Source organism: Pseudomonas sp. P39-UII1 (assembly GCF_039672635.1).
Classification (GTDB): Bacteria; Pseudomonadota; Gammaproteobacteria; order Pseudomonadales; family Pseudomonadaceae; genus Aquipseudomonas.
In genome coordinates this window covers 1-205,125 of sequence record NZ_JBDFPP010000009.1, presented here as the reverse complement: position 1 = coordinate 205,125, position 205,125 = coordinate 1, and the positions used below count along the sequence as shown (strand labels likewise).

The following is a 205,125-nucleotide window of genomic DNA, read 5'->3' as shown; positions in this document are numbered from 1 at the left end:
GGCACGGCGTTCAGTGCTCCATGACCGATGGGTATGACTGCTACCAGAACGCGCTGGCCGAGCGAATCAACGGAATCCTCAAGATGGAGCTGCTGTTGAGTAGTCCTGCAGATCTGGAGCAAGCGAGGCAGATGGTTGACGAGGCAGTGCAGATCTACAACACAGAACGGCCTCATATGGCCCTGAAAAACAAAACGCCCGATGCTGTGCATCGGGCGTTTTGAGGCCTGTCGGCCTACCTGAACAGATGTAAACCTATTTCAGGACTAGACAGCAATCACACTCAGAACAGTACGCGCGAGCGGATGGTGCCTTTGACGTGTTGCAGTTTTTCTTGCGCCAGGTCGGAGTACTCGGCATCGACGTCGATGACCACGTAACCCACTTTCTCGTTGGTCTGCAGGAACTGACCGGAGATGTTGATCCCGTTCTCGGCGAAGACTTTGTTGATCTCGCTGAGCACGCCCGGGATGTTTTCGTGGATGTGCAGCAGGCGGTGCTTGCCTGGGTGCGCCGGCAGGGCCACTTCAGGGAAGTTGACCGAGGATACCGAGGTACCGTTGTCGCTGTACTTGACCAGTTTCTCGGCCACTTCCAGGCCGATGTTGGCCTGGGCTTCGGCGGTGGAACCACCGATGTGCGGGGTCAGGATCACGTTGTCCAGGCCGCGCAGCGGGCTTTCGAACTCTTCGTCGTTGGAACGCGGCTCGACCGGGAACACGTCGATGGCGGCGCCGATCAGGTGCTTGTCCTTGATCGCGGCGGCCAGGTGGTCCAGCTCGACAACGGTGCCACGGGCGGCGTTGATCAGGATCGCGCCCTTCTTCATCGCGCGGATTTCTTTCTCGCCGATCATCCACTGGGTGGATGGCAGCTCAGGCACATGCAGCGAAACGATGTCGGCCAGGCCCAGCAGCTCGTTGAGGCTCGCGACCTGAACGGCGTTACCCAGCGGCAGCTTGGTCAGCGGGTCGAAGAAGTACACCTGCATCCCGAGGTTTTCAGCCAGTACCGACAGTTGAGTACCGATCGAGCCGTAGCCGACGATGCCCAGCTTCTTGCCACGGATTTCGAACGAGTTGGCCGCGCTCTTGATCCAGCCGCCACGGTGGCAGGAGGCGTTTTTCTCGGGGATGCCGCGCAGCAGCAGGATGGCTTCGGCCAGCACCAGCTCGGCTACCGAACGGGTGTTGGAGTACGGGGCGTTGAATACGGCGATACCGCGCTCGCGGGCAGCTTCCAGGTCGACCTGGTTGGTGCCGATGCAGAAGCAGCCGACAGCGACCAGTTTCTTGGCGCAGTCGAAGATCTCTTCAGTCAGCTGGGTGCGCGAACGGATGCCGATGAAGTGGGCATCGGCGATCTTTTCCTTCAGCTCGGCTTCCGGCAGCGAACCCGTGAGGTATTCGATGTTGGTGTAGCCGGCAGCCTTGAGAGTATCGACCGCGTTCTGGTGCACACCTTCAAGAAGAAGGAAGCGGATCTTGCTCTTGTCGAGAGAAGTCTTGCTCATCTGCGTAAACCTGTATCCCGGAGAAAAATGGCGAGGGTGATGCTAGGCGCGGCGTGGGCCTTAGCATGAACAGCGGGAGGGCTATGCTAGCATACGCGACACAATCTGAGCTTATCCCGACAGGTGAAGAGTGCTCAGGGTGACTATGAATAAGTCGAGAGTTCCAGCGATGACCCACCCCGCTGTAATTGATGAACTGATGACCCTTGTCGACCCTGGCAAGGTCCTGACTGACGCGGCTTCCCTGGAAGCTTATGGCAAGGACTGGACCAAGCATTACCCGCCCGCACCCAGCGCCATCGTGTTCCCCAAAAGCGTGGAGCAGGTGCACGCCATTGTCGGTTGGGCCAATCGCAATCACGTCGCCCTGGTGCCTTCCGGTGGCCGCACCGGGCTTTCCGGCGGTGCCGTGGCGGCCAATGGCGAGGTGGTGGTCGCCTTCGACTACATGAACCAGATTGTCGACTTCAATGCCTTCGACCGCACGGTGGTCTGCCAGCCAGGCGTCATCACCCGCCAGTTGCAGAACTTCGCCGAAGAGCAGGGCCTTTATTACCCGGTCGATTTCGCCTCCAGCGGCTCAAGCCAGATCGGCGGCAACATCGGCACCAACGCCGGCGGCATCAAGGTGATCCGCTATGGCATGACCCGCAACTGGGTTGCCGGCCTGAAGGTGGTCACGGGCAAGGGCGAGTTGCTGGAGCTGAACAAGGACTTGATCAAGAACGCCACCGGCTATGACCTGCGCCAGCTGTTCATCGGCGCCGAAGGTACTCTGGGCTTCGTGGTCGAGGCGACCATGCGCCTGGACCGCGCCCCGCGCAACCTCACTGCGATGGTGCTGGGCACGCCGGACTTCGACTCGATCATGCCCGTGCTGCATGCCTTCCAGGGCAAACTCGACCTGACTGCGTTCGAGTTCTTTTCCGACAAGGGCCTGGCCAAGATCCTGGCCCGTGGCGACGTGCCGGCGCCGTTCGCCACCGACTGCCCGTTCTACGCTTTGCTGGAATTCGAAGCCAGCACAGAGGACGTGGCCAACGAAGCACTGGCCACCTTCGAGCACTGCGTCGAGCAGGGCTGGGTGTTGGACGGGGTGATGAGCCAGAGCGAGACCCAGCTGAAAAACCTGTGGAAGCTGCGCGAATACCTGTCCGAGACCATCTCGCACTGGACGCCCTACAAGAACGACATCTCGGTCACGGTTTCCAAGGTGCCGGCGTTCCTGCGCGACATCGATGCCATCGTCAGCCAGCACTACCCCGACTACGAGGTGGTCTGGTACGGGCACATCGGCGACGGCAACCTGCACTTGAACATCCTCAAGCCCGAGCACATGAGCAAGGATGATTTCTTCGCCTCGTGCACCAAGGTCAACAAGTGGGTGTTCGAGATCGTCCAGCGTTACAACGGTTCGATCTCTGCCGAGCATGGCGTGGGCATGACCAAACGCGACTACCTGGGCTACAGCCGCTCGCCGGATGAAATTGCCTGCATGAAGGCAATTAAGGCCGTCTTCGATCCTAACGGCATCATGAATCCGGGTAAGATCTTCGCTCCTGAATAAAAAGCAGTAAGCAAAGGAGTCGGCCATGAGTTACCAGCACCAGTACGTAGACGGCACGCGCATTCACTTCCCGCTGGGCAAGGTGGTATGCATCGGCCGTAACTATGCCGAGCATGCCAAGGAACTGGACAACCCTATTCCGAGTGAACCGCTGCTGTTCATCAAACCGGGCAGCTGCGTGGTGCCGTTGGAAGGTGGGTTCAAGATCCCGACCGACCGTGGCTCGGTACACTACGAAGCGGAAATCGCCGTGCTGTTGGGCAAGTCGCTGTCTGCCCACGCCTCGGAAGAGGAGGTGCTGGATGCAATCTCCGGTTATGCCCCGGCGCTGGACCTGACCCTGCGCGACCTGCAGGCCAAGCTGAAAGAGAAGGGCCTGCCGTGGGAACTGGCCAAGAGCTTCGACGGTGCCTGCGTGCTGCCGCCGTTCGTATCGGCTGCCGCGTTCGAGGATGTGACCGATATCCCGGTGCGCCTGACCATCAACGGCGAAGTGCGTCAGGACGGTAATAGCTCGATGATGCTCAACCCGATCGTGCCGATCATCCAGTACATGGCCCGGCATTTCTCGCTGCAGGCGGGCGATGTGATCCTCACCGGTACGCCGGCAGGCGTCGGTCCGTTCAACGTCGGTGATGAGCTGGTGCTGGAATTGCCGGGTGTGAGCCGCTTCGAAAGCCGCGTGCTCTGATCTGATACCGCGCCCTTCGCGGGTAACCCCGCTCCTGCACGTACAGTGCCGCCTGTAGGAGCGGGCTTGCCCGCGATGAAGGCAACGCAATTTACCGATTTTTCACAACCCATCCGGATAATGCGCGAACCTTCGCTCAATCCTCAGGAACCCTTGCATGCCATCGCCTTCCACCGCTCCCGCATCCCCCAAGCGCCGCTTCTACCTGCGCTGGCCGTTTGGCCTGGCCGTGGCTGCGGTGATCGGCTATGGCGTGGCCGTGGCGATGCATTGGGACGACCGTGGCCTGCTGTGGATGAAAGAGAGCTTTGAAACCAGCGCCGAACGTAGCGAAAGCGTGTGGTTGCCGGATTACCAGGTCGACATCGATGCCAAGCCTATGCCCGGCATGGAAGATGACGAAGCCTCAGACGTGGCCTTCAACCCGCATACCCGCACCCTGTTCGTGGTAATGGGCAAAAACCCGTTCCTCGTCGAGCTGAACCTCGATGGCGATGTGTTGCGGCAGATCCCCCTGGTGGGCTGGAACAACCCGGAAGGTGTCGCCGTACTGGAAGATGGCCAGTTGGCAATCACCGATGAGCGCCTGCATGACCTGACCGTGGTCAAGGTAGATGCGCAGACCCGATCGCTGAACCATGCCGATTTCCCGAGCCATGACCTGGGCACGTCGGTAAAGAGCAACAAAGGCTTCGAAGCCATAGCCTGGGACCCGCTGCGCCAGCGCCTGGTGATTGGCGAAGAGCGCCCGCCGAAGCTCTACACCTGGAGCACCGATGGGCGCAGCCCACTCAAGGGTGGCAAGCAGGCGCTGGCCAGCGACGAACTCGACCTGCGCAACTTGTCGGCCCTGGGTGTAGACCCGCGCACGGGCCACCTGTTGGTGCTTTCGGCCGATTCCAACATGCTGCTCGAGCTCGATGAGCAGGGTCAGCAGGTCAGCTTCATGACGCTGCTGGGCGGCTTCAACGGCCTGAAGGACACCATCCCGCGCGCCGAAGGCGTGGCCATGGATGACAAAGGCAACCTGTACATGGTCAGCGAGCCCGCGTTGTTCTACCGCTTCAGAAAAAACTGATATCAGAATCAGATCATTCTGATGCTGGCATTAAGCTTTACTTCAGTTGTTCGTGGTTAGATTCGCCGTCCTCAAATCGAGTCTGCCTTTATGCGTCGTTATGTCCGTCTGCCCCTTGTCCTGGCTGCCTGTGGCCTGCTCGCCGTGCTCGCTCTGGGCGTGGCCGAGCAGCAGTTTCGCTGGGCCGAGCGCGGCTGGTTCAACCTCAAGACCTGGTGGCAGCCTGCTGAGCAAAGCATGGGCCTGGACCGCTACCGGGTGGTGATCGAGGCGCAGCCGGTGGAAGGGCTGGACGATGATATTTCGGCACTGACCTACGACCCCGATCGCAAGACCTTGTTCACGGTCACCAACAAGCGTTCCGAGCTGATCGAACTGTCCCTGGACGGGCGCATTCTGCGCCGCGTTCCGCTGACCGGTTTTGGCGACCCGGAGGCGGTGGAGTATGTCGGCCCCAACAGCTTTGTGATCACCGACGAGCGCACGCAGCGGCTGATCCGCGTGCGCCTGGATGACGACACGTTGTTTCTCGATGCCCAGGATGCCGAGCAGCTGAGCCTGGGTATCGGCCTGAATGGCAACAAGGGCTTCGAGGGCCTGGCCTACGATTCCGCGGGCAAGCGCCTGTTTGTGGCCAAGGAGCGCGACCCGATGGTGATCTACGAGATTCACGGGTTTCCCCATTCCAACCCTCAGCAACCCTATGCGGTGCATGTGGTGCAGGATCGCAAACGTGATGCGCGGTTGTTCGTGAGGGATCTTTCGAGCCTGCAGTTCGACGAGCGCAGTGGTCATTTGCTGGCGTTGTCGGATGAGTCGCGGCTGGTGATTGAACTGGACGTGAAAGGCAAGCCGCTGAGTACCCTGTCGTTGCGCAAGGGGTATCAGGGGCTGAAGCAGACGGTGCCGCAGGCGGAGGGGATTGCGATGGATGAAGCGGGGACCATTTATCTGGTCAGTGAGCCGAACCTGTTTTATGTGTTCAAGCAGCCGGTTGATTGAGTGTTCTTCTGGCCCCAATCGCCGGCAAGCCGGCTCCCACAGGTAGTCCACAGTTATCAAAGGCCGTGGAGATCCGGTGGGAGCCGGCTTGCCGGCGATGGCTTTACTCGGCAGTAAGGGTCTTGACGCCTTCCGAAGTACCCAGCAGCAGCAAGTCCGCCGGCCGCGCCGCGAACAGGCCGTTGGTAACCACGCCGACGATCGCGTTGATCTGCGCTTCCAGCTCCACCGGGTTGGTGATCTGCAGGTTGTGAACGTCGAGGATGACGTTGCCGTTGTCGGTGACCACACCCTCACGGTAGACCGGGTCGCCGCCCAGCTTCACCAGTTGGCGCGCCACGTGGCTGCGGGCCATCGGGATGACTTCCACTGGCAGCGGGAAGGCGCCCAGCACCGGCACCAGCTTGCTCCCATCGGCGATGCAGATGAAGGTCTTGGCCACGGCCGCGACGATCTTCTCGCGGGTCAGCGCCGCACCGCCGCCTTTGATCAGGTTCAGGTGGGCGTCGCTTTCGTCGGCGCCGTCCACGTAGAACTCCAGCTCGCTGACGCTGTTCAGCTCGTAGACCGGGATGCCATGGCCCTTCAGACGCTGGGCAGTGGCCTCGGAGCTGGCGACTGCACCGTCGAAGGCGGTCTTGTGCTGGGCCAGGGCGTCAATGAAGAAGTTGGCGGTCGAACCGGTACCGACGCCGACAACGCTCTTTTCATCCAGCTTGGGCAGAATGAAGTCGACAGCGGCCTGGGCGACGGCCTGTTTGAGTTGGTCCTGGGTCATGCGGGCTCCGAAAAGGGGCAGGGCGGTTTTCAAAGTTGCCTAGTATAACGGCTCGGGCGGCTTTGCTGTGGTCGCCCGACGTAGCGCTGGGGTAGACTCGCAGCCCTTGTCCCGCGGCCAGTGATGCTTTCCCGATGCTCGAACAGTACGTCAAGAAGATCCTCACCTCGCGCGTCTACGACGTCGCTGTCGAAACCCCGCTGCAGAACGCCGGGCAGCTGAGCAAGCGCCTGGGCAACCATATTCTGCTCAAGCGTGAAGACCTGCAGCCGGTGTTCTCCTTCAAGATCCGTGGGGCGTACAACAAGCTGGCGCAACTGAGCCCTGAAGAGTTGGCGCGTGGCGTGGTTACTGCTTCGGCCGGCAACCATGCCCAGGGCCTGGCCCTGGCCGCGCGTGAAATGGGCATCAAGGCCACCATCGTGATGCCCAAGACCACGCCGGAGATCAAGGTCGAAGGCGTACGTTCGCGGGGCGGCAAGGTGGTCTTGCATGGCGATTCGTTCCCGGAGGCGCTGGCCTACTCGCTGAAGCTGGTCGATGAGAAGGGGTTGGTCTATGTCCACCCTTACGACGACCCGCACACCATCGCCGGCCAAGGCACCGTGGCCATGGAGATCCTGCGCCAGCAACCAGGCCAGCTGGACGCGATCTTCGTGCCGGTGGGCGGCGGCGGCCTGATCGCCGGCATCGCTGCCTACGTGAAATACCTGCGCCCGGAAATCAAGGTGATCGGCGTCGAGCCGGATGACTCCAACTGCCTGCAGGCGGCCATGGCCGCTGGCGAGCGCGTGGTACTGCCGCAGGTCGGGCTGTTTGCCGATGGCGTGGCGGTGGCGCAGATTGGCCAGCATACCTTTGATATCTGCCGGCTGTATGTGGATGACGTGGTGACTGTCAGCACTGACGAAATTTGTGCCGCAATCAAAGACATCTACGACGATACCCGCTCGATCACCGAACCTGCCGGGGCGTTGGGCGTCGCCGGTATCAAGAAGTACGTGGAGCTCACCGGTGTGAGCGGGCAGACGCTGGTCGCCATCGATTCGGGCGCCAACGTCAATTTCGACCGCCTGCGCCATGTCGCCGAGCGCGCCGAGCTGGGCGAGAAGCGCGAAGCAATCATTGCTGTGACCATCCCAGAGCGCCCGGGCAGCTTCAAGGCCTTCTGCGAGGCCATCGGCAAACGCCAGATCACCGAATTCAACTACCGCAAGCATACCTCCGACGAAGCCCACATCTTCGTTGGCGTGCAGACCCACCCGGAGAACGACCCGCGCGCTGCACTGGTGCAACAGTTGATCGATCAGGGTTTCCCGGTTACCGACCTGACCGACAACGAACTCGCCAAGCTGCACATCCGCCACATGGTCGGCGGCCATTCGGCCGGTGCCAGCGACGAGATCGTGCTGCGCTTCGAATTCCCCGAGCGGCCGGGAGCGTTGTTCAACTTCCTCAACAAGCTGGGCGGGCGCTGGAATATCTCGATGTTCCACTACCGCAACCATGGCGCGGCTGACGGCCGTGTGGTCGCTGGGCTGCAGGTGCCAGAAGACGAGCGCCACCTGGTGCCGGCAGCGCTGGCCAAGATCGGTTACCCGTACTGGGATGAAACCGACAACGCGGCCTACCGGCTGTTCCTGGGTTAAGCGGCTAAGCTTGGGCTGATGGCCCTTTTCGCGGGCTTACCCGCGAAAGAGGCGACGCGAAATAGCCTGCTGAAGGACAATTTGAAGATGGAACACCTGACCACCCTCAAGGCCCTGCACATCGTCGCTACCGCGCTGCTGCTTCTGGGCGCGCTGGGCCTGGCGATCTGGACCGTTCGCGCGCGCCGCCAGGGCGATGCCGAGGCCTATGCAAAACTGCTGCGCCGGCCGCTGGTGTTCGTCTGGCTCTTGATGGGCGCGTGCCTGGTGAGCATGCCGTTCACCGGCTGGTGGCTGGTGCACCTGGTGGGTTGGCCATTGGGGCAGACCTGGGTGCTGGCTTCAAGCGTCATCTATACGGTGGGCGCGTTTGCCGTGTGGTGGTTGCTGGTGCGCCTCAATCGGCTGCGCAAGGCCGAAGCGGTAGGGTTGCGGTTTACCCTGGCTTTGGCCGTTTTCAGCGGTGTTTGCTTTCTGTCCATTGCCGGGTTGATGGGCGCCAAGCCGGTCTGACAGCCTTCTGCTACACCGGCCGGCCTCTTCGCGGGGCAAGCCCGCTCCCGCAATGTCCTTGCAACACCGATCATTGTGGGAGCGGGCTTGCCCCGCGAAGAGGCCAGAACAGAACTGCCTCAATCTCTCAAAGAAACCACCGGCCAGCCGCGCCGTTCGGCCTCGGCCTGCAGGTTAGGGTCCGGGTCCACCGCCACCGCATGCGTCACGCGCTCCAGCAGGGGCAGGTCGTTCATCGAGTCGCTGTAGAAATAGCTGTCTTCCAGATCGAAGCCGTTCTCCAGCATCCAGCGCGCAAGCCGCGTCACCTTGCCTTCACGGAAACACGGTATATCGGTACTGCGCCCGGTATAGCGGCCATCCTGCATCTCGCATTCGGTCGCCAGCAGCACCCGCACGCCCAGGCGGCGGGCAATCGGTGCAGTGACGAAGCGGTTGGTGGCCGTAATGATCACCAGCTGGTCGCCGGCATCGCGGTGCTGCTGCAGCAAGGCCAATGCCTTGGGCAGGATGATCGGTTCGACGCAGTCACGCATGAAGTCGCGGTGCCATTGGTCGAGCTGGGCCGGCTCGGTCGCCGCGAGGATTTCCATGGAGAAGGCCAGGTAGGCCTGCAGGTCCAGGGTGCCGTTCAGGTAATCCTGGTAGAAGGCATCGTTGCGTTGTTTATAGGCGATCGGGTCCAGAATGCCCCGTTCGCACAAATAATCACCCCAGGCGTGGTCGCTGTCGCCACCAAGGAGGGTATTGTCCAGGTCGAATAAAGCCAGGCGCATCGTGGTCACTCGCATCAGCCACAGGGTAGGCCCGCAGAATACGGAGTTTTCACCGCGCTGCACATAAGCTTGGTGGGCGCGTTGCTGCGCTCGCAGGCTTTGTGGAACAATGCGGTGACATGCGTTTGCGAGGTTGCTGCCGTGATCGACCCGGATGGTTTTCGCCCAAATGTCGGGATCATTCTCACGAATGATGCCGGGCAGGTGCTATGGGCTCGGCGGATCAACCAGGATGCCTGGCAATTCCCGCAGGGTGGTATCAACCCTGACGAGACGCCGGAAGATGCCCTGTACCGCGAGCTGAACGAAGAAGTTGGCCTTGAACGCGATGATGTGGAAATTCTTGCCTGCACCCGCGGCTGGTTGCGTTATCGTTTACCCCAGCGACTGGTCCGTACCCACAGCCAACCGCTGTGCATCGGCCAGAAGCAGAAATGGTTTTTGCTGCGCCTGGTGAGCAATGAGCAACGGGTGCGGATGGACCTGACCGGCAAGCCCGAATTCGACGGCTGGCGCTGGGTCAGCTATTGGTATCCGCTGGGCCAGGTGGTGACCTTCAAGCGTGAAGTGTACCGCCGTGCCCTGAAAGAGCTTGCACCGCGTCTTCTGACGCGCGACTGACGACGGAGTTCGACCCCGAGCCATGCTCAATACGCTGCGCAAGATCGTCCAGGAAGTGAACTCCGCCAAAGATCTCAAGACGGCGTTGGGCATCATCGTCTTGCGCGTGAAGGAAGCCATGGGCAGCCAGGTCTGCTCGGTCTACCTGCTCGACCCAGAAACCAACCGCTTCGTGCTGATGGCCAGCGAAGGCCTGAACAAGCGTTCCATCGGCAAGGTCAGCATGGCCCCCAACGAGGGCCTGGTCGGCCTGGTCGGTACCCGGGAAGAGCCGCTGAACCTGGAAAACGCTGCGGACCACCCGCGTTATCGCTATTTTGCCGAAACCGGCGAAGAAAAATTTGCCTCATTCCTCGGTGCGCCGATCATCCACCACCGCCGCGTGGTCGGCGTGTTGGTCATCCAGCAGAAAGAACGCCGCCAGTTCGACGAGGGCGAAGAAGCCTTCCTGGTGACCATGAGTGCTCAGCTCGCCGGGGTTATCGCCCACGCCGAGGCTACCGGCTCCATTCGTGGCCTGGGCCGCCAGGGCAAGGGCATCCAGGAAGCGCGCTTCGTTGGCGTGCCCGGCTCGCCGGGTGCCGCTGTCGGGCGTGCGGTGGTCATGCTGCCGCCGGCCGATCTGGAAGTGGTGCCAGACAAGACTGTCGAAGACATCGACGCCGAACTCAAACTGTTCAACAACGCCCTCGAAGGCGTGCGCGCCGACATGCGCAAGCTCTCGGCCAAGCTGGCTACCCAGCTGCGCCCCGAAGAGCGTGCGCTGTTCGACGTGTACCTGATGATGCTCGAAGACGCAGCCCTGGGCGGTGAGGTGACCGAAGTCATCAAGACCGGCCAGTGGGCGCAGGGCGCCTTGCGCCAGGTGGTTGGCGAGCACGTCAACCGCTTCGAATTGATGGACGACGATTACCTGCGCGAGCGCGCCTCGGACGTCAAGGACCTCGGCCGCCGCCTGCTGGCCTACCTGCAGGAAGCCCGCTCGCAGTCGTTGGTGTATGCCGACAACACCATTCTGGTCAGCGAAGAACTGACCCCGGCAATGCTCGGCGAAGTGCCGGAAGGCAAGCTGGTCGGCCTGGTGTCGGTGCTGGGTTCGGGCAACTCCCACGTCGCCATCCTGGCCCGTGCCATGGGCATTCCGACGGTCATGGGCCTGGTCGACCTGCCGTATTCCAAGGTCGACGGCATCGAGCTGATCGTCGACGGTTACAAGGGCGAGGTATTTACCAACCCCAGCGATGTACTGCGCAAGCAATACAGCGAAGTGGTCGAAGAAGAGCGCCAGCTGGCCCAGGGCCTCGACGCGCTGCGTGAGCTGCCGTGCGTCACCCTCGACGGCCACCGCATGCCCCTGTGGGTCAACACCGGCCTGCTCGCCGATGTGGCCCGTGCCCAGCAGCGTGGTGCCGAAGGCGTGGGCCTGTACCGCACCGAAGTGCCGTTCATGATCAACCAGCGCTTCCCCAGCGAGAAAGAACAGCTGGCGATTTATCGCGAACAACTGGCGGCCTTCCACCCGCTGCCGGTGACCATGCGCACCCTCGATATCGGCGGTGACAAGTCGCTGTCGTACTTCCCGATCAAGGAAGAAAACCCGTTTTTGGGCTGGCGCGGCATCCGCGTCACCCTCGACCACCCGGAAATCTTCCTGGTCCAGACCCGCGCCATGCTCAAGGCCAGCGAGGGCCTGAACAACCTGCGCATTCTGCTGCCGATGATCTCTGGCATTCACGAACTGGAAGAGGCGCTGCACCTGATCCACCGTGCCTGGGGCGAGGTGCGCGACGAAGGCACCGACGTGCCAATGCCGCCGGTGGGCGTGATGGTCGAAATTCCGGCTGCGGTGTACCAGACCAAGGAACTGGCGCGGCAGGTGGACTTCCTGTCGGTCGGCTCCAACGACCTGACTCAGTACCTGCTGGCAGTCGACCGCAACAACCCGCGGGTAGCCGACCTGTACGACTACCTGCACCCGGCCGTGTTGCAGGCCTTGAATACCGTGGTGCGCGATGCCCATGGGGAAGGCAAGCCGGTGAGTATTTGCGGCGAGATGGCCGGTGACCCCGCAGCGGCAATCCTGTTGATGGCCATGGGTTTCGACAGCCTGTCGATGAACGCCACCAACCTGCCGAAGGTGAAGTGGATGCTGCGCCAGATCAACATGAGCAAGGCCAAGGAATTGCTGGCCGATGCCATGAGCCATGACAACCCGCAGGTTATCCACAGCTCGCTGCAGCTGGCGCTGAAAAACCTTGGCCTGGCGCGGATGATCGGGCCTGGGGCCAACAAGACCCTTTGAGATCCCACTATGGCTCTGCCAACACCGAACATTGTGGGAGCGGGCTTGCCCCGCGAAAGGGCCGGAACAAACACCCTCAAACCCGCAGCTCTACCTCGCCAAGGTGCCCGCCAAACGGCCCGAAACTGCGTTCGGTCAGCCGTCGTTTCCCCTGATCATCCACAATCAGCACTGTACTGGCCCTTGTTCCATAGTTCTGACTGGCAATAAACACACTCGACAACAGCTTTTCCGTTGCCAGGCCCACGCCAGTTTCTGGCAGTTCCCCGTCCGACGCCGGCTCAGCATCAGCCAGCAGCGCCAGCAGTTGCTGCGGTTCAGCTGAGTCCAGCAACCTCTCCAGCCCACGGCGGGCCTTCACCAGTTTCGGCCACGGCGTATCCAGCCCGGCATTGGAAAGCCCGTACACCCCAGGCGCCAGCAGGCGCGGAGCCGCTTCGCGAGCATGCAGGTACCCCAGCTGGCGCCCATCGCCCACCAGCAGGTTGAACCCCGAATACTGTTTGCTGCGGCTTGCGACCTGGTCCAGGTAGGCCTCGACGCCAAGTTCACCCTGCAGATACCCGGCCACCAGTTCGCCGCGTGAGCGCGGACCCAAGGGTTGCCCCGGGTCGCGAATGTTGGTCAGCGCGGCAAACCGCCCCTGCGGCCCCACGCCCAGCCATGTGCCGCCAGCCTCCAGGTCGCGTCCGGCATGCACGCCGGGTGCATCTTCCCAGCCCGTCAGGGCTTGAGTGGGCCGGGCATAGAACTCGTCGCGGTTGGCCGCCACGATCAGCGGCAGGGCATGCCCCGGCCGCCAGGCGAATACGATCAGGCACATCGGTTGGGCCTCTGTGTTTTCTGCCACTCTACCCACTGCAGCGGTGGCGATCCATCCTGTCACAGAGTTCACTAGAGCCTCGTGCCCGGCTTCCGTTACCATGCCGGATTGTTTTTCTCGGGGACGACGAATGGAGTTCGCACTCTATCTGCTATTGGGCGCCTGCGCAGGCGTGCTGGCGGGGCTGTTCGGCGTGGGCGGCGGCATCATCATCGTGCCGGTTCTGGTGTTCAGCTTCACCCTGCAGGGCTTCGACGCCTCGGTGCTTACCCACCTGGCGGTCGGTACTTCGCTGGCAACCATCGTCTTCACCTCCATCAACGCCGTGCTCGAGCACCATCGCCGGGGCGCGGTGCAATGGCCGATCTTCGCCTGGATGACCGTCGGTATCCTGCTCGGCGCCGGTGTGGGGGCCAAGACCGCCTCGCTGATCCAGGGCCCGCAGTTGCAGAAGATCATTGGCGTATTCGCGCTGATCATCGCGGCGCAGATGGCCTTGGACCTCAAACCCAAGGCCAGCCGTGGCATCCCTGGCAAGCCTGCGCTGATCGGTGCCGGTGGGGTGATCGGCTGGGCATCGGCGATCTTCGGTATCGGCGGTGGGTCGTTGACCGTGCCGTTCCTGACCTGGCGCAGCCTGCCGATGCAGCAGGCAGTGGCCACCTCGTCGGCCTGCGGCCTGCCGATCGCCATCGCCAGCGCCCTGAGCTTCATGTGGCTGGGCTGGCATGAAGAACACCTGCCTGCCCACAGCGTAGGCTACGTGTACCTGCCAGCGCTGGTCGGCATTGCCCTGACCAGCATGTTTTTTGCCCGCTTCGGCGCGCGCCTGGCGCACAAGTTGTCGCCGCGCCTGCTCAAGCGTCTGTTCGCCGCGCTGCTGTTCTGCGTTGGCCTGAGCTTTCTGATTTGAAACGAGAGGAATATGCATGCTGCCTTACCCGCAGATAGACCCCGTGGCCGTGGCCCTCGGGCCACTGAAAATCCACTGGTACGGCCTGATGTACCTGATCGGTATCGGCGGCGCCTGGTTGCTGGCTTCGCGCCGGCTCAACCGTTTCGACCCCACCTGGTCGCGTGAAAAGCTCTCCGACCTGGTGTTCTGGTTGTCGATGGGGGTGATCGTCGGCGGGCGCCTGGGTTACGTGCTGTTCTACGACCTGCATGCCTACCTGGCCAACCCGACGCTGATCTTCGAGGTGTGGAAGGGCGGCATGTCGTTCCACGGTGGCTTCATCGGCGTGATGCTGGCGGCGCTGTGGTTCGGCAAGCGCAACAACAAGTCGTTCTTCGAGCTCATGGACTTCGTCGCCCCGCTGGTGCCGATTGGCCTGGGTGCAGGGCGTATCGGCAACTTCATCAATGCCGAGCTGTGGGGCAAGGCAACCGACGTGCCGTGGGCGATGGTCTTCCCGCCGTTCAGCGACCCGGCCCAGTTGCCCCGTCATCCGTCGCAGCTGTACCAGTTTGCCCTGGAAGGTGTGGCATTATTCGTGATTCTCTGGTTGTACTCGCGCAAACCGCGCCCGACCATGGCCGTTTCCGGCATGTTCGCGCTGTTCTACGGGATTTTCCGGTTTATCGTGGAGTTCGTGCGAGTGCCTGACGCCCAGCTTGGCTACATCGCCTTCGGCTGGCTGACCATGGGTCAATTACTCTGCGTGCCGATGATCGCCGGTGGCCTGTTCTTGATCTGGTTGGCCTACAACCGCAAACCTACGGCAAAACCAGCCGTATGATTTTCACGGCAGGGGCGATCCCCCTGCCGTTCTTGTTACAGGAAAGTCATGAAACAGTATCTAGATCTGGTCCGCGACGTCATCGAAAACGGCACCCTGCAGGAAAACCGCACCGGCATCCGTACCATCAGCTTGCCAGGTGCCATGCTGCGTTTCGACCTGCAGAAGGGCTTCCCGGCTATCACTACCCGCAAGCTGGCGTTCAAGTCGGCAATCGGCGAGATGGTCGGCTTCCTGCGGGGCGTGAAAAACGCCGGTGAGTTCCGCGAGCTGGGCTGCAAGGTCTGGGACCAGAACGCCAACGAGAATGCCCAGTGGTTGGCCAACCCGTTCCGCCAGGGCCATGACGACCTCGGCGAAATATACGGCGTGCAATGGCGCCAGTGGCCGGGCTACAAGCGCGTTCCGCTGAACAACCCGGCAGCTATCGCGATGGCTGAAAAAGCCGGCTTCCGCAAGATTGCCCAGGACGAGGAAGACGGCCAGGCGTTCGTCATCCTGTACAAGGCCATCGACCAGGTACGTCAGTGCCTGGACACCATCGCCAACGACCCGGGCAGCCGCCGCATCCTGTTCCACGGCTGGAACTGCGCCCAGCTGGACGAAATGGCGCTGCCGCCGTGCCACTTGCTGTACCAGTTCCACCCGAACGTCGAGACCAGGGAAATCTCCCTGACCCTTTACATCCGTTCCAATGACCTGGGCCTGGGCACGCCGTTCAACCTGACCGAAGGCGCGGCGCTGCTGTCGCTGTTCGGCCGCCTGACCGGTTATACACCGCGCTGGTTCACCTACTTCATCGGCGACGCTCATGTGTACGAGAACCACCTGGACATGCTCAACGAGCAGCTCAAGCGCGAGCCGCTGGAAGCGCCGAAGCTGGTGATCAGCGACCGCGTGCCGGCGTTTGCCGAGACCGGCAGGTACGAGCCGGAGTGGCTGGAGAAGATCGAACCGAGCGACTTCAGCCTGGAAGGGTATGAGCACCACGCGCCGATGACGGCGCCGATGGCGGTTTGATCGACACGCCGGCAGCCCATCGCCGACGGTGATGGGCTGCGGGGCATCCTTCAGAGCGGAATGTTCGGCCCTCGGATGTCATTCGGCGGCGGTACATCCGGCACGCGCGGCAAGTGCGGTGGCGGCACGTCGGGCTTGAGGGTCACCGGTGGAACCACCGGCATGATGGTCGCATCATGGCCGCCAGCGACCAGCTCCAGCTCTTCGCTGCTGAGCGTGCGTGGGGTAGGCAGGGTTTCGCAAGGCATGGTTGTCACTCCTGTGTGGTCAGAGGTCACCGGTCCAACCGAACAGATCGTCAGGCCATTCGGGAAACTGCAGCGGCGGGTCGCTGGGGCGGTGCTCGCCGCCGCTTGCCTGTTCGGCTTCCTCTTCGCTCAGTTCACGTAGTGCGCCAAGGGTTGTGCTCATCGGTAGTACTCCCTGTTGAGAAAAGCCCCCCGATTATCTGCCCATCACCCACAGGTGACTGTAGGGCTGATGCCCTAGAAGCACAGTGCTATCAGTGGCCGTGGCTGCGGCCGACATGGGAGGGCTCGCCCTCAGGCACCGTGACCGCGCCGTTGACCTCCAACTGCTGCAAGATTGCGCATTCTGTGCCCTGGGCATTGCAGCGCCGACGCAATTCCATCAGTTGTTCCTGCAATGCGACCAACCCGTCGATGCGCGCCTGCACATGCTCGATGTGCTCGTCGATCAATGCATTGACGCTGCCGCATGAGCCTTCCGGGCTGTCGCGCAGGCGCAGCAGGCTGCGGATTTCGTCCAGGGTCATGTCCAAGGTGCGGCAGTTGCGGATGAAGGTCAGGCGCTCGACATGGGCCTGGGTGTACAGCCGATAGTTGCCGTCGGTGCGCGCCGGCTCCGGCAGCAGCTGTTCACGCTCGTAATAGCGGATGGTTTCCACGGCGCAGTCGGTGGCTTTGGCCAGTTCTCCGATCTTCATTGCGAAATCTCCAGCAAGTGGCTTGACCCTATAGTGGCTACAGGGTGTTCACTTGGCAACAGGCGTACATTAAGGATGACCCCATGAACCAGCCTGTCAGCCCCAACCATTCGCACGAGCACGACCACGACCACGCGCATGGCGGCGAGAGCCACTGCCACGACGCCCATGCTCACAGCTGCTGCGGCTCCAGTGCCGCACCGGCCCTCGTGCAACTGAGCGAAAAGGCCAGCGATACGGCCCGGCTCAGCCGTTTTCGTATTCAGGCCATGGACTGCCCCACCGAGCAGACGCTGATCCAGGACAAGCTGGGCAAGCTGGCCGGTATCGAGCAGCTGGAATTCAACCTGATCAACCGCGTGCTCGGCGTGCGCCACACCCTGGCCGGCACCGTCGACATCGAGCAGGCCATCGACAGCCTGGGCATGAAGGCTGAACCCTTGGCCGATGATCAGGAAGACAGCGCTGCCGCGCCACTACCGGTCAAAACCCGTTGGTTGCCGCTGGCGCTGTCCGGCGCTGCGGCGGTCGCTGCCGAAATCGTCCACTTCAGCGCCCTGGCACCGGAGTGGGTGGTGGCGGCGTTGGCGCTGGCGGCGATCCTCGGTTGTGGTTTAGGCACCTACAAGAAGGGCTGGATTGCCCTGAAGAACCGTAACCTCAACATCAACGCACTGATGAGCATCGCCGTGACCGGCGCCGTACTGATCGGCCAGTGGCCGGAGGCGGCGATGGTCATGGTGCTGTTCACCATCGCCGAATTGATCGAGACGCGCTCCCTGGACCGCGCCCGCAATGCCATTGGCGGGCTGATGCAGCTCACGCCGGACATGGCCACGGTGCAGCAGGCCGATGGCCAGTGGCGTGAGGTTGAAGTGCGCCAAGTGGCGCTCGGTGCGCAGGTACGGGTACGCCCCGGCGAGCGTATCGGCCTGGATGGCGAAGTGAGCAGTGGGCAATCCAGCGTCGATCAAGCGCCGATCACCGGCGAAAGCCTGCCAGTCGACAAGGCTGCAGGCGACAAGCTGTTCGCCGGCACCATCAACCAGGCCGGCGCCTTGGAATACCGTGTCACTGCAGCCGCAGGGCACTCCACTTTGGCGCGGATCATCAAAGCCGTCGAAGAAGCGCAGGGGGCCCGTGCACCTACCCAGCGTTTCGTCGATGCATTCTCGCGCATCTATACCCCGGTGGTGTTCGCCCTGGCTTTGGCGGTGGCGATCATCCCACCCCTGTTCCTGGCCGGCGCCTGGTTCGACTGGGTCTACCGCGCACTGGTACTGCTGGTGGTGGCGTGCCCGTGTGCGCTGGTGATTTCTACCCCTGTGACCATCGTCAGCGGCCTGGCTGCAGCTGCGCGCAAGGGTATCCTGATCAAGGGCGGCGTCTACCTGGAAGGGGGCCGCAAGCTGGACTTCCTGGCCCTGGACAAGACCGGCACCCTCACCCACGGCAAGCCGGTGCAAACCGATGCAAAGGTACTCGACCCGCTGTTCGAAGGCCGCGCCCAGGCACTGGCGGCCAGCCTGGCCGACCGCTCCGACCACCCGGTTTCAGCTGCCATTGCCCAGTTTGGCAAGGCGCAGGGGCTGGCCCTGAGTGAGGTCAGCGGCTTCGCCGCCCTGGCGGGGCGGGGCGTGCGCGGCGACATCGACGGCCACACCTACCACCTGGGCAACCATCGCCTGGTGGAGGAGTTAGGCCTGTGCTCGCCGCAGCTCGAAGCGCAACTGGATGAACTTGAGCGTCAGGGCAAGACCGTGGTGCTGTTGCTCGACCGCTCTGGGCCGCTGGCACTGTTTGCCGTGGCCGACACGGTCAAGGACACCAGCCGCCAGGCCATTGCCGAGTTGCACGCGCTGGGCATCAAGACGGTCATGCTGACCGGCGACAATCCGCATACCGCCCAGGCCATCGCTGCCCAGGTCGGCATCGACCGGGCCGAGGGCAACCTGTTGCCTGCCGACAAACTGACCACCATCGAGCAGCTGTATGCCCAGGGCCACCGGGTGGGCATGGTGGGGGACGGCATCAACGATGCGCCGGCCCTGGCCCGTGCCGAGATCGGGTTTGCCATGGCCGCTGCCGGTACCGACACCGCCATCGAGACCGCCGACGTGGCGCTGATGGATGACGACTTGCGCAAAATCCCGGCGTTCGTCAGGCTGTCGCGCCAAAGTGCGGCGATCCTGACGCAGAACATCGTTCTGGCGTTGGGCATCAAGGCCATATTCCTGGCGATCACCTTTGCCGGCATGGCCACCCTGTGGATGGCGGTGTTCGCCGACATGGGCGTCAGCCTGCTGGTGGTGTTCAACGGTCTGCGCCTGTTGCGCAAATGAGGTCATGCAATGCTGAGCGCCGAGCTCAAAGCTTTCTACATGGTGGCCCGCCTGGGCAGCATCACCCTGGCGGCGAAGAAGCTTGGGCTAAGCCAGCCGACGGTGACCACGCAGGTCCGTAACCTGGAGAGCCAGTACGCGGTAGAGCTGTTCTACCGCGGTGGCCGGCGCCTGGTGTTGAGCGAGGAGGGCGTGCGCCTGCTGCCGATGGTCAAGGCGCTGCTGCAGCAGGAGGCCGACATCGAGTTCGAACTGCGCAACAGCGGCCACTCCCAGGGTAGCCTGCGTATTGCCGCCACCGCGCCTTATTACATCCTCGACCTGGTGAAGATCTTCCGCGAGCGTCTGCCCCAGGTGGAAGTGGCGGTTGAGATCGGCAACTCGCAGCAGGTGCTGGAGATGCTCGAGGATTACCGTGTGGATATCGCCGCATCGTCGCAGTTGCTTGAAGACGCCCGCCTGGTACGGCGCGTGCTGGGGACCGACCCGCTGGTGGTGGCCATGCATCGCAATCATCCGTTGGCGCACCGCCAGGCGGTGTCCATCGACGTGGTGGCGGGGCACTGCCTGCTGATGCGCGAAAAGGGCTCGACCACTCGCAAGCTGACCGAACAGATGATGGCGGATGCCGGTGTGAAGGCCTCGGCGTTGCTGGAGATCGGCAGCCGCGAGTCGATCCGCGAGGCGGTGTTGCGCAATATCGGCATCAGCGTAATTGCCCGGCACGAGGTGCCGCACAACCCGGAGTTGCGAGTGCTGACGCTGGATAATGCACCGCTGATGCACGAGTACCTGTACTGCCTGAAGGAGCGGCGCCAGGCCCGACTGCCGGCGGCTTTCCTAGGGGTGGCGCAGGAAGTGGTGGGTTCACGGTTCTAGATGTGCGGCGGCCCTATCGCCGGCAAGCCCACTCCCACAGGTAGCCCACTGGCTTGGAGAGCTGTGGTGAACCTGTGGGAGCCGGCTTGCCGGCGATAGGGCCTCCAGGCCACTACAAAGTCTGCCTATACCACTATCACCCGCTTTTGCCTGAACGCCACAGAACCTTCGCACAGCCTTCCTAGCATGGCCCCATCCGTTCGATGAGGCCTCGCCATGAACCCCGCTACCCCAGGCGCACACATGAAAGTGCGCGGCATCCACAAGCGTTTCGGCGCCTTCACGGCGCTGAACGATGTCTCCCTGGATATCGCCGCCGGCGAACTGGTCTGCCTGCTCGGCCCTTCGGGTTGCGGCAAGACCACCCTGCTGCGCTGCATCGCCGGGCTTGAGCGCCAGGACCGTGGTGAGCTGTACATCGGCGAGCGCGATATCTCCGAACTGCCGCCCCAGGCCCGTGACTACGGCATCCTGTTCCAGTCCTACGCGCTGTTCCCCAACCTCACCGTCGAGGCCAACATCGCCTACGGCCTGGCCGGCAGCAGCCGTTACCAGAGCCGCCAGCGTGTGGCCGAAATGCTCGAACTGGTGGGCCTGGCCGGCAGCGAAAAGAAGTACCCCGGCCAGCTCTCCGGTGGTCAGCAGCAACGCGTGGCCCTGGCCCGCGCGCTGGCTCCGTCGCCTTCGCTGCTGTTGCTTGATGAGCCGATGTCGGCGCTGGATGCGCGTGTGCGTGAGCACCTGTGCACCGAGTTGCGCCAGTTGCAGCGCCAACTGGGCATCACCACGCTGATGGTCACCCACAACCAGGACGAAGCCATGCTCATGGCCGACCGCATCGCGGTGATGAACAACGGCCAGGTCGAGCAATACGCCACGCCGCAGGAGATCTACGATCAACCGGCCACGCCGTTCGTTGCCGAATTCGTCGGCCAGGGCAACTGGCTACCGTTCCAGCGCACTGGCGACAGCCATGCCCAGGTTGGCGCCATGCGCATGCGCCTGGCCCCCGGTGCGCCGCGTGCCAGCAGCGGCCGCTTGTTCTGCCGCCCGGAGGCGATCACCGTCAACCCGGTGATGCACGAAGAAAACCTGTTCCCGGCCAAGGTCCACGAAATCACTTTCCTCGGTAACCGCTGCCGCATGAGCTTCGAACTCGAAGCCCTGCCAGGGCATTGCCTGCTGGCCGAGCTGACCCCAGAAGCCATGCCGCGCCTGGGCTCGCAGGACATCTGGGTGGCGCTGCCGCCACAGAGCCTGCAGGTGTTTGCCTGAGATGGCCGCGCCAATGTCCCTGCCGCTCACCCAGGCCAAGCCCGCAGCGCGCAACGATGTCGCGCTGGGTGATCGGCTGTTCGTCGTCGGTGGCAAGAGCCTGCTGCTGATTCTGCTATTGCTGGCGGTGCTGATGCCATTGCTGGCGATCTTCTGGCGTGGCTTCAGTGGCGACGCCGGCCAGGGCGGCGGCCTGCTGGCGGCCCGTGAACTGTTTGCCAGCGAGAACTTCCACTGGCTGCTCGGCAATAGCCTGGCGGTGGCCTCCACCGTTGCCGCGATTGTGGTACCGCTGGCGTATCTGTTCGCTTACGCCTTGCAGCGTACGCTGATCCCGGCCAAAGGCGTGTGGCGGGGGATCTCGCTGCTGCCGCTGCTGGCGCCATCGATGTTGCCCGCCATTGCGCTGGTCTATCTGTTCGGTAACCAAGGGCTGCTGCGCGGGCTGCTCAGCGACAACATCTATGGCTTTTGGGGCATCGTCCTGGGCGAAGCCATCTACACCTTTCCGCATGCGCTGATGATCCTGCTCTCGTCCTTGTCGCTGGCCGATGCCCGCCTGTTCGATGCTGCCTCCAGCATGGGCGCCGGGCCGTGGCGGGCGTTTCGCAGCATTACCTGGCCGGCTACGCGCCAGGCCGTGTTCGCGGCGTTCTGCCTGGTGTTCACCCTCACCATCACCGACTTTGGAGTACCTGTGGTGGTCGGTGGCGATTATCAGGTGCTGGCGCTGGAGGCCTATAAAGCGGTGGTCGGCCAGCAGCAGTTCGGCCGTGGCGCGTTGATCGGCATGGTGCTGCTGGTGCCCGCCTTGCTGAGCTTTGCCGTCGACGCCTGGCTGCGCCGCCGCCAAGGCGATGCCATGAGCGGCCGTGCCCAGGCGTTCGAGCCCAAGCCCTCGCGCAGCCGTGATGCCTGCTACCTGGCCATCGTGATGCTGGTATGCGCAGTGCTGCTCGGGGTGATCGGCATGGCGGTGTACTCGTCGCTGGTCACCTTCTGGCCTTACAACATGACCTTGTCGCTCAAGCACTACATGTTCGAGGACACCGCAGGGGGTGGCTGGCTGGCGTATCGCAACAGCGTGACCATGGCCATCGCCACGGCGCTGATCGGCAGCCTGGTGATCTTTGCGGGTGCCTACCTGATGGAGAAGACCCAGGGCCAGCGCCTGCTCAACCAAGCCCTGCGCCTGCTCAGCTTCATCCCCATGGCGGTGCCCGGCCTGGTGCTGGGGCTGGGTTATGTCTTCTTCTTCAACCTCAACGGCAACCCATTGCATGTGTTCTACGGCAGCATGGGGCTGCTGGTGGTGTGCACCATCGCCCATTACCTGACCACTGCGCAGATGACCGCCACCACCGCGCTACGCCAGCTCGACGGTGAGTTCGAGGCCGCCGCGCTGTCACTCAAGGCGCCGCTGTACAAGCACTTCGTGCGGGTCACCGTGCCGATCTGCCTGCCCGCGTTGCTGGACATCATCCGCTACCTGTTCGTCTCGGCGATGACCACCGTCTCGGCAGCGATCTTCCTGTACAGCCCCGACACCATCCTTGCCGCCGTCGCCGTGCTGAACATGGACGATGCCGGTAACGTCGGCGGCGCTGCCGCCATGTCCACCCTGATTCTGCTGACCAGCGCCACTGCCTCCTTGTTGCTGGCCGGTGCATCCCGCGGCCTGCTGCGCCGCTCCCAGGCCTGGCGCCAGCGCGCGCCTGGCCATTGACCGACTGCCCACACTGACAGGAACCGCATCATGTTCAAGCCCCTCGCACTTGCCGCTGCCGTATCCGCCGTATTCAGCCTGCAGGCTTCGGCCGCCAGCACGCAGCTGACCGTCTACACCGCCCTGGAAGCCGAGCAGCTCAGGAGCTACAAGCAAGCCTTCGAAAAGGCCAACCCGGACATCGAGATCAAGTGGGTGCGTGACTCCACCGGCATCATCACGGCCAAGCTGCTGGCCGAGAAAGACCGCCCGCAGGCGGACGCGGTGTGGGGCCTGGCTGCCTCCAGCCTGGCCATTCTCGACCAGAATGGCATGCTCGAAGCCTACGCACCGAAGGACCTTGGCAAGATCTCCGCCAACTACCGCGACGCCGCCAACCCGCCGGCCTGGGTCGGCATGGACGTGTGGGCGGCGACCATCTGCTTCAACACCATCGAGGCCGAGAAGCAGGGCCTGAGCAAACCGGTGAGCTGGCAGGACCTGACCAAGCCGGAGTACAAGGGCAAGATCGTCATGCCCAACCCGGCCTCGTCCGGCACCGGCTTCCTGGACGTGAGCGCCTGGCTGCAGACCTTCGGCGAACCGCAGGGCTGGGCCTACATGGATGCTCTGCACCAGAACATCGGCCAGTATGTCCACTCCGGTTCCAAGCCGTGCAAGCTGGCGGCGGCGGGCGAATTCCCCATCGGTATTTCGTTCGAGTATCCGGCCGTGCAGCTCAAGCGCCAGGGTGCCCCGTTGGACATCGTATTGCCCAAGGAAGGGCTAGGCTGGGAGATCGAGGCGACCGCGCTGATCAAAGGCTCGCCGAAGGCCGAAGCCGCCAAGCGGCTGGCCGACTTCTCGGCAAGCCCTGCGGCCATGGAGCTGTACAAGGAAAACTTCGCCGTGCTCGCCGCCCCGGGCATCGCCAAGCCGCAGACCGAGCTGCCGGCCGACTATGAACAGCGGCTGATCAAGAACGATTTCGCCTGGGCCTCCAGGCACCGTGACGAGATCCTGGCCGAGTGGCGCAAGCGCTATGACGGCAAGTCGGAGAAGGTCGCTCAGCAGTAATTGGCCGATGGACGATATCCCGGCTGCCTGAGCCGGCCTCTTCGCGGGCAAGCCTGCGCCTGTAGGAGCGGGCTTGCCCGCGAAGAGGCCCTGACCGGCACCCTCAAATCTGCAAAACCAGTGCCTCCAGCTGTTCCTGCCGCTCAGCCTGATTCACCCGCGCCCCCGGGTTGAGCGTCGACCACTGCGGATGCGCCCGCGCCTTGTTCAAAGCCTCGGGCAGCTTGCCTTCGCGCCAGGCTTTTTCATCCAGCTCACCGAGGCGAATGCTGTTCTGCGCGGCATGCCCACGGCTGTCCAGCGCAGCCATCAACTGTTGCTGGCGCAGGGCCAACAGCCGCAGCACTGTATCGTCCACGGTCAGCTCTCGCTGCCCCTTCAGTTTGCCCATCAGCCGTGAGCCATAATTGCGTGCGGTCTGCAGCGCCCCCCCGGCAATGGCGCCGGCCAGCGCGGCAGCCCCTAGCGTCAGGCCGCCGACCAGCAAGTCGACGCCCGCTCCGGCCGCAGCCCCCGCCGCCACGCCGCTGCCCAGGCGTACGCCGAGCAACTTCAACGTTTCCGGGTTGAACAAGTCATCGCCCCAGCGCCCGTCCAGCAACGGCAGGTCAGCGGCATTGGCATCCTCGCGGCGAAACGCATAGAGCTTGAGCAACGCTTCTACACAGCGCTGTTCACGCTGGCGTACATCCTGGCGCAGTGCTTCGATAGCCTGAGCCTCGGCAGCAGGTTCGGCTGCAACGCTGCGCCGGCAAGCGGCGCAGTCCAGCAGCAACTCGGCGATCAGCCGCTTGCCGCTTTGTTGGCGGGCGAGGCGTTGCGCCTGTTGGTCGTCGATCAACCGTTGCAGGGCCGGGCGGGCGTCCTCCAGCAGCAAGGCCAGGCTTTCGTAAAGGCGGCGTTCGCCATCTTCCGGGGGCGCCACGCTGTCGAACCGCACCAGCGCATGCAGGCCCAGGCGGGCCAGGGCATCACGCCATTCGGGCTCGCGGTGCTGGCTGCTGGCGACGAAGTTGAGCACCGGCAGCAGCGGTTTGCCGCAACTGGCCAGCACTTCCAGTTCGTCGCGGTACTTGGCCAGCACCGGCTCGCGGGCGTCGATCACATACAGCCCGGCGTTGCTGGCCAGCAACTGGCGCAGCACCTTGGCCTCCTGCTCGAAGCGCTGGCGCGCCTCGCTGCCTTGCAGAAAGCGCTCCAGGCGAGCCGGGCCGTCGAGGCGCTCGCCCGGGCGCTCCAGGCGCTCCAGGTAATCGAGCAGGGCAATGGCATCTTCCAGGCCAGGGGTGTCGTAGAGTTCGAGCAGCGCTTCGCCGTCCACCGACAGGCGTGCGCCTTCGACGTGGCGAGTGGTGCTTGGGCGATGGGAGACCTCGCCGAAGCCCACATCGCGGGTAAGCGTGCGCAGCAACGAGGTCTTGCCGACATTGGTGTGGCCGACCACGGCCAGTTTCAGCGGCTCAGTCATGGCCATGCTCCAGCCAGGTCAGCGGTGAGGTTTCAGCGTGGGGCAGGCCGAGGCGGTCCAGTGCTTCGTGCCAGTCGCCCAGGCGCTCGGCGTCCAGGGCCTGGCCGGGTGCCGCCTGCAGTAACCAGATGCGCGTGGCCGCGGCGTTGCGCGCCAGCTCCGCCAGCAATGCCAGGCTGCCACGGTCGGGCGAGCGGCGGGGGTCGCAGGCGATGGCCAGGCGCGCCGGGGGGAAGCGGCTGAGCTGTTCCAGCAGGCGATTGCGCGATTCGCGGCTGTCGAGCACGCCGGCATCGGTCACACTTTTGGGCAGCGCAGGTGGCCATGGGCGCTGGTCGTCCAGCTCCAGCCCGACCAGCAGGGCACCGCTGCTGCCGGTTTCCAACTGGCCGGCCTCGAACTGCGGCAGGGCTTGCGGGGCTGCGTCCTGCACGCCGATACGCTCACTGCGTGGCATCAGTGCTTCGCGCAGTTGGGCGTAACCGGGCAGGCTGAGGTCCAGGGCCAGGCGTTCACGACCCTGGCGCCAGCGCCACAGGCACAGCCCGGCCAGTATCAGGCGCGGCAGCAGGCCATACACCAGTACCACGCCGAGCAACCAGCTGGCCCAGGCCTGGCGGGCCACATCCAGAGCCGGCAGGGCGTCGCCGCTGGTGCGGATCATGCTCTCGTCCGGCACGGCGAAGCCGAGCAGCGAGGGCAGCGCGCCGAGGGTTTGAGTCAGCTGTACAAAGGGCTCTGCAGCGAGCAGGGTGGTTTCCCAGACGAAGCCATAGCGCCGGGTGGCGAGCAGCGCCAGCAGCAGCGCCAGCGCACTGAGCATGGCCAGGGCCCATAAGCTGTGCACCAGCAGGCCCAACAGCCAACGGTTCAGGCGCTGGCGTTGCAACAGCACCAGCAATGCTGGCGCCAGGTGCGCGGCCTTGGCATCGCGGGCAAAACGTTCGCTCAGCCACAACCACAGGCGCCCAAGGCTGGCGCCGTGTTCGCCGCTCAAGATAAGGCCCGCAGCCCAACCCAGCAGCATCAGCAGGTTCAGCCCGAGCAGGCTGCCCAACGCCCAGAATACGTTGACCGGGCGCTGCCCATCGCCAAGGGCGGCAAAGGCCAGGCCCGCGCCGCTGATCACGGCCAGCAGCAGCAACGCCAGCAGCGCCAGGCGCGCGCCTTGCTTCCAGTGAAGCAGGGCGGTGGTCATGCCGTCACGTTCGGCCAGGAACAGTGCGCGCGCCTCTATGCGCGTGGCCAGGTCGCCACCCTGTTGGCGTGCGTGGCGGTTGGCTTCCTGGTCCTCCAGGGGGCCGGCGTGTTCCTCGCGCAGGCGTACCGCTTCGGTGAGCCAGCGCGTGTCCAGTGGAGTCGGTCCAGTCACAAGGTCTTCCATTGCACGGTTCAGGGCAGAAGCATAACCCACCGCGGGTTTGCTATCCTCGCCGGCATGACCACTTCACTTCCCCTCAGCCTGATTGCGGCGCTCGCCGAGAACCGCGTGATCGGCATCGACAACTCCATGCCCTGGCACTTGCCGGGGGACTTCAAGTACTTCAAGGCCACCACCCTGGGCAAGCCGATCATCATGGGCCGCAAGACCTGGGACTCGCTCGGCCGGCCGCTGCCGGGGCGTTTGAATATCGTGGTCAGCCGCCAACCGGGCCTGCAACTGGCCGGCGCCGAGGTTTTCGCCTCGCTGGAAGACGCAATTGTGCGCGCCGAGCAGTGGGCACGCGTACAGGGCGTGGAGGAGCTGATGCTGATCGGCGGCGCGCAGCTGTATGCACAGGCGCTGGAGAAGGGCGTGGTGAGCCGCATGTACCTGACCCGGGTGGAGCTTGAACCGGAAGGCGATGCGTGGTTCCCCGCGTTCGACAAGGGGCAGTGGCAACTGGCATCGAGTGAAGCGCAGGCAGAGGCCGGCAAGCCTGCGTATCACTTCGAGGTGTGGAACAAGGTGTGATGCTGCTGGGGCCGCCTTAGCGGCCCCAGCTGTTTCAGGAGTGGCTCAACTCGGCGTGCTCATCGTCAGCCAGCACAGCCTTGTCGGTCTCCTTGAGCAGTTGGCTGGTCACCACGCCTGCGGTCATCGAGCCATTGACGTTCAACGCCGTGCGGCCCATGTCGATCAACGGCTCGACCGAAATCAGCAGAGCCACCAGTTCTACCGGCAGGCCCATGGCTGGCAGCACGATCAGCGCCGCGAAGGTTGCACCACCGCCCACGCCGGCAACGCCTGCCGAGCTGAGTGTGACGATGGCCACCAAGGTTGCGATCCACAGCGGGTCGAAGGTGTCGATGCCCACTGCCGGGGCCACCATCACCGCCAGCATCGCCGGGTACAGGCCCGCGCAGCCGTTCTGGCCAATGGTCGTACCGAACGATGCGCTGAAGCTGGCGATCGACTGAGGCACGCCCAGGCGACGGGTCTGGGCCTCGATGTTCAGCGGGATGCTGGCTGCGCTGGAGCGGCTGGTGAAGGCGAAGGTCAGCACCGGCCACACCTTGCGGAAGAAGCGCAGCGGGCTGACGCCGGTGGCGGCGAGGATGATGCCGTGCACCACGAACATCAGGCCCAGGCCGATGTACGACACCACCACGAAGCTGCCCAGTTTGAGGATGTCATCCAGGTTGGAGCTGGCCACGACCTTGGTCATCAGCGCCAGCACGCCGTACGGGGTAAGTTTCATCACCACGCGCACCAGGCGCATTACCCAGGCTTGCAGGGTGTCGATGGCCGACAGGGCGCGCTGGCCTTTCTCGGCATCGTCCTTGATCAGTTGCAGCGCGGCCAGGCCTACGAACACGGCGAAGATCACCACGCTGATGATCGAGGTTGGTTTGGCCCGTGCCAGGTCGCCCACCGGGTTGCTCGGGATGAACGACAGCAGCAATTGCGGGATGTTGAGGTCCGCGACCTTGCCCGCGTAATCACTGTGGATAACTTGCATGCGCGCGCTTTCCTGGGCGCCGGCGACCAAACCTTCGGCGCTAAGGCCGAACAGGTTGGTCAGCACGATGCCGATCAGCGCGGCGATGGCGGTGGTCAGCAGCAGCGTGCCGATGCTCAGCACGCTGATGCGGCCGAGCGATGAAGCATTGTGCAAGCGCGCCACGGCGCTGAGGATCGAGGCGAAGATCAGCGGCATGACGATCATCTGCAGCAGGCCGACGTAGCCGTTACCGACCAGGTCGAGCCAGCCGATGGTGGCTTTCAGCACCGGGTGGCCAGCACCGTAAATGGTGTGCAGCACCAGGCCGAAACCTACGCCCAGTGCCAGGCCGAGCAGGACCTTCTTGGCCAGGCTCCAGTCGGTACGGCGGGTTTGCGCCAGGCCCAGCAGCAGGGCCAGGAACGCCAGCAGGTTGAGAGACAGCGGCAGGTTCATTGAAGCTCCAGGAAAAAGCAGAAGAGGCATCGCCTCTGTGAGCGATTGCGAACGGAAATGCTAACAGCCTGAAAAGAAACGAATTTATACCCAAAAGTAATTTGCTTAGTCGTTTATGGAATAACAAGTTGTCGCAGATAGCAATGCACACGACGTTTACAACTTTATGAGCGTCGCTGTGGCGTCCCGCTTGGCTGAGACATTGGTCTAGTTTTTCCCGATCATTTCAGGAGATTCGCACATGACGTTCGCTCCGAAAGCCTTGGCCGTCGCTTTGTCGCTGCTGTTCAGTATCGAAACCTGGTCGACCGAACTTACCCATTGGCCTGCCGAGGCGGCCAAGCAGCTCGACACGATGATTGCCGCCAATGCCAACCAGGGTCACTACGCGGTGTTCGACATGGACAACACCAGCTACCGCTACGACCTTGAGGAAGCGCTGCTGCCGTTCATGGAAAACAAAGGGCTGCTGAGCCGGGACAAGCTTGACCCGTCGCTGAAGCTGATTCCATTCAAGGACACCGCGGAGCACAAGGAGAGTCTGTTCAGTTATTACTACCGCCTGTGCGAAGTCGACGACATGGTCTGCTACCCGTGGGTTGCCCAGGTTTTTTCGGGCTTTACCCTCAAAGAACTCAAAGTTCAGGTCGATGAGCTGATGGCTTCCACCAGGCCAATCCCCACCACCTACTCAGAAGGGGATCAGGTCAAACCGATCGAAGTGCAGCCACCCAAGGTCTTCACCGGCCAGACCGAGCTGTTCAACAAGCTGATGGAGAACGGCATCGAGGTCTACGTGATCTCTGCTGCCTCCGAAGAGTTGGTGCGGATGGTCGCCTCGGACCCCAAATACGGCTACAACGTGAAGCCTGAGAACGTGATCGGCGTCAGCCTGCTGCTCAAGGACCGCGCCAGCGGCCAGTTGACCACGGCACGCAAGCAGATCACTGCAGGGCATTACGATGCCAAGGCCAACGAAGGCCTGGAGCTGACCCCTTACCTGTGGACCCCGGCGACCTGGATGGCGGGCAAGCAAGCGGCAATCCTCACCTACATCGATGAATGGAAAAAACCCGTGCTGGTTGGCGGCGACACCCCGACCAGCGATGGCTATATGCAATTCCATGGTGTGGATGTGGGCAAGGGCGGCATCCACCTGTGGATAAACCGCAAGGCCAAGTACATGGACCAGTTGAACGGGATGATCGCCAAGAACGCAGCGGCCCAGGCGAAGGAAGGGTTGCCGGTGACGGCCGACAAGAACTGGGTGATCGTGACGCCGGAGCAGATTCAGTAGGCCGTTTGCCGCCTGTAGCGGCGCCATCGCCGGCAAGCCGGCTCCCACAGCTAATCACAGTATTTGAAGGCTGTGGAGTACCTGTAGGAGCCGGCTTGCCGGCGATAGGGCCGGAACAGGCATAAAAAAACCGGCGCTCAGGGCGCCGGTTCTTCATTCACACCAGAAGTGCCTCACAGCCCTTCGAGCATCGCCTTGTTACGCACAGCACCCTTGTCGGCACTGGTCGCCAGCAGCGCGTAGGCCTTCAGTGCGGTGGTCACCTTGCGCGGGCGCACTTCGGCCGGTTTCCAGCCTTTTTTGTCCTGCTCGGCACGGCGCGCAGCCAGCTCTTCGTCGCTGACCTGCAGGTTGATCGAGCGGTTAGGGATATCGATCAACACCTTGTCGCCGTCGCGCACCAGGCCGATGGCGCCGCCGGCAGCGGCTTCCGGCGAAGCGTGGCCGATCGACAGGCCGGAAGTACCGCCCGAGAAGCGGCCGTCGGTGAGCAGGGCGCAGGCTTTGCCCAGGCCTTTGGATTTCAGGTACGACGTCGGGTAGAGCATCTCCTGCATGCCCGGGCCGCCCTTCGGGCCTTCATAACGGATGATGACGATGTCGCCAGCTTTGACTTCGTCGGCGAGGATGCCGCGCACAGCGCTGTCCTGGCTTTCGAAGATCTTCGCGTTGCCTTCGAACACGTGGATCGACTCATCCACACCGGCGGTTTTCACCACGCAGCCGTCGAGGGCAATGTTGCCGTACAGCACGGCCAGGCCGCCTTCTTGCGAATAGGCGTGCTCGAAGCTGCGGATGCAGCCGTTTTCACGGTCGTCGTCGAGGGTTTCCCAACGGGTCGACTGGCTGAAGGCCGTCTGGGTCGGGATGCCCGCCGGGCCTGCCTTGAAGAAGGTGTGCACGGCTTCGTCATCGGTCTGGGTGATGTCCCACTTGGCGATGGCTTCTTCCATGCTGGCGCTGTGCACGGTCGGCAGGTCGGTGTGCAACAGGCCGCCACGGGCCAGCGAGCCGAGGATGCTGAAGATGCCGCCGGCGCGGTGGACGTCTTCCATGTGGTACTTCTGGATGTTCGGCGCCACTTTGCACAGCTGCGGCACCTTGCGCGACAGGCGGTCGATGTCACGCAGGTCGAATGCCACCTCGCCTTCCTGGGCTGCGGCCAGCAGGTGCAGGATGGTGTTGGTCGAACCGCCCATGGCGATGTCGAGCATCATGGCGTTTTCGAACGCCTTGAAGTTGGCGATGCTGCGCGGCAGTACCGACTCGTCGTTCTCGCCGTAGTAGCGCTTGCACAGCTCGACGATGGTGCGGCCGGCAGTAAGGAACAGCTGCTCACGGTCGGCGTGGGTGGCCAGGGTCGAACCGTTGCCCGGCAGGGCCAGGCCCAGTGCTTCGGTCAGGCAGTTCATCGAGTTGGCGGTGAACATGCCCGAGCAGGAACCGCACGTCGGGCAGGCGCTGCGCTCGTACTCGGCTACCTTCTCGTCGGACGCCGTGGAGTCGGCGGCGATCACCATTGCGTCGACCAGGTCCAGGCCGTGGCTGGCCAGCTTGGTCTTGCCGGCTTCCATCGGGCCGCCGGAGACGAAAATTACCGGAATGTTCAGCCGCAGGGCGGCCATCAGCATGCCGGGGGTGATCTTGTCGCAGTTGGAAATGCACACGATGGCGTCGGCGCAGTGCGCGTTGACCATGTATTCCACGGCGTCGGCGATGATTTCGCGGCTGGGCAGGGAATACAGCATGCCGTCATGGCCCATGGCGATGCCGTCGTCGACCGCAATGGTGTTGAATTCCTTGGCCACGCCACCGGCGCGTTCGATTTCGCGGGCAACCAGCTGGCCCAGGTCCTTCAGGTGCACGTGCCCCGGGACGAACTGGGTGAACGAGTTGGCGATGGCGATGATCGGTTTCTTGAAATCGTCGTCCTTCATGCCGGTGGCGCGCCACAGGGCACGGGCGCCGGCCATGTTGCGGCCGTGGGTGGAAGTCTTGGAACGGTAATCAGGCATGAAGCACTCCTGGCGGCTTGATCAGGTCACAAAAAAGGGAAGTGAGCTTCTCTTGTCCTATGCGCCTTAGGCCGGTTGCCACTGGCACGGATGGGGCCGAAAACATCACGGGATCGCCGTGTGCTCGACCAGAGCTCATAAACCCGCCGGGGATGACTGGCGATGAATAGCCCGATTCTACACCGCTGGCGCGGCGAGGGAATGGCGATGTGTCTGGGCGGTGGCTTGGCCGCATGGCCGGTAGTGTGTAGGACGGTTCTGAAACGCTGTGCCAGGGGCTGACCTGCAGGCCCAAGCCTGACTATGATCCGCCCGCCGCATGTGCGGCTTCACGAGATACCACCTCAATGGACCTTCCCAGTTTCAGTTCATACCGAACTCGCAAATTGGCACTGAGCGCGCCGCCGCCAGGGCTTCCGAAGGCTTGAGCCCGCGTGGCTGAGGTTTGCGGGTGCCTGCGTCGGCGCCTGGAGAACTTCATGCAACATCTGTCCGACACCCTCGTTTCCCCACTCGACCTGCGCCAGGCTGCCCAGGCGCGACGCGACGATTTTCTTCACCCTGAAGGCTACCCCGAAGGCACGGCGGGTTACCTGATGACCAGCGAGTATTCCTGCCTGGACGCCGGCCTCAGCGCCAGCCAGGCCATCGACATGCTGCGCCGCGAGGCCGCCGATGCCGAAACCATCTATCAATCCTACGTGCTCGACGGGCAGCGCAACCTGCTGGGTACGCTGTCCCTGCGCGAGCTGATCCTGGCCGCGCCGGATGCCCCGATCGAGCAGATCATGGTGCACAAGGTCATCTGCGTCTGTACCTCGACGCGCCAGGAGGAGGTGGCCCGGTTGATCCGCAAGCATGATCTGTTGGCCGTGCCGGTGCTGGACGAAGCCGGGCGGCTGGTGGGCCTGGTGACCTGCGACGATGCACTCGACGTGGTCGTCGAGGAGGCTACCGAGGACTTCCACAAGGGCGCATCCATTACCAACCACGTCGGCAACCTCAGGCATGCCACTGTCAGCCTGCTGTACCGCAAGCGGGTGTTGTGGCTGGTGCTGCTGGTGTTCGGCAATTTGTTCTCGGGGGCCGGGATAGCGGCATTCGAGGACACCATCGCTGCGCACATCGTGCTGGTGTTCTTCCTGCCGCTGCTGGTGGATAGCGGCGGTAATGCCGGGGCGCAGTCGGCCACCTTGATGGTGCGGGGGTTGGCGACGGGCGAGGTGGTCATGCGTGACTGGCTGCGCATGCTGGGGCGTGAATGCGGCGTGGCGCTGGCGCTGGGCGGCACCATGGCGGTGGCAGTGGCATCGCTGGGTGCGCTGCGAGGCGGGGCGGACATTGCAGTGATCGTTGCCAGCAGCATGCTGGTGATCGTGTTGCTGGGCAGCCTGATTGGCATGAGCCTGCCGTTCATGTTCACCAAGCTCAAGCTCGACCCGGCGACGGCCAGCGGGCCGCTGGTGACCTCGATCGCCGACGCGGCGGGGGTGCTGGTGTACTTCGCGATCGCTTCGTACGTGCTGGATATCTGAGATGGCCCTGGGGCTGCACGGCAGCCCAGGGTTCGCTGATCAGCTGTTGGGCAGCAACCGGCAGGTGATGCTCTTGATGTAGCGGGTTTCGGCGATCGCCGGGTGTACCGGGTGGTCCGGGCCCTGACCACCGCGCTCGAGCAACTGCAGGTTGCGGTCCAGGTGGCGGGCGCTGGTCAGCAGGATGTTGTTCAGGTCGTCCTCAGGCAGGTGCATGGAGCACGAGGCGCTGACCAGGATGCCGTCCTTGGTCAGCATGCGCATGGCCTGTTCGTTGAGACGACGGTAGGCCGCTTCACCGTTTTTCAGGTCTTTCTTGCGCTTGATGAACGCGGGTGGGTCGGCAATGATCACGTCGAAGCGCTCTTCGGCGGCCTTCAGCTCGCGCAGCGCCTCGAACACGTCGCCTTCGATGCAGGTCACTCTTTCGCTGATGCCGTTGAGCGTGGCGTTGCGCTCGACGCCGTCCAGGGCAAAGCCCGAAGCATCCACGCAGAACACTTCGCTGGCGCCGAAAGCGCCGGCCTGCACGCCCCAGCCACCGATGTAGCTGAACAGGTCGAGCACACGCTTGCCCTTGACGTAGGGTGCCAGGCGCGCACGGTTCATGCGGTGGTCATAGAACCAGCCGGTTTTCTGCCCTTCGCGCACCGGGGCTTCGAACTTGACGCCGTTCTCTTCCAGCGCGACCCAGTCCGGCACTTCGCCATAGACGGTTTCGACATAGCGCGGCAGGCCTTCGGCATCCCGCGCGGCGGAGTCGTTCTTGAACAGGATGCCGCTCGGCTTGAGGACTTGGACCAGGGCGGCGATCACGTCGTCCTTGTGCAGTTCCATGGTGGCCGAGGCCAGCTGGACCACGAGAATGTCGAAGAAACGGTCGACCACCAGGCCCGGCAGCAGGTCGGAGTCGCCGTAGACCAGGCGGTAGCACGGCTTGTCGAACAGGCGCTCACGCAGCGACAGTGCGACGTTGAGGCGGTGCACCAGCAGCGACTTGTCCAGCGGCAGCTTGATGTCGCGCGACAGCAGGCGGGCGCAGATCAGGTTGTTCGGGCTCAGGGCCACGATACCCAGCGGCTTGCCGTTGGCAGCCTCGAGAACCGCCTGTTGACCGGCCTGGAAGCCTTGCAGCGGGGTCGCGGTAACATCGACTTCATTGCTGTAGACCCACAGGTGGCCGGCGCGCAGGCGGCGGTCGGCATTGGCTTTGAGGCGAAGGCTGGGCAGGGACATGACGTCGCTCCGGGAAAAAAGAGCGGGAGTATAGCGTGTTGGCCTGTGGATCGGTGCAGGGCACGACAAAGTGCTGGCACCTGCGCTGGCAAGCGCGCGCTCACAGGGACTGCAGCACAGCCCCTGGGTTAGAATCCCCGGTCCCCAACGAGTGTGTACGCATGTCCCAAGAACTCAGCGCCGAACAGATCCAGCAAGCCTTGCAAGGCATTACCATTCCGCCGCAGCCGCAGATCATGGTCGACCTGCAGTTCGAGCAGTACATGCCCGACCCGGACCTGGAAACCATCGCCAAGCTGATTTCCCAAGACCCGGGCCTGTCCGGTGCACTGCTCAAGTTGGTCAACTCGCCGCATTTCGGCCTGGCCAACAAGATCGGCTCGATCCAGCGCGCAGTAAACCTGCTGGGCAGCCGCTCGATCATCAACCTGATCAATGCCCAGTCGATCAAGGGCGAGATGAGCGACGAGACCATCGTCACCCTCAACCGCTTTTGGGACACCGCTCAGGATGTGGCCATGACCTGCCTTACGCTGGCCAAGCGCACCGGCCTGCAGGCGGCGGACGAGGCCTACACGCTGGGGCTGTTCCATGACTGTGGCGTGCCGCTGATGCTCAAGCGCTTCCCCAATTACATGGAGGTGCTGGAAGCGGCCTACGCCAAGGCCGACGCGGATACCCGTGTGGTCGATACCGAGAACCGCACCTTCAACACTAACCATTCGGTGGTCGGCTACTTCACAGCCAAGTCCTGGCGCCTGCCGGAGCACATCAGCTCGGCCATTGCCAACCACCACAACGCCTTGGCGGTGTTCCGCGAGGAATCGTCGCGCAACGCCCAGAGCCAACTAAAGCACCTGCTTGCGGTGCTGAAGATGGCCGAACACATCTGTGCGTCGTACCGGGTGTTGGGCAACCAGGGCGTCGACCACGAATGGAACGCAGTCGGCCCACTGGTACTCGACTATATCGGTTTGTCGGAGTACGACTTCGAGAACCTCAAACAGAACATTCGCGAACTGGGCGGGCATTGATTCATGCCGGAATTACCTGAAGTCGAAACGACCCGGCGCGGTATCGCGCCGCATCTGCAAGGCCAGCGCGTCAGCCGTGTGGTGGTGCGTGACCGGCGCTTGCGCTGGCCGATCCCGGAAGACCTGGATATCCGGTTGTCCGGGCAGCGGATCGTCAGCGTCGAGCGGCGCGCAAAGTACCTGCTGATCAATGCCGAGGTGGGTACCTTGATCAGCCACCTGGGGATGTCGGGCAACCTGCGCCTGGTGGAACTCGGGGTGCCAGCGGCCAAGCATGAGCACGTCGACATCGAACTGGAGTCGGGGTTGATGCTGCGCTACACCGACCCGCGCCGCTTTGGCGCCATGCTCTGGAGCCTCGACCCGCTCAACCACGAGTTGCTGTTGCGCCTGGGGCCAGAGCCGCTGACCGACCTGTTCGACGGTGAGCGCCTGTTCCAGCTGTCACGCGGGCGTTCGATGGCGGTCAAGCCGTTCATCATGGATAACGCGGTGGTGGTGGGGGTGGGCAACATCTACGCGACCGAGGCCTTGTTTGCCGCCGGTATCGACCCGCGCCGGGAAGCGGGCGGCATTTCGCGGGCGCGTTACCTGAAGCTGGCCATCGAAATAAAGCGCGTGCTGGCAGCCGCCATCGAGCAGGGCGGCACCACCTTGCGCGACTTTATTGGCGGCGACGGGCAGCCGGGGTACTTCCAGCAGGAACTGTTCGTGTACGGCCGCGGCGGGATGCCGTGCAAGTTATGCGGGACGACCTTGCGCGAAGTGAAGCTGGGCCAGCGGGCCAGCGTCTATTGCCCGCGCTGCCAGCGCTGAAGCAACCGGCCCTGTCGTCGGCAAGCCGGTGACAGGGCCATCGCAAGCCAGAAGGGCTCAGTCCTTACCGGTAATCCGGCGGTACTTGGCCATCAGCTGTTCTTCGCTTTCCGGGTGCGCTTCATCCAGTGGGATGCAGTCGACCGGGCAGACCTGCTGGCATTGCGGCTCGTCATAGTGACCAACGCACTGGGTGCACAGGTTAGGGTCGATCACGTAGATCTCTTCGCCTTGGGAGATAGCCTCGTTCGGGCACTCGGGTTCGCAGACGTCGCAGTTGATGCAATCGTCGGTGATGATCAGGGACATGGGGACTCCGGCCGGGGCTCTCGGCCCGGGCATGTTCAACGCAATGGGCACAATTGTGCCGCATTCGCGCCCGCAGTGCACGCGGGCGCGATAATCAGCAGTCTGGCTTACTTCTTGAAGCGTTCAGTCAGTGCTTCAGCCACCACCGGGTGGACAAACTTGGTGATGTCGCCCCCCAACGCAGCAATTTCCCGGACCAGGGTCGAGGAAATGAACGAATAACGCTCCGACGGCGTAAGGAAGAGGCTTTCGACGTCGGGCGCCAGTTGCCGGTTCATGTTCGCCAGCTGGAACTCGTATTCGAAGTCGGACACCGCGCGCAGGCCACGAAGGAAGACGTTGGCGCCCTGTTCCTTGGCGAAATGCGCCAGCAGCGAAGAGAAGCCGATGACTTCGACATTGGGCAGGTGCTTGGTGACCTCACGGGCCAGCGCTACCCGTTGTTCCAGCGGGAACAGGGGGTTTTTCTTCGGGCTGGCCGCCACTGCGATGATCACGTGGTCGAACAACCGCGAGGCGCGCTCGACCAGGTCGCCATGGCCTTTGGTAATGGGGTCGAAAGTACCCGGGTACAACACTCGGTTCATCGCGTCATCCTGGCTTGGAGTGCGTTGGGGAGTCGGATGTTAGCGCAGCGATAGCGCCCGGCCAAGTCATGCGGCCAGCTGATGGCACTATAGACAGCGCGGGCATTTGTTGTCATGCACTGTGTGCCAGCCGTGCGAGCAGGGCGTCGGTGAGCCCGGCGCGGATGGTTGCCCCGGCCTCAGCGGATGAACAATTTGTAGACAAGGCGCTGCAAGGCCTTGCCGTACGGGGGGTAGATCAACCGGGCTGCATTCAGGCGCTGCTTGGCCAGCACCGCCTTGGCTTTGCTGAAGGTCAGAAAACCGTCGTGGCCGTGGTAGTGGCCCATGCCGGAGGGGCCGATGCCGCCGAATGGCAGGTCGTCCTGGGCCACCTGCAGCAAGGTGTCATTCAGGCAAACGCCGCCGGAGTGGCTGTGTTGCAGCACCTGGTCCTGCTCGGCGCGGTCGTAGCCGAAGTAATACAGGGCCAGTGGGCGTGGGCGCTGATTGACGTAGTCCAGGGCGCCATCGAGGCTGTCGTAGGGCACTACGGGCAGCAGCGGGCCGAAGATCTCGTCCTGCATTACCAGCATGCCATCGTTCACCTCCAGCAGCAGCTGCGGCGGCAGGCGCCGGCCCTGACGGGCTTCGTCGGGGTACAGGTCGATGACTTGCGCGCCTTTGTCGCGGGCGTCGTCCAGCAGGTGCTGCAAGCGCTGTAGCTGCCTCGGGTTGATGATGGCGCTGTAGTCGGGGTTGTCGGCGATGCGCGGATATAGACGGCGCACGGCATTGCGATAGGCATCGCAGAAGGCGCCCAGCCGCGCGCGGGGCACCAGCACGTAGTCAGGGGCGACGCAGGTCTGGCCGGCGTTCAGGGCCTTGCCGAAGGCGATGCGTTCGGCGGCGCTGGCCAGCGGCACGCTGGCCGACACGATGGCCGGCGACTTGCCGCCCAGCTCCAGGGTCACCGGTGTGAGATTTTGCGCTGCAGCCAGCATGACCTGGCGGCCGACGCTGGTGGCGCCGGTGAACAGCAGGTGATCGAAGGGCAGCCTGGCGAACGCCTGGCCGACCTCCACCTCGCCCAGCACCACACTGACCAGGTCATCCGGGAACACTCGCTCAAGCAGCGCTTTCAGCGCCAGGCCGGTGGCGGGCGTGGACTCGCTGAGCTTGAGCATGACCCGGTTGCCAGCGGCCAAGGCGCAAGTCAGCGGGCCGATGGCGAGAAACAGCGGGTAGTTCCACGGCACGACGATGCCAACCACGCCCAACGGCTGATACAGCACGCGCGCGCTGGCGGGCTGGAAGGCCAGGCCGACGGTACGCCTGGCCGGGCGCATCCAGCGTCGCAGGTGGCGCTCGGCGTGGCGAATGCCCTGCACCGCGGGCAGCAGTTCGGCCAGCAGTGTTTCGTCGGCGCTGCGGCCAGCGAAATCCGCATCAATCGCCTCGATCAGCCGCTGCTGATCTGCCAGCAAGGCCTCGCGCAGGGTTGCCAACCACTGCCGGCGTTGCGCTGCTGGCGGCATGGGGTTGCCTGCAAAGGCCTTGCGCTGCGTGGCGAACATGGCCGCCAGTTCGCTGTCGGAATGCATGAGAGGCAGGGCGGTGGGCGAGGTCACGGACGCTCCCTGAGTGGGCTGAGTATACCTCGAGCCTATACGCTAACTAGCACGATGGTGCGACTTTTTCACCTGTGCGAACCGTGCATCCAGGCCGCTTTACGCCGTAAGATGGGCTATTACCGCAAGCCTGCAGACTGGGAGCTGAGCATGGCCCCGCGCATGAAAACCCGAGAGCGCATCGTGCAGAACAGCCTGGAGCTGTTCAACCAGCAGGGCGAACGTAGCGTCAGTACCAACCACATTGCCGCGCACATGGAAATTTCGCCTGGCAACCTGTACTACCACTTCCCCAACAAGCAGGCGATCATCGCCGTTTTGTTCAACCAGTACGAAGAACTGGTGGACAGCTTTCTGCGCCCACCGCAAGGCCGCGCGGCCACGGTCGAAGACAAGCGTTTCTACCTCAAGGCGCTGCTTGCGGCGATGTGGAACTACCGCTTCCTGCACCGCGACCTTGAGCACCTGCTCGACAGCGACGCCGAGCTGGCCGCCCGTTACCGGCGTTTTTCCGAACGTTGCCTGCACCAAGGTCAGGCGATCTACCGCGGCTTCATCGAAGCCGGGATCCTGGCCATGGCGCCTGCGCAGATCGAATCGCTGACCATCAATGCCTGGATCGTCCTGACCTCGTGGGTGCGTTTTCTCAGCACCACCCGCGAGCATTCCGCCCATTTGGGTGAAGAAGCCTTCAAGCGCGGCGTCTATCAGGTACTGGTGCTGGAGCTCGGCTTCGTCACCGCCAAGGCCCGCAGTGCCGTGGATGCGCTGTGCCAGGAATTCCATGTTCCGTTCAACCAGGCCCTGGAGCAATAGCCCAGGGCCTTCGTGCCATCGATCAGGAGACTGTCATGCCCCTTGCGCAATTGATCACCCCGCAGCAGCTGGCCGAGCGTCTGAACTCGCCCAAGTTGGTGATCCTCGATTGTCGTTTTGCCCTGGAAGACGTGGATTACGGCCAACGCAGCTATGCCGAGGGGCATATCGCCGGGGCGCACTTTGCCGACCTGGAGCGTGATCTGAGTGGCCCGGTAAGCAAGGGCAGAACGGGGCGGCACCCGCTGCCTGATCCGCATGACCTGGTCGAGCGCCTGCGTGATTGGGGGGTGGATAACGACAGCGAAGTGGTGCTTTACGATGACGGTCCCGGTGCATTTGCGGCGCGTGCCTGGTGGCTGCTGGCCTGGCTGGGCAAGCGCAGCGGCGTGGCTATCCTCGACGGCGGCCTCAAGGCCTGGCACGCCGCGCACCTGCCATTGAGCCTGGATGCGCCAGCACGGCGTGAAGGCTCGTTCAGCGGCGAACCGGACGCAAAGTTGCTGATCGACGGCGAACACTTGGCCAAGCAGCTGGGCAAAGCGGAAATGACCCTGATCGATGCGCGCGCCTTGCCGCGATTCCGTGGCGAAGTAGAGCCGATCGACCCCGTGGCGGGGCATATTCCCGGGGCCCAATGTGCAGTGTTTACCGACAACCTTGGCCCCGATGGGCGCTTCTTGCCGGCGGACCAGTTGAAGCGACGCTTTGCCGAGAAGCTGGCGGGGCGGGCGCCGGAGCAGCTGGTGTCTTACTGCGGGTCTGGAGTGACGGCTTGCCATAACCTGTTCGCGTTGGCGCTGGCAGGGTACCCGTTGGGCAAGCTGTATGCCGGGTCGTGGAGTGAGTGGATCAACAACCCCGCGCATGGCGTGGCCACCGGCGAGTAGCAGCTCGATTGCTCAAGGAGCGTGCCGGGGAGCCGGTTCACTACCGGCCCTCGACCAACCACCGCGGAATACGCCGCTCCAGGTAATACCCCGGGTTGCGCAGGCTGCCATCGACAAAGCCCACATGGCCGCCGTGGCTATGCAGTTCTAGGCGGGTCTGTGGGGCTAGTTCCCGGGCGGTAGGCAGGCTATGGCGGGCGACGAACGGGTCATCGCTGGAGTGGATGATCAGCGTGGGTGTGCGGTTCTGGCCGAGGAAGAAATGGCTCGATGAGCGGCGATAGTAATCGTGCACGTCGCGAAAGCCGTTCAGCGGCGCAGTAACCTTGCCATCGAAGTCCCAGAACGTGCGTAAGCGGGTCAGCGGCCCCAGGCGAGTGAGCGCCTCCAGCCTTTCATGCTGACCGTTGGCGTGGAAGTGCCGTTGTTTGAGTTGCACATACGCCAGCATCTCGCGCATGAAGTGCGCCTGGTACACCTTGGAGAATCCTTGACCGATACGGTCTGCGCAGTGGTCCAGGCGAAACGGCACCGATACTGCCACCGCCGCCTCAAGTTGGCTGGCGACCCCAGTCTCGCCCAGGTACTTCAACAGTACATTGCCACCCAGCGAATAACCCACCGCGTACAACGGCGCCAATGGGCGCTGGGCGCGCAGGTGGGTGATGATCTCAGCCAGGTCTTCGCTGGCCCCGGAGTGGTAACTGCGCGCCAGCAGGTTCGGTTCCCCCGAGCAGCCGCGCCAGTTCACTGCGACGCTGGCCCATCCACGGTGCTGTAACGCCTGTTGCAGGCCTTTGACGTAAGGCGAATGCGAGGAACCGGTCAGACCGTGCAGCACCAGCACCAGCGGTGCATCCGGCTGGTGCGGCCCATGCCAGTCGAGGTCAAGGAAATCGCCATCGGCCAGCCACAAGCGCTCCCGGTTGCGCTGCAGTGCCGGCAGCTTGCGCCACAGTGGCCCCCACAGCGTTTGCAGATGGGGGTTGGAAAGGCCGACGGCCGGACGGAAAGGGGCGCTGGTGCTGGGCATGCTGGGCGACTCGTGATGTGCCAGCCTAGAGTGCCATGAAACAGCGCCCTTGTGCATTGCCGCCAAGCCGAGCGATCACTCGAGAATATTGGCCGGCTGCCAGTTTGCTGCTGCCCTCGAAAATCAAATGCTCCAGAAGGTGGGACAGGTTGCTGTGGCCCGCAGGCTCATGGCTGAAACCCACGTGATACCAGAGTTGCACGGCGGCCATATGGCTGCTGAAACCACAGATGCCAGTCCTGCCGAGACCTGATCGAGGCTTATAGAAGGAGGTAAGGTCATCGCTGAAGTGCTCCAGTTGCAGTGAACCGCAACCGCTTCAGCGATATGCCCATGCAGGCAGCGCTACGTAGTTAGCCCCGCTGCCAGAGCGCGTAGTGCACCTGGCCGGTCTTCTTCTCGCGGTGCAGGCGCCAGTTGCCCGGTAGTTGCAGGGTCGACGGTGCCGCTTCGCTTTCGGTATAGATCCAGGCTTGGTCGCGAAGCCATTGGTTCTGTTCCAGCAGGGTGCAGGTGTTGGCCAGCAGGTCCTTGTGGAACGGCGGGTCGAGGAACACGACGTCGAATTGCTGCTTGGCCGGGCCTTGCAGGTAGCGCAGGGCGTCCGTCTGCAGGATCTGCCCGCGCGGGCAGCGCAGGATTTCCAGGTTGTTCTTCAGGTTGCTGATTGCCGCTGCGTTGCTGTCAAGCGCCACGGCATCTTCGGCACCGCGGGACAACGCTTCAAGCACCAGAGCGCCGCTGCCGGTGAAGGCATCGAGCACCCTTGCGCCTTCGATGTAGGGCGCCAGCCAATTGAATACGGTTTCGCGCACGCGGTCGGTGGTCGGCCGCAGGCCGTCGCCTTCAGGCACCGCCAGGCGGCGGCTGCGCCACTCGCCGGCGATGATGCGCAGGTGACCCTGGCCCTTGCTTTGGCCCTGCTGCGGGCGGGCGGGAGGGGTGGATCTAGGCATTAATGCTCCGGTACGCCGAGCGGTTGCTCGGCGGGTTTGTCAGTGGGGGCCGGCAGCGGTTTCTGTGGCACGCTTGGGCCGACGGTAACGATCACCAGTTGATCGGCTGCCAGGTGCTTGTTCATCGCCGCCTTGACCTGCTCGACGGTCAGCGCCTGAGACTGTTGCATGAAGTCTTCCAGCCAGGTCAATGGCAGATTGTAGAAGCCGATGGCACCCAGTTGCCCGACGATACTTGCATTACTGGCGTTGGACAGCGGGAAGCTGCCGGCCAGTTCGCGTTTGGCGTCGTCCAGCTCTTGCTGGGTCGGGCCGTTCTTCAGGTAGTCGGCGAGAATACCCTGGACCAGTTTCAGGGTGCCTTCGCTGAGCTCGGCGCGTGTCTGCAGGTTGATCATGAACGGGCCGCTTACCTGCATCGGGCTGAACACCGAGTATACGCCGTAGGTCAGGCCGCGCTTTTCGCGGACTTCGCTCATCAGGCGAGTACCGAAGGCGCCGCCACCGAGTATCTGGTTGCCCAGCGACAGCGCAGGCCAGTCCGGGTCCTGACGGTCGATGCCCAGTTCGGCCAGCATCAGGTGGGTCTGTTTGGACGGGAAGTCGATGTGGCTGGCGCCCGCTTTCGGCTGAACCGGTTGGGCTGGCTTGGCTAGCGCCGGGCCTTTGGGCAGAGCGGCGGAGACTTGGGCGGCGACGGCCTCGGCCTCTTCGCGGCTGAGGTCGCCGACCAGGGCAATTACCGCGTTGCCAGCCGCGTAAGCCTTGGCGTGGAAGGCACGCAGCTGGTCCAGGGTAATGCCCGGGATGCTTTCAGGAGTGCCATCACTGGGTTGGCCATACGGGTGGTCGCCATAAAGCTTGGCGAACAGCGCCTTGCCAGCAATTTTGCCGGGGTTCTGCTTCTCGTATTCGAAACCGGCCAGCAACTGGTTCTTGATGCGCTTGAGTGCGTCTTCCGGGAAGGTCGGCTTGCCAGCCACCTCCGCGAACAGTTTGAGGGCTGGTTCGCGCTTGTCTTTCGCGCTGAGGCTACGCAGCGAGGCCACGGCCATGTCGCGGTAAGAGCCATTGCCGAAGTCCGCACCGAGGCCTTCAAAGCCTTCGGCGATGGCGGTCACGTCCTTGCCGGCCACGCCCTCGTTGAGCATGGCGTTGGTCAGGGTGGCCAAGCCCGGCGTATTGCCGTCCTGGCTGCTGCCGGCGGCAAAGGTCACGCGCAGGTCGAACATCGGCAGCTCGCGGGCTTCGACGAACAGTACGCGCGCGCCTTCGGCGGTGGTCCAGTTCTGGATGTTCAGCTGGCGTCGGCCAGGCGCTTTGCCGTCCAGGTCGGCCAGCGATTGCAGGGTATTGGCCGGCCGCGCTGCGGTGCTGTCGGCCTCGGAATGGGCCGGGCGCGCGAGGACGGCGGCCACGGCCACTACCAGCGCGATGAGGCCCGTGCCGATCAGGGTGTAGCGTGGTGCGCTGCGATCACTCATGAGCGGACTCCTCAGGCAGTACGTGGGCAACGCTCAGGCGTTCGCGGGTGAAGTAGGTGCGCGCGGCGTTCTGGATATCTTCAGGGGTCACGCGCTTGAGCTCGTCCAGTTCGCTGTCGATCAACTTCCAGGACAGGCCGACTGTTTCCAGCTGGCCGATGGTGGTGGCCTGGCTGCTGATGGAGTCGCGGTCGTAGACCAGGCCAGCGATCACCTGGGCGCGGACGCGTTCCAGCTCTTCGGCGCTTGGCGGGGTGGTCTTGAGTTCGTCGAGCAGCTGCCACACGCCTTTCTCGACATCGGCGAGGGTCTTCTGCTTCTGCACGTTCGGGGTGGCCGAAACGAGGAACAGGCTGTCGCCGCGGGTGAAGGCGTTGTAGCTGGACGACGCGCCGGCCACCAGCTCCTGGCCACGCTCCAGGCGGGCCGGCAGGCGGGCGCTGTAGCCGCCGTCGAGCAGGGCCGAGATCAGCCGCAGGGCGTGCACGGTGCGTGGGTCTTTGGCGGTGGCCAGGCCTGGTACGTTGAAGCCGTAGATCAGGCTGGGCAGCTGGGTGCGTACGTGCAGGGTCAGCTGGCGCAGGCCCGGCTCGGCCAGTTCCAGTGGAAGCTTGGCGGGCGGCACGCTGCGCTTGGGGATGCTGCCGAAGTACTTCTGCGCCAGGCCTTTGACCTCGTCGGCAGTGACATCGCCTACTACCACCAGGGTGGCGTTGTTCGGCGCATACCAGGACTCGTACCAGTGACGGAGCTCCTCGACCTTCATGCGCTCGAGGTCGGCCATCCAGCCGATGGTCGGCGTGTGGTAGCCGCTGGCCGGGTAGGCCATGGCGCGGAACAGCTCGAAGGCTTTGGAGCTGGGCTGATCGTCAGTGCGCAGGCGGCGCTCTTCCTTGATCACCTCGATTTCGCGGGCGAACTCGTCGGCCGGCAGGCGCAGACTGGCCAGGCGGTCGGCCTCAAGCTCGAAGGCAACCGGCAGGCGGTCGCGGGCCAGCACCTGGTAATAAGCGGTGTAGTCATCGCTGGTGAAGGCGTTTTCTTCAGCACCCAGGTCGCGCAGGATGCGCGAGGCTTCGCCTGGGCCGATTTTGGCGCTGCCCTTGAACATCATGTGTTCCAGGGCGTGGGACAGGCCGGTCTGGCCCGGAGTTTCGTAACTCGAGCCAACCTTGTACCAGATCTGCGAAACCACCACCGGCGCACGGTGGTCCTCGCGAACGACGACCTTCAGGCCATTGTCGAGGATGAATTCATGGGTGGGTTGCACATCGGCGGCGAAAGCCGCGAGCGGCAGGCAGAGCGTGCTGAGCAACAGGCCAGCGGCGCGGCGGGCTAGAGCATTCATAAGGTGTTTAACCTGTTCGGCGGCCCGCTGGGTTTAGCGTCGGCGGGCCAGGAGGTGCTAGGATACTGATCCGGTTGCCTGGCGACCATGCCTGTCGCCGTTCTGGCCCACAGGTCTATCAAGACAAAACATTGCGCATGAACCAGCCGGATTCAAAATAGTCTGTTCTGCGTTAAGAGAATTCCCGATGTGCCGCTGCTGGCCCATCGCTACCCTGAGATAGCCGTCTTCCATGTTTGGTTCCAACGACGACAAAAAAGCGCCGGCAGAGGCTGGCGAGAAAAAAGGCCTGTTCAGCTGGTTTCGCAAGAAGCCGCAGCAACCTGTCGCCGAACAGCCACAAGCCCCCGATGAGCAGGCTGCAGAGCCGCTAGCGCCGCAGCCGGCCGTCGAGCAGCCTGAAGCTGCTCCAGCCGAGCCGCAGGCCGCCCAAGCCCCTGCGCCAGCCGCCGAGGCCCCACGCCCCGTTGAGCCTGCGCCAGCGCCCGAACCCGCCGCTGCTCTTGAGCCTACCCCGGCCCCAGAGCCTGTTCCGGACCCCGAGGTTGTACGGGTCCCAGAACCGGCCCGGGCCCCCGAGGCTGTACGGGTTCCTGAGCCTACCCCGGCCCCTGTGGGGGCGGGCTTGCCCGCGAATGCCGAGTCTGCCGCCCCACGGCTCGAGAGCCATGCTCCAGTACCCGTAGCCCTTGAGGCCCCGGTAATCGAAGCCGTCGAGCCCCCGGTCAGCAACCTGGTCCTGCCCGTAGCCGAAGAGCCTGTCGCCCTGGTCCCGGACCTGGAACCCAAGGCCCCGCCAGCGATCCCCGAGCGCCCGGCGCCAGAGCCTGCCACAGTATCAGCGCTTGTCGAGCCAGAGCCAGAAGCCCAGCCAGAGCCAGAACCCCAGCCAGAGCCAGAACCCCAGCCAGAGCCAGAACCCCAGTCAGCCCCGGTCGTTGCCCCCCAGGGCTCCACCGAACAGGCCAAGCCCGGCTTTTTCGCCCGCCTCAAGCAGGGCCTGTCGAAGACCAGCGCCAGCATTGGCGAAGGCATGGCCAGCCTGTTCCTGGGCAAGAAGGTCATCGATGACGACCTGCTCGACGAAATCGAAACCCGCCTGCTGACTGCCGACGTCGGTGTGGAGGCAACCTCGATCATCGTCCAGAACCTGACCCAGAAGGTCGCCCGCAAGCAGCTGGCAGACGCCGATGCCCTGTACAAGTCACTGCAGGACGAACTGGCCGCGTTGCTGCGCCCGGTCGAGCGCCCCTTGAAAATCGAAGCGCAGAACAAGCCCTACGTGATCCTCGTGGTGGGCGTGAACGGCGCCGGCAAGACCACCACCATCGGTAAGCTGGCCAAGAAACTGCAGCTTGAGGGCAAGAAGGTCATGCTGGCAGCAGGCGACACCTTCCGTGCCGCTGCCGTCGAACAGTTGCAGGTCTGGGGTGAGCGCAACCAGATCCCGGTGATCGCCCAGCACACCGGTGCCGATTCCGCGTCGGTGATCTTCGATGCCGTGCAGGCCGCCAAGGCGCGTGGTGCCGACGTGCTGATCGCCGATACCGCCGGCCGTCTGCACACCAAAGACAACCTGATGGAAGAGCTGAAAAAGGTTCGCCGGGTCATGGGCAAACTCGACGCCGAGGCGCCGCACGAGGTGCTGCTGGTGCTCGATGCCGGTACCGGCCAGAACGCCATCAGCCAGGCCAAGTACTTCAACCAGAGCGTCGAGCTGACCGGCCTGGCCCTGACCAAGCTGGATGGCACCGCCAAGGGCGGGGTGATCTTTGCTCTGGCCAAGCAGTTCAATATCCCGATCCGCTTCATCGGTGTCGGTGAAGGCATCGACGACCTGCGCACCTTCGAAGCCGAGCCGTTCGTCAAGGCTCTGTTCGCCGAGCGAGAGCATCCATGATCCGATTCGAACAGGTTGCCAAGCGCTACCCCAACGGCCATGTCGGCTTGCATGAGCTGAGTTTCCGGGCGCGCCGGGGCGAATTCCTGTTCGTCACCGGCCATTCTGGCGCCGGCAAGAGCACCTTGCTGCGCCTGTTGCTGGCCATGGAGCGCCCGACCAGCGGCAAACTGCTGCTGGCAGGGCAGGACCTGGGCCAGATCAGCAACGCGCAGATCCCGTTCCTGCGTCGGCAGATCGGCGTGGTGTTCCAAAACCACCAGTTGCTGTTCGACCGTACCGTTTTCAACAACATTGCGCTGCCATTGCAGATTCTCGGCCTGTCCAAGGCCGAGATCGCCAAGCGGGTGGATTCGGCGCTGGAGCGTGTGTCGCTGGCAGACAAAGGTGAGCTGTTCCCGGCCGACCTGTCCACCGGCCAGCAACAGCGTGTCGGTATCGCCCGTGCCATCGTCCACCAGCCGGCCTTGCTGCTGGCCGACGAACCGACCGGTAACCTTGACCCGCGCCTGGCCGCCGAGATCATGGGCGTGTTCGAAGACATCAACCGCCTGGGCACCACGGTATTGATCGCCAGCCACGACCTGGCACTGATCGCGCGCATGCGCCACCGCATGCTGACCCTGCAGCGCGGCCGACTGATCGGCGATGGGGAGGCCGGGCAATGAGCACTACACGTACACCCAAGGTTTCCGAGCGGGTTGCGCCCAAGGCCGCCGACGCCGATACCCGGAAAAAACGCGGCGAGCATGACGATGACGGTCCTGACTTCCGCACGCTGCTCAATGCCTGGCTGGAGAGTCATCGCGCCAGCCTGGCCGACAGCCTGCGCCGCCTGGGCAAACAGCCGATCGGCAGCTTCTTCACCTGCCTGGTCATGGCCGTCGCGCTGAGCATGCCCATGGGGCTGTCGCTGCTGCTGAAGAATGTCGAGGTACTGGGCGGCTCCTGGCAGCGCGCGGCGCAGATTTCGCTGTACTTGAAGCTCGATGCGGGCAGCAAGGAGGGCGAGGCGCTGCGCGAAGAGATCAAGGGCATGCCCGGCGTGGCCGACGCGCTATACGTCAGCCCTGGGCAGGCACTGGAGGAGTTCCAGCAGCAGTCCGGGTTGGGCGAGGCCTTGCGTGAGCTGCCCGACAACCCGCTGCCTGGCGTGGTAGTGGTGACCCCGACAGAAGTCGACAAGCCGGCCCTGGAAGCCTTGCGTCAACGCCTGGCTGAATTGCCACGGGTAGAAAACGCCCAGCTCGATCTGGTGTGGGTGGAGCGCCTTGCAGCCATCCTCAAACTGGGCGACCGGTTCGTCTTCGGGCTGGCTGTGATGCTTATTTCTGCCTTGCTGTTAGTAATCGGTAACACAATTCGTCTACATATCGAAAACCGCCGTACCGAGATCGAAGTGATCAAGCTGGTTGGCGGCACCGACAGCTACGTACGCCGGCCTTTCCTGTACATGGGCGCCTTGTACGGCCTGGGTGCGGGCTTGTTGGCCTGGGGTATTCTCGCATTCGGCCTGAACTGGCTGAACGAGGCCGTGGTAGGGCTGTCCGGGCTGTATGGCAGTGACTTCGCCCTGGGCGGGGTGCCAGCATCCGATGGTCTGTCGCTCTTGATCGGGGCGGTGCTGTTGGGGTATATCGGTGCATGGATCGCGGTCGCTCGTCACTTGAACGAGTTGGCACCACGATAGTTTTTCTGTGCCAGCATTGACATTTTTTTCATTTTGGAACTTGTACCGTCGTTCCGGGTCAATGTTGGCAGTGCTCACAAGGCGCGAGTTTAGTAAGTCGGAGGTTCTTGAATGACCACATCGTTGCAACCTGCCTATGCCCTGGTACCCGGTGCAAACCTGGAAGCCTATGTGCACACGGTCAACAGCATTCCGCTGCTGACTGTCGAGCAGGAGCGTGATCTGGCCGAGCGTCTCTATTATGAGCAGGATCTCGAGGCCGCTCGGCAAATGGTGATGGCCCACCTGCGTTTCGTCGTACACATCGCCCGTAGCTATGCAGGCTACGGCCTGGCCCAGGCCGACCTGATCCAGGAAGGCAACGTCGGCCTGATGAAGGCAGTCAAGCGCTTCAACCCGGAAATGGGTGTGCGCCTGGTGTCCTTCGCCGTGCACTGGATCAAGGCTGAAATCCACGAATTCATCCTGCGCAACTGGCGCATCGTCAAGGTGGCTACCACCAAGGCCCAGCGCAAGCTGTTCTTCAACCTGCGCAGCCAGAAGAAGCGTTTGGCTTGGCTGAACAACGATGAAGTGCATCGTGTGGCCGAAAGCCTCGGCGTCGAGCCGCGTGAAGTCCGCGAGATGGAAAGCCGTCTGAGCGGCCAGGACATGGCCTTCGACCCGGCAGCCGAGGCTGACGACGACAGCGCCTTCCAGTCCCCTGCGCATTACCTGGAAGACCACCGTTACGACCCGGCTGTGCAGCTCGAGGACGCTGACTGGAGCGACAATTCCACCAGCAACCTGCATGAAGCCCTGCAAGGCCTGGACGATCGTAGCCGCGACATTCTCTACCAGCGCTGGTTGGCTGAGGAAAAAGCGACATTGCATGAGCTGGCGGACAAGTACAGCGTTTCAGCTGAGCGTATTCGTCAGCTGGAGAAGAATGCGATGAACAAGGTCAAGGCGTTGATAGCCGCCTGATTGGTGCCTGGCTGAATTTAAAAACCGTGCCCTGCAGGGCACGGTTTTTTATTGCCTGCGTGAAGCATCCAGCTGCATCAGGTAGCTTGGCCCGCCCAGCTGGCTCATCTGCCGCCGAATCCACCCGGCCCGGCTGGCGACGTAGGCGCTTGGCCGGCTGGCGCTCCATTTGATCGGGCTGGGCAGCACCGCCGCCAACTGAGCGGCCTGCTGGCGGCTCAGCCGGCTGGCATCGATGCCGAAGTGGTAACGCGCCGCCGCCTGGGCGCCAAATACGCCCTTGCCCCACTCGGCGCTGTTCAGGTACACCTCAAGGATGCGCTCCTTGGACCAGAACAGCTCGATCAGCGCCGTGAACCAGGCCTCCAGCCCCTTGCGGAACCAACTGCGGCCCGACCACAGGAACAGGTTCTTGGCGACCTGCTGGGTCAGGGTGCTGGCGCCTCGAATGTTGCCGCCACGCTCGTTGTAGGCGAGCGCCGCCTGAATAGCCGGGATGTCGAAGCCCCAGTGGTTGGCGAACTTCTGGTCCTCGCCGGCGATGACTGCCACCTTGAGGTCATCGGAGATCTTTTCCCACGGTTCCCAGTCGCGCTGCAGGTCGATAGGTTCGCCGCTGAACCACGACTGCACCTTGCGCTCGGCCATCAATGCCGTGCCGGGCGGTGGGACCCAGCGGAACACCAGCACCACGACGATGCTGCCGGCAGCGAACCAGAGCAGGGCGCGAGCGAGGCGACGGAGAAGGGATGACAGCATGGCGATGGCTTGGCCGGACCGTTGGAACGGGCCATTATACAGACCCGATACAAGGAGTCGTCCCATGCTTCGCAGCTTCCTGATGCTCGCCGCCTTTTTCGGCTTTACCGGTGTCGCCCTTGGCGCATTTGCCGCCCACGGCCTGAAAAACCGCCTGACAGCCGACTACCTGGCGATTTTTCACACCGGCGTGACCTATCAGCTGGTGCATGCGCTGGCAATCTTCGGTGTTGCGCTGCTCGCTGCGCATTTGCCGGGGCGCCTGGTGGGCTGGGCCGGCGGTCTGTTCGCCGTGGGGATCGTATTGTTCTCCGGTAGCCTGTACCTGTTGACCCTGAGCGGGCTCAGCAAGCTTGGCATCATTACCCCCATCGGCGGCTTGTGCTTCCTCGCCGGCTGGCTGTGCCTGGGCCTGGCAGCCTGGCGCTTGGGCTGACCAACCGGTCCACAATCGCGACTAATGGCGCGCACCGCCCTTGGGTTAACGCGTTGATCGGCGCTAGAATGCGGGCCCGAAAAGCATAATGGTGGCCGTGCGCATGCGCATTCAACTGAACGGTGAGCCTTACGAATTGCCCGCTGGCGAAAGCGTCGCGGCCCTGCTGACCCGCCTGGAGCTGGCAGGGCGCCGGGTGGCGGTGGAACTCAACCTGGATATCGTGCCGCGTAGCCAGCACGACAGCACGCAGCTGAATGACGGCGACCAGGTCGAAGTGGTCCACGCCATCGGTGGCGGTTGATTCCGCCCTGGCGATTCATTTGAAGCCCAGCAATCTTTCCCGAGGAACAACGATGAGCAACGTTCGTAGCGACAAGCCCTTTATCCTGGCCGGGCGCACTTTCCAGTCGCGCCTGCTGGTCGGCACCGGCAAGTACCGTGACATGGAAGAAACCCGCCTGGCCACCGAGGCCTCGGGTGCGGAAATCGTCACTGTCGCCGTGCGCCGCACCAACCTTGGCCAGAATGCGGGCGAGCCGAACCTGCTCGACGTGCTGTCACCCGACAAGTACACCATCCTGCCGAACACTGCAGGCTGTTTCGACGCGGTTGAAGCGGTCCGTACCTGCCGCCTGGCCCGCGAGCTGCTCGATGGCCGCAAGTCGCATGAAGAGCGGACACTGGTGAAGCTGGAAGTCCTGGCCGACCAGAAGACCCTGTTCCCGAACGTGATTGAAACCCTCAAGGCCGCCGAAGTGCTGGTCAAGGACGGTTTCGACGTAATGGTCTATACCAGCGATGACCCGATCATCGCCCGTCAGCTGGCCGAAGCTGGCTGCATCGCGGTCATGCCGCTGGCTGGCCTGATCGGCACCGGCCTGGGTATCTGCAACCCGTACAACCTGCAGATCATCCTGGAAGAATCCAAGGTGCCAGTGCTGGTCGATGCCGGCGTGGGCACCGCCTCCGACGCCACCATCGCCATGGAAATGGGCTGTGAGGCCGTGCTTATGAACTCGGCCATTGCCCACGCCCAACAACCTGTGATGATGGCCGAAGCCATGAAGCACGCAATCCTCGCCGGGCGCATGGCCTACCTGGCCGGCCGCATGCCGAAGAAACTCTATGCCAGCGCCTCTTCGCCGCTGGATGGTCTGATCAAGTAAGAGCCCCTGATGACTGAATCGCAAGATACGCCGACCACCACCGACGGCGAAGCGCGCCCACACCGCCGCATCAAGAGTTTCGTGATGCGCGCCGGGCGCATGACCGAGGGCCAGCAACGCGGCCTGGACCAGGGCGGCCCGCTGTACATCCTGCCGCTGGCCGAGAGCCCGGTGGACTACGACCAGGTGTTCGGCCGTTCGGCACCGCGCACCCTGGAAATCGGCTTCGGCATGGGCCATTCCCTGCTGGAAATGGCCGCTGCCGCGCCGGAGCAGGACTTTATCGGTGTTGAAGTGCACCGTCCGGGTGTTGGCGCGCTGCTCAACGGCGTGCTGACCCAGGGCCTGAAGAACCTGCGGGTGTACGACTGCGACGCCATCGAGGTGCTCAACCGCTGCGTGGCCGACAACAGCCTCGACCGCTTGATGCTGTTCTTCCCCGACCCATGGCACAAGGCGCGCCACCATAAGCGCCGCATCGTGCAGCTGGAGTTCGCCGAGCTGGTACGGCGCAAGCTCAAACCGGGTGGCGTGTTCCACATGGCGACCGACTGGGAACCCTATGCCGAGTACATGCTGGAAGTGATGAGCGCTGCGCCGGGCTACCGCAACCAGGCGGCGGATGGGGCTTATGTGCCGCGTCCCGAAGAGCGTCCGATCACCAAGTTCGAGCGCCGTGGCGAGCGCTTGGGGCATGGGGTGTGGGATTTGAAGTTCGAGAAGGTGGGTTGATTGGCTTATTGAGCCTTTGATGCACCGACGTCTGCGGTTATGCGGGCGAAAAAAAAACCGCCTTGAGAGAGGCGGTTTTTTTTGAAGCGATAGGATTGAGGACCCTTCGCTTCGGACTTTCACTGAAAGATCCACACGGTTCGGAGATCATAGGCAGCGCCAGGCGATGCGTCAATGTCTCGAAATATGTGGCATTAAGTGTTCTCCAGGGCAGCTTTTAGCTATCTCATCCCCGCCGATCAGCCACCACGCCGATCAACACCAGCACCACCAACAGCACCGGTGCCAGCGCATAGTTGTTGAACTGGCTCAGCCCCTTCACCACCCACGGTGTGGCGTAGATCAGCGCCGCGCCACTGCCGATCATCACCAGCACCGCCATGAACGGAACGCGCAGGGCGCCGGCCAGGCCGCCCAGGCGTTGCTCCACCCAGGCCTTGATATCGGTGCCGAACAGCACCAGCAGGCAGCCTACCAGGGCCAGGGAAATCTCAGACAGGTTGCTACGGCTCCAGCGGGAAACCGTCGCCAGCAGATCAAGTACCAGATCCATGGGTCATCCTTAGGTCAAGAAATACTGCAGCAGGTCATTGAGGAACAACTGGCCGCGCGGCGTGGCCGCCAATCGATCCGGTTCGACCTGCAAAAGGCCCTTTTGTTCGGCTGCACGGCGTGCCTCGGCGAGTTGCGCGAGTGGCAAACCGGTGCGCTGGCTGAACAACTCGGCTTCCACGCCATCGGTAAGGCGTAGTGCGTTCATCAGGAATTCGAACGGCAGCTCGTCGACCGGCAGCAATTTCTCGCCAGCCTTGAACGGCTTGGCCAGGTTCAGGTAGTCCTTGGGCAGGCGGGTCTTCCAGGTGCGCAGAATACGGCCGTCGGCGAAGGTCAGCTTACCGTGTGCGCCGGCGCCGATGCCGATGAAATCGCCAAAGCGCCAGTAGTTGAGATTGTGCCGGGCAGGGCGGCCTGGCTGGGCATAGGCCGAAACCTCGTACTGCCTGAAGCCGTTTGCGGCCATCAGTGCCTGGCCGGCTTCCTGGATGTCCCACAGGATGTCGTCTTCGGGCAGCTCCGGCGGCTGGTTCCAGAACACCGTGTTCGGCTCCACGGTCAGCTGGTACCAGGACAGGTGAGTAGGCCCCAGGTCGATGGCCTGGCGCAGGTCGCCCAACGCGTCGTCCAGCGACTGGTCAGGCAGACCGTGCATCAGGTCCATGTTGAAGTTGTCGAAACCTGCCGCGCGCGCCATGCCGGCTGCGCGAATCGCCTCGTCGCCATTGTGAATGCGGCCCAGCGCCTCGAGCTTGGCTGGCTGGAAGCTCTGCACGCCGATGGACAGGCGATTGATGCCGGTTTGCCGGTAGGCCTTGAACTTATCCTGCTCGAACGTCCCGGGGTTGGCTTCGAGGGTGATCTCGATATCCGGTGCGAACGCAATGCGCTGCTCCACACCGCGCAGCAGCCTGCCAAGCGCATTGGCGCTGAACAGGCTCGGGGTGCCGCCGCCGAAGAATATCGACGAAATCGGCCGGCCCTGAACCGCTGCAAACTCCTGGTCGAGGTCGGTCAGCAAGGCATCGACATACGCCTCTTCCGGCAGCTCGGGCCCGGCAGCGTGGGAATTGAAGTCGCAATAAGGGCATTTGCGCACGCACCACGGAATGTGGATATACAGCGACAAAGGCGGCAGCGTGGCGAAACCCGCCACGCCTGGCTGGCGCGGCTGGGTGGACAACGTTTCGATCATGCCAGGCCCAGACGTTGGCGCAGCAGGGCCATGGCGCGGGCGCGGTGGCTGAGCTGATTCTTGTCGGCCGGGGCGAGGTCGGCGCTGGAGCAGCTGCGTTCAGGCACCCAGAACAGCGGGTCATAGCCGAAGCCATGTTCGCCGCTGGCTGCGGTCATGATGCGCCCGTGCCACAGCCCTTCACACAGGATCGGCAGCGGGTCGTCGGCATGGCGTACCAGCGCCAGCACGCAGACGAACTGAGCGCCGCGTTGATCTTCCGGCACGTCCTTGAGTGCTTCGAGCAGCTTGGCGTTGTTCGCTGCGTCGCCCTTGCCATCGGCATAACGCGCCGAGTAGATGCCCGGTGCGCCGCCCAGGAAGTCCACCGCCAGGCCCGAATCGTCGGCCAGTGCCGGCAGGCCGGAAATACGTGCGGCATTGCGTGCCTTGAGGATGGCGTTCTCGACGAACGACAGGCCGGTTTCTTCAGGCTCTACCTGGCTGAATTCGCCGATCGAGCGCAGTTGCACGGCCTGGCCGAGCATGGCCTGGAGTTCCTTGAGTTTGCCGGCGTTGTGGCTGGCCAATACGAGTTGCTGGAAATTCATCATTCGCCTGGGAACACTTCCTGGTTGAAGCTGAGTTTATGGCTGACCCCGCCGGTTTCGACATTCAGGTCGAAGGTCAGCGTCTCGGCCTGTTCGATCTTGAACTGGGCGATATAGTACACCGCACCCCGATCGGTAATTTGCCTGAACGACAGCGGGTTGCTGCGCCCGGTGAGGTCCTGCACCGTGCCACTGACCACTGCCATCGCGGGCTTGCTGGCCTTGAGCACGGCAACATTGAGCACCCCCTGGTTCTTGCTGCGGGTCAGCCCCGTGGCGGCGGCGATATCCGGCTGCAGCATGCTTGAGGTGAAGGCGCTGTAGTGCACCGTCACGTCGCCGAAAACTTCCTTGCGCTCGGGTTTGGCGGCATCGGCAGCCAGTACCGGCAGGGCCAGGCACAGGCTGATCAGGAACAGGGTTAGGCGACGCATGGTGCGATTCCTCTGCTGAGCGTCAGACCGCCAGTTGGTGCTCCTGCAAGCCTGGGCTGCTGACGCGGTAAATGCCGATTTCACCCAGAAGATTAGGCCAAAGCCGGCCGCCCCACCCGTTGCGGTGCAAGTGGTCGACAGCCAGGCGGTCGAGGACCTTGGCGTGGCGCTCATGGCACAGCTCTTCGAAGTCGGCGAAGGTGCAGAAGTGAATGTTCGGCGTGTTGTACCAGGTGTATGGCATGAAGTCCGAAACCGGCATCCGGCCTTTGGTCGCCAAGTACCAACGGCAGCGCCAGTGGCCAAAATTCGGGAAGGTGATGATGCACTGGCGGCCCACCCGCAGCATCTCGTCGAGGATGCGGTCAGGGTACTCCACGGCCTGCAGTGCCTGGGTCATGATCACCACGTCGAAGCTGTTGCTGGCGAAGTTGCCCAGGCCTTTGTCGAGGTCTTGCTCGATGACGTTGACGCCTTTGGCCACGCACGCGGCGATATTGTCGGCGTCGATCTCCAGGCCGTAGCCGGTGACCTGCTTGCGATCACGCAGCGAAGCCAGCAGCTCGCCACTGCCGCAGCCCAGGTCGAGTACCCGGCTGCCGGCGGGAATCCAGTCGTGGATGATTTCCAGGTCGGCTCTCATGCTGTCCTCAGATGGCGATGCGGTTCATGTAGTTCGAGAAACCCTGCATGTAGCGAGGCGTGGGAATCAGGAAGGCATCGTGCCCGTAAGGCGAGTCGATCTCCAGGTAGCAGACGTTCTTGCGTGCTGCCATCAGGGCGTCGACGATCTCGCGCGAACGGGCCGGCGAGAAGCGCCAGTCGGTGGTGAACGACATGATGCAGTAGTCCGCCGTGACGTTGGCCAGGGTTGCGGCCAGGTCCCCGCCATTGGCCGCGGCCGGGTCGAAGTAGTCCAGCGCCTTGGTCATCAGCAGGTAGGTGTTGGCGTCGAAGCGGCCGGAGAACTCTTCGCCCTGATAGCGCAGGTAGCTCTCGACCTGGAATTCGACGCTGTGGAAGTCGTAGTTGAGCTTGTCGCTCTTGAGCTCACGGCCGAATTTTTCACCCATCGAGTCGTCGGACAAGTAGGTGATATGCCCGACCATACGCGCCAGCATCAGGCCGCGCTTGGGGATCACACCCTGGTCCTGGAACGAACCGCCGTGGAATTCGGGGTCTGTGAGGATTGCCTGGCGTGCCACTTCGTTGAAGGCGATATTTTGCGCTGAAAGCTTGGGCGCCGAGGCGATATCCACGCAATGGCGCACGCGGTCGGGGTAGGTCATGGTCCACTGCAGGGCCTGCATGCCACCCAGGCTGCCGCCGACGATGGCGGCCCATTGCCGGATGCCCAGACGATCGGCCAGGCGCGCCTGGCTGTGCACCCAGTCCACCACGGTCAGTACCGGGAAGTCCGCGCCATAGGGTTTGCCGGTGGCGGGGTTGACGCTGCTCGGGCCTGTGCTGCCGTTGCAGCCGCCGAGGTTGTTCAGGCTGACCACGAAGAAACGGTTGGTGTCGATCGGCTTGCCTGGGCCGATGCAGCTGTCCCACCAGCCCGGCTTGCGGTCGGTGGCGGCATGGTAGCCGGCGGCATGGTGGTGGCCAGACAGGGCATGGCAGATCAGCACGGCATTGCTCGCGCTGGCGTTCAGGGTGCCATAGGTCTCGTAAACCAGCTCGTAGCTGGCCAGCGAACGGCCGCAGGCCAAGGCCAGCGGTTCATCGAATTGGGCTGTTTGCGGTGTAACCAGACCGACGGAATCTTCGGGAAGGACAGTGGACATCGACCCTGCTCACGCTTGACGGAGGCGTAAGTCTAAAGAGCGCTACCCCCAGCGGCAAGCAAAGGCTTGCCGCTGGGAACAACAGGGGTCAGATCATCCGCCACAGTTCTTGTGGCATACCGGCGTAGGCGGCCAGCGGGGGCATGACGAACGACTGGATCACCTGGATCGCCAGGAAGGCGAAGATCGGCGAGATGTCCATGCCGCCCAGGTTAGGAACCAGGCGGCGGAACGGCGCCAATACCGGTTCGCTGATCTGGTAGGCCAGCTCGGCTGCCGGGTTGTGGCTGTTCGGCGCCACCCAGGAAACGATCACCATGACAATCATCGCCACCCAGAAGATCTTCAGGAACAGCGAGGTGATGCCGATGATCGCCCACATCAGCAGGTGCAGGACGTCGCCGAAGGTGCCGTAGGTGACCATCAGCACAAAGCCCATCAGCAGTGCCTGGATGACCACCGCCAGCAGCAGCGACGAGGTGTCGAGGCCGCCGACGCTTGGGATGATGCGCCGGATTGGCTTGAGCAGCGGCTGGGTGGCGCGGACTGCGAACTGGCACAGCGGGTTGTAGAAGTTGGCTTTTACCAGCTGCAGTACGAAGCGCAGCAGGACGATCACCAGGTACAGGCTGACCAGGGTTTGCACCACGAAGATCGCGGCGCCGGACAGTGCATTCATCTGGAACTCCTTATTTGCCCAATTGCTCGGCCAGCTCGGCGGAACGCGTCGCCGCTGCTGCCAGTGCCTTATCTACGATGGCTTCGAAACCATTAGCCTGGAACGACTTGATGGCTGCCTCGGTAGTGCCGGCCGGCGATGTCACGCGGCGGCGCAGTTCGGCGGCGTCGACATCACTGGCCACGGCCATGTGTGCGGCACCCAGCGCAGTCTGCAGGGTCAGCTTGGAGGCGGTCTCGCGCGGCAGGCCGAGTTTTTCGCCAGCGGCGGTCATGGCCTCGATCAGCAGGAAGAAATACGCTGGGCCACTGCCGGAAACGGCGGTCACTGCATCCAGTTGTTGTTCTTCATCCAGCCACAGGGCGGTGCCGACAGCCGACAGCAGCTGCTCGGCCTGCTCGCGCTGTGTGCTGGAAACCTCGGCAGTGGCATACAGGCCGCTCACGCCCTGGCGCAGCAGCGCCGGGGTATTGGGCATGCAGCGCACCACCGGGCGGGCGCCGAGCCAGGTTTGCAGGCTGGCACAGGTAATGCCGGCAGCGATGGACACGATCAGCTGGCCATCCTGCAGGCTTGGCTGCAGCGTTTGGCAGACGGCCTTCATTACCTGCGGCTTGACCGCCAGGACGATTACATCGGCCCCGGCGATGGCCTGCGCGTTGTCTTCGAAAACCTCGATACCGTGTTCGGCCTGGACCCGGGTGCGGGTATCGGCGCCAGGGTCGCTGGCGCGGATCTGCGCGGCGTCCAGGCCCTGGGCGCGCAGGCCGCCGATCAGGCTGGCGGCCATGTTGCCGGCGCCGATGAAGGCAATACGTGTCTTGCTCATGTCAGGTCCTTGAGGGAAAGAGTGAGTAAAGCATGGAATCAGACGGGGCCGTAGTTGCGCGCCCCGAACAGGGCGGTGCCGATGCGGACCCAGGTCGCGCCCTGTGCAATCGCGGCTTCCAGGTCGTGGCTCATGCCCATGGACAAGGTGTCCATGCCGAGATTCAGGCTGTCTTGCAACTGGCGCAGAGTGGCAAAGGCGGCCTCTTGCTCGGCGCGGTCTTCGCTCGGCTCGGGGATTGCCATCAAACCGCGCAGGCGCAGGTTGGGCAGAGCGGCCACGGCATGGGCCAGCGCGGGGAGGTCGGCCGCAGCGCAGCCTGACTTGCTGTCTTCCCCGCTGACGTTCACCTGCAGGCAGATGTTCAGGGGCGGCAAGCCCTGGGGGCGCTGTTCGGACAGGCGTTGGGCGATCTTCAGGCGGTCCACGGAATGTACCCAGTCGAAATGCTCGGCAATGGCTTTGGTCTTGTTCGACTGAATGGGGCCTATGAAGTGCCAGATCAAGGGCAGGTCGCCCAGCGCTTGCTGTTTGCCCAAGGCTTCCTGCAGGTAGTTTTCGCCGACATCGCGCACCCCTGCTGCATGAATTTCGCGGATGGCACTGGCCGGTTTGGTCTTGCTCACCGCCAGCAAGTGGACGCCGGCCGGGTCGCGCCCGACGGCCTCGGCTGCACGTTGAATGCGCGCGGCGAGGGCGGAAAGGTTGTCTGCTATGGTGGACATGGATCGATGCCGTCGGCTCTGGGGTCTGCGGCATTCTACCTGCTTGATGGCCGTTGGGGAGTCTCATGGACGTGACCGACCTGTTGGCCCGGGCTGGCGATGCAGGGGCGAGTGACCTGCACCTGGCTGCGGGCGAGATACCGATGCTACGCGTGGATGGCGAGCTGCGGCGCATGGACCTGCCGCGCGTGATGCCAGCTGCATTGACCGATGCCCTGGCGCCGCTGCTTGATGACAGCCAGCGCCACCAGTGGGCGCAAGGTGATGAGCTGGATCTGGCGTTGGAGCTGCCGTCACTTGGCCGCTTTCGCCTGAATCTGTTTCGTCAGCTCAATGGCCCGGCGGCGACCCTTCGCCTGATCCCAAAACGAATCGCCACACTTGAAGAACTCGACCTTGAAGAAGTGTTTCGAGCTGTTGCGCAGTGCGCTGATGGCCTGATTCTGATCGGCGGCCCCACTGGCAGTGGTAAAACCAGCACCTTGGCAACGCTGATCGATCAGCTCAATCGCCGGCGCTCTGCGCACATCATCACGCTTGAAGACCCTGTTGAAGTTATCCACAGCAGCCAGCGCAGCCTGGTCAACCAGCGCGAGATCGGTCGGCATTGCCGCGACTTTTCCCAGGGCTTGCGCAGCGCGCTCCGTCAGGACCCGGACGTGATCATGATTGGCGAATTGCGTGATCTGGAGACGATTCGCCTGGCACTGCGGGCCGCTGAAACGGGGCACCTGGTGCTGGCGACGGTGCACACGCGTTCGGCGGCGGGGAGCATCGACCGGCTGGTTGAAGTGTTTGCCGCTGAGGAGAAGCCGTTGGTGGCGGCGATGTTGGCGGAGTCGCTGCGCATGGTGGTGGCGCAGGTGTTGGTCAAGCGCGTAGGTGGTGGGCGTATGGCTGCCAGGGAGGTGCTGGTGGTGACGCCTGCGGTGCGCAACCTGATCCGCGAGGGGCGGATGGCGCAGTTGTGTTCGGTGATGCAGACGGGGGCGGCGCAGGGGATGCGGACGATGGAAGGCGCGATGCGGGGGTTGAGGGATAAGGGATTGATCGAGCCCTCACTTTGACTGTTCGGGCCTCTTCGCGGGCAAGCCCGCTCCTACAGGGGCATCACTATGCCTGTGGGAGCGGGCTTGCCCGCGAAGAGGCCCGGACGATCAGCGCTTGGCCAGTGCCAACTGCTGCTGTTCCTTCGGCAACACCCGCTTGGCCACCACATAGTGCTTCTGCCAGTAGGGCTTGCTCAGGTTGTCGATGCTCACCCGCTTGCCGCGGCGCGGTGCGTGGATGAAGCGGTCGTTGCCCAGGTAGATGGCAACGTGGTTTACCCGGCGGCTCTTGATGTTGAAGAAGATCAGGTCGCCCGGCTTGAGGTCACTTTTGGCCACCTTCACGCCGTGGCCCTGGGCCATGGCATTGGAGGTGCGCGGCAGGTCGACATCGGCCACGTCGTTGAAGGCGTATTTGACCAGCCCGCTGCAGTCGAAGCCTTTTTTAGGGCTGCTGCCGCCCCAAACATACGGGGTACCGAGCACATTGACGGCGCGGCTGAGCACGTCGCTGCTCTGCTTCGGCGACATGGCCGCAACAGGCAGGTTGTGAGCCTTGGCAGCGCTGCTGCTTGGGCGTGCGCGTAGCGTGCTGTGCTTGCTGGGCGCGTGTTTCACCGAGGCATTGGTGGTATAGCCGGTGAAACCGTTGGGAAGACGTTGCTCACGGTTGGTGGCGTGGGCGGCCAGGGGCAATAATAGGCAGAGGGTCAGCCATGTCTTGAACAAAGGCGGCATAGATGAAGCTCTTGTGAAGTTTTGATTTTGGTTTTGGTGTTGGCGCGCAACTTTATAACAGCTTTTTGATCAATTTCTGATCCGTTGGTCGATTGTCATGCTGCCGTACGTCGGCCTTCGCCAGAAAAGTCACATTTTTTTTTAGAAAATTTTTGGATAACCCACGAGGGCTACGAATGAACAGTTATGAACAGGGGGCGCCGCTGCACGACACCCACAGCAAGGTCATCGGCTATCTGCTGTGGATTTTCGGCTTCACAGGCTCGCACCGTTTCTACTACGGCAAGCCCATCACCGGGACGATCTGGTTCTTCACCCTGGGCCTGCTCGGCATCGGCTGGCTGATCGACCTGTTCCTGATCCCGGCCATGGACCGGGAGGCTGATCTACGCTTCCATTCCGGGCGCATCGATTACAACATTGCCTGGGTTCTGCTGACCTTCCTGGGCATTTTCGGCGTGCATCGGCTGTACCAGGGCAAATGGATCACCGCGATCATCTATTTCTTCACCGGTGGCTTGTTCCTGGTGGGCGTGCTGTATGACTTCTGGACCCTGAACGGGCAGATCTCCCAGGCCAACGCCGAGCGCCGCTGAGGCACAAAAAAGGCCTTGTCGCGCTGAGCGGCAAGGCCTTTTTTTTAGTCACTGACGGGTCTGTCGCTGCTGCAGCAGCAGGTTGCTGAACCCTGCCCCCGCCAGCTGCTTCTGCGCCCCGGTCAGCTGTTCGCGATTGCTGAACGGCCCCACCAGTACGCGGTACCAGGTCTCATCCTTGACGGTCCCCGACTCCACCTTCACCGCCTGGCCGAGCAGGATGATCTGCGCGCGCACCTTGTCGGCATCGGCCTGCTTGCGGAACGAGCCGGCCTGCAGGAAGAACTGCGTGGTGGCTGCAGGCTTGATCACCGGCGGCGCAGGCGGTGGCGTTTGCCCCAGCAGGGCGGCCTGGGCACGGGCCGTATCGATCTTCGCCGCTTCCGCTGGCGTCACCGGGGTCACCGGTTGTGCAGGCACAGGTGGCGTCTTCTCAGGCACTGCCTCGGGTGGCACGATCACTTCCGACTCTGGCAGCAGGGTGTAGAAGTCGTACTTCGGCTTCACCGGTTGCTGCACGGTGGCAGGCGTTGATTTGCTGGCCTCGGCGACCTTCTCCGGCTTCTGCTGCTCCGGCTTGGTGCGCTTGATATCGCCACCCCCCGGCTCGAGCTTCATCAGGAAGACGATGAACGCGCCGACGGTCAGGCCGACCGCCAACCATACCCAGCCTGGGATCGGCTGTTTGGCCGGTGCCTGAGTGCGGCTGGCGCCGCGCTTGGGTGCTGGTTTTTTCTTGGCTGCCAACTTACATGCGCTCCAGGGTTTCCAGGCCGAGCAGTTCCAGACCTTGTTTGAGGGTGCGACCGGTCAGGGCAGCCAGGCGCAGACGGCTCTGCTGCTGCTCTGGGGTTTCGGCGGCGAGGATCGGGCAGTTCTCGTAGAAGCTGGAGAACAGGCCGGCCAAGTCGTAGAGGTAAGTGCACAGCACGTGCGGGGTGCCTTTGTCGGCGACGCTGTTGAGCACTTCGCCGAATTGCGCCAGGCGTGCGGCCAGGTCCAGCTCGTGGGCCGCTTGCAGGACGATGTTGCCTTCGACTTCGTCGAAGCCCTTGCCCAGCTTGCGGAATACGCCGGCCACACGGGTGTAGGCGTACAGCAGGTACGGCGCGGTGTTGCCTTCGAAATTGAGCATCAGCTCGAAGTTGAAGCTGTAGTCACTGGTGCGGTGCTTGGACAGGTCGGCGTATTTCACCGCGCCAATGCCAACCACTTCACCGATGTGGCGCAGTTCGTCTTCGGTCAGGCTCGGGTTTTTCTCCTTGACCAGGGCATAAGCGCGCTCCTTGGCCTCGGTGAGCAGGTCGATCAGCTTTACGGTGCCGCCGTCACGGGTCTTGAACGGGCGGCCGTCGGCGCCGTTCATGGTACCGAAGCCCATGTGCTCCATCTGCATGGGGTGGCCGACGAAACCGGCGCGGCGCGCCACTTCGAACACCTGGTTGAAGTGCAGGGCCTGGCGCTGGTCGACGAAGTACAGCGCGCGGTCGGCCTTGAGCACGTTGCTGCGGTAGCGTACGGCAGCCAGGTCGGTGGTGGCGTACAGGTAGCCGCCGTCAGCCTTCTGCACGATCACCGGCAGTGGCTCGCCTTCGCTGTTCTTGAATTCTTCGAGGAACACGCACTGCGCGCCCTGGTCTTCGACCAGCAGGCCCTTGGCCTTGAGGTCGGCAACCACGTTGGCCAGGTCAGCGTTGTAGGCGCTCTCGCCCATCACGTCGGCCATGGTCAGCTTGACGTTGAGCAGCTCGTAGGTCTTCTGGCAGTGGGACAGGGAAATGTCCTTGAAGCGCGTCCACAGGGCCAGGCAGTCGGGGTCGCCAGCCTGCAGCTTGACCACCAGGCCGCGGGCGCGGGTGGCGAACTCTTCCGATTCGTCGAAGCGCTTCTTCGCCGCACGGTAGAAGTTTTCCAGGTCCGACAGCTCGTCGCTGGTGATCGGGTTTTCCTGCAGGTAGGCCATCAGCATGCCGAACTGCGTGCCCCAGTCGCCCACGTGGTTCTGGCGGATGACGTTGTCACCGAGGAACTCCAGCACGCGCGCGACGCTGTCACCAATGATGGTCGAGCGCAGGTGGCCGACATGCATCTCTTTGGCCAGGTTCGGCGCCGACATGTCGATCACGACTTTTTCGCTCGGGCCGGCCTTGCGCACGCCCAGGTGGCCGTCGGCCAGGGCTGCGTCCAGGCGGTTGGCCAGGGCGTCGGTGTTCTGGAAGAAGTTGAGGAAGCCGGGGCCGGCGATCTCGACCTTGCTGATGTCGGCGCTGGCCGGCAGGGCGTTGATCAGTTTTTCGGCCAGGTCGCGCGGCTTCATGCCGGCCGGTTTGGCCAGCATCATGGCGATGTTGCTGGCGAAGTCGCCGTGGGTCTTGTCCCGGGCGTTTTCCACCTGGATCGCCGGCGACAGCCCTTCAGGCAGCACACCGTCGGTGACGAGTTGGGTGAGGGCTTGCTGGATCAGCTGGCGAATGGTGTCTTTCATGGGGATCTCTTTTCGACCGCTAGCGCGGTGGAGCGCCTGGGTGCGCAGGTGGAAAAACTGGGCATTATCCGTTTCCGGGGCCGGGTTGCCAACCTTTGGGCGGCAAGCTCAATAAAGGTCGACTGGGTCGACGTCCAGCGACCAGCGTACTTGCCGCCCGCTTGGCAGCTGCTCCAACACTAGCAACCAGGCACTGATCAGTCGATGCAAGGGTGCCCGGGTGTTGGCCTGGATCAACAGTTGTGCGCGGAAGCGCCCGGCCTTGCGCTCCATCGGAGCAGGCACCGGGCCCAACAGTTCAATACCGGGCAGGCGCTGCTCGGCCACCAGCCGTTCCGCTGCGTTACAGGCCTCGTCGAGGAAGCCCTCGGCCTGCCCTGGCTTGTGCGCTTCGGCGCGCAGCAGGGCGAGGTGGGAAAAGGGCGGCAGGCCGGCGGCGCGGCGCTCGTCCAGAGCCTGCTCGGCAAAGGCGAAGTAGCCTTGCTCGGTCAGTTGTACCAGCAATGGATGGTCGGCCAGGTGGGTCTGGATCACCACCTTGCCGGGCTCTTCGGCCCGCCCGGCGCGCCCCGCCACCTGCACGATGAGCTGGGCCATGCGCTCGGTGGCGCGGAAATCGCCGGAGAACAGCCCACCATCGGCATCGAGGATGGCGACCAGGGTGACCCGCGGGAAGTGGTGACCCTTGGCCAGCATCTGCGTGCCGACCAGGATGCTTGGCTGGCCACGCTGGATGGTGCTGAACAGGTTGTGCATGGCGTCCTTGCGCGACGTGCTGTCGCGGTCCACCCGCAGAATCGGGTAGTCCGGGAACAGCACCGTCAGCCGTTCCTCGGCACGTTCGGTGCCCGCGCCCACCGCGCGCAGGTCAACGTGGCTGCACTTGGGGCACTGGTGCGGCAGGCGTTCGTCGTAGCCGCAGTGGTGGCAGCGCAGCACCCCGGAGCGCTGGTGCACGGTCATGCGCGCGTCACAGCGCGGGCATTCCGAAAGCCAGCCGCAGTCATGGCACAGCAAGGTCGGCGCGAAGCCGCGACGGTTGAGGAACACCAGTACCTGCTGGCCGGCCTCCAAGGTCTGGCGAATGGCCTGCTGCAGCGGGCCGCTGATACCGCTGTCCAGCGGCAGGCTTTTTACATCCAGGCGGATCATCCGCGGCGGCCTTGCACCGCCGGCGCGCTGGTTCATGCGCAGCAGGCGGTAGCGGCCGGTCAGGGCGTTGTGCAGGGTTTCCAGCGACGGGGTGGCCGAGCCGAGCAGGATCGGGATGTTTTCCTGATGGGCACGCACCAGCGCCAGGTCGCGGGCGTGGTAGCGCAGGCCTTCCTGCTGTTTATAGGAGCCGTCGTGCTCTTCGTCGATGATGATCAGGCCGGGGTTTTTCATCGGCGTGAACAGCGCCGAGCGCGTGCCGATGATGATATCCGCCTCGCCATCACGCGCCGCCAGCCAGGCGTCGAGGCGCTCGCGGTCATTCACCGCCGAGTGCAGCAGGGCGATACGGGCGTTGAAGCGCTGCTCGAAGCGCGCCAGGGTCTGTGGGCCGAGGTTGATCTCGGGGATCAGCACCAGCGCTTGCTTGCCGGCTTCCAGGGTTTCGCGAATCAGCTGCAGGTAGACTTCGGTCTTGCCGCTGCCGGTGACGCCGGCCAGCAGGAAGGCATTGAAGCTGTCAAAGCCTTCGCGCACGGTGTCGAAGGCTTCGCGCTGTTCGTCGTTGAGTGGTAGCTCCGGCTGGGCCAGCCAATGCTCGTGGCGCTGCGCCGGGAGGTGGCGACGTGTTTCGAGCCGAACCAGGTCCTTGGCCAGCAGCAGGTCGAGGCTGTCCTTATTCAGGTTGAGCTTGCTCAGCAGGCTGTGCGCCACGCCGTGCGGGTGCTGGGCCAGGGTCTTGAGGGCGTCGCGCTGGCGCGGCGCGCGGGCGATGCGTGGGTCTTCGATACGGGCATCGGGGGCGACGTGCCAGAAGCGCTCCTGGCGCATCTCGGCTGGCTCGCCCTGGCGCAGCAAGGTGGGCAGGGCCCAACTCAGGGTGTCGCCGAGGCTGTGCTGATAATACTGGGCAGTCCACAGGCACAGCTTGAACAGTGACGCCGGCACCGGCGAAACCGGGTCGAGCAGGGCGCTGGCCGGCTTGAGCTTGTCGGCAGGGACCTCGCTGTGGTCGCACACCTCGACCAGTACGCCGATCATCTCGCGACGGCCGAACGGTACGCGGATGCGCATGCCCGGGGTGAGTGCCTGGCGCGCCATGCTCGCCGGCGCCCGATAGTCGAACAGGCGACGCAGCGGGGAGGGCAGGGCAAGGCGCAGAATGACGTCGGACACGCGGAAGGTCTCGCAGGGCGTTACAAATGAGTGGCGAGCCTAGCAGACGACGGTCGGTGCAAGCGACAACTTGCGTTGGAGTGAAGCTCTGGTATTATTTGCCGCCTAATTACGTGCGGTATTCAACAATTGGTGTTGGGTGGCGGCACGCAGCTCGAGGAAGTGACCATGAAAGCTGATATTCATCCGAACTACGAAGCGGTTGCAGTGACTTGCAGCTGCGGCAACAAATTCGAAACGCGTTCGACCCTGGGCAACACCCTGGCGATCGACGTTTGCAACCTGTGCCACCCGTTCTACACCGGTAAGCAGAAAGTCCTGGACACCGGTGGTCGCGTACAGAAGTTCGCCGATCGCTTCGGTATGTTCGGTACCAAGAAGTAATCATGCGCATGGCGAACCCTTCGGGCTTCGCATTGTTGCTGAAAAAGGCGCCCCTTGTGGGCGCTTTTTTTGTGGGCGCGATCTGGCAGGCGTCGGCGCTGGCGTTCTGCCCGCTGCCGGTCAAGCCGCAGCAGGTGGCAGTGCGTCAGGTGGTGGATGGCGACACGCTACGCCTTGTCGATGGCCGCAGTGTGCGCATGATCGGCATCAACGCGCCGGAAATCGGGCGCAAGGGGCGCACCAGCGAGCCCTACGCCGAGGCCGCCAGGCAGCGCCTGCAAGCCTTGGTCAAAGCCAGTGACGGCCGGGTCGGGCTGGTGCAGGGCGTCGAGGCCAAGGACAAATACGGGCGCACGCTGGCCCATATCTACGGCCGCAATGGCGACAATCTTGAGGCGCGCTTGCTCAGCGAGGGCCTTGGCTACCGTGTCGCGGTGGCACCCAATGTGCGCTTGGTGGCTTGCCAGCAAGTGGCCGAGCAGTCGGCGCGCAAGGCCAGGGCCGGGCTGTGGCGCAACTCGCCGGTGCTGCGCGCCCGCGAGGTCAGGCAATCGGGGTTCGCGGTTATCGGTGGCAGCATTCAGAGCGTTGCACGCAATCGCGGGGGCGTCTGGCTGGCGCTGGAGACCGGCGTGGTGTTGCAGGTTCCCGCTCGTCTGCAACGCAACTTCCCTGCAGGCTTCTTCGATAACCTCAAAGGACGCCAGGTCGAGGCGCGCGGTTGGGTGCTGGATCGTTCCCGCAAGGGTGGGCTCAAGCCGGGGCAGCGACGTTGGGTGTTGCCATTGACCGATCCGAGCATGCTGGAGCGCATTTCAGGCTGAAAAGATGTAGACATTTCGCTATTGGATTGTACACACTGGTGGCTCCAATGCCCCCGTGTGTTATAGCGTAAAGTCGTAGGCTAAAGGCCTTGACACAAGTGACCGGCCAGTCTTGTGACTCCCCGGCTCTTTGCGTATCCTCGGCGGTCCGTCAGAACAGTAAATAGCGGAATGCCCACCATGTCAGACCTGAAAACCGCCGCTCTCGAATATCACGCTCAACCTCGTCCGGGGAAACTGAGCGTCGAGCTCTCCAAGCCCACCGCCACCGCCCGTGATCTCGCCCTGGCCTACAGCCCAGGCGTTGCAGAACCTGTGCGTGAAATCGGCCGTGATCCTGAGCTGGCCTACAAATACACCGGCAAGGGCAACCTTGTTGCAGTGATTTCCGATGGCACCGCCATCCTCGGTCTGGGTGACCTCGGTCCACTGGCTTCCAAGCCGGTCATGGAAGGCAAGGGCGTTCTGTTCAAGCGTTTCGCCGGTATCGACGTATTCGACATCGAAGTCGAATCGGAAAGCCCACAAGCTTTCATCGACACCGTTCGCCGCATCTCGATTACCTTCGGTGGCATCAACCTCGAAGACATCAAGGCGCCTGAGTGCTTCGAAATCGAACGCACCCTGATCGAGCAGTGCGATATTCCAGTGTTCCACGATGACCAGCACGGCACCGCGATCGTTACCGCCGCCGGCATGATCAACGCCCTGGAAATCGCTGGCAAAAAACTCGAAGACGCCAAGATCGTCTGCCTGGGTGCCGGCGCTGCTGCCATCTCGTGCATGAAGCTGCTGGTCAGCATGGGTGCCAAGGTTGAGAACATCTTCATGATCGACCGCAGCGGCGTGATCCACGCTGGCCGCGACGACCTGAACCAGTACAAGGCCCAGTTCGCCCACGCCACCGACAAGCGCAGCCTGGCTGATGCCCTGGAAGGTGCTGACGTGTTCGTTGGCCTGTCCGGCCCGAACCTGCTGAGCCCGGAAGGCCTGAAGTCGATGGCCGCCAACCCGATCGTGTTCGCGTGCTCGAACCCGGACCCGGAAATCTCGCCAGAGCTGGCTCACGCCACCCGCAACGACGTGATCATGGCCACCGGTCGTTCCGACTACCCGAACCAGGTCAACAACGTTCTCGGCTTCCCGTTCATCTTCCGTGGTGCCCTGGATGTTCGCGCCAAGCGCATCAACGAAGAAATGAAGATCGCCGCCGCCATCGCCCTGAAAGACCTGGCCAAGCTGCCAGTGCCCAAGGAAGTATGCGAGGCCTACGGCGTCGAAGGTCTGGAATTCGGCCGTGAGTACATCATTCCGAAGCCGCTGGACGCTCGCCTGATCACCGTCGTTTCCGACGCAGTGGCCAAGGCCGCCATCGAATCCGGCGTGGCTACCCTGCCGTATCCGAAGCACTACCCGCTGAACAGCGTGGATGAAGTGTTCAACGGCTGATCCTCAGGCCGTAGCAACACAAAAAAGCCCCGGCTCGTGTGAGTCGGGGCTTTTTGTTTGCCTGCTGATTGGTCGGTGGCCTGTCAGGGCCCTATTGCCGGCAAGCCAGCTCCTGCAGGTACCGCACAACGCTCAGGGTTGGTGCTGACTCTGTTGGAGCCGGCTTGCCGGCTATAGGCCTCGCTGCAAAGTCACTGTCAGAACAGATCCATCGGCGCTGCTTCATCCGCTGGCAGCGGGCTGCCAGGTGCTGCACCATTGCCCAGCTCATCCACCGACGGTGGCGAGTCCTCAGCCTTGAACAGCTCGAAGTACGCGTTCGGCGTGCTCGGCGAGGCTGCGCGGCCGCTGACCGGGTCGACCCGCAGGCTGAGGATGCCTTCCGGCTCTGCAGGGGCGTGGTTTGGCTTGTCCTTGAGCGCCGCGCCCATGAAGCTCATCCAGATCGGCAGCGCCGCAGTGCCGCCGTATTCGCGGCGGCCCAAGGTTTCCGGCTGGTCGAAGCCGACCCAGACGGTAGTCACGTAATCGGCGTTGTAGCCCGAGAACCAGGCATCCTTGGACTCGTTGGTGGTGCCGGTCTTGCCTGCCAGGTCAGTACGGCCCAAGGCCAGCGCCCGGCGCCCGGTACCGCGCTTGATCACGTCCTGCAGCATGCTGGTGAGGATATAGGTGGTGCGGCCATCGATGATCTGCTCGGCGATCACCGGCGCTTGCGGTGCCGGCGCTATCTGGCCGAAGGCCGACGGTGCCTCGCCGGGCATTGCCGCGGTGCTGAAAGGCTGCTCCGGTGCGGCCAGGCCTGCATGGTCTTCGGCGCCTTGCGGCACGCGTGCCGGGTTGGCGGTGAACAGGGTTTCGCCGCTACGGCTTTCGATGCGCTCGATCAGGTACGGGTTGACCTTGTAGCCGCCGTTGGCAAAGGTGCTCCACCCGGTGGCGATTTCCATCGGCGTCAGCGTTGCGGTGCCCAGCGCCAGCGACAGGTTGCGCGGCAGGTCCTGCTTGTTGAAGCCGAACTTGGCGATGTAGTCGATGGTGCGGCCTACACCCATGGCCTGCAGCAGGCGGATCGATACCAGGTTGCGCGACTTGTACAACGCTTCGCGCATGCGGATCGGGCCAAGGAAGGTGTTGGTGTCGTTCTTTGGCCGCCATTCCTTGTCGAGGTACTCGTCGACGAACACGATCGGTGCATCGTTGACCAGGCTGGCGGCGGTATAGCCGCTGTCCAGCGCGGCGCTGTAGATGAACGGCTTGAAGCTCGAGCCCGGCTGGCGCTTGGCCTGCATGGCGCGGTTGTAGTTGCTCTGCTCGAACGAGAAGCCGCCCACCAGCGCACGAATGGCACCGTTGTAAGGGTCCAGGGTTACCAGCGCACTCTGGGCACCGGGCACCTGGCTGAATTTGAGCTTGCCGTCGTCCAGGCGCTGCAGGCGTACCAGGTCGCCGACCTGGGCCACGTCAGCCGGCGATTGCGGCGCGCGCCCCTGGGAGTTGCTGTTGATGAACGGGCGCGCCCACTTCATGGTGTCCCAGGCAACGTCTTCTTCTTTGCCGCTGCGGGTCAGCACCTTGATGCCAGTCTTTTCGACATGGGTAATGATGGCCGGCTCCAGCCCGCCCAGGGTGCGCTGCTTGTTCAACTCCTGCAGCCAGGCGGCCTGGGTCTTGCCCGGGAAGCGTGCGTCCGGGCCGCGGTAGCCATGGCGTTCGTCATAGTCCGACAGGCCGTTGAGGACTGCCTTGTTGGCCATTTCCTGCATGTCACTCGGCACCGTGGTGGTGACGCGGAAGCCTTCGGTGTAGGCCTCGCTGCCATAGCGGCCGACCATTTCGGCGCGGGCCATCTCGGCGATGTACGGCGCGTTCACTTCAGGTGTCGGCACGTGGTAGCTGGCGTTGAGCGGCTCGGCCAGTGCGCTCTGGTAGCTGGCTTCGTCGATCTTGCCGAGCTTGTACATGCGGCCCAGGATCCAGTCGCGGCGCTCTTTCGCACGCACCGGGTTGGCCAGCGGGTTGAATCGCGACGGCGCCTTGGGCAGGCCGGCGATCATCGCCATCTGCGCCAGGCTCACGTCCCGGATCGATTTGCCGTAGTACACCTGCGCGGCGGCGTCGATGCCGTAGGCTCGGTTACCCAGGTAGATCTTGTTCACGTACAGCTCGAGGATCTCGTCCTTGGTCAGCTCACGCTCGATCTGCAGGGCCAGCAGAATCTCGTTGGTCTTGCGCGAGAAGCTGCGCTCGCTGGTCAGGAAGAAGTTCTTCGCCACCTGCATGGTGATGGTGCTGCCGCCGGTCTGGATGTGACCGGTTTTAACCAGCTGGGTCGCGGCGCGCATGAGGCTGCTCGGATCGACACCGTAGTGGTTAAGGAAATTGTCGTCTTCGGCTGACAGAAGCGCCTGAATGAACTGCGGGGGGATTTCCGCGAAACGGATTGGCGAGCGGCGCATTTCGCCGAACTCGGCAATGAGCTTGCCGTCGCTGCTGTACACCCTCAGGGGGATCTGCAACTGGATGCTTCTGAGCGAATCGACCGACGGCAGGTTGGGACTAAGATACAGAAACGCACCGCTCACACCGAGTACGAGCGCGCAGATGACTGCGACGAAAGACCACCAGAAGAACTTCAGCAGGCGTATCAAGGCTTTTGGGTGTCCAGGTTGAGGGGTGAGTTGCGCACGGAGCCGGCGGACGAAAAAAACGCTGGGCATTATAAGCATTTTTCGCCTCGCCGGGTGACCGGCCAGGCGGCCCGCTGCACCGCCTGGCCTTCCAGAGACTGGCGATGCAGCGGGTTTACGGTTGCCACAAGGGAACAACGATGCTTGGACGCATGGGCAAGGATGCCGGTTCACTGCTGGGGGTGGAAATTGCCTCCGATTCTGTACGGGTGCTGCAGTTGCGGCGGCTAAAGGGGCGCTATGAGCGGGTTGCGTGGGCACTGGAACGGTTCGAGCCGTTTACCGCTGGCGACTGGTGGCAGGCGCCGGATCGCGTTCTGGCGGCATTGAGTAGCGCCTATCGGCGCAGCGGTAGCCGCCAACGCCGGGTGGCGGTGGCACTGCCTGCTTCGCAGGTGATCTGCAAGTTGTGGCAATTGCCGCCCGGCCAGTCTGAAGCCGATCTGGAGGCGAAGCTGCTGGCCGACGCGGACAGGCTGTTCCCATTTCCGCTGGAAGAGCTGGTAATGGATTTTCAGGTAATGGGCGCTTCACAGGTTCAGGCAGGGGCTCGGGATGTCATGGTGGCCGCCTGTCGGCAGGCTGTGCTGAACCCCCTGGAGGCGCTGTTCGAGGCGGCCGGACTACAGCTTGAAGCGGTGGAGGTCGACAGCATCGCTTTGCGGCGGCTTCTGCCTCAGCCGCGTGCAGAAGGCTCGGCGTTGCTGCGACTGGAGCCGTGTAGCGCGACGCTGCATTGCTGGTCCCCAGATGTACTGCCCCAGCGGCGCGAAATGCCCTTGGATCGGCTGTGCGAGTTGGTTGCCGGTTGTCCCTTTCTGAATGATCTGGTGGTCACCAGCACGCCGACACTCCATCAGGCTCGGCTGCAACAACTGGCTGATAGCCTGAGTGTGCAATGCCGGCCATTGCCCGCGGTGGCCGGCATCGATTGTCACGACAACAGCATGACACTGGCGTGCGCGCTGGCATTGGGAGGTTGGCGCTGATGTTGCGTATCAACCTTCTACCCTGGCGCGAGCAGCAGCGCCAGGCGGCCCTGCGGCGCTTGCGCCTGATGCTGGTCGGCGGTGTGCTTCTGGCGTTATGCGTCGTGTTGTTGATGGACCAGCTGGCGCGGCAAAGGGCGCAGCAGCAGGCGATGGCCAATGTCAGTCAGCAAGCGGTGATTGCTGGGTTGGACGCTCAGCTGGAGCGGCTTGAAAGCGCCAGGGAAACGCTTGACTCGGTGCGTGCTCAAGCTGACATGCTGGCCGCTTTGCACGCTGATAGAGGGCTTCTGGTCGCACTTTTCGCCGACCTGGAGCGTGCACTGCCTGAGGGTGTTCAGGTAGTCGAGCTGAAGCTTGAAGGCGACCGCCTGCATATCGTCGGGCTGGCTGTTTCCGGGGCCGTGGTGGCGCAGTTCATGCGCGACCTGGGGCGCTCCAGTGTGGTGCTGGACCTGGAGCTCAAACGCTTGAAAAGTCTGCCGGCTGGCGATGAGTTCCTGATGCTGGGGCGCATGTCGGCGTCGTGGTCGTGAGCGTTCTCTACCGCCTGGATTGGCTGCTGCCGGTCGTTCGCTCACCTTTGCTGAGCTATGCCCTGCCGATTTCTGTCGCGCTTGCAGTGCTTGCGCTGGGTTGCCTTGTTCGCCTGCCGGAGTGGCGGCAGCTCCAGCAGCTAGAACAGGCACAGGGCAGGCAACTGAGCGAGGAGCAGGAAGCCAAAACCGCTCGAGTGCTGGCGAGTGAGTCCATACGGGAAGCCACTGGCGAGGCTGAGCTGGAACTGCTAGACCACCGCTGGCGCCTTGCAGCAGGGGGCGACATCAGCGACTTGCTCGACCAGCTGGCAGCCTCCGGGCATGCGCATGGGCTGCACTTCGAGCAACTGGATGTACAGGAGGAGGTGAAGATGCCCGGCTTTCGCCGGACACCGCTCGATGTGCTGGTGGTTGGCCGCTATGCGTCGCTGCGCATGTGGCTGGACGATTGGCTGGGTCAGGTTCGCCTGCTGCGTGCTGGCGACCTGTATCTGGCCAGCGCAGCTGGCAAGCCTGGCTTGCTCCGCTTGCGCCTGCGGGTCAACGCCTTCCAGGCCGATGGGCCGGTGCCGGAGCCAGGCTCGCTGGCCCTGACCCCCGCCCGCGCTGACGTTCTGCCCCCTGTTCTCGACCCGTTTTCAGCCTGGTCGACCCGCGTTGCCCGCGAAGGGCTGGCCAACGTTCCACTGGCTCAGCTTGAAATGGTCGGCAGTTTGTCGCGCGGCCTGGAATACCAGGCAGTGCTGTCGTCTGCAGGTAGGTTGTACCGTGTGCGCGCCGGTGACGCGTTAGGGCGCGATGAGGGCGTGGTGAGCCATGTCGGCGAGAGGCAGGTCGAGGTGCGTGAACGGTTGTTCGTGGGTGGCAGGTGGCGGGAACGCAGCACATTGCTAACGCTCAGGAAGGGCGTGGACAGGGAGGTCAGGGAAGATGATGAAAGGCTTGATGACGTGGCTGATGTTGGCCGTGCTGCCGATGCCATTGATGGCCGCGACACCACATCGGGGTGAGCCGATTTCGTTGAACTTCCAGGATGTGGAAGTGCGCTCGGTGCTGCAGGTGCTGGCCGATTACGCCGGTATCAATCTGGTCGCCAGTGACACGGTTCAGGGCAACATTACCCTGCGCCTGCAGGGCGTGCCTTGGGATCAAGCCCTGGAGCTGATCTTGCGCAGCAAGGGGCTGGCGCGAAGGGAGGAAGGCAATGTGCTGCTGGTGGCACCAGCGGCCGAACTGGCTGAACAGTCACTTGGCGCGCGCCTGGGGCAGGAGCTGGACGCTCAACTGCAACCTTTGCGCCGGGAGTTGCTGCGGATCCATCACGCCGAAGCGTCCGAACTTGCAGAGTTGCTGCTGGCAACGCTGGCCGACGACGGTATCCTCACCGGCCGCGGGAGCTTGAGTGTCGATACCCGCACCAACACATTGGTGGCGCACCAGCCTGAAGATCGACTCGCCGAGTTGCGCCAGTTGGTGGCGCAACTGGACGTGCCGGTGCGCCAGGTGGCGATCGAGGCGCGCATTGTCGAAGCCAATCTCGACTACGAGAAGAGCCTGGGGGTGCGCTGGGGGCGACGGCTTTATGGCGAGACCCCACAGTTAGGGAGGGATGTGTTCGTCGATCTGGGTGTGGAGCGGGCCGGTTCCAGCATCGGCCTTGGCCTGCTGCGCGGAGGTGTGCTGCTGGACCTGGAGCTCAGCGCCATGGAAAAGACCGGCAACGGCGAAATCATTTCCCAGCCCAAGGTCGTCACCGCTGACAAAGAGACAGCCCGCATACTCAAGGGCACCGAGGTGCCTTACCAGGAGACGACCAAAAGCGGTGCTACGTCTGTCGCCTTCCGTGAAGCGTCGCTGTCTCTGGAGGTCACCCCGCAGATCACCCCGGACGGCAAGGTCATCATGACGGTCAAGGTGACCAAGGATGAGCCTGATTTCGTCAATGCCTTGAATGATGTGCCGCCAATCCGCAAGAACGAGGTGAATGCCAAGGTTCGGGTGGCCGATGGCGAGACAATCGTCATTGGGGGTGTGTACTCGACCACGCAAAACAATGTGGTCGACAAGGTGCCATTTTTTGGCGATCTGCCGTATGTTGGGCGGCTGTTTCGACGCGATGCATTACAAGAGAAAAAATCCGAGCTGCTGGTCTTCCTGACTCCGCGTATCATGAGTGACCAGGCGATTGCTGTGAGTCGTTGATTCTGTGCGAAATTTGATACTTGTAGGGCCCATGGGCGCTGGTAAAAGCACCATCGGACGCCTGTTGGCCAAAGAACTGCGCCTGCTGTTCAAAGATTCCGACAAGGAAATCGAACTGCGGTCCGGCGCCAATATCCCGTGGATCTTCGACAAGGAAGGCGAACCGGGCTTTCGTGACCGTGAGGAGGCGATGATCGCCGAACTCTGCGCGCTCGATGGCGTGGTCGTGGCGACCGGTGGCGGCGCAGTGATGCGCGAGGCCAATCGCCGGGCGTTGCACCGGGGCGGCCGGGTGATCTACCTGCATGCCTCGGTGGAGCAGCAGGTCGGGCGCACCGCGCGCGATCGCAATCGCCCGTTGCTGCGTACCGCCAACCCGGAGGCGACGTTGCGCAACCTGCTGGAAACGCGCGACCCGCTCTACCGTGAGATTGCTGACCTGGTGGTGGAAACCGACGAACGGCCGCCGCGTATGGTCGTGCTCGACATTCTCGACCGCTTGCAGCAGTTGCCGCCCCGGTAAGCCGGGACTATTCTCGGCCAGCGCCGAGGCGAGGTTCAACGATACCGCGTGGGTCGCTCAGCCGACGCCGCGCCCAAGTACATTGTGGGGATACATGCAGACACTAAAGGTCGACCTGGGCGAGCGCAGCTACCCGATCTACATTGGCGAAGGCCTGCTTGACCAGCCCGAGTTGCTGGCGCCGCATATTGCCGGCCGGCAGGTTGCCATCGTTTCCAACGAGACCGTCGCGCCCCTGTATCTCGAACGTTTGAGCAAGACCCTCGGTGCCTATTCGGTGCTGCCCGTGATCCTTCCAGACGGCGAAGCCTTCAAGAATTGGGAAACCCTGCAGCTGATCTTCGACGGCCTGCTGACTGCCCGGCACGACCGCCGCACCACGGTGGTCGCCCTTGGCGGTGGCGTGATCGGTGACATGGCCGGTTTCGCAGCGGCCTGCTACCAGCGCGGCGTCGATTTCATTCAGGTGCCGACCACGCTGCTGTCCCAGGTCGACTCCTCGGTCGGCGGCAAGACTGGCATCAACCACCCGCTGGGCAAGAACATGGTGGGTGCCTTCTATCAGCCCAACGCGGTGCTGATCGATACCACCAGCCTCAAGACCCTGCCCGAGCGTGAGCTGTCGGCGGGCCTGGCCGAAGTGATCAAGTACGGCCTGATCTGCGACAAACCCTTCCTCGGCTGGCTCGAAGACAACATCGAGGCCCTGCGCGCCCTGGAGCCTGCTGCCCTGACCGAAGCGATCCGCCGCTCCTGCGCGGCCAAGGCCGCAGTGGTGGGTGCCGATGAGCGCGAATCCGGCGTGCGCGCCACTCTCAACCTGGGGCATACCTTCGGGCATGCCATCGAAACGCACATGGGCTACGGTGTCTGGTTGCACGGCGAAGCCGTGGCAGCGGGCACGGTGATGGCCCTGGAAATGTCCATGCGCCTGGGCTGGATCGACCAGCCCGAGCGCGATCGCGCAATCCGCCTGCTGCAGGATGCAGGTTTGCCGGTGGTGCCACCACAGGAAATGACCCCGGCGCATTTCATGGAGCATATGGCGGTCGATAAAAAGGTGATCGATGGGCGTCTGCGTCTGGTGCTGCTGCGCCAGATGGGTGAAGCCGTGGTCACCGACGACTATCCGAAAGAGATTCTTCAGGCCACGCTGTCGGCGGATTACCGCGCGATCGTGGCCCAGCTTTGAGGTTGTGACAGCGCAATGACCAGTTTGCATGCCGATGAGGCGTTTCTCGACCACTACCAGTTGAGCCACGATCCGTTCGCGCCGCGTGTGCCCGGCTTCAAGTTCTTCCCTGCCCAGCGCAAGCCCGTGCTCGGCCAACTGCATCACTTGGCCCGCTACAGCCAGCTGATGCTGGTGGTTACAGGCCCGGTAGGCAGCGGCAAGACACTGCTGCGCCAGGCCTTGGTGGCCAGCACCAACAAACAGTCGGTGCAGAGCGTGGTGGTATCGGCCCGCGGTGCCAGCGATGCGGCCAGCGTGCTGGGCCAGGTGGCCCAGTCGCTGGAAGTAGCCCAGCCCGAAGTCCAGGCGATTCTGTCCAAGGTGGTACAACTCGCCCTCACCGGGCAAGAAGTCTACTTGCTGGTGGATGATGCGGAACAACTCGACGAGTCGGCACTCCAAGCGTTGCTGGAACTGGCGGCAGGTGTCGCGGAAGGGCGCCCGCACGTGTTCCTGTTCGGCGAACCCTCGCTGATCGCAGGGTTGGAGGAGATCCATGTCGAGGAAGAGCGTTTCCACGTCATCGAACTCGCCCCCTACAGCGAGGAAGAGACCCGCGAGTACCTGGAACAGCGCCTTGAAGGTGCCGGCCGGGGCATCGATGTGTTCACCCGTGAGCAGCTCGTCGATATCCATGAAAACTCCGACGGTTGGCCTGGCAACATCAACCAGGTCGCCCGCGATACCTTGATCGAAGCCATGATCGCCAGCCGCACGACGGCCAAGCGACCAACCATGGGGTTCAAAATGCCTAAGAAACACGTGCTCGCGTTGTCCGCTGTCGTCGTGGTCGCCGTTGCTGCCGCGGTTCTCATGCCCAAGAAAGGCGACAAGGCGCCAACCGATGCGCCAGCAGCCCAGGCCCAGCTGCCGCTGGGGGACGGCAAGTCGACCGACCCTTCCATCGAGTTCTCCGGCTCTTCGCAGCCGATGCCACTGCCGCTGGTTGGCCAGTCGCAGCCGGTGATGCGTGAGCCGCTGGCCCAGGCCGCGGGCATGGGCGATGGCGAGGAAGGCGGCCCGGCGGGTAACACCGCGTTGCAGCCTGGCAACCCGCCGACGGTCACCACCACCGCACCACCGCAAGGTGTGGCTGCCGGCCCGGCACCGACCATGGCGCAAGCCACCACCAGCCCTGCTCCGGCTCAGCCAGTAGCACCTGCGCAGAAGCCTGTTGCAACCCAGCCGGCCAAGCCGGTAGCGCCTGCCAAGCCTGCTCCGGCACCGACCCAGGTGGCCACCGCCAAGCCCGCTGCCAAACCTGCTGAAAAAGCAGCCGCTGGTGGCAGCACCGGTGGTTGGTACGCTGGCCAGAAGCCCGGCAATTATGTGGTGCAGATTCTCGGCACCAGTTCCGAAGCGTCGGCCCAGGCCTTCGTCAAGGCGCAGGGTGGCGACTATCGCTACTTCAAGAAAAACCTGCAGGGCAAGCCGCTGTACGTGGTCACTTATGGCAGCTTCGCCAACCGCGATGCAGCGGTTGCGGCAATCAAGAACTTGCCAGCGAAGGTCCAGGCTGGTAAACCTTGGCCACGTACCGTCGGCAGCGTCCAACAAGAGCTGGCCACGGCTCGCTGATTACCTTCCGGGCGGCATCACCCCGCCGCCCAGTTGCTGAGCGAAACTGACTTTCGTCTAGCCTGCTGCGCTCGAGCGCGGCAGGCTTTTCTGTCCCAGACTGCCGGCCACAAGCCAATCTTGCAGTCATGGCTGAAACGCTTCAGACTCTAGCCAAGCCGCTATCACGGCGCATGGCGCAAAAACATTCAAAATTGCGACATAAATTTTCAATGGTGAGACATGAAAATTTGTGGGCATCGCTGTCGCTGTGCAACAATGGTTTTCCATGGCCACCGCAAAAAAGCTGGCATTTGATCGGCGTGGATGGTAAGTGGTTGTTAAAAAAGAGATTTGCCTCCGGTTGAGAGGTGAACCTGGTGAGATAGTGTCTATGAAAACAGGTCTGTACCATCCCGAAGAATTCAAGGACAACTGTGGTTTTGGCCTGATCGCCCATATGACGGGTGAACCCAGCCACCACCTTCTGCAAACCGCCATGCAGGCACTGACTTGCATGACCCACCGCGGCGGAATCAACGCCGACGGCAAGACCGGCGACGGTTGCGGCCTGCTCATGCAGAAGCCTGATCAATTCCTGCGTGCCATGGCCCAGGAGCACTTTGCGGTCGAACTGCCCAAGCAGTACGCCGTCGGCATGGTGTTCTTCAATCAGGACCCAGTTAAAGCCGAAGCTGCTCGCGCCAACATGGATCGCGAAATCCTTGCCGCCGGTCTTACGCTGGTGGGCTGGCGTAAAGTGCCGATCGACACCAGCGTGCTCGGCCGCCTGGCCCTGGAGCGTCTGCCGCAGATCGAACAGGTGTTCATCGGCGGTGAAGGCCTGAGCGATCAGGAATTCGCCATCAAGCTGTTCAGTGCCCGTCGCCGTTCGTCCGTGGCCAACGCCCACGACGCCGACCACTACATCTGCAGCTTCTCGCACAAGACCATCATCTACAAAGGCCTGATGATGCCGCGCGATCTCGCGGCCTTCTACCCGGACCTTGATGACGAGCGCCTGCAAACCGCGATCTGCGTGTTCCACCAGCGCTTCTCCACCAATACCCTGCCGAAATGGCCGCTGGCGCAGCCGTTCCGCTTCCTCGCCCACAACGGCGAAATCAACACCATCACCGGCAACCGCAACTGGGCCATGGCCCGTCGCACCAAGTTCGCCAACGACCTGATCCCCGACCTCGAAGAGCTCGGCCCGCTGGTCAACCGCGTCGGCTCCGACTCCTCGAGCATGGACAACATGCTCGAGCTGATGGTCACTGGCGGCATCGACCTGTTCCGTGGCGTGCGCATGCTGGTACCGCCAGCCTGGCAGAACGTCGAGACCATGGACGCCGACCTGCGCGCCTTCTACGAGTACAACTCCATGCACATGGAGCCGTGGGATGGCCCGGCCGGTATCGTCATGACCGAAGGCCGCCACGCGGTCTGCCTGCTCGACCGTAACGGCCTGCGCCCGGCGCGCTGGGTGACCACCACCAATGGCTATATCACCATCGCTTCGGAAATTGGCGTATGGGGCTACAAGCCTGATGAAGTCGTTGCCAAGGGCCGCGTCGGCCCGGGTCAGATCCTGGCTGTCGACACCGAGACCGGCCATATCCTCGACACCGACGCCATCGATAACCGTTTGAAGTCGCGCCACCCGTACAAGCGCTGGCTGCGTCAGCACGCCCTGCGCATTCAGGCGACGCTGACCGATGACCAGGGCGCTGCCAGCTACGACAGCGACCAGCTCAAGCAATACATGAAGATGTTCCAGGTCACCTTCGAGGAGCGTGACCAGGTATTGCGCCCACTCGGCGAGCAGGGCCAGGAAGCGGTCGGCTCCATGGGCGACGACACGCCGATGGCCGTGCTGTCGCAGCGCGTGCGTTCGCCGTACGACTTCTTCCGCCAGCAGTTCGCCCAGGTAACCAACCCGCCGATCGACCCGCTGCGCGAAGCGATCGTCATGTCGCTGGAAATCTGCCTGGGCGCCGAGCGCAACATCTTCCAGGAATCCCCGGAGCACGCCTCGCGGGTGATTCTCAGCTCGCCGGTCATCTCGCCCGCCAAGTGGCGTTCGCTGATGAACCTGGAGCGCGAAGGCTTCGACCGCCAGCTGATCGACCTCAACTACGAGGAAAGCATCGGCCTGGAAGCTGCCATCCGCAACATCGCCGACCAGGCTGAAGAAGCGGTGCGGGCCGGCAAGACCCAACTGGTGCTGAGCGACCGTTACATCGCCCCGGGCAAGCTGCCGGTGCACGCTTCGTTCGCCGTCGGCGCAGTGCACCACCGCCTGACCGAAAAGGGCCTGCGCTGCGACAGCAACATCCTGGTCGAAACCGCCACCGCCCGCGATCCGCACCACTTCGCCGTGCTGCTGGGCTTCGGCGCCTCCGCCGTGTACCCGTACCTGGCCTATGAAGTGCTGGCCGACCTGATCCGTACCGGCGAGGTGCTGGGCGACCTGGATGAAGTCTTCAAGTACTACCGCAAAGGCATCTCCAAAGGCCTGCTGAAGATCCTGTCGAAGATGGGTATCTCCACCGTTGCCTCGTACCGTGGCGCGCAGCTGTTCGAAGCCGTGGGCCTGGCCGAGGAAGTGGTCGGCCTGAGCTTCAAGGGCGTTTCCAGCCGCATCAAGGGGGCGCGCTTCGTCGACCTCGAGGGCGACCAGAAGCTGCTCGCCGCCGAAGCCTGGAGCGCGCGCAAGCCGATCCAGCAAGGCGGCCTGCTCAAGTTCGTTCACGGTGGCGAATACCACGCCTACAACCCGGACGTGGTCAATACCCTGCAGGCTGCCGTGCAGCAGGGTGACTACGCCAAGTTCAAGGAATACACCACGCTGGTCGACCAGCGCCCGGTGTCGATGATCCGCGACCTGCTGAAAGTGAAAGTGGCCGACGAGGCTCTGCCGCTGGAGCAGATCGAGCCGCTGGAGGCGATCCTCAAGCGCTTCGACTCGGCGGGTATCTCGCTGGGTGCACTGTCGCCAGAGGCCCACGAAGCGCTGGCCGAGGCGATGAACCGCCTGGGCGCGCGCTCCAACTCCGGTGAGGGCGGTGAAGACCCGTCGCGCTACGGCACCGTCCGCAGCTCGAAAATCAAGCAGGTCGCCACCGGCCGCTTCGGTGTGACGCCGGAATACCTGGTCAATGCCGAAGTGCTGCAGATCAAAGTTGCCCAGGGCGCCAAGCCCGGTGAGGGCGGCCAGCTGCCAGGCGGCAAGGTCAACGGCCTGATCGCCAAGCTGCGCTATGCGGTACCGGGCGTGACCCTGATCTCGCCGCCGCCGCACCACGACATCTATTCGATCGAAGACCTGGCCCAGCTGATCTACGACCTCAAGCAGGTCAACCCGCAGGCATTGGTATCGGTCAAGCTGGTCGCAGAGGCTGGCGTTGGTACCATCGCCGCTGGCGTGGCCAAGGCCTACGCCGACCTGATCACCATCTCCGGTTACGACGGTGGCACCGGTGCTTCGCCCCTGACGTCGATCAAGTACGCTGGCGCCCCGTGGGAACTGGGCCTGGCTGAAACCCATCAGACCCTGCGCGGCAACGACCTGCGCGGCAAGGTGCGGGTACAGACCGACGGCGGCCTGAAAACCGGCCTCGACGTTATCAAGGCAGCCATCCTCGGCGCCGAAAGCTTCGGCTTCGGCACCGCGCCAATGATTGCCCTGGGCTGCAAGTACCTGCGCATCTGCCACCTGAACAACTGCGCCACCGGCGTAGCGACCCAGAACGACAAGCTGCGCAAGGACCACTACATCGGCACCGTCGACATGGTGATCAACTTCTTCACCTTCGTCGCCGAAGAAACCCGCGAGTGGCTGGCCAAGCTGGGCGTGCGCAGCCTGGGCGAGCTGATCGGCCGTACCGACCTGCTCGACGTGCTGCCGGGTGATACCGAGCGCCAGCAGTACCTGGACCTGTCGCCGCTGCTGGGCAGTTCGCACATCCCGGCGGACAAGCCGCAGTTCTGCGAGGTCGACAAGAACCCGCCGTTCGACAAGGGCGAGCTGGCCGAGAAGATGGTCGAAATGGCCCTGCCGGCCATTCGTGACCAGGCCGGTGGCGAGTTCGCGCTGGACATCTGCAACTGTGACCGTTCCATTGGTGCGCGCATCTCCGGCGAAATCGCCAAGCTGCACGGCAACCAGGGTATGGCGGCGTCGCCGATCACCTTCCGCTTCAAGGGCACTGCAGGCCAGAGCTTCGGCGTGTGGAACGCCGGTGGCCTGAACCTGTACCTGGAAGGTGACGCCAACGATTACGTCGGCAAAGGCATGACCGGTGGCAAGGTGACCATCGTGCCGCCTGCCGGCAGCCCGTTCGAAACCCAGCACAGCGCCATCGTCGGCAACACCTGCCTGTACGGCGCCACGGGCGGCAAGCTGTTTGCCGCCGGCACCGCGGGCGAGCGCTTCGCTGTGCGTAACTCCGGCGCCCACGCGGTGGTCGAGGGGACGGGTGATCACTGCTGTGAATACATGACCGGCGGCTTTGTCTGCGTCCTGGGCAAGACCGGTTACAACTTCGGTTCTGGCATGACTGGCGGCTTCGCCTACGTGCTCGACATGGACAACAGCTTCGTCGACAAGCTGAACCACGAACTGGTGGAAATCCAGCGCATCAGTGGTGAAGCGATGGAAGCCTACCGCAGCCACCTGGCGCGGGTCCTTGGCGAATACGTGGAAGAGACGGGCAGCGAGTGGGGGCGTGAGCTCTTCGAGAACCTGGACGACTATGTGCGGCGCTTCTGGCTGGTCAAGCCGAAAGCGGCCAACCTCAAGCAACTGCTGTCCAGCACCCGTGCCAACCCGCAGTAAAAACAGCTGCAAGTGGCAAGCCTCAAGCTGCAAGTCAATGCAGTTCGAGGTTTGCCCGGCTTAAGTGATCGTCTTGCGGCTTGCAGCGCGTAGCTTGCAGCTGCTGTTAAGAGGTTTTGAAAAATGGCTGAACGTCTGAGTAACGACTTCCAGTTCATCGAAGTGGGCCGCAAGGACCCGAAGAAAAAGCTGCTGCGCCAGCGCAAGAAGGAGTTCGTGGAGATCTACGAACCCTTCAAGCCGCAGCAGTCCGTAGAGCAGGCGCACCGTTGCCTGGGCTGCGGTAACCCGTACTGCGAGTGGAAGTGCCCGGTGCACAACTTCATCCCCAACTGGTTGAAGCTGGTTTCCGAAGGCAACATCCTGGCCGCCGCCGAGCTGTCGCACCAGACCAACACCCTGCCGGAAGTCTGTGGCCGCGTGTGCCCGCAAGACCGCCTGTGCGAGGGCGCCTGCACCTTGAACGACGGCTTCGGCGCCGTGACCATCGGCTCGGTGGAGAAGTACATCACCGATACCGCCTTCGCCATGGGCTGGCGCCCGGACATGTCCAAGGTCAAGCCGACCGGCAAGCGCGTCGCCATCATCGGCGCCGGCCCGGCGGGCCTGGGCTGTGCCGACGTGCTGGTGCGTGCTGGGGTGACCCCGGTGGTGTTCGACAAGAACCCGGAAATCGGCGGCCTGCTGACCTTCGGCATCCCCGAGTTCAAGCTGGAAAAGACCGTGCTGAGCAACCGCCGCGAAGTCTTCACCGGCATGGGCATCGAGTTCCGCTTGAACACCGAGGTGGGTACCGACATCACCATGGAGCAGCTGCTCGCCGAATACGATGCCGTGTTCATGGGTATGGGCACCTACACCTACATGAAGGGCGGTTTCCCGGGCGAAGACCTGCCGGGTGTGCATGACGCACTGGATTTCCTGATCGCCAACGTCAACCGCAACCTGGGCTTTGAAAAGTCGCCGGAAGACTTTGTCGACATGCAGGGCAAGAAGGTCGTGGTACTGGGCGGTGGCGACACCGCGATGGACTGCAACCGCACCTCGATCCGCCAGGGCGCCAAGTCGGTGACGTGTGCCTATCGCCGTGACGAGGCCAACATGCCCGGCTCGCGCAAAGAGGTGAAGAACGCCAAGGAAGAAGGCGTGAAGTTCCTCTATAACCGCCAGCCCATTGCGATTGTCGGCGAAGACAAGGTCGAAGGCGTGAAAGTCGTCGAGACCCGTCTTGGCGAGCCGGATGCCCGCGGCCGCCGCAGCCCCGAGCCGATCCCCGGCTCCGAAGAGATCCTGCCGGCCGACGCCGTGGTGATCGCTTTCGGCTTCCGCCCAAGCCCGGCACCGTGGTTCGAGCAGCATGGCATCGAGATGGACAGCCAGGGCCGCGTGGTGGCACCGGAGAAAGGCAAGTTCAAGCACCAGACCAGCAACCCGAAAATCTTCGCCGGTGGCGACATGGTGCGCGGTTCGGACCTGGTGGTAACCGCCATCTTCGAAGGCCGCACGGCCGCCGAAGGTATCCTGGATTACCTCGAAGTCTGAGGTTGTACTGGGTTTTGTATACAAAATCTATTGATCCAGGACATACCGATAGACAAAAGGCACGGCAATCAGCCGTGCCTTTTCTTTGTGCGTCTGAGAAAATGCCTGCACTTTTTTGCCGGATGCCGACATGACTGCCCTGAAGAACGATCGTTTCCTGCGTGCACTGCTCAAGCAACCCGTAGACGTCACCCCGGTGTGGATGATGCGCCAGGCCGGCCGCTACCTGCCGGAATACCGCGCCAGCCGCGCCAAGGCCGGCGACTTCATGAGCCTGTGCATGAACCCGCAGTTCGCCTGCGAGGTCACCCTGCAGCCGCTGGACCGCTACCCGCTGGATGCGGCGATCCTGTTCTCGGACATCCTCACTATCCCCGACGCCATGGGCCTTGGCCTGTACTTCGAGACCGGCGAAGGCCCGCGTTTCAAGAAGGTCATCAGCACCCCGGCCGACATCGAGGCGCTGCAGGTACCTGACCCGCAGAAAGACCTCGGTTATGTGATGGACGCGGTCAGCACCATCCGTCGCGAGCTCAATGGCCGTGTGCCGCTGATCGGCTTCTCCGGCAGCCCTTGGACCCTGGCCACCTACATGGTCGAAGGCGGCTCGTCCAAGGACTTCCGCAAGACCAAGGCGATGGCCTACGACAACCCGCAAGCCCTGCATATGCTGCTGGACAAGCTGGCCCAGTCGGTCACCAGTTACCTCAACGGCCAGATCCTGGCGGGTGCCCAGGCAGTGCAGATCTTCGACACCTGGGGTGGCAACCTGTCGGCGGCGGCCTACCAGGAGTTCTCCCTGGCCTACATGCGCAAGATCGTCAGCGGCCTGATCCGCGAGCACGAAGGGCGCAAGGTGCCGGTGATCCTCTTCACCAAGAACGGCGGCCTGTGGCTGGAAAGCATTGCCGAAGCCGGTGCCGACGCCCTGGGCCTGGACTGGACTTGCGAAATCGGCGACGCCCGCCGCCGTGTGGGTGACAAGGTGGCCCTGCAGGGCAACATGGACCCGACCGTGCTGTATGCCAAGCCCGAGGCCATCCGCCAGGAAGTCGCGCGTATCCTCGCCAGCTACGGCAAGGGCACCGGCCACGTGTTCAACCTGGGGCACGGCATTACTCCGGAAGTCGATCCGGAGCACGCAGGTGTGTTCATCAATGCTGTGCACGAACTGTCGGCGCAATACCACCAGTGATCTGATGTCCCGACAACGAACCGGCCTGAGTGCCGGTTTTTTTTGCGTTAAGCTTCAATTCAGCGATCGTCGCTAATCTGGTCCCATCGAAACCCAAACAGGACCCGATCATCATGAAAACTCGTTACCTAGCACTGATCCTCGCCCCTTTCTTGAGCACAGCAGCCCTGGCCGCCGGCTACACCGGCCCGGGTGCCCAATCGGTCACCACCGTTGCCGCTGCCAATGATGCAGCCGATGACACTCCGGTAGTGCTGCAAGGCTTTGTGACCAAGAAGATCAACAACGACGACAAGTACGAATTCAAGGACAACACCGGCACCATCACCGTCGAGATCGACGATGAAGACCTGCCACCGACGCCGTTCAACGACAAGACCAAGGTCAAGCTGACCGGTGAGGTGGAGAAGCACCTGATGAGCCGTGAAGTGGATGTGGATATTGTCGAGATCATCAACTGATCTGAGGGCCCAATCGCCGGCAAGCCGGCTCCCACAGGGTGGACTGCCTCCAAGAAGTTGGCCACTAATCCAACACTTGGGCGCAGTCCAAATTGTGGGAGCCGGCTTGCCGGCGATGGGCTGCATAGCAGCCCTGTATCAGGCAGTCTTTGGTGCAAGCCTGCTCAACTTCAAAGCCACCAGCAACGCCACCGCCAGCAAGCTGCCAATGAACAGCCCGATCCCGTTCCAGCCCCACTGGTGCCAGAACACTCCACCGGCCGTCCCGGCCACACTCGACCCTGCGTAATAGCAGAACAGGTACAGCGACGAGGCCTGCCCTTTGGCCTTCAGCGCCCGACGCCCGATCCAACTGCTGGCCACCGAATGCGCGCCAAAGAAGCCGAAGGTGAACACCAGCATGCCGAGGATCACCAGCACCAGCGGTGATGCCAAGGTCATCAGCAAGCCGCCCGCCATTACCAGGATACTGGCCCAGAACACCTTGCGCCGGCCCAGTTTGTCAGCCAGGGCGCCGACCTGGGCCGAGCTGTAGATACCCGACAGGTAGACCACCGAGAGCAAGCCGACCAGCGCCTGGTTCATGTGGTAGGGCTCTGCCAGCAGGCGGTAGCCGATGTAGTTGAACAGGGTGACGAAGGCGCCCATCAGCAGGAAGGCTTCGAGGAACAGCCAGGGCAGGCCGGCGTCCTTGAAGTGCATGACGAAGCCGTCCAGCAGGCTGCGCGGGTGCAGCGTCTGTGCGCGGAAGTTGCGCGATTCGGGCAGCACTTTCCAGAACACCAGTGCCGCGCCCAAGGCCAGGCCACCGATGGTCAGCATTGCCGTGTGCCAGCTGACGAAATCGATCAGTACGCCGGTGATCAGCCGGCCGCTCATGCCACCAATGGCGTTGCCACCAATGTACAAACCCATGGCCAGGCCGATGTGCTGTGGGTGGATCTCTTCGCTCAGGTAGGTCATTGCCACTGCCGCCAGCCCGCTTAGCGACAGGCCGACCAGCGCCCGTGTGGCAAGTACACCTTCCCAGGTTGGCATCACCGCGCTGACCATGGTCGATAACGCCGCGCAGAGCAGCGCGAACACCATCACCGGCTTGCGCCCGATGCGGTCGGAGATCGGCCCGGTGACCAGCAAACCGAATGCCAGCATCCCGGTCGATACCGACAACACCAGGCTGCTCTGGGCGGCATTGATCGAAAACTCCTGCGACAACAACGGCATCATCGGCTGTACGCAGTACAGCAGGGCAAAGGTGGCGAAGCCGCCGCTGAACAGGGCCAGCACGGTTTTCATGAAGGCAGGGGTGCCTTTTTCGATCCAGATGTCGTGCAACGGAGCGGGGTCGGGGTCAGCAGGGAGGGGGGATACAGCAGTTTTCACGGGCGGGTACCTCTGGCGCAATGAAAAAAGCATATAGCTGGCTAATGATTACATCCAATATATTGTTCGACCTATTTAAGACGTTTGACGACCTGTTCCGGAGGCAGACATGGAACTGCGCCACCTGCGGTATTTCATCGCGGTTGCCGAAGAGCTGCATTTTGGCCGCGCGGCCCAGCAGCTGGGCATTTCCCAGCCACCCCTGAGCCAACAGATCCAGGCCTTGGAGCAGGAGCTGGGGGCACGCCTGTTCGAGCGTACCAACCGTCGGGTCGAACTGAGTGAGGCCGGCCGGCTGTTTCTGGAGGAGGCGCGCCAGGTGCTGGCGCAGGTGGAGAAAGCCGCCGATGTGGCGCGCCGAGCGCAATTGGGCGAGCTGGGCGAGATGAAGATCGGCTTTACCTCGTCGGCGCCGTTCACCTCGAAAATCCCCAAGGCTATCCATGCGTTTCGCCAGCGCTTCCCGGCCGTGCACCTGAACCTCAAGGAGATGAGCAGCCGCGACGTGGCCGAAGGCGTGTTCGACGAGTCCATCGAGGTCGGGCTGATGCGGCCCATGCCGCTGCCCGATGGCCTGGTGGCCACCGAACTTTTCCGCGAGCCGCTGGTAGCGGTAATCAATGCTTCGCATCCGCTGGCCGAGGGCACCGAGCACGGTGTACATATGGCGGCGCTGGCCCATGAACCGTTCGTGTTCTTCCCGCGCAGCTATGGCAGCGGGCTGCACGCGCAGCTGTTGAGCCTGGCCCGGCAGGCGGGTTTCAGCCCGCATTTTGCTCAGGAGGCGGGCGAGGCGATGACCATCATCGGGCTGGTATCGGCGGGGTTGGGGGTTTCGGTGTTGCCTGCCTCGTTCCAGCGCATGCGCATCGAAGGGGTGGTGTACCGCACCTTGCTGGATGAGGGGGCAATGTCGGCGGTGTGGCTGGTGCAGCGAGAGCGCGGCGCATCGGCGATGGCCAAAGCCTTCGCCGAGCTGCTTACCGGGTTGATGACCAGCTGACTCACGCCCAGCGACGGAAAATCAGCGAGGTGTTCACCCCGCCAAAGGCGAAGTTGTTGTTCATCACATACTCATTGCTCATCACGCGGAAATCACCCATCAGGTAGTCCAGTTCGCCGCACAAGGGGTCGACCTGATCGAGGTTGAGGGTGTGCACGTAGCGGTCGCTGTTCAGCATTTCGATGCTGAACCACGACTCCAGCGCCCCGCAGGCCCCCAGGGTATGGCCGAGGAAGCTCTTTTGCGAGCTGATTGGCATGCGTGGGCCGAACAGGCTGCTGGTGGCCTGGGTTTCGGCAATGTCGCCCTGCTCGGTGGCGGTGCCATGGCCGTTGACGTAGCCGATGGCCTCGGCGGCCAGCCCGGCATCGTCCAGTGCCAGTTGCATGGCCCGGCCCATGGTGACCTGCTCGGGCCGGGTGATGTGCTGGCCGTCGGCATTGCTGCCGAAACCGACCACTTCGGCATGGATCTTCGCCCCCCGGGCCAGCGCGTGCTCGAGTTCTTCCAGCACCAGCATGCCGCCACCTTCACCGATCACCAGCCCATCCCGGCCGACGTCGTAAGGCCGCGGGGTCAATTGCGGCGTGTCGTTTTTCAGGCTGGTGGCGTACAGCGCATCGAACACCATCGCCTCGGTGGGGCATAGCTCCTCGGCCCCACCAGCAAGCATCAGCGGCAGGCGGCCGTACTTGATCGCCTCGTAGGCGTAGCCCACGCCTTGGCTGCCGCTGGTGCAAGCGCTGGACGTAGGGATCAGGCGCCCGGTAAGGCCGAAGAAGATGCTGATGTTGGCCGCCGTGGTGTGCGGCATCATGCGCACATAGGAGTTGGCGTTCAGGCCATCGGCCACCGAGTTCATCAGCATGTTGCCGAACGTCTTGATCTCGTCGGTGCTGCCGGTGGACGAGCCACAGGCCACGCCCATGCGCCCGTCGCGGATACTTGGGTCGTCCAGCAGGCCGGCGTCGGCCAGGGCCCTTTCGGCGGCGGCAACCGCCAGGCGCGAGACCCGGCCCATGCTGCGCAGCTGTTTGCGGGTCCAGTGGCTGGGCACTTCAAAGCCGTCGATCGGGCCGGCCAGGCGAGTATTGAGCTCGGCAAAGCGGTCCCATTCATGCATGCGGCGGATGCCGCTGCGCTGCCCGGCAAAGTGCCCGGCGATGGTGGCCCAGTCGTTGCCCAGGGCCGTAATGCCGGCCATGCCGGTGACCACGACGCGGCGCATCAGCACAACCCCCCATTGACCGCCAGCACCTGGCGGGTGATGTAGGCCGCCTCTGGCGACATCAGGAAGTTCACCGCGCCGGCCACTTCTTCAGGGGTGCCCATGCGCCCGGCGGGGATCATCTTCAGTAATTCGTCCACGGGCACGTGCTCGTCCAGCATGGCGGTGTCGATCAGCCCGGGTGCCACGCAGTTGACGGTGATCCTGCGTTTGCCCAGCTCGATCGCCAGCGCCTTGGCCGCGCCGATCAGCCCCGCCTTGGAGGCGCTGTAGTTGACCTGGCCGCGGTTGCCAATCAAGCCGGACACCGAAGTGATACAGACGATGCGGCCGGGGGCGCGGCGGCGGATCATCGGCATGGTCAGCGGCTGCAGCACGTTGAAAAAACCATCGAGGTTGGTCCGCATCACCAGGTCCCAGTCGTCTTCGCTCAGCCCCGGGAACGCGCCGTCACGGGTCAGGCCTGCGTTGCACACCACGCCGTAGTAGGCCCCGTGGCTTTCCACATCCTGCTCCAGGATGGCCTTGCACGCTGCGCGGTCGGCGACATCGAACTGCAGTACCCGTGCCTGCTGGCCCAGTTCGCCAATTTGCGCAGCGACGGCATCGGCTTCGGCGCGGCCGCTGCGGCAATGCAGCACCAGGTCGTAGCCGGCTTGTGCCAGGCGCAAGGCGATGGCCCGGCCGATGCCTCGGCTGGAGCCTGTGACCAGAATGGTGTCAGTCATGGGTTGGATCCTCAGGGCCGGCTTCTGCCAGAAAACGGGCAGGTTGCGGCGGGGTATAGACATTCAGCCGGGCGCTGGCGTGGACGCCTGGGCCGCGCAGGTGGCATTCGAACACACCCATGCCGTTGTCGTCTTCCAGCGAGCGGATGGCGTGCACGTGCAACTCGGCACCGAGCGGAAAGTGTTCCACATCGCATTGGTATTTGCGCGTGCCGAGCAAAAAGCCCAGCGCGACCGGCTGGCCGTTGCGGCGCGCGCGGCAACCGGCAAAGGCCGCCACGCTTTGCGCCATCAGTTCGATACCGAACCAGGCCGGCAGGCTGCCGTCGGCGCGGTTGAACAGGCCGCCCTGGCGCACCATGGTACGCGTGTGGATCTGCTCGTCGTCGCAGCTGTCCACCTGATCGATCAGGATCATTTCGCCGGCGTGGGGCAACAGCTCGGCCAGTGGCCAGGGGATCATGGTGCATCTCCGAGAATCAGGCTGACATTGTTGCCGCCGAAGGCGAACGAGTTGCTCATCAACCGGCGCGGCCGCTCAGTGGCCAGACGATGCTGCGCAGTCACCAGGTCGAGTGCCGGCAGCAGCGGGTCGGCCTGGCCGTCCCACACATGCGGCGGCAGCAGGCCAAGCGGGTTATGCCCGCTGAGTATCAACCAGCAGAATGCCGCTTCCAGTGCGCCCGCAGCCCCCAGGGTATGGCCGGTCAGGGGTTTGCTCGAAGAGCATGGCAAGCCGGCACCGAACAGGCGGTGCACAGCGTGGCTTTCCATGGCGTCGTTGTGCGCCGTGGCGGTGCCGTGCAGGTTCAGGTAGCCGATCTGCGCAGGTGTGAGGCCTGCATTGTCGAGGGCTTTGGCCATGGCTTGCAAGGCGCCGTTACCGGTGGGGTCCGGTGCCGAAATGTGGTGGGCATCGGAGCTGGCGCCGGCGCCCAGCAAGGCCACGGACGGGCCGTTTGCATGGCCTTCGCGGGCCATCAGGAACAGGGCTGCCGCTTCACCGATGTTGATCCCGTCGCGGTTGGCCGAGAAGGGGTTGCAACGTTGCTCGCTGACCGCTTCCAGGGCGCTGAAACCGTTGAGCGTCAGGCCGCACAGGGTGTCCACGCCACCGCACAGCACGGCATCGCACACCCCCAGTTGGAGCAGCCGGCGTGCGCTCATCATGGCCCGGCCACTGGACGTGCAGGCGGTGGAAATGACATAGGCCGGCCCGCTCAGCTGCAGCCAGTCGGCGAGAAACTCGGCAGGTGCGCTCAGCGCCTGCTGGTCGTAGCGGTAGTGCGCGGGAAACTGGCCGGCTTGCAGGTAATGGGCGATATCTGCGCTGGCCTCGTCGATGCCCGAGGTGCTGGTGCCGAGGACCACGGCGATGCGGTGTGCGCCATGACGCGCGATGGCTGCCCGGATGGCCGGCTCTATCTGCAAGGCTGCGGCATACAGCAGCTGGTTGTTGCGGCTGTGATGGTCAGCCAGTGGCAGTGCAGGCAGTGCACCGCGCACCGCACCGACCGGTGGGCAGCACCCGGGAACCCAACCGGCATCGGCTTGCATGCCTGAGCAATCGCCGGCCAACAGGCGGGCGGTGATTTCGGCCTGGCCGCGACCAAGCGCACAGACCAGGCCCAAGGCATTGAGGTAGGCGGTCATGGCGTGTGCTCGCTGGGCATGGGGTCGACTTGATAACTCAGGCCCTGGTCGAGGTTCAAGTCGAACCCGTGCGCGGTCCGGTAATTGACCTGCCAGCGCTCCCCCAGCCAGCGGCGCTGGCCCTGCTGGCGCGCACCGGGGTAGAGCTGTGGCAACTGCGCGGCGGGCGTCAGGGCGAATAGCACGGCGGCGAACAGCTCCCGTGCGGCCGGGTTGGGGGGTAGCAGGCCGTCGGCCTGCCACTGCTGGCTGTCGAGCAACTGGCGTGCCTGGGGAATGCCCAGCAGGTCGAGCAGCGACCAGCGCAGGCGATGGTCTTCGCGCTGTATCACCAGCAGCCAGTCCTGACGCTGCCCGGCCTGCTCACGCAGCACATGCAACTGCTGTGGCAGTTCGAGCGTCGGCGCCTGTGTCGGCAGGGGGGGATGAGCGGCGCAGGCACCGAGCAACAGGCACAGAGCGAGGGTGGTCAGGTATTTCATGTGCGCTCCTGTTTGGCATGCGCCTTATCGCGTTGAGCGGCCCAGGGCGCCAGCAGGAAGCTGAACGCCAGGCCCAGGCTAACCGCCAGGCCGAAGTTGCTGACGGCTGGCGTGGCAGACAGCGCCAGCAGGCCAAATGAAAGCCAGGTGGTGAGTGCTGCCAGCAGCGTGCCGAGCAGGCTCACGGCAGGCCCACCGATATGTTCGTGCATGAGGATGGCGTAGTCGACGCTGATGGCCGTCACCAGCAGCAGGCCGAACAGGCTGAACAGGGTCAAGGGTTGGCCCAGCCAGCCCAGGCACGCCAGGCTGCACAGCGCCGCCAGCAGGGGCAGGGCGACAATACGCAGTGCGCCGCGCAGGCCGAACGGCAGCACCAGCAGCACCAGGATCAGCACGCAGGACAACAGCTTGAGCTCGGCGGCACTCACCTGGGTGGCGGCAAACAGTTGGTTCAGCTCCCCCAGGCGGTCCACCAGTTGCACGCCGTCGAGGTCTTCGACCTGCAAGCGCAACAACGCCGTATCGCCCAGGCCCTGCAAGCTGACGATGGCCGCCACGCCAGCGCCGTCTTCGCCCAGCCACAGCGGCCGCCACGCTTCACCCAAAGGCCCCGCCAGCAGCTGTTCGATGCGCTGCGTTGGCAATTGCTGCAAGTGCTGCAGCTCAGCCTGCAACGCTGCTTGTGGCACGCCCAGGTTCAACAACGGCTGCCAATGCTGTGGCAGCACCGCCAAGGCTTGGCGTGCCTGAGTTTGCTGTGCCGGGCTGGCGGCCAGCTGGCCGAGGCTCATGTAGCCCTTCAGCTTGCCCAGTTCGACCAGCTCATCGAGCTTGGCCGACAGCAGGCTCAGGCGTTCGAGCAACTGTTGCTGATCGGCGCCACGCACCAGGTAGAACTGGCTGGTGGGCTGGTAACCGGTAATGCGCGCAACGGCCTGCGCTTCTTCCAGCAACTGCGGGGGGCTGGCAACCCATTGGCGGATGTCGTTATGGCTGCCCAGGCGCAACAAGCCGGCAGCACAGAACCCCATCAGCAGCCCCAGCAGCACAGCACTGGGCACTCTGCGCAGCAGCCGTTCGCGCCAGCGGGTGAGCGTTCCGGCAACTTGCAGGGGCCAGTGTGGCGGGTGCAGCTGCACGCCGGCGAGCAGCGCCGGTAGCAGGCACACCGCGCTCAGGTAGGCACCCACCAGGCCTGCGGCCGAGAAGGCGGCTATCTGCGTCAGTGCTGGGAACGGTGTGAACGCCAAGGCCAGGTAGCCGATGCAGCTGGTCGCCAGGCTCAGGCTCATGCCTGGCAGGGTCAGGCGTACGGCCTGCCAGCTGCGCCATGGCTTCAGGCTCCAGCTCTTGGTCAGGTAGTGCAGCGGGTAATCCACCGCCACGCCGATCAGGCTCGAGCCCAGGACCAGCGTCATCACATGCATCTGGCCGAACAGCGCCACGCACACCACCGAACCGAACAGCATGCCCACCAGTACCGGTACGAATGCCAGCAGCGCCTGCCAGCGGCGGAACGCCAGTAGCAACAGCAGCACGATGCCCAGCGTCGCTCCCCCGCCGACCCAGGTGATTTCACGGCTGGCCTGCTGCTGGCCGGCTGCCGCATGCAGCAGGCCACTGGCGGCCAGCAGCTGTGCACCGGCCTGGCCGGCCTGCGCGCGGGCGGTGGCGAGCAGGTCGGCGACCTGCAGCGGCAAGTGGAGGTCGAAGGCATTGCCCAGGGTGCGTGCGCGCAGCAGTACCCAATACTGGCCCTCAGCCTCGGCGATCAGCGCACCGCTGGCAGTGTCCAGCGTCACGTTGGCAGGCTTGGGCTGGCTGTTCTGGATACGCCCTGTCAGGCCCAGCCAGTCATCCTGGCTGGGCACCAGGCTGAAGCCGGCGAAGGGGTCGAACAGGCTTTGCACGCGCAGTTCGACAAAGGCGTCGGGTTGTTCGATCAGCTGCTGGCGATCGGCGGCCGCAAGCATCGCCAGCCGGCCTTGCAGCAGCTGGTCGCGCACGGCCTGCAGGTCGGTCTGCAGGCTCCACTGGACTTTCTCGAACAGCCCGCTGGCCTGCCATTGCCCCGCCAGTGTCTGCGCCAGGGCCAGCGCCTGCTGGCGGTCGCTGTGGCCTACCAGTACCAGCAGCTCGCGGTTGAGCGGCTCCTGCATGCGCTGTTCGGCACGCTTGAGCAGCGGGTCCTCGGTGGCGCCAGGGACCAGTGTCATCAGGTCGGCCGACAAGGGCGCCGCGCGGTGCCACTGCCAGCCGGCGATGGCGAGCATGACCAGTAGCAGCCCGACGAAGAGGCGCGGCAACAGGCGTTCAGTCGGCAAAGTCACTGCGCTCCGCATCGCTCAGCGCGGCGGCGCTGCGGCTTTCGGGCATGCGCATCACGGTGCTGTCGCCCTGGGTTTCGCTCAGTTCGATGCGTTCGACAAACTGCCCGCCGCTGATATCAATGCGCGTGAATACCTGCCTGAGCAGCAGCGAACGCGGCGTCAGCTGCAGTTGCCACTGCTGCGCGGTACCCGTCAGGGCCAGCTCGAAGTCCCGTTGCAGGCCACTTCTGTCGCCTTGCAGCACGGCGAAGAACAAGCGGTTCTGCTCGGCCCCGGCGCTGCGGCTTGGCAGCGTTTGCCAGCCACTGGGGTCACGCCGGGCGATGCCGTTGGCATCGATGCGGTAATCCTGGCGCAGCGGTGTTTGCAGCAGCCACAGCAGGCCATGGTCGCGGGCGAGCACGAAGCGGCCCTTGCTCAGCAGCGGCTGGGGCAGGGCGCGCAGGTGTTTTTCCTGGATGAACGGGCCGCTGACCACGGCGGGTTTGCTGAGCTGCTTTTGCAGGTCTGCGAGGCCGAAGGCGAAGGTCAAGGGGCTTATGAGCATTAACAGCAGTGCACAGAAAAATGGGCCTGCGCTGCAGGCCATCGCCGGCAAGCCGGCTCCCACAGGTACTGGGGTGCTCTTGAAGGCGGTGATCCGGCGATGACTTCGGTAAGCGTTCATGTAAGCACCTTGCGCACGGCATCGAGCATCACCTGCGGCGAGGCCAGCTGCATCTCGCCGGTTGCGATGTGCACGGCCACCTGCACGGTGCTGGCGCGGGTCATGCGTTCGCCGGTGTCGGCGTCGCTGATCAGGTAGTGGATCTTCAGGCGGTTCTCCCATTCCACCAGGCTGGCGCGCACGCTCAGGCGCTGGCCAAAGCTGGCGCCGCGGATATAACGCAGCTGCAGGTCGATCACCGGCCAGGCGTAACCGCTGGCCTGCATCTGCAGGTAGTTGTGCGCCAGGCGGTCGAGCAGCGCGCAGCGGGCGACTTCCAGGTATTTGACGTAATGCCCGTGCCAGACGATGTGCATGCTGTCGACATCGAAAAAGGGCACGACGATTTCGCTGTCGACATGGAACACGCCGGGGTTACGCATGCAGCCTCCAGTGGCGTTCGCCGATGCGCTGCAGGCACAGGCGCAGGTCGCTTTCCAGGGCGCGGTCTTCGATGACCGGGGCAAAGTCTTCAAGCAAGGCTTCGTGCATCTTTGCCAGCGCGGGCGGCAGGGCGTGTGCCTGGCCGTGCCGGGTGCGCAGCCAGACGCCCTGGTTGGCGGCCAGCAGGCTGGCGGCGGCGACCTGCTCGGTCAACTCCAGCACGCGCAGGGCATCGCGCGCGGCGATGGTCCCCATGCTCACCTTGTCCTGGTTGTGGCACTCGGTGGAGCGCGAGAACACGCTGGCCGGCATGGTCTGTTTGAGGGCCTCGGCTGTCCAGGCGCTGGCGCCGATCTGCACGGCCTTGAAGCCATGGTTGAGCATCGCCCGGTCTGGGTTGGCACCGGACAGGTTGCTCGGCAAACCATGGTTGTAGCGGGTGTCGACCAGTAGCGCGAGCTGCCGGTCGAGCAGGTCGGCGACGTTGGCCACCAGGGTCTTGAGGCTGTCCATGGCGAAGGCGATATGGCCGCCGTAGAAGTGCCCGCCATGCAGCACCCGCTCGGCGTCGCCGTCGATGATCGGGTTGTCGTTGGCGCTGTTGAGTTCGGTTTCGATGAAGCCGCGCAGCCAGCCCAGGCTGTCGGCCAGCACGCCCAGCACATGTGGCGCGCAGCGCAGCGAGTAGCGGTCCTGCAGGCGGTGCAGCGGCGGCAGCGGGGCGTCGATGGCGAGGTCCTGGCGCAGCCAGGCGGCGACCTGGGTCTGCCCGGGGTGCGGTTTGGCGGCGAACAGGCGTTCGTCGAAGTGCTCCGGGTTGCCCTGCAGGCCGATGACGTTCAGCGCGGTGATGCGCGTGGCCAGTTGCAGCAGATAGTCGGCGCGGGCAAAGGCCAGGCAGGCCAGGCCGGTCATCACTGCGGTGCCGTTCATCAGCGCCAAGGCTTCCTTGGGCCGCAGCACCAGCGGCTGCCAGCCCAGTTCGCGGTGCACATCGGCACTGCTGCGGCGCTGGCCTTGGTACATCACTTCGCGCTCGCCGGACAGGGTTGCGGCAACGTAAGACAGCGGCGTCAGGTCGCCACTGGCCCCCACCGAGCCCTCTTCGGGGATCAGCGGCAGGATGTCGTAGGCCAGAAAGTCGCGCAGCCGCTCCAGTAACTCCAGGCGCACGCCCGACACGCCGTGGCTCAGCGAGCGCAGGCGGGCAGCCAGCACGGCGCGGGTGGCGGGGGCTTCAAGCAGCTTGCCCAGGCCGCAGCCATGGAAGGTGTACAGGTGCCGTGGCAGGGCCTCGACGTGCTCCAGCGGCACGGCCACCACGCACGAGTCGCCATAGCCGGTGGTCACGCCGTAGATCACCCCTTCCTTGTCGAGCAAGGTGTCGAGAAAGCGCGCACCACGGGCGATGCGCTCGCGGTAGGCGGCGTCATCCTGCAGGCACACCGAGGCACGGCGTTCGGCCAGGGCCAGGACATCTTCGATTGCCAGCGGCGACTCGCCGAACGTTACAGGCTCATGCGGATGCATCGTCATCGGTCTTCCAGAAGGGGTAGAAATTGAACCACTGCAAAGGCGCTTGGGCACAGTAATGCCCCAGGCGCTCGGCATAGCGCCCGGCCCACTCGGCGACCAGCTGATCGCGTTGGCTGCGGCGCCACTGCAGGCGTTCGGCAAAGGGTTCGAGGGTGATGCGGTAGCGGCCCTGGTGCTTGAGGCAGAACAACAGGTTGAGCGGGCATTCGAGCATGCCAGCCAGCAGCCAGGGGCCCTGCGGGAAGGCGGCCGGGTGGCCGAGGAAGTCCACCTCGACCGTGCGCGCGCCATGCAATGGCACGCGATCGCCGGCGATCGCCAGCCACTCGCCACGCTCCAGGCGTTCGGCCAGTTGCAGCATGATCGCCGGGTCCAGCTCGCTAACCTGGATCAGCCGTACATTGCTCGCTCCGGCTTCACCCAGCAAGCGGTTGAAGCGCTCGGCGTGGCGGGTATGCACCAACACGTTCATCGGCACTTGCTCGCCGAGTTCGGCCAGCGCGCGGCACACCTCGAGGTTGCCCAGGTGTGCGCCCACCAGCATTTGCCCCCGTTCACCGCGCAGCTGCTGGCGCAGCTTGCCCGGGTCGTCGATGTCGATGTCGGCCAGGCGCAGTTTGCCGTGCCACACGTCGAGCTTGTCCAACAGGGCATCGGCGAAGGCCATGAACTGGCGAAACACCTGCCAGTGGCTGGGGCGTGCGGTCTGCCCGCCGCTCCACTGGTGCAGGCGCTGCTGGTACTGCCAGGCGCTGCGCCGGGCGCGGCGGCCAAACAGGAAAAAGTAGGCGACGATCAGGTGAATCAGCGGGCTCAGCGCACGACGGCCGAGCAGGCGCAGCAGTGCAGCGGTCAGCTTCATCAGCCAGAAGCTGCCGCGTTCCTGTTGATCGGCCCAGTGTCGCTCGCTCATCGGCACCACCTGCGCCAGAGGATTCGAGGGGCGCGCACGAGCATGCCGAAGAACAGCTTGGCGTGCATTTTCGAGATCAGGGCGTTGTCGTGGACCAGGCGGAAATGCGAGCGGCCATCCTGCGGGTAGTGCACCCGTGTCGGCAGCCAGCGCATGGGCTGTTCGCGCCACGCCAGGCGCACCAGGATCTCGGGGTCGAAGTCCATACGCCTGCCCAATGCGACGCTGTCGATCAGCGCCAGGGTGGCGGGCAACGGGTAGACCCGAAAGCCGCACATCGAATCGGGGATCTGCAACGACAGGCTGTTGATCCAGACCCACACATGGGTGAGGTAGCGGGCATACAGGCGGCCTTTCGGCACGCTGGCATCGTATTGTGGATAACCGCACACCAGCGCTTGTGGATAAGCCTGCGACTGGGCCAGGAACAGGCTGACGTCGGCCAGATCGTGCTGGCCATCGGCGTCCACCTGCAAGGCATGGCTGAACCCCAGCCGCGCCGCCTCACGCAGCCCGGCCATGACGGCGCCGCCCTTGCCCTGATTGGTGTTGAGGGTGACCAGGTGAACCTGCTCCTGTTCGGCCAACTGCTGCAATACCTGGGCGCACGGGGCATGGCTGGCGTCGTCGACCAGCACGCAGGGCAGGCCGGCATGCAACAGGTCGGCGACCACGGCGGGTATGGCCTGCTCGTGGTCGTACACCGGGATCACTGCGCAAGGCTTATGCACCATCAGCCTCCAGCAGGATACGGCCGCTGGAGCAGACCTGCCCGGCGCAGTGGTAGTTGAAGTACAGCTTGCTGCGTTCGGCGTCGAAGCGCAGCGTCAGCACCAATTCATCGCCTGGGCGCACCACGTGTTGGAACTTGAGCACTTCCATGCCGGCGAAACGATGAGCGGGGGTGAGCCGCTCACTGGCCAGGGCAATTACCCAGTCGATCTGCACCACGCCAGGCAGCACTGGGGTCTGTGGGAAATGGCCGGGGAAGCAGGCGAGGTCTGGCGGCACAGCCAGGCGCAGCTGCAGTTCATCGCCCTCCACGCTTTGACCCAGCACATCAGGTGCCATGCTGCGAGCGGCCAGCAGCAGCGCTTGCACCTCCGCCTGGGGCAGCTTGCCCTGGGCGTTGAGCGGTAGCTGGCGCAGCAGGCGCCAGCGCCGTGGCAGGGCGGTGGGGTCGCAGTGCCCATGCAGGTGCTCGCGCAAGCCAGCGATCAGGGCGCGCCGGCCTTGATTGCGCAAGGCGTGCAAGCCTGCAGGCGACAGCACCAGCAGGGCACCGAGGTAAGCCCGGCCTTGCTCGACCACGCCCAGGCGCGCTTCGCTGACCCAGGTGTGCTCGCACAGCAGTTGTTCGAGCAGGGGCAGGGAGATGCGTTTTTCTTCCAGTTTGACGATGCGGTCGAGGCGGCCGAGCAAGGTGAAGCGCCCGTCGGAGGTGATGTCGGCAGCATCGGCGCTGCATTCGACATGCCCGGCCGGCAAGTACGGTGAGGCGATGCACAGGGCGCCTTGTTCATCCTGGCTCAGTTGCACATCGGCAAACGGCCGCCACAGTGCTTCGCCCTGGCGCCAGGCGATACCGCCGGTCTCGGAGCTGCCCAGAATTTCCGTGGGCCATTGGCCCAGGCGCTGGTAAAGCTGTTGCGCCGCTTCGCCAGGCAGTTCGCCGCCCGAGGAGAACACTTTTTGCACCTGGCTCAAGGCCGGCCAGTCGAGGTTTTCGCCCATGCGCTTGAGCAGCGCCGGGCTGGCTACCCAGGCGAAGGCCGGGTGCGCTCGGCTGGCGCGTTGCAGGTCTTCGGGGAAGGGCAGTTGGCGCCGCTCGAAACCGCGCCCGGCACACAACGGCCAGAGCACGCGGAACAGCAGCCCGTAGATGTGCTGCGTGGCAACACTGCCGATGATCCAGGCCTGGCCCAGCGCCTCGCCCCACAAGCGCTCCAGCGCCAGGACCTCATTGGCCAGTTGGCGCAGTTGCTTGTCGATCCGCTTGGGCTCGCCGCTGGAGCCTGAAGTGCACAGGCTGATGCGACAGTGCTCCAGGTCCAGGTCGGCGGGGGCCAGTGGCGCGGCCTGCAACTCGCCAATTGTCGTGTCGCCCGGCCGGTCACTGAGCCACAGGTCGACCTGAGCGCTCCAGCGTGCGCGGGTGCCTGGCTGCAGGTCTGCCGGCAACAACACCTCGATGCCCGCGCGCCAGGCGCCGAGCAGTGCAATCGCCAGGTGCGCAGCGTCTTCCAGGTGTACCGCAATGCGCTTTACGCCGCGCTGCTGCAGGCCGCCCGCCAGGCGCAGGGCCTGCTCGCACAGTTCGGCATGTGCCAGCTCCGGCGCTTGGGTGATCAGGCGCGGCGCTGGCGAAGGCTGCAGCAGCTGTTCGAGGTTTATCCAGTTCATGGGCGCGCTCGCACACGTTGTCGGATTCGCCATTCGACGGCGAACAGCAGGCCCATGGCGGCATACGCAATCAGGCCGTTATACAGGGTCCACCAGCTCAGTGGCGCCCACAGGGTCAGGCCCGCGGCGATCAGGCCGTTGACCACAAAGAACCCGCACCACACCTGCGTGACGCGCCGGGTGTAGCGCACCGCCCGGGGCGGCAACCGCGGTTCACGCAGGCGTGCCAGCCGTTCGGCCATCGGCATGCCGCGCAGCAGGCTGCTGCCGAACAGGGCCAGCAGGAAGCTGTTGACCAGCACCGGGTACCAGCGCAACAGCTGCGGGCTGTCGAACAGCCCCAGCAGCGCGCAGAAGCTCAGCGCCGCGACGGCCATCCATTGGCTGCCCGGGCGGCGGCTGCTCAGCGCACGGGCCAGCCACAGGGCGCCGAGCAGCAGGCCGAACTGCCACGGGGCGAAGTGGGCCATGCCGAAGTAGACGGCAAACGGATACAGCACACCGGCCAGCAGCAGGCCGAGGCCGACCAGGCGCTTCATGCCGCCGGGTTGACCAGGCGGAACACGGCTTCGACCACGTCATTGACGGTGCGCACCGACTTGAAGTCTTCGGCGGCGATTTTCTTGCCGGTCTGGCGCTTGATGTGGTCGAGCAGGTCGATGGCGTCGATGCTGTCGATTTCCAGGTCCTGGTACAGGTTGGATTGCAGGCTGATGCTAGCGGGGTCGAGTTCGAACAGTTCGACCAGGGCGTCGCTGAGGATGTGGTAGATGTCTTCGCGGGTTTGCATGGTGCGGTCTCAGGCGGCCTGGCGGGCGGTGACGAACGCGGCCAGGGTGGCGACGTTGGTGAAGTGGTTACGGGTGTCCTTGGCGTCGGCATCGATCTTGATGCCGTAGCGTTTCTGCAGGGCCAGGCCCAGCTCCAAAGCGTCGACCGAGTCCAGGCCCAGGCCTTCGCCGAACAGCGGTTGCTGGTCGTCGATGTCCTGCACGCTGATGTCTTCGAGGCCCAGGGCGTCGATGATCAATTGTTTGAGGTCACGGTTGAGGTCTTGTAGTGGCACGCTCATCGGTGGCGAGCTCCTTGATGTAGTACTGGTGCAGGTAGTCGTTGAGTTTGCGCGACGCTTGCGGCGCAGGCCCCTGCGCGGCGAACGCCTGGGGGTCGATATCGGCGCCGACGTTCAACGTGAAATGCACGCGGCGTCTGGGGATGCGGTACCAGGGTTCGTTCTTGGTCAGTGTGGTGGGGCTGACCGTGATCGTTACCGGCGTGATGATTTTCGCACCGCGCAGGGCAATCGCCGCAGCGCCGCGATGAAAGGCCGGCGCCTGGCCGGGCGGTGTGCGCGTGCCTTCAGGGAAAATGATCAGCGACTGGCCCTGGCGCAGCGAGGCTACGGCATTGTCGAGCATGTCCATGCTGCCGTCATTGCCAATGTACTGAGCTTCGCGGATCGGGCCACGGGTAAAGGGGTTGCCGAACAGGCTGTGCTTGACCACGCAGTTGGCGTGGCGCACCAGGCCGATAAGGAACACCACGTCGATCAGCGAAGGGTGGTTGGCGATGATCAGCTGGCCCGGGCGGCCCAGGCGGTCGGCGCCGTCGATTCGATACGTGAGTACGCCAAGGCCGCGCATCAGGCGAATGAAGCGCCAGAACAGCCAACTGATGGTATGGCGGGCACGCTGGCGATGGCGCACCGCGCCGCCAGGCAGGCAGGCCAGCAGGGGGAACACCAGCAGCCCGAGGCACAGGCTGCCCAGGCCGAACACGCAAAAGCTCACGGCGGTGGCCAGCAGGCGCCAGTAATAGGCATCGCGGAATCTGCTCACGGCTGTCGTTGCCAGTTCCATGCGCGGCGCTTCCACGAGTGAGTGAAGGTATTCCGCCCATTGAGTGTGGCGTGCAGCCAGCTCAAGGCATGCGGCAGTTCGGTCGGTTGAGCAGACGAGGAGGGCTGCGCTGCCAGGCGCCACTGCGTGCCAGGGGTCAGCAACAGGCCCACCGCGTAGGTGAACGGCACATCATCGATCCATGGCCGGTAAACCTCGGCCGGCAGTTCCTCGGTCACGATCAGCAGTACCGCCGGCGCGCCTTCGGCCAACAGCGCGGCAGCCTCGAGCACACCTTGCTCGAAGCCGTCGCCGGCAGCGGCCAGGGCGGTCATCTCGCTGGTCTCGCCGCGCAGGATCGACCACAGGCCTGGCACTGCGTTGTGAACCGAAAGGCTGAACTGGGTAGGCGACAGCGGCTGCTGCTCGGCCAGTTCGCAGAGCATGGAAAAGGTGCGGGGGGTTTCACCATGGCGCGAGACGAATACCAGCGGCAATGCTTCGCGCCCTTCGGCCAGCGGCCAGCCCACGGCGAAGGCCATGCGTGCCAGGTGGCTGAGGCGACGACGCTGCAGGGCCGGCAGGAACGACACGTCCGGCGCCGGCCCGTCGCCCTGTGGGCGCAGGCTGCCTTGCGCCCAGGCCTGCCAGTCGGCAGGCGTCTGCAGGCCTGGGGCCCAGGCGCGCCATTGGCTGATATCGAAGGTGATCACGATGTTTTCTGACTTCCCGCCCTATGGGTTTCCTGCGCAGGGAGCAACGCGAAACCGGGTTGGCGCATTTGCCGAATGGCGCGCGATTATCCCGGTGCCGGGGGTGTGTAGCAAACACAGGTTACATGATTGCCATCAGACAATGGCTATGCCTGAATGCGTCAATATCGGTATCTGCTGTAGGTGATTTCCGATGGACGGTGCGGGACGGTTACTGGTCGCCGTTTGCTTGTGTTGCGGCAAGAGTTGCTGGCCAATGCCGTTGCGCCGCCACATACTCGGGCATTCGTTGATACACGGAGGTCTCTCATGCGGCGCGTGGTGTTCAATCAGAAAGGCGGTGTAGGCAAGTCGAGCATCGCTTGCAACCTGGCGGCGGTGAGCGCCAGCGAAGGTTATCGGACCTTGTTGATCGACCTGGATGCCCAGGCCAACTCGACCCAGTACCTGACCGGCCTCACCGGCGATGACATCCCCATGGGCATCGCAGATTTCTTCAAGCAAAGCCTGTCCAGCGGGCCGTTCAGCAAGAAGAACAAGGTCGATATCTACGAAACCCCGTTCGACAACCTGCATGTGGTGACTGCAACGCCAGAGCTGGCCGATTTGCAACCCAAGCTCGAGGCCAAGCACAAGATCAACAAGCTGCGTAAGTTGCTCGACGAGTTGGACGAGGACTATGAACGCATCTACATCGATACGCCGCCTGCGCTTAATTTCTATGCGGTTTCTGCATTGATTGCAGCGGATCGCGTGCTCATTCCCTTTGACTGCGACAGCTTTTCGCGCCAGGCGCTCTATGGCCTGCTGGCTGAAATCGAGGAGTTGAAGGACGACCACAACGAAGACCTGATGGTCGAAGGCATCGTGGTCAACCAGTTCCAGTCCCGCGCCAGCCTGCCGCAGCAGATGCTCGACGAGCTGCTGGCTGAGGGTTTGCCGGTGTTACCGGTGTACCTCAACAGCTCGGTGAAGATGCGCGAGTCGCATCACGCCAGCTTGCCGCTGATCCACCTGGAGCCACGGCACAAGCTGACCCAGCAGTTTGTCGAGTTGCACTCGCTGCTTGAGGAGAATGGCTGAGGGCCTGGCTTGGGATCTTCAGCGCCCATGAGATCGAGCGCCGCGCGGGCGGCGCTCGATCTCATGGGCACAGAACAACTCAAGGCATGCACCTCCAAGCCATCACGAAGAACAGCTGATTTCCAGGTGCTTGCCCCATTCCGGCGGCCGTTCGGCGTAGCCCTGCATGCCGGCTTGTTCCTCGAATGGCGTGCTCAGCACCTGATGCAGCCGCCGCACTTCGCTGTAATCCCCCGCTTCAGCCGCTTCGATGGCCTTTTGCGCCAGGTAGTTGCGCAGCACATACAGCGGGTTCACGGCATGCATGCGCTCACGGCGGCCTTCTGCGTTGCCGGTTTCGCGCTCGCAGCGCGCCAGGTAGTCCGCGCCCCAGGCATCGAAGCCGGCCAGGTCGATGAAGTCCTCGCGTACCACCTTCAGCGCTTCGGCGGCCGGCTGCTCGCCCAGCTTGCGGAAGAACAGGTTGTAGTCCACACCACCGCTCTGCATGCGCTGCAGCAGGCGCTCGACCAGCGCCATGTCGTCGTCCTCGGCATTGGTAAGGCCCAGTCGCCGGCGCATCAAGTCCAGGTAATGCGCCTGGTACAGGGGCAGGAACAGCCCCAGCGCCTCCTTCAATGGCTCGACCTCGATCACCGTGGTCAGGGCCTGGGCCAGGGCGCTCAGGTTCCAGTGGGCGATCGGTACCTGGTTGGCGTAGCTGTAGCGGCCGCGATCATCGGAATGGTTGCAGATGAAATTGGCGTCGAAGTCGTCGAGGAAAGCGTAAGGGCCGAAATCGAAGGTGATGCCCAGGATAGACATGTTGTCGGTGTTCATCACCCCGTGGCAGAACCCGTAGGCCTGCCAGCGCGCTATCAGCTCGGCGTTGCGCTCGACGATGGTGCGGAACATGGCCAGGTATGGCTGCTCGGCCGCGCGGCACTCGGGGTAGTGTTGCTCCAGCACATGGTCGATCAGCACACGCTGCTGTTCTGGCTGCTTGGTGTAGTAGAAGTATTCGAAATGGCCAAAGCGCACGTGGCTCTGCGCGACGCGGGTGAGCATGGCGGCACGCTCTTGGGTTTCGCGCCATACCGGGGTGCTGGAGCCGATCACGCATAACGCCCGGCTGCTGGGGATGCCCAGGGCATGCAGGGCTTCGGAGGCAAGGAATTCACGTATCGACGAGCGCAGCACGGCGCGGCCGTCACCCATGCGTGAGTACGGCGTCTGGCCGGCGCCCTTGAGGTGCAGGTCCCAATGCTCGCCCGCTTCGTTGAGCACCTCGGCCAGCAGCAAGCCGCGGCCATCGCCCAGGCGGGGGTTGTATGAGCCGAACTGGTGGCCGGAATAGACCATCGCGCGCGGGTCGGCCTCTTCCCAGAGTTTCTGGCCGCTGAACACTTCAGCGAACAGGGCCGAATCGGCCTGGGCTGGGTCCAGGTCGAGCAAGGCCATGGCCGACTCGCTTGCCACCACCAGGCGCGGCTCTGCGATGGGTTCGGGCAGGACCTGGGTGGAGAACGCATCGCCCAGGCGGGCGAAGCGGTTGTCGAAGGTGAGTTGGTCGAGGGCTTTCACGGGCTGCTCCTGGGGTTCAGCACAGAATAAAGCATTCGAGCCCACTCAGGCCTGTGCAGTGCCATCGGGTTTTGGCTGTTCCACAGGTATCAGCTGCTGCTTGCCACCTTTGGTGTCCATCAGGAACACCTCGACCTGGCGCACCGAGATCTTGATGTCGTGGGCCTTGAACTCGCGGTTGATGTAGCGGTTGATCTCGTCGAGCGTCGGGTTGCGGTCGCCCAGGTCGCGTACGTGCATGCGCAGTTCGTGGTCCAGCGAGCTTTCGCCGAAGTTGAGGAAGTACACGATCGGCTCCGGGTCCTTGAGCACCCTTGGGTTCTCATGGGCGCCCTTGAGCAGCAGGTCGCGCACCAGGTCCAGGTCGGAGCCGTAGTCGATGCCCAGCTTCAGCGTCACCCGGGTGACCGTGTCGGTCAGCGACCAGTTGATCAGCTGGCCGGTGATGAAGGTCTTGTTGGGGACAATGATGTCCTTGCGGTCGAAGTCGGTGATGGTCGTGGCGCGGATGCGGATCTTGCTGACCGTACCGGACAGGTTGCCGATGGTGATGGTGTCGCCGATGCGCACCGGGCGCTCGAACAGGATCATGATGCCGGAGATGAAGTTGGCGAAGATCTCCTGCATGCCGAAGCCCAGGCCCACCGACAGCGCTGCTACCAGCCACTGCAGCTTGTCCCAGCTCACCCCCAGGGTCGACAGGGTGCTGACGATACCGATGCCGACGATGGTGTACGACAGCAGCGTGGTGGTGGCGTAGGCGCTGCCCTGGGCCAGGTTCAGGCGTGACAGCACCAGCACTTCAAGCAAGCCGGGCAAGTTGCCGGCCAGGGCAAAGGTAATGCCGACGATCACCAGCGCGCCGAGCAGGTCGCCGAGGCTGATCGGCACCATGCTGGCGGCGCTGCCGGTGCCGCTGGTGTACTCGTACAGGGTGAAGTTGTTGAGGTATGAGAACACCGAGATCAGGTCCGACCATACCCAGTACAGGCCAGCAATGAAGCCGCCGAGCAAGGCCAGGCGGATCAGGCGCAACGACTGCTGGTTGACCTGTTCGATGTCCAGTGTGGGCTCTTCGGTGATGACTTCGCCATCCAGCCCCTCCTTGGCTGCCGCACGTTTGCTCAGGGCACGCTGGTAGGCCAGGCGCCGTGCGGCCACCGACAGCCCACGGACGAACGCGGCCTCGATCACCAGCCAGAACATCAGCAGGTACAGGGTGTAGATGAGGCGGTCGGTGAGCTTGAGCGCGGTGTAGTAGTAGCCGAAGCACACCGCCACGAACAAGGCGATCGGCAAGGCGGTGAAGGCGACCCCGACGGCCCTGCGGAACAATGAGGTGTCGCGGTGCGCCGGGCTGCTGGCCAGCAGGCGGCTGAGCAACCAGGCCATCAGGGCATAGCAGGTGAGCACCACGCCGATGCCCAGGACGTCCTCGGCAAGCGCCGAAGGCTGATGTTCAGCCACCGCCACTACGCCGACCAGGGCCAGCACCACGGTGCCCAGCCGGCGTACCCAGCCTCGCAGGAACTCGACCTGCGGCTTGTGCCAGCGGAAGTGGATTTCCGCCACGCCGCCGGGGGCAAGGATGCGATAGGCGGTATAGAACACCAGCCAGGCCTGCGCCAGCTGCCACAGTGCAGCGCCCAGGTTGGCGTTCTGCCCGCGGGCGTCGATCTGCAGGGCGTAGCTGCACAGCGCCAGGCCGAGACTCACCGGCATCGCCAAAAGAATGTTGATCAGGATGGCCTGCGGCGTGTGCCACTGGCTGTCACGGCGGAAATGGCCGATGTCCTGGTGCACCTTGCTCAGCCGCTGGTACAGGTATTTGCGGCGCCACAGCAGGGCGCCGATCACCAGCAGCAAGGGCAGGAACAGCAAGGGGCGCTGGCTCAGGCCGTCGCCCAGCTCCTTGAGGCCCGAGCCCCAGGGCAGGTCGGCTACCTGTTTGGCAAAGCGTTCCGGGACATATTTCAACCAGTCCCAGTCCAGCGGCTTGTTGCTGGGGATCCAGAACATCTGCTCGTCGAGGGTGGTGCGCAGGCCTTGCGCGGTGCCGAGCAGCTGCTTCTGGTTGAGCTGCAGGGTGATCGATTCGTTGAGCAGCGCCGACAGTTCACGGTTCAGGCGTTCGAGCAGGTCGCTGCGGGTAATCGCCACTTCCAGCAGGGCTTTGCGCAGGGCAGGGGTGACGTCTTCCTGCGGCTGGCTGGCCAGCAGCTTGTCGACATAGGTCACCGGGCTGCTCATCTGCTCGCGCTGCTGGTTGATCTCGAACTGGTACAGGCGGATATCGGCAATCTGGTCAGCCAGGTCGCGGTCGAGCTTCAGGTGCGGCAGCGCCTGTTTTTGTTTGTAGAGGATCTTCGACAGCAGCAGGCTGCCCTTGAGCACGCTGATTTGCTCGTCCAGCGCCTGGTCGGCCTGGGTCAGGCTGTCGAGCTGCTGTTTGGTGCGCAGGTTCTGCTGGGTCAGCTCGTTGAGGCGGTCGGTGCTCTTGAGCAGGTAATCGGACAGCTTCAGGTTGGCCGCGCTTTCACTGGCCAGCAGGCTGCTGCCGCCGGCTTTCTGGGCTTCGATCGACTGCTGGGTGACCGTCTGCTGCGATTGCGCCAGGCGCTTTTCGTTGATCAGCGTCTGCAGGTCCTGGATTTCCTGTTCCAGGCGGGCGGCGCGTTCGACCAGCAGGTCATGGCGGGCATTGCCGAGGTCTTGCAGCAGGCCGTTGCCGGCCAGTTCCTGGCGGCGTAGCAGGGTCACCGCGTTGATTGAGGCCAGTTCGGCAGCAAGCTGGTTGCGCTGGTCGGCATTGATCGATTTGCCGCCGTCCTTGCCGCTTTTGAGGATGTTGTTGATCTGCTGGCTGCGCGTCTGGTTGTTGCTGATTTCAGCCTGGGCGCGTTCGGGGCGTGTCTGCGAATTGATGATCAGGCTGTTGGCATCCGACAGCGCCTTTTGCAGCTCGCCCTGCTGGGTGTTGCGCTCGCTGAGCATCTGCTCCAGCTGCGGCACGTTGAGGCTGGCGTAGCGCTGGGCGACCGGTTGCGGTTTGCTGTCCTTGAGCTTGGCCAGCTCCTTTTGGCTGTCGCTGGTCTCTTTCGGCGCGCCGGCCAGCTGCTGCTTGAGCGCAGCCAGCTTCTTCTCGCTGTCTTCCTTGTTGGCGAGCAGGCTCAGCGTCTGTTCGAGTACCTGTTGCAAAGCCTTCTGATCGGCTTCGGGCAGCTTGCGTTCGGCGATCTTGTCGAGGCTGTGCTGGATGCTGGCAGCGGTAGGTGCTTCGGCGGCGGTAGCCGCGAACGAAAGGGACAGACACAGCCCGAACAGGGCTGTGCGAAGGTACACGCGCAGGGACATAGGCAGACTACTTGTGGATCAGGCGGTAACGGAGTTTAGAGGAACAATCCTGGTCCGGGTCGCGTTCCTTCGGGGAATCTGACGCCCACTTTCTGGATCTTGTTCCCGTCCATGGTCGCCACGGTCCAGATCGTGCCGTGCCATTCGACCTGGTCGCCTACTACTGGAGCGCCTCCGACCTTCTGTCGGATGAACTGCGCCAGCGGCATTTTTGCGTCCAGGCCGTCGAGTTTCAGGCCGTAAAGCGCAGCCACAGCACCCAGTTCAGCATCGCCTTCGAGCACGAAGTCGCCGAAGAAGCGCAGGTCCAGGCCGCGCTGCGGCGCCTGGCTGAACAGCTTGCCCAGTGCCGGCAGGTTGTGTTCGTGGCCGATTACGCAAAGCATGTCGCCCACCTCGAGCACGGTACTGCCCGAGGGGTGCAGCAACTGCTCGCCACGGAACAGCGCAGCGATACGGGTGCCCTCGGGCATCTTCAGCTCGCGCAGGGCGGCGCCGATGCACCACTTTTCCGCACCCAGGCGGTAGACGAACAGCTCCCACTCGCTGGTGATGTGCACCTCAAGGGCAGAGCGCGAAATGGGCGCAGGGTCCGGCGGTACCGTGACCTTCAGCAGCTTGGCCATCCAGGGCAGGCTGGTGCCCTGTACCAGCAGCGAAACCAGCACGATGAAGAACGCCAGGTTGAAGAACAGCTGCGCGTCCGGCAGCCCGGCCATCAGCGGGAACACTGCCAGAATGATCGGTACCGCACCGCGCAGCCCTACCCAGGAAATGAAGCCTTTTTCGCGGCCGTGGAAGGCCTTGAACGGCAGCAGGGCGGCTACCACCGACAACGGCCGGGCAATCAGGATCATCCACAGCGCCAGGCCCAGCGCCGGCAGGGCGATGGGCAGCAAATCGTGCGGGGTGACCAGCAGCCCGAGCACCAGGAACATGCCGATCTGTGCCAGCCAGGCCATGCCGTCGAGCATGTGCAGGATGCCGTGGCGGCTGCGGATCGGTTTGTTGCCCAGCACCAGGCCGCACAGGTAAACGGCGAGGAAGCCGCTGCCATGCAGGGCGTTGGTCAGCGAGAACACCACCAGGCCACCGGCGACCACCAGGATCGGGTACAGGCCGCCGGCCAGGTTGATCCGGTTGACCAGCTGCAGCATCAGCCAGCCGCCGCCCAGGCCGAGCAGGCCACCGATGCCGAATTCGCGCAGCAGGTGGGTCAGCAGGCTCCAGTGCAGGCCGGTCTGGCCGCTGGCGATCATGTCGATCAACGTGACCGTGAGGAATACGGCCATCGGGTCGTTGCTGCCCGATTCGATTTCCAGCGTGGCGGTAACCCGTTCGTTCAGGCCTTTGCCGCCGAGCAGCGAGAACACCGCCGCAGCGTCGGTGGAGCCGACGATCGCGCCGATCAGCAGGCCCTGTATCAGGCTGAGGTTGAACAACCAGGCGGCAACCAGGCCGGTGAGGGCGGTGGTGATCATCACCCCTACCGTGGCCAGCGAAAGGGCCGGCCACAAGGCCACGCGGAAGCTGGCCACCCGCGTGCGCAGGCCGCCGTCCAGCAGGATCACTGCAAGTGCCAGGTTGCCCACCAGATAGGCGGTCGGGTAGTTGTTGAAGATGATGCCGCCACCGTCCACGCCGGCGACCATGCCGACGGCCAGGATGATGACCAGGATCGGGATGCCCAGGCGCGACGACAGCGAACTGACCAGGATACTTGCGCCCACCAGCAATGCGCCGATCAAGAACAGGCTGTTGATGGTGCTTGCATCCAAAGGCAGGTACTCCGGGACAGCGCGGGAAAAGGGACTTGCTGGAAAGGTCTAGCAGGTCGCGTGCCAATCGATTCTAACCTGATGAATTGGCAGCATGTAAAGCGTTTCTGCAGATGTAGAAAAGGCACCGCGGTGGGTGCCTTTTCTTGTGTTGCGTATGTGCGCCCCATCGCCGGCAAGCCGGCTCCCACAGGATGCTCACAGGCCAGAGGGCGGCGCTGTACCTGTGGGAGCCGGGTTGCCGGCGATGAGGCCGGTGCTGATCAGCCCTGCTTCACTTCACGCATCGGCTTGCCCTTCACCGGCGCACCGTTGGCCACGTAGTACTTGGCGGTGCTGCGCGGTAGTGGCTTGCGGCCACGGATCTTGTCCGAAATCTTCTCGGCAATCATGATCGTGGTGGCGTTAAGGTTGCCGGTGATGATGATCGGCATGATCGAGGCATCGACCACACGCAGGCCCTGCATACCGTGCACGCGGCCTTCGCCATCGACCACCGCCATGTCGTCGGTACCCATCTTGCACGAGCAGGACGGGTGGAAGGCGGTTTCGGCGTGCTCGCGGATGAACTTGTCCAGCTGCTCGTCGGTTTGCACATCGGCGCCCGGGCTGATCTCGCGGCCACGGTAGGGGTCCAGCGCTGGCTGGGCCATGATTTCCCGGGTCAGACGGATACCGTCACGGAACTCCTGCCAGTCCTGCTCGGTGGCCATGTAGTTGAACAGGATGCTCGGGTGCTGGCGCGGGTCCTTGGACTTGGCCTGGATGCGGCCACGGCTTGGCGAACGCATCGAGCCCATGTGCGCCTGGAAGCCATGCTCCTTCACGCCATTGGAACCGTTGTAATTGATCGCTACCGGCAGGAAGTGGTACTGGATGTTCGGCCACTCGAATTCAGGGCGGGTACGGATGAAACCACCGGCCTCGAACTGGTTGCTGGCGCCGATGCCGGTGCCGTTGAACAGCCACTCGGCACCAATGGCCGGCTGGTTCCACCACAGCAGCGACGGGTACAGCGACACCGGCTGGGTGCAGGCGTACTGCAGATACAACTCGAGGTGGTCCTGCAGGTTTTCGCCGACGCCCGGCAGGTCGTGCACAACCGGGATGTCGAGGCTTTCCAGCAGGGCGCGCGGGCCCACACCGGAGCGCTGCAGCAGTTGCGGCGAAGCGATGGCGCCGGAGCTGACGATTACTTCCTTGCGGGCACGGGCTTCGACGCGCTCTTCGCTGTCGCCAACCAGGTAGGTCACACCAACGGCGCGCTTGCCGTCGAACAGTACGCGATCGCTCAGGGCGTGGGTGACGATGGTCAGGTTAGGGCGCTTCTTGGCCTGGTCCAGGTAACCGCGTGCGGTGCTGGAACGGCGACCGTTCTTGGTCACCGAACGGTCCATCGGGCCGAAACCTTCCTGCTGGTAGCCGTTCAGGTCTTCGGTGCGTGGGTAACCGGCCTGTACGCCGGCCTCGACCATGGCGTGGAACAGCGGGTTGTTGCCGGCCTTTGGCGTAGCAACGCTGACCGGGCCTTCGCCGCCGTGGTAGTCGTTGGGGCCGATGTCACGGGTTTCCGCTTTGCGGAAGTACGGCAGGCAGTCAAGGTAGGTCCAGTCTTCCAGGCCTGGCAGTTCTGCCCAGCCGTCGAAGTCCATGGCGTTACCGCGGATGTAGCACATGCCGTTGATCAGCGAAGAGCCACCCAGGCCCTTGCCGCGGCCACATTCCATGCGGCGGCCGTCCATGTGCGGCTCTGGGTCGGTCTCGTAGGCCCAGTTGTAGCGGCGGCCCTGCAGCGGGAAGGCCAGTGCGGCCGGCATCTGGGTGCGGAAGTCGAAGCGGTAGTCGGGGCCACCGGCTTCGAGCAGCAGTACGGTGACGCTGGCGTCTTCGGTCAGGCGGGTGGCCAGGGTGTTACCGGCGGAGCCGGCACCGACGATGATGTAATCGAATTCTTGGGACATGTAAGTACCCTCGTTTGCGGTGTGATCAGGGAGCGGAAACGCCCGTGCGCAATGGCACGGGCGTGGCTAGACAGGGTTTAGAAAACCGAGTTGTAGCCGCCCAGCTCGACCTGGACCGACTTGATGCGAGTGTATTGAGCCAGCGAGCTGACGCCGTTTTCACGGCCCACGCCCGACTGCTTGTAGCCACCAACCGGCATTTCGGCCGGCGATTCACCCCAGGCGTTGATCCAGCAGATGCCGGCTTCAAGCTTGTGGATGATGCGGTGGGCGCGGGTGATGTCGTTGGTGCACACGCCAGCGGCCAGGCCGTAATCGGTGTCGTTGGCGCGGCGGATGACTTCCTCTTCGGTCTCGTAGCTCAGGATGCTCATCACCGGGCCGAAGATCTCTTCCTTGACGATGGTCATGTCGTCGGTGCAGTCGGTGAACACGGTCGGGGCCACGAAGGCGCCCTTGGCCAGATCACCTTCGGTCAGACGCTCGCCACCGCACAGTACGCGGGCACCTTCTTCTTTACCCTTGGCGATGTAGCCCAGCACGCTTTCCATGTGCTGGAAGCTGACCAGCGGGCCGAAGTTGGTGTTTTCGTCTTCAGGGTTGCCAATACGGATGCGCGCTACGCGCTCGGCGATCTTGGCTTCGAAGGCGGCTTTCATCTCGGCAGGGATGAACACGCGGGTGCCGTTGGTGCAGACCTGGCCGGAGCTGTAGAAGTTGGCCATCATGGCGATGTCGGCGGCCTTGTCCAGGTCGGCGTCGGCGCAGATGATCAGTGGCGACTTGCCGCCCAGTTCCATGGTGACTTCCTTGAGCGAGGAGCTCGAGGCGCTGGCCATGACTTTCTTGCCGGTGGTGGTGCCGCCGGTGAAGGAAACTTTCTCGATGCGCGGGTGCTCGGTCAGCCAGGTGCCGACTTCGCGGCCGCTGCCGGTCAGCACGTTGAACACGCCGTCCGGCAGGCCTGCTTCGGTGTAGATCTCGGCGAGTTTCAGGGTGGTCAGCGAGGTGACTTCCGAAGGCTTGAAGATCATCGCGTTGCCGGCAGCCAGGGCTGGAGCGGATTTCCACAGGGCGATCTGGATCGGGTAGTTCCAGGCGCCGATACCGACGGTCACACCCAGCGGCTCGCGGCGGGTGTAGACGAAGGAGCTTTCACGCAGCGGGATCTGCTCGCCTTCGATGGCCGGTACCAGGCCTGCGTAGTACTCCAGCACGTCGGCGCCGGTGACGATGTCGACGTAGCGGGTTTCCGAGTACGACTTGCCGGTGTCCAGGGTTTCCAACTGGGCCAGTTCGTCGTTGCGCTCGCGCAGGATGTCGACGGCACGGCGCAGGATGCGCGAACGCTGCATGGCGGTCATCGCGGCCCAGATTTTCTGGCCGCGCTCGGCGCTTTCGACGGCTTTTTCGACGTCGGCCTGAGTGGCGCGCTGCACATGGGCGAGGACTTCGCCGGTGGCCGGGTTGATGGCTTCGAAGGTGGCGTCGGTGCCAGCGTCGACATAACCGCCATCAATGTAGAGTTTTTGCGTTCCGAAACGGGCCATAGTGTCCTCGCAAGTGCAGTGTGTGGTTGGCTTGCGCGTCACGCTCCTGCCGTGTTGGCAAGGGCCGTGCGCGCTTGTTCAGCGGCCTGGTCCGATGTGTCCAGGGTGTGCTGTTTAGCCAGTTGTAGATCCATGTATTCGTATGCAATCCGTATCGCCTGGTCGGTGTCGAATGCATCTCCCGACAGGGCGCCACGCAGCCACAAGCCGTCGATCAGGGCCGCCAGGCCGCGGGCGGCCTTGCGCGCATGGTATAGCGGCAGGACGCGGCGGAACTGGCAGCACAGGTTGGAGTAAAGGCGGTGATCGTTGATCCGCTGCAACCTGTGCAAATCGGGCTGGTGCATGCTGGAAGCCCAGAAGGCCAACCAGGTTTTCATTGCCGGGCCGTTCACCTGGCTGGCATCGAAGTTACCTTCGATGATCACCTTCAGGTGGGCACGCGGGCTGTCGTCCGTCAGGGCCTGGCGACGTGCTCTAACGCCTTCGTTGAGCATGTTCATGATGTAACCCATCGTCGCTGCGATCAGGCCGTTCTTGTCCCGAAAGTAGTGACTGATGATGCCGTTCGACACGCCGGCCAAACGGGCAATGAGCGCAATGCTGGCATCTCCCAGCCCCACCTGATCGACCGCTAGCAGGGTGGCTTCGATCAATTGCTGGCGGCGGATGGGTTGCATACCGACCTTGGGCATCTTGCATTCTCCTCAGGCCTGACAAGCAGACGACAAGCGGCTGACTCGGCGAAGGCCAGTCTATTTTGTTTTGATTGAACGTTCAATCAATAAAGAATAAGCTCTGCGACAATTTGTGCCATTGACAGTTTTTCAGGCTGCTTCGAGCGCACGGATTGACACCCCAGGAAATCGCGTAACCCCCGGAATACAAGGCGTTGACGGGCATGAGCGATGCGAAATGCAGATTCTGCCGAACGGTCATCGACCTGCGGCGGGCCCTTGGAGCGGGCGGGGTGCTCTGTGACGAATGCGCGCACCACGCTGTTGAGTGCGGCATTTATTGCAGACCACCTGTCTGTTTTTTTGCAACGTATCGATTCGGGATCACGGTTTCCAGGGTGCTTTTATAACACCTGACGCAGTGGGGGTATTCCACCAATTGCTCGGGAAAAGACTGATTAGCCTCCATAAGCCGTACTGCCCGGAGCATTCGTGCAATGAGTTCTGCCTCCCTAACCAAACCCCCCGCCGAGAGGGTACGGGTCAATCGCGTGGTGTTCTTCACCTCCGCGCTGATGATCCTCGTTCTGACTGCCTTGCTGATCGCTGTACCCGATACTGCCGGCCAAGTGCTGGGCGTAGCCCAGAAGTGGCTGACGCGCACTTTCGGCTGGTACTACATGCTGGTGATCTGCGGCTACCTGCTGTTTGTGGTTTTCCTGGCGTTCTCCGACTACGGCAAGCTCAAGCTTGGCGGCAAGGACGACCAGCCCGACTTCAGCTACGGGGCCTGGGCGGGCATGTTGTTCTCCTCTGGTATCGGTATCTCGCTGCTGTACTTCGGCGCCTCCGAGCCGCTGGACCACTACTTCAACCCACCTGAAGGCACGCCCGCCAGCCTCGAGGCCGCGCGCCAGGGCCTGCAGCTGACCTTCCTGCACTGGGGCCTGCACGGCTGGGCGATTTACGCCCTGGTCGGCCTGGCCGTGGGTTACTTCGCCTACCGCCACAATCAGCCGCTGGCACTGCGCTCGGCGCTGTACCCGCTGGTGGGTGAGCGCTGGGTCAAGGGTGCTGCCGGCAACGCGGTGGACATCTTCGGCATGTTCGTTACCCTGCTGGGCCTGGTAACCAACCTGGGTATCGGCTCGATGCAGGTGTCTTCGGGCCTGGAATACCTGTTCGGCATGGACCACAGCAAAACCAACCTGCTGGTAGTGATCCTGGTCATGGCCGGTGTGGCGACGGTGGCTGCGGTGTCGGGCGTGGAGAACGGCATTCGCCGCCTGTCCAACCTGAACATCATGCTGTTCAGCGGCCTGCTGATCTTCGTGCTGCTGGGCGGCGAAACCCTGCACTTGCTCAACGGCCTGGTGCAGAACGTCGGCGACTACCTCAATGGCATCGTGCTGAAGACCTTCGACCTGTACGTCTACGAAGGCGAAGCCGGCAAGTCCGAGCGCTGGCTTGGCCTGTGGACCGTGTTCTACTGGGCCTGGTGGATCTCCTGGGGCCCGTTCGTCGGTATGTTCATCGCGCGTATCTCCAAGGGCCGCACCGTGCGCCAGCTGGTCATGGGCGTGCTGCTGATCCCGCTGGGCTTCACCCTGGCCTGGCTGTCGATCTTCGGCAACACCGCACTGGACCTGGTGATCAACCAGGGCGCCGTGGAGCTGGGCAAGACTGCCCTCGAACAGCCGTCGATGTCGATCTACCAACTGCTTGAATACTTCCCGGCCGCCAAGATCGTGATCGGTGTGGCGGTGTTCGTCGGCTTCGTGCTGTTCCTTACCCCGGCCGACTCCGGTGCGGTAATGATGGCCAACCTGTCGTGCACAGGCGGCAAGGTGGACGAAGACGCGCCGCACTGGATGGTGGTGTTCTGGTCGGTGATCATCACCCTGGTTACCATCGGCCTGCTGTTCGCCGGTAACTTCGAAGCCATGCAGACCATGGTGGTACTGGCCGGCCTGCCGTTCTCGGTGGTGCTGGTGTTGTTCATGTTCGGCTTGTACAAGGCCATGAAGCAGGATGTGGCGGTCGAGCAGGAGCGCGCCGAGCTGGCCGCCCGTGGCCGCCGCGGCTTCAGCGAGCGCCTGAGCCAGCTGGACCTGCAGCCCACCCAGGCCGTGGTGCAGCGCTTCATGGACAAGCACGTCAGCCCGGCGTTGAAAGAAGCCGCTGCACAGCTGCAGGGCTTGGGCTTCGAAGTGGAAACCCGCTTTGGCCAATCGCGCAACCTGATGGGCTTGCGGGTGATGATGGAAGAGGGCAACCCATTCGTCTACGAAGTGAGCCTTGACGGCTACACGGCCGCGCCCAGCGAAGCGCCGGTCGACGGTGAGCCTGAGCTACGCCAGCGCTTCTACCGCGCCGAGGTCTACCTGCACGACGGCAGTCAGGAGTACGACCTGATGGGCTTTGCCCCGGAGCAGATCGTGCGGGATGTGCTCGACCAGTTCGAGAGCCATCGCCAGGTGCTGGGGCGAGTGTATAGCTGACCGGCAGTACTGGGGCCGCAGAGCGGCCCCGGCATTCTTGAGTGCACAGCATTATGCCCCCACAGCGGGGCTTTTTATTGCGCACTGATTTAGATACCCCCAGCCCCGGCAGGCACCTGCTCATCCTCATGGATCACCTCGTCCAAGGAGCTTGCCCATGCCTACACCTCTGCCCCCCTCGACCGACTACCACGCGGCCGTGCGCATCGAGTTCGCCAACCGCCCCACGCTTCGTCAGGTGGCCGATAGACAACTGCTGGTCACGCTAACCGAGCATTTGCCGCTCCTCGCCAGCGCTGACCTGCCCTCAGCGGCATCACTGTTGCTGCAGGTCCCCAATGACAACGCTTCGATGCCGGTCCCCTACCTCAGCTGGACGCCCAGGCCTCTCCTCGACTGCGTGATGGAGGTGATGCAGCAAGGGAGGACCCTAGCCTCACTGGCCGCGCCGCAGGGTGAGTTCCAGCTCAGCGTCCAGGCGCCGTATACCCTGCGTGGCGCCGATGGCCAGGCCATGCCGTTCACCGCGCTGAGCCTCACGGCGACCCTGCCGGCGCTCGAGGCGTTGTTATTGGCGTTGCCGGAGTACTTTTGCCAGGCACAAGTCGACTACTGGACCCAGCCGGGCAGCCTCGGCGTGCCGCGTGAACGCTGGCTGAGCCAGCTGATCCGCTCGGCGTTGCTCCACAACCTGCCGCTTCAAGCGCTGGACAGCCTGCAACAGGGTTGTCTGCTGGGCTTGCTGAGCGGCGGCGCGCAACAGCCATCGGTCGCTGCGGTGGAGGTTCGTCTCAGCTATGGCCGCCAGTCATTCTCGCTATTGCTGCCAGAGCTGTTGGTCGAGGGCGAGCTGGATGAAGGCAAAGCCATTCTCTGGTGCTCACCCTCCAGTGTCATCCAGGCATTCACGTCACTGGATGACTTCGCTACAGGACTCTGCAAGTCATTGGCGCAGCAATACGATTTTGACACGATGGATTGGAACCGCTATGCGCTGGAGGGAGACTGTTTTGCACAGCAATGTACGTTGCTGCTGGAAAACATGTTCGAGTCTGCCCGCCGCCTGCGCTACGTGACCTTCGCAGACGTGGCGGCCATGGAGCAGGCCTACGCTGCCACGGTAGAGCCCGCACAATGGTTCATCGAAGGCTATCAAGCGATCGACGACGTCGGGTTCGATTTGCCACCCGGGCTTACTGGGGCAGGGCCGGCGCACAGCTTTGCCTACCAGGCCGGAATGTTCGAATTGGCGCTGGCCCAGGCACAGTCGGGGGGCCGCGGAGCATTGGACGGCATTCTCGATCTGCACAGCTACGCCAGTCGGGAGCTGCGTGCGCAAATGCTGCTGGACTTCCCCGACGATGCCAATTACTTCTCCGACGACCTGAAACTGAAGCTCATCGTCGCCCGGGGCAACCCAGGGGGCGCCGGTGCCGGCGTGGGCGGTGGCCTGGTGGACCCACCTCGCTATATCAGCCTGACCGAGTTCGCCATCGGCAACCTGGTCTCGCTGCAGGGTGCGACCTTGCACTCCATAGAACATCGCCGTGGCCAGCTGATCATGGACTGGATGACGCCGGCCTATGTAAAGTCACTGGTCGAGCGGGTGGATATCGGCGCGCACTACCCCGTGTATGTGGCCCGGCAACTGGATGACGCCGAGCGCCGTCCGCTGCGCGTCCGGCATTTTGCGCGTGAGTGGCGCTGCTCGCTATTGTTCAGTGCGCTATCGGCGAGCCTGGCCGGTACCTTGAGTGACGCCGCGCTGCAGTGCGTCACCGACTACTGTCGTGGGTTGCTGGACCCCAACCTGCCTGCCAGCGTGCTGATGCCCCTGGCGTTCAGTCGCGAGCCAGGCGCTAGCCAAGCGGATCAGGTAACGGGCATGTACGTCCTGTTTTGCACTGCGCCTTCTACCGTGCTGCTTTACCGCCCGCTCTATGGCAAAGCGGCGCTCAGTGAATTCGCCAGCCTGACGCAGATGATGGAGGCCATCCGCACGCCGGGCATGTTGCAGGACAGTATTCTGGCCTGGTTACCCGACCGCGCACGGGCCGTGTACGACAACGGCGGTTTTATCGAGCCCCACCTGCAGCGTCCGATCATCGACACGTCCGTGTTGCCGGAACCGGTACAGCCGCCTCGCTTCAAGGCCCAGTTCTGGCGGGTGGATGTCGATGCCTATCTATTCAAGGCCAATCGGGACCTGCTGGTGGAGTTGGCTGACCGGCAGACGATCTCCAATGCTCAGAGCCGCTGGGCGATCCTGCTCGAAGGTGCCTGGTTGCTGTTCAATGTGGCAACCGTGTTGCTGCGCGGCCCGGTGGCTACGGTGGCGTGGCTGGTGCTGGCGTTCAAGGGGCTCAAGGACGATCTACCGGCGCTGCGCAGTGGTACTGATTTCGAGCGTTCGGCTGCAGTCGTCGACCTGCTGTTGAACGCCTCGATGGCGCTCATGCACCTGCGGCTGCCCACCCCCATCAGCCCCGCTAAGCCGCTTGCCGTCGTACGCCCGCAGCGGGTTGGGCTGCCCGCGGCCCGGGCGCTCAAGGACCTTTCCGCAGCGCAGGCCGTGCAGGGCAAGGTCGGCCTGCCAGGGGCGCTGGGCTCGCAGGTGCGCACACAGCTGGATTTCAGCTGGCGTGGCCTGCAGGGCTTCAACATGCTTGAACCAGAGCAACGCAAGGCGCTGAGCGACTTGCGCTCGCCGGCCTCGCTAAACGGTCTTCAGCCGCTTCAAGCAGGGCCGCACCGAGGGCTGTATGAAATAGCTGGGCGCTACTACGTGGGGCTGGCCGGGGATATTTACGAGGTAACGGCGGGCACCGACGGTGTTCGTGTGGTGGGGGGCGAGGGGCACAGCGGGCCATGGCTTGCGTTCGAGCATGGTCAGTGGCGCGTCGATGCCGCCTTGCGTTTGCGGGCCGGTATGCCCAAGACCCGGCGTGAGTTGCTGAGGGCGCAGAACGAGCAGCGGCTGGAGGCATTGCGCGCCGAGGAAGTACAGTGCGCCAGGCAGCACAATACCAAGGCCGAGTTGCTTAACAAGCACCGCGAGTTGTTGAAGGAGAAGGACAACCGGATCAAGGAGCTTGAGGCGAGCGAAGCACCTGACGAATTGACACGGCGGGAACTCGACCTGACCCGACGGCTGACAAAGCAGATCCGCCTCAAAGTTATTTATGAGCTCAAGGACGTGATCGACACCGATCTGGCGCACGACAATGTCATGGCCAAGCTCTACGGAATGCGGCTGGAGGATAAGCACTTTGTCACTGTCATGGTGGAACAACGCAGCACTATTCGCCAATACCTGATCGATAGCGTCTCCGCGTTTTACAACGAGTTGGCGAGCGTCATCAACAACGAAGGGCTCGATGACCTGGGCGAGCACATCAGCGTGCACCCTGAGGGCGAGACCGAAACAAGCCGGTACAAGCAGTTTCGCAGCACGCTGGAGACGGTGGTCAAGTGGGAAACCGACCTCGTCGAGATGTCCCAGGTCCTGGATCGGTTGGTAGAGCAAACCCTCAAGGATGATTCGATTCAATTCAAGAGCGAGCAGACCGGCGCGCGTATCAACAAGGACATCGAACTCAAGGAGATCATCGACAAGCGGCGGTTGTCAGCGATCGACCTCGAGTTCCGGCTGCTCCAGGACCTCGGCGAACTCTGCCTGGACCGGCTTGCCGATGTCGATGAGAGTGTGTTGCGTGATTATCACGAGTACCTGGTCGGTGAGGGCCTGAGAAGCGCAGGCAACGCCCATGGCGACCTCCACGGCAGCTCCCTGACACTTCCACAGCGGATGGAAGTACTGACCGGAGTCCTGGAAGCGTACGAAGAAGCCTTCACCATGGCCAGCTACCTGCGTAGCGTGGGTGGGGCGGCCGTACGCGTCGAGCAATTGCAGGCGTATCAAAAAGTGCTCGCCGAGCTGAAGAACGCCGCAGAAAAAGACTTGGCACAGCTGGTGAGGGAGAAAGAGCTGGAGGCCCCGCAGCTTTCCAAACCTTCGGTCTTTGCGCCCAGGGGCGGGCGGCGGCATCTGGTGCGCACCAGCAGGGGGCGCAGCGTGTTGGCGGAAGAAGTCGATGTCGACGGTGTTGCTGTCGTACAGCAGCGGGACTTTCGCACCCAGCATGTGCTCAAGACGTTTCGTCAGCAAGGCCAGGAATGGGTAGAGGACGCTACACGGGCCGCTGAACAGGCCGGCTCACCCGCATCGCCCCGAGAGCCAGCGGTCAGTCCCGCCCGTGCCCGCGCCTTGATTACCCAGGCGGATTCGGTGATCTCGCTGGCCCGCAGTTATGTCAAGGACAACGAGCCACTCAACCTGTCGACGGTCATCGACGGGCATGTCCAGAAACTTGAGCAGGTCAAGGCGACGCTCAAGGCAGCGGGTTCGGACAAGGAGTTGCTCGATGATCTCCAACATGCCATCTCTCACCTGCAAGCAGTCGAGCGTGACTTGCTGACCAGTCTCTACCTGTCGACCAACCGCCCCAATGCCAACAGCCTTCGCTATCTGGTCAAGGAGAACAAAGTGAGCATTCACCGGGCTGGTCCGCGCAAGGCACTGGCCGGGGGCGACTACCTCGATATCTACGAAGTGCGGCGGCTGCCGCGTGAAGGCCAGGCAACCGGCGAGGGATTGTGGGAGGTGCATTTCCACTATCCGGCTGCCACAACAACTGTCAGCGAGTTCAGCCGGGGGCATCTGAAGCTCTGGTCGCAGCGCAAACTAGGGCGACAGGCGCAAATGCGCGCTGCCACTTCGGGCCGGGAGTTACTGGATATCTACCGTGCCGAATTGCGCTTGCGCGACATCGAAGGCGTCATTGAACTGAGCTGATCCGTCAGCGATTGCTGTAGCGGCCATGCCGGCCATGGGCCGGCATGGCTTGATTGGAACGCTCGCCGATCATCTGCTGCAGCGTGATCAACTCAATGCCCTGGCTTCGCAGGCGGGGCATTTCCCGTTCCAGCACGGCCAGCGTCTGTGGATAAGGATGGCCGATCAGCACGGCCGAACCCTGCCGTCGAGCCAGTGCCACGCCTTCCTGTAACTGAGCGGTGATGGCCTCGGTGGTACGCACATCGTCGAGAAACACATCGCGCGATACATTCGCCAGGCCGATGCGTTGGGCCTCGGCTGCGGCGACCGTGGCCGCACTGGTACGGCTGTCGACAAAGAACAGATGACGTTGCTGCAGCTCGCCCATCAGCCAGGCCATGGGCTGGCGTTGCGCGGTCATGCGGCTGCCCATGTGGTTGTTGATGCCGGCGGCGTAGGGCACCTTGGCCAGCGCAGCGTCGAGCCGCCTGGCCAGCTCCGTCAGCGCAACCTCCGGGTGCCAGGCATAAGGGCCTGTGGCCGGGTCCATGGGCATGTGCAGGATCACCGTCTTGCCGGCCTTGTGCGCCTGGCGCGCGAAAGCAGTGGCGTGCGGCGTGTCGGGCATGACCGCCATCGTCACCGGGCCGGGCAAGGCGAGGGTGCGGGTGTCACGCTCGCTGCTCTGGCCCAGGTCGTCGATGATGATGCTCATGTAGGCCTTGTTGGCCGGCGCCGCTTGGGTAGCACCGGCCAACAGGCAGACCAGCAGGCACAGCAGATAACGCATGGGGTGGGTCATTTGCCCGAGGTGATGTTCAAGCCCTTGAGCAGGCTCAGGGCCTGGCTCAGCTGGAAGTCATCGTCCTGTGGGCGTTCCTTGCGCTTGCTGCTGCCGGTCGGGCGGTCGGCGCCGCCGTTGCCGTTGCCCAGGTGGCCCTGCAGGTCGGCTTCCTTGAAGTTGTCGGTGTCAATTTCGGCCGTGAGTTTGGCCGGGCGCACTTCGATGTCCGGCACGATGCCCTGGGCCTGGATCGAACGGCCGTTGGGGGTGTAATACAGCGCGGTGGTGAGCTTCAGGGCGCGGTCGTTGGCCAGCGGCAGCACGGTCTGCACCGAGCCTTTGCCGAAGCTGTCGGTGCCCATCAGCACGGCGCGTTTCTGGTCCTGCAGGGCGCCGGCGACGATTTCCGAAGCCGAAGCACTGCCACCGTTGATCAGCACCACCAGTGGCACGCCTTCGCTGGCGTCGGCCGGGTCGGCCGAGAAGCGCAGCTCGGAGTTGGCGATACGGCCCTTGGTGTAGACGATCAGGCCTTTGGTCAGGAAGTGGTCGGCCACTTCCACCGCCGACTGCAGCACGCCGCCGGGGTTGTTACGCAGGTCCAGGACCACGCCGCGCAGTTTTTTGCCGTTGTCCTTGCGCAACTTGGCCAGGGCCTTGCCCACTTCTTCGCCGGTTTTCACCTGGAACTGGGTGATGCGGATGTAGCCGTAGTCGTTTTCCAGCAGCTGGCTCTTCACGCTCTTGACCTGGATTACCGCACGGGCAAGGGTCACGTCGAACGGGTTGCCGCCGTCACGCACCAGGGTCAGGGTGATTTTTTCGCCGATCTTGCCGCGCATCTTGTCCACGGCTTCGGTCATGGTCTGACCACGAGTAGGGGCGCCGTTGATCTTCACGATGAGGTCGCCTGCCTGCACGCCGGCACGCGAGGCCGGGGTGTCGTCAATGGGCGAGACCACCTTGATGAAGCCGTCTTCCTGGCCCACTTCGATGCCCAGGCCGCCGAATTCGCCGCTGGTGCTTTCCTGCAGCTCCTGGAAGTCCTCGGGGCCAAGGTAGGCCGAGTGCGGGTCCAGGTTGCTGAGCATGCCTTTGATGGCGTTTTCGAGCAGGGTCTTGTCGTCAACCGGTTCGACATAGGCCGCCTTGATGCGGTCCATCACCTCGGCGAAGGTGCGCAGCTCTTCGAGCGGCAGCGGCGCCTTGGCGGTCACCTCGGTGGCCGGCACCGCGGCTGGCTTGGCGGCCTTGGCGGGCGCCGGTTCGGCAGCGAGGGCCAAGGGCGCGCCGACCGCCAGGGCGATGGTCAGGGCCAGCTGGGTGAGACGAGGCGAGTGCAGCATGTCGAACGAACTCCTGATCCTGTAGGCGCTCCCGGGGGAGCATCGGTGCAGCGCCGGGCGCTACGCCGTAAAAAGTGAACTAACCTCGGCACCACTGCGACGGGTCGGTAGGCCGGCCCTGCTGGCGGATGGCGAAATACAAACCTGCGGCATCCTGGCCGCCGCTGTCGCCAACGGTGGAAATGGCCTCGCCGGCCTTGACGATGTCCCCGGCGCTCTTGAGCAGGCTCTGGTTGTGGCCGTAGAGGCTCAGGTAACCATTACCATGGTCGAGAATGACCAGAAGTCCAGCACCGCGCAACCAGTCGGCGAACACCACGCGCCCGCCGTGTACGGCGCGTACCTGGGTGCCGGGGTTGGCGCTGATCATCACCCCGTCCCACTTGGCGCGGGCGTCGCTGCCACGGGCATCGCCGAAGCGTGCCAGCAATCGACCATTGACGGGCCAAGGAAGTTTTCCCCGTGCGGCAGAAAATGCACCGCCATAGCTCGCGCTGTCGCTGGAAACCAGCGGGCCAAGGGTGGTACGGGCCTTTTTCGGCGGCTCGGTGATCGCTTCACGTTTGGCCAGGGCTTCCTGCTGGCGGCGCTTCTCGGCCTCCTGCTGGGCGAGCAGGGCCTTCTGGCGCGCTTCCTCGGCTTCGCGGGCCTGGCGGGCCAAGGTTTCCTCGATGGTCTTGAGCACCTTGGCCAGGTCTGCCTGGTCCTGCTCGCGGGCCTGCAGCTTTTGGTCGCGGTCTTTCATGTCGGTGTTGAGCTTGGCCAGCACCTGCTGGCGCTTGCCGCGCTCGGCTTCGAGGGCCTGGCGGCGGCTGTCGAGGTCGGCGCGCTGGGCCAGCAACTGTTCCTGCTGGCGGGAAATGTCCTGTTCGACATTGGCCAGCTGGCGCAAGGTCTCGTTGAAGGCGCGCAGTTGCTCCATGCGGGCCTTGCTCAGGTAGTCGTAGTAACTGAGCGTGCGAGCGAATTTCTCGGGGTTCTGCTGGTTGAGCAGCAGCTTGAGGTATTCCTCGCGACCGTTGTTCTGGTAGGCCGACCGCGCCTGGATGGCGATCAGGCGCTGTTGTTCAACGCGGGAGCTCTGGAGTTTTTTTTTCTCGGTATCAAGGCGCTCCAGATCGCCCTCGGTCTTTTTTAGTTCTTGTTGCAGGGCCTCCACCTGCTTTTCGAGGTTGCCGATGTCGGTCTCGGTGGCTTTGAGGTCTTTCTGCACGCCGGCCTTTTCTTCCTGGAGCTTGCCCAGCGTCTTCTTGAGCTCGGCGATGTCCTGGCGGGTGGCGTCCAGTTGTTGCTGGGTCTGCACGCGCTCGTCGGCGAAAGCCGGGCTGAGCAGGCAAGACAGGGCTAGGAGGATCAGGGCGCGAAGCATGAGGTTGGGCGTACCAAGGATGGAGACTGGCCTAGTATGCCCGCCTGTGCCTGCAAAAAAAACGCCTCGCTGCGGGTGCAGAGGGGCGTTGGTCCGGAATTCATGTGCAATTGGGGCCGCTTCGCGGCCCATTCGCGGGGCAAGCCCGCTCCCACAGAAGTTGCGTCAACTTCTAGAAATGTCAGACGGTTGCCCCAAAAAAGCTGCGCTAGCCCCTGTGGGAGCCGGCTTGCCGGCGAAAGGGCCGCAAAGCGGCCCCGGGTTTCAGGCGTCTACCAGAATCGAAGTACCCGTCATTTCGGCAGGCTTTTCCAGCCCCAGCAGCTTGAGCATGGTCGGTGCCACGTCGGCCAGCACGCCGCCCTCGCGGACCTTGACCGGGCGCTTACCCACATAGATGAACGGCACGGGTTCAGTGGTGTGAGCGGTGTGCGCCTGGCCGGTGCAGGCGTCTTCCATCTGCTCGACGTTGCCGTGGTCGGCGGTGATCAGCGCTTCGCCGTCTACTTTCTCCAGCGCTTCGACAATGCGCCCGACGCAGGTATCCAGCGCTTCGACCGCTTTCACCGCCGCTTCGAACACGCCGGTGTGGCCGACCATGTCGCCGTTGGCGTAGTTGACGATGATCACGTCGTAGCGCTGCTGCTCGATGGCCTCGACGATACGGTCGGTAACCTCGGGTGCATTCATTTCCGGTTGCAGGTCATAGGTGGCGACCTTAGGCGACGGGATCAGAATGCGCTCTTCGCCTTCGAACGGCTCCTCGCGGCCACCGGAGAAGAAGAACGTGACGTGCGCGTACTTCTCGGTCTCGGCGATGCGCAGCTGGGTCTTGCCGTTCTTGGCCAGGTACTCGCCCAACACGTTGTCCAGGCTGGAGGGCGCGAAGGCTGCTGGCGCCGGGATTTTCGCCGAGTACTGGGTCAGGCCGATATAGGCGGCCATCTTCGGCAGCCGCGCCCGGGGGAATTCGTTGAAGTCCGGCTCCACGAATGCACGCGACAGTTCGCGGGCACGGTCGGCGCGGAAGTTCATGAAGATCACCGCGTCGCCGTCTTCGACCTTTACTGCCTCGCCAATGCGCGTGGCTTTGACGAACTCGTCGCTTTCGTCACGGGCGTAGGCCGCTTCCAGGCCGGCCTGGGCGGTGTCGGCGGTGTACTCGGCGGCGCTGTCGACGATCAGGTTGTAGGCGGCGCTGACACGGTCCCAACGGTTGTCGCGGTCCATGGCGAAGTAGCGGCCGATAAGGCTGGCGATGCGGCCCTTGCCCAGCTTGGCGAAGGTGGCGTCGATCAGTTCAATGGACGACTGTGCGCTGCGTGGCGGGGTATCGCGGCCGTCAAGGAAGGCGTGCAGGTAGATCTTTTCTGCACCGCGCTGCGCAGCCAGTTCGGCCATTGCAACCAGGTGGTCCTGGTGGCTGTGCACGCCGCCATCGGACAGCAGGCCGAGGATGTGCACGGCCTTCCCGGCACCGGCGGCCTTGTCCACTGCGCCGGTCAGCACCGGGTTGCTGAAGAAGTCGCCATCGCGGATGGCCTTGGTGACGCGTGTGAAGTCCTGGTAGACGACACGGCCCGCCCCCAGGTTCATGTGACCGACCTCGGAGTTGCCCATCTGCCCGTCCGGCAGGCCGACATCCATCCCTGAGCCAGAGATCAAGCCATGTGGCTGGGTAGCGCGCAGGCGATCATAGACCGGTGTGTTGGCGGCATAGATGGCGTTGTATTCGGGGCTTTCGCTGTGGCCGAATCCATCCAGGATGATCAGGACCAGGGGTTTGGGCGTGCTCGTCATCAATCAAACTCACGGTTGTTCAAAGATGATAAAGACACGCATTTTAGGGCAAATGCGCCATCCGCGGCGAATATTCGTCCTGTTCCCTGACCAGCGCGGCCCTCGCGGCAACATGAAGGTAGCTTTCCGGCCCGCCCGTCGGGCTTTGGTGGCACTGGGGGGCTGTGTATACTGGCCGGCATTTTCAATCGCCTGGAACACCGCTGATGGTTGCTCACCTGATTCAATTCGCGACAGATCACTACATCCTGGTTGCGATCTTCGTTGTTCTGCTGGTCCTGCTGCTTCTCAATGAAATCCGCCGCGGCGGCCAGAGCCTGAGCAATGGCCAGTTGACCGCCCTGGTCAACGCCGACAAGGGCCTGGTCGTCGACATACGCACGCCCAAGGAATACTCCGCCGGCCACATTGTCGGTGCGATCAACATTCCGCAAGACAAGCTGGTAGCCCGCATGAGCGAGCTGGACAAGCACAAGGAAAAGACCCTGATCGTCGTCGACGCAATGGGCCAGCAGTCCGGCACCCTGTGCCGCGAGCTGCTCAAGGCTGGCTACACCGCCGCCAAACTGAGCGGTGGCGTTTCCAGCTGGAAAGCCGATAACCTGCCCCTGGTGAAGTGATATGAAGCCTGTCATCGTCTATTCCAGCGACTACTGCCCCTACTGCATGCGCGCCAAGTACCTGCTCGAGAGCAAGGGCGTGGCCTTCGAAGAAATCAAGGTCGACGGCAAACCGCAGTTGCGCGCCGAGATGAGCCAGAAGGCCGGCCGTACGTCGGTTCCGCAGATCTGGATCGGCAGCACCCATGTCGGTGGATGCGATGACCTCTACGCCCTGGAGCGCGCCGGCAAGCTCGACGCGCTGCTGGCGGCCTGATTTGCACTGCATTCAAAAACATTAGGATAAGGACCTGTCATGACAGACCAACAGACCAACGGCGCAGCCGCTGAAGACAACAGCCCTCAGTTCTCCATGCAGCGCATCTACGTGCGCGACCTGTCGTTCGAGGCCCCTAAAAGCCCGCAGATCTTCCGTCAGACCTGGGAGCCGAGCGTTGGCCTGGACCTGAACACCAAGCAGAAAGCCCTGGAAGGCGATTTCCATGAAGTGGTGCTGACCCTGTCGGTGACCGTCAAGAACGGTGACGAAGTGGCGTTCATCGCCGAAGTTCAGCAGGCCGGTATCTTCCTGATCAAGAACCTCGACGCGGCTTCGATGAGCCACACCTTGGGTGCGTTCTGCCCGAACATCCTGTTCCCGTACGCTCGCGAGACCTTGGACAGCCTGGTGACCCGTGGTTCGTTCCCGGCCCTGATGCTGTCGCCGGTCAACTTCGACGCCCTGTACGCGCAAGAAATGCAGCGCATGCAGGAAGCCGGCGAAGCGCCGACCGTGCAGTAATCGCTGCCGGTATCAAGAAAGCGCCTTTCGGGGCGCTTTTTTGTTGCCTGCTCCGGCCTCATCGCCGGCAAGCCGGCTCCCACATTGAACTGTGTACGCCAAACCCTTGTGGGAGCCGGCTTGCCGGCGATGAGGCCGGAGCAGGCACTGCATCAGCTCCCGGCAAAGCCCTGCTGGCGCCAGGCTTCATACACCGTAACCGCGACAGTGTTGGACAGGTTCAGGCTGCGGCACCCGGGCCGCATCGGCAGGCGCAGGCGCTGTTCTGCCGGCAGGCTGTCCAGCACCTCGGCGGGCAGGCCGCGGCTCTCTGGCCCGAACAGGAAGGCATCGCCGGGCTGGTAGGCGACTTCATGGAATGGGTGCGAGCCCTTGGTGGTGAAGGCGAACAGCCGCGGGTTGCCCAGACTCTCCAGGCATCCGGCCAGGCTTTCGTGGCGCTTGAGCGTGGCATACTCGTGGTAGTCCAGCCCCGCGCGGCGCAGCCGTTTGTCGTCCAGCTCGAAGCTGATCGGTTCGATCAGGTGCAGGTCGCAACCGCTGTTGGCGCAGAGGCGAATGATATTGCCGGTATTCGGCGGAATTTCAGGTTGAAAAAGGATGACGTGAAACATGCACGGCTCCAAGCATGAAGATGGCGAACATTCTACCCCCGAACCCGAGTCGCGTTCGAAGGGCTTGCCGCGTGTGATGCTTTCGCTGGCGATCGTCGGCGTGATGGTCGGCCTGATGATCGGCCGCCTCACCGCCCCCGAAGAGCGCATGCTCGAGCAGGTGGAGGTGGTGCAGGATGGGTTGGACCTGTGGTTCGACGACGAGCCGAAGCTGCATGGCGAGAATGTCGAGGGGACCGTCGCCGTACTGTTCCAGGCCGAGGGCAAAGCCCAACGCGGGCAGTTGAGCCTGCAGGGCAAGCCGGTGAGCTGGCGCGTGCAGAAGAGCAAGGAAGGGTTGCTGCTGACCGTGGTGGCTGCGCGCCCTCTGCAGGGCGAATGGGCCGGTGCAGAGGACGCTGGGCGTTGGCGGGTGCAGGTGAGGCTGCACGAATAAAAGAGGGGATTTCCCGGCCTGCCTGTACCAGGGTCCCCCAAAAGCGGGAGCGACTGCGTGTAAAAGAGGGGATGTCCCGGCCTGCCTGTACCGAGGTCCCCGAAAGCTGGAGCAACTGCATATAAAAGAGGGGTTCACCCGGCCTGCCTGTACCAGGGCCCCCGAAACTGGGTATGTACTAGCTATTGCAGGGGGCGTGCCATTTTTTCCAGGCCTGTGAATACTGGCCTTTGAGGGGGATTTGGCCGGTTTTAGAGGGGATTTGTGCCTTGGGGCGGTGCAGAGGGCACAGCTTCGGTGCATGCGCCTGAAACGGCTGGGGCCGCATAGCGGCCCCAGAGGTCTATCTGAATGACGAGGCGTCAGTGGTCATCGCCCTCATCGTCATCTCCACCATCCACGTTCATCCCCAGTTCCTTGATCTTGCGCGTCAGGGTATTGCGCCCCCAGCCAAGCAGCACAGCCGCATCACGGCGACGCCCGGCCGTGTGCTTGAGCGCCGTCTCGATCATGATCCGTTCAAAGCTGGGTACCGCGCTGTCGAGCAGGTTCGACTGCCCGCGGGCCAAGGCCTGGTCGGCCCACTGGCGCAGGGCTTGCTCCCAGTTGGTCACTGGTGCAGCGTCCTGCGGCAGGTTGAGCAGTTCCGGTGGCAGGTCGCCGATCAGCACTTCGCGGCTGGAGGCCATCACGGTAATCCAGCGGCAGGTGTTCTCCAGCTGGCGAACGTTGCCGGGCCAAGGCAAGTTGCGGATGAATTCTTCGGTTTCCGGCTTGAGCAGTTTCGGCTCGACGGCCAGCTCCTGCGCGGCGCGGCCGAGGAAGTGGCGGGCGAGGGCAGGGATGTCCTCGCGACGGTCGGCCAGGCGCGGAATATGGATGCGAATCACGTTGAGGCGGTGGAACAAGTCCTCACGGAACTTGCCGGCTTGTACCAGCAGTTCGAGGTTCTGGTGCGTGGCGGCGATGATTCGCACATCGACCTTCACCGGCACATGGCCGCCCACGCGATAGAACTCGCCATCGGCCAGTACCCGCAGCAGGCGAGTCTGGGTGTCGGCCGGCATGTCGCCGATTTCGTCGAGGAACAGCGTGCCGCCATCGGCCTGCTCGAAGCGGCCGCGGCGCAGGTTGGCTGCGCCAGTGAACGCCCCTTTCTCGTGGCCGAACAGCTCCGACTCCATCAGGTCTTTCGGGATGGCCGCCATGTTCAAGGCAATGAACGGCGATGCCGCACGCGGGCTGTGGCGGTGCAGGGCGTGGGCGACCAGTTCCTTGCCGGTACCCGATTCGCCATTGATCAGCACGGTAATGTTGGAGTGGCTCAAGCGACCGATGGCGCGGAACACCTCCTGCATCGCCGGTGCTTCACCGATGATTTCCGGCGTGCGGGCCAGCGCCTGGGGCACGTCGAGGCCTTGTTGTTCCTGGGAATGCTGGTTGGCGCGCTTGACCAGCGACACCGCTTCATCGACGTCGAACGGTTTCGGCAGGTACTCGAACGCACCGCCCTGGTACGACGCCACCGCGCTGTCCAGGTCGGAATGGGCAGTCATGATGATGACCGGCAGGCGCGGGTGCTGCTCGCGAATCTGCGCCAGCAGGTCGAGGCCACTGGCACCGGGCATACGGATGTCGGAAATGATCACGTCCGGCTGCTGCCGAGCCAGGCGGCCCATCACGCCATCGGCGCTGTCGAAGCTCTGGGTGGTCATGCCTTCCTGTTGCAGGGCTTTTTCCAGGACCCAGCGGATGGAGCGATCATCATCGACGATCCAAACGGTTTCACTTCGGCTCATTAGGCGGTGGCTCCTTGTTCCAGGGGCAGGAAGATCGAGAAGGCAGTGTGCCCGGCGTGGCTTTCACACTCGATCAGGCCCTGGTGCTGGCTGATGATGTTCTGGGTAATGGCCAGGCCCAGCCCGGTACCGTCCGGGCGGCCACTGACCATGGGATAGAAGAGGGTGTCCTGCAGTTCACTGGGAATGCCTGGGCCGTTGTCGATGATCTCGACCCGGGCCACCAGGCGGTGGCGCACGTGGCCGATGGTGAACTGGCGCATCGCCCGGCTGCGCAGTGTGATACGGCCCAGGCGCAGCTCGTTCTGCGAGCTGATCGCCTGCATGGCGTTGCGCACGATATTCAGCACCGCCTGGATCATCTGCTCGCGGTCGATCAGCACGTCCGGCAGGCTCGGGTCGTAATCGCGCACCAACGTGATGCAGCCTTGGCTTTCGGCGTCGACCAGGCTGCAGACCCGCTCCAGCACTTCGTGAATGTTGGTCATGGCCAGCGACGGCAGCTTGTTCGAGCCGAGCATACGGTCGACCAGGTTACGCAGGCGGTCGGCCTCTTCGATGATCACATTGGTGTAGTCGCGCAGCCCGTCTTCGGGCAGTTCGCGGGCCAGCAATTGTGCAGCGCCACGGATGCCGCCGAGCGGGTTCTTGATCTCGTGGGCCAGGCCGCGCACCAGCATCTTGGTGGTTTCCTGCTTGCTCAGCTGGGCCTCTTCCTTGGTGATGCGCAGCAGGCGGTCGCGCGGGTGCACCTCGAGCAGCAGCAAGGTATTGCCTTGGTGCAGGATCGGCGTCACGGCGTAGTCGACGGTGATGGTCTGCCCAGTCAACGACGTGAGCTGCGCTTCGCGCTTGGTGAACGGGTGTGCGTGTTCGACGGCCTGGCGCAGCGAATTGAGCGCTTCGGTCGATTCAGTGAACAGCTCACTGATGAATTGCCCATGGCTACGCTGCCCACTCACCGCCAGTAGCATTTCCGCAGCCGGGTTCATGTACTCCAGGCGCAGCTCGGCGTTGAGCAGGAGCGTGGCGGTGGTCAGGTTGTCCAGAAGCAGACGGTGCTGTGCATCGCTGATGGTCATAAGGTGTCGTTGACCTCTTTTGGCGCTGGCTGGTCCTTGGTCGGGCCAAGGACGAGCGCGCTATGGATCCGCTGATGCCTGGAAAATGCAAGAAACAAACCAAGGCTCCGAAAAGAAGCGGGATTCCTTGATAAAGACCTGTTATTGCGCTTATTCGGATCAGAATCTGCTGATTTACCGTTTCACGTGACCTGTTTTGGGATGATTAGCGGCGGGATTGAGGGCGTTATGCACCAATATAGAGCATCTGCGCGGCTAGCGTTCGACACACAGTTGCGTGGTGGCGCGCACCAGCGCCTGGTGGCGTAGAGGGTCGTTGGTGCGTCGCGCCAAGGCGTGAGCGAGTTTTTGCGTACAGCCCTGATTATGCTGCTGGTCAAAGCGGGCCAGTTCGAACAGTAGCGTCGCCTGGAGTTTGTCCAGGCGGGGCCGAATCTGATTGGCGAGGTCGAGCGGTGCAGCGGGCGGTCGTTGCCCAAGCACTGCCCAGCGGTCGAGAAGGGTGTACTGGATGAGCTTGTTGGCTTCGATCTGGTCAGCGAAAAACGCAGCGGCGCGCTCGGGGCTCAGGTCGTAGTCGGGTGCCATCTCCTGGACGCCCGACAGCACCTGTCGCTCCCGTTCGGGGGCTTCCACGGGCATGCGGTTGTCCCATTTATGCGCCGCGACCGAGGTGGCAAGGTCCAGGCGCTGCTCGATACTGGTCAGCAAGGGCTGAAAGTCTGGTTCGGAAGGTGATGATGCCTGGCAGCCAAGAAGGCCGAATGTGATGACGAGCGCGATGGTGGTGCGTTGCATGGTGATCTCCTTATGCATGGAGACCTGATTGTGGGTTGGGTGACGCATTCTGCTTGTAGGACGCGTCCGATTCGGACGATCGCAAAAACAAAAACGGCCTTCAGAAGAAGGCCGTTTCCGGTGATTTCATCGACGCCAGGCGCCGATTAGATCAGCAGCTGTAGTACAGCTCGTATTCCAGCGGGTGCACGAAGGTGCGGACCTTGATCTCTTCTTCCGACTTCAGCTCGATGAAGGCATCGATGAAGTCATCGGAGAACACGCCGCCCTTGGTCAGGAACGCACGGCCTTTATCCAGCTCTTCCAGAGCTTCTTTCAGGCTGCCGCACACTTGCGGGATGTCTTTGGCCTCTTCCGGCGGCAGATCGTACAGGTTCTTGTCGGCAGCATCGCCTGGGTGGATCTTGTTCTGGATACCGTCGAGGCCAGCCATCAGCAGGGCCGCGAAAGCCAGGTACGGGTTGGCCGATGGGTCCGGGAAACGCGCTTCGATACGGCGCGCTTTCGGGCTGCCGACATAAGGAATACGGATCGAGGCGGAACGGTTGCGTGCCGAGTAGGCCAGCATTACCGGGGCTTCGAAGCCTGGGACCAGACGCTTGTAGGAGTTGGTCGACGGGTTGGTGAAGCCGTTCAGGGCCTTACCGTGCTTGATGATGCCGCCGATGAAGTACAGGGCGGTGTCGGACAGGCCGGCATAGCCTTCACCCGAGAAGGTGTTCTTGCCGTCTTTCCAGATCGACATGTGCACGTGCATGCCCGAGCCGTTATCGCCGTACAGTGGCTTCGGCATGAAGGTGGCGGTACGGCCGTAAGCGTCGGCAACGTTGTGCACGACGTATTTCAGGGCCTGCACTTCGTCAGCTTTCTTCACCAGGGTGTTGAACTTGACGCCGATTTCGTTCTGGCCGGCAGTCGCCACTTCGTGGTGGTGAACTTCAACGGTCTGGCCCATTTCTTCCAGTGCGTTGCACATGGCAGTACGGATTTCGTGGTCGTGGTCGAACGGCGGAACCGGGAAGTAGCCACCTTTAACGCCCGGACGGTGGCCTTTGTTGCCGCCTTCTACGTCAGCGCCAGTCATCCACGAGCCTTGCTCGGAGAAGATCTTGAACATCGAGCCGGAGATGTCCGACTGGAACTTCACTTCGTCGAAGATGAAGAACTCTGGCTCTGGGCCGGCGAATACGGTGTCACCGATGCCGGTGCTCTTCAGGTACTCTTCGGCGCGCTTGGCGATGCCGCGTGGGTCACGGTCGTAGCCCTGCATGCTCGACGGGTCGACGATGTCGCAGGTGATGATCAGGGTCGGCTCTTCGGTGAACGGGTCCAGTACGGCGGTGTCGTCGACCGGCATCAGGATCATGTCGGAGGCTTCGATGCCTTTCCAGCCAGCGATGGAGGAGCCGTCGAACATCTTGCCGACTTCGAAGAAGTCTTCGTCCAGGCCATCACGCGCTGGCATGGTCACGTGATGCTGAATGCCTTTGGTGTCCGTGAAACGCAGATCAATCCACTTGACGTCATGATCTTTGATGAGTTGAACCGACTTCGACATGTTGTCCTCCGGATGGTCTAGGGCGCAGTTGGCCGCTGCCCTGCAAAAAGGGTGTTGCCGGGCGCGGATAGTCGGCCAAGCTTACCTGCCTCACAAGGGAGCAAATTGCATGCCAGTGCCCGAAAATGGCGAGCGCGGGATAAAAAGGGGCGTTTGCGGGCATCGAGCGGTGTAGGGCTGGCAAAAAATGCACTCTTAAGATGCGGATTTTGGCGCGTGCGCACCAATGCGGTGCGTTAGCGGGTTTTTGTGCTTCCTTAAAGGGCCTCATCGCCGGCAAGCCGGGTGCCAGAAGGTCACCACATGCCTCAAGACCTACGCCATGCCCTGTGGGAGCCGGCTTGCCGGCGATGAGGCCGGAGCGGGCAAACATAAAATCCAACCTTCTGTACAAAAGTTGGTCAAATCCTGAGCAATTTCCGATATAATTCGCGCCCCTCATTTTCGGCAGGCCCTGCGCGCGCTGTTAACCAATGAAACTTATCGTCAAAGTCTTCCCAGAAATCACCATCAAGAGCCGGCCGGTGCGCAAGCGCTTCATCCGCCAGCTCAGCAAGAACATCCGCAACGTGCTCAAGGACCTCGATCCTGAGCTCGCGGTCGATGGTGTCTGGGACAATCTCGAAGTGGTCACCCGCGTCGAGGACGAGAAGGTCCAGCGCGAGATGATCGAGCGCCTCGCCTGCACGCCGGGTATTACCCATTTCCTGCAGGTCGAGGAATACCCGCTGGGCGACTTCGACGACATCGTCGCCAAGTGCAAGCACCATTTCGGCCACCTGCTGGCCGGCAAGCACTTCGCCGTACGCTGCAAGCGCGGCGGCCATCACGACTTCACCTCGATGGATGTCGACCGCTACGTCGGCAGCCAGCTGCGTCAGCAGTGCGGCGCCGCCGGCATCGAGCTGAAGAACCCGCAAGTGCTGGTGCGCATCGAAATCCGCAACCAGCGCCTGTACGTGATCCATAACCAGCACCAGGGCATTGGCGGCTATCCGCTGGGCGCCCTGGAGCAGACCCTGGTGTTGATGTCCGGTGGCTTCGACTCCACCGTGGCCGCCTACCAGATGATGCGCCGCGGCCTGATGACCCACTTCTGCTTCTTCAACCTCGGCGGCCGTGCCCACGAGCTGGGCGTGATGGAAGTGGCCCACTACCTGTGGAAAAAGTACGGCAGCAGCCAGCGCGTGCTGTTCATCAGCGTGCCGTTCGAAGAAGTGGTCGGCGAGATCCTCAACAAGGTCGACAACAGCTACATGGGCGTGACCCTCAAGCGCATGATGCTGCGCGGTGCGGCGCACATGGCCGACCGTCTGCAAATCGACGCGCTGGTGACCGGCGAAGCGATCTCCCAGGTGTCGAGCCAGACGCTGCCGAACCTGTCGATCATCGATTCGGCCACCGACAAGCTGGTGCTGCGCCCGTTGCTGGCCAGCCACAAGCAGGACATCATTGACCAGGCCACCGAAATCGGCACCGCCGATTTCGCCAAGCACATGCCTGAATACTGCGGTGTGATCTCGGTAAACCCGACCACTCACGCCAAGCGTCACCGCATGGAGCATGAAGAAAAGCAATTCGACATGGCCGTGCTGGAGCGTGCTCTCGAGCGTGCCAAGTTCATCTCGATCGACCACGTGATCGACGAGCTGGGCAAGGACATCGAGGTCGAGGAAGTACGCGAAGCGCTGCCAGGCCAGATCGTCATCGACATCCGTCACCCCGATGCCCAGGAAGACCAACCCCTGGTAATCGACGGCGTGGAAGTCCAGGTGATGCCGTTTTACGCGATCAACAGCAAGTTCAAGCAGCTGGATGAAACCCGCCAGTACTTGCTGTATTGCGACAAGGGTGTGATGAGCCGTTTGCACGCACACCACCTGCTCAGTGAGGGACATGCCAATGTGCGTGTTTATCGTCCGACATAAGACGCCAGGGCTGTATGGCGGCAGCATCCGCCATCGCCCTCCCGACCGCCGGGCCCGCTGAGCCTTTTACCTTCATATTGGCCGCCTAGACTGGCGGCAACCGAATCCTCTGATCGAGATACAGTTGTGATCGAAAATCTGCGTAACATCGCCATCATCGCCCACGTTGACCATGGTAAAACCACCCTGGTCGACAAACTCCTGCGCCAGTCCGGCACTCTGGAGCGTAACGAGCTCAACGACGAGCGCGTGATGGACTCCAACGACCAGGAAAAAGAGCGCGGCATTACCATTCTGGCGAAAAACACCGCCATCAACTGGAACGGCTACCACATCAACATCGTCGACACCCCCGGCCACGCCGACTTCGGTGGCGAGGTTGAGCGTGTAATGTCGATGGTCGACTCCGTGCTGCTGCTGGTCGACGCCCAGGACGGCCCGATGCCGCAAACCCGCTTCGTGACCAAGAAGGCTTTCGAAGCTGGCCTGAAGCCGATCGTCGTGATCAACAAGGTCGACCGTCCGGGCGCGCGTCCTGACTGGGTTCTGGACCAGATCTTCGACCTGTTCGACAACCTCGGTGCCACCGACGAACAGCTGGACTTCAAAGTCGTCTACGCCTCGGCCCTGAACGGCATTGCCGGTCTGGACCACACCGCAATGGGCGAAGACATGACTGCCCTGTACCAGGCGGTCATCGACCACGTTCCAGCGCCAGCTGTTGACCGTGACGGCCCGTTCCAGATGCAGATCTCCGCACTGGACTACAACAGCTTCCTGGGTGTTATCGGTGTTGGCCGTATTGCCCGTGGTCGCATCAAGCCGAACACCCCGGTTGTCGCCATCGACGCTGACGGCAAGAAGCGTAACGGCCGTATCCTCAAGCTGATGGGCCACCACGGCCTGCACCGCGTGGATGTCGAAGAAGCCCAGGCGGGCGACATCGTCTGCATCAGCGGTTTCGACGAGCTGTTCATCTCCGACACCCTGTGCGACCCGACTGCCGTTGAGGCAATGAAGCCGCTGACCGTTGACGAGCCTACCGTTTCGATGACCTTCCAGGTCAACGACTCGCCGTTCTGCGGCAAGGAAGGCAAGTTCGTCACCAGCCGTAACATCAAGGACCGTCTGGACAAAGAGCTGCTGTACAACGTAGCCCTGCGTGTTGAAGAAACCGACTCCCCAGACAAGTTCAAGGTCTCGGGCCGTGGTGAGCTGCACCTCTCGGTACTGATCGAAACCATGCGTCGCGAAGGCTTCGAATTGGCCCTGGGTCGTCCGGAAGTGATCATCCGTGAAGTGGACGGCGTGAAGCAGGAACCGTTCGAAAACGTCACCATCGACATCCCTGAAGATTCGCAGGGCAAGGTCATGGAAGAGATGGGTCTGCGTAAAGGCGACCTGACCAACATGGTCCCGGATGGCAAGGGCCGTGTACGCCTGGAGTACAACATCCCGGCTCGTGGTCTGATCGGTTTCCGTAACCAGTTCCTGACCCTGACCAACGGTGCAGGCATCCTGACTTCGATCTTCGATCGCTACGATGCAGTGAAGTCCGGCCACATGTCCGGCCGTCAGAACGGCGTACTGGTTTCGGTCGAAACCGGCAAGGCGCTGACCTACTCGCTGGAAACCCTGCAGGCGCGTGGCAAGCTGTTCGTCGAGCACGGTCAAGAGATCTACAACGGTCAGATCATCGGCCAGAACAGCCGCGACAACGACCTGGGCGTCAACCCTACCAAGGGTAAGAAGCTCGACAACATGCGTGCTTCGGGTAAAGACGAAGTCATCGCCCTGGTTCCGCCTGTTCGCTTTACCCTGGAACAGGCTCTGGAATACATCCAGGAAGACGAGCTGTGCGAAGTAACGCCGAAGTCCATCCGTCTTCGCAAGAAGATCCTGGACGAAAGCGAGCGTACCCGCGCTGCCAAGAAAGCCAAGAACAGCTGAGTTAGTTCTGGCTGAATGAAAACGCCCCCGGTCGAAAGGCCGGGGGCGTTTTTTTTTGCCCTTGTTGCACCGTGTTTCACCGGAAGTAATTGCTAACTAAGCAGTTTTTGGCAATGGCTATAGCCCCCAGTACCCTGCGTACTGAAAGTTTTAATGGGGCTGAGGATGAAGGGCAAGAGGTGGAAAGATCATTTGGCACGCGGCGAGATTCATGTAGCGGGAGTTGCGTGGAGCCTGCTTCACCTGCGTCCCGGCTCGCTTCAAGTGGTTATCCCAGAGCATTCCACCCAAGGCTCGCAAGTAGTGACGCTCGCGATACAGTACTCAAGCCACTGCGTCAGTTACGGGCCGAAACAAGGCGCTGAGCTAGATTTTGAGGCGATTGGGGTCGAGCACATGCTGATCGACCACAGAGGAATTCGTCGGGCATTTTGTCCAGGGCGCTACAAGTTGTCTATCCAGCTGCCCAGCATCCTGGCGTCACTTGCGGATCGGCAATGCCTTTTCACGGGGCACAGCAACTGGCTGACCTTGGAGGGGCATCAGTTCGGCTATCCAGAAGGGAGCTGCTACGAGGTCTATTTCAGCCTTCGTCGTGAAGCTGCACTAAACCTGACGGTATATGTTGAAAGTGCCTACGTGCGAGATGCCGGCCATCCTTCTCATCGTCCGGTACGCTTTAAGCGACATGAGAAAATAAAGGGCTGGCTACTGATGTTGAAGAAGCTGAGAAATGAGCCTATTCGACGGCCTGTGAAGCGGTAGCTACCTGTAGAAATACGAAACCCCCGGTTAACGGGGGTCGTATCGCGGATGCCCTTAGGGATTTCTCCCATCAACCGACACGGCCGGAACCAGGTGGCGGCGTCTAGACACTTCCCGAAGGAAGCTCCGTGTACATCAAGACGGTTAAAAGTCTATTGGGTCTCAGTGGGCTCGTCAACGTCCGGGTGCTTTCGGCTTGTAAGCACAATACCCCGGGCGTGGCCCGATCTTCGGGTGATTGCGGCAGGTATCCGGGCGCTTGTCATAAATGGTGCACAGGCGGCTCTTGCGATCCAGATACATGCAGTCATCGTTGCTCATCCGGGTCAGGGTGAAGATCCCCGACTTCTGGTTGAAGCGTTCGATGATGCCTTCCTTCTGCAGGCGTTTGGCCACGTTTTTTGGCGGCTCGTCCTTTTCGAACTCGTCCACCACGCCAATGCGGATCAGGTCTTTGATCTTCACTTCCACGGGCAGCGTGCAGCAGGTCGAATGGCAGCCTCCGCACATATGGCTGGCATAGCGCTGCCAGGTTTCCAGGCGGTCGACTTCGGCCGCGGCAATCAGGGTCGTTTTCATCGTTATAGGTGGTGGATCACGGTCTTGGGGCGCGCGATGATACCGGAGTTGTTCAATTTGTGAACAACCTTTTGCCGGATTGGCAAAGTGGGCATGAAAACTGCGAACCGAGACTGTCACTCCCTGTCGAAGGGTCTAGTCTCAACACTCCCCCTGCGCTTTCGTCAACTTGCCCGAGGATGCCGTATGTCCCAGGAACCCAAAGCACGTGATGCCGAGGTGGCCGATTTTCGTGCCGCTGTACTGGACAAACTTACCTATGCAGTCGGCAAGGACCCTGAGCATGCCTTCGACCACGACTGGTTCGAAGCCATTGCGCTGGCTGCCCGCGATCACATGGTCGACCACTGGATGGACCACACCCGTCAGGCCTATAGACGCAGCCAGAAGCGGGTGTATTACCTCTCCCTCGAATTCCTCATCGGCCGCCTGCTGTATGACAGCCTGAGCAACCTGGGCTTGCTGGATATCGCCCGTGATGCGTTGGAAGGGCTGGATGTGGATCTGGAGCGCATTCGCCTGCTCGAGCCGGATGCCGCACTGGGCAATGGTGGGCTGGGGCGTCTGGCAGCCTGTTTCATGGAAAGCATGTCGACCCTGGGCATTGCCGCCCATGGTTATGGCATCCGTTACGAGCACGGGCTGTTCCGCCAGGCCATGGTCGATGGCTGGCAGCAGGAGCAGACCGAGAACTGGCTGGATTTCGGCAACCCGTGGGAGTTCGAGCGCGCCGAGGTGATCTACCCGATCAGCTTTGGCGGTAGCGTCGAAACGGTGCACGACGCCCACGGCCAGCAGCGTCAGGTCTGGTCGCCGGGCGAAACGGTGCGGGCGGTTGCCTATGACACGCCGGTGGTCGGCTGGCGCGGGTCCAGCGTCAATACCCTGCGCCTGTGGCGTGCACGGGCGCTGGAAGAACTCCACCTGGAGCGTTTCAACGCCGGTGACCACCTGGGGGCGGTGGCGGAAGTCGCGCGCGCCGAAAGTATCTCGCGGGTGCTGTACCCAGCCGACAGTACCGAGGCTGGCCAGGAGCTGCGCCTGCGCCAGGAATACTTCTTTGTCTCGGCATCGCTGCAGGACCTGCTGCGGCGCCACTTGAACATGCACAAGGACCTGCTCAACCTGCCGGATGCGGCGGCGATCCAGCTCAATGACACGCACCCGTCGATTGCCGTGGCCGAACTGATGCGGCTGCTGGTCGACCAGCACGAAATTCCGTGGGAAAAGGCCTGGGAGCTGACCGTCGGTACGTTGGCCTACACCAACCACACCCTGCTGCCCGAAGCCCTTGAAACCTGGCCTGTGGCGCTGATGGAACGCATGCTCCCGCGGCACATGCAGATCATCTACCTGATCAACGCCTACCATATCGACGCCCTGCGCGCGAAAGGCCTGCATGACTTCGATGTGCTACGGGCAGTGTCGCTGATCGAGGAGGACAACGGCCGCCGGGTGCGCATGGGCAACCTGGCATTCCTCGGCTCGCACAGCGTCAACGGGGTGTCGGCGCTGCACAGCAAGCTGATGAAAAGCACGGTGTTCGCCGAGCTGCACAAGCTCTATCCGCAGCGGATCAACAACAAGACCAACGGCATTACCTTCCGCCGCTGGCTGTACCAGGCCAACCCGCAATTGACCGCGATGCTGGTCGAGGCCCTGGGGCCGGAGCTTCTGGACGACCCCGAGGCGCGCCTGGCAAACCTGGTGCCGTTCGCCGACAAGGGCGGCTTTCGCAAGGCGTTCGCCGCGCAGCGCCTGCACAGCAAGCGCGCGCTGGCCAGCATCATCCAGGACCGCGTGGGGGTTACGGTCAACCCAGAGGCGCTGTTCGATGTGCAGGTCAAGCGCATCCACGAATACAAGCGCCAGCTGCTCAACCTGTTGCACACCGTGGCGCTGTACCAGGCCATACGCAACGACCCCGGTATCAACTGGGTGCCCCGGGTGAAGATCTTCGCCGGCAAGGCCGCGGCCAGCTACCACCAGGCCAAGCTGATCATCAAGCTGGCCAACGACATCGCCCGCGTGGTCAACAACGACCCCACCGTGCGTGGCCTGCTCAAGGTGGTGTTCCTGCCCAACTACAACGTCAGCCTGGCGGAGAGCATCATCCCGGCAGCGGACCTGTCGGAGCAGATCTCCACTGCCGGTTACGAAGCCTCGGGTACCAGCAACATGAAGTTCGGCCTCAATGGCGCGTTGACCATCGGCACCCTGGACGGTGCCAACGTGGAGATGTGCGAACAGGTGGGTGCCGACAACATGTTCATCTTCGGTTTGACTGCGCAGCAGGTCGAGGCGCGCAAGCGTGCCGGCGACTTTGGTGCCAGTGCCGCGATAGCCGCCTCCAACCGCTTGAACGATGTACTGCAGGCGATCCGCAGTGGTGTGTTCTCGCCGGATGACCCTGGGCGCTATGCCGGGCTGATCGACGGGCTGGTGGCGTACGACCGCTTCCTGGTCTGCGCCGATTTCGATGCCTACTGGGATGCCCAGCGGCGCGTCGAGGAGCTGTGGCATACACCGCAGGAGTGGTGGCGCGTTGCAGTGCTGAACACGGCAAGGATGGGCTGGTTCTCTTCGGACCGGACCATTCGCGAGTATGCGACCGATATCTGGAAGGCGCTGGATTGAGTGTTGGGGCCGCGGCGCGGCCCAATCGCCGGCAAGCCGGCTCCCACCAGGTCGTGGTTCAGCAGCGTCTGTGGGAGCCGGCTTGCCGGCGATCGGGCTGCACAGCAGCCCCAACTGACCACCGGCCAGGCCATCGCTGAACTACCGACCTAAAGTGCCGTCTGACTGCCCAGCGAGTCTCTTTGCTCGCTAGCATTCAACTCTCCCTGTAAACTGCGGGGGTTTTTCTCCCCCAATCCGTTCGGAGCCATACATGTCCCGCGTTACCCTGAGTCGCTATCTGATTGAGCAGACCCGCAGCAACAATACCCCTGCCGATCTGCGCTTCCTGATCGAAGTGGTAGCGCGTGCGTGCAAGGAAATCAGCCACCACGTGTCCAAGGGCGCCCTCGGCGGCGTGCTGGGCAGCATGGGCACCGAAAACGTGCAGGGCGAAGTGCAGAAGAAGCTGGACGTGATTTCCAACGACATCCTGCTCGAAGCCAACGAGTGGGGCGGCCACCTGGCCGGCATGGCGTCCGAAGAAATGGACAACGCCTACCAGATCCCGGGCAAATACCCGAAAGGCGCCTACCTGCTGGTCTTCGACCCGCTCGACGGCTCGTCGAACATCGACGTCAACGTCTCGGTCGGCACCATCTTCTCGGTACTGCGTTGCCCTAACCAGTACCTGAGCCAGAACGAAAGCCTGAACGAAGAAGCGTTCCTGCAGCCAGGTACCGAGCAGGTCGCTGCCGGTTATGCCATCTACGGCCCGCAGACCATGCTGATCCTGACCCTTGGCAACGGCGTCAAGGGCTTCACCCTGGACCGCGAGCTGGGCAGCTTCGTTCTGACCCACGAAAACATCCAGGTACCGGCCACCACCGCCGAGTTCGCCATCAACATGTCCAACCAGCGCCACTGGGAAGCCCCGGTACAGCGCTACGTGGGCGAGCTGCTGGCCGGTGAGACCGGGCCACTGAAAAAGAACTACAACATGCGCTGGATCGCCTCCATGGTGGCCGATGTACACCGCATCCTGACCCGTGGCGGCCTGTTCATGTACCCGCGCGACGCCCGCGAGCCGAGCAAGCCGGGCAAGCTGCGCCTGATGTACGAAGCCAACCCGATGTCGTTCATCATCGAGCAGGCTGGCGGCGCCTCCACCAACGGTTACGATCGCATCCTCGACATCAAGCCAGAGAGCCTGCACCAACGCGTGTCGGTGATCCTCGGCTCGAAGGAAGAGGTTGAGCGCGTTACCGCCTATCACAAGGAGTAAGACATGCTCGCACCTTGGCAGCCGTTGCTGGAGTGGTGGTTCGGTTGGGGTACCAGTCCCCAGGCCGTGGCTGACGAGAAGAGCACGCTGTGGTTCGGCAAGCATCACGATGCCGAAGCCCAGGCGGTGTTTGGCGAGCTGGTCGAGCATGCCCTGGCGGGCGGGCTCGACGAGTGGCAGCAAAGCCCGCAAGGCTGGCTTGGCCTGTTGATCCTGCTGGACCAGCTGCCGCGCATGATCTACCGCGACACGCCGCGCGCCTTCGAGGGCGACCGGCGTGCCCAGGTGGTCGCGCTGCAGGGTTTGCAGAAGGGCTGGGATTACCAGCTGCTGCCGATCCAGCGAGTGTTCGTGCTGCTGGTGCTGGAGCATGCCGAAGTGCTGGACTGGCAGAACCTGTGCGTCGAACGCTATCAGGTGCTGCTGGATGAGCAGCCAGAGGCCCACCGACGCTTGTTCGAAGGCTTCCTCGACTATGCCGAGCAGCACCAGCGCGTGATTGCAAGGTTCGGGCGCTTCCCGCACCGCAACCTGATGCTGGAGCGGCCGAGCACCAGCGAAGAGATGGATTTTCTACTGGAGCCTGGCTCCAGGTTCTGAGTAATGAATGGGGCCGCGATGCGGCCCCATTTGTTTTTGGGGCCTGAAGCGCCTGCGCAGCGCCAGCCGACCAACGGTGTTGAACGAAAGGCGGGCAGGCAGGGAACCAGGGAGCGATTTTCCCGTCGAAGGTCACTGCAGCCACTCGCCTGCACCCACCTTCCAGGAGTGTTCCTTCATGTCGTTGCGTTCCCTCGCCCTGTTGTCCTTGTGCGTCGTCCTGACTGCGTGCAGCAAGATCAATCAGGAAAACTATTCCAAGCTCAAGGCCGGTATGAACAAGGCCGAGGTCGAGCAACTGCTCGGCACGCCCACCGAGTGCTCTGGCGCACTGGGCATGAGCAGCTGCACCTGGGGGGACGAGAAGAGCTTCATCAGCGTGCAGTACGCAGCTGACAAGGTATTGATGTACTCAGGGCAGGGCCTCAAATGACGCGTCTGCACCTGCTGCTGGGGTTGTGCCTGGTGATGCTGTTGGGTGGCTGCGCCACCTCGGCCAACGACCCGCTGGCGCCGAAGACCGCCGGTAACGTCGACCTCAAGCGGTACCAGGGCAAGTGGTACGAGCTGGCCCGCTTGCCGATGCCGTATCAGAGCGAATGCGCCCAGTCCGAGGCCCATTACAACCTCAAGCCTGACGGCTCGTACGGTGTGCTCAACCGTTGCCGCACGATGGGTGATGAATGGCTGCGCGCCGAAGGCCACGCCAACATTCAGCAGCCGGGGCATACCGACAGGTTGTGGGTGGAGTTCGACAACTGGTTCACCCGCCTGGTGCCAGGCCTGACCAGGGGCGAATACTGGATCCTGTACGTGGATGAGCGTTACCGTACGGCGATCGTCGGCAGCCCGGACCGCAAATACCTGTGGATTCTGTCGCGCACGCCTTCATTGCCGGCATGGGAGCGTGAGAACCTGCAGGCCAAGGCACGGCAGCAGGGTTATGACACCAGCCGGTTGATTTGGCGGATGGCGGACAAGCAGATCGTGCAGATGCATTGAGTCGACTGGGGCCGCTTTGCGGCCCTTTCGCGACAGTTGCTCCCACAACTGGCTGCACACCCGCCCATGCAATCAACCCAGCAGCTGGCGCAACACCTCGACAAACGCCAGCGCGCTCTGCGCTTCCTGTTCATGCCGCCCCTGGCGCACCACCCACTGCCCATTGACCATCACGTCGCGCACCTGGCGGTCGCCCCCGGCGAACAGCCAGCGGTTGAGAATGGCATCGCCATCGGCCATGGCGATATACGGGTCCTGGCCATCAAGTACCAGCCAGTCAGCACGCTTGCCCACCGCCAGTTCACCGACGGGCTGCCCCAGTGCCTGGGCACCGCCTCGCAATGCAGCGTCATACAACGTGCGCCCGACCATCGGCTGGTCTTCGCGGTGCAGCCGGTTGCGCCGCTGATCACGCAGGCGTTGGCCGTATTCCAGCCAACGCAGCTCCTCCACCACGCTGAGTGACACATGGCTGTCGGAGCCGATACCCATGCGCCCACCCTGGGCCAGGAAGTCCACGGCCGGGAAAATACCGTCACCCAGGTTGGCCTCGGTGGTCAGGCACAGGCCTGCCACGGCTTTACTGCGGGCCATGGCCGCCACTTCTGCAGGCTGCGCATGGGTGGCATGCACCAGGCACCAGCGCGCATCCACAGGCACATGTTCATACAGCCATTGCAGCGGACGCAGGCCACTCCAGGCCAGGCAGTCGTCGACCTCCTTCTGTTGTTCGGCGATGTGAATATGGATGGGGCATTGCTGATTGCCGGCAGCCAGCACTTCGGTGATCTGCTCAGGCGTTACCGCGCGCAACGAGTGAAAGCACAGGCCCAGCTGCTGTGCAGGCTGCGCCGCCAGTACCGGGGCCAGCTGCGCTTGCAGTTGCAGGTAGTGCTCGGTGGAGTTGATGAAGCGCCGCTGCCCTTGGTTGGGTGCCTGGCCGCCGAAACCGGCGTGGCTGTAAAGCACCGGCAGCAAGGTCAGGCCAATGCCGCTGCTGGCCGCCGCAGCACTGATGCGCCGGGAAAGTTCGGCCGGGTCGGCGTAAGCCTCGCCTGCCTGGTCATGGTGCACGTAGTGGAACTCGGCAACCGAGGTGTAGCCGGCCTTGAGCATCTCGATGTATAGCTGGCGGGCGATGACCTGCAGTTGCTCTGGCGTTATCTTGCCGACCAGGCGGTACATCAGTTCGCGCCAGGTCCAGAAGCTGTCGTTGGGGTTGCCCGCCACCTCGGCCAGGCCCGCCATGGCTCGTTGAAAGGCATGGGAGTGCAGGTTGGGCATGCCCGGCAGTACTGGGCCACTGAGACGCTCGGCGCCCTCGGCACCGGCATCGGCTTGAACCGCAGCCAAGTGGCCATCGGCGGCCACCTCGAAGCGAACATCGTGGGCCCAACCGCTGGGCAGGAGGGCACGTTCGGCGTAGTAGGCGGGCATTGCGCTATCCTGTTATTGTTCAACTTGTATATACATATACAGCCGTTTGCCTGCCGGGTAAACTCCGGCAAGCTACCGTTCAACCCAATTGCACAAGGATCAAACGCCGTGCCGACACCTCCTGTCTCCGCGCTGGTAGCCCAGATGGGCGAGGGCCCGGCGCCGCTCTACGCCCGGGTCAAACAGATGATCATCCAGCACATCGAGAATGGCAGCTGGCCGCCGCACCACCGGGTGCCGTCCGAAAGCGAGCTGGTCAGCCAGCTGGGTTTCAGCCGCATGACCATCAACCGCGCGCTGCGCGAACTCACCGCCGAAGGGCTGCTGGTGCGGATGCAGGGCGTCGGCACCTTCGTTGCCGAACCCAAGACCCGTTCGGCGCTGTTCGAGGTCAACAACATCGCCGACGAAATCGCCGCACGTGGCCACCAGCATAGCTGCCAGGTCATCACCCTGGCCGAGGAAGCGGCCGGCTCCGAGCGCGCCCTGGCGCTGGACATGCGCGAAGGCCAGCGGGTGTTTCATTCGCTGATCGTGCATTACGAAAACGGCGTGCCGGTGCAGATCGAAGACCGCTACGTCAACGCGCAGATCGCCCCCGACTACCTCAAGCAGGACTTCACCCGGCAGACGCCTTACGCCTACCTGTCCCAGGTGGCGCCGCTGACCGAAGGCGAGCACGTGGTCGAAGCCATCCTCGCCGAGGCGCACGAGTGCCAGTTGCTGCAGATCGAAGCGGGCGAACCTTGCCTGCTGATCCGCCGCCGTACCTGGTCCGGTCGCCAGCCCGTTACCGCGGCGCGGCTGATTCACCCCGGTTCCCGTCATCGCCTGGAAGGACGTTTCAGCAAATGAGCCAGTTGCAGTGGTTGCGCGCTAAAGACTACCCGCGCATGCCGTGGAAGAACGGCGGTGGCTTCACTGAAGAAATCACCCGCGATGCGGGCGACGGGCTGGATGGCTTTGGCTGGCGCCTGTCGATCGCCGACATCGAAGCGTCTGGCGGCTTCTCCAGCTTTGCCGGTTACCAGCGGATCATCACCGTACTGCAAGGTGGTGGCATGCGCCTGACGGTGGATGGCGCACACAGCCGCCCACTGCTGCCGTTCGATGCTTATGCGTTCAGCGGTGAGAGCCAGGTGAGTTGCACGCTATTGGGCGGGCCGATTCGCGACTTTAACCTGATCTATGCGCCGGGGCGTTACCGGGCACGGTTGCAGTGGTTCAACGGTGGGAGTCGGTTGTTCAGCGCTGCCAGCAGCGTATTGATTTTCAGTGGCCAGGCGCAACTGCAGGTGAGTCTTGATGGCCAGGTGCAGCCGGCGCTGGGGCTGTATGACTGCTTGCAACTGAGCGGTAACGACCGTTTGGTCGAAGTGGATGTGCTGGGGCGCTGCTGTGTTATCGAGCTTACCCCGCTTTTTGAGTGATGCCTGCAGCCCTATCGCGGGCAAGCCCGCTCCTACAGGCACCCCATTGCCCTGGTAGGAGCGGGCTTGCCCGCGATAGGGCCGGAAAAGTTACCCGGTAACGCTCCCAAACCGCTCACGCTGTTACCGATCGCCCCAAGATGGCGCAATGCCGTCGAGCTGCTCACTGCGCTCCTCAACCCCCCAACCAGCTTTTCTAACTTTCTCCAAACGTTGATCTACGGGGGCTCCACCCCCCCTTCGTGCGCCCGAAAAACACCTGCAAACCCAACTTGGCCATTCAATTGCATATGCTTGTATGTACAAGTAAAGCCAAGTGCGCGAAAGTGGATAGGCCGTCCCCATTCGCGCTGTACGCACCCGAGGAGCACTTTTCGTGACTGACAACAAACTCAACAAATTCCGTGACGTCGAGATCCGCGCCCCGCGTGGCAACAAGCTGACGGCCAAAAGCTGGCTGACCGAAGCGCCGCTGCGCATGCTGATGAACAACCTCGACCCGCAGGTCGCCGAAAACCCGAAAGAGCTGGTGGTGTACGGCGGCATTGGCCGCGCCGCGCGCAATTGGGCCTGCTACGACAAGATCGTCGAAAGCCTGACCAACCTGAACGACGATGAAACCCTGCTGGTGCAGTCGGGCAAGCCGGTCGGCGTGTTCAAGACCCACACCAACGCCCCGCGCGTGCTGATCGCCAACTCCAACCTGGTGCCGCACTGGGCCAACTGGGAACACTTCAACGAACTCGACGCCAAGGGCCTGGCCATGTACGGCCAGATGACCGCCGGCAGCTGGATCTACATCGGCAGCCAGGGCATCGTCCAGGGCACTTACGAAACCTTCGTCGAGGCTGGTCGCCAGCACTACGGCGGCAGCCTGAAAGGCAAGTGGGTACTGACTGCGGGCCTCGGCGGCATGGGCGGCGCCCAGCCACTGGCCGCAACCCTGGCCGGTGCCTGCTCGCTGAACATCGAATGCCAGCAGAGCCGTATCGACTTCCGCCTCGACACCCGCTACGTCGACGAGCAAGCCAAGGACCTCGACGACGCCCTGGCTCGCATCGCCAAGTACACCGCCGAAGGCAAGGCGATCTCCATCGCCTTGCATGGCAACGCCGCCGAAATCCTGCCCGAGCTGGTCAAGCGCGGCGTGCGCCCGGACATGGTCACCGACCAGACCAGCGCCCACGACCCACTCAACGGCTACCTGCCAGCCGGCTGGACCTGGGACCAATACCGCGACCGCGCCCAGACCGAGCCCGCCGCCGTGGTCAAGGCCGCCAAGCAGTCCATGGCCGTGCACGTGCAGGCCATGCTGGACTTCCAGAAGCAAGGCGTGCCGACCTTCGACTACGGCAACAACATTCGCCAGATGGCCAAGGAAGAAGGCGTTGCCAATGCCTTCGACTTCCCAGGCTTCGTCCCTGCTTACATCCGCCCGCTGTTCTGCCGCGGCATCGGCCCGTTCCGCTGGGCGGCGCTGTCCGGCGAGGCCGAGGACATCTACAAGACCGACGCCAAGGTCAAGGAGCTGATCCCCGATGACGCCCACCTGCACCGCTGGCTGGACATGGCCCGCGAGCGCATCAGCTTCCAGGGCCTGCCGGCACGTATCTGCTGGGTGGGCCTGGGCCTGCGCGCGAAGCTGGGCCTGGCGTTCAACGAAATGGTGCGCAGCGGCGAGCTGTCGGCGCCGATCGTGATCGGCCGTGACCACCTCGACTCGGGCTCGGTGTCCAGCCCGAACCGCGAAACCGAAGCCATGCAGGACGGCTCGGATGCCGTGTCCGACTGGCCGCTGCTCAACGCCCTGTTGAACACCGCCAGCGGCGCGACCTGGGTGTCGCTGCACCATGGCGGCGGTGTGGGCATGGGCTTCTCGCAGCACTCGGGCATGGTCATCGTGTGTGATGGCACCGACGAGGCGGCCGAGCGCATCGCCCGCGTGCTGACCAACGACCCGGCCACCGGGGTGATGCGCCATGCCGATGCGGGCTACCAGATTGCGATTGATTGCGCCAAAGAGCAGGGGTTGAACCTGCCGATGATTACTGGCTGACAGGCCCTGAGCGGCTGCTGTGCAGCCCACCGCCGGCAAGCCGGCTCCCACGGGTTACACGCTGTTCATGTGGGAGCCGGCTTGCCGGCGATGGGGCGCGAAGCGGTCCCAAAATGGCCATTTCCTTGCAAGGACTGCCGATTTCCACTTTCAAGTTTGGGAGCGTCACGCAATGAAAACCAACAAGACCTTGCTTGCCTCGCTGTTCGCCCTCGGCCTGCTCGGCGCTGCCGGCAGCAGCCAGGCCGCCGGCTGGTGCGAGTCTGGCAAGCCGGTGAAGTTCGCCGGGCTGAACTGGGAAAGCGGCATGCTGCTGACCGACGTGATGCAGTTCGTACTGAAGAACGGCTACGGCTGCGAAACCGACAGCCTGCCCGGCAACTCGATCACCATGGAAAACGCCCTGGGCACCAATGACATCCAGGTCTTCGCCGAAGAGTGGGTCGGCCGCAGCGAGGTCTGGAAGAAGGCCGAGGCGGCCGGCAAGGTGGTTGGCGTCGGCGCCCCGGTGGTGGGCGCAGAGGAGGGTTGGTACGTGCCCCGCTACGTGATCGAGGGCGACGCCAAGCGCAAGCTCGAAGCCAAGGCGCCAGCGCTCAAGAGCGTGGCTGACCTGGGCAAATACGCCAGCGTGTTCAAGGACCAGGAAGAGCCGGGCAAAGGCCGGTTCTACAACTGCCCGGCCGGTTGGACCTGCGAACTGGACAACAGCAGGATGCTCAAGGAATACGGCCTGGAGGGCAGCTACACCAACTTCCGCCCCGGCACCGGTCCGGCCCTGGATGCCGCCGTGCTGTCGAGCTACAAGCGTGGCGAGCCGATTCTCTTCTACTACTGGACGCCCACCCCGCTGATGGGCCAGGTCGACCTGGTGAAGCTGCAGGAGAAACAGGGTGTGGACAAGTCTGTGTCGATCAAGGTCGGGCTGTCGAAAACCTTCCACGAACAAGCCCCCGAGCTGGTTGCGGTGCTGGAAAAGGTCAACCTGCCGATCGACCTGCTGAACCAGAACCTGGCGCGCATGACCAAGGATCGGATCGAGTCGCCTGCGCTGGCCAAGGCGTTCCTCAAGGAACATCCTGAAGTCTGGCAGGCCTGGGTCAGCGATGAGGCTGCCAAGAAGATCAACGCGGCGCTCTGAGCGTCCTCAGCTGATGAGTGAACCCCATGTTTCCTGACAACCTGACATTCTCCATCGCCGACTGGGTCAACGGCTGGGTCGACGCCCTGGTGACCAACTATGGCGACGTGTTCCGGCACATCTCCGACACCCTGCTGTGGGCCATCGTCAGCCTCGAAGGCGTGCTGCGCGCCACACCGTGGTGGCTGATGCTGGCCGTGGTGGCGGCCATCGCCTGGCACGCCACTCGGCGCATCCTGCCGACCCTGGTGATCACCGGCCTGCTGTTTCTGGTCGGTGCCGTCGGCCTGTGGGACAAGCTGATGCAGACCCTGGCGCTGATGCTGGTCGCCACGCTGATCTCGGTGCTGGTGGGCATTCCGCTGGGCATCCTGTCGGCGCGCAGCAACCGCCTGCGCGCTGTGCTGATGCCGCTGCTGGACATCATGCAGACCATGCCCAGCTTCGTGTACCTGATCCCGGTGCTGATGCTGTTCGGCCTGGGCAAGGTGCCTGCGATCTTCGCCACGGTGATCTACGCTGCGCCGCCGCTGATCCGCCTGACCGACCTGGGCATTCGCCAGGTGGACGGCGAAGTCATGGAGGCGATCAACGCCTTTGGTGCCAACCGCTGGCAACAACTGTTCGGCGTGCAATTGCCGCTGGCGTTGCCGAGCATCATGGCGGGCATCAACCAGACCACCATGATGGCCCTGTCGATGGTGGTGATCGCGTCGATGATCGGCGCCCGTGGCCTGGGTGAAGACGTACTGGTGGGCATCCAGACCCTCAACGTCGGCCGCGGCCTCGAAGCCGGCCTGGCCATCGTCATTCTTGCGGTGGTGATCGACCGCATTACCCAGGCCTATGGCCGGCCACGCCATGAGGTGAGCAAATGAGCACGCAGCCGATCAGCAAGATCGAGGTGAAGAACGTCTTCAAGATCTTTGGCGACCGCGCCGCCGAGGCGTTGCAGTTGATCCGCAACAACCAGAGCAAGGAGCAGGTGCTGTCGCAGACCGGCTGCGTGGTCGGGGTCAATGACCTGTCGCTGTCCATCGGTAGCGGCGAAATCTTCGTGATCATGGGCCTGTCCGGCTCGGGCAAGTCGACCCTGGTGCGCCACTTCAACCGCCTCATCGACCCCACCAGCGGGCAGATCCTGGTCGATGGCGAAGACATCCTGCAGTACGACATGGAGGCCCTGCGCGAATTTCGCCGGCGCAAGATCAGCATGGTGTTCCAGAGCTTCGGCCTGCTGCCGCACCGCAATGTGCTCGACAACGTGGCCTACGGCTTGAAGGTGCGCGGCGAGAGCAAGCAGTTGTGCGCCGAGCGTGCCCAGCAATGGATCGAGACCGTGGGCCTCAAGGGCTACGAGAAGAAGTACCCGCACCAGTTGTCGGGCGGCATGCGCCAGCGCGTCGGCCTGGCCCGGGCATTGGCGGCGGACACCGACATCATTCTCATGGACGAGGCCTTCAGCGCCCTCGACCCGTTGATCCGCGCAGAGATGCAGGACCAGTTGCTGGAACTGCAGAAAACCCTGCACAAGACCATCGTGTTCATCACCCATGACCTGGACGAAGCCGTGCGCATTGGCAACCGCATCGCCATCCTCAAGGACGGCCGGCTGATCCAGGTGGGCACGCCGCACCAGATCCTCCATAACCCGGCCGACGAATACGTCGACCGCTTCGTCCAGCGCCGCGCGGTCGCGGTATGAGGAACAGCATGTCGCACGTTGAAACCGTGGTCTTTGATGGTGGCGAACTGCGCTGGCAGGGCATCGCCGCCGTGGCCCGCCATGGCGCGCGCCTTGAGTTGGCGCCGCCTATCTGGGCGCGCATCGACAATGCCCAGGCGATCGTCCGCCATATCGTTGAAAGTGGTGAGCGCGCCTACGGTGTGAACACCGGCCTGGGTGCGCTGTGCAATGTGTCGCTGCAGGGCGAGCAGCTCAGCCAGCTGTCGCGCAACACCTTGCTCAGCCACGCCTGCGGCGTCGGCCCGGCGTTGCCGGATGAACAAACCCGGGCGATCATCTGCGCTGCCATTGCCAATTACAGCCACGGCAAGTCGGGCATCCAGCGCAGCGTGGTCGACGCGCTGCTGGCACTGCTCAACCATGGCATTACCCCTCAGGTACCGTCGCAGGGCTCGGTCGGCTACCTGACCCACATGGCGCATGTAGGCGTGTGCCTGCTGGGCATCGGCAAGGTCAGCTACCGCGGGCAGGTTGTCGACGCCGCCGAGGCCCTGGCTGCCGAAGGGTTGGCCCCGGTACAGCTGGGGGCAAAGGACGGCCTGTGCCTGGTCAATGGCACGCCGTGCATGACCGGCCTGGCCAGCCTGGCGCTGGACGACGCCAGCCGCCTGCTGCAGTGGGCCGACGTGATCGGCGCCATGAGCTTCGAGGCGCTGCGGGGGCAGATCGCTGCCTTTGACCCCGAGATCATCGCGCTCAAGCCGCATCCGGGCATGCAAGTGGTGGGTAAAAACGTGCGCGCCTTGCTGGCGGACAGCGAAGTCATCGCCACCAGCAAAGGCATCCGCACCCAGGACGCCCTCAGCATCCGTTCGATCCCGCAGGTGCACGGCGCCGCGCGTGACCAGTTTGCCCACGCGGTGAAGCAGATCGAGGCCGAGCTCAACGGCGCCAATGACAACCCGCTTTTGTTGGGTACCCCAGAGGATTTTCGCGTGGTCTCCCAGGCCAACCCGCACGGCCAGTCGGTGGCCATGGCCGCCGACCTGCTGGCGATTGCCATGGCCGAGATCGGCTCGATAGCCGAGCGCCGCCTGGACCGCCTGGTCAACCCGCATGTCAGTGGCCTGCCGGCGTTTCTGGTCAGCAACCCCGGGGTCAACTCGGGGATGATGATCGCCCAGTACGTCGCCGCCTCGCTGTGTGCGCAGAACCGCCAGCTGGCGCAACCGGCGGTGCTCGACAACTACGTCACCTCTGGCCTGCAGGAAGACCACCTGAGCCTGGGCACCAATGCCGCGCTCAAGCTGCACCAGGTGCTGGAAAACTGCACCCAGATCCTTGCCATCGAATACCTGCTGGCCGCTCAAGCCTTCGAATTCCTCAAGGAACAGCGTTTCGGTGTTGGCACCGATGCCGCCTGGCGCCTGCTGCGCGAGCAGGTGCCGGCGTACCTTGAAGACCGCTGGCTGGCCCCGGACATCGCCCGCGCCGCCGCGCTGCTGAAAGCTTCGCAAGGGCCGCAGCCTGTGCTGCCGGCCCTGCACTGAACAATTAAAAGGAGCATGTACATGGAAGCCCTGAATCTTGTCCCTGGCCAGCTGACCCTGGCCCAGCTGCGCCGCATCCACCACGCGCCGCTGCGCTTGAGCCTGGATGCCAGTGCGGGGGCCGGCATCGATGCCAGCGTGGCGGTGGTCGAGCGGATCATCGCCGAAGACCGCACCGCTTACGGCATCAACACCGGTTTCGGCTTGCTGGCATCGACCCGCATCGCCAGCCACGACCTGGAAAACCTGCAGCGCTCGCTGGTGCTGTCGCATGCCGCCGGCATCGGCGCACCGCTGGACGACGCGATGGTGCGGCTGATCATGGTGCTTAAGGTCAATAGCCTCAGCCGTGGTTTTTCCGGTATTCGCCGCAAGGTCATCGATGCGCTGATCGCCCTGGTCAATGCCGAGGTCTACCCGCATATTCCGCTCAAGGGCTCGGTGGGTGCCTCCGGTGACCTGGCACCACTGGCGCACATGTCGCTGGTACTGCTGGGCGAAGGCAAGGCGCGCTACCAAGGTGAATGGCTACCGGCCAGCGAGGCCCTGGCGGTTGCCGGCCTGGAGCCGCTGACCCTGGCTGCCAAAGAAGGCCTGGCGCTGCTCAACGGCACCCAGGCGTCTACCGCCTATGCCCTGCGCGGCTTGTTCCAGGCTGAAGACCTGTACGCTGCGGCCATCGCCTGCGGCGGCCTGACCGTCGAGGCGGTGCTGGGCTCGCGTTCGCCATTCGACGCACGCATCCATGACGCGCGCGGTCAGCGCGGCCAGATCGATACCGCCGCATGCTTCCGCGACCTGCTGGGCGAGTCCAGCGAGGTGTCGCAGTCGCACAAGCACTGCGGCAAGGTCCAGGACCCGTATTCGCTGCGTTGCCAGCCGCAGGTCATGGGCGCCTGCCTGACCCAGCTGCGCCAGGCAGCCGAAGTGCTGGGCATCGAGGCCAACGCGGTGTCGGACAACCCGCTGGTGTTCGCCGCCGAAGGCGACGTGGTGTCGGGCGGTAACTTCCATGCAGAACCGGTGGCCATGGCCGCCGACAACCTGGCCCTGGCCATCGCCGAGATTGGCGCGCTGAGCGAGCGGCGCATTTCGCTGATGATGGATAAGCACATGTCGCAGTTGCCGCCGTTCCTTGTTGAAAACGGCGGGGTCAACTCTGGTTTCATGATCGCCCAGGTCACGGCGGCGGCCCTGGCCAGCGAGAACAAGGCACTGTCGCACCCGCACAGTGTCGATAGCCTGCCAACCTCGGCCAACCAGGAAGATCACGTGTCGATGGCGCCGGCGGCGGGCAAGCGCTTGTGGGAAATGGCCGAGAACACCCGTGGGGTATTGGCCATCGAATGGCTCGGCGCCTGCCAGGGCCTGGACCTGCGCGAAGGGCTGAAAACCTCGGTGAAGCTGGAGCAGGCGCGCCAGGTGCTGCGGCGCGAAGTGCCGCACTACGACCACGACCGTTTCTTTTCACCGGATATCGAGGCGGCCAGTGCCTTGCTGGCAGAAGGCAAGCTGACCGCGCTGCTGCCAGCCGGCGTGCTGCCAAGCCTGTAACTTCAGGAGTGTTTGTATGAGAACCCTTTGGCGGCACTGCCACGCGGCAACCATGGCCCAAGGCAGCTACTCGGTGATCGAGGACGCCGCCATCGTCAGCAACGCTGGCCTGATCGAATGGATTGGCCGACGTGCCGATGTGCCGGCGCTGGAAATTGCCCACACGGTCGATCTCAACGGCGCCTGGGTCACCCCAGGGCTGATCGACTGCCACACCCACGCGGTGTTCGGCGGTAACCGCAGCGGTGAGTTCGAACAGCGCCTGCAAGGCGTGAGCTATGCCGAGATCGCCGCCCAGGGCGGGGGGATCGCCAGCACTGTGCGCGCCACCCGCGCGGCCAGCGAGGATGAACTGTTCACCAGCGCCCGCCAGCGCGTGCAGGCTTTGATGCGCGACGGTGTGACCACGCTGGAGATCAAGTCCGGCTACGGCCTGGACCTGGCCAACGAACGCAAGATGCTGCGCGTGGCCCGGCGCCTGGCTGAAGAGCTGCCGTTGGCCGTGCGCGCCACCTGCCTGGCCGCCCATGCCCTGCCGCCAGAGTACGCGGGCCGAGCGGACGACTACATTGCACACATTTGCGACGAGATGCTCCCGGCCTTGGCCGAGGAAGGGCTGGTGGACGCGGTGGATGCGTTCTGCGAGCACCTGGCGTTCTCCCCGGCCCAGGTCGAGCGGGTGTTCATCAGGGCACGTGAGCTGGGCCTGCCGGTCAAACTGCACGCCGAGCAACTGTCATCGCAGCATGGCTCCAGCCTGGCGGCGCGTTACCAGGCGCTGTCTGCCGATCACCTGGAGTTCATGACCGAGGAAGACGCCGTGGCCATGGCGCACGCCGGTACGGTGGCCGTGCTGCTGCCAGGCGCCTTCTACTTCCTGCGCGAAACCCAGCTGCCACCGATGGATGCCCTGCGCCGTCATGGCGTGAAGATCGCTTTGGCCAGTGACCTCAACCCCGGCACCTCGCCTGGGCTGTCGCTGCGCCTGATGCTGAACATGGGCTGTACGCTGTTCCGCATGACCCCGGAAGAAGCCCTGGCCGGCGTTACGCTGCATGCTGCCACGGCACTTGGCCTGGGCGACAGCCATGGTTCGCTGGAAGTCGGCAAGGTGGCGGATTTCGTCGCCTGGCGAATCGCCCGTCCCGCCGACCTGGCCTACTGGCTTGGCGGTGACCTGCCCAAGCGCGTGGTGCGCAAGGGCCACGAAATTTCAAACTGAGCGAGGCACGATGGACAAGGTTCTGAGTTTTCACCAAGGCCGCCTGCCGCTGCTGATCAGCATGCCGCACGCCGGCCTGCGCCTGAGCGACGCCGTGCGCGACGGCCTGGTCGATGCAGCGCGCAGCTTGCCGGACACCGACTGGCACATCCCGCAGCTGTACGACTTCGCCCGCGACCTGGGCGCCAGCATGGTAGCCGCAGAGTACTCGCGCTTCGTCATCGACCTGAACCGCCCGGATGACGACAAGCCGTTGTACGCAGGCGCCACCACTGGCCTGTACCCGGCCACGTTGTTCGAAGGCGAGCCGCTGTTCAAGGAGGGGTTGGCGACGTCTGGCGAAGAACGCAAACGCTACCTGGAACAGATCTGGCGCCCGTATCACGGCACCCTTCGTCGCGAACTGGACCGGTTGCGCGAGCAGTTTGGCTATGCCCTGTTGTGGGATGCCCACTCGATCCGTTCGCACATTGCGCACCTGTTCGATGGCAAGTTGCCCGACTTCAACCTGGGTACCTTCAATGGCGCCAGCTGCGATCCGCTGCTGGCCGAGCGGTTGCAGGGCGTATGTGCCGAAGCCCGAACCTACAGTCATGTCCTCAATGGCCGCTTCAAGGGTGGGCACATTACCCGGCATTACGGCGACCCGGCCAACCACATCCATGCCGTGCAGCTGGAGCTGGCACAAAGCACCTACATGAATGAAACCGAGCCATTTGCCTACCGCGAAGACCTGGCGCAACCGACCCAGCAAGTACTGCAGCAGCTTTTGCAGGCACTGCTGGATTGGGGCAAGGAGCGGTACGGAGGTTGATGTTTGCCCGTGAAAGTGGCGACGCGCTGCGGGCCATGCGCGTCGCCATTTGAAGCGGGTAATCAGTTGTTGATCTGCGCTATGGTGAGTTCACGCAACAGCTCCTGCTCCTCCAGGCCCTTATCGTTTTGTAATTGTTGTTGCAGCCTCAGTTCCTCCTGAAGCGAGTGATCCTTGTTGGCCAGTTCAAGTACAAGCAGGCGGTAGCGGTTATCTATTTCGGCAAAGCGCTCGGCATGTTCGGCCCGCAGGCGCGCAACCCAGTCCGAATTGGCCAGCATGTAGTCGACCAGGGCATCGCCCAGTTCGCTTTTGCGGACCTTTTCCAGCACCAGCGACAATTCATCCGGCGCCAGATTTGCTGCGCTTCGAAAACGCATGCTGTCGGCAAGCGGAAGGTCGAGCTCCCTGGCCAGCTCCCGGCGGTAGGCCAGCCGCACCGAAACCCTGTCGCCCGAGCCGGTTCGCTGGTTGGCCAGTTTCTCCAGTTGTTCGATCCTGAACAGTTGCAACAGGCGTAGTCGCAACGTTTGCAAGGTATCGCCCGCTTCGATCAACAGGCGCTGCCCCATCAGGTACAACTCGATATTGTTGAACTCCTGCAGCGCGCCATCGTGACAGGTCTGCGAGCCGGTTTCAGGGTGAGGCAGTGCGGCCGCAGCGATACTCTCCATCAGCGGGCGCTCGGCATCGTTGCCGGCGGCCACAACCAGCATCAGGCGTACACGCTCGCAGAAGCTGGCTTGCGAGGTCGGGTCGACGTAGGGCGCAGCATTGCGCAGGCGGCCCGCCAACCGCAGCAGATCGCTGCCTTCGAGCAGTTCCCAGCAGTCGCGCAATGCCTCGTTCTGCGCCTCGTTGCCAAGCATCCAGTCTTCGAGCCTGGGCGTATCGTCGCCCATCAGAGGGAAGTGCGGGTGATCCAGTGATCCTTCGCTCGAAGAATTGACAAGCATCAGGTTGCCCGGGATATCCAGGGCGAAGGAATAGCTGTGCTGGCTGTCCGAGAACGCACGCACACGCAGAATGGTATCAAGCGGCAAAGGGTTGTCGAACAAGGCGATCGACGAGATCGGCATGGGGTTGTCCAGGTTCGAGAGTATGTGCTCGGGCAACTGGGTGATGTTGTTGGAACTCAAGTCCAGCAGCTCCAGCGGCAGCAAGCTGTCGCACCAGCTTGGCCAGGCTTGCAGGTTCATGTCGGTCAGCGAGAGTGATTGCAGGTTGCTGGAGAGCCGTGCAGGTACCTGGCTGATGCTACCCATACGGTTGCCTGAGACGTCCAGTGACGTCAGGTGCTCCAACCCCGCCAAGGTCTCCAGCATGCGCTGATCCACTTCCAGGCCCATGTTGCGAAACTCCAGGTAGTTGAGCCGGGGAAGACGTGCCAAGACAGACGCCAGTGAGGAAGTGGCCGCCTGATGCGCATCGATGGTCAACCGGGTGACATTGGGGAAGCGGCTGAGCAATTCGTCGAGTTGCGACGTGGTGCCGCTCGTGCGGGTCAGCATGAGCGCTTGAACGCGTTGTTCAAAGAATGCTGGAAGCCGCCTGGGGAACTGTTCGACCGCCACATCCTCCAGTTGCAGACGCAGGTATCGCTGGCCCTGCTCCTGTTGCTCCCAGAACTGGCTGATCGCTGTCTGGATGCGCTGCCTGTGTGCGAGCGCTTCCTGGGTCAAGGGGTTGCTCGAACTGGACGCCTGGGCCCAGCCGTCGATCGCGTCGCGCATTTGCTGGCGCTCATCGCGTATGCGTGCAAGCCGGCCGGTGAGTTCTGCAGGCACATCCACGGTAACGCCGGCCGTCTCGGCCCGCTCGTTCAGCAACAAGCGCTGTACATGAGTTTCGTTGACAGGGTTGCCTTCGAGTGAGATCACCGTCGGGTTGGGCAGTGCGTCTGCTTCATTGAGCAGGAACGACGGCAATGACCTGAGGTTGTTGTTGCGCATGGATAGGTGGGCGATACGCCCCAGTGCATCACTGCCAATCCCGATCGGCCACTGCGCCAGTTGCATGTTATCCAGGCCCAGGAAATCCAGGGTCAGTTCATGGAAGCTTGGGCTGTTGTTCTGGGCCAGGCGGTTGCCACTCAGGTCCAGGTACCTCAACTGGCGAAGTTCTGCGATCAGGTTGAGGTCGTTTTCGGACAGCGCGATGTTCTGATTGGTTAGCACCAGCCTTTGCAGCGCAGGCAAAAGCTGGGTGATGGACGGTACGCTGAGCATGAAGAACGAAGGTGTTGATCTGGCGTTGTAAGGCCGGCTGATTTCCAGTGATTCGACCTGCGGCATCTGCCTGAGCAGGCGTTGCAGCAGGCGTTCGTGCTGCGCCCAGCCGGCGAGATTGCCTGACGGTAGATCGAGCAGGCTCAGGCTACGCACACGGCTGTTGAAGAAGTCGGGCAGGGTCAGGGGTATATCGGCCAAGGGCACCTGAGTGATGCGTAGCTCGGCCGTGTGCTGGCCGCCTTCATCCAGAGCGGTGTCATACCAGTGTTGCATGATCGCGTCACGTAGGCTGTTGTAGTCGCTTGCAGCCTGTTCTGTCTCCGGTGAAATGGCTTCACTCCAGTCAGCCAGCCTGCTTTGCAGTTCACTGCGCTGCTCCAGCAGCGCCTGCAGATGGTCGAGTATTTGCGACGGCCCCAGGCCGCGACTGGTCAGCGACAGCAGGACCTGATCCGCCGTAACGCCGGTGTGCGCGACGAGCCCCGTTGCTTCGACAGCCTCGATCAGGCGCTGGCGGGTAGCGCCTTGAACTGCCGGGCCGCTCCCGCTCAACGGGTAGCCCAGGCGCCCATCGGCCAAGCGCATGGGCGAACGGTAGCCGGGGCGGACAGGTTGCATGCCCAGGACCGCCCTCACGGTCGAGCGGGGTGGCAGGGGGCTTTCCTGTACCAGGCGCTGCAGTGCTTGCTGATATGCGACACCGAGCTGTGTCATGGCCTCTGGCAGCGCCTCGTACAGCGCGGCATAGAGGTCTGGATAAGCGGTGACCTCTGTGCTCGGGCGGCTTTCATCGTGCACGATGTATCCGGCATCCGCATGGGTGATGGTGTGGTAGGGGCGAGTGTTTTGCGGGCCGATGCCATGCGCCTGGGCAGGCCAGGACATGCGCTGGAGCAGCTGCACTTTTGTCTCGACGGGCCAGCCTGGCAGGCGTTCAAGCGTATGCATGATCAGCCTGTCGCTGTCCCAGTTTGGCACACCGGACAGGTACAACCCTTCGCAGGCGCGGGCCAGGCGGATGTGTTGCTGGTAGACGCGGATCTCCTCGCCAAGGCGCATGGGGATTTTGCCGCTGCCGAGCATTTGCAGTTCGCTGGCGCTTGCGCCACGCACCAGCTCGTCGCTGACGACGGCCGGCAGGTTCGGAAACACCCGCCGTATGGTTTCGGCTCCCGGCGTCAGGTCGCTCGGAAGGCGAGCGTAAGCCCTGGAAAAAGCTGCTGCCCGGGTGCTAGCGTCCGGCAGCTGGCGGACCGTTTCGTCCAGTTTGAAGCGTTGCAGGGTGTCTTCGAGCAAGGCCGGCAGCCGCAGGTTCTCGGCCAAGGCCCTGCGCAGTACGTCTTCGTGGGTGTCGCTGACGGCAAGTATCCGTTGCAGCGTCGGCTCGTCGAAGTGGGCATTCAAGTGACCGATACGGCGCAGCAGTGCCATGCCCGTCCAGCTCAGCGGCTTGTCCGTGACCTGCAACCAGGCCCCGGCCCCATTGTGCCGCAACGGCGGCTCATAACCGCCTGCCTTGCTGGGGTGCTCGATGCGGTAGGTGCCGGTGTCTGCATTCCATTTCAGTGAAAATACCTTGCCTTCAAGGCGTAGCCAGGTCTTGCCATCCTGGCGGTACAGCCCAAGCCCGTCCGGGCTGGCCTGCGATGGCAGCGTGACGTCTTGTTCGAAGGGGGCCAGGTCCTGGTTCCACAGGCGTGTGCTGCCATCTGGTAGCTCAACCTCCACCAGTTCCTCGATGAAGGAGGGGGTCGGCACATCGATGCGTTCTACTTCCGGCTCTTCCAGCGCACTGCCTGCTTCGCTGCCTGCTGTGTTTCTCGCCGCTTTGGCTGCCGCGCTCAGTACGGCCATGATCGCCACGTTCTCAATCACATCGACCATGTAGGTGAATGCCTTGTCGCGCTCGTCGTTTTTCCAGGCCTCGATGCCTTCGTAGACCTCGTGGGCCAATTGGGCCACGCAGACGGCGAGCATTACCTCGCCCAGCCCGGGCACGAAAAAACCGGCGATGTTGAGGGCCGTCAGCACGCGTCCTGCTATCAATTCCCGATGAGCCTGGGCAGTGCGCCGGTCGACGATTTCGGTCGGGGTTGCGTGGAACAGCACATCCTCTCCATGCCGCTGGGCTTTCTGGAAGGCCATGACGCTCTGGAACGTGTGGCCGAATGGCCTTGCAACAGGATGCAGGGTGGCATGTGGGTCAGGGACACGCTCAAGTACCCCGCGGACACTCCAGGCGATGGGCGTGAGCCGATCCTTCAGGCGGGTGATCGTCGATGCCTTGTCACGGTCGGCAATGTGGTTGTCCAGGTAACTGATGTTGGCGTGGAGCCTGTCGCGCAAACCGGCCTGCAAGGCCTCCAGAGTCGTGAATTCCGTGAGCGGCTGTGCGCTGTCCTCGGGGATATACAGCGCTACGGCCTGATGCTCTTCGGCTTGCACGGTAATCAGCACCACCCCGGTCAGCTCTGCTTCCCACAGGTCGAGATAGCTGAATGTCACGGGCGAGGTTGCCGATAGCGGCTGGTCGACCGGCACGGCAAGCGCTGCGGTGTACAGCGTCTCACCGATATCGCCTTTGAGGCGGGCGTAATGCAAGGATTGCCGGAAGGCCGAGACTTCCGCTCGCCCCAGGGTCTGGTAAACGGACAGCCTGACTTCATCGGTGCTCAGCTGCGCCGTGGCCTCAGGGTAATAGATTGCATGGACCAGGCCATGGTACTTGCCACCGATGTCCAGCGTGCGGCACAGGTCAGCGAAGTCTTCGGCGACGATATCCACTGCATTGGTGATCGGGACAGTGCCCATGAAGCGCCGATGATCGAGGATGACGGACTTTTTCAGCGCGGCCCCAGGCGCGTCCATGCCGTGTTCGGCAGCGGCGCCCTGGTCAAAGTTGTGCAGGGCGCTGTGCAGCAGCGAGCGGGTAGCCTGGTTCACCGCCACGCGCGCGTCGCCCGCGCGGGTCGGGTCGATCAGGCGGGCGTCGACCAGGTACGTGTTGTGCACATCCAGGTCGAGCCCGAAGCGTTGCTTGATGGCTTCGGTCAGTGTCTGCGCGGCGTAGGTTTGCAGGGCGGGTAGCGGTTCGAACAGCTTCTGCACTTGTGCATGGTGTTCGCGGTGACGGGCATGTTCCGCCTGCCATGCCTTGGCGATTTCCGGTAGCTGCTGGACCGCTGTGGCCAGCCAGGCAGGGATCGGCAACGCGTTGCGCATTGCGCGGTGGGTGTCTGGCGTGGCTTGCTTGAGCCAGGCGGGTATCTTGCGCTCAATGGTGGCGTAATGAGCGCCAGGTAAGGTGTTGGCTGGGGTTGGCATGGCGGGCCCTTGCTAGGTATGGGGCAAGGGACTATCGGAGCTCTGGCTGGCGCGCTGGAGGTAAATATGTATGCCCGGCTTGCGGCAGTGCCCTAGAGGACGGTGCTCAAAGCGCAATTCAGGTTTATGATGCCCAACGGCAGTCAATATCCTCACACGGAGTGCGCAATGCAGACCCTCTACCCGCAGATCAAACCCTACGCCCGGCACGATCTGGCCGTGGAAGCGCCGCATGTGCTGTATGTCGATGAAAGCGGCTCGCCTGAAGGTCTGCCGGTGGTGTTCATCCACGGTGGCCCGGGCGCGGGTTGCGATGCCCAGAGCCGTTGCTACTTCGACCCCAACCTGTACCGCATCATCACCTTCGACCAGCGCGGCTGTGGCCGCTCCACGCCACATGCGAGCCTTGAGAACAACACCACCTGGCACCTGGTCGAGGACCTGGAGCGCATCCGCGAGCACCTGGGCATCGACAAGTGGGTGCTGTTCGGCGGGTCCTGGGGTTCGACACTGGCCCTGGCCTATGCCCAGACCCACCCCGAGCGGGTACATGGCCTGATCCTGCGCGGCATCTTCCTGTGCCGCCCGCAAGAGATCGAGTGGTTCTACCAGGAGGGCGCCAGCCGCCTGTTCCCCGATTACTGGCAGGATTACATCGCGCCAATTCCGGCGGACGAGCGTGGCGACCTGGTCAAGGCATTCCACAAACGCCTGACCGGCAACGACCAGATTGCCCAGATGCATGCCGCCAAGGCCTGGTCCACATGGGAAGGCCGCACTGCCACCCTGCGCCCCAACCCGCTGGTGGTCGACCGCTTCTCAGAGCCACAGCGCGCGCTGTCGATCGCCCGCATCGAATGCCACTACTTCATGAACAACGCTTTCCTCGAGCCGGACCAGTTGATCCGCGACATGCCGAAGATCGCCCACCTGCCGGCAGTGATCGTGCATGGCCGCTATGACGTGATCTGCCCGCTGGACAACGCCTGGGCGTTGCATCAGGCCTGGCCGAACAGCGAGCTCAAGGTGATCCGCGACGCCGGCCACGCCGCGTCCGAGCCGGGCATTACCGACGCCCTGGTACGTGCTGCTGACCAAATGGCGCGTCGCTTGCTCGATCTGCCCCTGGAAGAAGCATGAGGGGGCTGTTGCAGCGCGTGCGTGGCGCGCGGGTAGAAGTGGCCGGCGAGATCGTCGGCGCCGTCGATCAGGGCCTGCTGGTGCTGGTGGCCGTCGAACCTGAAGATACCCGGGAACATGCCGATAAGCTGTTGCACAAGCTGCTCAATTATCGCGTGTTCAGCGATGAGCAGGGCAAGATGAACCTGTCGCTCAAGGATGTTGGCGGCGGCCTGCTGGTGGTGTCCCAGTTCACTTTGGCGGCCGACACCCGCAGCGGCATGCGGCCGGGCTTCTCGACGGCGGCACCGCCGGCGCTGGGGGCCGAATTGTTCGACTATCTTTTGCGCCAGGCCCAAGGCCAACATGCCACGGTTGCAAGCGGGCGCTTCGGTGCAGACATGCAGGTGCACCTGGTCAATGATGGCCCAGTGACATTTCTGTTACAAATATGAGGTAAAAAAACCCCTGGTTTGTGGGTAAAACAGGGGTTTTGTACGATAAATAGTTGTTCCAGCCTGATGCGTTGTAACGCGACCTGCTGGATAATCGCGCGCTGCGTGGGCCTGCGTTCGCAGGTTCGTTCTACTCTGACTCGAGCATTGTCTGGAACCGTTTGGGGAATCATTACGCCCTCACGGGGTCCGAACAGTGCTCGCCAACCCGGCATTTGTCGCTGGCCGTTGGTTTCATGATCTGTTTTCGGCGAGGGTTGCTCGTGATTGTTAGTCCCCAAAAAGCATCAAGAATCCCCGGCATGCGGCTGCGCAAGGCCCTGATGGCCAGTGCGGCTCTGGTCGGCCTGATGAGCGCGGGCCAGCTGTGGGCATTCAATCTTGACGATGTTGCAGCCAAGGCAAAGGATCTGGCCGGCCAGAAGTACGAAGCCCCGAAAAGCAACCTGCCGGCCGTGTTCCGCGACATGAAGTTCGCGGACTACCAGAAGATCCACTTCCTGCAGGAAAAGGCCGAGTGGGCCAAGGACAAGACGCCGTTCAAGCTGTCCTTCTACCACCAGGGCATGCATTTCGACACGCCGGTGAAGATCAACGAGGTCACCGCCAGCAAGGTCGAGGAAATCAAGTACGACCCGAGCCGTTTCGAGTTCGGTGACGTGCCGCATGACCCGGAAACCACCAAGAACCTGGGTTACGCCGGTTTCCGCGTGCTGTACCCGATCAACAAGGCCGACAAGCAGGATGAAATCATGACCCTGCTTGGCGCCAGCTATTTCCGCGTGGTCGGCAAGGGCCATGTGTATGGCCTGTCGGCCCGTGGCCTGGCCATCGACACCGCGCTGCCGTCGGGCGAAGAATTCCCGCGTTTCACCGAGTTCTGGGTCGAGAAGCCGAAGCCTGCCGACAAGCACCTGGTGATCTACGCCCTGCTGGATTCGCCGCGTTCCACCGGCGCCTACAAGCTGATCCTGCGCCCAGGCAACGACACCGTGGTCGACGTACAGTCCCGCGTGTTCCTGCGTGACCACGTCAGCCGCCTGGGTGTTGCCCCGCTGACCAGCATGTACCTGTTCGGGCCTAACCAGCCCTCCAAGGTCATGAACTACCGCCCGGCCCTGCATGACTCCGAAGGCCTGTCGATCCACGCTGGCAACGGCGAATGGCTGTGGCGCCCGCTGAACAACCCGAAACACCTGGCCGTGAGCAACTTCAGCGTCGAGAACCCGCGCGGTTTCGGCCTGATGCAGCGTCATCGCGACTTCAAGGATTACGAAGACCTCGACGACAACTACCAGAAGCGTCCGAGCGCCTGGATCGAGCCTAAAGGCGACTGGGGCAAAGGCACCGTCGATCTGGTCGAGATCCCGACCGCCGACGAAACCAACGACAATATCGTTGCGTTCTGGAGCCCGGAAACCCTGCCAGAGCCAGGCAAGCCGTTCGAATACGCCTACCGCCTGCACTGGACCATCGACGAAGCCAAGTTCCAGGCTCAGGAGCTGGGTTCGGTAACCCAGACCATGCGCTCCACCGGTGACGTCAAGCAGTCCAACCTGATCCGTCAACCGGACGGCAGCGTTGCCTTCCTGGTCGATTTTGCAGGCCCTGCGCTGGCATCCCTGCCGGAAGACGCCGCAGTGCGTAGCCAGATCAGCGTTGGCGACAACGCCGAGGTGGTCGAGAACAATCTGCGCTATAACCCGGAAACCAAAGGCTGGCGCCTGACCCTGCGGTTGAAGGTCAAGGAAGCCAACAAGGCCACCGAGATGCGCGCCGCGCTGGTGCGTGACGTACCGGTGGAGCCGGCCAAGCCTGCCGCAGACGCCAAGCAGGACAAGGCCGCTGCCAAGCACGCCAAGCACGAAAAAACTGCCAAGGCGCAGGAGCCTGCCAAGGCCGAACAACCCGCCGCCGATGCGGCACCCACCAACGGGACCCCGGCCACCACCGAAGAAAAGGTGCTGACCGAGACCTGGAGCTATCAGTTGCCTGCCGATGAGTAACTCAAGCGCAAGGCCGGAATCGCTTGGCGAATACCTGGCCCACCTCCCACTGAGCGATGAGCAGCGCGCGGAACTCGCCAGCTGCACCTCGTTCAGCGAGCTGCACCAACGCCTGGCGGCCAACCCGGCCGCCGAATCCACCGAGTCCGTACAGGCCTCGGTGGGCCCGCGGCTGACCGTGGGCAGCGCCGCCGAGCTGGAAGACGCCGAGATGCTTGGCGTCGACGGCAGCGGCCGGCTGTGCCTGAAGATCGCACCGCCGATCAAACGTACCCGGGTAGTGCCCGAGCCGTGGCGCACCAACGTGCTGATTCGCATGTGGCGGCGCATGACCGGCCGCACCAACGCTCCCCAGCCCGAGCAGCGCGAGCTGCCCAAGGCGCGCTGGCGTACGGTCGGTTCGATCCGCCGCTACATCCTGCTGGCCCTGATGATCGGCCAGACCATCGTCGCCGGCTGGTACATGAAGGGCATCCTGCCGTACCAGGGCTGGTCGTTCGTCGACCTCGACGAAGTGGTCAACCAGCCACTGTGGGACACCGTGGTGCAGGTTTGGCCGTATGCCTTGCAGACGTCCATCCTGATCCTTTTCGGTATCCTCTTCTGCTGGGTTTCGGCGGGCTTCTGGACCGCGCTGATGGGCTTCCTGGAACTGCTCACCGGCCGTGACAAGTACCGCATCTCCGGCAGCAGTGCCGGTAACGAGCCGATCGCACCCGAAGCGCGCACTGCGCTGGTGATGCCGATCTGCAACGAAGACGTGCCGCGCGTGTTCGCCGGCCTGCGGGCGACCTTCGAGTCGGTGGCTGCCAGCGGCAACCTCGACCGTTTCGACTTCTTCGTGCTCAGCGACACCAACGACACCGACATCGCCGTGGCCGAGCAACAGGCCTGGCTGGACGTGTGCCGCGAGACCAAGGGCTTCGGCCGTATCTTCTACCGCCGCCGGCGCCGCCGCGTTAAGCGCAAGAGCGGTAACCTCGACGATTTCTGCCGTCGCTGGGGTGGTGAGTACAAGTACATGGTCGTGCTCGATGCCGACAGCGTCATGAGTGGCGAGTGCCTGAGCAGCCTGGTGCGCCTGATGGAGGCCAACCCGGATGCCGGTATCATCCAGACCGCGCCCAAGGCGTCGGGCATGGACACCCTGTATGCGCGCATGCAGCAGTTCGCTACCCGCGTGTACGGCCCGCTGTTCACGGCCGGCCTGCACTTCTGGCAGCTGGGCGAGTCGCACTACTGGGGCCACAACGCGATCATCCGCATGAAGCCGTTCATCGAGCACTGCGCCCTGGCGCCGTTGCCGGGCAAGGGTGCGTTCGCCGGTGCAATCCTGTCCCACGACTTCGTCGAAGCCGCGCTGATGCGCCGTGCCGGCTGGGGCGTGTGGATCGCCTATGACTTGCCGGGCAGCTACGAAGAGCTGCCGCCCAACCTGCTCGACGAGCTCAAGCGTGACCGCCGTTGGTGCCACGGCAACCTGATGAACTTCCGCCTGTTCCTGGTCAAGGGCATGCACCCGGTGCACCGTGCGGTGTTCCTGACCGGCGTGATGTCGTACCTATCGGCGCCGCTGTGGTTCTTCTTCCTGGTGCTGTCGACCGCGCTGCTGGCGACCAACACGCTGATGGAACCGCAATATTTCATCGAGCCCTACCAGCTTTACCCGCTGTGGCCACAATGGCACCCGGAGAAGGCCGTTGCGCTGTTCTCCACCACCATCGTGCTGCTGTTCCTGCCCAAGCTGCTCAGCATCATCCTGATCTGGGCCAAGGGCGCGGTCGAGTTTGGCGGGCGCATCAAGGTCACCCTGTCGATGCTGATGGAGATGCTGTTCTCCATGCTGCTGGCGCCGGTGCGGATGATCTTCCACACCCGTTTCGTACTGGCCGCGTTCCTCGGCTGGGCAGCGACCTGGAACTCGCCACAGCGTGACGACGACTCCACCCCGTGGAGCGAGGCCGTGCGCCGCCACGGCCCGCAAACGCTGCTGGGCTTTGCCTGGGCTGCGCTGGTGGCCTGGCTGAACCCGAGCTTCCTGTGGTGGCTGGCGCCGATCGTCGGTTCGCTGGTGCTGTCCATTCCGGTTTCGGTGATCTCCAGCCGTACTCGCCTGGGCCTTGCGGCCAAGGACGAGAAGCTGTTCCTCATCCCTGAGGAATACGCGACGCCGCAGGAGCTGCTGGCAACCGACCAGTACACCCACGAAAACCGCTGGCACGCCCTGCACGACGGCTTTGTGCGCGCCGTGGTCGACCCGCGGCAGAACGCCCTGGCCTGTGCCATGGCCACTGCCCGTCACGGCCAGGCTGCGCCGATTGAAGCGCTGCGTGCCGAACGCGTGGCCAAGGCCATGGAAGTCGGGCCGAAAGGGCTGGACCTCAATACCCGCCTGGCCCTGCTCAGCGACCCGGTGGCGCTGACCCGCCTGCACGAGCAGGTGTGGGCAGAGCACAACGCGGCGTGGATCGATGTGTGGCGCGCTTCCATCAAGAACGACCCGCACTCGCCACTGTTGCCGCTGCACCCGGAAAACGAAGGCCAACCGGCACTCGTCGGCGCCTGAACCATCCATTCGCGGGGCAAGCCCGCTCCCACAGGGATAGCACAGCATTCAACAACTGTGAGGTACCTGTGGGAGCGGGCTTGTCCCGCGAAGCTTTTAACAGCCCATGCATTCGATTTTGGCCAACAAAGTCCCCCCCGGCTCTAGGTCCCAGGGCCGCCATGCGTTAGCATCCCTCTCCGATAAACCACGCCGGCCGGTACGGCCGTGCCAACGATAAGATTCGCTACTTTTCTTGCTAGGGGACTTGGTGATGATGAAGAAATACCTTTCGCGACTGCTGGTCGGCGTCACCGCGCTGGTTGCAGTGGCTTCGGCCCAGGCCGGCGCCATCGACGACGCGGTCAAGCGCGGCACCCTGCGGGTGGGCATGGACCCTACCTACATGCCGTTCCAGATGACCAACAAGCGTGGCGAGATCATCGGCTTTGAAGTCGATATCCTCAAAGCCATGGCCAAATCCATGGGCGTCAAGTTCGAGGCAGTCTCCACCGCCTATGACGGGATCATCCCGGCCCTGCTGACCGACAAGTTCGACATCATCGGCAGCGGCATGACCCTGACCCAGGAACGCAACCTGCGCCTGAACTTCAGCGAACCCTTCATCGTGGTTGGCCAGACCCTGCTGATCCGCAAGGACCTGGCGGGCGAGATCAAGTCGTACAAGGACCTGAACAACGAGAAGTACCGCATCACCTCCAAGCTCGGCACCACCGGCGAGATGGTTTCCAAGAAGCTGATCGCCAAGGCCAAATACCACGGCTACGACAACGAGCAGGAAGCGGTGATGGACGTGGTCAACGGCAAGGCTGACGCCTTCGTCTATGACGCGCCGTACAACGTGGTGGCAGTCGAGAAGGCCGGCGCTGGCAAGCTGCTGTTCCTGGAAGAGCCCTTCACCTACGAGCCGCTGGCTTTCGGCCTGAAGAAAGGCGACTACGACAGCATCAACTTCATCAACAACTTCCTGCACCAGATCAAGCATGACGGGACCTACGATCGTATCCACGACAAGTGGTTCAAGAACAAGGACTGGCTGAAGGAAATGGAATAAGGCCCAGGCCACAAGCCCCCGGCTTTGACCCCGACGCGCAGGTAAACCCTGCGCGTTCGCATTTACGGAAGTACCCACGTGATCAAACACAAGAAAGCCCAATGGCCCTGGCACGCGCTGACTGCGCTGGTCCTGGTGGGCCTGGCGATCAGCCTGTACCTGGCCACCTCGATGATGTCCTACGAGTGGCGCTGGAACCGCGTACCGCAATACTTCGCCTACAAGGCCGAGGAAGCGCAACGCGCCAGCGGCTACGGCACGGTGCAGGAAATCGTCGTCTCCGGCGATAACGCCCGCGTTACGCTCAAAGACGAGAACGGCGATGAGCAAGTGCTCGACGTGGCCAAGGACAGCCTGCAACTTAGCCGCGGTGACGACGTTGCCGAAGGCGACCAGATCGGCGTGACTCGCCACTGGGCAGCCGGCCCGCTGGCATGGGGCCTGTGGACCACCTTGTGGCTTTCGGTAGTCTCCGGGGCGCTGGGCCTGGTGATCGGCCTGTTCGCCGGGCTGTGCCGGCTGTCGAACAACCCGACCCTGCGCGACCTGTCGACCGTCTACGTCGAACTGGTGCGCGGCACGCCGCTGCTGGTACAGATTTTCATCTTCTACTTCTTCATCGGCACTGTGCTCAACCTGTCCCGTGAATTCGCCGGTGTGGCGGCGCTGGCGCTGTTCACCGGTGCTTATGTGGCCGAGATCGTGCGTGCCGGCGTGCAGTCGATCGCCAAGGGCCAGAACGAGGCAGCGCGCTCGCTGGGCCTGAACGCGGGCCAGTCGATGCGCCACGTGATCCTGCCGCAGGCCTTCAAGCGCGTGCTGCCACCGTTGGCCGGGCAGTTCATCAGCCTGGTCAAGGACACCTCGCTGGTGTCGGTGATCGCCATCACCGAACTGACCAAGAGCGGTCGAGAGGCCATCACCACCTCGTTCTCGACGTTCGAGATCTGGTTCTGCGTGGCAGGTCTGTACCTGCTGATCAACCTGCCGCTGTCGCACCTGGCCAGCCGGCTCGAGCGGAGGCTTGCGCAAAGTGATTGAAGTCCGTGACCTTTTGAAAGTGTTCGACACCCGTGGCCAAGTGGTACGCGCGGTGGACAACGTCACCACCCAGGTGGCCAAGGGCGAAGTGGTCGTGGTGCTCGGCCCGTCGGGCTCGGGCAAGTCGACCTTCCTGCGCTGCTTGAACGGCCTGGAGCATTTCGACGAAGGCCATGTGGCCATCAACGGCCTGCAACTCGCAGACCCGAAGACCGACATCAATGCCTACCGCCGCGAAGTCGGCATGGTGTTCCAGCACTTCAACCTGTTCCCGCACATGACGGTGCTGGAGAACCTGTGCCTGGCCCAGAAGGTCGTGCGCAAACGCGGCAAGGCCGAGCGCGAAGCCAAGGCGCGTGCGCTGCTGGAGAAAGTGGGCATTTCGCAGAAGGCCAACGAGTACCCCTCGCGGCTTTCCGGCGGCCAGCAGCAGCGGGTGGCGATCGCCCGGGCCCTGGCAATGGAGCCTAAGGTGATGCTGTTCGACGAGCCGACCTCGGCGCTCGACCCGGAAATGGTCGGTGAAGTGCTGGACGTGATGAAGACCCTGGCCCAGGAAGGCATGACCATGGTCTGCGTAACCCATGAAATGGGCTTTGCCCGAGAAGTGGCGGACCGGGTGCTGTTCTTCGATCACGGCAAGCTGCTGGAAGATTCTGCCCCGGCAGCGTTCTTCGCCTCGCCCAAAGACCCGCGCGCGCAGGCGTTCTTGCGCCAGGTGCTGTAACCGCGCCGCCCCCTTCGCGGGGCAAGCCCGCTCCCACAGGTGGTTCACTGCCCCAGCTTGTGGGAGCGGGTTTGCCCCGCGAATGGGCCGCAACGCGGCCCCTGCAATCTCAAAGGCTGAACCGCCCCACCATCCGCCGTAGCTGCTGCCCCAGCTGCTCCAGCTCCCCACTCGAAGCGGCCGTCTGCTCACTGGCTGCACCGGTCTGGTCTGACGCATCGCGCACACTGATCACACTGCGGTTGATCTGCTCGGCCACCACGCTCTGCTCCTCGCTGGCCGTGGCGATTTGCTGGTTCATGCCCTGGATGCTCGACACCGTATCGGTGATCTGGCTCAGGGCATCCCCCGCCTTGCGGCTCAGCTCGACGCTCTGCTCGGTCAGGCGCTTGCTGTTGTCGAGCAGGCTGGTGACCTGGTCGGTGCCGCTGTGCAGGCTTTCGATCAGCTGTTCGATCTCTTCGGTAGACTGCTGCGTGCGCTGCGCCAACCCTCTGACTTCATCGGCGACCACGGCAAAACCACGCCCGGCTTCACCGGCTCTGGCGGCCTCGATGGCGGCGTTCAGTGCCAGCAGGTTGGTTTGTTCGGACACCGACTTGATCACATCGAGAATGCTGCCGATCCGCTGACTTTCACCTGCCAGGTGCTGCATGGCCGCCAGGCAGTGGTCCATTTGCCCGGCCAGTTGCTCGATACGGTTGATGGCCTCGGCCACCACCTGGTCGCCCAGCTGCGCCTGCTGGTCGGCATTGCTCGCCGCCATCGACGCCTGCTCGGCATTCTGAGCAACTTCCTGCACCGTGGCGCTCATCTGGTTCATGGCGGTGGCTACCTGGTCGGTTTCCTCGCGCTGTTGGTTGATGCGTAGCTTGGTGTCCTCACTGCTGGCCGCCAGTTGTGTAGCGGCTTGTGACAGCTGACCGACACCCTGGTCGATGCCGCCGATCAGCTCGCGCAGGCTGAGGGTCATTTCACGCATGCTGGCCTGTAGCTGGCCCATCTCATCACGACGCTGCACGGGCTCCACCTGGCTGAGGTCGCCGCGTGCGATGCGCGCCGCCACGGCCAGCGTCTGGCGCAGCGGCTGGGTGATCTGCTGAGTGATCAGCCAACCGGCCAGCACCCCGACCACCAGGGCCAGCAAGGCCACGCTGGTCAACAGTGAGCGGGCAGCCAGGGCTTCGCTGTCGCGCTGTTCGATCTTCCTTTCACCCAGCTCCAGGCTGACCGCCCGAAGCTCGTTGCCCTTCTGCTCCATGTCGTCTTGCAGTTGCTCCACACCCAGCGCGGTGCGCCGGTATTGATCGAGGCTAGCGCGGTATTTGCCCAGCTCCACGCCTGGCTGCTCCGTCAGGCTGCGCGGCAGGCCCAAAGGGCCAATGCTTTTGAGCAGTTGGCCGAGGCTGGCTTCGGCGGCGTCCAGCGCGGTATCGCCCACTTTGGCGAAATCGCCCAGCGGCGAGAACGTGTACGCCGGTACCAGGCTCTGCTGATTGGCGCCGTCGACATGTCGGCTGAGCGTGTCCATCAGCCCCAGTACGCCGTTCTGCTGGCTGTCGGCGGGCATCTGCAGCAGGGCTTGGGTTTGCAGTTCGTCGATCACTTCGTTGAGCTTCAGTTCCTGCGCCTGCATGGCTGCTCGCAGGGTGCGCCGGCTTTCGACGCCGCGCTGCAGGGCGCTGAAATCGTCGTGCAGGCGCTGCAGCACTTGCAGCTTCTGGCTCAGCATCTGGCGCGATTCATCGACGCTGCTGCGTTGCTGCAGCGCCGTCAGCATGCCATCCAGTTGCTGCAGGATACTGGCGATCTTCGCCTTGCTGGTGTCATCGGCCAGCACCCGGTAGGTGATGCGCTCGGCGCGCAGATCCTTGACCAGGTCGTTGATCCGGCCTATTTCGCTGAGCTGTTCCGAGCGGGTGATGGCACCGTCCAGGGCGCGCCAGCCGCTGACGGTGGTGGCCAGGGTAAGCAGCAGGACCACGGCGAAGCCCAGGGCGAGCTTGGCGCCGACACTGATGTTGCCGAGCCTGCGGTTGAGGTAGCCGAACATGGCAAGTCTCCGTCCAGTTGAGTAGGGGAGCCATGCCAGCACTTTGCTGGCATGACACACCTGCCCATCGGCGGAGAGCCCGTAGGACTTGACCTGAGAATCAGGTAGGAAATTTCAGCCTGATTCGTAGGACATTACTAGTAGCCGTGCCGTTAGAGCCGGAAGCGCCCGACCAGGCCCTGCAGGTGCGTGCCCAGGCGCGCCAGTTCGACACTGGAACTGGCCGTCTCTTCACTGGCCGCCGAGGTCTGGTCGGAGATATCCCGCACGTTCATCACGCTGCGGTTGATCTCTTCGGCGGTGGCGCTTTGCTGCTCGGCTGCCGTGGCGATCTGCTGGTTCATTGCCTGGATCGACGACACGGTACGGGTGATGGTTTCCAGCGAGCCGCCCGCACGGCGGGTAAGCTCGACGCTGCTGTCGGTGAGCTGGCGGCTGGCGTCCATGACGCTGGCAACCCGCTGGGTGCCGCTTTGCAGGCCGGCAATCAGCTCTTCGATTTCCTCGGTGGACTGCTGCGTGCGTTGCGCCAGGCTGCGCACTTCATCGGCCACCACGGCAAAGCCACGGCCAGCCTCGCCGGCGCGGGCCGCTTCGATGGCCGCGTTGAGGGCCAGCAAGTTGGTCTGCTGGGCAACCGACTTGATCACGTCGAGCACGCTGCCAATCTTGTCGCTCTCGGCTTTGAGCTGGTTCATCGCTTCGCTGGAATTCACCACCTCGCTGGCCAGGCGCTCGATCTGCGCAACGGCCTCGCTGACCACGCGATCGCCTTCACGCGCCTGTTGGTCGGCCATCAGCGCCGCTTCCGAGGCCTGCTCGGCGTTGCGCGCCACTTCGTGCACGGTGGCGGCCATTTCGTTCATGGCGGTCGCTACCTGATCGGTTTCGACCTTCTGGTTGTTGACCCCGGCGCTGGTCTGCTCGGTCACAGCCGACAGCTCTTCGGCGGCGCTGGCGATCTGGGTGACGCCGTCGCCGATGCCGCCGATCAGTTCGCGCAGGCCTTGGGTCATGCGCTGCATGCTGGCCTGCAACTGGCCCAGCTCGTCGCGGCGGGTGCTGACCAGGTCCTGGCGCAGGTCGCCGTTGGCCACGCGTTCGGCGGCGGCCAGGGTCTGGCGCAGCGGGATGATGATCTGCCGGGTGATTGCCCATGCGGCGAGCAAGCCCAGCACCATGGCGAAGGCGGTGGCTGCGCCCAGCATGACTTTGGCCCGGTGGCTGCCGGCGTCACGCACTTCGGTTTGCGAAAGGGTCATCGCCTGGCTGGTTTGCAACAGCACCGAGCCCTGATCGGCCATGTGCTGCAGGGCCAGCTCGCTGGCATTCTGGGCGTCGCCGAACTGGCGTACCGCATCGCGGTAAGCGGCCAAGGCGGTGGCGGAGTCATCGAGGCTGGCGGCATAGTCGGCTGGGAGCTTGCCCGGCAGCGCCTTGAGCTCGGCGAGGGCTTGGTCGATCGCCTTAAGCGCGGTCTGCTGGAAGTCGGCATTACCGCTGTAGGTGTAGCCACGCACCTGGAAGCGCGCCTGCTGAACCAGGGCATTGACCTCGACGGCAGCCTGGTACTGGTTGATATCGCCGCCCTGCAGCAGGCGCTGCTGCACACGGCCGATCAGCTCGACCGCCTTGTCGGCGGTGTCGCCCAGCATGGCGCGGCTCGTGTCACGGCGCTGACCGGCCTGCTTCAGGTCGGTGAGGGCCTGCTGATAGATGCGCACGGCCTCGCGCTGCTGCTCCAGGCGCTGGCGGTCTGCGGGCTGTTCGATCTCCCCGAGCATCCGCTGCACCTGGTGATCGAGGTTGGCCAGCGCCTGATCCAATTCGCCCAACGTGGCGGCGTCGCGTTGACGTTGGTAATGCTGGCGAGCGATGCGCAGTTCCTGGGTGTATTGCTGGATCACCGAAATATTGCCCAGCTTGTCGCCCCGGTCGATGATGCTGTCCATGCCCTTCCAGCCCGTGAAGGTAATGGCCAGGGTGAGCAGGAGCACCAAGCCGAAGCCCAGCCCCAATTTTCGATTGACGCTTATATTCCCCAGCGATTGGGAAAACCTTTGGTACATGTTCGACCCCCCGGCAACGTGGCAGCACGGAATTATTGTTGTGTTGCCAGAGCATCGGCCTAGGTCGGGGAAACTTGATGGGTGGAAAATGCTGACTTGGCTGTCAGAAAATTCGCGATAACAACGCCGTGACGGCCGTTTCCACGCGCAGAATGCGTTCACCCAGCTGCACCGGCGCCAGACCTGCCTTGCCCAGCAGTTCGACTTCGTAGGGGATCCAGCCACCTTCCGGGCCAATCGCCAACGTTACCGGCCCTTCGACTGCGCGCGGGCAGGCAGGGTAGGGGCCCGGGTGGCCGACCAGGCCGAGGGTCCCATCGGCGATGGCGGGCAGGCGGTCTTCGACGAACGGTTTGAAGCGTTTCTCGATGATTACCTCGGGCAGCACCGTGTCGCGGGCCTGTTCCAGGCCCAGAATCAAGTTCTCGCGGATGCTCTCGGGGGTTAGAAAGGGCGTCTGCCAGAAGCTTTTCTCGACTTTGTAACTGTTGACCAGCACCAACCGCTGTACGCCCAGGGTGGCGACGGTCTGGAACAGCCGGCGCAGCATCTTTGGTCGCGGCACGGCCAGCACCAGGGTCAGCGGCAGTTTGGCGGGCGGCGGCTGGTTGAAGCCGACTTCAAGTTCGGCTTCGTGCTGCTCCAGGCGCACCACCGTGGCGTTGCCCATCAGGCCGTTGATACGGCCCACGCGCAGGCTGTCGCCCACCGCCACACGGTGGATTTCCAGCATGTGGGTAAAGCGCCGATCGGCAAGGACGACACGGTCGGCCGAGACGAAGTCGGCCTCTTCAAGAAGCAACAGGTTCACGGTTGGGTCGCTGGCGGCTGGTCGTTGTGGTCGTTCGCCGCTTCATCATCGCGGTGGCTGCGCTTGCGGATCAGGCTGCCACACAGCACACCGATTTCGAACAGCAGCCACATGGGCACGGCGAGCAGGGTCTGCGAGAAGATGTCTGGCGGGGTGAGGATCATGCCGACCACGAAGCAGCCGATGATCACGTAGGGGCGGATTTTCTTCAGGTATTGCACATCGACCACGCCGATCCACACCAGCAGCACCACCGCCACCGGTATTTCGAAGGCGACGCCGAAGGCGAAGAACAGGGTCATGACGAAATCGAGGTAGTTGGCGATGTCGGTCATCATCGCCACGCCTGCCGGTGTGGCAGCGGCGAAGAATTTGAACATCAGCGGGAACACCAGGAAGTAGGCGAAAGCCATGCCGGCGTAAAACAGGAAGATGCTCGATACCAGCAGCGGAATGGCGATGCGTTTTTCGTGGCGGTACAGCCCCGGGGCGATAAAGCCCCAGATCTGCTGCAGGATGAACGGGATGGCCAGGAACAGCGAGACGATCATGGTCAGCTTGAACGGCGTCAGGAACGGCGAGGCCACATCGGTGGCGATCATCGTTGCGTTGGCTGGCAAGTGGTCGCGCAGGGGCGCCGAGACCAGGGTGTAGATCTGCTGGGCGAAAGAGAACAGCCCGGCAAAGATCAGGAAGATCGCGGCGACGCAGCGCAACAGGCGCGTGCGCAGTTCGGTCAGGTGCGAGACCAGCGGCATGGGCTGGTCGTCTTGCGGTTTTTCGCTCATGGGGCTCGCGGCGGTTGAGGCTGTTCGGGCTGCTCGGGCGCAGTGGCCGGCGCTACAGGTGCTACCGGCGCTGGCGTTGGCGTGGCGGCAGGCTGCTCGGTAACCGCAGCGGCTGGCGGCGGGGCTGGCGGCGTCAGCGGGTTGAGGATGCGCTTGGCTTCCTGTTCCATCTGCAGGATGTGCTCATTGTGCAACTGACGGCGGATGTCGTCGGCGCCGATTTCGCGCTCGACCTCCATCTTGATGGCGTTGAAGCTGCGCTTGAGCCGGCCGACCCACAGCCCCGCAGTACGCGCGGCGCCAGGCAGGCGTTCAGGGCCGAGCACCAACAGCGCTACCAGGCCGACGAGCAGCAACTCGCTGAAGCTGATGCCGAACATGGCTCAGTCTTTCCGCTGCGGCTCTTGGACCGGCTGGGCCTGGCCCTCGATGGTGTGGCCCTGCGGCTGCGGCTGCGGCTGCTGCGGCGCGGCGGCGTGCGGCTGAGTGGTGTGTACCGGTGGAATCGGCTGGGCTGGCGGCGGGGTCTGCTCGGCCGGCTTGGTCTCTTCGTCGTTCATGGCTTTACGGAAGCCCTTGATCGATTCGCCCAGGTCTCCACCCAGGTTTTTCAGCTTCTTGGTGCCGAACACCAGCACGACGACGACCAGCAGGACGATCCAGTGTTTCCAGTCAAAAATACCCATGGTGCTCTCCTAGAATGCTATTCGGTCAGGCCGAGGGCTGGCGCGCGGCTTTTTCATCGTGCCCGGAGAGGCCGAAACGGCGCTCCAGTTCATCGAGCACGGCTTGTGGATGCTGGCCCAGTGCGCTGAGCATGACCAGGCTATGAAACCACAGGTCGGCGGTTTCATAGATGACATCGCTGTAATCCTTGCTGGCCTCGGCGTCCTTGGCAGCAATGATGGTTTCGACGGACTCTTCGCCAAGTTTCTCGAGGATCTTGTTCAGGCCCTTGTGGTACAGGCTGGCCACATAGGAGCTGTCGGGTGCCGCATGCTTGCGTTCTTCGAGCACTTCGGCCAGGCGGTTGAGGGTATCGCTCATGTCAGTGTCCTGCGCTGTAGATGGCATCCGGGTCTTTCAACACCGGGTCGACGGTTTTCCACTGGCCGTCTTCGAAGACGCGGTAGAAGCAGCTTTCACGGCCGGTATGGCAAGCGATATGGCCCAGTTGCTCGACCATCAGGATGATCACGTCGGCATCGCAGTCCAGGCGCATCTCGTGCAGCTTCTGCACATGGCCAGATTCCTCGCCCTTGCGCCACAGCTTGCCACGGGAGCGTGACCAGTAGATGGCACGATGCTCGGCGGCAGTCAGTGCCAGCGACTCACGGTTCATCCAGGCCATCATCAGTACGCGTCCGGTCTTGTGGTCCTGGGCGATCGCCGGTACCAGGCCATCGCTGTTCCACTTGATCTCGTCCAGCCAGTCTTTCATCGTCGACTCCAAAGCCGGGCCCGCTCCTGTACCGGGCCCCTTGCGCTAGTGTGCCAGCCAGCAGCGCGGCTGGCTATTGGCGCACGATCAGGTAAAGGCCGGCAGCCACCATCAGCCAGGCCGGCCAGGCAGCTGGGGCTGCCAGGCTGGCGGCCTCGGCAGCACCGGCGGCCAGCACCGCACCGCCACCCAGCAGGCCGGCACCCAGCAGGCGCAGCGCCCAGCGGTCGCCCTGGCGGCGGCGCTCTGGCAGTTGTGGGTCGTGCAGGTGCGGCTGCGACAGGCGTTCGAGCAGGTCGCGGGTCATGTCGGCCAGGTGCGGCAGTTGTTCCACCTGGCTGTGCAGGTTGCCGAACACGGCTTTGGGGCTGTAGCGCTCGCGCATCCAGCGTTCGAGGAACGGCTTGGCGGTGCTCCACAGGTCGAGGTCGGGGTAGAGCTGACGGCCCAGGCCTTCGATGTTGAGCAGGGTCTTCTGCAGCAGCACCAGCTGGGGCTGCACCTCCATGTTGAAGCGCCGGGCAGTCTGGAACAGGCGCATCAGCACCTGGCCGAAGGAAATATCTTTCAACGGTTTTTCGAAGATCGGCTCGCACACGGTGCGGATGGCGGCCTCGAATTCATTGACTTTGGTGTGCGCCGGTACCCAGCCCGAGTCGATGTGCAGCTCGGCAACGCGGCGGTAGTCACGCTTGAAGAAGGCGAACAGGTTGCGCGCCAGGTAGTCCTGGTCCTCGGCGGTGAGGCTGCCGACGATGCCGCAGTCGATGGCGATGTACTGCGGGCTCCACGGCTTTACCGTGCTGACGAAAATGTTGCCGGGGTGCATGTCGGCATGGAAGAAGCTGTCGCGGAACACCTGGGTGAAGAACACCTCGACGCCGCGCTCGGCCAGCAGCTTCATGTCAGTGCGCTGGTCGGCCAAGGTGGCCATGTCGGTCACCGGCACGCCGTAGATGCGTTCCATTACCAGCACCTTGGGGCGGCAAAGGTCCCAGTACACCTGGGGCACGTACATCAGCTCCGAGCCCTCGAAGTTGCGCCGCAGCTGGCTGGCGTTGGCCGCCTCGCGCAGCAGGTCGAGCTCGTCGTAGATAGTCTTCTCGTAGTCGCCGACGATTTCCACCGGGTGCAGGCGGCGGGCGTCGGCCGAGGCGCGCTCGGCGGCCTTGGCAATCAGAAACAGCCAGGCCAGGTCCTGAGCGATCACAGGTTTGAGGCCCGGGCGCACCACCTTGACCACCACCTCTTCGCCGGTCTTGAGGCGTGCGGCATGCACCTGCGCCACCGAGGCCGAGGCCAGCGGCTCGACGTCGAAGCGGCTGAACACCTGGCCGACCTTGGCGCCCAGCTGTGCTTCGATCAGCGCCACGGCCTGTTTCGGGTCGAACGGCGGCACGCGGTCCTGCAGCCCCATCAGCTCATCGGCGATGTCGGGGGGCAGCAGGTCGCGGCGGGTGGACAGCAGCTGGCCGAACTTGATGAAGATCGGCCCCAGGTCCTGCAATGCCAGGCGCAGGCGTGCACCGCGGGTGAGCTCGGACGGCTTGCGCGGCAGCCAGCGCCACGGCATCAGCAGGCGCAGGCTGCGCAGCCACCAGGGCAGCGGCAGGTCGAACAACAAGTCATCGAGGCGGTAGCGGATCACCACGCGCTGGATGCGGAAAAGACGGCGGACGGCGAGCAGCTTCATGCGTTATCGCTGGTATCAAGGGATCGGGAGAGGCGCAACAGGCGCGCCTCGAGGCGTTCTATGTCGACCTTCAAGGTGTCGAGCTCGCTGAAGGCGGCCTCGGCTTCGCGCTTGCCCACCAGGGTGCGCGACTCTTCGGCCAGGTATTCGGACAGGTTCTGGCTGAAGCGTGCCAGGCCCTGGCGGGTCCAGCGTGCGCGCAGGCGAATGTGGCCTGCCAGCAGCGCCGTGGCGACCGGGCCGAGCCAGCGTTGCAGCTCGTGCTCCCAGTCCAGCTCCAGGTCTTGCAGCACGCCGAACAGGTCGAGCAGCACGGCGCTGTCGCCATGCAGTTCGACCTGCGGGCTGTGCAGCACGGCGGTCTTGTCCCTGGCCAGGGCCAGTTGCGCCAGGCTGCCGGCCGGTGCACGCAGGCTGCAGTCCACCTCGCCCTCCCAATGGGCGGCGAGCATCAGGCCTTCTTCATCGGGCAGGATGAAGACCTGCAGGGCCGGCTGACGGCAGTCGATTTCGATGACCTTGCCTTCCAGCGCGGCCAGCCGCGGCAGGGCCGTGCTGTCCATGCGCAGGACGCGGTTCAGGCCATGTTCGACGCTGGCGAGCAGCCCTGCCAGCAGCATCAGGGCTTGATTCCCCGGTGCACGGCGACGATGCCGCTGGTCATGTTGTGGTAGGTGACGCGGTCGAAACCGGCCTCGACCATCATGCTCTTGAGGGTTTCCTGATCCGGGTGCATGCGGATCGATTCGGCGAGGTAACGGTAGCTTTCCGAGTCATTGGTGATGAGCTTGCCGGCCAGTGGCATGAAGGCGAACGAGTAAGCGTCGTAGGCTTTGGACATGAGCTTGTTGGTCGGCTTGGAGAACTCTAGGATCAACAGGCGGCCACCGGGCTTGAGCACGCGCAGCATCGAGCGGATCGCTTCGTCCTTGTGGGTGACGTTGCGCAGGCCGAAGGCGATGGTCACGCAGTCGAAGTGGTTGTCCGGAAACGGCAGCTTTTCAGCGTCGGCCTGGACGAACTCGATGTTGCCGGCCACGCCACGGTCGAGCAGGCGGTCACGGCCGACTTTGAGCATCGAATCGTTGATGTCGGCGAGCACCACTTGACCGGTTGGGCCAACCAGGCGCGAGAACTTGGCGGCCAGGTCGCCGGTGCCACCGGCGATGTCCAGCACGCGGTTACCGCTGCGCACGCCCGACAGCTCGATGGTGAAGCGCTTCCACAAGCGGTGCATGCCGCCGGAAAGCACGTCGTTCATCAGGTCGTACTTGGCGGCCACCGAGTGGAATACCTCGGCGACTTTCTTTGCCTTCTGGCTCTCGGGGACGTCCTGGTAGCCGAAATGAGTGGTGGGTTCGGCGTGTTCGCCTTTGCGCTGGTCGTTCATATCGCTTCACCGGAAAAAATTACCGCCATTCTAGGGCGAACGGGCGGATTTGTCTTGGCGGGGTGTGCCAGTGGGCAGCGGCGGGCATAATGCCAATTATGTCTTCATCTTCAGGAACACCCGCATGACCCAGATCAGCGTCGAACGCAAACACTCCCTAGGCCGCGAGGCCGCCCGCGCCAAGGCCGAAGCGCTGGTCGACAAGCTCAGCCGTGAGTACGACCTCAAGGCCACCTGGAACGGCGACCGCGTGGACGTGGCGCGCAGTGGCGCCAATGGCAGCGTGCACATTGGCGACGACAGCATCCGCGTCGAATTGAAGCTGGGCATGATGCTGTCGATGATGAGCGGCACCATCAAGGGTGAAATCGAGCGGGCGCTGGACAAGGCACTGGCCTGACGCCCTCTGTAGTCAGTTGTCGGGGAAAGGAATCACGCCTTCGATCTGCTCTAGGCGCAGGTCGCCCCGGTAGACATGGATCCGCTCTGCCGGGTCGCGGGAGCGCTCCAGCTTTTCCTCGCGGCTCATGGCCCGGGGTTCCCAGAACTTCAAATGGGCCTTGGCAAACCTGCGAGCCGCGGCTTGGGCACTGGTGTAGTGAAAGTGCGCTTCCCAGAGCATCTGCTTGGGTTGCTTGCGAAAAATGCTGTAGACATCCAGGTAGTCGTCGGCGTTGAGCCGCTTGCGCGCCTTGCTCAGGGTTATCTCGATCTGGCCTTGCTCATGAAGGTAGCGCAATGCCTTGCTGTCCGGATGCCGCGTGTTGAAGTAGGCGTCGGTAAGCAAGCGGCGCTTTTCAGCCTGCAGCGCCTCGACCGCCTCGTTCAGTTGCCCTGCGAGGGCCTGGCCCTCGGCCGGACCGGCCGTCAACTGCCGGGCGATGTCGTCCATGTCCTGGATCTGCCAGTCCATCAGGTCTGCCAGGCTGTTGGGTTCATTCGAATAGCGGGCGGCCAGGGCGAGCTTGCCAGCCTTCTGCGCAAGCAGGCTGGCGCCGACGCGGCGAAGGTAGGCGTTGCTACGCAGGGGGGCGGCGCTGGGTACCGGTTCCCACTGCTCGCCACGCTGCTGGTACTGGACGGTCTGCTGGGTGACAGGGTCGCTCTGCGTCGCCAGGTGCCCTTCTTCGGTGTCTTCGGCCAGGATCGTTCTACCCTGCACGGTGCGGATCAGCTTGCGTCTGCCTGGGCGCCCGCGGTAGGTCAACTGCCTGGGCTGGGCGGGCATGCCGCCTTGGCGGGCGAGCAGGGCGTTGCTCAAGTCATGCTCGGCCGCTGACTTCAAGGCCGTTACCTCGCCTATGTACTGCTCCAGGCGTGCAGTATCAAGTGCCGGCTCGTTCAATGACAGCAGGTAGTTGGCCTTGCCAAGCGAAGCCTGGTACTCGCGTACGGCATTGCCGAGGATTTCCGCTTGCTCTTCGGCGGGCAGGTTCGCCGCTGCCAGGCCATCGTGGCTCAGCAGTGCCGCCTCGAAGCCGCGATCGCGCAGGCTTGCTTGCATGCGCAGCAGTTCGTCGAAGTTTTCGCCGGTCAGTTGCTCCCTGTTCACTACCAACTGGGCCAGATCGCTGATCACCTGGCCGCGGGTGATGACGGTCGAGTAGTGGCGCTGGCCAATGATTTTTTCCAGCTTCGCCGGTTTGTCCTTGAACTGCAGGGTGGAGTCGGCCAGGGCGTGTGCGATGTTCTGGTCCAGGCGTTCACTGACCGTGAGTACGCGCTTGTGAGTGGCGTGCGCCGCTGCCAGGTTGTCGCGGTACGCAAGGTACAGCAACCCTTGTTCCTGGCCGAACGGTAACTTGACCAGTTGCGCCGACTGTTGCCTCAGGACCTCATAGTCGGTGAGGTCGAGCAGGCGGTGGAACAGATGCAGGTCGGTGTCGAGCAGTTGTTCCGCCCACTGACTGCGGCCCAGGGCCGATGTGCTCCGTGGGTCGAGCCTGGCGAAGCGCGGCTCGCTCATCTGGGTGAACAGCCTGACTTGCGAGGCCAGCAGGTCGGCCTGCTTTTCATAAGTCAGCGAGATGATCAGCAAATGCGGCCGGATCTCGTTGCGCATGGTCTGCACCGTGCGCAACTGTTCCTGCAGCGTTTCTGGCAGGTCGCCGCGGGCGATACCCGGGTGTTCGCGCAGCGCTCGCCTGACTTCCCGCGCGGCCTCGTCGTAGGGTTTGCTCAGTTCCAGGTACCTTTCGATGAAGGTCTCGTTCTTCAGGATCGCCTGGTCGTTGCGTTTTCGCTGTTCCTGCAGGGCAACAATCGCGGTTCGGTTCTCATCCACTACCTCCTTGCGTGACCTGGGCATGCCGCCCGCCAGCCGCAGGTCGATCATCCATTCGCCGTTCCAGCGGGTCAGCCAGGGCCCTCTGCTGCGTTCGCGCCCGACGATGTGGTAGCCATCCCAGGCACCGCCAAGCGCCTGCCAGTCGCCTGCACTGGTATCGGGGCCGATGATGCGCAGGCCGGTGTAGGTGTCTTCGACCTCGTAGGTGGTGGCCTCGAGCTTCACGTAATAGCGCTCGTCGACCTTGTACAGCCCGCGCAGGCGCCCTTGCTGCTGCGCCGCCAGCCCTTGCAGGTCAACACTGGCACGCATTTCGAGCAGGGCATTGCGCGCCGCGCTCGGAAGGTTGCCGATGCGTTGGTTATTGCCCCAGGCGCTTACCTTGCAGGGGGTGGGCCCAGGCAGCTGGGACGGGTCTTGCCAGGCCCTGGCCTGGGGCTGTTCCTGTCGCGCCGCACTGCCGGCCTGGCGAGGCGATGGGCCACCGAGGTACAGCTCAGCCTTTTCCGGCTGTACCCGTTGCGGCGGTGCCATGTCATGAACGTGAACCAGCAGCAGGGCGATATTGGCCAGCAGGTCGGAGGCGGCCAACGCCTTCTCCTCCAGGCTGCCTGTGGCTAGCGCTGGCAGGTCGGTTTCAAGGCTGACCACTGTGCCGACCAGCCAGATCACCGTAGCCGCAGGCCCGCGCAGCAGCGTTGTCACCGTGTTGAACGCCATCCAGCCAAGTTGCACCACCATCGCCCAGCGCAGCTGGGCATTGGAGACACTCTGGCGCGAAGCCAGCAGCACCATCGCTTCGGCATGGGATTGAAGCAGCTGGGTGGGCAGATCGTCCGACCAGGCAGCGAAGGCCAGGTTGGCTGGCGCACGCAACTGCTCCAGGGCGTGTTCGGTCAGCACCGTGCCGGCCCCCAGCAAGTCGGCCAGTTCAGACAGCTGCGGGTGCAGGTGGGGCCGGGTGAACCCTCCGTTGTCATAGATTGGGCGGTCCGCGTCATCCAGCCAGGCGAGGATGCTTTGTTGCAGTTCGCCAGGCGCGCGGATGTCGGCCATCAACAGTGCTTCGCTGGTGTATGCCAGCAGTCTGCGGCCGGCGGCCAGCGGGCGATAGAGGACCCAAATGCGTGGTTGTGCGACCACGATCACGAACATGCCATGCACCCGGTTGGCACGGCTGGCGCCCGGTGCGCAATGGAATGCCAGCGGGGCTACGCTGACTGGCGCGGTGGCCGTTGTCGTGTCACGGCAGAACAGCATCAATGCCTGGCAGGCCTGTTCGCCCAAGCGCCCCTCGATCCTGGCCTGGAGGGCGTCCAGCAGCAGGCTGCTGCGCCATTCACTGGCGAAGCGCTGGATACGCTGGTCACGGTCGATCGGGTCCTGCAGCTTTTCGCGGATGTACAGGGGATAGGTGCCACCCACGTCCACCGTGCTCACCAGCCGATTGATGTAATCGAGGTTCAGCCAGTCTTCGACCGGTTCTGTGCCATTTGCAGTCACTGCAGTGGCGACTTCATGCTGGTTCGCTTGCAGGCGCGAGATAGCCAGTTCGGTCAGGGACACGGTCTTGAGCGGGGCCAGGATCGCTGGCCCGGTGGACGATATCTCGACCACTTGCGAAATCGAGATGAGCAGTTGATCGGGGGCTGGCACTGCCTTGCCGGGGTGGTGCGCTCTCATTTGCTCGCCTAGGCGCCGGGCGGCGTAGTGCTGCAGGTCCTCGAAGTCGTCGTGGGCTGTCGTTGCTGCTGTCAGCGCCTGGCGAGCGGACAGCGCCAGCATCGCCCGGTGGTAGTCGAAGCGGTCACTGGTGCTGGCTTGGGTTAGCCAGGCTGGCAGCGGGATGGCCGGCGCCTGCCGGGCGATGCAGGTGTGCTCCGGGAAGGCCACGGAGGGGTCGCAGAGCTGGCTGTAAAGGCGCTCCAGGTCGTCGACGCGTGCGATCCCGCATAGCTGTACGCGTTCGATGGCCTGCAAGACACCGTTCAGCAACTGGCAGGCCTGGTAGCGGAACGCATTTCCCTCTACCGGCTTGCAGGCCCAGGCCAGCGTGTCGAAACCGTAGTGGTCGGCGAGTTCGTCGCGCAAGGCCAGGGCGAAGGTGGATAAATCGTCGAAGCTGCGTACCGTACCCGAAGGTTTGCACCAGAGCACCAGCCTGTTCTCGTTGCGCTCCGCGATCATGAGCAGGTCCGCAGATACCAGGTGATGTGCCTCGCCCCCTTGTTGCAATGTCACTTGCAGGCCCTCCATGGCGGGTGCACTGCTGTCTTCGGCTACACAGGCGTACAACAGGCGTTTCGCATCGATGGGCAGGCCCTGGCTTTCGAGTTCACTGAGCAGTGCAGCCTTGATCATCTGCTCCAGCCAGCGCAAACGTGACACACCCGAGTCGGCTTCGCAGCCATTCCAGAAACTCACCTGCGCCTGCTGAAGCGCCACGGTGAGCGTCGTCAGCATGTCGTTGAACGCCCGGCCCACAACATCCATACGCAGGTCGATGGTGGGCGCTTGCGGCTGCGGGCGAAAGACCGCTGGCGGCTTCAGGCTGAATTGGTCGGTGGGGGCCAATGACAGGGGTGTGCTGCCAAGGAAGTGCGTAAGCAGCGTGTCGATCAGGTCACTTTGCCGAGCCGCGCCGTCATCTGTCGGCGCATGCACAATGGCCATACCTTCGAGCGATCGTAGCCCGGGATGATTGCTGCGGATCCACGGATAACGGTCTACCAGCACCTCGAAAGCGGCGTGGGCCATGACGCTGCGCAGGGTGGGGCGTTCGGCGAAGTGGGTGGCCACCCTTTGCCTGTACGAGTTGAGGGGGGTGGAAAACGAGTCGGGCATTGCAGCGGCGCTCCGTGGGTCAGGGAGGCCGATGCTTGCTCGCGCTGCCAGGCGGGCGGTGGTAGATAGGTAAAGGTGCGCCTGTTGCAACGCAGTAGGTTCCCCGCACAGGCACTTCGTCTGCAAAGCCTAGGGTGAAGATTCTAATTTTGCTCATTACCTTATGCTCAAGCCCAACCTTCATGGGCGGTTCTCCTCCACTCATGAGCATGAGGTACAGAGCATGGCCAAAGTGAATGTGAAGAAAAAGGAAGACGCCCAGAGCACGTTGGGCGAGGTGCGCGGTTATGCGCGCAGGATCTGGCTGGCAGGCATTGGCGCCTACGCCCGTGTTGGCCAGGAAGGCTCCGAGTACTTTCAGGAGCTGGTGAAAGCCGGTGAAGGCGTCGAGAAGCGTGGCAAGAAACGTATCGACAAAGAGCTCGATGCCGCTAACAACCAGATCGACGAAGCCGCTGAAGAAGTCAGTCGCGTACGCGGCAAGGTCGAGATTCAACTCGACAAGATCGAAAAAGCTTTCGACGCACGGGTAGGTCGCGCCTTGAATCGCCTCGGCATTCCGTCTAAACATGACGTTGAGGCGTTGTCCATCAAGCTTGAACAGCTGCATGAGCTGCTCGAGCGCGTCGCGCACAAACCATAAGGAGAGCAGGATGGCTGGCAAGAAGAATTCCGACAAAGAAGGCAGCTCCTGGGTCGGTGGGATCGAGAAGTACTCCCGCAAGATCTGGCTGGCAGGGCTGGGTATCTACTCGAAAGTCGACCAGGACGGCCCGAAGCTGTTCGACTCGCTGGTGAAGGATGGCGAGAAGGCCGAGAAGCAGGCGAAGAAGGCTGCAGAAGATGTGGCCGACAGCGCCAAGTCTTCGACCACCTCGCGCGTGTCCGGCGTGAAAGATCGCGCATTGGGCAAGTGGAGCGAACTCGAAGAGGCCTTCGACAAGCGCTTGAACAGCGCCATTTCGCGCCTTGGCGTGCCGAGCCGCAATGAGATCAAGGCGCTGCACCAGCAGGTTGATAGCCTGACCAAGCAGATCGAGAAACTGACCGGGGCTTCGGTCACGCCAATCTCGTCGCGCGCCGCTGCGGCCAAGCCTGCAGCCAGCAAGACTGCAGCCAAACCGCTGGCCAAGGCAGCTGCCAAGCCTGCAGCAAAAACGGCGGCGGCCAAGCCTGCGGCCAAACCAGCGGCCAAGACTGCTGCGGCCAAACCCGCGGCGAAACCTGCAGCCAAGCCAGTTGCTGCCAAGCCTGCAGCAAAACCTGCTGCTGCAAAAAAACCTGCGGTGAAAAAGGCACCGGCCAAGCCGGCAGCCGCCAAGCCGGCAGCACCGGCGGCCAGTGCCGCACCGGCCGCTACCGCGGCGCCAGCGCCAAGCGCGGCACCTGCCAGCAACGCACCGTCGGCACCAGTGGCTACCGGCACGCTGATCTAACAGCGGCGCGGGGCTCTTCGCGGGGCAAGCCCGCTCCCACAGGTACAGCGCTGATTCGGCAATCGGCGCTGTACCTGTGGGAGCGGGCTTGCCCCGCGAAGAAGTCACTGCCGGTTCAGCAGGCTACTTACCCCTCCAGATACCGCACCGCCAACTGCTCCGCCGCCCCCCGCGCCTGGGCCTGCAAATGCGGCGCCACCAGCATCATCACCTGATACACCACAATCCCCACGTCGCCCTCACGCCCCAGCACCCGCTGGTAGTCCAGGGAGAACATCAGCGTCAGGGTGATCTGTTCCACCAACTGCCCCAGCGCCTGCGTTTCACTGACCACCTGCCCCTGGCCCTTGAGGCTGGCCAGCAACGCAGCCAGCGTGCGCTTGAGCGCGTTGATCAGGCTGCGCATGCCGCGCGCCAACTTGGGCAGGCGCCCCGTGAGGTTCGACAGGTCCTGGAACAGGAAGCGGTATTGAGCCATGTGCTCGACGATCAGATGCAGGAACAGCCAATAGTCTTCGGCATCCAGGCGCACTTCCAGGGGCGGGTCCAGCAGCGGCATCAGTGCCTCTTCGAAACGCTCGAACAGGCCGATCACCAACGGTTCCTTGCCGTGGAAGTGGTAGTACAGGTTGCCCGGGCTGATGCCCAGTTCGTTGGCAATCTCCAGGGTCGAAACGTTGGGCTCGCCCTGCTGGTTGAACAGCTGCAGGGCGCATTCGAGGATACGGTCGCGGGTCTTCATCCAGTCGTTGTGCTCATCGGGTCAGGACATAGGTGCCTGGCGCGGGGCCCAGCGGTGGATAAGTCGCGTTACCCAGCTCCACGCGGGGCGCCTTCAGCGGGCCGGAGCGCGGGGTGATCCACTCCAGCCACAGCGGCCACCAGCTGCCGTCGCTGCGCTGGGCATCGTGGAACCAGGCCCGCGGGTCGCTGGAAAGCTTGGGGTTGTCCAGGTAAAAGGCCTTGGGGTTGCCTGGCGGGTTGATGATGCTTTGGATATGCCCGCTGTTGGCCAGCACGAAACGACGCTCGCCACCCAGCAGCAGGGCCGAGCGGTACACCGCGTCCCACGGGGTGATGTGGTCGTTGCTGCCTGCCACGGTAAAGCTGTCCAGGTCGACCTGCTTGAGGTCGATGGGGGTGCCGCAGACCTCCAGCCCGTTCGAGTGGGTCAGCGGGTTGTGCTTGAAGAAGTCCAGCAGGTCGCCATGCAGCGCGGCCGGCAAGCGCGTGCTGTCGGCGTTCCAGTAAAGGATGTCGAAGGCCGGTGGCGTCTTGCCGAGCAGATAGTTGTTGACCCAGTAGTTCCAGATCAGGTCGTTGGGCCGCATCCAGGCAAAAATCCGCGCCACTTCGCCGCCGTCCAGCACGCCACGCTGGTATGAGCGGCGCTTGGCCGCCTCGATGGTCTGCTCATCGGCGAACAGGCTGGCGGGGCTGTCGAACTTGCTGTCGAGCAGGCTGACCAGGTAAGTGGCGCTGCGCACCCGGCGCAGCTGGTGCTTGGCCTTGAGGTGGCCCTGCAGCGCGGCCATGGTCAGGCCCCCGGCGCAGGCGCCCATCAGGTTGGGGTCGCGGTTGCCGCTGATGCTGCGGCAGGCGTTGAGTGCTTCTTCCAAGGCCTGTACGTAGCTGGACAGGCCCCATTCGCGGTGGCGCGGGTCGGGGTTGCGCCAGCTGACCATGAACACCTGCAAACCGTTCTTGAGCATGTACTGGACGAAGCTGTTGGTCGGCTGCAGGTCGAAGATGTAGTACTTGTTGATCTGCGGTGGCACCACCAGCAACGGCCGGGCATGCTGTTTTTCGCTCATGGGCTTGTACTGGATCAGCTCCAGCAGCTCATTGCGAAACACTACAGCGCCTGGGGTTGTAGCCAGGTTGCCACCGACTTCGAAGGCACGCTCGTCCACCTGGCGCGGCAGGCCGTCGTTGTGGCGCAGGTCGTCGAGCAGGTGGGCCACGCCACGCACCAGGCTCTGGCCACCGGTATTCAACAGCTCCTTGACCGCCAGCGGGTTGAGCAGCGAGTTGCTCGGCGCGAGGGCGTCGTTGATCAGGTTGAACAGGAAATGCGCGCGGGCCCGGTCGTCGGCGTCCAGGTGGCTTTCATCGATCCACAGGCGGGTCTGCTTCTGCCACGCCAGGTAGGCCTGCAGGCCGCGGCGATAGAACGGGTTCTGGCTCCATGTCGGGTCGTTGAAGCGTGCATCGCGGGGGCTCGGCTGATACGGGGTGTCGCCGAGCATCACCCGGCCCAGCTGGCCGCTCAGCGCCAACAGATGGCGGGCGGTGTGCAGCGGGTTGCGCAGACCATGGCGGCCGACATTGCGCAGTGTCGAGATCAGGTCGCGACCGCGCAGGCCGAGCATCGCGTTCTGCACGTTCATGCTGGTGGCGGGAAGCGTTGTCGTTCCTTTGGCCGGTTTGTCTTTCATGGCAGCACTCCTTCGTCAAGCCACGGTCAGCTCAGAACGACAGCAACCAGCACCCTAGCCGCCGGAGGCTGGGCGGGGGTGCATGACTGCACGCTGACGTTCTTGCTGGAGGAACTTCATGATGATCGGGGCGACGGCCTCGGCCCGGGTGATCAGGAACAAGTGACCGTCGTCGATAATGTGTAGCTGGGCATTGGGAATTCGCCAGGCCAGCAGGCGCATGTTGATCAGCGGGATCAACGGGTCGTCGTCACCGGCCAGCACCAGGGTGGGCTGCTGGATCTTGTGCAGCCAATGGATGCTGGTCCAGCCCAGGCCGGCGAACAGCTGCCAGTAGTAGCCCAGTTTGCCGCCCGAGCGCACCTTGGATGCGTGGTGCATGGCCAGGTCGGGGTCGCGGCGAAAGCCACCGCCGTAGATCAACGGGGCGATGCGAATCACGTGCGACGGCTGAACGTATCGACGCGGGCTGGCCATCATCCACAGCACCTTGGGCTTGCCTGGCACCATCACCGCACCGGCGGCGGTGGCGGCCAGCACCAGCTTCTTGCAGCGCTCCGGGTAGTCGTGGGCGAACTGCTGCGCCAGGGCGCCACCCCAGGACACACCGATCACATTGACCTGCCCGTAATCCAGGTAATCGAGCATGCGCGCGGTCAGCTTGGCCAGGCCCGGGAAGCGGTAAGGGTGGCGCGGAGTGGAGGAGCCACCCACGCCCGGCACATCGAAGGCGATGACTTCCAGGTCGGGGTCGAGCGCCTCGATGAACGGGAATACCAGCTCCAGGTTGGCGCCGATGCCGTTGAAGATCAGCAGTGGCGTCAGGTGCGGCTTGCCCGGACGGACGGCGGTACGAATGGACTGGTCGTCCAGCTCGACGGTCCTGAATATGTAGGGTGGCGGCATGCGCGTGACTCTGATGTGGATGAAGCGCCGTGGCCCCTCCATGGGCGCCACGGCGTTACAACTCAACGTTCGTGAACGTAAGTCCCCGGTGCAGCTTCACCTGCGGCATAGGCGCGGTTGCCGAGGCGCACAGGGGCCTTTTTCAGGTCACCGGCACGCTCGCCCAGCCAGCTCTGCCAGTGCAGCCACCAGGAGTCGGCATGCTTGTCGGCGTTCTCCTGCCAGGCCAGCGGGTCGCCCGGGCGGTCGGCGCCGGTCATGAAGCGCGACTTGGGGTTGCCCGGCGGGTTGAGGATGCTCTGAATATGGCCGCTGTTGGACAGCACGAACTCGATCTTGCCGCCGAACAGGTGCGCCGAGCGGTAGCACGACTGCCACGGGGTAATGTGATCGTTGGTGCCGGCGACGCTGAAGATGTCGCACTGCACCTTCTTCAGGTCGATCGGCGTGCCGCACACTTCCAGTGCATCGGAACGGGTCAGTGGGTTGTTCTTGAACATTTCGATCAGGTCGCCGTGGAAGGCGGCGGGCAGGCGCGTGGTGTCGTTGTTCCAGAACAGGATGTCGAACACCGGCGGCTCGTTGCCGAGCAGGTAGTTGTTGACCCAGTAGTTCCAGATCAGGTCGTTGGGGCGCATCCAGGCGAACACCTTGGCCATGTCGCTGCCCTCGAGCACACCGGCCTGGTAGGAATGGCGCTTGGCCGATTCGAGGGTCTGCTCGTCGACGAACAGGGCGACCTGGGTGTCCAGGGTGGTGTCGAGCACGCTGACCAGCAGGGTCAGGGCATTGACCTTTTTCTCGCCCAGCGCCGCATAGTGGCCGACCAGCGCCGTGCAGGTGATGCCGCCGGAGCAGGCACCGAGCATGTTCAGGTCCTTGCTGCCGGTGATCGCCAGCACCGCGTCGACCGCTTCCTTGAGCGCGTCGATGTAGGTCGACAGGCCCCACTCGCGCTGAGCCTTGGTCGGGTTGCGCCAGCTGATGATGAAGGTCTGCTGATGGGAGCGCAGGCAGAAGCGCGCCAGGCTCTTTTCCGGGCTCAGGTCGAAAACGTAGAACTTGTTGATCTGGGGCGGTACCACCAGCAGCGGGCGGGCATGCACCTGCTCGGTGATGGGGCTGTACTGGATCAGTTCGAGCACATCGTTGCGGTACACCACGGCGCCTTCACTGGTACCCAGGTTCTTGCCCACTTCGAAGGCGTCCATGTTTACCTGGCTGGGCATGCCGCCGTTGTTGACCACGTCCTTGGCCAGGTTGGACAGGCCGTCGAGCAGGCTCTTGCCGCCGGTCTCGAAGAACCGTTTGACTGCCGCCGGGTTGGACAGGGTGTTGGTCGGTGCCATGGCTTCGGTCATCAGGTTGATGACGAACTGGCCGCGGCTGATGTCCTGGGGGGACAGGTCGCTGTTACCGATCCAGTCCTGCAGCTCCTTGCGCCAGGCCAGGTAGGTTTGCAGGTAGCGGCGATACAGCGGGTTCTTGCTCCAGGCCGGGTCCTGGAAGCGACGGTCGTCGCCCTCGGGGGCCAGGCTCGACTTGCCCAGCAGCACGTTCTTCAGCTCCAGGCCGAAATGCGCCACGTGCTTGGCGCTGTGCAGCGGCTGGCGCACGGCCTGGCGCAACACGGTACGGGCAGAGCTCAGCAGATCCTTGCGGCGGATGCCAATGACCGGGTTCAGGCCCAGGGTGTTGTCCGAGGCTTGCCGCTGCAACTCATCGTTGTTCTTGCTACTCATCTACGACGCTCCGTTGTCCTGAGACGAGTACCGGTTTGCTGTGGCAAACGCACAGTCGACAGCCCGGTACTGCTACTCGGGTGACCAGTGATAAGGAACAGCGGTGCTGCGGGCCGGATGCATTCGGCGATGAGCTGCGGGGGAATCTGCGTGTGAAGACTGCCTGCTTTCGCTCGCGACCTCTACAAACCGGCCTGGCCCTGATTGCCTGGAAAGCAATGCAGGGAACTTGCCAGCTCCATTGGTAACCCGACTTCATGTAATGCGCAAGACAGCGCTTGAAAGAGCTGTCTGTAAGGCATTCAAACAGATGAGATTAGAAAATGCGCTCTAACTCTTGGAAGGCCTGACCTAGAGCATCAGTTTAACCACCGATTCGGCAGGATCGCGGGCTTTGCCAGCCTTGTGCAATTCATCGAGGTACTCGGCCCAGAGCTGCTCCTGGCGCAGGCACAGCTGCTCGAGGTACTCCCAGGTGAACAGGCCGCTGTCGTGGCCGTCGTCGAAGGTCAGTTTCAGTGCGTACTGGCCGGCAGGCTCAAGGCCGGAGAGGCCGACGTTGATCTTGCCAAATTGCAGGATGGGATTGCCGTGGCCCTGCACTTCGGCGGAAGGGGAGTGCACGCGCAGGAATTCGGCGGGCAGGTGGTAGACCTCGTCGGGGCCGTAGGTGAGGCTGAGGGTCTTCGAGGCTTTGTGCAGGTTGATGGCGGTGGGCAGACGGGCCATGGGCTGAATCTCTGGTTAGCTGATAATGCAAGCTTCGAGAGATTCCCGCCTTTGTGCAAGGGCCTGCTTCGCAGCCCAATCGCCGGCAAGCCGGCTTCCACAATGTCCGCAGCACTGCTGAACCCTGTGGGAGCCGGCTTGCCGGCGATTGGGCCGCGAAGCGGCCCCTTCAGTCTTACAGGATGTAACGCGACAGGTCTTCGTTCTGCGCCAGCTCACCCAGGTGGCTGTTCACATAAGCGGCATCGATCTGGATCGGTGCTTCGTCATGTGCACTGGCCAGGTCACCGGCACTGAACGATACCTCTTCGAGCAGGCGCTCGAGCAGGGTGTGCAGGCGGCGGGCACCGATGTTCTCGGTCTTCTCGTTGACCTGGTAGGCGATCTCGGCCAGGCGCTTGATGCCGTCGGCCTGGAACTCGATGTTAAGCCCCTCGGTCTTGAGCAGCTCGCGGTATTGCTCGGTCAGCGAAGCGTGCGGCTCCTGCAGGATGCGCTCGAAGTCTTCCGGGGTCAGTGCCTTGAGTTCGACACGGATCGGCAGGCGGCCTTGCAGTTCAGGCACCAGGTCGCTCGGCTTGCTCAGGTGGAACGCGCCGGAGGCAATGAACAGGATGTGGTCGGTCTTGACCATGCCCAGCTTGGTGTTGACGGTGCAGCCCTCGATCAGCGGCAGCAGGTCGCGCTGCACGCCTTCGCGGGATACATCGGCCCCGCCGACGTTGCCACGCTTGGCAACCTTGTCGATTTCATCGATGAACACGATACCGTGTTGCTCGACCGCTTCCAGGGCCTTGGCCTTGAGGTCGTCGTCATTGACCAGGCGGCTCGCTTCTTCGTCGCGAACCATCTTCAGCGCTTCCTTGACCTTCAGCTTGCGCGCTTTGCGCTTGCCCTTGCCCATGTTGGCAAACAGGCTCTGCAGCTGGTTGGTCATCTCTTCCATGCCGGGCGGCGCGGCGATTTCGACGCCGGCGGTGTCGGCAACTTCGATCTCGATTTCCTTGTCGTCCAGCTGGCCTTCACGCAGGCGCTTGCGGAACAGCTGGCGGGTGTTGGAATCGCTGCTGGTCTGTGCGGCTTCTTCGCTGAAGCTGGTCACCCGGGCCTGCGGCAACAGGGCATCGAGGATACGGTCTTCGGCGGCATCCTCGGCGCGGTGGCGCACGCGGATGATTTCCTGCTCACGCAACATCTTCATGGCCGCGTCGGCCAGGTCGCGGATGATCGACTCGACATCGCGGCCAACGTAGCCCACTTCGGTGAACTTGGTCGCTTCGACCTTGAGGAACGGCGCATTGGCCAGCTTGGCCAGGCGGCGGGCGATTTCGGTCTTGCCGACGCCGGTGGGGCCGATCATCAGGATGTTCTTCGGGGTGACCTCGGCACGCAGCTCGGCAGGCAGCTGCATGCGCCGCCAGCGGTTGCGCAGGGCAATGGCCACGGCGCGCTTGGCGTCGTCCTGGCCGATGATGTGGCGGTTGAGTTCGTGGACGATCTCGCGGGGGGTCATGGACATGATGAAAATGGTCCTCGAGCAGAGCAATCAGTGTGGAAAAGTCCCGCTCTGGGCGGGACGCCAAAACAACTGATCAGTCGGCCAGGTCCTGCTCCTCGATGGTCAGGTTGTGGTTGGTGAACACGCAGATGTCACCGGCGATGTTCAGGGCTGTCTCGGCGATTTCACGGGCCGAGAGGTCGGTCTTGTTCAGCAGGGCGCGGGCTGCGGCCTGGGCGTAGGCGCCGCCGGAACCCATGGCAATCAGGCCGTCTTCGGGCTCGACCACGTCGCCGTTGCCGGTAATGATCAGCGATGCATCCTTGTTGGCCACGGCCAGCATGGCCTCCAGGCGGCTCAGGGAGCGGTCGGTACGCCATTCCTTGGCCAGTTCGACAGCGGCACGCACCAGGTGGCCCTGGTGTTTCTCAAGCTGCCCTTCGAAGCGCTCGAACAGGGTGAATGCATCGGCGGTGGCACCGGCGAAGCCAGCGATGACCTGGCCGTGGTACAGGCGACGAACCTTTTTGGCGTTGCCTTTCATCACGGTGTTGCCGAGGGATACCTGGCCGTCGCCGCCCATGACGACTTTGCCGTTACGGCGGACAGAAACGATGGTGGTCAAGGGGGAGTCTCCACGCAGCGGGGCAAAATTGCCTGATGCAGACTCATATGGGGGTGGGGGGAAGGATTTCAACCGGGAGGGATGAATGGTTGGTGGATGTCTGTGCTGGCCTCATCGCCGGCAAGCCGGCCCCCACGCAGGTTTTAGCGCTGCAAATCCCTGTGGGAGCCGGCTTGCCGGCGATGAGGGCCGTGGGGCCTACTCAGCTCTCGTGGCAGACATGGCCATCGACCAAGGTATAACGCACCGCCCCAGGCAGGCAGTGGCCGATGAACGGGCAGTTGTCGCCGCGCGAGAACCACTGTTCACCGGCAACGGTCGAGGCCTTGGCATCGAACAGCACCAGGTCAGCTGCTGCACCTACCTTCAGCTCACCCGCCGGCAGGCGCATGGCCGCCGCAGGGCCGCTGGTCAGGCGAGCCAGCAGGGTTGGCAGGTCGAGCAGGCCGTCGTCAACCAGGGTCATGGCCAGTGGCAACAGCAGTTCGACGCTGCTGATCCCAGGCTCGGTGGCGCCGAACGGTGCCAGCTTGGCATCGCGCTCGTGCGGCTGGTGGTGGCTGGAGATCGCCTGGATCACGCCCGACTTGACCGCCTGGCGCAGGCCTTCGCGGTCGGCGCTGCTGCGCAGTGGCGGCTGCACGTGGTACAGGCTGGAGAACTCGCGCAGCGACTCGTCGGTGAGGATCAGCTGGTACAGGGCAACGTCGGCAGTGACCGGCAGGCCAAGCTGCTGGGCTTGTTCGATCAGCCGCGCACCACGGGCGCTGGTGATCTGGGTGAAGTGCGCGCGCACGCCGCTCTGCTCGACCAGCAACAGGTTGCGGGCCAGGGCCACGGTCTCGGCACTTTCGGGGATGCCGGGCAGGCCGAGGAAGCTGGCCATGGCGCCTTCGTGGGCCAGGCCACCCTGGGCCAGGTCGCGGTCCTGGGAGTGGAACACCACGGTCAGGTCGAAAGTGGCAGCGTATTCCAGGGCGCGGGCCAGGGTACGGTTGTTGGGGATTTCCTTCAGGCCGTTGCCGAAGGCCACGCAGCCGGTGTCGCGCAGGGCCACCAGCTCGGCCAGCTGCTCGCCTTCCAGGCCTTTGGTCAGGGCGCCGATCGGGTACACCTTGCTGTTGCTGGCTTCACGGGCACGGTCGAGGATCAGCTCGGCCACTGCCGAGGTGTCCAGCACCGGCTTGGTCTGCGGCGGGCAGCACAGGCTGGTGACGCCACCGGCCACGGCGGCGCGGGTTTCGCTGGCGATGGTGCCTTTACGGCTGTAACCCGGCTCACGCAGGGAGACACCGAGGTCGACCAGGCCTGGCGCGGCGATCAGGCCGTCGGCCTGGAGGGTACGGCTGGCGCTGAAACCGGCTGGGGCCGCGCCGATCGCGGCAATACGGCCGCCATCCAGGTGCAGGTCGGTGACCTGGTCCAGGCCACTCTTGGGGTCGATGACCCGGGCGCCAAGAATGCTGAGGGTCACTGGGCGTTCTCCTGGTCGAATTGACGTTGCGCGTTCTGCCCGCTCATGGCCATGGACAGTACCGCCATGCGCACGGCGATGCCGTAGGTAACCTGATTGAGGATCACCGAGTGTTTGCCGTCGGCAACCGCCGATTCGATTTCCACGCCGCGGTTGATCGGCCCTGGGTGCATGACGATGGCGTCAGGCTTGGCGCCGGCCAGGCGCGCGGTGGTCAGGCCGAACAGGCGGTAGAACTCGCCTTCGCTGGGCAGCAGGCCGCCGGCCATGCGCTCGCGCTGCAGGCGCAGCATGATCACCACATCGACGTCCTTCAGGCCTTCGGCGAGGTCGGTGTAGACCTTCACGCCATATTGCTCGATGCCGATCGGGATCAGGGTTTTCGGGCCGATCACGCGGATGTCCGGGCAGCCCAGCGCCTTCAGCGCGAGCATGTCGGAGCGGGCCACGCGCGAGTGCAGGATGTCGCCGACGATCGCCACGGACAGGTTTTCGAAGCTGCCCTTGTGGCGGCGGATGGTCAGCATGTCGAGCATGCCCTGGGTAGGGTGGGCATGGCGGCCATCACCGCCGTTGATCACCGCGACATCCGGGCACACGTGTTCGGCAATGAAGTGCGCAGCACCCGAGTCGGAGTGGCGCACCACGAACATGTCGGCGGCCATGGCTTCGAGGTTGCGCAGGGTGTCGAACAGTGTTTCGCCCTTGCTGGTCGAGGAGGTCGACACATTGAGGCTGATCACGTCGGCCGACAGGCGCTGAGCGGCCAGTTCGAAGGTGGTGCGGGTACGGGTCGAGTTCTCGAAGAACACGTTGCACACGGTCTTGCCGCGCAGCAACGGGACTTTCTTGACGGCCCGGGCGCCGACTTCGAGGAACGAGTCGGCGGTGTCGAGGATCTCGGTCAGCAGTTCGCGGGGCAAACCGTCGAGCGAGAGGAAGTGGCGCAGCTGGCCCTGATCATTGAGCTGCAGCGGGCGCTTGGCGTCGATTGGCGTCATCGCGAGTGGACTCTTAAAGGGCGGAAGCGGTGGCGAGGTCCTGGCGCTCGAGGGCGAGCGGTGCGGGTCCGGTCAATTTTACCCGTTCGTGGGCGGCCAGCGACAGGGTGGCGCCAAGCACGTTGGGGCGGATCGGCAATTCGCCGGCATCCAGGTCCAGCAGGCAAACCAGCGTCACGCTGGCCGGGCGGCCGTAGTCGAACAGTTCGTTGAGTGCGGCGCGGATGGTGCGGCCGCTCATCAGTACGTCGTCGATCAGCACCAGGTGCTGGCCTTCGACCTCGAACGGCAGCTCGGAGGGGCGCACTTGCGGGTGCAGGCCGTTCTGGCTGAAGTCGTCGCGGTAGAAGGACACGTCCAGGGTGCCCAGCGGGCTTTCGTCGGCCATTTCCTGCTGCAGGGCCTGGGCTACCCAGACACCGCCGGTGCGAATGCCGATGAAGCGCGGTTCGGTGATGCCGCGGCGGGCCAGATGGGCGCGTAGGTCGACAGCCATCTGCCGGATCAGGTCGGCGGGATTGGGTAGGCTCATTGCGTGCTCCTAGGGGGGCGCCGGGTTGGCCCGACGGCAAAGCGGAAAGTTAGGTGTTGGCCTCCAGCCAGCCTTGCAGCAGCAGGGCAGCGGCGATGGCATCGACCGGGTTGTCACGGTAGCTGCCGCGCTGGCCGCCGCGGGCCATGCGCTCGCCCTTGGCCTCGAAGGTGGTCAGGCGTTCGTCGTGGGTGTGCACGGGCAGGTTGAAGCGGCCATTGAGGCGGCGGGCGAACTTCTCGGCGCGGGCGCTCATTTCGCTGGGCGTGCCGTCCATGTTCAGCGGCAGGCCGACGACGATGGCATCGGGCTTCCACTCGGTGATCAGTTTTTCCACCTGGGCCCAGTCCGGCACGCCGTTCTGCGCCTTGAGGGTGCACAGCTCGCGGGCTTGGCCGGTGATCACCTGGCCGACGGCCACGCCGATCTGTTTGCTGCCGTAGTCGAAGCCCAGCAACAGGCGTAGTTCAGCCATCAGGCGTGGCCCGCCTGGCTGGTCAGCAGGCTGAGGTTGATGCCCAGGCTGCTGGCGGCGGCGCCGAGGCGCTGCTCGCTGGCCATGCCGAAGAGGATGTCAGGGTCGAACGGGCAGTTGAGCCAAGCGTTGTCGGCGAGTTCCGCTTCCAGTTGGCCCGCTTCCCAGCCGGCGTAGCCCAGGGTGATCAGGCTCTGTTTGGGGCCGACCCCTGCGGCAATCGCAAGCAACACATCCTGCGATGTGGTCAGCGACAGCCCTTCCAGGGCCACGGTGGCCTGGAAGCTGCATTCGCTGCTGTGCAGCACGAAGCCGCGGTCGGTCTGCACCGGGCCACCCTGGTAGATGGGCACCTGCAAGGTACTGGCCGGTGGCTCCTCGTCCGGGCGCAACTGCTCGAGAATGTCCGCCAGGTTCAGCTCCTGAGGTCGATTGACCACCAGGCCCATGGCGCCATTGGCGTTGTGCTCGACGATATACGTGAGGGTCTGGGCGAAGTTCGGGTCGGCCATGTGCGGCATGGCGATCAGGAACTGATGCTTGAGGTAGCTCGGGGCGAGGGTTTTCATGAGGGATAGTGTGGCGCCAGGTGGCGAGGCTGACAAGGTGGTTGTGTGTCGCCTGGCGTGCGCATGTCGACAGGTTTCAGGTGTCTGCGAGATCGAGCGCCGCCCGCGCGGCGCATCGCGGCTAAAGCCGCTCCTACATTTGTTGCAACGTACCATGGCCTGATAGGCCATAGTTGTCAGCCTTGTTGGCACGCCGCGATATCCCGGCTGGCGCTGCCGGCGACCCACCCGTCTTCAGCCATGCGCCAAGGCGAACAACCATGGCCTGGCTGAAACGGCGCGTTGCAACAAATGTAGATACCGTCTTGACCCTCACCCTGCAAGAGCGATTTTGGGGTCAAACGGTATCCCCGACTTCACCACCCCGTAAACCAGGTGCAGCAGCTTGCGCATCGCCGCGCAAACGA

178 protein-coding genes and 1 pseudogene are annotated in these 205,125 nt (G+C 63.5%); 84 read left to right on the top strand and 95 right to left on the bottom strand.

The features are described 5' to 3' along the window. Positions 1–224 (top strand): transposase (locus tag ABEH27_RS14375; RefSeq protein WP_346614216.1); only part of this gene is annotated, 224 nt, incomplete at its 5' end. A gap of 59 nt (positions 225–283) precedes the next feature. Here ABEH27_RS14375 and serA read toward each other — a convergent pair. Beyond that, the gene (serA, locus tag ABEH27_RS14370; protein ID WP_346614215.1) at positions 284–1,513 is read right to left on the bottom strand and encodes a phosphoglycerate dehydrogenase; all 1,230 of its coding nucleotides are present in this window, start codon (positions 1,511–1,513) and stop codon (positions 284–286) included. Between the two features lie 169 nt (positions 1,514–1,682). On the opposite strand from serA, the gene ABEH27_RS14365 reads away from it, so the two are divergent. The 4 genes from ABEH27_RS14365 (at position 1,683) to ABEH27_RS14350 (ending at position 5,851) form a co-directional block, all read left to right on the top strand. Next, complete coding sequence (locus tag ABEH27_RS14365; RefSeq protein WP_346614214.1) at positions 1,683–3,080, top strand: FAD-binding oxidoreductase; 1,398 nt, start codon at positions 1,683–1,685, stop codon at positions 3,078–3,080. A 25-nt stretch (positions 3,081–3,105) separates the two neighbouring features. Next, positions 3,106–3,771: a fumarylacetoacetate hydrolase family protein gene (locus tag ABEH27_RS14360; RefSeq protein WP_346614213.1), complete on the top strand. Its 666-nt coding sequence runs from the start codon at positions 3,106–3,108 to the stop codon at positions 3,769–3,771. Positions 3,772–3,928: 157 nt separating this feature from the next. After that, positions 3,929–4,849, top strand: a complete 921-nt coding sequence (locus ABEH27_RS14355) for an SdiA-regulated domain-containing protein (protein WP_346614212.1) — start codon at positions 3,929–3,931, stop codon at positions 4,847–4,849. Between the two features lie 90 nt (positions 4,850–4,939). Further along, positions 4,940–5,851: an SdiA-regulated domain-containing protein gene (locus tag ABEH27_RS14350; RefSeq protein WP_346614211.1), complete on the top strand. Its 912-nt coding sequence runs from the start codon at positions 4,940–4,942 to the stop codon at positions 5,849–5,851. Positions 5,852–5,954: 103 nt separating this feature from the next. Here the strand turns inward: ABEH27_RS14350 and rpiA are convergent, their stop codons facing one another. After that, positions 5,955–6,629: a ribose-5-phosphate isomerase RpiA gene (rpiA, locus tag ABEH27_RS14345; protein ID WP_346614210.1), complete on the bottom strand. Its 675-nt coding sequence runs from the start codon at positions 6,627–6,629 to the stop codon at positions 5,955–5,957. A gap of 134 nt (positions 6,630–6,763) precedes the next feature. Here rpiA and ilvA point away from each other — a divergent pair, with 134 nt between their 5' ends. Both ilvA and ABEH27_RS14335 read left to right on the top strand, forming a co-directional pair. Further along, positions 6,764–8,278: a threonine ammonia-lyase, biosynthetic gene (gene ilvA / locus ABEH27_RS14340; protein ID WP_346614209.1), complete on the top strand. Its 1,515-nt coding sequence runs from the start codon at positions 6,764–6,766 to the stop codon at positions 8,276–8,278. 87 nt (positions 8,279–8,365) lie between these two features. Then, complete coding sequence (locus tag ABEH27_RS14335; protein ID WP_346614208.1) at positions 8,366–8,791, top strand: DUF2269 domain-containing protein; 426 nt, start codon at positions 8,366–8,368, stop codon at positions 8,789–8,791. A gap of 119 nt (positions 8,792–8,910) precedes the next feature. On the opposite strand, the gene ABEH27_RS14330 is transcribed toward ABEH27_RS14335, so the two are convergent. After that, the gene (locus ABEH27_RS14330; protein WP_346614207.1) at positions 8,911–9,567 is read right to left on the bottom strand and encodes an HAD family hydrolase; all 657 of its coding nucleotides are present in this window, start codon (positions 9,565–9,567) and stop codon (positions 8,911–8,913) included. 141 nt (positions 9,568–9,708) lie between these two features. On the opposite strand from ABEH27_RS14330, the gene ABEH27_RS14325 reads away from it, so the two are divergent. Then, positions 9,709–10,188 carry an RNA pyrophosphohydrolase gene (locus ABEH27_RS14325; protein WP_003249017.1) on the top strand — a complete coding sequence of 160 codons (480 nt, stop codon included), beginning with the start codon at positions 9,709–9,711 and terminating at the stop codon, positions 10,186–10,188. 22 nt (positions 10,189–10,210) lie between these two features. Then, positions 10,211–12,490: a phosphoenolpyruvate--protein phosphotransferase gene (gene ptsP, locus ABEH27_RS14320; RefSeq protein WP_346614206.1), complete on the top strand. Its 2,280-nt coding sequence runs from the start codon at positions 10,211–10,213 to the stop codon at positions 12,488–12,490. Positions 12,491–12,566: 76 nt separating this feature from the next. Here the strand turns inward: ptsP and ABEH27_RS14315 are convergent, their stop codons facing one another. After that, entirely contained in the window at positions 12,567–13,313 is a 747-nt protein-coding gene (locus ABEH27_RS14315; RefSeq protein ID WP_346614205.1) for an NRDE family protein, read from the bottom strand. 130 nt (positions 13,314–13,443) lie between these two features. Here ABEH27_RS14315 and ABEH27_RS14310 point away from each other — a divergent pair, with 130 nt between their 5' ends. From ABEH27_RS14310 to ABEH27_RS14300, 3 genes are read left to right on the top strand one after another with little or no spacing between them, the layout of a single operon-like run. Beyond that, positions 13,444–14,226, top strand: coding sequence for a sulfite exporter TauE/SafE family protein (locus ABEH27_RS14310; protein WP_346614204.1), 783 nt, complete (start codon positions 13,444–13,446; stop codon positions 14,224–14,226). A 16-nt stretch (positions 14,227–14,242) separates the two neighbouring features. Further along, positions 14,243–15,052 (top strand): prolipoprotein diacylglyceryl transferase, encoded by an 810-nt coding sequence (lgt, locus tag ABEH27_RS14305; protein WP_346614203.1) that lies wholly within the window; start codon positions 14,243–14,245, stop codon positions 15,050–15,052. A gap of 48 nt (positions 15,053–15,100) precedes the next feature. Further along, positions 15,101–16,072, top strand: a complete 972-nt coding sequence (locus ABEH27_RS14300; protein ID WP_346614202.1) for a thymidylate synthase — start codon at positions 15,101–15,103, stop codon at positions 16,070–16,072. Positions 16,073–16,122: 50 nt separating this feature from the next. On the opposite strand, the gene ABEH27_RS14295 is transcribed toward ABEH27_RS14300, so the two are convergent. The 3 genes from ABEH27_RS14295 to cadR form a co-directional block, all read right to left on the bottom strand. Next, complete coding sequence (locus ABEH27_RS14295) at positions 16,123–16,320, bottom strand: hypothetical protein (RefSeq protein ID WP_346614201.1); 198 nt, start codon at positions 16,318–16,320, stop codon at positions 16,123–16,125. 19 nt (positions 16,321–16,339) lie between these two features. Next, positions 16,340–16,483, bottom strand: coding sequence for a hypothetical protein (locus ABEH27_RS14290; protein ID WP_346614200.1), 144 nt, complete (start codon positions 16,481–16,483; stop codon positions 16,340–16,342). 91 nt (positions 16,484–16,574) lie between these two features. Beyond that, positions 16,575–17,018, bottom strand: a complete 444-nt coding sequence (gene cadR, locus ABEH27_RS14285) for a cadmium resistance transcriptional regulator CadR (protein WP_346614199.1) — start codon at positions 17,016–17,018, stop codon at positions 16,575–16,577. An 83-nt stretch (positions 17,019–17,101) separates the two neighbouring features. On the opposite strand from cadR, the gene ABEH27_RS14280 reads away from it, so the two are divergent. The 5 genes from ABEH27_RS14280 to ABEH27_RS14260 all read left to right on the top strand — a co-directional run bounded on the left by ABEH27_RS14280 (position 17,102) and on the right by ABEH27_RS14260 (position 24,296). Then, entirely contained in the window at positions 17,102–19,360 is a 2,259-nt protein-coding gene (locus ABEH27_RS14280) for a heavy metal translocating P-type ATPase (RefSeq protein WP_346614198.1), read from the top strand. 9 nt (positions 19,361–19,369) lie between these two features. Next, positions 19,370–20,239 (top strand): LysR family transcriptional regulator, encoded by an 870-nt coding sequence (locus ABEH27_RS14275; RefSeq protein WP_346614197.1) that lies wholly within the window; start codon positions 19,370–19,372, stop codon positions 20,237–20,239. Positions 20,240–20,455: 216 nt separating this feature from the next. Next, on the top strand, positions 20,456–21,514 hold the full coding sequence (locus ABEH27_RS14270) for a putative 2-aminoethylphosphonate ABC transporter ATP-binding protein (protein WP_346614196.1): 1,059 nt from the start codon (positions 20,456–20,458) through the stop codon (positions 21,512–21,514). Between the two features lies 1 nt (position 21,515). Then, positions 21,516–23,240, top strand: coding sequence for a putative 2-aminoethylphosphonate ABC transporter permease subunit (locus ABEH27_RS14265; RefSeq protein ID WP_346614195.1), 1,725 nt, complete (start codon positions 21,516–21,518; stop codon positions 23,238–23,240). A 30-nt stretch (positions 23,241–23,270) separates the two neighbouring features. Further along, positions 23,271–24,296: a putative 2-aminoethylphosphonate ABC transporter substrate-binding protein gene (locus tag ABEH27_RS14260; RefSeq protein WP_346614194.1), complete on the top strand. Its 1,026-nt coding sequence runs from the start codon at positions 23,271–23,273 to the stop codon at positions 24,294–24,296. Between the two features lie 103 nt (positions 24,297–24,399). Here ABEH27_RS14260 and ABEH27_RS14255 read toward each other — a convergent pair whose 3' ends face one another. Then, complete coding sequence (locus ABEH27_RS14255; RefSeq protein WP_346614193.1) at positions 24,400–25,764, bottom strand: GTPase/DUF3482 domain-containing protein; 1,365 nt, start codon at positions 25,762–25,764, stop codon at positions 24,400–24,402. Next, the gene (locus tag ABEH27_RS14250) at positions 25,757–27,148 is read right to left on the bottom strand and encodes a DUF2868 domain-containing protein (protein WP_346614192.1); all 1,392 of its coding nucleotides are present in this window, start codon (positions 27,146–27,148) and stop codon (positions 25,757–25,759) included. Before ABEH27_RS14250 ends, ABEH27_RS14255 begins: the two co-directional genes overlap by 8 nt. 54 nt (positions 27,149–27,202) lie before the next feature. Between ABEH27_RS14250 and ABEH27_RS14245 the strand changes: the two genes are divergently transcribed. Next, on the top strand, positions 27,203–27,718 hold the full coding sequence (locus tag ABEH27_RS14245) for a dihydrofolate reductase (protein ID WP_346614191.1): 516 nt from the start codon (positions 27,203–27,205) through the stop codon (positions 27,716–27,718). A 34-nt stretch (positions 27,719–27,752) separates the two neighbouring features. Here ABEH27_RS14245 and ABEH27_RS14240 read toward each other — a convergent pair whose 3' ends face one another. Next, positions 27,753–29,144 (bottom strand): L-cystine transporter, encoded by a 1,392-nt coding sequence (locus ABEH27_RS14240; RefSeq protein WP_346614190.1) that lies wholly within the window; start codon positions 29,142–29,144, stop codon positions 27,753–27,755. Positions 29,145–29,385: 241 nt separating this feature from the next. Here ABEH27_RS14240 and ABEH27_RS14235 point away from each other — a divergent pair, with 241 nt between their 5' ends. Further along, positions 29,386–30,441, top strand: a complete 1,056-nt coding sequence (locus tag ABEH27_RS14235; protein WP_346614189.1) for a haloacid dehalogenase-like hydrolase — start codon at positions 29,386–29,388, stop codon at positions 30,439–30,441. Between the two features lie 173 nt (positions 30,442–30,614). Here ABEH27_RS14235 and ilvD read toward each other — a convergent pair whose 3' ends face one another. Further along, positions 30,615–32,456, bottom strand: a complete 1,842-nt coding sequence (ilvD, locus tag ABEH27_RS14230; RefSeq protein ID WP_346614188.1) for a dihydroxy-acid dehydratase — start codon at positions 32,454–32,456, stop codon at positions 30,615–30,617. A 479-nt stretch (positions 32,457–32,935) separates the two neighbouring features. Between ilvD and mgtE the strand changes: the two genes are divergently transcribed. Then, positions 32,936–33,991, top strand: a complete 1,056-nt coding sequence (gene mgtE / locus ABEH27_RS14225; protein WP_346614187.1) for a magnesium transporter — start codon at positions 32,936–32,938, stop codon at positions 33,989–33,991. Between the two features lie 39 nt (positions 33,992–34,030). Here mgtE and ABEH27_RS14220 read toward each other — a convergent pair whose 3' ends face one another. Next, a complete protein-coding gene (locus ABEH27_RS14220; RefSeq protein WP_346614186.1) occupies positions 34,031–35,227 on the bottom strand; it encodes a class I SAM-dependent rRNA methyltransferase in 1,197 nt (398 codons plus the stop codon). Positions 35,228–35,442: 215 nt separating this feature from the next. Between ABEH27_RS14220 and ABEH27_RS14215 the strand changes: the two genes are divergently transcribed. Together ABEH27_RS14215 and mutM are read left to right on the top strand one after the other, a co-directional pair. Then, positions 35,443–36,261 carry an HDOD domain-containing protein gene (locus tag ABEH27_RS14215; protein WP_346614224.1) on the top strand — a complete coding sequence of 273 codons (819 nt, stop codon included), beginning with the start codon at positions 35,443–35,445 and terminating at the stop codon, positions 36,259–36,261. Between the two features lie 3 nt (positions 36,262–36,264). Beyond that, on the top strand, positions 36,265–37,077 hold the full coding sequence (gene mutM, locus ABEH27_RS14210) for a bifunctional DNA-formamidopyrimidine glycosylase/DNA-(apurinic or apyrimidinic site) lyase (RefSeq protein WP_346614185.1): 813 nt from the start codon (positions 36,265–36,267) through the stop codon (positions 37,075–37,077). 57 nt (positions 37,078–37,134) lie between these two features. Here mutM and ABEH27_RS14205 read toward each other — a convergent pair whose 3' ends face one another. The 3 genes from ABEH27_RS14205 to ABEH27_RS14195 form a co-directional block, all read right to left on the bottom strand. After that, the gene (locus ABEH27_RS14205) at positions 37,135–37,386 is read right to left on the bottom strand and encodes a YfhL family 4Fe-4S dicluster ferredoxin (RefSeq protein ID WP_016502084.1); all 252 of its coding nucleotides are present in this window, start codon (positions 37,384–37,386) and stop codon (positions 37,135–37,137) included. A 107-nt stretch (positions 37,387–37,493) separates the two neighbouring features. Further along, positions 37,494–37,973, bottom strand: coding sequence for a pantetheine-phosphate adenylyltransferase (gene coaD / locus ABEH27_RS14200; RefSeq protein ID WP_119146559.1), 480 nt, complete (start codon positions 37,971–37,973; stop codon positions 37,494–37,496). Between the two features lie 179 nt (positions 37,974–38,152). Beyond that, a complete protein-coding gene (locus ABEH27_RS14195) occupies positions 38,153–39,583 on the bottom strand; it encodes a coniferyl aldehyde dehydrogenase (protein ID WP_346614184.1) in 1,431 nt (476 codons plus the stop codon). Positions 39,584–39,733: 150 nt separating this feature from the next. Here ABEH27_RS14195 and ABEH27_RS14190 point away from each other — a divergent pair, with 150 nt between their 5' ends. Together ABEH27_RS14190 and ABEH27_RS14185 are read left to right on the top strand one after the other, a co-directional pair. Beyond that, positions 39,734–40,399 (top strand): TetR/AcrR family transcriptional regulator, encoded by a 666-nt coding sequence (locus ABEH27_RS14190; RefSeq protein ID WP_346614183.1) that lies wholly within the window; start codon positions 39,734–39,736, stop codon positions 40,397–40,399. A 35-nt stretch (positions 40,400–40,434) separates the two neighbouring features. Continuing rightward, a complete protein-coding gene (locus tag ABEH27_RS14185; RefSeq protein ID WP_346614182.1) occupies positions 40,435–41,289 on the top strand; it encodes a sulfurtransferase in 855 nt (284 codons plus the stop codon). Between the two features lie 40 nt (positions 41,290–41,329). Here ABEH27_RS14185 and ABEH27_RS14180 read toward each other — a convergent pair whose 3' ends face one another. From ABEH27_RS14180 to ABEH27_RS14160, 5 genes and pseudogenes are all read right to left on the bottom strand, one after another. Continuing rightward, positions 41,330–42,322: a hydrolase gene (locus ABEH27_RS14180; protein WP_346614181.1), complete on the bottom strand. Its 993-nt coding sequence runs from the start codon at positions 42,320–42,322 to the stop codon at positions 41,330–41,332. Positions 42,323–42,377: 55 nt separating this feature from the next. Then, a pseudogene (locus tag ABEH27_RS14175) lies at positions 42,378–42,527 on the bottom strand (insulinase family protein); the annotation flags it as partial. A 148-nt stretch (positions 42,528–42,675) separates the two neighbouring features. Next, positions 42,676–43,278, bottom strand: a complete 603-nt coding sequence (gene rsmD, locus ABEH27_RS14170; protein WP_346614180.1) for a 16S rRNA (guanine(966)-N(2))-methyltransferase RsmD — start codon at positions 43,276–43,278, stop codon at positions 42,676–42,678. Next, positions 43,278–44,762 carry a pitrilysin family protein gene (locus ABEH27_RS14165; RefSeq protein WP_346614179.1) on the bottom strand — a complete coding sequence of 495 codons (1,485 nt, stop codon included), beginning with the start codon at positions 44,760–44,762 and terminating at the stop codon, positions 43,278–43,280. The genes rsmD and ABEH27_RS14165 overlap by 1 nt, the downstream gene beginning before the upstream one ends. Continuing rightward, positions 44,755–46,110 (bottom strand): pitrilysin family protein, encoded by a 1,356-nt coding sequence (locus ABEH27_RS14160; RefSeq protein WP_346614178.1) that lies wholly within the window; start codon positions 46,108–46,110, stop codon positions 44,755–44,757. The genes ABEH27_RS14165 and ABEH27_RS14160 overlap by 8 nt, the downstream gene beginning before the upstream one ends. 232 nt (positions 46,111–46,342) lie before the next feature. Between ABEH27_RS14160 and ftsY the strand changes: the two genes are divergently transcribed. The 4 genes from ftsY to rpoH all read left to right on the top strand — a co-directional run bounded on the left by ftsY (position 46,343) and on the right by rpoH (position 50,666). Continuing rightward, positions 46,343–48,010: a signal recognition particle-docking protein FtsY gene (gene ftsY / locus ABEH27_RS14155; RefSeq protein WP_346614177.1), complete on the top strand. Its 1,668-nt coding sequence runs from the start codon at positions 46,343–46,345 to the stop codon at positions 48,008–48,010. Further along, positions 48,007–48,678, top strand: coding sequence for a cell division ATP-binding protein FtsE (gene ftsE, locus ABEH27_RS14150; protein WP_060480077.1), 672 nt, complete (start codon positions 48,007–48,009; stop codon positions 48,676–48,678). Before ftsY ends, ftsE begins: the two co-directional genes overlap by 4 nt. After that, a complete protein-coding gene (gene ftsX, locus ABEH27_RS14145) occupies positions 48,675–49,700 on the top strand; it encodes a permease-like cell division protein FtsX (RefSeq protein WP_346614176.1) in 1,026 nt (341 codons plus the stop codon). Before ftsE ends, ftsX begins: the two co-directional genes overlap by 4 nt. Before the next feature lie 111 nt (positions 49,701–49,811). Continuing rightward, on the top strand, positions 49,812–50,666 hold the full coding sequence (rpoH, locus tag ABEH27_RS14140) for an RNA polymerase sigma factor RpoH (protein WP_346614175.1): 855 nt from the start codon (positions 49,812–49,814) through the stop codon (positions 50,664–50,666). Between the two features lie 48 nt (positions 50,667–50,714). On the opposite strand, the gene mtgA is transcribed toward rpoH, so the two are convergent. After that, positions 50,715–51,425 (bottom strand): monofunctional biosynthetic peptidoglycan transglycosylase, encoded by a 711-nt coding sequence (gene mtgA, locus ABEH27_RS14135; protein ID WP_346614174.1) that lies wholly within the window; start codon positions 51,423–51,425, stop codon positions 50,715–50,717. Positions 51,426–51,489: 64 nt separating this feature from the next. Here mtgA and ABEH27_RS14130 point away from each other — a divergent pair, with 64 nt between their 5' ends. From ABEH27_RS14130 to trmB, 4 genes are all read left to right on the top strand, one after another. Further along, positions 51,490–51,861: a DUF423 domain-containing protein gene (locus tag ABEH27_RS14130; protein WP_346614173.1), complete on the top strand. Its 372-nt coding sequence runs from the start codon at positions 51,490–51,492 to the stop codon at positions 51,859–51,861. Between the two features lie 103 nt (positions 51,862–51,964). Continuing rightward, positions 51,965–52,165, top strand: a complete 201-nt coding sequence (gene thiS / locus ABEH27_RS14125) for a sulfur carrier protein ThiS (RefSeq protein WP_313297868.1) — start codon at positions 51,965–51,967, stop codon at positions 52,163–52,165. 52 nt (positions 52,166–52,217) lie between these two features. Further along, the gene (locus tag ABEH27_RS14120) at positions 52,218–53,030 is read left to right on the top strand and encodes a thiazole synthase (protein WP_346614172.1); all 813 of its coding nucleotides are present in this window, start codon (positions 52,218–52,220) and stop codon (positions 53,028–53,030) included. 9 nt (positions 53,031–53,039) lie between these two features. Further along, positions 53,040–53,762 (top strand): tRNA (guanosine(46)-N7)-methyltransferase TrmB, encoded by a 723-nt coding sequence (gene trmB / locus ABEH27_RS14115; RefSeq protein WP_346614171.1) that lies wholly within the window; start codon positions 53,040–53,042, stop codon positions 53,760–53,762. 226 nt (positions 53,763–53,988) lie between these two features. On the opposite strand, the gene ABEH27_RS14110 is transcribed toward trmB, so the two are convergent. The 9 genes from ABEH27_RS14110 to ABEH27_RS14070 form a co-directional block, all read right to left on the bottom strand. Further along, entirely contained in the window at positions 53,989–54,315 is a 327-nt protein-coding gene (locus ABEH27_RS14110) for a DUF3392 family protein (RefSeq protein WP_346614170.1), read from the bottom strand. A gap of 9 nt (positions 54,316–54,324) precedes the next feature. Then, complete coding sequence (gene hemW, locus ABEH27_RS14105; protein ID WP_346614169.1) at positions 54,325–55,512, bottom strand: radical SAM family heme chaperone HemW; 1,188 nt, start codon at positions 55,510–55,512, stop codon at positions 54,325–54,327. Further along, complete coding sequence (gene rdgB / locus ABEH27_RS14100; RefSeq protein ID WP_346614168.1) at positions 55,509–56,105, bottom strand: RdgB/HAM1 family non-canonical purine NTP pyrophosphatase; 597 nt, start codon at positions 56,103–56,105, stop codon at positions 55,509–55,511. The genes hemW and rdgB overlap by 4 nt, the downstream gene beginning before the upstream one ends. Beyond that, complete coding sequence (locus ABEH27_RS14095) at positions 56,102–56,536, bottom strand: DUF4426 domain-containing protein (RefSeq protein WP_346614167.1); 435 nt, start codon at positions 56,534–56,536, stop codon at positions 56,102–56,104. The genes rdgB and ABEH27_RS14095 overlap by 4 nt, the downstream gene beginning before the upstream one ends. Positions 56,537–56,558: 22 nt before the next feature. Beyond that, the gene (gene metW / locus ABEH27_RS14090; protein WP_008092977.1) at positions 56,559–57,179 is read right to left on the bottom strand and encodes a methionine biosynthesis protein MetW; all 621 of its coding nucleotides are present in this window, start codon (positions 57,177–57,179) and stop codon (positions 56,559–56,561) included. 7 nt (positions 57,180–57,186) lie between these two features. Beyond that, entirely contained in the window at positions 57,187–58,326 is a 1,140-nt protein-coding gene (locus ABEH27_RS14085) for a homoserine O-acetyltransferase (RefSeq protein WP_346614166.1), read from the bottom strand. 88 nt (positions 58,327–58,414) lie between these two features. Continuing rightward, positions 58,415–59,005, bottom strand: coding sequence for a YggT family protein (locus ABEH27_RS14080; RefSeq protein ID WP_012053960.1), 591 nt, complete (start codon positions 59,003–59,005; stop codon positions 58,415–58,417). A gap of 10 nt (positions 59,006–59,015) precedes the next feature. After that, complete coding sequence (gene proC / locus ABEH27_RS14075) at positions 59,016–59,834, bottom strand: pyrroline-5-carboxylate reductase (RefSeq protein WP_346614165.1); 819 nt, start codon at positions 59,832–59,834, stop codon at positions 59,016–59,018. 38 nt (positions 59,835–59,872) lie between these two features. After that, positions 59,873–60,559, bottom strand: coding sequence for a YggS family pyridoxal phosphate-dependent enzyme (locus ABEH27_RS14070; protein ID WP_346614164.1), 687 nt, complete (start codon positions 60,557–60,559; stop codon positions 59,873–59,875). Positions 60,560–60,624: 65 nt separating this feature from the next. Between ABEH27_RS14070 and ABEH27_RS14065 the strand changes: the two genes are divergently transcribed. Beyond that, positions 60,625–61,626, top strand: a complete 1,002-nt coding sequence (locus tag ABEH27_RS14065; RefSeq protein ID WP_346614163.1) for a PilT/PilU family type 4a pilus ATPase — start codon at positions 60,625–60,627, stop codon at positions 61,624–61,626. A gap of 90 nt (positions 61,627–61,716) precedes the next feature. Here ABEH27_RS14065 and ABEH27_RS14060 read toward each other — a convergent pair whose 3' ends face one another. Continuing rightward, complete coding sequence (locus tag ABEH27_RS14060) at positions 61,717–62,346, bottom strand: C40 family peptidase (RefSeq protein WP_346614162.1); 630 nt, start codon at positions 62,344–62,346, stop codon at positions 61,717–61,719. 176 nt (positions 62,347–62,522) lie between these two features. Between ABEH27_RS14060 and ABEH27_RS14055 the strand changes: the two genes are divergently transcribed. Beyond that, positions 62,523–62,942 carry a TM2 domain-containing protein gene (locus ABEH27_RS14055; protein ID WP_346614161.1) on the top strand — a complete coding sequence of 140 codons (420 nt, stop codon included), beginning with the start codon at positions 62,523–62,525 and terminating at the stop codon, positions 62,940–62,942. A gap of 48 nt (positions 62,943–62,990) precedes the next feature. Here ABEH27_RS14055 and ABEH27_RS14050 read toward each other — a convergent pair whose 3' ends face one another. The 3 genes from ABEH27_RS14050 to ABEH27_RS14040 all read right to left on the bottom strand — a co-directional run bounded on the left by ABEH27_RS14050 (position 62,991) and on the right by ABEH27_RS14040 (position 67,755). After that, on the bottom strand, positions 62,991–63,689 hold the full coding sequence (locus ABEH27_RS14050) for an SPOR domain-containing protein (RefSeq protein WP_346614160.1): 699 nt from the start codon (positions 63,687–63,689) through the stop codon (positions 62,991–62,993). Between the two features lies 1 nt (position 63,690). Next, positions 63,691–65,427, bottom strand: coding sequence for an arginine--tRNA ligase (argS, locus tag ABEH27_RS14045; RefSeq protein ID WP_346614159.1), 1,737 nt, complete (start codon positions 65,425–65,427; stop codon positions 63,691–63,693). Between the two features lie 108 nt (positions 65,428–65,535). Further along, positions 65,536–67,755, bottom strand: a complete 2,220-nt coding sequence (locus tag ABEH27_RS14040; protein ID WP_346614158.1) for a primosomal protein N' — start codon at positions 67,753–67,755, stop codon at positions 65,536–65,538. Positions 67,756–67,923: 168 nt separating this feature from the next. Here ABEH27_RS14040 and rpmE point away from each other — a divergent pair, with 168 nt between their 5' ends. The 3 genes from rpmE to ABEH27_RS14025 all read left to right on the top strand — a co-directional run bounded on the left by rpmE (position 67,924) and on the right by ABEH27_RS14025 (position 70,412). After that, positions 67,924–68,139: a 50S ribosomal protein L31 gene (gene rpmE, locus ABEH27_RS14035; RefSeq protein WP_054891182.1), complete on the top strand. Its 216-nt coding sequence runs from the start codon at positions 67,924–67,926 to the stop codon at positions 68,137–68,139. Positions 68,140–68,141: 2 nt separating this feature from the next. Then, on the top strand, positions 68,142–68,963 hold the full coding sequence (locus ABEH27_RS14030; protein WP_346614157.1) for a thermonuclease family protein: 822 nt from the start codon (positions 68,142–68,144) through the stop codon (positions 68,961–68,963). A gap of 180 nt (positions 68,964–69,143) precedes the next feature. Further along, positions 69,144–70,412 (top strand): malic enzyme-like NAD(P)-binding protein, encoded by a 1,269-nt coding sequence (locus tag ABEH27_RS14025; protein ID WP_346614156.1) that lies wholly within the window; start codon positions 69,144–69,146, stop codon positions 70,410–70,412. A 197-nt stretch (positions 70,413–70,609) separates the two neighbouring features. Here ABEH27_RS14025 and ABEH27_RS14020 read toward each other — a convergent pair whose 3' ends face one another. Further along, entirely contained in the window at positions 70,610–73,063 is a 2,454-nt protein-coding gene (locus ABEH27_RS14020) for a penicillin-binding protein 1A (protein WP_346614155.1), read from the bottom strand. Between the two features lie 179 nt (positions 73,064–73,242). Between ABEH27_RS14020 and pilM the strand changes: the two genes are divergently transcribed. The 11 genes from pilM to ABEH27_RS13965 all read left to right on the top strand — a co-directional run bounded on the left by pilM (position 73,243) and on the right by ABEH27_RS13965 (position 88,184). Continuing rightward, positions 73,243–74,091 (top strand): pilus assembly protein PilM, encoded by an 849-nt coding sequence (pilM, locus tag ABEH27_RS14015; RefSeq protein WP_346614154.1) that lies wholly within the window; start codon positions 73,243–73,245, stop codon positions 74,089–74,091. Beyond that, on the top strand, positions 74,091–74,627 hold the full coding sequence (locus ABEH27_RS14010) for a PilN domain-containing protein (protein ID WP_346614153.1): 537 nt from the start codon (positions 74,091–74,093) through the stop codon (positions 74,625–74,627). Before pilM ends, ABEH27_RS14010 begins: the two co-directional genes overlap by 1 nt. Then, positions 74,624–75,640 (top strand): pilus assembly protein PilP, encoded by a 1,017-nt coding sequence (locus tag ABEH27_RS14005; protein WP_346614152.1) that lies wholly within the window; start codon positions 74,624–74,626, stop codon positions 75,638–75,640. Before ABEH27_RS14010 ends, ABEH27_RS14005 begins: the two co-directional genes overlap by 4 nt. Beyond that, positions 75,564–76,832 (top strand): secretin N-terminal domain-containing protein, encoded by a 1,269-nt coding sequence (locus ABEH27_RS14000; RefSeq protein WP_346614223.1) that lies wholly within the window; start codon positions 75,564–75,566, stop codon positions 76,830–76,832. The genes ABEH27_RS14005 and ABEH27_RS14000 overlap by 77 nt, the downstream gene beginning before the upstream one ends. Positions 76,833–76,836: 4 nt before the next feature. Continuing rightward, a complete protein-coding gene (gene aroK, locus ABEH27_RS13995) occupies positions 76,837–77,355 on the top strand; it encodes a shikimate kinase AroK (RefSeq protein WP_346614151.1) in 519 nt (172 codons plus the stop codon). A 94-nt stretch (positions 77,356–77,449) separates the two neighbouring features. Further along, on the top strand, positions 77,450–78,547 hold the full coding sequence (aroB, locus tag ABEH27_RS13990) for a 3-dehydroquinate synthase (RefSeq protein WP_346614150.1): 1,098 nt from the start codon (positions 77,450–77,452) through the stop codon (positions 78,545–78,547). A gap of 15 nt (positions 78,548–78,562) precedes the next feature. Then, entirely contained in the window at positions 78,563–80,167 is a 1,605-nt protein-coding gene (locus tag ABEH27_RS13985; RefSeq protein ID WP_346614149.1) for an AAA family ATPase, read from the top strand. Positions 80,168–80,540: 373 nt separating this feature from the next. Next, a complete protein-coding gene (gene gltB / locus ABEH27_RS13980; RefSeq protein WP_346614148.1) occupies positions 80,541–84,986 on the top strand; it encodes a glutamate synthase large subunit in 4,446 nt (1,481 codons plus the stop codon). A 123-nt stretch (positions 84,987–85,109) separates the two neighbouring features. After that, the gene (locus tag ABEH27_RS13975; RefSeq protein ID WP_346614147.1) at positions 85,110–86,528 is read left to right on the top strand and encodes an FAD-dependent oxidoreductase; all 1,419 of its coding nucleotides are present in this window, start codon (positions 85,110–85,112) and stop codon (positions 86,526–86,528) included. Between the two features lie 130 nt (positions 86,529–86,658). Next, a complete protein-coding gene (gene hemE / locus ABEH27_RS13970; RefSeq protein WP_346614146.1) occupies positions 86,659–87,723 on the top strand; it encodes a uroporphyrinogen decarboxylase in 1,065 nt (354 codons plus the stop codon). Between the two features lie 113 nt (positions 87,724–87,836). Next, the gene (locus tag ABEH27_RS13965) at positions 87,837–88,184 is read left to right on the top strand and encodes a NirD/YgiW/YdeI family stress tolerance protein (RefSeq protein ID WP_346614145.1); all 348 of its coding nucleotides are present in this window, start codon (positions 87,837–87,839) and stop codon (positions 88,182–88,184) included. Positions 88,185–88,322: 138 nt separating this feature from the next. Here the strand turns inward: ABEH27_RS13965 and ABEH27_RS13960 are convergent, their stop codons facing one another. Further along, positions 88,323–89,480, bottom strand: coding sequence for an MFS transporter (locus ABEH27_RS13960; protein ID WP_346614222.1), 1,158 nt, complete (start codon positions 89,478–89,480; stop codon positions 88,323–88,325). Between the two features lie 196 nt (positions 89,481–89,676). Here ABEH27_RS13960 and ABEH27_RS13955 point away from each other — a divergent pair, with 196 nt between their 5' ends. Continuing rightward, entirely contained in the window at positions 89,677–90,570 is an 894-nt protein-coding gene (locus tag ABEH27_RS13955) for a LysR substrate-binding domain-containing protein (protein WP_346614144.1), read from the top strand. A 1-nt stretch (position 90,571) separates the two neighbouring features. On the opposite strand, the gene ABEH27_RS13950 is transcribed toward ABEH27_RS13955, so the two are convergent. The 17 genes from ABEH27_RS13950 to ABEH27_RS13870 form a co-directional block, all read right to left on the bottom strand. Beyond that, positions 90,572–91,798 carry a beta-ketoacyl-ACP synthase gene (locus tag ABEH27_RS13950; RefSeq protein WP_346614143.1) on the bottom strand — a complete coding sequence of 409 codons (1,227 nt, stop codon included), beginning with the start codon at positions 91,796–91,798 and terminating at the stop codon, positions 90,572–90,574. Further along, positions 91,798–92,526: a 3-oxoacyl-ACP reductase FabG gene (fabG, locus tag ABEH27_RS13945; RefSeq protein ID WP_346614142.1), complete on the bottom strand. Its 729-nt coding sequence runs from the start codon at positions 92,524–92,526 to the stop codon at positions 91,798–91,800. The genes ABEH27_RS13950 and fabG overlap by 1 nt, the downstream gene beginning before the upstream one ends. After that, entirely contained in the window at positions 92,519–92,989 is a 471-nt protein-coding gene (locus ABEH27_RS13940; RefSeq protein WP_346614141.1) for a hotdog family protein, read from the bottom strand. Before ABEH27_RS13940 ends, fabG begins: the two co-directional genes overlap by 8 nt. Then, the gene (locus tag ABEH27_RS13935) at positions 92,986–94,179 is read right to left on the bottom strand and encodes a beta-ketoacyl-[acyl-carrier-protein] synthase family protein (RefSeq protein ID WP_346614140.1); all 1,194 of its coding nucleotides are present in this window, start codon (positions 94,177–94,179) and stop codon (positions 92,986–92,988) included. The genes ABEH27_RS13940 and ABEH27_RS13935 overlap by 4 nt, the downstream gene beginning before the upstream one ends. Beyond that, on the bottom strand, positions 94,176–94,661 hold the full coding sequence (locus tag ABEH27_RS13930) for a hypothetical protein (RefSeq protein ID WP_346614139.1): 486 nt from the start codon (positions 94,659–94,661) through the stop codon (positions 94,176–94,178). The genes ABEH27_RS13935 and ABEH27_RS13930 overlap by 4 nt, the downstream gene beginning before the upstream one ends. After that, positions 94,658–97,006 (bottom strand): hypothetical protein, encoded by a 2,349-nt coding sequence (locus ABEH27_RS13925; protein WP_346614138.1) that lies wholly within the window; start codon positions 97,004–97,006, stop codon positions 94,658–94,660. Before ABEH27_RS13925 ends, ABEH27_RS13930 begins: the two co-directional genes overlap by 4 nt. Beyond that, positions 96,978–97,541 carry an outer membrane lipoprotein carrier protein LolA gene (locus tag ABEH27_RS13920; protein WP_346614137.1) on the bottom strand — a complete coding sequence of 188 codons (564 nt, stop codon included), beginning with the start codon at positions 97,539–97,541 and terminating at the stop codon, positions 96,978–96,980. Before ABEH27_RS13920 ends, ABEH27_RS13925 begins: the two co-directional genes overlap by 29 nt. Positions 97,542–97,657: 116 nt before the next feature. After that, positions 97,658–98,083 carry an acyl-CoA thioesterase gene (locus ABEH27_RS13915; RefSeq protein WP_346614136.1) on the bottom strand — a complete coding sequence of 142 codons (426 nt, stop codon included), beginning with the start codon at positions 98,081–98,083 and terminating at the stop codon, positions 97,658–97,660. Then, positions 98,076–99,620, bottom strand: a complete 1,545-nt coding sequence (locus ABEH27_RS13910; RefSeq protein WP_346614135.1) for an aromatic amino acid ammonia-lyase — start codon at positions 99,618–99,620, stop codon at positions 98,076–98,078. The genes ABEH27_RS13915 and ABEH27_RS13910 overlap by 8 nt, the downstream gene beginning before the upstream one ends. Continuing rightward, entirely contained in the window at positions 99,601–100,533 is a 933-nt protein-coding gene (locus ABEH27_RS13905) for a glycosyl transferase (protein ID WP_346614134.1), read from the bottom strand. Before ABEH27_RS13905 ends, ABEH27_RS13910 begins: the two co-directional genes overlap by 20 nt. Next, positions 100,530–101,264, bottom strand: a complete 735-nt coding sequence (locus tag ABEH27_RS13900; protein WP_346614221.1) for a glycosyltransferase family 2 protein — start codon at positions 101,262–101,264, stop codon at positions 100,530–100,532. The genes ABEH27_RS13905 and ABEH27_RS13900 overlap by 4 nt, the downstream gene beginning before the upstream one ends. Further along, on the bottom strand, positions 101,257–102,936 hold the full coding sequence (locus ABEH27_RS13895; protein ID WP_346614133.1) for an AMP-binding protein: 1,680 nt from the start codon (positions 102,934–102,936) through the stop codon (positions 101,257–101,259). Before ABEH27_RS13895 ends, ABEH27_RS13900 begins: the two co-directional genes overlap by 8 nt. After that, complete coding sequence (locus ABEH27_RS13890; protein WP_346614132.1) at positions 102,933–103,475, bottom strand: hypothetical protein; 543 nt, start codon at positions 103,473–103,475, stop codon at positions 102,933–102,935. The genes ABEH27_RS13895 and ABEH27_RS13890 overlap by 4 nt, the downstream gene beginning before the upstream one ends. Beyond that, the gene (locus tag ABEH27_RS13885) at positions 103,472–103,726 is read right to left on the bottom strand and encodes an acyl carrier protein (RefSeq protein ID WP_346614131.1); all 255 of its coding nucleotides are present in this window, start codon (positions 103,724–103,726) and stop codon (positions 103,472–103,474) included. Before ABEH27_RS13885 ends, ABEH27_RS13890 begins: the two co-directional genes overlap by 4 nt. Positions 103,727–103,735: 9 nt before the next feature. Then, positions 103,736–104,008: a phosphopantetheine-binding protein gene (locus tag ABEH27_RS13880; RefSeq protein WP_346614130.1), complete on the bottom strand. Its 273-nt coding sequence runs from the start codon at positions 104,006–104,008 to the stop codon at positions 103,736–103,738. Next, the gene (locus tag ABEH27_RS13875; protein ID WP_346614129.1) at positions 103,977–104,795 is read right to left on the bottom strand and encodes a lysophospholipid acyltransferase family protein; all 819 of its coding nucleotides are present in this window, start codon (positions 104,793–104,795) and stop codon (positions 103,977–103,979) included. The genes ABEH27_RS13880 and ABEH27_RS13875 overlap by 32 nt, the downstream gene beginning before the upstream one ends. Continuing rightward, the gene (locus tag ABEH27_RS13870) at positions 104,771–105,487 is read right to left on the bottom strand and encodes a beta-ketoacyl synthase chain length factor (RefSeq protein ID WP_346614128.1); all 717 of its coding nucleotides are present in this window, start codon (positions 105,485–105,487) and stop codon (positions 104,771–104,773) included. The genes ABEH27_RS13875 and ABEH27_RS13870 overlap by 25 nt, the downstream gene beginning before the upstream one ends. Before the next feature lie 309 nt (positions 105,488–105,796). Here ABEH27_RS13870 and ABEH27_RS13865 point away from each other — a divergent pair, with 309 nt between their 5' ends. After that, positions 105,797–106,570 carry a ParA family protein gene (locus ABEH27_RS13865; protein ID WP_346614127.1) on the top strand — a complete coding sequence of 258 codons (774 nt, stop codon included), beginning with the start codon at positions 105,797–105,799 and terminating at the stop codon, positions 106,568–106,570. Positions 106,571–106,672: 102 nt separating this feature from the next. Here ABEH27_RS13865 and ABEH27_RS13860 read toward each other — a convergent pair whose 3' ends face one another. The 6 genes from ABEH27_RS13860 to betI form a co-directional block, all read right to left on the bottom strand. After that, on the bottom strand, positions 106,673–108,133 hold the full coding sequence (locus ABEH27_RS13860; protein ID WP_346614126.1) for a protein adenylyltransferase SelO: 1,461 nt from the start codon (positions 108,131–108,133) through the stop codon (positions 106,673–106,675). 45 nt (positions 108,134–108,178) lie between these two features. Next, the gene (gene mscK, locus ABEH27_RS13855) at positions 108,179–111,487 is read right to left on the bottom strand and encodes a mechanosensitive channel MscK (protein ID WP_346614125.1); all 3,309 of its coding nucleotides are present in this window, start codon (positions 111,485–111,487) and stop codon (positions 108,179–108,181) included. Positions 111,488–111,522: 35 nt separating this feature from the next. Next, positions 111,523–113,265: a potassium/proton antiporter gene (locus ABEH27_RS13850; protein ID WP_346614124.1), complete on the bottom strand. Its 1,743-nt coding sequence runs from the start codon at positions 113,263–113,265 to the stop codon at positions 111,523–111,525. Between the two features lie 263 nt (positions 113,266–113,528). Then, positions 113,529–115,226, bottom strand: a complete 1,698-nt coding sequence (betA, locus tag ABEH27_RS13845; protein WP_346614123.1) for a choline dehydrogenase — start codon at positions 115,224–115,226, stop codon at positions 113,529–113,531. Between the two features lie 77 nt (positions 115,227–115,303). After that, positions 115,304–116,776 carry a betaine-aldehyde dehydrogenase gene (betB, locus tag ABEH27_RS13840; protein ID WP_346614122.1) on the bottom strand — a complete coding sequence of 491 codons (1,473 nt, stop codon included), beginning with the start codon at positions 116,774–116,776 and terminating at the stop codon, positions 115,304–115,306. A gap of 38 nt (positions 116,777–116,814) precedes the next feature. Next, positions 116,815–117,471: a transcriptional regulator BetI gene (betI, locus tag ABEH27_RS13835; protein WP_346614121.1), complete on the bottom strand. Its 657-nt coding sequence runs from the start codon at positions 117,469–117,471 to the stop codon at positions 116,815–116,817. Positions 117,472–118,007: 536 nt separating this feature from the next. Here betI and ABEH27_RS13830 point away from each other — a divergent pair. Next, positions 118,008–119,954: a BCCT family transporter gene (locus tag ABEH27_RS13830; RefSeq protein ID WP_346614220.1), complete on the top strand. Its 1,947-nt coding sequence runs from the start codon at positions 118,008–118,010 to the stop codon at positions 119,952–119,954. A 157-nt stretch (positions 119,955–120,111) separates the two neighbouring features. Continuing rightward, positions 120,112–124,809, top strand: a complete 4,698-nt coding sequence (locus tag ABEH27_RS13825) for a DUF6543 domain-containing protein (protein ID WP_346614120.1) — start codon at positions 120,112–120,114, stop codon at positions 124,807–124,809. A gap of 4 nt (positions 124,810–124,813) precedes the next feature. On the opposite strand, the gene ABEH27_RS13820 is transcribed toward ABEH27_RS13825, so the two are convergent. The 4 genes from ABEH27_RS13820 to gpmI form a co-directional block, all read right to left on the bottom strand. Continuing rightward, positions 124,814–125,581 (bottom strand): divergent polysaccharide deacetylase family protein, encoded by a 768-nt coding sequence (locus ABEH27_RS13820; RefSeq protein ID WP_346614119.1) that lies wholly within the window; start codon positions 125,579–125,581, stop codon positions 124,814–124,816. An 8-nt stretch (positions 125,582–125,589) separates the two neighbouring features. After that, complete coding sequence (locus ABEH27_RS13815; RefSeq protein WP_346614118.1) at positions 125,590–126,921, bottom strand: S41 family peptidase; 1,332 nt, start codon at positions 126,919–126,921, stop codon at positions 125,590–125,592. Between the two features lie 79 nt (positions 126,922–127,000). Next, complete coding sequence (locus ABEH27_RS13810; RefSeq protein WP_346614117.1) at positions 127,001–128,290, bottom strand: murein hydrolase activator EnvC; 1,290 nt, start codon at positions 128,288–128,290, stop codon at positions 127,001–127,003. A gap of 264 nt (positions 128,291–128,554) precedes the next feature. Next, positions 128,555–130,090 (bottom strand): 2,3-bisphosphoglycerate-independent phosphoglycerate mutase, encoded by a 1,536-nt coding sequence (gene gpmI / locus ABEH27_RS13805; RefSeq protein ID WP_346614116.1) that lies wholly within the window; start codon positions 130,088–130,090, stop codon positions 128,555–128,557. Between the two features lie 206 nt (positions 130,091–130,296). Between gpmI and ABEH27_RS13800 the strand changes: the two genes are divergently transcribed. From ABEH27_RS13800 to secB, 3 genes are read left to right on the top strand one after another with little or no spacing between them, the layout of a single operon-like run. Beyond that, on the top strand, positions 130,297–130,710 hold the full coding sequence (locus ABEH27_RS13800; protein ID WP_346614115.1) for a rhodanese-like domain-containing protein: 414 nt from the start codon (positions 130,297–130,299) through the stop codon (positions 130,708–130,710). 1 nt (position 130,711) lies between these two features. Further along, positions 130,712–130,966, top strand: coding sequence for a glutaredoxin 3 (grxC, locus tag ABEH27_RS13795; RefSeq protein WP_110995319.1), 255 nt, complete (start codon positions 130,712–130,714; stop codon positions 130,964–130,966). 39 nt (positions 130,967–131,005) lie between these two features. Beyond that, positions 131,006–131,491, top strand: coding sequence for a protein-export chaperone SecB (gene secB, locus ABEH27_RS13790; protein WP_346614114.1), 486 nt, complete (start codon positions 131,006–131,008; stop codon positions 131,489–131,491). Between the two features lie 152 nt (positions 131,492–131,643). On the opposite strand, the gene trmL is transcribed toward secB, so the two are convergent. Then, positions 131,644–132,105: a tRNA (uridine(34)/cytosine(34)/5-carboxymethylaminomethyluridine(34)-2'-O)-methyltransferase TrmL gene (gene trmL, locus ABEH27_RS13785; protein ID WP_008093177.1), complete on the bottom strand. Its 462-nt coding sequence runs from the start codon at positions 132,103–132,105 to the stop codon at positions 131,644–131,646. Between trmL and ABEH27_RS13780 the strand changes: the two genes are divergently transcribed. Continuing rightward, positions 132,104–132,541 (top strand): hypothetical protein, encoded by a 438-nt coding sequence (locus ABEH27_RS13780; protein WP_346614113.1) that lies wholly within the window; start codon positions 132,104–132,106, stop codon positions 132,539–132,541. The genes trmL and ABEH27_RS13780 overlap by 2 nt on opposite strands. Positions 132,542–132,903: 362 nt before the next feature. On the opposite strand, the gene ntrC is transcribed toward ABEH27_RS13780, so the two are convergent. From ntrC to glnA, 4 genes are all read right to left on the bottom strand, one after another. Beyond that, a complete protein-coding gene (ntrC, locus tag ABEH27_RS13775; RefSeq protein ID WP_346614112.1) occupies positions 132,904–134,340 on the bottom strand; it encodes a nitrogen regulation protein NR(I) in 1,437 nt (478 codons plus the stop codon). Then, the gene (gene glnL, locus ABEH27_RS13770) at positions 134,340–135,422 is read right to left on the bottom strand and encodes a nitrogen regulation protein NR(II) (protein WP_346614111.1); all 1,083 of its coding nucleotides are present in this window, start codon (positions 135,420–135,422) and stop codon (positions 134,340–134,342) included. Before glnL ends, ntrC begins: the two co-directional genes overlap by 1 nt. Positions 135,423–135,677: 255 nt before the next feature. Beyond that, positions 135,678–136,220 (bottom strand): chorismate mutase, encoded by a 543-nt coding sequence (locus ABEH27_RS13765; RefSeq protein ID WP_346614110.1) that lies wholly within the window; start codon positions 136,218–136,220, stop codon positions 135,678–135,680. Positions 136,221–136,371: 151 nt separating this feature from the next. After that, positions 136,372–137,778: a type I glutamate--ammonia ligase gene (gene glnA, locus ABEH27_RS13760; RefSeq protein ID WP_008095432.1), complete on the bottom strand. Its 1,407-nt coding sequence runs from the start codon at positions 137,776–137,778 to the stop codon at positions 136,372–136,374. 473 nt (positions 137,779–138,251) lie between these two features. Here glnA and thiI point away from each other — a divergent pair, with 473 nt between their 5' ends. The 3 genes from thiI to ABEH27_RS13745 all read left to right on the top strand — a co-directional run bounded on the left by thiI (position 138,252) and on the right by ABEH27_RS13745 (position 142,421). Beyond that, positions 138,252–139,706: a tRNA uracil 4-sulfurtransferase ThiI gene (thiI, locus tag ABEH27_RS13755; protein WP_346614109.1), complete on the top strand. Its 1,455-nt coding sequence runs from the start codon at positions 138,252–138,254 to the stop codon at positions 139,704–139,706. Between the two features lie 126 nt (positions 139,707–139,832). Beyond that, positions 139,833–141,656 carry a translational GTPase TypA gene (typA, locus tag ABEH27_RS13750; protein WP_346614108.1) on the top strand — a complete coding sequence of 608 codons (1,824 nt, stop codon included), beginning with the start codon at positions 139,833–139,835 and terminating at the stop codon, positions 141,654–141,656. Positions 141,657–141,821: 165 nt separating this feature from the next. Beyond that, positions 141,822–142,421: a hypothetical protein gene (locus ABEH27_RS13745; RefSeq protein ID WP_346614107.1), complete on the top strand. Its 600-nt coding sequence runs from the start codon at positions 141,822–141,824 to the stop codon at positions 142,419–142,421. A gap of 174 nt (positions 142,422–142,595) precedes the next feature. Here the strand turns inward: ABEH27_RS13745 and ABEH27_RS13740 are convergent, their stop codons facing one another. Then, on the bottom strand, positions 142,596–143,000 hold the full coding sequence (locus tag ABEH27_RS13740; protein ID WP_346614106.1) for a YkgJ family cysteine cluster protein: 405 nt from the start codon (positions 142,998–143,000) through the stop codon (positions 142,596–142,598). Between the two features lie 186 nt (positions 143,001–143,186). On the opposite strand from ABEH27_RS13740, the gene ABEH27_RS13735 reads away from it, so the two are divergent. The 5 genes from ABEH27_RS13735 to ABEH27_RS13715 all read left to right on the top strand — a co-directional run bounded on the left by ABEH27_RS13735 (position 143,187) and on the right by ABEH27_RS13715 (position 148,503). Beyond that, positions 143,187–145,637 carry a glycogen/starch/alpha-glucan phosphorylase gene (locus tag ABEH27_RS13735; RefSeq protein WP_346614105.1) on the top strand — a complete coding sequence of 817 codons (2,451 nt, stop codon included), beginning with the start codon at positions 143,187–143,189 and terminating at the stop codon, positions 145,635–145,637. A gap of 253 nt (positions 145,638–145,890) precedes the next feature. After that, positions 145,891–146,901 carry a class 1 fructose-bisphosphatase gene (locus ABEH27_RS13730; RefSeq protein WP_012274595.1) on the top strand — a complete coding sequence of 337 codons (1,011 nt, stop codon included), beginning with the start codon at positions 145,891–145,893 and terminating at the stop codon, positions 146,899–146,901. A 3-nt stretch (positions 146,902–146,904) separates the two neighbouring features. Continuing rightward, complete coding sequence (locus ABEH27_RS13725; protein WP_346614104.1) at positions 146,905–147,501, top strand: DUF924 family protein; 597 nt, start codon at positions 146,905–146,907, stop codon at positions 147,499–147,501. Positions 147,502–147,679: 178 nt separating this feature from the next. Then, positions 147,680–147,934 carry an outer membrane protein assembly factor BamE gene (bamE, locus tag ABEH27_RS13720; RefSeq protein WP_079230016.1) on the top strand — a complete coding sequence of 85 codons (255 nt, stop codon included), beginning with the start codon at positions 147,680–147,682 and terminating at the stop codon, positions 147,932–147,934. Then, entirely contained in the window at positions 147,931–148,503 is a 573-nt protein-coding gene (locus tag ABEH27_RS13715) for a lipocalin family protein (RefSeq protein ID WP_346614103.1), read from the top strand. Before bamE ends, ABEH27_RS13715 begins: the two co-directional genes overlap by 4 nt. A 72-nt stretch (positions 148,504–148,575) precedes the next feature. Here ABEH27_RS13715 and ABEH27_RS13710 read toward each other — a convergent pair whose 3' ends face one another. Then, the gene (locus tag ABEH27_RS13710; RefSeq protein ID WP_346614102.1) at positions 148,576–149,940 is read right to left on the bottom strand and encodes a formimidoylglutamate deiminase; all 1,365 of its coding nucleotides are present in this window, start codon (positions 149,938–149,940) and stop codon (positions 148,576–148,578) included. A gap of 144 nt (positions 149,941–150,084) precedes the next feature. Here ABEH27_RS13710 and hutC point away from each other — a divergent pair, with 144 nt between their 5' ends. The 10 genes from hutC (at position 150,085) to hutG (ending at position 161,394) form a co-directional block, all read left to right on the top strand. Then, positions 150,085–150,795 carry a histidine utilization repressor gene (hutC, locus tag ABEH27_RS13705; RefSeq protein ID WP_346614219.1) on the top strand — a complete coding sequence of 237 codons (711 nt, stop codon included), beginning with the start codon at positions 150,085–150,087 and terminating at the stop codon, positions 150,793–150,795. After that, positions 150,792–151,370: a HutD family protein gene (locus ABEH27_RS13700; RefSeq protein WP_346614101.1), complete on the top strand. Its 579-nt coding sequence runs from the start codon at positions 150,792–150,794 to the stop codon at positions 151,368–151,370. The genes hutC and ABEH27_RS13700 overlap by 4 nt, the downstream gene beginning before the upstream one ends. A gap of 376 nt (positions 151,371–151,746) precedes the next feature. Continuing rightward, positions 151,747–153,426, top strand: a complete 1,680-nt coding sequence (gene hutU, locus ABEH27_RS13695; RefSeq protein WP_346614100.1) for a urocanate hydratase — start codon at positions 151,747–151,749, stop codon at positions 153,424–153,426. 172 nt (positions 153,427–153,598) lie between these two features. Next, positions 153,599–154,567: an ABC transporter substrate-binding protein gene (locus tag ABEH27_RS13690; protein ID WP_346614099.1), complete on the top strand. Its 969-nt coding sequence runs from the start codon at positions 153,599–153,601 to the stop codon at positions 154,565–154,567. 26 nt (positions 154,568–154,593) lie between these two features. After that, positions 154,594–155,445, top strand: a complete 852-nt coding sequence (locus ABEH27_RS13685; protein ID WP_346614098.1) for a proline/glycine betaine ABC transporter permease — start codon at positions 154,594–154,596, stop codon at positions 155,443–155,445. Beyond that, on the top strand, positions 155,442–156,272 hold the full coding sequence (locus tag ABEH27_RS13680; protein ID WP_346614097.1) for a glycine betaine/L-proline ABC transporter ATP-binding protein: 831 nt from the start codon (positions 155,442–155,444) through the stop codon (positions 156,270–156,272). Before ABEH27_RS13685 ends, ABEH27_RS13680 begins: the two co-directional genes overlap by 4 nt. 8 nt (positions 156,273–156,280) lie before the next feature. After that, the gene (gene hutH / locus ABEH27_RS13675) at positions 156,281–157,804 is read left to right on the top strand and encodes a histidine ammonia-lyase (RefSeq protein ID WP_346614096.1); all 1,524 of its coding nucleotides are present in this window, start codon (positions 156,281–156,283) and stop codon (positions 157,802–157,804) included. Between the two features lie 21 nt (positions 157,805–157,825). Next, positions 157,826–159,358: a histidine ammonia-lyase gene (gene hutH, locus ABEH27_RS13670; RefSeq protein WP_346614095.1), complete on the top strand. Its 1,533-nt coding sequence runs from the start codon at positions 157,826–157,828 to the stop codon at positions 159,356–159,358. A 16-nt stretch (positions 159,359–159,374) separates the two neighbouring features. Then, positions 159,375–160,580 carry an imidazolonepropionase gene (hutI, locus tag ABEH27_RS13665; RefSeq protein WP_346614094.1) on the top strand — a complete coding sequence of 402 codons (1,206 nt, stop codon included), beginning with the start codon at positions 159,375–159,377 and terminating at the stop codon, positions 160,578–160,580. A 10-nt stretch (positions 160,581–160,590) separates the two neighbouring features. Beyond that, on the top strand, positions 160,591–161,394 hold the full coding sequence (gene hutG / locus ABEH27_RS13660) for an N-formylglutamate deformylase (RefSeq protein WP_346614093.1): 804 nt from the start codon (positions 160,591–160,593) through the stop codon (positions 161,392–161,394). Positions 161,395–161,456: 62 nt separating this feature from the next. Here the strand turns inward: hutG and ABEH27_RS13655 are convergent, their stop codons facing one another. After that, entirely contained in the window at positions 161,457–166,949 is a 5,493-nt protein-coding gene (locus ABEH27_RS13655; protein WP_346614092.1) for a DUF6543 domain-containing protein, read from the bottom strand. Positions 166,950–167,117: 168 nt separating this feature from the next. Between ABEH27_RS13655 and pip the strand changes: the two genes are divergently transcribed. The 7 genes from pip (at position 167,118) to ABEH27_RS13620 (ending at position 175,917) form a co-directional block, all read left to right on the top strand. Further along, positions 167,118–168,089: a prolyl aminopeptidase gene (pip, locus tag ABEH27_RS13650; protein WP_346614091.1), complete on the top strand. Its 972-nt coding sequence runs from the start codon at positions 167,118–167,120 to the stop codon at positions 168,087–168,089. Beyond that, positions 168,086–168,523: a D-aminoacyl-tRNA deacylase gene (gene dtd / locus ABEH27_RS13645; RefSeq protein ID WP_346614090.1), complete on the top strand. Its 438-nt coding sequence runs from the start codon at positions 168,086–168,088 to the stop codon at positions 168,521–168,523. The genes pip and dtd overlap by 4 nt, the downstream gene beginning before the upstream one ends. 263 nt (positions 168,524–168,786) lie before the next feature. Continuing rightward, a complete protein-coding gene (locus tag ABEH27_RS13640; protein ID WP_346614089.1) occupies positions 168,787–170,529 on the top strand; it encodes a glucan biosynthesis protein G in 1,743 nt (580 codons plus the stop codon). Then, positions 170,522–173,095, top strand: a complete 2,574-nt coding sequence (mdoH, locus tag ABEH27_RS13635) for a glucans biosynthesis glucosyltransferase MdoH (protein ID WP_346614088.1) — start codon at positions 170,522–170,524, stop codon at positions 173,093–173,095. The genes ABEH27_RS13640 and mdoH overlap by 8 nt, the downstream gene beginning before the upstream one ends. Before the next feature lie 256 nt (positions 173,096–173,351). Then, a complete protein-coding gene (locus ABEH27_RS13630) occupies positions 173,352–174,149 on the top strand; it encodes a transporter substrate-binding domain-containing protein (RefSeq protein WP_346614218.1) in 798 nt (265 codons plus the stop codon). A 78-nt stretch (positions 174,150–174,227) separates the two neighbouring features. Then, positions 174,228–175,190, top strand: coding sequence for an amino acid ABC transporter permease (locus tag ABEH27_RS13625; protein ID WP_346614087.1), 963 nt, complete (start codon positions 174,228–174,230; stop codon positions 175,188–175,190). Then, complete coding sequence (locus ABEH27_RS13620; RefSeq protein ID WP_346614217.1) at positions 175,183–175,917, top strand: amino acid ABC transporter ATP-binding protein; 735 nt, start codon at positions 175,183–175,185, stop codon at positions 175,915–175,917. The genes ABEH27_RS13625 and ABEH27_RS13620 overlap by 8 nt, the downstream gene beginning before the upstream one ends. A gap of 109 nt (positions 175,918–176,026) precedes the next feature. Here the strand turns inward: ABEH27_RS13620 and ABEH27_RS13615 are convergent, their stop codons facing one another. From ABEH27_RS13615 to ubiE, 11 genes are all read right to left on the bottom strand, one after another. Then, complete coding sequence (locus tag ABEH27_RS13615; RefSeq protein ID WP_346614086.1) at positions 176,027–177,970, bottom strand: methyl-accepting chemotaxis protein; 1,944 nt, start codon at positions 177,968–177,970, stop codon at positions 176,027–176,029. 152 nt (positions 177,971–178,122) lie between these two features. Next, on the bottom strand, positions 178,123–180,039 hold the full coding sequence (locus ABEH27_RS13610; RefSeq protein WP_346614085.1) for a methyl-accepting chemotaxis protein: 1,917 nt from the start codon (positions 180,037–180,039) through the stop codon (positions 178,123–178,125). 103 nt (positions 180,040–180,142) lie between these two features. After that, positions 180,143–180,850 carry a 16S rRNA (uracil(1498)-N(3))-methyltransferase gene (locus ABEH27_RS13605; RefSeq protein ID WP_346614084.1) on the bottom strand — a complete coding sequence of 236 codons (708 nt, stop codon included), beginning with the start codon at positions 180,848–180,850 and terminating at the stop codon, positions 180,143–180,145. Beyond that, positions 180,847–181,638, bottom strand: coding sequence for a twin-arginine translocase subunit TatC (gene tatC / locus ABEH27_RS13600; protein ID WP_346614083.1), 792 nt, complete (start codon positions 181,636–181,638; stop codon positions 180,847–180,849). Before tatC ends, ABEH27_RS13605 begins: the two co-directional genes overlap by 4 nt. Next, positions 181,635–182,018 carry a Sec-independent protein translocase protein TatB gene (gene tatB / locus ABEH27_RS13595; RefSeq protein WP_346614082.1) on the bottom strand — a complete coding sequence of 128 codons (384 nt, stop codon included), beginning with the start codon at positions 182,016–182,018 and terminating at the stop codon, positions 181,635–181,637. The genes tatC and tatB overlap by 4 nt, the downstream gene beginning before the upstream one ends. 3 nt (positions 182,019–182,021) lie before the next feature. Further along, complete coding sequence (locus tag ABEH27_RS13590; protein WP_346614081.1) at positions 182,022–182,324, bottom strand: twin-arginine translocase TatA/TatE family subunit; 303 nt, start codon at positions 182,322–182,324, stop codon at positions 182,022–182,024. A 25-nt stretch (positions 182,325–182,349) separates the two neighbouring features. Next, positions 182,350–182,685 carry a phosphoribosyl-ATP diphosphatase gene (locus ABEH27_RS13585; protein WP_346614080.1) on the bottom strand — a complete coding sequence of 112 codons (336 nt, stop codon included), beginning with the start codon at positions 182,683–182,685 and terminating at the stop codon, positions 182,350–182,352. A 1-nt stretch (position 182,686) separates the two neighbouring features. Further along, entirely contained in the window at positions 182,687–183,079 is a 393-nt protein-coding gene (hisI, locus tag ABEH27_RS13580; RefSeq protein ID WP_050707261.1) for a phosphoribosyl-AMP cyclohydrolase, read from the bottom strand. Between the two features lie 73 nt (positions 183,080–183,152). Then, positions 183,153–184,772 carry a ubiquinone biosynthesis regulatory protein kinase UbiB gene (ubiB, locus tag ABEH27_RS13575; RefSeq protein ID WP_346614079.1) on the bottom strand — a complete coding sequence of 540 codons (1,620 nt, stop codon included), beginning with the start codon at positions 184,770–184,772 and terminating at the stop codon, positions 183,153–183,155. Then, positions 184,769–185,392 (bottom strand): SCP2 sterol-binding domain-containing protein, encoded by a 624-nt coding sequence (locus ABEH27_RS13570; protein WP_346614078.1) that lies wholly within the window; start codon positions 185,390–185,392, stop codon positions 184,769–184,771. The genes ubiB and ABEH27_RS13570 overlap by 4 nt, the downstream gene beginning before the upstream one ends. Further along, positions 185,392–186,162: a bifunctional demethylmenaquinone methyltransferase/2-methoxy-6-polyprenyl-1,4-benzoquinol methylase UbiE gene (gene ubiE / locus ABEH27_RS13565; RefSeq protein WP_016712431.1), complete on the bottom strand. Its 771-nt coding sequence runs from the start codon at positions 186,160–186,162 to the stop codon at positions 185,392–185,394. Before ubiE ends, ABEH27_RS13570 begins: the two co-directional genes overlap by 1 nt. Before the next feature lie 124 nt (positions 186,163–186,286). Between ubiE and ABEH27_RS13560 the strand changes: the two genes are divergently transcribed. Continuing rightward, positions 186,287–186,562, top strand: a complete 276-nt coding sequence (locus tag ABEH27_RS13560; RefSeq protein ID WP_033701930.1) for a polyhydroxyalkanoic acid system family protein — start codon at positions 186,287–186,289, stop codon at positions 186,560–186,562. 12 nt (positions 186,563–186,574) lie between these two features. On the opposite strand, the gene ABEH27_RS13555 is transcribed toward ABEH27_RS13560, so the two are convergent. Next, positions 186,575–191,293, bottom strand: a complete 4,719-nt coding sequence (locus ABEH27_RS13555) for a hypothetical protein (protein WP_346614077.1) — start codon at positions 191,291–191,293, stop codon at positions 186,575–186,577. A 223-nt stretch (positions 191,294–191,516) separates the two neighbouring features. On the opposite strand from ABEH27_RS13555, the gene ABEH27_RS13550 reads away from it, so the two are divergent. Together ABEH27_RS13550 and ABEH27_RS13545 are read left to right on the top strand one after the other, a co-directional pair. Continuing rightward, a complete protein-coding gene (locus tag ABEH27_RS13550) occupies positions 191,517–191,936 on the top strand; it encodes a phasin family protein (protein WP_346614076.1) in 420 nt (139 codons plus the stop codon). A 10-nt stretch (positions 191,937–191,946) separates the two neighbouring features. Further along, on the top strand, positions 191,947–192,729 hold the full coding sequence (locus ABEH27_RS13545; RefSeq protein WP_346614075.1) for a phasin family protein: 783 nt from the start codon (positions 191,947–191,949) through the stop codon (positions 192,727–192,729). 127 nt (positions 192,730–192,856) lie between these two features. Here ABEH27_RS13545 and ABEH27_RS13540 read toward each other — a convergent pair whose 3' ends face one another. The 12 genes from ABEH27_RS13540 to ABEH27_RS13485 form a co-directional block, all read right to left on the bottom strand. Then, positions 192,857–193,471 (bottom strand): TetR/AcrR family transcriptional regulator, encoded by a 615-nt coding sequence (locus ABEH27_RS13540; protein ID WP_346614074.1) that lies wholly within the window; start codon positions 193,469–193,471, stop codon positions 192,857–192,859. Between the two features lie 13 nt (positions 193,472–193,484). Next, complete coding sequence (phaC, locus tag ABEH27_RS13535) at positions 193,485–195,167, bottom strand: class II poly(R)-hydroxyalkanoic acid synthase (RefSeq protein WP_346614073.1); 1,683 nt, start codon at positions 195,165–195,167, stop codon at positions 193,485–193,487. Positions 195,168–195,221: 54 nt separating this feature from the next. Beyond that, positions 195,222–196,073 (bottom strand): poly(3-hydroxyalkanoate) depolymerase, encoded by an 852-nt coding sequence (gene phaZ / locus ABEH27_RS13530; protein WP_346614072.1) that lies wholly within the window; start codon positions 196,071–196,073, stop codon positions 195,222–195,224. 62 nt (positions 196,074–196,135) lie between these two features. Next, positions 196,136–197,815 carry a class II poly(R)-hydroxyalkanoic acid synthase gene (gene phaC / locus ABEH27_RS13525; protein ID WP_346614071.1) on the bottom strand — a complete coding sequence of 560 codons (1,680 nt, stop codon included), beginning with the start codon at positions 197,813–197,815 and terminating at the stop codon, positions 196,136–196,138. Between the two features lie 351 nt (positions 197,816–198,166). After that, the gene (locus ABEH27_RS13520) at positions 198,167–198,544 is read right to left on the bottom strand and encodes a DUF971 domain-containing protein (protein ID WP_346614070.1); all 378 of its coding nucleotides are present in this window, start codon (positions 198,542–198,544) and stop codon (positions 198,167–198,169) included. Between the two features lie 175 nt (positions 198,545–198,719). Further along, positions 198,720–200,063, bottom strand: coding sequence for an ATP-dependent protease ATPase subunit HslU (gene hslU, locus ABEH27_RS13515; RefSeq protein ID WP_346614069.1), 1,344 nt, complete (start codon positions 200,061–200,063; stop codon positions 198,720–198,722). A gap of 73 nt (positions 200,064–200,136) precedes the next feature. Further along, on the bottom strand, positions 200,137–200,667 hold the full coding sequence (hslV, locus tag ABEH27_RS13510) for an ATP-dependent protease subunit HslV (protein ID WP_003249309.1): 531 nt from the start codon (positions 200,665–200,667) through the stop codon (positions 200,137–200,139). A 202-nt stretch (positions 200,668–200,869) separates the two neighbouring features. After that, positions 200,870–202,141: a dihydroorotase gene (locus tag ABEH27_RS13505; protein ID WP_346614068.1), complete on the bottom strand. Its 1,272-nt coding sequence runs from the start codon at positions 202,139–202,141 to the stop codon at positions 200,870–200,872. Beyond that, positions 202,138–203,142, bottom strand: coding sequence for an aspartate carbamoyltransferase catalytic subunit (locus tag ABEH27_RS13500; RefSeq protein ID WP_008099987.1), 1,005 nt, complete (start codon positions 203,140–203,142; stop codon positions 202,138–202,140). The genes ABEH27_RS13505 and ABEH27_RS13500 overlap by 4 nt, the downstream gene beginning before the upstream one ends. Positions 203,143–203,155: 13 nt before the next feature. After that, the gene (pyrR, locus tag ABEH27_RS13495) at positions 203,156–203,674 is read right to left on the bottom strand and encodes a bifunctional pyr operon transcriptional regulator/uracil phosphoribosyltransferase PyrR (RefSeq protein ID WP_346614067.1); all 519 of its coding nucleotides are present in this window, start codon (positions 203,672–203,674) and stop codon (positions 203,156–203,158) included. 49 nt (positions 203,675–203,723) lie between these two features. Beyond that, positions 203,724–204,149 carry a Holliday junction resolvase RuvX gene (ruvX, locus tag ABEH27_RS13490; protein WP_346614066.1) on the bottom strand — a complete coding sequence of 142 codons (426 nt, stop codon included), beginning with the start codon at positions 204,147–204,149 and terminating at the stop codon, positions 203,724–203,726. Beyond that, entirely contained in the window at positions 204,149–204,718 is a 570-nt protein-coding gene (locus ABEH27_RS13485; protein ID WP_346614065.1) for a YqgE/AlgH family protein, read from the bottom strand. Before ABEH27_RS13485 ends, ruvX begins: the two co-directional genes overlap by 1 nt. Between the last annotated feature and the right edge of the window lie 407 nt (positions 204,719–205,125).

Coding starts and splice junctions, on each gene's coding strand:
- serA (WP_346614215.1), bottom strand. CDS start 1,513: ATGAGCAAGACTTCTCTCGACAAGAGCAAGATCCGCTTCCTTCTTCTT.
- ABEH27_RS14365 (WP_346614214.1), top strand. CDS start 1,683: ATGACCCACCCCGCTGTAATTGATGAACTGATGACCCTTGTCGACCCT.
- ABEH27_RS14360 (WP_346614213.1), top strand. CDS start 3,106: ATGAGTTACCAGCACCAGTACGTAGACGGCACGCGCATTCACTTCCCG.
- ABEH27_RS14355 (WP_346614212.1), top strand. CDS start 3,929: ATGCCATCGCCTTCCACCGCTCCCGCATCCCCCAAGCGCCGCTTCTAC.
- ABEH27_RS14350 (WP_346614211.1), top strand. CDS start 4,940: ATGCGTCGTTATGTCCGTCTGCCCCTTGTCCTGGCTGCCTGTGGCCTG.
- rpiA (WP_346614210.1), bottom strand. CDS start 6,629: ATGACCCAGGACCAACTCAAACAGGCCGTCGCCCAGGCCGCTGTCGAC.
- ilvA (WP_346614209.1), top strand. CDS start 6,764: ATGCTCGAACAGTACGTCAAGAAGATCCTCACCTCGCGCGTCTACGAC.
- ABEH27_RS14335 (WP_346614208.1), top strand. CDS start 8,366: ATGGAACACCTGACCACCCTCAAGGCCCTGCACATCGTCGCTACCGCG.
- ABEH27_RS14330 (WP_346614207.1), bottom strand. CDS start 9,567: ATGCGCCTGGCTTTATTCGACCTGGACAATACCCTCCTTGGTGGCGAC.
- ptsP (WP_346614206.1), top strand. CDS start 10,211: ATGCTCAATACGCTGCGCAAGATCGTCCAGGAAGTGAACTCCGCCAAA.
- ABEH27_RS14315 (WP_346614205.1), bottom strand. CDS start 13,313: ATGTGCCTGATCGTATTCGCCTGGCGGCCGGGGCATGCCCTGCCGCTG.
- ABEH27_RS14310 (WP_346614204.1), top strand. CDS start 13,444: ATGGAGTTCGCACTCTATCTGCTATTGGGCGCCTGCGCAGGCGTGCTG.
- lgt (WP_346614203.1), top strand. CDS start 14,243: ATGCTGCCTTACCCGCAGATAGACCCCGTGGCCGTGGCCCTCGGGCCA.
- ABEH27_RS14300 (WP_346614202.1), top strand. CDS start 15,101: ATGAAACAGTATCTAGATCTGGTCCGCGACGTCATCGAAAACGGCACC.
- ABEH27_RS14295 (WP_346614201.1), bottom strand. CDS start 16,320: ATGCCTTGCGAAACCCTGCCTACCCCACGCACGCTCAGCAGCGAAGAG.
- ABEH27_RS14290 (WP_346614200.1), bottom strand. CDS start 16,483: ATGAGCACAACCCTTGGCGCACTACGTGAACTGAGCGAAGAGGAAGCC.
- cadR (WP_346614199.1), bottom strand. CDS start 17,018: ATGAAGATCGGAGAACTGGCCAAAGCCACCGACTGCGCCGTGGAAACC.
- ABEH27_RS14280 (WP_346614198.1), top strand. CDS start 17,102: ATGAACCAGCCTGTCAGCCCCAACCATTCGCACGAGCACGACCACGAC.
- ABEH27_RS14275 (WP_346614197.1), top strand. CDS start 19,370: ATGCTGAGCGCCGAGCTCAAAGCTTTCTACATGGTGGCCCGCCTGGGC.
- ABEH27_RS14270 (WP_346614196.1), top strand. CDS start 20,456: ATGAACCCCGCTACCCCAGGCGCACACATGAAAGTGCGCGGCATCCAC.
- ABEH27_RS14265 (WP_346614195.1), top strand. CDS start 21,516: ATGGCCGCGCCAATGTCCCTGCCGCTCACCCAGGCCAAGCCCGCAGCG.
- ABEH27_RS14260 (WP_346614194.1), top strand. CDS start 23,271: ATGTTCAAGCCCCTCGCACTTGCCGCTGCCGTATCCGCCGTATTCAGC.
- ABEH27_RS14255 (WP_346614193.1), bottom strand. CDS start 25,764: ATGACTGAGCCGCTGAAACTGGCCGTGGTCGGCCACACCAATGTCGGC.
- ABEH27_RS14250 (WP_346614192.1), bottom strand. CDS start 27,148: ATGGAAGACCTTGTGACTGGACCGACTCCACTGGACACGCGCTGGCTC.
- ABEH27_RS14245 (WP_346614191.1), top strand. CDS start 27,203: ATGACCACTTCACTTCCCCTCAGCCTGATTGCGGCGCTCGCCGAGAAC.
- ABEH27_RS14240 (WP_346614190.1), bottom strand. CDS start 29,144: ATGAACCTGCCGCTGTCTCTCAACCTGCTGGCGTTCCTGGCCCTGCTG.
- ABEH27_RS14235 (WP_346614189.1), top strand. CDS start 29,386: ATGACGTTCGCTCCGAAAGCCTTGGCCGTCGCTTTGTCGCTGCTGTTC.
- ilvD (WP_346614188.1), bottom strand. CDS start 32,456: ATGCCTGATTACCGTTCCAAGACTTCCACCCACGGCCGCAACATGGCC.
- mgtE (WP_346614187.1), top strand. CDS start 32,936: ATGCAACATCTGTCCGACACCCTCGTTTCCCCACTCGACCTGCGCCAG.
- ABEH27_RS14220 (WP_346614186.1), bottom strand. CDS start 35,227: ATGTCCCTGCCCAGCCTTCGCCTCAAAGCCAATGCCGACCGCCGCCTG.
- mutM (WP_346614185.1), top strand. CDS start 36,265: ATGCCGGAATTACCTGAAGTCGAAACGACCCGGCGCGGTATCGCGCCG.
- ABEH27_RS14205 (WP_016502084.1), bottom strand. CDS start 37,386: ATGTCCCTGATCATCACCGACGATTGCATCAACTGCGACGTCTGCGAA.
- coaD (WP_119146559.1), bottom strand. CDS start 37,973: ATGAACCGAGTGTTGTACCCGGGTACTTTCGACCCCATTACCAAAGGC.
- ABEH27_RS14190 (WP_346614183.1), top strand. CDS start 39,734: ATGGCCCCGCGCATGAAAACCCGAGAGCGCATCGTGCAGAACAGCCTG.
- ABEH27_RS14185 (WP_346614182.1), top strand. CDS start 40,435: ATGCCCCTTGCGCAATTGATCACCCCGCAGCAGCTGGCCGAGCGTCTG.
- ABEH27_RS14180 (WP_346614181.1), bottom strand. CDS start 42,322: ATGCCCAGCACCAGCGCCCCTTTCCGTCCGGCCGTCGGCCTTTCCAAC.
- rsmD (WP_346614180.1), bottom strand. CDS start 43,278: ATGCCTAGATCCACCCCTCCCGCCCGCCCGCAGCAGGGCCAAAGCAAG.
- ABEH27_RS14165 (WP_346614179.1), bottom strand. CDS start 44,762: ATGAGTGATCGCAGCGCACCACGCTACACCCTGATCGGCACGGGCCTC.
- ABEH27_RS14160 (WP_346614178.1), bottom strand. CDS start 46,110: ATGAATGCTCTAGCCCGCCGCGCCGCTGGCCTGTTGCTCAGCACGCTC.
- ftsY (WP_346614177.1), top strand. CDS start 46,343: ATGTTTGGTTCCAACGACGACAAAAAAGCGCCGGCAGAGGCTGGCGAG.
- ftsE (WP_060480077.1), top strand. CDS start 48,007: ATGATCCGATTCGAACAGGTTGCCAAGCGCTACCCCAACGGCCATGTC.
- ftsX (WP_346614176.1), top strand. CDS start 48,675: ATGAGCACTACACGTACACCCAAGGTTTCCGAGCGGGTTGCGCCCAAG.
- rpoH (WP_346614175.1), top strand. CDS start 49,812: ATGACCACATCGTTGCAACCTGCCTATGCCCTGGTACCCGGTGCAAAC.
- mtgA (WP_346614174.1), bottom strand. CDS start 51,425: ATGCTGTCATCCCTTCTCCGTCGCCTCGCTCGCGCCCTGCTCTGGTTC.
- ABEH27_RS14130 (WP_346614173.1), top strand. CDS start 51,490: ATGCTTCGCAGCTTCCTGATGCTCGCCGCCTTTTTCGGCTTTACCGGT.
- thiS (WP_313297868.1), top strand. CDS start 51,965: ATGCGCATTCAACTGAACGGTGAGCCTTACGAATTGCCCGCTGGCGAA.
- ABEH27_RS14120 (WP_346614172.1), top strand. CDS start 52,218: ATGAGCAACGTTCGTAGCGACAAGCCCTTTATCCTGGCCGGGCGCACT.
- trmB (WP_346614171.1), top strand. CDS start 53,040: ATGACTGAATCGCAAGATACGCCGACCACCACCGACGGCGAAGCGCGC.
- ABEH27_RS14110 (WP_346614170.1), bottom strand. CDS start 54,315: ATGGATCTGGTACTTGATCTGCTGGCGACGGTTTCCCGCTGGAGCCGT.
- hemW (WP_346614169.1), bottom strand. CDS start 55,512: ATGATCGAAACGTTGTCCACCCAGCCGCGCCAGCCAGGCGTGGCGGGT.
- rdgB (WP_346614168.1), bottom strand. CDS start 56,105: ATGATGAATTTCCAGCAACTCGTATTGGCCAGCCACAACGCCGGCAAA.
- ABEH27_RS14095 (WP_346614167.1), bottom strand. CDS start 56,536: ATGCGTCGCCTAACCCTGTTCCTGATCAGCCTGTGCCTGGCCCTGCCG.
- metW (WP_008092977.1), bottom strand. CDS start 57,179: ATGAGAGCCGACCTGGAAATCATCCACGACTGGATTCCCGCCGGCAGC.
- ABEH27_RS14085 (WP_346614166.1), bottom strand. CDS start 58,326: ATGTCCACTGTCCTTCCCGAAGATTCCGTCGGTCTGGTTACACCGCAA.
- ABEH27_RS14080 (WP_012053960.1), bottom strand. CDS start 59,005: ATGAATGCACTGTCCGGCGCCGCGATCTTCGTGGTGCAAACCCTGGTC.
- proC (WP_346614165.1), bottom strand. CDS start 59,834: ATGAGCAAGACACGTATTGCCTTCATCGGCGCCGGCAACATGGCCGCC.
- ABEH27_RS14070 (WP_346614164.1), bottom strand. CDS start 60,559: ATGTCCACCATAGCAGACAACCTTTCCGCCCTCGCCGCGCGCATTCAA.
- ABEH27_RS14065 (WP_346614163.1), top strand. CDS start 60,625: ATGGACGTGACCGACCTGTTGGCCCGGGCTGGCGATGCAGGGGCGAGT.
- ABEH27_RS14060 (WP_346614162.1), bottom strand. CDS start 62,346: ATGCCGCCTTTGTTCAAGACATGGCTGACCCTCTGCCTATTATTGCCC.
- ABEH27_RS14055 (WP_346614161.1), top strand. CDS start 62,523: ATGAACAGTTATGAACAGGGGGCGCCGCTGCACGACACCCACAGCAAG.
- argS (WP_346614159.1), bottom strand. CDS start 65,427: ATGAAAGACACCATTCGCCAGCTGATCCAGCAAGCCCTCACCCAACTC.
- rpmE (WP_054891182.1), top strand. CDS start 67,924: ATGAAAGCTGATATTCATCCGAACTACGAAGCGGTTGCAGTGACTTGC.
- ABEH27_RS14030 (WP_346614157.1), top strand. CDS start 68,142: ATGCGCATGGCGAACCCTTCGGGCTTCGCATTGTTGCTGAAAAAGGCG.
- ABEH27_RS14025 (WP_346614156.1), top strand. CDS start 69,144: ATGTCAGACCTGAAAACCGCCGCTCTCGAATATCACGCTCAACCTCGT.
- pilM (WP_346614154.1), top strand. CDS start 73,243: ATGCTTGGACGCATGGGCAAGGATGCCGGTTCACTGCTGGGGGTGGAA.
- ABEH27_RS14010 (WP_346614153.1), top strand. CDS start 74,091: ATGTTGCGTATCAACCTTCTACCCTGGCGCGAGCAGCAGCGCCAGGCG.
- ABEH27_RS14000 (WP_346614223.1), top strand. CDS start 75,564: ATGAAAGGCTTGATGACGTGGCTGATGTTGGCCGTGCTGCCGATGCCA.
- aroB (WP_346614150.1), top strand. CDS start 77,450: ATGCAGACACTAAAGGTCGACCTGGGCGAGCGCAGCTACCCGATCTAC.
- ABEH27_RS13985 (WP_346614149.1), top strand. CDS start 78,563: ATGACCAGTTTGCATGCCGATGAGGCGTTTCTCGACCACTACCAGTTG.
- gltB (WP_346614148.1), top strand. CDS start 80,541: ATGAAAACAGGTCTGTACCATCCCGAAGAATTCAAGGACAACTGTGGT.
- ABEH27_RS13975 (WP_346614147.1), top strand. CDS start 85,110: ATGGCTGAACGTCTGAGTAACGACTTCCAGTTCATCGAAGTGGGCCGC.
- hemE (WP_346614146.1), top strand. CDS start 86,659: ATGACTGCCCTGAAGAACGATCGTTTCCTGCGTGCACTGCTCAAGCAA.
- ABEH27_RS13965 (WP_346614145.1), top strand. CDS start 87,837: ATGAAAACTCGTTACCTAGCACTGATCCTCGCCCCTTTCTTGAGCACA.
- ABEH27_RS13960 (WP_346614222.1), bottom strand. CDS start 89,480: ATGAAAACCGTGCTGGCCCTGTTCAGCGGCGGCTTCGCCACCTTTGCC.
- ABEH27_RS13955 (WP_346614144.1), top strand. CDS start 89,677: ATGGAACTGCGCCACCTGCGGTATTTCATCGCGGTTGCCGAAGAGCTG.
- ABEH27_RS13950 (WP_346614143.1), bottom strand. CDS start 91,798: ATGCGCCGCGTCGTGGTCACCGGCATGGCCGGCATTACGGCCCTGGGC.
- fabG (WP_346614142.1), bottom strand. CDS start 92,526: ATGACTGACACCATTCTGGTCACAGGCTCCAGCCGAGGCATCGGCCGG.
- ABEH27_RS13940 (WP_346614141.1), bottom strand. CDS start 92,989: ATGATCCCCTGGCCACTGGCCGAGCTGTTGCCCCACGCCGGCGAAATG.
- ABEH27_RS13935 (WP_346614140.1), bottom strand. CDS start 94,179: ATGACCGCCTACCTCAATGCCTTGGGCCTGGTCTGTGCGCTTGGTCGC.
- ABEH27_RS13930 (WP_346614139.1), bottom strand. CDS start 94,661: ATGAAATACCTGACCACCCTCGCTCTGTGCCTGTTGCTCGGTGCCTGC.
- ABEH27_RS13925 (WP_346614138.1), bottom strand. CDS start 97,006: ATGCGGAGCGCAGTGACTTTGCCGACTGAACGCCTGTTGCCGCGCCTC.
- ABEH27_RS13920 (WP_346614137.1), bottom strand. CDS start 97,541: ATGCTCATAAGCCCCTTGACCTTCGCCTTCGGCCTCGCAGACCTGCAA.
- ABEH27_RS13915 (WP_346614136.1), bottom strand. CDS start 98,083: ATGCGTAACCCCGGCGTGTTCCATGTCGACAGCGAAATCGTCGTGCCC.
- ABEH27_RS13910 (WP_346614135.1), bottom strand. CDS start 99,620: ATGACGATGCATCCGCATGAGCCTGTAACGTTCGGCGAGTCGCCGCTG.
- ABEH27_RS13905 (WP_346614134.1), bottom strand. CDS start 100,533: ATGAGCGAGCGACACTGGGCCGATCAACAGGAACGCGGCAGCTTCTGG.
- ABEH27_RS13895 (WP_346614133.1), bottom strand. CDS start 102,936: ATGAACTGGATAAACCTCGAACAGCTGCTGCAGCCTTCGCCAGCGCCG.
- ABEH27_RS13890 (WP_346614132.1), bottom strand. CDS start 103,475: ATGAAGCGCCTGGTCGGCCTCGGCCTGCTGCTGGCCGGTGTGCTGTAT.
- ABEH27_RS13885 (WP_346614131.1), bottom strand. CDS start 103,726: ATGCAAACCCGCGAAGACATCTACCACATCCTCAGCGACGCCCTGGTC.
- ABEH27_RS13880 (WP_346614130.1), bottom strand. CDS start 104,008: ATGAGCGTGCCACTACAAGACCTCAACCGTGACCTCAAACAATTGATC.
- ABEH27_RS13875 (WP_346614129.1), bottom strand. CDS start 104,795: ATGGAACTGGCAACGACAGCCGTGAGCAGATTCCGCGATGCCTATTAC.
- ABEH27_RS13865 (WP_346614127.1), top strand. CDS start 105,797: ATGCGGCGCGTGGTGTTCAATCAGAAAGGCGGTGTAGGCAAGTCGAGC.
- mscK (WP_346614125.1), bottom strand. CDS start 111,487: ATGTCCCTGCGCGTGTACCTTCGCACAGCCCTGTTCGGGCTGTGTCTG.
- betA (WP_346614123.1), bottom strand. CDS start 115,226: ATGTCCCAAGAATTCGATTACATCATCGTCGGTGCCGGCTCCGCCGGT.
- betB (WP_346614122.1), bottom strand. CDS start 116,776: ATGGCCCGTTTCGGAACGCAAAAACTCTACATTGATGGCGGTTATGTC.
- betI (WP_346614121.1), bottom strand. CDS start 117,471: ATGCCCAAGGTCGGTATGCAACCCATCCGCCGCCAGCAATTGATCGAA.
- ABEH27_RS13825 (WP_346614120.1), top strand. CDS start 120,112: ATGCCTACACCTCTGCCCCCCTCGACCGACTACCACGCGGCCGTGCGC.
- ABEH27_RS13820 (WP_346614119.1), bottom strand. CDS start 125,581: ATGCGTTATCTGCTGTGCCTGCTGGTCTGCCTGTTGGCCGGTGCTACC.
- ABEH27_RS13815 (WP_346614118.1), bottom strand. CDS start 126,921: ATGCTGCACTCGCCTCGTCTCACCCAGCTGGCCCTGACCATCGCCCTG.
- ABEH27_RS13810 (WP_346614117.1), bottom strand. CDS start 128,290: ATGCTTCGCGCCCTGATCCTCCTAGCCCTGTCTTGCCTGCTCAGCCCG.
- gpmI (WP_346614116.1), bottom strand. CDS start 130,090: ATGACGAGCACGCCCAAACCCCTGGTCCTGATCATCCTGGATGGATTC.
- ABEH27_RS13800 (WP_346614115.1), top strand. CDS start 130,297: ATGGTTGCTCACCTGATTCAATTCGCGACAGATCACTACATCCTGGTT.
- grxC (WP_110995319.1), top strand. CDS start 130,712: ATGAAGCCTGTCATCGTCTATTCCAGCGACTACTGCCCCTACTGCATG.
- secB (WP_346614114.1), top strand. CDS start 131,006: ATGACAGACCAACAGACCAACGGCGCAGCCGCTGAAGACAACAGCCCT.
- ABEH27_RS13780 (WP_346614113.1), top strand. CDS start 132,104: ATGCACGGCTCCAAGCATGAAGATGGCGAACATTCTACCCCCGAACCC.
- trmL (WP_008093177.1), bottom strand. CDS start 132,105: ATGTTTCACGTCATCCTTTTTCAACCTGAAATTCCGCCGAATACCGGC.
- ntrC (WP_346614112.1), bottom strand. CDS start 134,340: ATGAGCCGAAGTGAAACCGTTTGGATCGTCGATGATGATCGCTCCATC.
- glnL (WP_346614111.1), bottom strand. CDS start 135,422: ATGACCATCAGCGATGCACAGCACCGTCTGCTTCTGGACAACCTGACC.
- ABEH27_RS13765 (WP_346614110.1), bottom strand. CDS start 136,220: ATGCAACGCACCACCATCGCGCTCGTCATCACATTCGGCCTTCTTGGC.
- glnA (WP_008095432.1), bottom strand. CDS start 137,778: ATGTCGAAGTCGGTTCAACTCATCAAAGATCATGACGTCAAGTGGATT.
- thiI (WP_346614109.1), top strand. CDS start 138,252: ATGAAACTTATCGTCAAAGTCTTCCCAGAAATCACCATCAAGAGCCGG.
- ABEH27_RS13745 (WP_346614107.1), top strand. CDS start 141,822: ATGAAGGGCAAGAGGTGGAAAGATCATTTGGCACGCGGCGAGATTCAT.
- ABEH27_RS13740 (WP_346614106.1), bottom strand. CDS start 143,000: ATGAAAACGACCCTGATTGCCGCGGCCGAAGTCGACCGCCTGGAAACC.
- ABEH27_RS13735 (WP_346614105.1), top strand. CDS start 143,187: ATGTCCCAGGAACCCAAAGCACGTGATGCCGAGGTGGCCGATTTTCGT.
- ABEH27_RS13730 (WP_012274595.1), top strand. CDS start 145,891: ATGTCCCGCGTTACCCTGAGTCGCTATCTGATTGAGCAGACCCGCAGC.
- ABEH27_RS13725 (WP_346614104.1), top strand. CDS start 146,905: ATGCTCGCACCTTGGCAGCCGTTGCTGGAGTGGTGGTTCGGTTGGGGT.
- bamE (WP_079230016.1), top strand. CDS start 147,680: ATGTCGTTGCGTTCCCTCGCCCTGTTGTCCTTGTGCGTCGTCCTGACT.
- ABEH27_RS13715 (WP_346614103.1), top strand. CDS start 147,931: ATGACGCGTCTGCACCTGCTGCTGGGGTTGTGCCTGGTGATGCTGTTG.
- ABEH27_RS13710 (WP_346614102.1), bottom strand. CDS start 149,940: ATGCCCGCCTACTACGCCGAACGTGCCCTCCTGCCCAGCGGTTGGGCC.
- hutC (WP_346614219.1), top strand. CDS start 150,085: ATGGGCGAGGGCCCGGCGCCGCTCTACGCCCGGGTCAAACAGATGATC.
- ABEH27_RS13700 (WP_346614101.1), top strand. CDS start 150,792: ATGAGCCAGTTGCAGTGGTTGCGCGCTAAAGACTACCCGCGCATGCCG.
- ABEH27_RS13690 (WP_346614099.1), top strand. CDS start 153,599: ATGAAAACCAACAAGACCTTGCTTGCCTCGCTGTTCGCCCTCGGCCTG.
- ABEH27_RS13685 (WP_346614098.1), top strand. CDS start 154,594: ATGTTTCCTGACAACCTGACATTCTCCATCGCCGACTGGGTCAACGGC.
- ABEH27_RS13680 (WP_346614097.1), top strand. CDS start 155,442: ATGAGCACGCAGCCGATCAGCAAGATCGAGGTGAAGAACGTCTTCAAG.
- hutH (WP_346614096.1), top strand. CDS start 156,281: ATGTCGCACGTTGAAACCGTGGTCTTTGATGGTGGCGAACTGCGCTGG.
- hutH (WP_346614095.1), top strand. CDS start 157,826: ATGGAAGCCCTGAATCTTGTCCCTGGCCAGCTGACCCTGGCCCAGCTG.
- hutI (WP_346614094.1), top strand. CDS start 159,375: ATGAGAACCCTTTGGCGGCACTGCCACGCGGCAACCATGGCCCAAGGC.
- hutG (WP_346614093.1), top strand. CDS start 160,591: ATGGACAAGGTTCTGAGTTTTCACCAAGGCCGCCTGCCGCTGCTGATC.
- ABEH27_RS13655 (WP_346614092.1), bottom strand. CDS start 166,949: ATGCCAACCCCAGCCAACACCTTACCTGGCGCTCATTACGCCACCATT.
- pip (WP_346614091.1), top strand. CDS start 167,118: ATGCAGACCCTCTACCCGCAGATCAAACCCTACGCCCGGCACGATCTG.
- dtd (WP_346614090.1), top strand. CDS start 168,086: ATGAGGGGGCTGTTGCAGCGCGTGCGTGGCGCGCGGGTAGAAGTGGCC.
- mdoH (WP_346614088.1), top strand. CDS start 170,522: ATGAGTAACTCAAGCGCAAGGCCGGAATCGCTTGGCGAATACCTGGCC.
- ABEH27_RS13630 (WP_346614218.1), top strand. CDS start 173,352: ATGAAGAAATACCTTTCGCGACTGCTGGTCGGCGTCACCGCGCTGGTT.
- ABEH27_RS13615 (WP_346614086.1), bottom strand. CDS start 177,970: ATGTTCGGCTACCTCAACCGCAGGCTCGGCAACATCAGTGTCGGCGCC.
- ABEH27_RS13610 (WP_346614085.1), bottom strand. CDS start 180,039: ATGTACCAAAGGTTTTCCCAATCGCTGGGGAATATAAGCGTCAATCGA.
- tatC (WP_346614083.1), bottom strand. CDS start 181,638: ATGAGCGAAAAACCGCAAGACGACCAGCCCATGCCGCTGGTCTCGCAC.
- tatB (WP_346614082.1), bottom strand. CDS start 182,018: ATGTTCGGCATCAGCTTCAGCGAGTTGCTGCTCGTCGGCCTGGTAGCG.
- ABEH27_RS13590 (WP_346614081.1), bottom strand. CDS start 182,324: ATGGGTATTTTTGACTGGAAACACTGGATCGTCCTGCTGGTCGTCGTC.
- ABEH27_RS13585 (WP_346614080.1), bottom strand. CDS start 182,685: ATGAGCGATACCCTCAACCGCCTGGCCGAAGTGCTCGAAGAACGCAAG.
- hisI (WP_050707261.1), bottom strand. CDS start 183,079: ATGAAAGACTGGCTGGACGAGATCAAGTGGAACAGCGATGGCCTGGTA.
- ubiB (WP_346614079.1), bottom strand. CDS start 184,772: ATGAAGCTGCTCGCCGTCCGCCGTCTTTTCCGCATCCAGCGCGTGGTG.
- ABEH27_RS13570 (WP_346614078.1), bottom strand. CDS start 185,392: ATGCTGCTGGCAGGGCTGCTCGCCAGCGTCGAACATGGCCTGAACCGC.
- ubiE (WP_016712431.1), bottom strand. CDS start 186,162: ATGAACGACCAGCGCAAAGGCGAACACGCCGAACCCACCACTCATTTC.
- ABEH27_RS13560 (WP_033701930.1), top strand. CDS start 186,287: ATGACCCAGATCAGCGTCGAACGCAAACACTCCCTAGGCCGCGAGGCC.
- ABEH27_RS13555 (WP_346614077.1), bottom strand. CDS start 191,293: ATGCCCGACTCGTTTTCCACCCCCCTCAACTCGTACAGGCAAAGGGTG.
- ABEH27_RS13550 (WP_346614076.1), top strand. CDS start 191,517: ATGGCCAAAGTGAATGTGAAGAAAAAGGAAGACGCCCAGAGCACGTTG.
- ABEH27_RS13545 (WP_346614075.1), top strand. CDS start 191,947: ATGGCTGGCAAGAAGAATTCCGACAAAGAAGGCAGCTCCTGGGTCGGT.
- ABEH27_RS13540 (WP_346614074.1), bottom strand. CDS start 193,471: ATGAAGACCCGCGACCGTATCCTCGAATGCGCCCTGCAGCTGTTCAAC.
- phaC (WP_346614073.1), bottom strand. CDS start 195,167: ATGAAAGACAAACCGGCCAAAGGAACGACAACGCTTCCCGCCACCAGC.
- phaZ (WP_346614072.1), bottom strand. CDS start 196,073: ATGCCGCCACCCTACATATTCAGGACCGTCGAGCTGGACGACCAGTCC.
- phaC (WP_346614071.1), bottom strand. CDS start 197,815: ATGAGTAGCAAGAACAACGATGAGTTGCAGCGGCAAGCCTCGGACAAC.
- ABEH27_RS13520 (WP_346614070.1), bottom strand. CDS start 198,544: ATGGCCCGTCTGCCCACCGCCATCAACCTGCACAAAGCCTCGAAGACC.
- hslU (WP_346614069.1), bottom strand. CDS start 200,063: ATGTCCATGACCCCCCGCGAGATCGTCCACGAACTCAACCGCCACATC.
- ABEH27_RS13500 (WP_008099987.1), bottom strand. CDS start 203,142: ATGACGCCAATCGACGCCAAGCGCCCGCTGCAGCTCAATGATCAGGGC.
- pyrR (WP_346614067.1), bottom strand. CDS start 203,674: ATGAGCCTACCCAATCCCGCCGACCTGATCCGGCAGATGGCTGTCGAC.
- ruvX (WP_346614066.1), bottom strand. CDS start 204,149: ATGGCTGAACTACGCCTGTTGCTGGGCTTCGACTACGGCAGCAAACAG.
- ABEH27_RS13485 (WP_346614065.1), bottom strand. CDS start 204,718: ATGAAAACCCTCGCCCCGAGCTACCTCAAGCATCAGTTCCTGATCGCC.